The organism is Chlorobium sp. N1 (genome assembly GCF_004332115.1).
Taxonomy (GTDB): Bacteria; Bacteroidota; Chlorobiia; order Chlorobiales; family Chlorobiaceae; genus Chlorobium.
Map to the genome: position 1 here is coordinate 56991 of NZ_SJPA01000002.1, position 226884 is coordinate 283874.

Annotated in this window: 213 protein-coding genes, 7 tRNA genes, 1 other RNA gene and 2 pseudogenes (2 of these 223 running past the window's edge); 77 read left to right on the top strand and 146 right to left on the bottom strand. The window is 64.1% G+C overall.

The annotated features are described in order from the left end of the window. Window positions 1-1508 carry the 5' portion of an ATP-dependent Clp protease ATP-binding subunit gene (locus tag E0L29_RS03640; RefSeq protein ID WP_131354873.1) on the bottom strand. It extends 1036 nt beyond the left edge of the window, so 1508 of the gene's 2544 nt are visible here — the first part of the coding sequence; its start codon is at window positions 1506-1508; its stop codon lies off the left edge, out of view. A gap of 292 nt (window positions 1509-1800) precedes the next feature. On the opposite strand from E0L29_RS03640, the gene E0L29_RS03645 reads away from it, so the two are divergent. Both E0L29_RS03645 and E0L29_RS11730 read left to right on the top strand, forming a co-directional pair. Beyond that, on the top strand, window positions 1801-2268 hold the full coding sequence (locus tag E0L29_RS03645) for a hypothetical protein (protein ID WP_131354876.1): 468 nt from the start codon (window positions 1801-1803) through the stop codon (window positions 2266-2268). 24 nt (window positions 2269-2292) lie between these two features. Continuing rightward, window positions 2293-2397: pseudogene (locus E0L29_RS11730) on the top strand (transcriptional regulator); the annotation flags it as partial. 6 nt (window positions 2398-2403) lie between these two features. Here E0L29_RS11730 and E0L29_RS03655 read toward each other — a convergent pair. The 4 genes from E0L29_RS03655 to E0L29_RS03670 are packed head-to-tail and all read right to left on the bottom strand — an operon-like array spanning window position 2404 to window position 5391. Continuing rightward, entirely contained in the window at window positions 2404-2631 is a 228-nt protein-coding gene (locus E0L29_RS03655) for a hypothetical protein (RefSeq protein ID WP_242664272.1), read from the bottom strand. Window positions 2632-2680: 49 nt separating this feature from the next. Further along, complete coding sequence (locus E0L29_RS03660; protein WP_242664273.1) at window positions 2681-3235, bottom strand: AAA family ATPase; 555 nt, start codon at window positions 3233-3235, stop codon at window positions 2681-2683. A gap of 3 nt (window positions 3236-3238) precedes the next feature. Continuing rightward, complete coding sequence (locus E0L29_RS03665; RefSeq protein WP_131354879.1) at window positions 3239-4576, bottom strand: cobyrinate a,c-diamide synthase; 1338 nt, start codon at window positions 4574-4576, stop codon at window positions 3239-3241. Next, complete coding sequence (locus E0L29_RS03670; RefSeq protein WP_131354882.1) at window positions 4576-5391, bottom strand: NAD-dependent epimerase/dehydratase family protein; 816 nt, start codon at window positions 5389-5391, stop codon at window positions 4576-4578. Before E0L29_RS03670 ends, E0L29_RS03665 begins: the two co-directional genes overlap by 1 nt. Window positions 5392-5488: 97 nt before the next feature. Between E0L29_RS03670 and E0L29_RS03675 the strand changes: the two genes are divergently transcribed. Beyond that, a complete protein-coding gene (locus tag E0L29_RS03675) occupies window positions 5489-6331 on the top strand; it encodes an MBL fold metallo-hydrolase (RefSeq protein ID WP_131354885.1) in 843 nt (280 codons plus the stop codon). Here the strand turns inward: E0L29_RS03675 and E0L29_RS03680 are convergent. The 3 genes from E0L29_RS03680 to glpK are packed head-to-tail and all read right to left on the bottom strand — an operon-like array spanning window position 6318 to window position 8704. Then, window positions 6318-6998: an SRPBCC family protein gene (locus E0L29_RS03680; protein WP_242664274.1), complete on the bottom strand. Its 681-nt coding sequence runs from the start codon at window positions 6996-6998 to the stop codon at window positions 6318-6320. The two genes, E0L29_RS03675 and E0L29_RS03680, sit on opposite strands and share 14 nt — an antisense overlap. Continuing rightward, on the bottom strand, window positions 6995-7228 hold the full coding sequence (locus tag E0L29_RS03685) for a cysteine-rich CWC family protein (protein WP_131354888.1): 234 nt from the start codon (window positions 7226-7228) through the stop codon (window positions 6995-6997). The genes E0L29_RS03680 and E0L29_RS03685 overlap by 4 nt, the downstream gene beginning before the upstream one ends. A gap of 24 nt (window positions 7229-7252) precedes the next feature. Next, window positions 7253-8704, bottom strand: a complete 1452-nt coding sequence (glpK, locus tag E0L29_RS03690) for a glycerol kinase GlpK (RefSeq protein ID WP_131355747.1) — start codon at window positions 8702-8704, stop codon at window positions 7253-7255. A gap of 211 nt (window positions 8705-8915) precedes the next feature. On the opposite strand from glpK, the gene E0L29_RS03695 reads away from it, so the two are divergent. Further along, entirely contained in the window at window positions 8916-10301 is a 1386-nt protein-coding gene (locus E0L29_RS03695; RefSeq protein ID WP_131354891.1) for an AAA family ATPase, read from the top strand. Window positions 10302-10307: 6 nt separating this feature from the next. Here E0L29_RS03695 and E0L29_RS03700 read toward each other — a convergent pair whose 3' ends face one another. The 4 genes from E0L29_RS03700 to E0L29_RS03715 form a co-directional block, all read right to left on the bottom strand. Next, window positions 10308-11753, bottom strand: coding sequence for an NAD(P)/FAD-dependent oxidoreductase (locus tag E0L29_RS03700; RefSeq protein ID WP_131354894.1), 1446 nt, complete (start codon window positions 11751-11753; stop codon window positions 10308-10310). Window position 11754: 1 nt separating this feature from the next. Continuing rightward, complete coding sequence (locus E0L29_RS03705) at window positions 11755-12231, bottom strand: GyrI-like domain-containing protein (protein WP_131354897.1); 477 nt, start codon at window positions 12229-12231, stop codon at window positions 11755-11757. 146 nt (window positions 12232-12377) lie between these two features. Continuing rightward, window positions 12378-12451 (bottom strand) — tRNA-Pro (locus E0L29_RS03710). A 364-nt stretch (window positions 12452-12815) separates the two neighbouring features. Continuing rightward, window positions 12816-13478: a DedA family protein gene (locus tag E0L29_RS03715; protein ID WP_131354901.1), complete on the bottom strand. Its 663-nt coding sequence runs from the start codon at window positions 13476-13478 to the stop codon at window positions 12816-12818. An 82-nt stretch (window positions 13479-13560) separates the two neighbouring features. On the opposite strand from E0L29_RS03715, the gene E0L29_RS03720 reads away from it, so the two are divergent. From E0L29_RS03720 to serB, 5 genes are all read left to right on the top strand, one after another. Then, window positions 13561-14460 (top strand): alpha/beta hydrolase, encoded by a 900-nt coding sequence (locus E0L29_RS03720; RefSeq protein ID WP_131354905.1) that lies wholly within the window; start codon window positions 13561-13563, stop codon window positions 14458-14460. Window positions 14461-14565: 105 nt separating this feature from the next. Next, on the top strand, window positions 14566-16731 hold the full coding sequence (locus E0L29_RS03725) for a PBP1A family penicillin-binding protein (protein WP_242664291.1): 2166 nt from the start codon (window positions 14566-14568) through the stop codon (window positions 16729-16731). A gap of 21 nt (window positions 16732-16752) precedes the next feature. Next, window positions 16753-18294 carry a glutamine-hydrolyzing GMP synthase gene (gene guaA, locus E0L29_RS03730; RefSeq protein WP_131354911.1) on the top strand — a complete coding sequence of 514 codons (1542 nt, stop codon included), beginning with the start codon at window positions 16753-16755 and terminating at the stop codon, window positions 18292-18294. Window positions 18295-18299: 5 nt separating this feature from the next. Then, window positions 18300-19088, top strand: coding sequence for a sulfite exporter TauE/SafE family protein (locus E0L29_RS03735; RefSeq protein WP_131355750.1), 789 nt, complete (start codon window positions 18300-18302; stop codon window positions 19086-19088). A 51-nt stretch (window positions 19089-19139) separates the two neighbouring features. After that, entirely contained in the window at window positions 19140-20363 is a 1224-nt protein-coding gene (gene serB / locus E0L29_RS03740; protein ID WP_131354914.1) for a phosphoserine phosphatase SerB, read from the top strand. 32 nt (window positions 20364-20395) lie between these two features. Here the strand turns inward: serB and E0L29_RS03745 are convergent, their stop codons facing one another. The 5 genes from E0L29_RS03745 to alaS form a co-directional block, all read right to left on the bottom strand. Beyond that, window positions 20396-21346, bottom strand: a complete 951-nt coding sequence (locus E0L29_RS03745; protein ID WP_131354917.1) for a hypothetical protein — start codon at window positions 21344-21346, stop codon at window positions 20396-20398. A 32-nt stretch (window positions 21347-21378) separates the two neighbouring features. Further along, window positions 21379-21906: a ferredoxin family protein gene (locus E0L29_RS11510; RefSeq protein ID WP_165498818.1), complete on the bottom strand. Its 528-nt coding sequence runs from the start codon at window positions 21904-21906 to the stop codon at window positions 21379-21381. A gap of 7 nt (window positions 21907-21913) precedes the next feature. Beyond that, window positions 21914-22204 (bottom strand): 4Fe-4S binding protein, encoded by a 291-nt coding sequence (locus tag E0L29_RS03755; protein ID WP_131354920.1) that lies wholly within the window; start codon window positions 22202-22204, stop codon window positions 21914-21916. A 111-nt stretch (window positions 22205-22315) separates the two neighbouring features. Further along, window positions 22316-23698: an FAD-dependent oxidoreductase gene (locus E0L29_RS03760; protein WP_131355759.1), complete on the bottom strand. Its 1383-nt coding sequence runs from the start codon at window positions 23696-23698 to the stop codon at window positions 22316-22318. Between the two features lie 30 nt (window positions 23699-23728). After that, window positions 23729-26389: an alanine--tRNA ligase gene (gene alaS, locus E0L29_RS03765; RefSeq protein ID WP_131354923.1), complete on the bottom strand. Its 2661-nt coding sequence runs from the start codon at window positions 26387-26389 to the stop codon at window positions 23729-23731. Between the two features lie 250 nt (window positions 26390-26639). Between alaS and E0L29_RS03770 the strand changes: the two genes are divergently transcribed. The 4 genes from E0L29_RS03770 (at window position 26640) to E0L29_RS03785 (ending at window position 30429) form a co-directional block, all read left to right on the top strand. Beyond that, window positions 26640-26948, top strand: coding sequence for a hypothetical protein (locus E0L29_RS03770; protein WP_131354926.1), 309 nt, complete (start codon window positions 26640-26642; stop codon window positions 26946-26948). Between the two features lie 194 nt (window positions 26949-27142). Beyond that, complete coding sequence (locus E0L29_RS03775; protein ID WP_131354929.1) at window positions 27143-29026, top strand: 2-oxoacid:acceptor oxidoreductase subunit alpha; 1884 nt, start codon at window positions 27143-27145, stop codon at window positions 29024-29026. A 3-nt stretch (window positions 29027-29029) separates the two neighbouring features. Then, window positions 29030-30058, top strand: a complete 1029-nt coding sequence (locus E0L29_RS03780; RefSeq protein WP_131354932.1) for a 2-oxoacid:ferredoxin oxidoreductase subunit beta — start codon at window positions 29030-29032, stop codon at window positions 30056-30058. Window positions 30059-30168: 110 nt separating this feature from the next. Then, a complete protein-coding gene (locus E0L29_RS03785; protein WP_131354935.1) occupies window positions 30169-30429 on the top strand; it encodes a DUF2442 domain-containing protein in 261 nt (86 codons plus the stop codon). An 81-nt stretch (window positions 30430-30510) separates the two neighbouring features. On the opposite strand, the gene E0L29_RS03790 is transcribed toward E0L29_RS03785, so the two are convergent. Continuing rightward, window positions 30511-31518 carry an acetyl-CoA carboxylase carboxyltransferase subunit alpha gene (locus tag E0L29_RS03790; protein WP_131354938.1) on the bottom strand — a complete coding sequence of 336 codons (1008 nt, stop codon included), beginning with the start codon at window positions 31516-31518 and terminating at the stop codon, window positions 30511-30513. A 140-nt stretch (window positions 31519-31658) separates the two neighbouring features. Beyond that, window positions 31659-31934, bottom strand: a complete 276-nt coding sequence (locus E0L29_RS03795; RefSeq protein WP_131354941.1) for an HU family DNA-binding protein — start codon at window positions 31932-31934, stop codon at window positions 31659-31661. 218 nt (window positions 31935-32152) lie between these two features. On the opposite strand from E0L29_RS03795, the gene efp reads away from it, so the two are divergent. From efp to E0L29_RS03815, 4 genes are all read left to right on the top strand, one after another. Next, complete coding sequence (gene efp, locus E0L29_RS03800) at window positions 32153-32719, top strand: elongation factor P (protein WP_131354944.1); 567 nt, start codon at window positions 32153-32155, stop codon at window positions 32717-32719. Window positions 32720-32739: 20 nt separating this feature from the next. Then, window positions 32740-33195, top strand: coding sequence for an acetyl-CoA carboxylase biotin carboxyl carrier protein (accB, locus tag E0L29_RS03805; RefSeq protein ID WP_131354948.1), 456 nt, complete (start codon window positions 32740-32742; stop codon window positions 33193-33195). A gap of 21 nt (window positions 33196-33216) precedes the next feature. Then, the gene (gene accC / locus E0L29_RS03810) at window positions 33217-34560 is read left to right on the top strand and encodes an acetyl-CoA carboxylase biotin carboxylase subunit (RefSeq protein WP_131355764.1); all 1344 of its coding nucleotides are present in this window, start codon (window positions 33217-33219) and stop codon (window positions 34558-34560) included. Between the two features lie 1137 nt (window positions 34561-35697). Next, entirely contained in the window at window positions 35698-36228 is a 531-nt protein-coding gene (locus E0L29_RS03815; protein ID WP_165498819.1) for a Fic family protein, read from the top strand. Window positions 36229-36337: 109 nt separating this feature from the next. Here the strand turns inward: E0L29_RS03815 and rpoC are convergent, their stop codons facing one another. The 16 genes from rpoC to eno all read right to left on the bottom strand — a co-directional run bounded on the left by rpoC (window position 36338) and on the right by eno (window position 53144). Beyond that, the gene (rpoC, locus tag E0L29_RS03820; RefSeq protein WP_131354954.1) at window positions 36338-40834 is read right to left on the bottom strand and encodes a DNA-directed RNA polymerase subunit beta'; all 4497 of its coding nucleotides are present in this window, start codon (window positions 40832-40834) and stop codon (window positions 36338-36340) included. A 75-nt stretch (window positions 40835-40909) separates the two neighbouring features. Continuing rightward, entirely contained in the window at window positions 40910-44848 is a 3939-nt protein-coding gene (gene rpoB, locus E0L29_RS03825; RefSeq protein ID WP_165498820.1) for a DNA-directed RNA polymerase subunit beta, read from the bottom strand. A 151-nt stretch (window positions 44849-44999) separates the two neighbouring features. Beyond that, window positions 45000-45374: a 50S ribosomal protein L7/L12 gene (gene rplL, locus E0L29_RS03830; protein ID WP_131354957.1), complete on the bottom strand. Its 375-nt coding sequence runs from the start codon at window positions 45372-45374 to the stop codon at window positions 45000-45002. 75 nt (window positions 45375-45449) lie between these two features. Further along, window positions 45450-45968 (bottom strand): 50S ribosomal protein L10, encoded by a 519-nt coding sequence (gene rplJ, locus E0L29_RS03835; protein ID WP_131355770.1) that lies wholly within the window; start codon window positions 45966-45968, stop codon window positions 45450-45452. 18 nt (window positions 45969-45986) lie between these two features. Continuing rightward, complete coding sequence (rplA, locus tag E0L29_RS03840) at window positions 45987-46676, bottom strand: 50S ribosomal protein L1 (RefSeq protein WP_131354960.1); 690 nt, start codon at window positions 46674-46676, stop codon at window positions 45987-45989. 74 nt (window positions 46677-46750) lie between these two features. Further along, window positions 46751-47176 (bottom strand): 50S ribosomal protein L11, encoded by a 426-nt coding sequence (gene rplK, locus E0L29_RS03845; protein ID WP_131354963.1) that lies wholly within the window; start codon window positions 47174-47176, stop codon window positions 46751-46753. Between the two features lie 50 nt (window positions 47177-47226). After that, on the bottom strand, window positions 47227-47805 hold the full coding sequence (gene nusG, locus E0L29_RS03850) for a transcription termination/antitermination protein NusG (protein WP_131354966.1): 579 nt from the start codon (window positions 47803-47805) through the stop codon (window positions 47227-47229). 22 nt (window positions 47806-47827) lie between these two features. After that, entirely contained in the window at window positions 47828-48019 is a 192-nt protein-coding gene (gene secE, locus E0L29_RS03855) for a preprotein translocase subunit SecE (protein WP_131354968.1), read from the bottom strand. Window positions 48020-48074: 55 nt separating this feature from the next. Then, window positions 48075-48147, bottom strand: a tRNA-Trp gene (locus E0L29_RS03860). Between the two features lie 20 nt (window positions 48148-48167). After that, a tRNA-Thr gene (locus tag E0L29_RS03865) sits at window positions 48168-48240 on the bottom strand. A gap of 22 nt (window positions 48241-48262) precedes the next feature. Beyond that, window positions 48263-48345: transfer RNA gene (locus E0L29_RS03870), tRNA-Tyr, on the bottom strand. 12 nt (window positions 48346-48357) lie between these two features. After that, window positions 48358-48430: transfer RNA gene (locus tag E0L29_RS03875), tRNA-Thr, on the bottom strand. Between the two features lie 70 nt (window positions 48431-48500). Continuing rightward, a complete protein-coding gene (locus E0L29_RS03880) occupies window positions 48501-49283 on the bottom strand; it encodes an SDR family oxidoreductase (RefSeq protein ID WP_131354971.1) in 783 nt (260 codons plus the stop codon). Window positions 49284-49288: 5 nt separating this feature from the next. After that, window positions 49289-51355, bottom strand: coding sequence for a (E)-4-hydroxy-3-methylbut-2-enyl-diphosphate synthase (gene ispG, locus E0L29_RS03885; protein ID WP_131354974.1), 2067 nt, complete (start codon window positions 51353-51355; stop codon window positions 49289-49291). Between the two features lie 64 nt (window positions 51356-51419). Continuing rightward, window positions 51420-51728, bottom strand: coding sequence for a septum formation initiator family protein (locus E0L29_RS03890; RefSeq protein ID WP_242664276.1), 309 nt, complete (start codon window positions 51726-51728; stop codon window positions 51420-51422). A gap of 102 nt (window positions 51729-51830) precedes the next feature. After that, entirely contained in the window at window positions 51831-53144 is a 1314-nt protein-coding gene (eno, locus tag E0L29_RS03895) for a phosphopyruvate hydratase (RefSeq protein WP_131354980.1), read from the bottom strand. A gap of 169 nt (window positions 53145-53313) precedes the next feature. Between eno and fusA the strand changes: the two genes are divergently transcribed. Next, a complete protein-coding gene (gene fusA, locus E0L29_RS03900) occupies window positions 53314-55386 on the top strand; it encodes an elongation factor G (protein WP_131354983.1) in 2073 nt (690 codons plus the stop codon). An 85-nt stretch (window positions 55387-55471) separates the two neighbouring features. Here fusA and E0L29_RS03905 read toward each other — a convergent pair whose 3' ends face one another. The 3 genes from E0L29_RS03905 to E0L29_RS03915 form a co-directional block, all read right to left on the bottom strand. After that, window positions 55472-56224: a polyprenol monophosphomannose synthase gene (locus tag E0L29_RS03905; RefSeq protein WP_131354985.1), complete on the bottom strand. Its 753-nt coding sequence runs from the start codon at window positions 56222-56224 to the stop codon at window positions 55472-55474. 89 nt (window positions 56225-56313) lie between these two features. Then, complete coding sequence (locus E0L29_RS03910) at window positions 56314-57039, bottom strand: 4Fe-4S dicluster domain-containing protein (RefSeq protein ID WP_131354988.1); 726 nt, start codon at window positions 57037-57039, stop codon at window positions 56314-56316. 101 nt (window positions 57040-57140) lie between these two features. Then, complete coding sequence (locus E0L29_RS03915; RefSeq protein WP_131354991.1) at window positions 57141-59345, bottom strand: photosystem I reaction center subunit IX; 2205 nt, start codon at window positions 59343-59345, stop codon at window positions 57141-57143. Window positions 59346-59724: 379 nt separating this feature from the next. On the opposite strand from E0L29_RS03915, the gene dapF reads away from it, so the two are divergent. Then, on the top strand, window positions 59725-60531 hold the full coding sequence (gene dapF, locus E0L29_RS03920; RefSeq protein ID WP_131354993.1) for a diaminopimelate epimerase: 807 nt from the start codon (window positions 59725-59727) through the stop codon (window positions 60529-60531). Window positions 60532-60665: 134 nt separating this feature from the next. Further along, window positions 60666-60833 carry a rubredoxin gene (rd, locus tag E0L29_RS03925; RefSeq protein ID WP_131354997.1) on the top strand — a complete coding sequence of 56 codons (168 nt, stop codon included), beginning with the start codon at window positions 60666-60668 and terminating at the stop codon, window positions 60831-60833. 78 nt (window positions 60834-60911) lie between these two features. Here rd and mtgA read toward each other — a convergent pair whose 3' ends face one another. Then, entirely contained in the window at window positions 60912-61730 is an 819-nt protein-coding gene (mtgA, locus tag E0L29_RS03930) for a monofunctional biosynthetic peptidoglycan transglycosylase (protein ID WP_131354999.1), read from the bottom strand. An 88-nt stretch (window positions 61731-61818) separates the two neighbouring features. Between mtgA and E0L29_RS03935 the strand changes: the two genes are divergently transcribed. Then, window positions 61819-62241, top strand: coding sequence for a cytochrome c (locus tag E0L29_RS03935; protein WP_131355000.1), 423 nt, complete (start codon window positions 61819-61821; stop codon window positions 62239-62241). An 87-nt stretch (window positions 62242-62328) separates the two neighbouring features. On the opposite strand, the gene E0L29_RS03940 is transcribed toward E0L29_RS03935, so the two are convergent. The 6 genes from E0L29_RS03940 to atpA form a co-directional block, all read right to left on the bottom strand. Next, a tRNA-Arg gene (locus E0L29_RS03940) sits at window positions 62329-62404 on the bottom strand. 50 nt (window positions 62405-62454) lie between these two features. Then, the gene (gene mutL, locus E0L29_RS03945; protein ID WP_131355002.1) at window positions 62455-64329 is read right to left on the bottom strand and encodes a DNA mismatch repair endonuclease MutL; all 1875 of its coding nucleotides are present in this window, start codon (window positions 64327-64329) and stop codon (window positions 62455-62457) included. Window positions 64330-64417: 88 nt separating this feature from the next. Continuing rightward, on the bottom strand, window positions 64418-65713 hold the full coding sequence (locus E0L29_RS03950; protein WP_131355008.1) for a CinA family nicotinamide mononucleotide deamidase-related protein: 1296 nt from the start codon (window positions 65711-65713) through the stop codon (window positions 64418-64420). Continuing rightward, the gene (gene thrA / locus E0L29_RS03955; protein ID WP_131355011.1) at window positions 65706-68165 is read right to left on the bottom strand and encodes a bifunctional aspartate kinase/homoserine dehydrogenase I; all 2460 of its coding nucleotides are present in this window, start codon (window positions 68163-68165) and stop codon (window positions 65706-65708) included. The genes E0L29_RS03950 and thrA overlap by 8 nt, the downstream gene beginning before the upstream one ends. Before the next feature lie 170 nt (window positions 68166-68335). After that, the gene (locus tag E0L29_RS03960; protein ID WP_131355014.1) at window positions 68336-69208 is read right to left on the bottom strand and encodes a F0F1 ATP synthase subunit gamma; all 873 of its coding nucleotides are present in this window, start codon (window positions 69206-69208) and stop codon (window positions 68336-68338) included. A 53-nt stretch (window positions 69209-69261) separates the two neighbouring features. Beyond that, complete coding sequence (atpA, locus tag E0L29_RS03965; protein WP_131355017.1) at window positions 69262-70842, bottom strand: F0F1 ATP synthase subunit alpha; 1581 nt, start codon at window positions 70840-70842, stop codon at window positions 69262-69264. Between the two features lie 214 nt (window positions 70843-71056). On the opposite strand from atpA, the gene E0L29_RS03970 reads away from it, so the two are divergent. From E0L29_RS03970 to E0L29_RS03980, 3 genes are read left to right on the top strand one after another with little or no spacing between them, the layout of a single operon-like run. After that, window positions 71057-72019 carry a homoserine kinase gene (locus E0L29_RS03970; RefSeq protein ID WP_131355020.1) on the top strand — a complete coding sequence of 321 codons (963 nt, stop codon included), beginning with the start codon at window positions 71057-71059 and terminating at the stop codon, window positions 72017-72019. A gap of 32 nt (window positions 72020-72051) precedes the next feature. Beyond that, entirely contained in the window at window positions 72052-73368 is a 1317-nt protein-coding gene (gene thrC / locus E0L29_RS03975) for a threonine synthase (RefSeq protein ID WP_131355023.1), read from the top strand. A gap of 20 nt (window positions 73369-73388) precedes the next feature. After that, entirely contained in the window at window positions 73389-74084 is a 696-nt protein-coding gene (locus E0L29_RS03980; protein WP_131355026.1) for a lysophospholipid acyltransferase family protein, read from the top strand. 94 nt (window positions 74085-74178) lie between these two features. Here E0L29_RS03980 and ribE read toward each other — a convergent pair whose 3' ends face one another. The 15 genes from ribE to E0L29_RS04055 all read right to left on the bottom strand — a co-directional run bounded on the left by ribE (window position 74179) and on the right by E0L29_RS04055 (window position 88837). Beyond that, a complete protein-coding gene (gene ribE, locus E0L29_RS03985; protein WP_131355029.1) occupies window positions 74179-74646 on the bottom strand; it encodes a 6,7-dimethyl-8-ribityllumazine synthase in 468 nt (155 codons plus the stop codon). 20 nt (window positions 74647-74666) lie between these two features. After that, complete coding sequence (locus tag E0L29_RS03990; RefSeq protein WP_131355772.1) at window positions 74667-75299, bottom strand: SIS domain-containing protein; 633 nt, start codon at window positions 75297-75299, stop codon at window positions 74667-74669. Window positions 75300-75404: 105 nt separating this feature from the next. Continuing rightward, window positions 75405-76241 carry an ion transporter gene (locus E0L29_RS03995; protein ID WP_131355031.1) on the bottom strand — a complete coding sequence of 279 codons (837 nt, stop codon included), beginning with the start codon at window positions 76239-76241 and terminating at the stop codon, window positions 75405-75407. A gap of 97 nt (window positions 76242-76338) precedes the next feature. Next, window positions 76339-77394: a uroporphyrinogen decarboxylase gene (gene hemE / locus E0L29_RS04000; RefSeq protein WP_131355033.1), complete on the bottom strand. Its 1056-nt coding sequence runs from the start codon at window positions 77392-77394 to the stop codon at window positions 76339-76341. Window positions 77395-77537: 143 nt separating this feature from the next. Next, on the bottom strand, window positions 77538-78386 hold the full coding sequence (locus tag E0L29_RS04005) for a CoB--CoM heterodisulfide reductase iron-sulfur subunit B family protein (RefSeq protein ID WP_131355036.1): 849 nt from the start codon (window positions 78384-78386) through the stop codon (window positions 77538-77540). Between the two features lie 16 nt (window positions 78387-78402). Next, on the bottom strand, window positions 78403-79437 hold the full coding sequence (locus E0L29_RS04010; protein WP_131355039.1) for a succinate dehydrogenase/fumarate reductase iron-sulfur subunit: 1035 nt from the start codon (window positions 79435-79437) through the stop codon (window positions 78403-78405). Window positions 79438-79449: 12 nt separating this feature from the next. Continuing rightward, window positions 79450-81153 (bottom strand): FAD-dependent oxidoreductase, encoded by a 1704-nt coding sequence (locus E0L29_RS04015; protein ID WP_131355042.1) that lies wholly within the window; start codon window positions 81151-81153, stop codon window positions 79450-79452. Between the two features lie 133 nt (window positions 81154-81286). Next, window positions 81287-81733, bottom strand: a complete 447-nt coding sequence (locus tag E0L29_RS04020; RefSeq protein ID WP_131355045.1) for a CBS domain-containing protein — start codon at window positions 81731-81733, stop codon at window positions 81287-81289. A gap of 198 nt (window positions 81734-81931) precedes the next feature. Continuing rightward, complete coding sequence (locus tag E0L29_RS04025) at window positions 81932-82579, bottom strand: hydroxyacylglutathione hydrolase family protein (protein ID WP_131355048.1); 648 nt, start codon at window positions 82577-82579, stop codon at window positions 81932-81934. 8 nt (window positions 82580-82587) lie between these two features. Next, window positions 82588-82896, bottom strand: a complete 309-nt coding sequence (locus E0L29_RS04030; RefSeq protein ID WP_131355051.1) for a hypothetical protein — start codon at window positions 82894-82896, stop codon at window positions 82588-82590. A gap of 21 nt (window positions 82897-82917) precedes the next feature. Further along, window positions 82918-86124 carry an efflux RND transporter permease subunit gene (locus tag E0L29_RS04035; protein WP_131355054.1) on the bottom strand — a complete coding sequence of 1069 codons (3207 nt, stop codon included), beginning with the start codon at window positions 86122-86124 and terminating at the stop codon, window positions 82918-82920. Next, a complete protein-coding gene (locus tag E0L29_RS04040) occupies window positions 86121-86537 on the bottom strand; it encodes a hypothetical protein (RefSeq protein WP_131355057.1) in 417 nt (138 codons plus the stop codon). The genes E0L29_RS04035 and E0L29_RS04040 overlap by 4 nt, the downstream gene beginning before the upstream one ends. A 38-nt stretch (window positions 86538-86575) precedes the next feature. Continuing rightward, window positions 86576-87892 (bottom strand): TolC family protein, encoded by a 1317-nt coding sequence (locus E0L29_RS04045; RefSeq protein WP_131355060.1) that lies wholly within the window; start codon window positions 87890-87892, stop codon window positions 86576-86578. A gap of 6 nt (window positions 87893-87898) precedes the next feature. Next, the gene (locus tag E0L29_RS04050) at window positions 87899-88132 is read right to left on the bottom strand and encodes a metal-sensitive transcriptional regulator (protein WP_131355062.1); all 234 of its coding nucleotides are present in this window, start codon (window positions 88130-88132) and stop codon (window positions 87899-87901) included. 102 nt (window positions 88133-88234) lie between these two features. Beyond that, the gene (locus E0L29_RS04055) at window positions 88235-88837 is read right to left on the bottom strand and encodes a DUF1997 domain-containing protein (RefSeq protein WP_131355065.1); all 603 of its coding nucleotides are present in this window, start codon (window positions 88835-88837) and stop codon (window positions 88235-88237) included. A 268-nt stretch (window positions 88838-89105) separates the two neighbouring features. On the opposite strand from E0L29_RS04055, the gene E0L29_RS11680 reads away from it, so the two are divergent. The 9 genes from E0L29_RS11680 (at window position 89106) to E0L29_RS04095 (ending at window position 98889) form a co-directional block, all read left to right on the top strand. Continuing rightward, window positions 89106-89240, top strand: a complete 135-nt coding sequence (locus E0L29_RS11680; RefSeq protein WP_278248902.1) for a hypothetical protein — start codon at window positions 89106-89108, stop codon at window positions 89238-89240. Between the two features lie 149 nt (window positions 89241-89389). Continuing rightward, window positions 89390-89614 (top strand): chlorosome envelope protein B, encoded by a 225-nt coding sequence (locus E0L29_RS04060; RefSeq protein WP_131355068.1) that lies wholly within the window; start codon window positions 89390-89392, stop codon window positions 89612-89614. 80 nt (window positions 89615-89694) lie between these two features. Next, on the top strand, window positions 89695-90699 hold the full coding sequence (locus tag E0L29_RS04065) for a phosphotransferase (RefSeq protein WP_131355071.1): 1005 nt from the start codon (window positions 89695-89697) through the stop codon (window positions 90697-90699). Continuing rightward, window positions 90696-91670: a nucleotidyltransferase family protein gene (locus E0L29_RS04070; protein ID WP_131355076.1), complete on the top strand. Its 975-nt coding sequence runs from the start codon at window positions 90696-90698 to the stop codon at window positions 91668-91670. The genes E0L29_RS04065 and E0L29_RS04070 overlap by 4 nt, the downstream gene beginning before the upstream one ends. After that, complete coding sequence (locus tag E0L29_RS04075; RefSeq protein ID WP_131355079.1) at window positions 91667-92833, top strand: DUF1343 domain-containing protein; 1167 nt, start codon at window positions 91667-91669, stop codon at window positions 92831-92833. The genes E0L29_RS04070 and E0L29_RS04075 overlap by 4 nt, the downstream gene beginning before the upstream one ends. A gap of 30 nt (window positions 92834-92863) precedes the next feature. Further along, window positions 92864-94285, top strand: coding sequence for a sodium:solute symporter (locus E0L29_RS04080; RefSeq protein ID WP_131355082.1), 1422 nt, complete (start codon window positions 92864-92866; stop codon window positions 94283-94285). A 72-nt stretch (window positions 94286-94357) separates the two neighbouring features. After that, a complete protein-coding gene (locus tag E0L29_RS04085; protein ID WP_131355086.1) occupies window positions 94358-98167 on the top strand; it encodes a PAS domain S-box protein in 3810 nt (1269 codons plus the stop codon). Next, complete coding sequence (locus E0L29_RS04090; protein ID WP_131355089.1) at window positions 98164-98526, top strand: response regulator; 363 nt, start codon at window positions 98164-98166, stop codon at window positions 98524-98526. Before E0L29_RS04085 ends, E0L29_RS04090 begins: the two co-directional genes overlap by 4 nt. Before the next feature lie 114 nt (window positions 98527-98640). Further along, window positions 98641-98889 (top strand): bacteriochlorophyll c-binding family protein, encoded by a 249-nt coding sequence (locus tag E0L29_RS04095; protein WP_131355092.1) that lies wholly within the window; start codon window positions 98641-98643, stop codon window positions 98887-98889. Between the two features lie 93 nt (window positions 98890-98982). On the opposite strand, the gene E0L29_RS04100 is transcribed toward E0L29_RS04095, so the two are convergent. Beyond that, window positions 98983-99684 (bottom strand): SDR family oxidoreductase, encoded by a 702-nt coding sequence (locus tag E0L29_RS04100; RefSeq protein WP_131355095.1) that lies wholly within the window; start codon window positions 99682-99684, stop codon window positions 98983-98985. Between the two features lie 132 nt (window positions 99685-99816). On the opposite strand from E0L29_RS04100, the gene E0L29_RS04105 reads away from it, so the two are divergent. Further along, window positions 99817-101160, top strand: coding sequence for a pentapeptide repeat-containing protein (locus E0L29_RS04105; protein WP_131355098.1), 1344 nt, complete (start codon window positions 99817-99819; stop codon window positions 101158-101160). A gap of 18 nt (window positions 101161-101178) precedes the next feature. Then, window positions 101179-101412 (top strand): hypothetical protein, encoded by a 234-nt coding sequence (locus tag E0L29_RS04110; RefSeq protein ID WP_131355101.1) that lies wholly within the window; start codon window positions 101179-101181, stop codon window positions 101410-101412. A gap of 7 nt (window positions 101413-101419) precedes the next feature. Here the strand turns inward: E0L29_RS04110 and E0L29_RS04115 are convergent, their stop codons facing one another. From E0L29_RS04115 to E0L29_RS11515, 4 genes are all read right to left on the bottom strand, one after another. Beyond that, on the bottom strand, window positions 101420-101713 hold the full coding sequence (locus tag E0L29_RS04115; RefSeq protein ID WP_131355104.1) for a hypothetical protein: 294 nt from the start codon (window positions 101711-101713) through the stop codon (window positions 101420-101422). Window positions 101714-101885: 172 nt separating this feature from the next. After that, window positions 101886-102560 carry a PAS domain-containing protein gene (locus tag E0L29_RS04120; RefSeq protein ID WP_131355106.1) on the bottom strand — a complete coding sequence of 225 codons (675 nt, stop codon included), beginning with the start codon at window positions 102558-102560 and terminating at the stop codon, window positions 101886-101888. A 130-nt stretch (window positions 102561-102690) separates the two neighbouring features. After that, on the bottom strand, window positions 102691-104622 hold the full coding sequence (locus tag E0L29_RS04125; protein ID WP_131355109.1) for a potassium transporter Kup: 1932 nt from the start codon (window positions 104620-104622) through the stop codon (window positions 102691-102693). Then, window positions 104619-104813, bottom strand: a complete 195-nt coding sequence (locus tag E0L29_RS11515; protein ID WP_165498821.1) for a hypothetical protein — start codon at window positions 104811-104813, stop codon at window positions 104619-104621. Before E0L29_RS11515 ends, E0L29_RS04125 begins: the two co-directional genes overlap by 4 nt. Before the next feature lie 399 nt (window positions 104814-105212). On the opposite strand from E0L29_RS11515, the gene E0L29_RS04130 reads away from it, so the two are divergent. Together E0L29_RS04130 and E0L29_RS04135 are read left to right on the top strand one after the other, a co-directional pair. After that, window positions 105213-105707, top strand: coding sequence for a septal ring lytic transglycosylase RlpA family protein (locus E0L29_RS04130; protein ID WP_131355112.1), 495 nt, complete (start codon window positions 105213-105215; stop codon window positions 105705-105707). Between the two features lie 113 nt (window positions 105708-105820). Next, a complete protein-coding gene (locus E0L29_RS04135; RefSeq protein WP_131355775.1) occupies window positions 105821-106234 on the top strand; it encodes a septal ring lytic transglycosylase RlpA family protein in 414 nt (137 codons plus the stop codon). Between the two features lie 4 nt (window positions 106235-106238). Here E0L29_RS04135 and E0L29_RS04140 read toward each other — a convergent pair whose 3' ends face one another. After that, complete coding sequence (locus tag E0L29_RS04140) at window positions 106239-106910, bottom strand: DUF1847 domain-containing protein (protein ID WP_131355115.1); 672 nt, start codon at window positions 106908-106910, stop codon at window positions 106239-106241. Between the two features lie 201 nt (window positions 106911-107111). Here E0L29_RS04140 and E0L29_RS04145 point away from each other — a divergent pair, with 201 nt between their 5' ends. Together E0L29_RS04145 and E0L29_RS04150 are read left to right on the top strand one after the other, a co-directional pair. After that, window positions 107112-107381 (top strand): AraC family transcriptional regulator, encoded by a 270-nt coding sequence (locus tag E0L29_RS04145; protein WP_131355118.1) that lies wholly within the window; start codon window positions 107112-107114, stop codon window positions 107379-107381. Between the two features lie 282 nt (window positions 107382-107663). Further along, window positions 107664-108578 carry a prohibitin family protein gene (locus E0L29_RS04150; protein ID WP_131355121.1) on the top strand — a complete coding sequence of 305 codons (915 nt, stop codon included), beginning with the start codon at window positions 107664-107666 and terminating at the stop codon, window positions 108576-108578. Window positions 108579-108909: 331 nt separating this feature from the next. Here E0L29_RS04150 and E0L29_RS04155 read toward each other — a convergent pair whose 3' ends face one another. Next, on the bottom strand, window positions 108910-109224 hold the full coding sequence (locus tag E0L29_RS04155) for a type II toxin-antitoxin system RelE/ParE family toxin (protein ID WP_242664277.1): 315 nt from the start codon (window positions 109222-109224) through the stop codon (window positions 108910-108912). Window positions 109225-109238: 14 nt separating this feature from the next. Continuing rightward, complete coding sequence (locus E0L29_RS04160; protein WP_131355127.1) at window positions 109239-109523, bottom strand: type II toxin-antitoxin system Phd/YefM family antitoxin; 285 nt, start codon at window positions 109521-109523, stop codon at window positions 109239-109241. Between the two features lie 281 nt (window positions 109524-109804). Here E0L29_RS04160 and E0L29_RS04165 point away from each other — a divergent pair, with 281 nt between their 5' ends. Beyond that, the gene (locus E0L29_RS04165) at window positions 109805-110599 is read left to right on the top strand and encodes an RNA-directed DNA polymerase (protein WP_131355130.1); all 795 of its coding nucleotides are present in this window, start codon (window positions 109805-109807) and stop codon (window positions 110597-110599) included. A 96-nt stretch (window positions 110600-110695) separates the two neighbouring features. Here E0L29_RS04165 and E0L29_RS04170 read toward each other — a convergent pair whose 3' ends face one another. From E0L29_RS04170 to E0L29_RS04185, 4 genes are all read right to left on the bottom strand, one after another. Then, window positions 110696-112186 (bottom strand): hypothetical protein, encoded by a 1491-nt coding sequence (locus E0L29_RS04170; RefSeq protein WP_131355132.1) that lies wholly within the window; start codon window positions 112184-112186, stop codon window positions 110696-110698. 296 nt (window positions 112187-112482) lie between these two features. Then, the gene (gene mnmE / locus E0L29_RS04175; RefSeq protein WP_131355135.1) at window positions 112483-113898 is read right to left on the bottom strand and encodes a tRNA uridine-5-carboxymethylaminomethyl(34) synthesis GTPase MnmE; all 1416 of its coding nucleotides are present in this window, start codon (window positions 113896-113898) and stop codon (window positions 112483-112485) included. Between the two features lie 53 nt (window positions 113899-113951). After that, entirely contained in the window at window positions 113952-115226 is a 1275-nt protein-coding gene (locus E0L29_RS04180) for a DUF4143 domain-containing protein (protein WP_131355138.1), read from the bottom strand. 239 nt (window positions 115227-115465) lie between these two features. Further along, window positions 115466-116164: an SDR family oxidoreductase gene (locus E0L29_RS04185; protein ID WP_131355141.1), complete on the bottom strand. Its 699-nt coding sequence runs from the start codon at window positions 116162-116164 to the stop codon at window positions 115466-115468. Window positions 116165-116286: 122 nt separating this feature from the next. Between E0L29_RS04185 and mazG the strand changes: the two genes are divergently transcribed. After that, the gene (gene mazG / locus E0L29_RS04190) at window positions 116287-117102 is read left to right on the top strand and encodes a nucleoside triphosphate pyrophosphohydrolase (RefSeq protein ID WP_131355144.1); all 816 of its coding nucleotides are present in this window, start codon (window positions 116287-116289) and stop codon (window positions 117100-117102) included. Here mazG and E0L29_RS04195 read toward each other — a convergent pair. The 5 genes from E0L29_RS04195 to E0L29_RS04215 all read right to left on the bottom strand — a co-directional run bounded on the left by E0L29_RS04195 (window position 117083) and on the right by E0L29_RS04215 (window position 125069). Next, entirely contained in the window at window positions 117083-117742 is a 660-nt protein-coding gene (locus E0L29_RS04195) for a phospholipase (RefSeq protein WP_131355147.1), read from the bottom strand. The genes mazG and E0L29_RS04195 overlap by 20 nt on opposite strands. A gap of 118 nt (window positions 117743-117860) precedes the next feature. Next, a complete protein-coding gene (locus tag E0L29_RS04200) occupies window positions 117861-118358 on the bottom strand; it encodes a PIN domain-containing protein (RefSeq protein WP_131355150.1) in 498 nt (165 codons plus the stop codon). A gap of 26 nt (window positions 118359-118384) precedes the next feature. Further along, complete coding sequence (locus E0L29_RS04205) at window positions 118385-119497, bottom strand: XRE family transcriptional regulator (protein WP_131355153.1); 1113 nt, start codon at window positions 119495-119497, stop codon at window positions 118385-118387. A 201-nt stretch (window positions 119498-119698) separates the two neighbouring features. Continuing rightward, the gene (gene treS / locus E0L29_RS04210; protein ID WP_131355156.1) at window positions 119699-123001 is read right to left on the bottom strand and encodes a maltose alpha-D-glucosyltransferase; all 3303 of its coding nucleotides are present in this window, start codon (window positions 122999-123001) and stop codon (window positions 119699-119701) included. A gap of 49 nt (window positions 123002-123050) precedes the next feature. After that, window positions 123051-125069 carry an alpha-1,4-glucan--maltose-1-phosphate maltosyltransferase gene (locus E0L29_RS04215; RefSeq protein WP_131355159.1) on the bottom strand — a complete coding sequence of 673 codons (2019 nt, stop codon included), beginning with the start codon at window positions 125067-125069 and terminating at the stop codon, window positions 123051-123053. A 297-nt stretch (window positions 125070-125366) separates the two neighbouring features. Between E0L29_RS04215 and prfB the strand changes: the two genes are divergently transcribed. From prfB to E0L29_RS04230, 3 genes are all read left to right on the top strand, one after another. Further along, window positions 125367-126462, top strand: a protein-coding gene (gene prfB, locus E0L29_RS04220; RefSeq protein ID WP_131355168.1) for a peptide chain release factor 2 whose coding sequence is annotated in 2 segments (ribosomal slippage) — window positions 125367-125435 and window positions 125437-126462 — 1095 coding nt in all. Because the reading frame shifts where the segments join, the coding sequence is not laid out codon by codon here. Between the two features lies 1 nt (window position 126463). Beyond that, window positions 126464-127303, top strand: a complete 840-nt coding sequence (locus E0L29_RS04225) for a metallophosphoesterase (protein ID WP_131355171.1) — start codon at window positions 126464-126466, stop codon at window positions 127301-127303. A 31-nt stretch (window positions 127304-127334) separates the two neighbouring features. After that, on the top strand, window positions 127335-128228 hold the full coding sequence (locus E0L29_RS04230) for a M23 family metallopeptidase (protein ID WP_131355174.1): 894 nt from the start codon (window positions 127335-127337) through the stop codon (window positions 128226-128228). On the opposite strand, the gene E0L29_RS04235 is transcribed toward E0L29_RS04230, so the two are convergent. Continuing rightward, entirely contained in the window at window positions 128194-129252 is a 1059-nt protein-coding gene (locus tag E0L29_RS04235; protein ID WP_131355177.1) for a UDP-N-acetylglucosamine 2-epimerase, read from the bottom strand. The two genes, E0L29_RS04230 and E0L29_RS04235, sit on opposite strands and share 35 nt — an antisense overlap. Before the next feature lie 76 nt (window positions 129253-129328). On the opposite strand from E0L29_RS04235, the gene E0L29_RS04240 reads away from it, so the two are divergent. Then, window positions 129329-130375: an OstA-like protein gene (locus E0L29_RS04240; protein ID WP_131355180.1), complete on the top strand. Its 1047-nt coding sequence runs from the start codon at window positions 129329-129331 to the stop codon at window positions 130373-130375. A gap of 63 nt (window positions 130376-130438) precedes the next feature. Here E0L29_RS04240 and E0L29_RS04245 read toward each other — a convergent pair whose 3' ends face one another. Next, entirely contained in the window at window positions 130439-130696 is a 258-nt protein-coding gene (locus E0L29_RS04245; RefSeq protein ID WP_131355183.1) for a zinc ribbon domain-containing protein, read from the bottom strand. Window positions 130697-130798: 102 nt separating this feature from the next. On the opposite strand from E0L29_RS04245, the gene recO reads away from it, so the two are divergent. Both recO and hemL read left to right on the top strand, forming a co-directional pair. Then, the gene (gene recO / locus E0L29_RS04250; protein ID WP_131355186.1) at window positions 130799-131584 is read left to right on the top strand and encodes a DNA repair protein RecO; all 786 of its coding nucleotides are present in this window, start codon (window positions 130799-130801) and stop codon (window positions 131582-131584) included. A 107-nt stretch (window positions 131585-131691) separates the two neighbouring features. Further along, on the top strand, window positions 131692-132993 hold the full coding sequence (gene hemL / locus E0L29_RS04255) for a glutamate-1-semialdehyde 2,1-aminomutase (protein ID WP_131355189.1): 1302 nt from the start codon (window positions 131692-131694) through the stop codon (window positions 132991-132993). A 97-nt stretch (window positions 132994-133090) separates the two neighbouring features. Here the strand turns inward: hemL and E0L29_RS04260 are convergent. Then, window positions 133091-133444 (bottom strand): annotated as a pseudogene (locus E0L29_RS04260) (ATP-binding protein); the annotation flags it as partial. Between the two features lie 198 nt (window positions 133445-133642). On the opposite strand from E0L29_RS04260, the gene E0L29_RS04265 reads away from it, so the two are divergent. Both E0L29_RS04265 and E0L29_RS04270 read left to right on the top strand, forming a co-directional pair. Then, the gene (locus E0L29_RS04265) at window positions 133643-133885 is read left to right on the top strand and encodes a helix-turn-helix domain-containing protein (protein ID WP_131355192.1); all 243 of its coding nucleotides are present in this window, start codon (window positions 133643-133645) and stop codon (window positions 133883-133885) included. Between the two features lie 37 nt (window positions 133886-133922). Then, on the top strand, window positions 133923-135212 hold the full coding sequence (locus E0L29_RS04270; protein ID WP_207387753.1) for a type II toxin-antitoxin system HipA family toxin: 1290 nt from the start codon (window positions 133923-133925) through the stop codon (window positions 135210-135212). Between the two features lie 237 nt (window positions 135213-135449). Here the strand turns inward: E0L29_RS04270 and E0L29_RS04275 are convergent, their stop codons facing one another. Genes E0L29_RS04275 through E0L29_RS04285 form a run of 3 tightly spaced genes read right to left on the bottom strand, consistent with a single transcriptional unit; the run spans window position 135450 to window position 136394 of the window. Then, window positions 135450-135788, bottom strand: coding sequence for a DUF190 domain-containing protein (locus E0L29_RS04275; RefSeq protein WP_131355197.1), 339 nt, complete (start codon window positions 135786-135788; stop codon window positions 135450-135452). After that, window positions 135785-136174, bottom strand: coding sequence for a fluoride efflux transporter CrcB (crcB, locus tag E0L29_RS04280; protein WP_131355200.1), 390 nt, complete (start codon window positions 136172-136174; stop codon window positions 135785-135787). Before crcB ends, E0L29_RS04275 begins: the two co-directional genes overlap by 4 nt. Further along, on the bottom strand, window positions 136164-136394 hold the full coding sequence (locus E0L29_RS04285; protein WP_131355203.1) for a hypothetical protein: 231 nt from the start codon (window positions 136392-136394) through the stop codon (window positions 136164-136166). Before E0L29_RS04285 ends, crcB begins: the two co-directional genes overlap by 11 nt. A 409-nt stretch (window positions 136395-136803) precedes the next feature. Between E0L29_RS04285 and E0L29_RS04290 the strand changes: the two genes are divergently transcribed. From E0L29_RS04290 to E0L29_RS04305, 4 genes are all read left to right on the top strand, one after another. Then, complete coding sequence (locus E0L29_RS04290; protein WP_131355206.1) at window positions 136804-139596, top strand: molybdopterin-dependent oxidoreductase; 2793 nt, start codon at window positions 136804-136806, stop codon at window positions 139594-139596. Between the two features lie 18 nt (window positions 139597-139614). Continuing rightward, window positions 139615-140214 carry a 4Fe-4S dicluster domain-containing protein gene (locus E0L29_RS04295; RefSeq protein ID WP_131355209.1) on the top strand — a complete coding sequence of 200 codons (600 nt, stop codon included), beginning with the start codon at window positions 139615-139617 and terminating at the stop codon, window positions 140212-140214. Window positions 140215-140232: 18 nt separating this feature from the next. Beyond that, window positions 140233-141147: an NrfD/PsrC family molybdoenzyme membrane anchor subunit gene (nrfD, locus tag E0L29_RS04300; RefSeq protein WP_131355212.1), complete on the top strand. Its 915-nt coding sequence runs from the start codon at window positions 140233-140235 to the stop codon at window positions 141145-141147. Between the two features lie 87 nt (window positions 141148-141234). Then, complete coding sequence (locus E0L29_RS04305) at window positions 141235-141789, top strand: molecular chaperone TorD family protein (protein WP_131355215.1); 555 nt, start codon at window positions 141235-141237, stop codon at window positions 141787-141789. 37 nt (window positions 141790-141826) lie between these two features. On the opposite strand, the gene E0L29_RS04310 is transcribed toward E0L29_RS04305, so the two are convergent. Both E0L29_RS04310 and E0L29_RS04315 read right to left on the bottom strand, forming a co-directional pair. Next, window positions 141827-142225 (bottom strand): hypothetical protein, encoded by a 399-nt coding sequence (locus tag E0L29_RS04310; protein ID WP_131355218.1) that lies wholly within the window; start codon window positions 142223-142225, stop codon window positions 141827-141829. 145 nt (window positions 142226-142370) lie between these two features. Further along, on the bottom strand, window positions 142371-143804 hold the full coding sequence (locus tag E0L29_RS04315) for an FAD-dependent oxidoreductase (protein ID WP_131355221.1): 1434 nt from the start codon (window positions 143802-143804) through the stop codon (window positions 142371-142373). Window positions 143805-143916: 112 nt separating this feature from the next. On the opposite strand from E0L29_RS04315, the gene ruvX reads away from it, so the two are divergent. The 5 genes from ruvX to E0L29_RS04340 all read left to right on the top strand — a co-directional run bounded on the left by ruvX (window position 143917) and on the right by E0L29_RS04340 (window position 148278). Continuing rightward, window positions 143917-144342, top strand: coding sequence for a Holliday junction resolvase RuvX (ruvX, locus tag E0L29_RS04320; protein WP_131355224.1), 426 nt, complete (start codon window positions 143917-143919; stop codon window positions 144340-144342). A gap of 123 nt (window positions 144343-144465) precedes the next feature. Further along, window positions 144466-145041 (top strand): orotate phosphoribosyltransferase, encoded by a 576-nt coding sequence (pyrE, locus tag E0L29_RS04325; protein WP_131355227.1) that lies wholly within the window; start codon window positions 144466-144468, stop codon window positions 145039-145041. Continuing rightward, on the top strand, window positions 145038-145907 hold the full coding sequence (locus E0L29_RS04330; RefSeq protein WP_131355230.1) for a prephenate dehydrogenase/arogenate dehydrogenase family protein: 870 nt from the start codon (window positions 145038-145040) through the stop codon (window positions 145905-145907). Before pyrE ends, E0L29_RS04330 begins: the two co-directional genes overlap by 4 nt. Beyond that, window positions 145904-146761 (top strand): NAD(+)/NADH kinase, encoded by an 858-nt coding sequence (locus E0L29_RS04335; protein WP_131355233.1) that lies wholly within the window; start codon window positions 145904-145906, stop codon window positions 146759-146761. The genes E0L29_RS04330 and E0L29_RS04335 overlap by 4 nt, the downstream gene beginning before the upstream one ends. A gap of 8 nt (window positions 146762-146769) precedes the next feature. After that, entirely contained in the window at window positions 146770-148278 is a 1509-nt protein-coding gene (locus E0L29_RS04340) for a hypothetical protein (protein ID WP_347564577.1), read from the top strand. On the opposite strand, the gene E0L29_RS04345 is transcribed toward E0L29_RS04340, so the two are convergent. Both E0L29_RS04345 and kdsA read right to left on the bottom strand, forming a co-directional pair. Further along, a complete protein-coding gene (locus E0L29_RS04345) occupies window positions 148261-148812 on the bottom strand; it encodes a 3-deoxy-D-manno-octulosonate 8-phosphate phosphatase (RefSeq protein WP_131355778.1) in 552 nt (183 codons plus the stop codon). The two genes, E0L29_RS04340 and E0L29_RS04345, sit on opposite strands and share 18 nt — an antisense overlap. A 36-nt stretch (window positions 148813-148848) precedes the next feature. Beyond that, entirely contained in the window at window positions 148849-149679 is an 831-nt protein-coding gene (gene kdsA / locus E0L29_RS04350) for a 3-deoxy-8-phosphooctulonate synthase (RefSeq protein WP_131355237.1), read from the bottom strand. 134 nt (window positions 149680-149813) lie between these two features. Here kdsA and E0L29_RS04355 point away from each other — a divergent pair, with 134 nt between their 5' ends. The 3 genes from E0L29_RS04355 to E0L29_RS04365 are packed head-to-tail and all read left to right on the top strand — an operon-like array spanning window position 149814 to window position 152766. After that, window positions 149814-151139, top strand: coding sequence for an AAA family ATPase (locus E0L29_RS04355; protein WP_131355240.1), 1326 nt, complete (start codon window positions 149814-149816; stop codon window positions 151137-151139). After that, entirely contained in the window at window positions 151136-152269 is a 1134-nt protein-coding gene (locus E0L29_RS04360; RefSeq protein ID WP_131355243.1) for a glycoside hydrolase family 3 protein, read from the top strand. The genes E0L29_RS04355 and E0L29_RS04360 overlap by 4 nt, the downstream gene beginning before the upstream one ends. After that, a complete protein-coding gene (locus E0L29_RS04365; protein ID WP_131355247.1) occupies window positions 152266-152766 on the top strand; it encodes a histidine phosphatase family protein in 501 nt (166 codons plus the stop codon). Before E0L29_RS04360 ends, E0L29_RS04365 begins: the two co-directional genes overlap by 4 nt. 65 nt (window positions 152767-152831) lie before the next feature. Here the strand turns inward: E0L29_RS04365 and E0L29_RS04370 are convergent, their stop codons facing one another. Genes E0L29_RS04370 through lysC form a run of 4 tightly spaced genes read right to left on the bottom strand, consistent with a single transcriptional unit; the run spans window position 152832 to window position 157029 of the window. Next, a complete protein-coding gene (locus E0L29_RS04370; protein WP_131355250.1) occupies window positions 152832-153833 on the bottom strand; it encodes an NAD(P)H-dependent glycerol-3-phosphate dehydrogenase in 1002 nt (333 codons plus the stop codon). A gap of 16 nt (window positions 153834-153849) precedes the next feature. Then, on the bottom strand, window positions 153850-154548 hold the full coding sequence (plsY, locus tag E0L29_RS04375; RefSeq protein WP_131355253.1) for a glycerol-3-phosphate 1-O-acyltransferase PlsY: 699 nt from the start codon (window positions 154546-154548) through the stop codon (window positions 153850-153852). Window positions 154549-154600: 52 nt separating this feature from the next. Continuing rightward, the gene (gene purM / locus E0L29_RS04380) at window positions 154601-155590 is read right to left on the bottom strand and encodes a phosphoribosylformylglycinamidine cyclo-ligase (protein WP_131355256.1); all 990 of its coding nucleotides are present in this window, start codon (window positions 155588-155590) and stop codon (window positions 154601-154603) included. 23 nt (window positions 155591-155613) lie between these two features. Further along, window positions 155614-157029 carry a lysine-sensitive aspartokinase 3 gene (gene lysC, locus E0L29_RS04385; RefSeq protein ID WP_131355259.1) on the bottom strand — a complete coding sequence of 472 codons (1416 nt, stop codon included), beginning with the start codon at window positions 157027-157029 and terminating at the stop codon, window positions 155614-155616. A 156-nt stretch (window positions 157030-157185) separates the two neighbouring features. Here lysC and prmA point away from each other — a divergent pair, with 156 nt between their 5' ends. Together prmA and E0L29_RS04395 are read left to right on the top strand one after the other, a co-directional pair. Beyond that, window positions 157186-158061: a 50S ribosomal protein L11 methyltransferase gene (prmA, locus tag E0L29_RS04390; RefSeq protein WP_131355784.1), complete on the top strand. Its 876-nt coding sequence runs from the start codon at window positions 157186-157188 to the stop codon at window positions 158059-158061. A gap of 14 nt (window positions 158062-158075) precedes the next feature. Beyond that, window positions 158076-159014: a Ppx/GppA phosphatase family protein gene (locus E0L29_RS04395; protein ID WP_131355262.1), complete on the top strand. Its 939-nt coding sequence runs from the start codon at window positions 158076-158078 to the stop codon at window positions 159012-159014. Here E0L29_RS04395 and E0L29_RS04400 read toward each other — a convergent pair. From E0L29_RS04400 to E0L29_RS04445, 10 genes are all read right to left on the bottom strand, one after another. Then, window positions 158989-160200 carry a class I SAM-dependent methyltransferase gene (locus tag E0L29_RS04400; protein ID WP_131355265.1) on the bottom strand — a complete coding sequence of 404 codons (1212 nt, stop codon included), beginning with the start codon at window positions 160198-160200 and terminating at the stop codon, window positions 158989-158991. The two genes, E0L29_RS04395 and E0L29_RS04400, sit on opposite strands and share 26 nt — an antisense overlap. Beyond that, on the bottom strand, window positions 160193-161875 hold the full coding sequence (locus E0L29_RS04405; RefSeq protein ID WP_131355268.1) for an AMP-binding protein: 1683 nt from the start codon (window positions 161873-161875) through the stop codon (window positions 160193-160195). Before E0L29_RS04405 ends, E0L29_RS04400 begins: the two co-directional genes overlap by 8 nt. Next, window positions 161872-163152 carry an adenosylmethionine--8-amino-7-oxononanoate transaminase gene (bioA, locus tag E0L29_RS04410; protein WP_131355270.1) on the bottom strand — a complete coding sequence of 427 codons (1281 nt, stop codon included), beginning with the start codon at window positions 163150-163152 and terminating at the stop codon, window positions 161872-161874. Before bioA ends, E0L29_RS04405 begins: the two co-directional genes overlap by 4 nt. Next, complete coding sequence (bioD, locus tag E0L29_RS04415; RefSeq protein ID WP_131355273.1) at window positions 163152-163859, bottom strand: dethiobiotin synthase; 708 nt, start codon at window positions 163857-163859, stop codon at window positions 163152-163154. Before bioD ends, bioA begins: the two co-directional genes overlap by 1 nt. Continuing rightward, entirely contained in the window at window positions 163856-164647 is a 792-nt protein-coding gene (gene bioC, locus E0L29_RS04420; protein ID WP_131355276.1) for a malonyl-ACP O-methyltransferase BioC, read from the bottom strand. The genes bioD and bioC overlap by 4 nt, the downstream gene beginning before the upstream one ends. Next, window positions 164635-165318 carry a pimeloyl-ACP methyl esterase BioG family protein gene (locus E0L29_RS04425; RefSeq protein ID WP_131355279.1) on the bottom strand — a complete coding sequence of 228 codons (684 nt, stop codon included), beginning with the start codon at window positions 165316-165318 and terminating at the stop codon, window positions 164635-164637. The genes bioC and E0L29_RS04425 overlap by 13 nt, the downstream gene beginning before the upstream one ends. Next, window positions 165315-166481 carry an 8-amino-7-oxononanoate synthase gene (locus E0L29_RS04430; RefSeq protein WP_131355282.1) on the bottom strand — a complete coding sequence of 389 codons (1167 nt, stop codon included), beginning with the start codon at window positions 166479-166481 and terminating at the stop codon, window positions 165315-165317. The genes E0L29_RS04425 and E0L29_RS04430 overlap by 4 nt, the downstream gene beginning before the upstream one ends. A gap of 9 nt (window positions 166482-166490) precedes the next feature. Beyond that, window positions 166491-167489, bottom strand: coding sequence for a biotin synthase BioB (bioB, locus tag E0L29_RS04435; RefSeq protein ID WP_131355286.1), 999 nt, complete (start codon window positions 167487-167489; stop codon window positions 166491-166493). Window positions 167490-167507: 18 nt separating this feature from the next. Next, on the bottom strand, window positions 167508-168485 hold the full coding sequence (locus E0L29_RS04440; RefSeq protein WP_131355289.1) for a biotin--[acetyl-CoA-carboxylase] ligase: 978 nt from the start codon (window positions 168483-168485) through the stop codon (window positions 167508-167510). A 62-nt stretch (window positions 168486-168547) separates the two neighbouring features. Next, on the bottom strand, window positions 168548-170254 hold the full coding sequence (locus E0L29_RS04445; protein ID WP_131355292.1) for an N-acetylmuramoyl-L-alanine amidase: 1707 nt from the start codon (window positions 170252-170254) through the stop codon (window positions 168548-168550). A 227-nt stretch (window positions 170255-170481) separates the two neighbouring features. On the opposite strand from E0L29_RS04445, the gene topA reads away from it, so the two are divergent. Continuing rightward, window positions 170482-172890, top strand: a complete 2409-nt coding sequence (topA, locus tag E0L29_RS04450; protein WP_131355295.1) for a type I DNA topoisomerase — start codon at window positions 170482-170484, stop codon at window positions 172888-172890. A gap of 107 nt (window positions 172891-172997) precedes the next feature. Here the strand turns inward: topA and feoB are convergent, their stop codons facing one another. The 5 genes from feoB to E0L29_RS04475 form a co-directional block, all read right to left on the bottom strand. Next, a complete protein-coding gene (feoB, locus tag E0L29_RS04455; RefSeq protein ID WP_131355298.1) occupies window positions 172998-175136 on the bottom strand; it encodes a ferrous iron transport protein B in 2139 nt (712 codons plus the stop codon). Further along, complete coding sequence (locus E0L29_RS04460) at window positions 175133-175426, bottom strand: FeoA family protein (RefSeq protein WP_131355302.1); 294 nt, start codon at window positions 175424-175426, stop codon at window positions 175133-175135. Before E0L29_RS04460 ends, feoB begins: the two co-directional genes overlap by 4 nt. A 107-nt stretch (window positions 175427-175533) precedes the next feature. Next, a complete protein-coding gene (locus E0L29_RS04465; protein ID WP_131355305.1) occupies window positions 175534-175914 on the bottom strand; it encodes a histidine triad nucleotide-binding protein in 381 nt (126 codons plus the stop codon). 6 nt (window positions 175915-175920) lie between these two features. Continuing rightward, window positions 175921-177246, bottom strand: coding sequence for a hemolysin family protein (locus tag E0L29_RS04470; protein ID WP_131355308.1), 1326 nt, complete (start codon window positions 177244-177246; stop codon window positions 175921-175923). A gap of 104 nt (window positions 177247-177350) precedes the next feature. Continuing rightward, window positions 177351-177824: a cupin domain-containing protein gene (locus E0L29_RS04475; protein WP_242664278.1), complete on the bottom strand. Its 474-nt coding sequence runs from the start codon at window positions 177822-177824 to the stop codon at window positions 177351-177353. A gap of 156 nt (window positions 177825-177980) precedes the next feature. Between E0L29_RS04475 and E0L29_RS04480 the strand changes: the two genes are divergently transcribed. Next, window positions 177981-178643, top strand: a complete 663-nt coding sequence (locus E0L29_RS04480) for a fibrobacter succinogenes major paralogous domain-containing protein (RefSeq protein ID WP_131355790.1) — start codon at window positions 177981-177983, stop codon at window positions 178641-178643. A 1-nt stretch (window position 178644) separates the two neighbouring features. Here E0L29_RS04480 and E0L29_RS04485 read toward each other — a convergent pair whose 3' ends face one another. The 7 genes from E0L29_RS04485 to E0L29_RS04515 form a co-directional block, all read right to left on the bottom strand. Then, complete coding sequence (locus tag E0L29_RS04485; RefSeq protein ID WP_131355311.1) at window positions 178645-179421, bottom strand: succinate dehydrogenase/fumarate reductase iron-sulfur subunit; 777 nt, start codon at window positions 179419-179421, stop codon at window positions 178645-178647. Between the two features lie 36 nt (window positions 179422-179457). Beyond that, on the bottom strand, window positions 179458-181398 hold the full coding sequence (locus E0L29_RS04490) for a fumarate reductase/succinate dehydrogenase flavoprotein subunit (RefSeq protein ID WP_131355314.1): 1941 nt from the start codon (window positions 181396-181398) through the stop codon (window positions 179458-179460). 25 nt (window positions 181399-181423) lie between these two features. After that, on the bottom strand, window positions 181424-182077 hold the full coding sequence (locus tag E0L29_RS04495; RefSeq protein ID WP_131355317.1) for a succinate dehydrogenase cytochrome b subunit: 654 nt from the start codon (window positions 182075-182077) through the stop codon (window positions 181424-181426). A 114-nt stretch (window positions 182078-182191) separates the two neighbouring features. Beyond that, the gene (locus E0L29_RS04500) at window positions 182192-182845 is read right to left on the bottom strand and encodes a cyclase family protein (RefSeq protein ID WP_131355320.1); all 654 of its coding nucleotides are present in this window, start codon (window positions 182843-182845) and stop codon (window positions 182192-182194) included. A gap of 14 nt (window positions 182846-182859) precedes the next feature. After that, window positions 182860-183846 carry a dihydroorotate dehydrogenase-like protein gene (locus tag E0L29_RS04505; RefSeq protein ID WP_131355323.1) on the bottom strand — a complete coding sequence of 329 codons (987 nt, stop codon included), beginning with the start codon at window positions 183844-183846 and terminating at the stop codon, window positions 182860-182862. A 60-nt stretch (window positions 183847-183906) separates the two neighbouring features. Then, window positions 183907-185355, bottom strand: a complete 1449-nt coding sequence (locus tag E0L29_RS04510; RefSeq protein ID WP_131355326.1) for an alkaline phosphatase — start codon at window positions 185353-185355, stop codon at window positions 183907-183909. 99 nt (window positions 185356-185454) lie between these two features. Further along, entirely contained in the window at window positions 185455-186216 is a 762-nt protein-coding gene (locus tag E0L29_RS04515; protein ID WP_131355329.1) for an alpha/beta fold hydrolase, read from the bottom strand. A gap of 214 nt (window positions 186217-186430) precedes the next feature. Here E0L29_RS04515 and E0L29_RS04520 point away from each other — a divergent pair, with 214 nt between their 5' ends. Then, window positions 186431-186940 (top strand): septal ring lytic transglycosylase RlpA family protein, encoded by a 510-nt coding sequence (locus E0L29_RS04520; protein ID WP_131355332.1) that lies wholly within the window; start codon window positions 186431-186433, stop codon window positions 186938-186940. 43 nt (window positions 186941-186983) lie between these two features. Here the strand turns inward: E0L29_RS04520 and fsa are convergent, their stop codons facing one another. From fsa to ffs, 3 genes are all read right to left on the bottom strand, one after another. Further along, window positions 186984-187652: a fructose-6-phosphate aldolase gene (gene fsa, locus E0L29_RS04525; protein WP_131355336.1), complete on the bottom strand. Its 669-nt coding sequence runs from the start codon at window positions 187650-187652 to the stop codon at window positions 186984-186986. Window positions 187653-187661: 9 nt separating this feature from the next. Then, window positions 187662-188711, bottom strand: a complete 1050-nt coding sequence (locus E0L29_RS04530) for a deoxyhypusine synthase (RefSeq protein WP_131355339.1) — start codon at window positions 188709-188711, stop codon at window positions 187662-187664. A gap of 51 nt (window positions 188712-188762) precedes the next feature. Further along, window positions 188763-188861: signal recognition particle sRNA small type (gene ffs / locus E0L29_RS04535), an RNA gene on the bottom strand. Between the two features lie 203 nt (window positions 188862-189064). Between ffs and trpS the strand changes: the two genes are divergently transcribed. From trpS to argS, 3 genes are read left to right on the top strand one after another with little or no spacing between them, the layout of a single operon-like run. Beyond that, entirely contained in the window at window positions 189065-190093 is a 1029-nt protein-coding gene (gene trpS / locus E0L29_RS04540; RefSeq protein WP_131355342.1) for a tryptophan--tRNA ligase, read from the top strand. Beyond that, complete coding sequence (locus tag E0L29_RS04545) at window positions 190090-190791, top strand: beta-phosphoglucomutase family hydrolase (RefSeq protein ID WP_131355345.1); 702 nt, start codon at window positions 190090-190092, stop codon at window positions 190789-190791. Before trpS ends, E0L29_RS04545 begins: the two co-directional genes overlap by 4 nt. Before the next feature lie 10 nt (window positions 190792-190801). Beyond that, window positions 190802-192460, top strand: a complete 1659-nt coding sequence (argS, locus tag E0L29_RS04550; RefSeq protein WP_131355348.1) for an arginine--tRNA ligase — start codon at window positions 190802-190804, stop codon at window positions 192458-192460. A gap of 21 nt (window positions 192461-192481) precedes the next feature. Here the strand turns inward: argS and nadD are convergent, their stop codons facing one another. The 9 genes from nadD to E0L29_RS04595 form a co-directional block, all read right to left on the bottom strand. Beyond that, window positions 192482-193072 carry a nicotinate (nicotinamide) nucleotide adenylyltransferase gene (gene nadD, locus E0L29_RS04555; protein WP_131355351.1) on the bottom strand — a complete coding sequence of 197 codons (591 nt, stop codon included), beginning with the start codon at window positions 193070-193072 and terminating at the stop codon, window positions 192482-192484. An 11-nt stretch (window positions 193073-193083) separates the two neighbouring features. Next, entirely contained in the window at window positions 193084-194007 is a 924-nt protein-coding gene (gene bamD, locus E0L29_RS04560; protein WP_131355354.1) for an outer membrane protein assembly factor BamD, read from the bottom strand. 125 nt (window positions 194008-194132) lie between these two features. Then, window positions 194133-194205: transfer RNA gene (locus E0L29_RS04565), tRNA-Ala, on the bottom strand. Window positions 194206-194309: 104 nt separating this feature from the next. Further along, window positions 194310-194855, bottom strand: coding sequence for an ATP synthase F1 subunit delta (gene atpH / locus E0L29_RS04570; RefSeq protein WP_131355357.1), 546 nt, complete (start codon window positions 194853-194855; stop codon window positions 194310-194312). A 13-nt stretch (window positions 194856-194868) separates the two neighbouring features. After that, window positions 194869-195396: a F0F1 ATP synthase subunit B gene (locus E0L29_RS04575; RefSeq protein ID WP_131355360.1), complete on the bottom strand. Its 528-nt coding sequence runs from the start codon at window positions 195394-195396 to the stop codon at window positions 194869-194871. 104 nt (window positions 195397-195500) lie between these two features. Next, window positions 195501-195728 carry an ATP synthase F0 subunit C gene (gene atpE, locus E0L29_RS04580; RefSeq protein WP_131355362.1) on the bottom strand — a complete coding sequence of 76 codons (228 nt, stop codon included), beginning with the start codon at window positions 195726-195728 and terminating at the stop codon, window positions 195501-195503. Window positions 195729-195846: 118 nt separating this feature from the next. Continuing rightward, entirely contained in the window at window positions 195847-196881 is a 1035-nt protein-coding gene (locus tag E0L29_RS04585; protein ID WP_131355365.1) for a F0F1 ATP synthase subunit A, read from the bottom strand. Further along, window positions 196878-197264 (bottom strand): hypothetical protein, encoded by a 387-nt coding sequence (locus E0L29_RS04590; RefSeq protein ID WP_131355368.1) that lies wholly within the window; start codon window positions 197262-197264, stop codon window positions 196878-196880. Before E0L29_RS04590 ends, E0L29_RS04585 begins: the two co-directional genes overlap by 4 nt. Window positions 197265-197285: 21 nt before the next feature. Beyond that, on the bottom strand, window positions 197286-197543 hold the full coding sequence (locus E0L29_RS04595; RefSeq protein ID WP_131355371.1) for an AtpZ/AtpI family protein: 258 nt from the start codon (window positions 197541-197543) through the stop codon (window positions 197286-197288). A 175-nt stretch (window positions 197544-197718) separates the two neighbouring features. Here E0L29_RS04595 and pgeF point away from each other — a divergent pair, with 175 nt between their 5' ends. Next, entirely contained in the window at window positions 197719-198489 is a 771-nt protein-coding gene (gene pgeF, locus E0L29_RS04600; protein WP_131355374.1) for a peptidoglycan editing factor PgeF, read from the top strand. On the opposite strand, the gene E0L29_RS04605 is transcribed toward pgeF, so the two are convergent. After that, the gene (locus E0L29_RS04605) at window positions 198464-198673 is read right to left on the bottom strand and encodes a hypothetical protein (RefSeq protein WP_131355377.1); all 210 of its coding nucleotides are present in this window, start codon (window positions 198671-198673) and stop codon (window positions 198464-198466) included. The genes pgeF and E0L29_RS04605 overlap by 26 nt on opposite strands. 224 nt (window positions 198674-198897) lie before the next feature. On the opposite strand from E0L29_RS04605, the gene bchU reads away from it, so the two are divergent. After that, window positions 198898-199917, top strand: coding sequence for a bacteriochlorophyllide d C-20 methyltransferase BchU (gene bchU / locus E0L29_RS04610; RefSeq protein WP_131355380.1), 1020 nt, complete (start codon window positions 198898-198900; stop codon window positions 199915-199917). Window positions 199918-200055: 138 nt separating this feature from the next. On the opposite strand, the gene E0L29_RS04615 is transcribed toward bchU, so the two are convergent. The 16 genes from E0L29_RS04615 to mraZ are packed head-to-tail and all read right to left on the bottom strand — an operon-like array spanning window position 200056 to window position 218668. After that, window positions 200056-201354 carry an acetyl-CoA hydrolase/transferase C-terminal domain-containing protein gene (locus tag E0L29_RS04615; protein WP_131355383.1) on the bottom strand — a complete coding sequence of 433 codons (1299 nt, stop codon included), beginning with the start codon at window positions 201352-201354 and terminating at the stop codon, window positions 200056-200058. A 31-nt stretch (window positions 201355-201385) separates the two neighbouring features. Beyond that, window positions 201386-202696, bottom strand: a complete 1311-nt coding sequence (gene ftsZ / locus E0L29_RS04620) for a cell division protein FtsZ (RefSeq protein WP_131355386.1) — start codon at window positions 202694-202696, stop codon at window positions 201386-201388. Window positions 202697-202736: 40 nt separating this feature from the next. Then, window positions 202737-204050, bottom strand: coding sequence for a cell division protein FtsA (gene ftsA, locus E0L29_RS04625; protein WP_165498822.1), 1314 nt, complete (start codon window positions 204048-204050; stop codon window positions 202737-202739). Between the two features lie 24 nt (window positions 204051-204074). Beyond that, window positions 204075-204920, bottom strand: coding sequence for an FtsQ-type POTRA domain-containing protein (locus E0L29_RS04630; protein ID WP_131355393.1), 846 nt, complete (start codon window positions 204918-204920; stop codon window positions 204075-204077). Between the two features lie 49 nt (window positions 204921-204969). Beyond that, window positions 204970-205515 (bottom strand): FAD-binding protein, encoded by a 546-nt coding sequence (locus E0L29_RS04635; protein WP_131355397.1) that lies wholly within the window; start codon window positions 205513-205515, stop codon window positions 204970-204972. After that, window positions 205502-206923 carry a UDP-N-acetylmuramate--L-alanine ligase gene (gene murC / locus E0L29_RS04640; protein WP_131355400.1) on the bottom strand — a complete coding sequence of 474 codons (1422 nt, stop codon included), beginning with the start codon at window positions 206921-206923 and terminating at the stop codon, window positions 205502-205504. The genes E0L29_RS04635 and murC overlap by 14 nt, the downstream gene beginning before the upstream one ends. Before the next feature lie 28 nt (window positions 206924-206951). Then, entirely contained in the window at window positions 206952-208049 is a 1098-nt protein-coding gene (murG, locus tag E0L29_RS04645) for an undecaprenyldiphospho-muramoylpentapeptide beta-N-acetylglucosaminyltransferase (protein WP_131355403.1), read from the bottom strand. Then, window positions 208046-209251, bottom strand: coding sequence for an FtsW/RodA/SpoVE family cell cycle protein (locus tag E0L29_RS04650; protein ID WP_242664280.1), 1206 nt, complete (start codon window positions 209249-209251; stop codon window positions 208046-208048). The genes murG and E0L29_RS04650 overlap by 4 nt, the downstream gene beginning before the upstream one ends. Then, window positions 209248-210630: a UDP-N-acetylmuramoyl-L-alanine--D-glutamate ligase gene (murD, locus tag E0L29_RS04655; protein WP_131355407.1), complete on the bottom strand. Its 1383-nt coding sequence runs from the start codon at window positions 210628-210630 to the stop codon at window positions 209248-209250. Before murD ends, E0L29_RS04650 begins: the two co-directional genes overlap by 4 nt. Further along, entirely contained in the window at window positions 210627-211733 is a 1107-nt protein-coding gene (mraY, locus tag E0L29_RS04660) for a phospho-N-acetylmuramoyl-pentapeptide-transferase (protein ID WP_131355410.1), read from the bottom strand. The genes murD and mraY overlap by 4 nt, the downstream gene beginning before the upstream one ends. Before the next feature lie 10 nt (window positions 211734-211743). Next, on the bottom strand, window positions 211744-213174 hold the full coding sequence (gene murF, locus E0L29_RS04665) for a UDP-N-acetylmuramoyl-tripeptide--D-alanyl-D-alanine ligase (RefSeq protein ID WP_131355414.1): 1431 nt from the start codon (window positions 213172-213174) through the stop codon (window positions 211744-211746). After that, window positions 213171-214721 (bottom strand): UDP-N-acetylmuramoyl-L-alanyl-D-glutamate--2,6-diaminopimelate ligase, encoded by a 1551-nt coding sequence (locus tag E0L29_RS04670; protein WP_131355417.1) that lies wholly within the window; start codon window positions 214719-214721, stop codon window positions 213171-213173. Before E0L29_RS04670 ends, murF begins: the two co-directional genes overlap by 4 nt. Next, complete coding sequence (locus E0L29_RS04675; RefSeq protein ID WP_131355420.1) at window positions 214718-216739, bottom strand: penicillin-binding protein; 2022 nt, start codon at window positions 216737-216739, stop codon at window positions 214718-214720. Before E0L29_RS04675 ends, E0L29_RS04670 begins: the two co-directional genes overlap by 4 nt. 26 nt (window positions 216740-216765) lie before the next feature. Then, window positions 216766-217227 carry a hypothetical protein gene (locus E0L29_RS04680; RefSeq protein WP_131355423.1) on the bottom strand — a complete coding sequence of 154 codons (462 nt, stop codon included), beginning with the start codon at window positions 217225-217227 and terminating at the stop codon, window positions 216766-216768. Then, window positions 217224-218207, bottom strand: a complete 984-nt coding sequence (gene rsmH / locus E0L29_RS04685) for a 16S rRNA (cytosine(1402)-N(4))-methyltransferase RsmH (protein WP_131355426.1) — start codon at window positions 218205-218207, stop codon at window positions 217224-217226. The genes E0L29_RS04680 and rsmH overlap by 4 nt, the downstream gene beginning before the upstream one ends. Beyond that, window positions 218207-218668 (bottom strand): division/cell wall cluster transcriptional repressor MraZ, encoded by a 462-nt coding sequence (gene mraZ / locus E0L29_RS04690; RefSeq protein ID WP_131355429.1) that lies wholly within the window; start codon window positions 218666-218668, stop codon window positions 218207-218209. Before mraZ ends, rsmH begins: the two co-directional genes overlap by 1 nt. A gap of 131 nt (window positions 218669-218799) precedes the next feature. Between mraZ and E0L29_RS04695 the strand changes: the two genes are divergently transcribed. From E0L29_RS04695 to E0L29_RS04720, 6 genes are all read left to right on the top strand, one after another. Continuing rightward, the gene (locus E0L29_RS04695; protein ID WP_131355432.1) at window positions 218800-219309 is read left to right on the top strand and encodes an NYN domain-containing protein; all 510 of its coding nucleotides are present in this window, start codon (window positions 218800-218802) and stop codon (window positions 219307-219309) included. Between the two features lie 45 nt (window positions 219310-219354). Next, window positions 219355-219684, top strand: a complete 330-nt coding sequence (locus E0L29_RS04700) for a chorismate mutase (RefSeq protein WP_131355435.1) — start codon at window positions 219355-219357, stop codon at window positions 219682-219684. Between the two features lie 13 nt (window positions 219685-219697). Further along, entirely contained in the window at window positions 219698-220714 is a 1017-nt protein-coding gene (mltG, locus tag E0L29_RS04705) for an endolytic transglycosylase MltG (protein ID WP_131355438.1), read from the top strand. 116 nt (window positions 220715-220830) lie between these two features. Further along, a complete protein-coding gene (locus E0L29_RS04710) occupies window positions 220831-222024 on the top strand; it encodes a phosphoglycerate kinase (RefSeq protein ID WP_131355441.1) in 1194 nt (397 codons plus the stop codon). 61 nt (window positions 222025-222085) lie between these two features. Further along, complete coding sequence (locus E0L29_RS04715) at window positions 222086-222901, top strand: rhomboid family intramembrane serine protease (protein ID WP_131355444.1); 816 nt, start codon at window positions 222086-222088, stop codon at window positions 222899-222901. A gap of 26 nt (window positions 222902-222927) precedes the next feature. Further along, on the top strand, window positions 222928-223365 hold the full coding sequence (locus tag E0L29_RS04720) for a YkvA family protein (protein WP_242664281.1): 438 nt from the start codon (window positions 222928-222930) through the stop codon (window positions 223363-223365). Between the two features lie 6 nt (window positions 223366-223371). Here E0L29_RS04720 and rlmD read toward each other — a convergent pair whose 3' ends face one another. The 4 genes in view from rlmD to yidC are tightly spaced (at most 13 nt apart) and all read right to left on the bottom strand, a layout consistent with a single transcriptional unit that may run on beyond the window. After that, on the bottom strand, window positions 223372-224802 hold the full coding sequence (rlmD, locus tag E0L29_RS04725) for a 23S rRNA (uracil(1939)-C(5))-methyltransferase RlmD (RefSeq protein WP_131355447.1): 1431 nt from the start codon (window positions 224800-224802) through the stop codon (window positions 223372-223374). 13 nt (window positions 224803-224815) lie between these two features. Further along, window positions 224816-225760, bottom strand: a complete 945-nt coding sequence (locus E0L29_RS04730; RefSeq protein ID WP_131355450.1) for an ROK family protein — start codon at window positions 225758-225760, stop codon at window positions 224816-224818. Continuing rightward, a complete protein-coding gene (locus E0L29_RS04735) occupies window positions 225747-226349 on the bottom strand; it encodes a phosphatase PAP2 family protein (protein WP_165498832.1) in 603 nt (200 codons plus the stop codon). The genes E0L29_RS04730 and E0L29_RS04735 overlap by 14 nt, the downstream gene beginning before the upstream one ends. Before the next feature lie 7 nt (window positions 226350-226356). After that, window positions 226357-226884 carry the final stretch of a membrane protein insertase YidC gene (yidC, locus tag E0L29_RS04740; RefSeq protein WP_131355456.1) on the bottom strand. 1233 nt of this gene lie beyond the right edge of the window, so 528 of the gene's 1761 nt are visible here — the last part of the coding sequence; the start codon falls outside the window, past its right edge; its stop codon occupies window positions 226357-226359.

The following is a 226884-nucleotide window of genomic DNA, read 5'->3' on the forward strand; positions in this document are numbered from 1 at the left end:
ATGGCCACCACCGAGGTGATGTCCTCGAGCGAGACGTCGTAGACGGTTTCCGAGGCCTTCTCCTCCCACTCCTGCTTGGAATGCTCGAGCGCCTCGATCAGGTTCTTCTCCTTGTCGCGCAGGCGTGCGGCCTCCTCGAAGTTCTGCATCTTGACGACCTGGTTCTTCTCGGCCTTGACCTCCTCGACCGACTTCTCCAGCTCGAGGATCTCCTGCGGCACGTGGATGTTGCTGAGGTGGACCCTCGCCCCCGCCTCGTCCATGACGTCGATGGCCTTGTCCGGAAGGAAGCGGTCGGGGATGTAGCGGTCGGAGAGCTTGACGGCCTTCTCGATCGCCTCGTCGGAGTAGCGCACGTGGTGGTGGGCCTCGTACTTCGGCTTGATGTTGCCGAGGATCTGGATGGTCTCGTCGACCGAGGCCGGCTCGACCATGATCTTCTGGAAGCGGCGGTCGAGCGCGCCGTCCTTCTCGATGTACTGGCGGTACTCGTCGAGCGTGGTGGCTCCGATGCACTGGAGCTCGCCGCGCGCGAGCGCCGGCTTGAAGATGTTGCTGGCGTCGAGCGAGCCGGAGGCTCCGCCGGCACCGATGATGGTGTGCAGCTCGTCGATGAAGAGGATCACGTCGCGCGACTTCTCGAGCTCGTTCATGAGCGCCTTCATGCGCTCCTCGAACTGGCCGCGGTACTTCGTGCCGGCCACGAGCGCTGCAAGGTCGAGCGCCACGACGCGCTTGTCGTAGAGCACCCGGGAGACCTTGCGCTGCACGATCTTGAGCGCCAGCCCCTCGGCGATGGCGGTCTTGCCGACACCCGGCTCGCCGATGAGGACGGGGTTGTTCTTCTTGCGGCGGCTGAGCACCTGGGCCACACGCTCGATCTCCTTCTCGCGGCCGATGATCGGGTCGAGCCGGTCTTCGATGGCCAGGCGCGTGATGTCGCGGCCGAAGTTGTCGAGCACCGGGGTCTTGGTCCGCTCACCCTTGCGCTCCCCGCCCTTGCGCGAGGGGCGCTCGCCCCCGCCCGCGGGGAACGACTCCTCGAGGGGCGGCTCGTCGGGCTCGCCGGGAGCGCTGCCGCTCAGCGCCTGCAGCTCGTCCCGGGCCACGTCGTATGTCACCCCGAACTGCTCGAGGATCTGGGAGGCGATGTTGTCCTCCCCCTTGAGGATCGAGAGCAGGAGGTGTTCGGTGCCGATGACGCTGGACTTGCAGATCTTGGCCTCGAGATAGGTGATCTTCAGCACCTTTTCGGCCTGCTTCGTCAGGGGCACGTTGCCCATCTGCGTCGCCGGCACCTTCGGGTGGGTGCTGTCCTCGATCTTCTGCTTGAGTTTGAAGAGGTCTATTTTCAGGTTCCTGAGGATCCTGGCGGCGATCCCCTCACCCTCCCGGATGAGGCCGAGCAGGAGGTGTTCGGTGCCGATGTAGTCGTGGCCGAGCCGGAGGGCCTCCTCGCGGCTGAGTCGGATGACGTCCTGTACCCTGCTGGAAAAATTTCCTTCCATGTGGCATATGCGCTTAAAAGTGTTCGGGCCCCACTGGGGGCGGCGGTACGGTCCGCTTACTGCAATGTAGTATATGATATGAAGAGAGCCGCTGAAAAACAATCATTGAAAGCGCCCGCGCCGGCCTCCCCCCGTACCACCCGCAACCGGGTGTTGCGGCGTCCCTTCCGGGGACCTATCTTGCTTTTGACGACGGCCGCCGGGGATTCTCTCGCCGGCGACGGCAACAAACCAACCCGGAGAACCCCCAAAAGGTTCTCCTGCCCCGACAAGCTCCCGCGAGATCCGGCCCATGGACATCACCTACATCCTCATCGACGACCGCAACGCGCTGCACCGCTCACTCTCGATCTGCCGCGAAGGCACCATCAACAGCGTGCAGCTCGAAGACCCCGAATACAGGGTCTACCTGTCGCTGCCGATCGACTTCCACGACTACGCGGCCATGTTCCACTACGGCCTGCCCGAAGCGCTCAACCAGCTCCCCTTCATCTCCGAGAGCGGCAACGGCTTCGACAGCTGGGACGAGGTGTTCCTGCACTGCAGCAGCCTGCCCTCCATGCTGAAGATCATCGACGGCCTGAAGAAGGGAATCGATCCCGACAACCCCGAAACCATCCTGCTCGGCTGGCAGGAGGAGCCGCCGGCGGCCTACCTGCGCGAAATCGACCCGAAGCGGTTCCTTGCCTTCCTCCGGCGGATGCGGGAGTTCGTCAACCGCGCCGAGCGGGAGGGCAGGGACCTGGAGTTCATCCTCTGAACGCCGGAACAGCGAGGAAGCCTCTACAAAGCGTTGCGGAAAGGAGCCCGTCCGCGCTTTGAAACCGTCAATGCCGTCCTGCATGCCGTTGGAGTGAAATTCACGATAACAGGCGCCGGGCCATCCTGAACAGCCTCAGGGCTCCGGCGGAGAGGGCGGGGTACCGGCAAAAAGGTCGGGCTGGCGGCAGTGGGTCTGTACGTACAACCGGGCCTCGGCCAGGAGCCGCTGGAGATCGTGTTCGGTATGGGCGCTGCCGAAGTGCTTCAGGAACGAGCGCCCCTTCCCCCTGTTCCGGACCACCTGGACGGCGGTCGCTCCGGACGAGGTCCGGACGGTCCTGATCGTCAAGTCTCCCCGCATGGGCGAACAACATCGTTGGTTCGAAAAGTCCTGATGCGGAAAACGGCCCTTACCGGCCGGCACCCGCCTCCCGCAGCACAAAATCGGCCCGCTCCTCCACCCCGGCCTTCGGAACCTCCAGCAGCCAGTAGCCGAGCGAACCGTACGCATCCCTGATCGAGCGGCTGAGCGAAGCCGCCTCCTCCGGCGACTGCGGTCGCTCGGCGTCGTTCACGTAGATCTCCTCCCAGTAGGGAAGGATGAAGACCGTACTGCTGTAGCGGCACCGACCGTGCGCCTCGAGGTACTCACCGGGAACATCCAGGCCGGCGTGGCGGAGGTAGCCGAAGACGTCCGGCAGCCCCCGGTCGAAAAAGCAGGTGTCGCGGCGGCGGAGCGCATGGGCGTGCTGGCGGAGGATCGCCCGGACGGCGAGGCGCGAGAAGGCCTCGAGGTCGGTCCACGGCAGCACGCCCCCCTCGCGGCGTGCCTCGCGCCGGATGATGTCGCGCGACACCTCCCGGTAGCCGCCGAACCCGCGCCCCTTCAGCGCATGGAGCAGCGTGCTCTTGCCGCTGCCGGGCCCGCCGGTGATGATGAACCGCCCGCCCTTACCCACTCCCACTCCTCATAAACCGCACAGCCACTCCGGGAAGTCGGGCCGCGCCCCCCAGTAGAGATGAATATAGGAGGCGAAGGTGTTCCCCTCGCGCCAGACGGGGGTTCCGACCGCTTCGCCGCGGGCGCTGCGTACCGTGGCGACGCTATGGAGCGCGCCCGAGCGCGATACCTTCGAGTAGTGGAACTCGTGGCCGCAGAGCTCCCCTCCCCCGAACCCCTCCAGCTCGAGCGACCGGTAACCGAGCGTGAGCCGCGCCTCCTCCATCGTGGTGTCGAGGTCGAGCACCCCGCACATCGCATGGCGGGCGCCGTCACGGAGGGTGATGGAGCCTCCGAGGTACATCATCCCCCCGCACTCCGCCCAGGTGCACCCGCCCCGGCGGCAGTAGTCGGCGACGGCACGGCGCATCTCAACGTTGGCCGAAAGCCGTTCGGCATACAGCTCCGGGTAGCCGCCGGCGAGACAGACGAGGTCGGCCTCCGGCAGCCGCCGGTCCTCGAGCGGGCTGAACCACTCGATCCGGCCGAAGCGGCGGAGCACCTCGAGGTTCTCCTCATAGAGGAAGCTGAAGGCCTCGTCGCGCGCGACGGCGATCACCCTTTCTCCCGACGTCGGCGCAGGCGGCGGTGGAGGTACCGCGGGCCGCGGGATCGCGGCTATCTCGAGCAGCCGGCCGACGTCCACGGTTTTTGCGATATGGGCGGCCATCCTGTCGATCACCCCTTCCCGGTCGTAGTCCGCCGAGGTGTTCAGCCCCAGGTGGCGCTCGCTGATGGCGAGCTCGTCGCTGCGGGGAACGTAGCCGAGCGGCTCCACCCCGGCGTCGTGGGCGGCGGCTTCGAGGAACGCGTAGTGCGAGGGGCTGCCGACCCGGTTGAAGATCACCCCGGCGAGGTTCAGCGACGCGTCGAAGGTGCGGAACCCGTGCAGCAGGGGTGCGGCCGAGTAGGCCATGCTGCGGGCGTCGACCACCATCACCACCGGCACGCCGAGCAGCCTGGCGATCTCGGCGCTGCTGCCGCGGTCCTTCTCCGCCCCGTCGAAGAGCCCCATCACGCCCTCGACCACGGCGAGGTCGGCCCCGGCGCTCTGGCGTGCGAAGAGCTCCCGCACGTGGGCCGCCGGCGCCATGAAGGTGTCGAGGTTGAAGCCCCGGCGCCGGCGCCCTCCCGTCGAGGCCGCCATGGCGTGCAGGCGGGTGTCGAGGTAGTCGGGGCCGCACTTGAAGGGCTGCACCGCAAGACCGCGGGTGGCCAGAAGCCGGAGCAGGCCGAGCGTCAGCGTGGTCTTGCCCGATCCGCTCGAGGGAGCCGCGATGAGGAATGCGCCGAACCGTTCATCCATCAGAGGTCGTCCATCGGGTCGGGGTGGAGGAATGCGTAGCCGATGGCGTTCACGAGCTTGCAGCTGTCGACGATCTTGAAGGGAGCCTCGCCCACGACGGCCGGCGGCAGTTCGATGCCCGCCTTCAGGGCGGCCTTGCGGTAGTAGTCGATCCGTTTCGGGTGCACGGGGGCACAGGCGTTGAACACCTCGCCCCACTGGCCGAGGCGGATGATCTCCATGATGATGCGGATGCAGTCGTCGCGGTGGATGAGGTTCATCGGCTGCCCGGGAGATGCGATCTCCTTCATCCGCCCGAGATAGCCGGCAGGAGTGCGGTCGTAGCCGACGAGGCCCGAGAAGCGCACCACCGTCGTCTGGAACCCCCGCTCCTGCATGAGCATCTCCTCGACCGAGAGCAGCGCCCGGCCGGAGGGCGATTCGGGCTCAAGGGCGTCCTCCTCCGTGACCTCGCGCCCGAGCGCCGGGTAGACCGAAGTGGAGCTCACCATGAGCACGTTCTTGACGGGCGAGAGCCGGATGGCGTCGATGAGCGAGGAGAACTGCAGCACGTGGTACTCCTCGATGTCCTCCCGCCTCTCGGGCGGGAAGTTGACGACGAGCGTGTCGCTCTGGAGGAAGTCGGCGGCCTCGTCTCCCTCGAGCTCCGGCTCGAGCGAGAGCAGGTAGGGCTCGACGCCCGTTTCCTGCAGCAGGGGGAGATGGGCTTCCGAGGTGGTCGAGCCCTTGACCGCGTAGCCCTCCCGGACCAGCGCCCCGGCAAGGGGAAGGCCGAGCCAGCCGCAGCCGAGGATGCTTATGGATTCGTTCTTCATGGAATGAAAGGTTGTTGTCGCTGTTTTTTGGGAGCGTGTTCGAAGATGTCGCCAAATATACATAGCTTTCCCCATTACCAAACCATTCTCCGAGGCCATGAAGCACAGCGACACGATCCATATCACCGTCATCGTCGACAACAGCGCCCTTCCGGGGTTCGCCTCCGAGCACGGGTTCTCGCTCTGGATCGAGGCCCGGGGAGTGAAGATCCTTTTCGACGCGGGACTCGGGAGCGCATTCAGCCGGAACCGGGAGAGGCTCGGCATCGACCTCTCCGAAACGGACTGGCTGGTGCTCAGCCACGGCCACTACGACCATACCGGCAACATAGCCCCGGCGCTCGAGGCCGCGCCGAAAGCCAAGGTCTGCCTGCACCCGGGCGCCTTCACCGACCGCTGGAGCATCCGCGGAGGGGTGGCCAAGCCGACCATGATGCCGGAAGCCTCGCGGCGCGCCCTGGAAGCGCTCCCCGAAGGGCGTATGGTCTACGCCGAAGGGCCCGTGGAGCTGGCCCCGGGAGTGCACCTGACCGGGCCGGTGCCGCGCCGCAACGCCTTCGAGGATCCGGGCGGGCCCTTCTATCTCGACACCGAAGGGAAGCGGCCGGACCCGATCGAGGACGACCTCTCGCTCTGGATCGAAACGAAGGAGGGGATCTCGGTGATCGCCGGGTGCTGCCACTCCGGGATCCTCAACACCATTCAACATATCTTCACCCTCACCCCGGAGCGCCGCGTGGCCTCCGTGATGGGCGGGCTGCACCTTTCGAAGGCCTCGGACGATCGCATCGTGAACACCGCCGAAGGGCTCCGCCGGCTCGACGTGGGACGGGTGGTCACGAGCCACTGCACGGGAGAGGGGGCGACGGAGCGGTTCAGGGAACTGCTCGCATGCCCAATCGAGGCGAGCCGGGCCGGCATGCAGCTCACTCTGCCCTGAAGACCGGCGGTTGCAGGTGCTCGGCGCGTTTCTTCATCGCCTCGAGTACCTTCGGCAGGTCTTTTTTCTGCACCTTGCGAACAAAGGGAGACGGAGCGAAGAAGTCCGGCTTCACCTCGGCGAGGAACGTGAGCAGCACCCCGCGCCCATCCCGGGCGTCGCTGATGCGCCACTCCCCATGGTAGATCTTGAAATCCCCCTCCTTCTGGCGGAACCGGAGGCGGCGCGGCCGCTCGCCCTCGAGCAGGAGACGGATGTGCACCGTCTTGCGGAATAGCAGATAACCGGTCCGGCCGGTCTGGAACATCTCCTGGTGGACACCGTCGTCCGAGACGAGGCCGCTCTCCAGGACGCTCGGGATGAACTGCCAGTGGTGGTCGTAGTCGGTGATGACGTCCCACACCGCTTCGGCTCCGGCCCGGATCATGATACGGCCGACCACGCCGCTCACCCCCTCTCCCAGGCTCTCGACCGTAACGACGGGCTCGCCCCTGAGGAGTTCCTCCCGCTCGTCCTCCGAGAGCGGCGGCACGGCGGGAAGCGCAGCTGCCGGGGCGGGCAGCAGCACGAGCATGGCGGCAAGCAGCCACCCTTTCAGCAGCGTGATCGTGAAGAATGGTCGCATAAGCGTAAATAGTACGAGGGGGAGCGCACCGCGTGCGCTCATCCCGGTTTCATTTGCGTTTCCTTCGCCTCCTCCCGGATGAGCCGGTCGAGACATTCGGGGCAGAGGCACCCCGTGTAGTGCTCCGCGAGGTGGCGCCGCAGCCGGTCCGTGAGGGTGCGGCTCGCGCACCAGCAGGAGGGGGAGTTCATGCAGGTGAAGGCGGCGCCGCAGATCGGGCAGGTGCGCTCGACCGGGATGCCGGACGGGGTGCTCTCTTCGCTCATCGTCATCGCAGTGCGTGTTTAGAGGATGGTTCAGGATGCGAGCGTCTGGCGGAGCGCCTTCCGCCACCCGTCGAGGAGAGCTCCGCGCTCATCCTCGGCCATCGAGGGCTCGAAGACGGACCCCTCCCCCCGCAGGGAAAGAAGTTCTTCGGCCGACCGCCACACCCCGCACCCGAGGCCGGCGAGGGATGCAGCGCCGAGAGAGGTGGACTCGATGTCGCCGGGGCGGACGACGGGGACGCCGAGCAGGTCGGCCTGGAACTGCATGAGAAAGCCGTTCGAGACCGCGCCGCCGTCCACCGTCAGCGAGCTGGGCCGGATTCCGGTGTCGGCCGCCATGGCCGTGAACACGTCGAAGGACTGGTAGGCGATGGACTCGAGGGCGGCGCGCACCAGCTGTGCTCGTCCGCTCCCGCGGGTGAGCCCGACCAGGGTCCCCCGCGCCTCCATGTTCCAGTGGGGGGCGCCGAGGCCGACGAAGGCCGGCACCAGGTAGACGCCGCCGCTGGAGCCCGCCTCGAGAGCCAGCGCCTCCGTCTCGGAAGCCTCCCGTATGAGGCCGAGAGCGTCGCGAAGCCACTGCACCACCGCTCCGCCGATGAAGACCGACCCCTCGAGCGCGTAAGCCGGGGCTCCGTCGGCCGCGATGGCCAGCGTGGTGATGAGCCCGTTCTCCGAACGGATCCGCTCGGCGCCGGTGTTCATCACCATGAAGCAGCCGGTGCCGTAGGTGTTCTTGAGACTCCCCGCCCCGTAGCACCCCTGACCGAAAAGGGCCGCCTGCTGGTCGCCGGCCACTGCCGCGATCGGCACACCGCGCAACGCTTCGATCGCCTCGACCGTCCCGAACCCCTCCATCGAACCCCGCACCTCCGGCAGCATGGAGGAGGGCACGCCGAAGAGGTCGCAGAGCCCCCTGTCCCAGCGCCTTCGGTCGATGTCGTAGAGCATGGTGCGGGAGGCGTTGGTGTAGTCGGTGGCGTACACCCCGCCGCCGGTGAGCTTCCAGACGAGCCAGCTGTCGACGGTGCCGAAACAGAGCGAAGCGGGATCGAGTTCGGGATGGGCCTCGAGGATCCAGCGGATCTTCGTGGCGCTGAAGTAGGCGTCGAGGCGGAGACCGGTGAGAGCCTCGATCCGTTCCCGCTCCGGCTCGTAGCGCCGGCAGATATCGGCCGTGCGCCGGCACTGCCAGACGATGGCGTTGTGGACAGGCCGGCCGCTCCGGCGCTCCCAGAGGAGGGTGGTTTCACGCTGGTTGGTGATGCCGACGGCGGCAAGGGGACCGGAAAAGCGGCCCATGAGCTCCTCCAGACAGGCCACGACGCTTAGCCAGATCTCCTCCGGGTCGTGCTCGACCCACCCCTCCCGGGGGTAGTACTGGGGGAACTCCCTGTAGGCCCTGTCGAGCGCCCGGCCCCGTTCGTCGTAGATGATGCAGGTGGTGCCCGTGGTACCCTGGTCTATGGAGAGGATGGCCATGGAGGAGTGGCTCTTGTGTTCGAGAAAAACTGCCCTCTTCAACATACGCCATCACGGAGGAAAAACCTGCCTCGCAGTGAGCCGCAGGGCCACATGTACCACTTTTATGCACGAACACGCATAAAAGTGGCACATATTGATGCACTCCTAGGAATAAAAATGGTACATTCAGCAAAAGAGGGCAATTAATTCATACAGGAGGAAACCCGTCATGTTCAAACGAAGGGCCGTTGAAGAGATTACCGCCTGGTACGGCCGCGAAGGGCGAAAGCCGCTGGTGGTCAGAGGGGCGAGGCAGGTCGGCAAAACGACCGCGGTTCGGCTTGCCGCCGCAGAGCTCGGAGTGGACATCGTCGAAATCAACCTTGAACGCCATCCCGAACTCGATCCCCTCTTCCGGGCCTACCGGCTACAGGAGCTGCTGCTGAATTTCTCGCTGATCAGCGGCAAGGAGATCTCCCGGGATTCGAAGGCCATCCTCTTCCTCGACGAGGCTCAGGCCGCGCCGGCAGCCTACTCCTGCCTCCGCTACTTCCAGGAGGACATGCCGGAGCTGGCCGTGGTGCTCACCGGCTCGCTGCTCGACCAGGTCCTCCGCGACTACCGCCTTCCGATTCCAGTCGGGAGGATCGAACACTGCTTCATGGGACCGCTGACCTTTGAGGAGTTCCTGAAGGCCACGGGCGAGTCGAAAGCCATCGCCGCAATAGAGCGCCTCACCCCCGAGACCATGCAGATGGTCCCGCGCACCGTGCATGAAGAGCTGATGGGACACGTCCGCCGCTATATCCTGACAGGCGGCATGCCCTACTGCGTCCAAACGGCGATCGACACGAGCTTCAACCACGCACGGATCGTCAGGTACCAGACGGAACTCCTCCAGACCTACCGGGACGACTTCGCAAAATATGCAGGCTCGCAGGACTCACTGAAGCTCGGCGCCTTCTTCAACGGACTGGTCAATCAAATTGGCATGCACTTTTCCCATAAGCTCGCCAACACGGTGGCAAGCGGAACCAGCGGGGACTACCGGCAGCTGAACTCGGCCATCGAACGGTTCCTGGAAGCGAGGCTGTTCTACCGGGTCGTGCACACCTCGGCCGACACGATACCGCTCGGGGGGGAACTGCGCACGAGAATCAGCAAATTCCTCTTCATCGACATCGGCCTGCTGCTTGCCGCAGAGGGCATCCCCCCGCAACTCGTCATGAACTCGCCCCTCGAGCTGGCGGGCCGCGGCGTGCTGGCAGAACAGTTCGTCGGCCAGCAACTGCTCCACAGCAAACCCGGATACGTCAACCCTTCCCTCTACTTCTGGCAGCCCCCGAAATCCGAAGGGCAGGCGGAGGTCGACTTCCTCTTCGAAAGCGGGAACCGGGTGATCCCCGTCGAGGTGAAATCGGGTGTGCGCGGCAGCATGAAGTCGCTGCACTCCTATGTCCTGCAGAAAGAGGCGACGCTGGCCGTGAGAATAAGCGCGGAGGTCCCATCCCTCGAAGAACGCACGGCAAGCCTCAAAGAGAAGGAGCAGCCTTTCAGGCTCCTCAACATCCCCTTCTACCTGGTCGGGCAGCTGGAACGGCTTACCGCCCCTTAAAGCGCCTCAGGATCCGGGGCAGGCCAGAAGTGTCCGTCGGGCACCGGTCACGACGCCGGGAAGCGACTGGCCGGGAAAGATCGAGTCGCCGACGAGCTTCAGGTTCCGCCAGGGCGTATCGGGCCCCCTGACCCCGAAGAGGCTGGACTGGGCGTACCCTCCGACGAGCCCCCGGGAGCGGCCGGTCCAGCGCTCCCAGCTGACCGGCGTGGCGACCGTGGGCTCCGGAAGCCTCGCCCTGATGCCCGGCAGATGCGTTTCGAGCAGGCCGAGCATCACGTCAGCGTACCGCCGCTTCATCGCCAGATACGCCTCTTTCCCCCCGGCACGGGCCTCGAACCAGGGCCCGGGACGGGTATGGGTGGACACGGTGAGGGCGCGCCGCCCGGCCGGGGCGCGGCCGGCATCGCCGGCAGGTGAGACCGACACGAAAATGGAGTTGCCCTCGCCGAGCTCGCCGGCAGGGCGAACAATCTGCAGGTGGTTCGCCCTGAGAGCCGAAAGAGCGCCCTCCGGCGCGTCGAGATAGACCGTACAGGCGCTCCAGGGGGATTCCAGGCGGTCCGGGGAAATCGGATAGCCCTCAAGGCCCTCCATGGCCGCGAGCGTCCGTGGCGTGAGGTTCGCAACGACCAGGTCGGCGGCGAAGGCTCCTCCGTCACTCGTCTCCACCCCCACCACCTCGCGGCCGACCGTGTCGACGCGCTCGACCTTCCGCCCGTAGAGCACCCCTCCGCCGTTCTCTTCGATCGAGCGGACAAGAAGCCCTGCGACGGTTCCCATGCCGCCCTCCACCCGGAATGTGCCGGCGGCCGGCAGGTCGAGGGCGATGGCGGCATTCAGCGCGCTGGTGCCGGAAGCCGGAGCCTGGGTCGCGATGAGCAGCTGCGCGTCGATGAAACGGAGAAATTCCCGGTCGCTCCCGAGGCCGAACGAAGCGATCCAGTCGAGGGCGCTCCGGTTGAGGTACGGCAGGAGCCGTGCGCTGCCGGGCAGGGCCTTGATTCCGGTGAGAAGAAGCTTGGCCCAGTCCCGCGGACCGGAGGGAGGCCACGCCAGCCCCTCCCCGGAAAGCCGCCAGAGCTCCCGGGCGATCAGGCGCTGGGCCTTCCAGAAAGGCGCCGACGACGGAAAGCGCTCGAGGACGGCCTTCCCGGTGCGGTCAAGATCGAGCTCCAGGTCGCCGCAGCGGTAGCTCCATGCCACCGGCTCCGGCCGGACCGGCCATTCGATCCCGAGCTCACGGCCGAGCCGCTCGAGCGGGCCGCCCTCATGGAAACCGCAGCCGACGGTGGCCCCTGCGTCGAAAAGGCGGCCGCCGCGGCTGAAGGTGGCGGCGCATCCCCCCGGAAGGCCGGTCGCCTCGAGCACCAGGACCGACTCGCCGCGGCGGGCGAGCAGCGCACCGGCGGCAAGGCCCCCGATGCCGGCTCCGACGACGACGACATGCATCTCACGCTCCCTCGAGCAGCAGATGCACCCTCGTGCGGAGCTGCTCCGGAGGGGTTTCGGACGGGTTGTCGATGTAGATCTCCATCGCCCGTCCGGTGGCGGCCCGGCCGTTCTCGGCGATCCACGTGAGGAGGGCAGAGTAGGCGGGCTCGACCTTGACGTAGGGGCCGGTATGGAGGCAGCTGACGCTCGGCCCCGAGGGGGTCTCTCCCCTCTCGATGCGCCCCTCGCCCTCAGCCTCCGGAGGGACGGGAAATCCGAACTCGACATCGAGCTCATCGGGACCGATGTCGCCGTAGATCGCATAGGGAGGGCCCAGGGGCGCGAGCCCCTGGCGGGAGAGCAGGGCGAGGATGGAGGGAAACCCCTCGTTGAAGAGTTCGCCGATGGCGGAATGCGCCGTTCTCGAGGCGATGAAGAGCGACGGAGTGGGGGTGAGCGGCGTGAGCTCGCAGACGAATGGAGAGGGATGTTCCATTTGGCGCAGGGGTTTCATTGCTGAAGGGTCCTCTTGAGCAACGGCGGGGCGGCAGAAGTCGTTCCTGCACAGAAAAAGCTCCTGCCGGCACAGAAAGGCAAAAGGCAGCCTGCCGTTTGAACAAGCTGCCTTTCTATTTTGCCGGGTCGGCGTAGCGGGATTTGAACCCACGACCCCTTCCACCCCAAGGAAGTGCGCTACCAGGCTGCGCTATACGCCGAATACGATATCTACCGGGGTAGAAAGTATAAAAAAAATCCTCGGATTACCAGAATATTTTTTTCTCCCCGCCGCAACCCGCGCCACGCCGCGCAGCCCTGCACGCGAAAGTTGTCAACATCGGTCCTTATTCACATCAGAAAAAATCAGATACTGCGGAGTGGCGCAGAATGAGACAGACCGAGCGGCAAACAGTACCTATAACACTATATAAAAACAACTTAACCACAACGAGACACCCTGTACCAGCGCGATCCGAAGCGGGAAAGACGAGAGGGCGCCCAAGCAATCAACAAGTTATCAACATTCTCTCCACATTGTGGACAACCCCCGTGCGGCAGTACCGCACGGGGCCCTTCGGAGATTCAGCGGCGGCCGAAACGGTGCTTCAGGTACTCCACGACGGGAGGCAGGACGGAGAGGACGATGATCGAGAGGATGAGGAGCTTGAAGTTCTCCTGGACGAACGGCAGCCCTCCGAACAGGTACCCGCTGTAGCAGAACAGGCCGACCCAGAGGAGGGCCCCGATAACGTTGAAGAGGATGAAGCGGCCGTACTCCATGGCGCCGATGCCGGCGACGAACGGGGCGAAGGTGCGCACGATCGGCACGAAGCGGGCGATGATGATGGTCTTGCCGCCGTACTTCTCGAAGAAGTGGCGGGTCTTGATCAGGTGCGAGGGGTTGAAGAGCATCGAGCGCTCGTAGTCGAACACCTTCGGCCCCACCCGGTGGCCGATCCAGTAGTTCACGGTGTCGCCGAGGACGGCGGCCGCGAAAAAGACGAGGAAGAGCAGGTGCGGGTCGAGGGCGGAGCCGGAGAGCGAGGCAAGCGAGCCGGCGGCGAAGATGAGCGAATCGCCCGGCAGGAACGGGGTGACGACAAGGCCGGTCTCGGCGAAGACGATGAGGAACAGCACCAGGTAGAGCCACAGGCCGTACTCGGCGGAGAGCGCCTGGAGATGGATGTCGATATGCATGATGAAATCGACGATGGAGCCGATGAGGTCGAGCGGGGAGTATGGCATCGTGAAGGGGCGTGGCTGAAAGAAAGTGATGTTTAGTTATTATATTAACTTTTCGCTTCCCTCAAAAGAACCGATACGCCCCATGAGCTATTTTCCCTCCGAACGATGCCGGCTCTACTATGAGGATACCGCCGAAGGGGATCCCTCAGCCCTCGCCCTCCCGGTTGTGCTCTTCGTCAACGGATGGGCCATCTCGGCGCGCTACTGGAAGCCCCTCGTGGACCGCCTCTCCGGCGAGTACCGCTGCATCACCTACGACCAGAGCGGCACCGGGCGCACCCGTATCGAGGGCCACCACCCTTCACTGACGATCGAGGGGTTCGCAGACGAGGCAGGGGCCCTCGTCGAGCACCTCGGGCTCGACAGGGGGAGGAACCTCCACATCGTCGGCCACTCGATGGGCGGCATGGTGGCCACCGAGCTCGCGCTCCGCTACCGCGACTCGCTGCTCTCGGCGACCATCATCGCCTGCGGCATCTTCGAGGAGACCCCGTTCACCTCGCTCGGGCTCTTCATGCTCGGAGGCCTCATCGACGTCTCCATGCACTTCCGCTCGATCTTCCAGGCCGGACCGCTCAAAGAGCTCTTCATCAGACGCGCGGCATCGAAAGAGATAGGACAAGAGTACAGCGACATCATCGCAGGGGACTTCATCAACTCGGACCGGGAGGCGACGACAGCCGTCGGGAAGTTCTCGATCGACCCCGAAGCGCTGAGGGCCTATACGCACCACGTCATCGAGATCCCCGCCCCGGTGCTCTGCTCGGTCGGCATGGCGGACCACACCATCCCGCCCGAGGGAACGATCACGCTCTACAACACCCGGAAGGCCAAATCCGGAGCCCCGACCTCGTTGCTGAAATTCCAGGACCTCGGACACCTGCCGATGCTCGAGGACACGGCCGCTTTCGCCGAGGGGCTGAAAAAACATTTTGAATCCTCGCGCGATTTCTTTAAATCGGCGACTGATACGATGCAATAAGACAGACCGCAACGACTGCTGCAAATTCCAAGACCGACTCTACACGTGCGTACCCTACTCTCACGCCTCGCCCTCATCCTCATCCTCGCCTCTTCGAGCGTGGCCATGGCCCCGCCCGAGGCCCGTGCCGGCGGCTCCATCCTCGGCCTGCCGAGCCTCGAGGAGCTCGAGAACCCCAACCCGGACCTCGCCTCCCTCGTCTACTCGGAGGACGGCGTCATCCTCCACAAGTTCTTCCTCAAGAACCGCACGTTCGTCCCCCTGCGCTCGATTCCGATGTCGGTGCGCAACGCCCTCATCGCCACCGAGGACGTGGAATTCTACAACCACTGGGGCGTCGACATGCGCCGGCTCGTGCTCGCCATGGGCGAGAACATCGTGAAAGGCCGCACCCGCTGGCACGGTGCGAGCACCATCACCCAGCAGCTGGCCAAGAACCTCTTCCTCACGCAGGAGCGGACCGTCACGCGCAAGATGAAAGAGTTCGTCACCGCCATCGAGCTCGAAAAGACCTACACCAAGGACGAGATCCTCGCCCTCTACCTCAACACGGTCTACTTCGGTTCCGGCGCCTACGGAGTCGAAGCCGCCGCGCGCACCTACTTCGCAAAACCGGCCAGCCAGCTGACCCTGCCGGAGAGCGCGACCCTCATCGCCACCCTGAAGAACCCGACCGCCTACAACCCGGCCAAGAACCCCGCCGGCTCCATCGGCCGGAGGAACCTGATCCTCTCGCTCATGGCGAAGGAGAAGTTCATCACCCCGGCCCGTGCTGCCGAGGCCCAGAAAGCCAAGCTGGTGCTCCACTACACCCCGGCGACCCACCACGGCGCGGCCCCCTATTTCACCGAGTACATCCGCCAGACCGTCAAGCCCGCCTCGATGCTCGGAGACGTCAACCTCTACCGCGACGGGCTCAGCATACAGACCACGCTCGACAGCCGCATGCAGAAGTATGCCGAAGAGGCGGCCAGCGAGCACCTCTCAAAGCTTCAGGCCACCTTCGACCGCTACTGGCGCTGGACCGAGCCGCTGAAGAACCAGATCATCCGCGAAAGCGACCGCTATCGTGAAATGCGCGAGGAGGACGGGCTTTCCGACGCCAGGGCCATGGCGAAGCTCAAGGCCGACAAAGCGTGGCTCGAAGGACTCCTGCACGACAAGACGCGCATCCAGGTGGCGCTCGTGGCCATCGACCCGTCGAACGGCCACGTCAAGGCCTGGGTCGGCGGCAACCAGTTCTCGAGCGACGACTACAAGTACCAGTTCGACCATGTCTGGCAGGCCCGCCGCCAGCCCGGCTCGACCTTCAAGCCGTTCGTCTACACCGCCGCCATCGACAAGGGCATCCCCGCCAACTTCCAGGTGCTCGACCAGCCCCTCGAGCTCAAGAGCGGAGGCGGGGTGTGGTCGCCGCGCAACTCCGACGGCTCCTCCGGCGGCTGGACCACGCTGCGTTCGGCCATCGCGCGTTCGCTGAACCAGGTGACGGTGCGCCTGGCCTACGAACAGCTGAACACCGCGGACATCATCAGCTATGCCCGCCGGATGGGCATCAGCTCTCCCATCCCCTCGAACCTCTCCATCGCGCTCGGCACGGCCGAGGTCTCGCCGCTTGAACTGGCCGGCGCGTTCTCGACCTTCGCCAACAACGGCGTCTGGAACCAGCCGGTCTCGATCCTGAAGGTGGAGGACAAGAACCACCACGTGATCTCCGAATACGTGCCCAACAGCCGTTTCGCCATCGACTCCACGACCAACTTCGTGATGGTCTCGATGCTCAAGGACGTCATCAACAAAGGCACCGGCATCGCCGTGCGTGCCCGCTACGGTCTCGAAATGGAGGCCGGCGGCAAGACCGGCACCACCCAGAGCCTCCGCGACGCCTGGTTCGCCGGGTTCACCCCGCAGCTGGTGGCGGTCGTCTGGACCGGGTTCGACGACGAGCGCATCAAGTTCACCTCCATGGAGTACGGCCAGGGCGCCCGCGCTTCGCTGCCGATCTGGGCAGGGTTCATGAAACGCTGCTACGCCGACCCGACGCTCGGCCTCGAGAACCGCTACTTCCATATTCCCGAGAACGTCATCGCCGTACCGATATCGTCGAGGACCAACCGGCCCTCCGACCTCTTCGACAGCGACGTCTATATCGAATATTTCACCCCGAAAGGGTTCGAGTACTACCAGCAGCACCCCGACCGCGAGGAGCATGCCCAGCCGGACCCCTCGATGGACCCTCGGGCCATCCCCGCAGAACAGCCATCATTCTAACACAACCACAACCGCGCTCCCATGCAATCTGTCCTGGTTCTCGATTTCGGATCACAATACACCCAGCTGATCGCCCGACGCATCCGCGAACTCGGCATCTACTCCGAGATCCTCCCCTACAACACCACCCCCGAAACCATCCGGGAACACGCCCCCAAGGCGATCATCCTCTCCGGCGGGCCCACGAGCGTCTACGGCGAACAGGCCATCATGCCGCATGAGGGGATCTTCTCGCTCGGCCTCCCCGTGCTCGGCATCTGCTACGGACTGCAGGCCATCGCAAAACATTTCGGAGGGCAGGTCGAGAGCTCGTCGAAGCAGGAGTTCGGACGCGCGAAACTGATCGTCGACCACCAGGACGGCCAGGAGAGCCAGCTCTTCAGGGGGATCCCCGATTCCGACGTCTGGATGAGCCACGGCGACAAGGTCACCCGCATGCCGGAAGGGTTCCGCATCACGGCCAGCAGCGGCAACTCCGAGATGTGCGCCATCGAAAGCTCCGGGCAGAAGGCGGCCCTCAAGGTCTTCGGCCTGCAGTTCCACCCCGAGGTCCAGCACTCGCTCTACGGCAAGCAGCTCCTCTCGAACTTCCTCATCGACATCGCCGGCATCAGGCCCGACTGGTCGTCGAAAGGGTTCATCGAGCACCAGATCGAGGATATCCGACAGAAAGCCGGTGACTCCACGGTCATCTGCGGCATCAGCGGAGGGGTCGACTCCACCGTCGCGGCCGTGCTCGTCAGCCGAGCCATCGGCAAACAGCTCCACTGCGTCTTCGTCGACAACGGCCTGCTCCGCAAGAACGAGGCGAAGAAGGTGATGGAGTTCCTCAGGCCCCTCGGACTCAAAATCACCCTCGCCGACTCCTCCGACCTCTTCCTGAGGCGGCTCAAGGGGGTCGCATCCCCCGAGAAGAAGCGCAAGATCATCGGGCGCACCTTCATCCGGGTCTTCGAAGAGAACATCCACGAGGAGAAGTTCCTCGTCCAGGGCACCCTCTACCCCGACGTGATCGAGAGCGTGAGCGTGGGAGGTCCTTCCGAAACGATCAAGTCGCACCACAACGTCGGCGGCCTGCCGAAACGCATGAAGCTCAAGCTGATCGAGCCGCTGCGCGAACTCTTCAAGGACGAGGTCCGCGCCGTCGGCCGCGAACTCGGCATCCCCGAAGAGATCCTCATGCGCCACCCCTTCCCGGGCCCGGGACTCGCCGTCAGGGTGCTCGGATCGCTGACGCAGGAACGGCTCGACATCCTGCGCGAAGCCGACGAGATCTACATCGACGAGCTGAAGTCGAGCGGGCTCTACCAGCAGGTATGGCAGGCCTTCTCGGTCCTGCTTCCCGTGCAGTCGGTCGGCGTGATGGGCGACAAGCGCACCTACGAGAATGTGCTGGCGCTGCGCGCCGTCGAGTCCACCGACGGGATGACGGCCGACTGGGCGCACCTCCCCCACGAGTTCCTCGGCAAGGTCTCAAACCGCATCATCAACGAGGTCCGCGGCGTCAACCGCGTCGCCTACGACATCTCATCCAAGCCCCCTGCCACGATCGAGTGGGAATGAGCAGCATGCAGCAAAAGAGTGCATACGGGTTTCTTGCCGGCGCCCTCATTGGAACACTGGGCGGCCTTATCGGACTGGGTGGAGCTGAGTTCCGCCTGCCGCTTCTGATCGGCCTCTTTGGCTTTCCGGCACTGGAAGCGGTGATTCTCAACAAGGCGATGAGCCTGGTTGTCGTAGCATCGGCACTGCCGTTCAGGGCAGGCACCATCTCCTGGAGCCTGCTTGCCGACAACTCGCAGATTGTCATAAACCTGCTTGCAGGCAGCCTTCTTGGGGCGTGGACAGGTGCCGGATGGGCAACAGAGCTTCGTTCAAAAGGGCTATACAACATCATCGCCACCCTGCTTGTCGCCATCGCAGCCGTAATGCTCGCTAGCCACTTGGTGGACGGTGCCGGCAGTGCTCTGCTGGAGGACCCCGTTCTGCTGGCAATCAGCGGGGCGGTTGCGGGTTTCGCCATCGGCGTTATTGCCGCCCTGCTCGGTGTTGCCGGTGGAGAGCTGCTTATCCCGACGCTCGTGATCCTGTTCGGCACTGACATCAAGCTGGCCGGCAGCCTTTCGCTTGCCATCAGCCTGCCGACCATGCTGGTCAGCTTCACCCGCTACAGCCGTGACCGGAGTTTCTCGGTACTGGGAGCCAATAAGCCATTTCTCTTCAGCATGGCAGCAGGCTCACTCGGTGGCACATGGATAGGAGGCCGCCTGCTCGGGGTCGTGTCTGAAACCATACTGATCCCGATGCTCGTCCTGCTCCTGCTTCTGTCCGCATTCAAGGTTTGGAAACACCAGTAAAGAGCTGCATCAGGAACCTGTCATTGCACAGATTATTGTACCGTTGAAGGAATGAAAGAACTCCTCCTCATAAACATCTCAGGCCCGGACCGTCCGGGACTGACCGCATCCGTCACCTCGGTCCTCGGCGCCCACCTCGTCCCCGTGCTCGACATCGGCCAGGCGGTCATCCACAACCACCTCTCGCTCGGCATGCTGGTGGAGATCCCCGCAGGATCCGACTCGTCGGCCCTCATGAAGGATCTGCTCTTCAAGGCCCATACGCTCGAGCTCCAGCTCACCTTCACGCCGGTCACCGAGAACGAATACGGCCGCTGGGTCGAGGAGCAGGGAAAGTCCCGCCACCTGCTCTCGCTGCTCGCCCGCCGCATCACGGCAGCACACCTCGCACGGGTCACCGCCACCGTCTCCTCGCACGGGCTGAACATCGACACCATCAACCGCCTCTCGGGACGCGTTCCGCTGGGGATCGGCGAAGAAGCCGACCGGACCAAAGCCTGCGTGGAGTTCTCGGTGCGCGGCACCCTGAAGGATGAGGCCGGCTTCCGCGAAGAGCTGCTCGCGATCACCGACAGCCTCGGCATCGACATCGCCTTCCAGGAGGACAACATCTTCCGGCGCAACCGCCGGCTCGTGGTCTTCGACATGGACTCGACCGTCATCACCTCCGAGGTGATCGACGAGCTCGCCCTCGAAGCCGGGGCGGGAGCCGAAGTGTCGGCAGTCACCGAACGGGCGATGCGCGGAGAGCTGGACTTCTCGGAAAGCCTGAGGGAGCGCGTTTCGAAACTTGCCGGCCTTGAGGAGAGCGTGCTCGAAAAGGTCGCAGGACGCCTCCAGCTCACCGAAGGGGCCGAAACCCTCTTCCGGAGCCTTCACAGCCTCGGCTTCAAGACCGCAATCCTCTCCGGCGGGTTCAGCTACTTCGGCCGCTACCTGCAGAAAAAGCTCAACGTCGACTACGTTTACGCCAACGAGCTGGAGATCGAGAACGGAAGGCTGACGGGAAAGGTGACGGGAACGGTGGTCGACGGAAAGCGCAAGGCCGAGCTGCTCGAGGAGATCGCCCGGAGGGAGAACATCCGGCTCGAGCAGACGATCGCCGTCGGCGACGGGGCCAACGACCTGCCGATGCTCTCGAAAGCAGGACTCGGCATCGCCTTCCGCGCCAAGCCGATCGTGCGCGAAAGCGCCCGCCAGGCCATCTCCACCCTCGGCCTCGACGCCATCCTCTACCTCATGGGGTTCCGCGACCGCGACGGCCACGGGATTTGACCCCGCAGCCAGGCGTAACCGACCTTAGGGGTTCACCCGGGTTGTAAGAGAGCCGAGACCGCCTTGCCGCCCCTGAGGATCATAAACAGCCGGGCGGCATAGAGCATGGAAAAGAGTGCCAGCAGTTCCTCGAACACCTCGCTGTGCCCGCGGAACGACGAAGCCGCCATAACGAAAAGGAGCAGAGCAAAACTTGGCGGCGGCAACAGAAGCCGCAGCAAAAGCGATGATGGCCTGGCCGGGAACAGCCACAGCGCAAAGGCGACCGCAGCCGCACTCATGCCGACCATCGGATAGAGATAGACGAAAAGCGGGTTGAAAAAGTTGTGCAGGGTCGTCTCATGCTGGTAGTTGTACTCTGCGAACACCCCGGACGATTCCCATCCGAAGAAACGCTGGCCCCAGCTCATCTCTTCACCGAACAGCACCACAAAAACCAGACCGAGCAGGAAAAGGAACAGTCGCAACCGGCCATGAACGCCGCTTGCCGAGGGGTGGCGCCCGAGCACGGCACAGCTGGCCCATGCCGTAGCACCTGCTATCAGAAAGCCGAACGAGCTGAGGTTCTCGAGCATGCCCTCGTGGCTCGGCTCGCCGAGCGCAAGAACAAACAGATGCATCGCTACGGCAGGGACCGTGGCGAAGACAAACAGCACCCCCGCCGCCCCATCCGAAAGGAAATCGTCACCCGAAAGAAAAGCCCGGAGCGCGCGGGTATCCACAAATTTGCGAAGAACCCCGGCCATGAGGGACGGAAGGGGGGTCAAAACGACAATCCCGCCAAGGCAGAGCATTGCGGCCATGCCGGCAACAGCCTGGCGAACCGCATTGATGCCCCCTGCCTCGAGCTTATGATCCACAGAGAGATGGGCTTCGGCGAAGCGAACCGAAAATGCGACGACATCGGAATAGGCGACCAGGATCAGGAGCGAGCATACGATCGCAAGCAATCCGGCAACCCTCTGGACAAAGCGGTACTTCATTGTGATTTTTCCGGTTGGGAAGAAGGGTGCACTCAGTCCAGATACTCCACGTACTTCTCGAAATCCGCCTTGTCGGGGAGCGTGATCGCCCCCGACGTGCAGATGGGCACGCAGCGCGTGCAGAGCACCAGGCAGTTGTAGGGGTTGCGGACGACCAGCTTCGGGCGGTGGATGCCGGTGGGGTCCGGCTCGCCCGCCTCGAACACCCCGGGCTTGCAGAGCACCTTGCAGTCGCCGCAGCCGTTGCAGAGCTCCGGCTTGATGGTCGGGTACCAGGGGATCTCCTCCCGGGGAACGGTGAGCCGCTTCCTGCGTTTCACTGGCGCCGCGGCGGGGACCGTCCCGGGTTTCGGGGGGCATGCGGGCGCCGAAAGCGCGGCTTTTGCGGCCGCTTCCGCCGCCTCAAGCGCGGAGACGGACGGGGGAGCGGCCGCCTCCTCGTCGAACCCGCCCATGGAGCGGGATTTCAGGATGAGGCGCAGCGATCGGACCGGCCGAAAAAGACATCCGTCGCAGGAGGGTTTTTCACATCTTCCGAAATAACAGTCGAGTATCTGCATACAAGAGTCAGTTCACGAGTTCCACGAAGTGCTCGAAATCGGCTGCTTCAGGCAGCGTGATCGCACCGGAGGGACAGCGCGGCACGCAGCGGGTGCAGAGCACCACGCAGTTGAAGGGGTTGGCGACCGTCATCTTCGGCCTGCCGGCTCCGGCGGCCGGAGCGGGAGCGAAGACTCCCGGCCGGCAGAGCGACTCGCACTCCCCGCATCCGTTGCAAAGCTCCGCATCGATCACGGGAAACCATGCGATCTCCTCGCGGGGAGCCGTAAGGCGTTTCTTCTGTCTGGGTGTGCTCATTGGTTCACTCTCTTCTTCGTTCGGCCCGGGGCCTGAAAAACGACGCCCTCCGCACTCCTGCACGGGCGGCAGGAACTGCGGAGGGCCGTCGGGTGTCTGCGGCCGGAGCCCTCAGCCGTTCTTCTCGGTGCAGGGAGCGAGGTGGCGGAGCTTGATCTCCACGGCCTCGGCAGCCTTGAGCAGCGGGTAGCCGGTGGGAGGCCCGGTGAGCAGCGGATGGGTGCCGAACTGCATGGTGAGCAGCTCGTTGATGGTCAGCTTGCTCTCGATGACGACGCCGAGGACGTTGATCAGCTCGCCGGCGCTCACGCCTCCCGTAACCGCACCGCCGAGCACCAGGCCGGACTCGCGGTTGACGATGAGCTTGACGAACTGCGCGGCCGTGCCTGGCATGGTCTTCGGATGCTTGTCGATGCCCTCGAACCCGGCGGAGACCACGTCGAAGCCGCGCTCACGGGCAAGGGCCTCCGTCACGCCGGCGGCGGCGAAGGTGATGCCGCCGATCGAGGTGGAGAAGATCGCGATCGTGCCGCCGAAGGTGCGCAGGCGGGAGAGGCCGAAGAGGTTCATGCCGGCGATGCGTGCCTCCGAGACCGCCGTCGAGGCGAGCATGAGGCCCTTGACGATGCGCGTGATGAAGGAGAACTTCTCGGCACAGTCGCCGACGGCGAAGATGTCCTTGTCCTCGGTACGCATGTACTCGTCCACCCTGATGGCGCCGAGTTCATTGAGCTTGATGCCGGCCTTCTCGGCAAGCGCCACGTTCGGGGCGTACCCCATGGCGAGGATGACGGCGTCGGCCTCGATCGAGTCGCCGCTCTCGAGCAGCACCTTGCTCACCCGGCCGTCCCGGCCGGCGAGCTCCTGTACCTTCTCGCCGGTACGGAGCACGACGCCGCGCTCCTTGAGGATCCCTTCGGCCTTCAGCGACAGGTCGCTGTCGAAGGCGAGGCTGAGCACGTGCGGCAGGACTTCGACGAGCGTGATCTCCTTGCCCTTCTTCATAAGCTCGTCGGCCATCTCGACGCCGATGAAGCCGCCGCCGATGATGACGACCTTGTGGCACGACTCCAGTTTTTCACGCACGCCGGCAAGATAGTCGCGATCCTTCGGGATGGTGAAGACGTTCTGGAGATCGCGTCCCTTCAGCCAGCCCGGCACCCTCGGCTGCGAACCGGTGGCGATGACCAGCTTGTCGAAGGAGATCTCCACACCGCCAGCGGTCGTTGCGCTCTTGGCCTGGCGGTCGATCGAAACCACCTCGTCGATGAGAAGCTCGACGCCGGCACCCTCGATATGCGCATTGGGTATCACGTTCTGCTCGATCCCCTGCAGGGTGCCGAATACGTACGGAATGCCGCACGGCACGACCGCCTGCGGCTCCCGGCGCACGACGAGAAAACTTTTTCCGGCATAGAAGGCCTTGCCGGTCGTGGCTGCGGCGATTCCCGCCGCGCTTCCGCCGATTACGAGTACATCAACCTGCTTCTGCATCATCATCCCTGTTTTTGATTTAGTGAGTCGTTATCCTGCCAGTATCCTGCGTACTTCCTCTTCGAAAATCCTGCATGCTTCCACGGCTCCCAGGGGATCCTTGCCCCCTGCCGTTGCCAGCTCCGGCTTTCCTCCGCCACCGCCCTTGACGGCCGCGGCCGCCATGCGGATGAGCTTGCCGGCGTCGATTCCCTTCTCCTTCACGGCCTCATCGGACGAGAAGGCCGCAAGCGACACCTTCCCGTCGGCCAGGCCGCAGAGCAGGCCCGTCGAGAGCGGAAGCTTTTCGCGCAGGGCCCCAGCCGCATTGCGGAGGCTCTCGGCGTCGGCGCCCTCGAGCACCTTCGTCACGATCCGGCATCCGGCGACCGCCAGAGACGCATCGGCCTCGCGCAGGAGGGCGTCGACGACCGAGGCGCTGCGCATGGAGGCAAGCTCCCGGTCGAGCTCTTTCTTCTCATCCTGCAGCTCTGCCACCTTCAGGGCGGCGGACTCGTCCGAACGGAGCTTGAGCTGCCGGCGCACCTCCTGGAGTTCACGGTACTCCCGCCAGAGCAGCTCCTCGGCAGCCCTGCCGGTCAGGGCCTCGATGCGCCGGATCCCGGCGGCGGCCGAAGACTCGCCGACGATCTTGAAGAGGCCGATCTGGCCGATGTTGTCGACATGGGTACCGCCGCAGAGCTCGGCGGAAATACCCGGCACCTCGACCATGCGGACCCGGTCGGCGTACTTGTCGCCGAAGAAGGCGAGCGCCCCTTTCCCGATGGCCTCGTCGTATGCCAGGTCAGCGTGCTTCTCCACATGTGCGGCCTGGCGGATCTGGCTGTTGACCTCCATTTCGACGGACTCGATCTCTTCGGGGGTCAGTTTCGAGAAGTGGCTGAAGTCGAAGCGGAGGCGTTCGGCGGTCACGTAGGAACCCTTCTGCTGCACATGCTCGCCGAGGATCCGGCGGAGCACGGCATGCAGAAGGTGGGTTGCGGTATGGTTGCGTTCGGTCTCCTGGCGGAGGCTGCGCTCGACCGAAGCCTCGAGGGTAACGGCCTCATCCATCGCGATGTCGGCGGCAGCGATTTCGGTGTCGCGAACCTTGTCGAAGGCGCGGCCGACGACATGGACGAACGAGTCGCCGTCCTTCTGGGTGTCGACGACCTCCATCCGGTAGGCCTCGCTCTCGAGCCAGCCGCGGTCTCCGGTCTGGCCGCCGCTCTCGGCGTAGAAGGGGGTGCGGTCGAGCACGAGCAGGAGGTTCTCTTTGCTGTGGGCGGCGCCGATGACCTGCGCCTCCATCTCGAGCCGGTCGTAGCCGCAGAACTCGGTCGAGTGCGACTCGCGGAACCACCGCCAGCTGCCGCCGTCCCCGCCGGCCTGCTGTTTTTCCTTACGGTCGCTGCGGGCCCTGGCCTTCTGCTGCTGCATGCAGTGCTCGAACCCCTCACCGTCCACCTCCAGGCCGGCCTCCTCTGCAAGGAGCCGGGTGAGGTCGAAGGGGAAGCCGTAGGTGTCGTACAGCTTGAAGGCGTCCTCGCCGCCGAGCATCTTCCTTCCGGCCTTCAGGGTTGCGGCGGAAAGTTCCGAGAAGATCTCCATGCCGCGGTCGAGCGTCAGGATGAAGCTCTCCTCCTCAGCCTTGATGATGCGCTCGACCGCCTCGCGCCGGTCGCGAAGTTCCGTGAACACGTCCCCCATGCTGTCGGCCAGTGTGCCGACGAGGCGGTGGAGGACCGGGCCGGTGCAGCCGAGGTCCCTCGAATAGCGGAGCGCACGGCGCAGGATGCGGCGCAGGACGTAGCCGCGCCCCTCGTTCGAAGGCATGGCGCCGTCGGAAAGGGCGAAGGTAAGGGTCCGGGCATGGTCGGCGATGACCCGCATGGCGATGTCCTGCCGTCCCTCCATCGTGGCGCCGTAGGCGACGCCGGTTAGCTCGGTGAGCCGGCCGAACAGGGGACGGAAGACGTCGGTGTCGTAGTTGGAGGCCTTGGCCTGGAGCACCGCGCATACCCGCTCGAAGCCCATGCCGGTATCGACGTGGCGCTGCGGCAGGGGCTCGAGCCGCCCGTCCGGCTGGCGGTCGTACTGGATGAAGACGAGGTTCCAGAGCTCTATGGCCCGGTGGTCGCCGGCGTTGACGAGCTCTTTTCCGGAACCGTCGGGGGTGAGGTCGATGTGGATCTCCGAGCAGGGGCCGCAGGGGCCGGTCTCGCCCATCTCCCAGAAATTGTCCTTGTCGCCGAAGCGAAGGATGTGCGAAGGATCGATCGAGGTCTTCTCCTCCCAGATCCGGAAACTCTCGTCGTCGTCGTGGTAGACCGTGGCGTAGAGACGCTCTTTCGGGAGTTTCCAGACCTCCGTAAGCAGCTCCCAGGCCCACGCGATCGCCTCATCCTTGTAGTAGTCGCCGAACGACCAGTTGCCGAGCATCTCGAAGAAGGTGTGGTGGTAGGTGTCGCGCCCCACGTCCTCGAGGTCGTTGTGCTTTCCGGAGGCCCGGATGCACTTCTGGGTGTCGGCGGCGCGGCTGTAAGGGCGGCTCCCCTTGCCGAGGAAAACGTCCTTGAACTGGTTCATGCCCGCATTGGTGAAGAGCAGCGTCGGATCGCCGGCCGGAATGACCGGGGCGGAACGGACGACGGAGTGGCCTTTGGCGGCAAAAAAATCCAGGAAGGACTGACGTATCTGGCGGGAGTGCATGGCGGAACTGAATCTGGTTTCTGTAGGGCCGGAATGCGCACGAAAGCGGCTCTTTCGGCCACAAAATTAACCTTTTTTCGTCCTTGATGCCAACTAATTATGCATTGTTTTTCACTCTCGGAACCCGCAGGTTCCCGCCCGGAACCTGCCCGATCGAGAGAGTCCTCGCCTTAGCGCAAAAAGCGTTATATTTCCTGATGCCCCCCGAGCGGGGCCGCACGCACCAGAGAACCACAAAGGGAGAAGCGCCATGAGCTGGGGAGTCGAAGATGAAGCCCGCCGCAAGGGGGTAAAGGAGTTGATGGATCTTTCCGAGAAGATCATGCGGGAGAACCCCAACCACGTCAACGAGGTCAAGAAAAGCTCGAGCGGCTGCTGGATGGAGCAGATGTACGGCATGCAGCGCTGCGACTTCTGCGACCTCTCCTCCGACTGCCCCATCCGGGAGGAGTCGGAATGGCAGGCCTACCTGAAGGCGAACAACATCGTCATCGAAAAGGATTCCGACGCCCGTCGGCAGCAGCCGGGATCCGGCAGCGCGGATCAGCCGGGCCGATAATGAGGCTTGCGTATACCCCGAGGATGGGTTATATTTCATCCTTTAGCGTATAATGCACAGGTGGCGCCCTGTTTTCTCATCACCCGCCAGCAATACATTTCACCATACAGCGACCCGATGAACGCCATGAGGGGATGTTCACCGCTGGGAGGATTTTGCTGTTTACCAACCACTGAACTAGTAATCAAGGGACAATGACTGACACAACAACGACAACACGACAGGTCAACGTGACCCCCAAAACCAGTGTGACCGTGCTCTTCGCCGGTGACTCCGGAGACGGCATGCAGCTGACCGGCACGCAGTTCGCCAACACCGTCGCGGTGTACGGGTCCGACCTGAATACCTTCCCGAACTTCCCCTCCGAGATCCGCGCCCCTGCCGGCACCATCTCGGGCGTCTCCGGCTTCCAGATGCAGTTCGGCAGCACCGCCGTCTACACCCCCGGCGCCAAGTTCGACGTGCTCATCGCCATGAACGCGGCCGCACTGAAGTCGAACATCGACAAGCTCCACCACGGCGGCATCATCATCGTCGACACCGACGGGTTCGACGCAAAGAACCTGAAGCTCTCGGGCTACGGCGAAGGGAACAACCCGCTCGAGGACGGCTCCCTCAACGACTACACGCTCTTCAGCGTCCCGGTCGTCTCGCTCACCCGCAAGGCTCTGGCCGACACGGGGCTCAGCGTGAAGAACATCGACCGCTGCAAGAACATGTTCATCCTCGGCATTCTCTACTGGCTCTACAGCCTGCCGATCGAGACCACCGTCCAGACCCTGAAGTCGAAGTTCAAGAACAAGGCCGACATCGCAGACGCCAACATCAAGGCGGTCACGGCCGGCTACAACTTCGGCGACGAGACCGACATGTTCGCGCAGTTCGGCCGCTTCGAAGTGGGACCCGCCGAAATGAAGAAGGGCACCTACCGCCGCGTCACCGGCAACGAGGCCGCAGCCATCGGCCTTGCCGCAGCCTCGAAGAAGGCCGGCCTGAAGCTCTTCCTCGGCTCCTACCCGATCACCCCGGCCACCGAGATCCTCCAGGCGCTCGCCAACATGAAGAAGTGGGGCGTGAAGACCTTCCAGGCCGAAGACGAAATCGCCGGCGTGCTCTCGAGCATCGGCGCATCCTACGGCGGCGCGCTCGCCGCGACCAGCACCTCCGGACCGGGCCTCGCCCTGAAGTCGGAAGCACTCGGCCTCGCCGTCATCATGGAGGTCCCGCTCGTCGTCATCAACGTGCAGCGCGGCGGCCCCTCCACCGGCCTTCCGACCAAGCCCGAGCAGAGCGACCTCTTCATCTCCATGTTCGGCCGCCACGGCGACGCACCGGTTCCGGTCATCGCAGCCTACTCGCCGGTCGACTGCTTCTACGCCGCCTACGAGGCCGCAAAGATCGCCGTCGAGCACATGACCCCGGTCATCTGCCTCACCGACGGCTACCTCGCGTTCAGCTCCGAGCCGATGCTGATCCCTTCGCCGGACAGCCTGCTCGACGTCAAGCCCGTCTTCGCCAAGCCCCGCAACGAGGGCGACGCCCCCTACCTTCCCTACAAGCGCGACGAGCGCGCCGTGAGGGAGTGGGCCGTCCCCGGCACCAAGGGCCTCGAGCACCGCATCGGCGGCCTCGAAAAGTCGCACGAGACCGGTAACGTCTCGCACGATCCGGCAAACCACCAGCTGATGACCGACCTCCGCCTCCAGAAGGTCGAGAAGGTCGCCGACTCCATTCCCCTCCAGACCATCGACAACGGCCCCGAGAAGGGCGACCTGCTGGTGCTCGGCTGGGGTTCGACCTACGGCGCAATCAAGATCGCCGTCGACCGCGCACGGAAGGCCGGCCACAGCGTGGCGCACGCCCACCTGCGCTACCTGAACCCCTTCCCGAAGAACCTCGGCGAGATCCTCTCGAGCTACAAGAAGGTGCTCATCCCCGAGAACAACTGCGGCCAGCTGCTCATGATGATCCGCGACCGCTTCCTCATCGAGCCCGTCGCATTCAACAAGGTCGAGGGCCTGCCGTTCAACGAGATGGAAATCGAAGCAAAAATCACCGATATCGTAAAGGAGCTTTAAATCATGACCGATACACTCACAACCCTTACCGCCAAGGACTTCACCTCCAACCAGGAGCCCAAATGGTGCGCCGGCTGCGGAGACCATGCGGTCCTGCAGCAGCTCAAGAGCGCGATGGCCGACCTCGGCCTCAAGACCGAAGAGGTCGTCGTGGTCTCCGGCATCGGATGTTCCTCGCGCCTCCCCTACTACGTGGCAACCTACGGCGTGCACGGCATCCACGGCCGCGCCCTGCCGGTCGCCAGCGGACTGAAGGCCGCCCGCCCCGAACTCAACGTCTGGGTAGCGACCGGTGACGGCGACGCCCTCTCGATCGGCGGCAACCACTACATCCACACCATCAGGCGCAACCCCGACCTGAACGTGATCCTGCTCAACAACGAGATCTACGGCCTGACCAAGGGCCAGTACTCGCCGACCTCGAAGATCGGACAGAAGACCGTCACCTCTCCGAACGGCGTCGTCGACTACCCGATGAACACCGTCGCCCTGACGCTCGGCGCCGGCGGCACGTTCGTCGCCAGGGTGACCGACCGCGACGGCAAGTTCATGCGCGAGATCTTCAAGCGCGGAGCCGAGCACCGCGGCACCTCGCTCATCGAGATCTACCAGAACTGCCCGATCTTCAACGACAACGCCTTCTCGGCCTTCACCGACCGCGAGCGCAAGGCCGACACCACGCTCTACGTCGAAAACGGCCAGCCGCTGGTCTTCGGCAAGGAGAGCGAAAAGGGCATCCGTCTCGACGGGTTCACCCCCAAGGTGGTCAACCTCAACGACGGCTCCGTCTCGAAGGAGGACCTCTGGATCCACGACGAGAAGGACTTCAACAAGGCCAACATCCTCTCGCGCTTCTTCGACGACCCGAACGCTTCCGAGGACTTCCTCCCGCGCCCCTTCGGCATCTTCTACGTCGAGGACCGCTTCACCTACGAGGACGCGCTCACCGCGCAGGTCGAGAAGGCCCAGGAGAACGGCGAGGGTACGCTCGAGGCCCTGCTTGCAGGCAACAGCACCTGGACCATCAAGTAAGCTCCCCCGGAGCATAGCGAACAGGAAAAGCCGGCTTCACCGCCGGCTTTTCTTCGTTTACCACTCACTCGTCGGGCCGGAAACCATTCACCATTGAAAGGACTTGACCAATGAACATTCTGGACATCAAGGCCAATCCGGACAAGACGCTCACCATCATTGCCGACAATGGGTGCATCGGCACATTCGACCTCACCCCGTACCTTCACCATGAGGCGTTTGAAGGGATCAACGACACGGAGGAGTTCCTGAACGTGCGAAACGGAGGGTACTATGGAGAATGGGACTCTGGCAGAGACCTCTCAGCCGACACGATAGAGGCAAACCGGACCATCACCGGAAAAGTACCTGTCTCTGCATACACCGCCTGACGTATACCATAAGCCCCAAAGAGAAACCCCCGCCGCCTGGCGAGGGTTTCTCTTTTCAGGAAGCTCCGTCCGACAGGCCCTTCAGCCCTCGTCGTTCCAGACGCCCATCGCGGAGAACTTTTCGATGCGGTTTTCGACAAGCTCCGAAGGAGGAACCGGCACGAGCGCCTTGAGCTCCTCGATCAGCAGCCCCTTCAGGGTGGAGGCCATCGCCTCGGGATCGGTATGCGCCCCGCCCATCGGTTCGGGAACGATGCGGTCGATGATCCCCTGTTTCAGGAGGTCTTCGGCGGTGAGCTGCAGCGCCTCGGCCGCCTGCTCCTTGTAGTTCCAGCTGCGCCAGAGGATGGAGGAGCAGCTCTCGGGGGAGATGACCGAGTACCAGCTGTTCTCGGCCATGAGGATGCGGTCGCCCACGCCGATGCCGATGGCGCCTCCGCTGGCCCCTTCGCCGATGATGACGACGATGACCGGAACGGTGAGCTTGGCCATCTCGTAGAGGTTGCGGGCGATGGCCTCGGCCTGCCCGCGCTCCTCGGCCTCGATGCCGGGGAATGCACCGGGGGTGTCGATGAGGGTGATGACGGGCTTCCGGAACTTCTCGGCGAGCTTCATCAACCGGAGCGCCTTGCGGTACCCCTCGGGCTGGGCCATACCGAAGTTGCGGTAGAGGTTCGACTTGGTGTCGCGGCCTTTCTGGTGCCCGATCACCATCACCGGCTGCGAGTAGCCGGAAGCGCGGTCCTCAAGGCGGGCGAAGCCGCCGACGATGGCCTTGTCGTCGCTGAAGTGCCGGTCGCCGGCAAGTTCAGTGAAGTCGCAGGTCATCATGTAGATATAGTCGAGCGTATAGGGGCGTTCCGGGTGGCGGGCCAGCTGCACCTTCTGCCACCGGGTGAGGTTGCGGTAGATCGATTGGCGGAGCTGGTCGACCTTCTTTTCAAGCGTTACAATCTCTTGGGAGAGCGCGTCGCTCTCTGCGGGCGCCTGTTCGCGGGAGCTGCTCCGGAGACACTGGCGCATCTCGTTGAGCTTGGCTTCCAGTTCGACAACGGGTTTTTCGAAATCAAGCACGACATTCGTAGCCATAGTGCGCGGTATAAGGTATGAGGGTCACTTCCGGAACCCTTTCGGGGGGCCGGAAACGGTTAGCGAAAAAAAAAGTCCATCGGGCGGAGGCCCGGATGGACTTTTTTATGAAAATACGGCATTGAACGGGGGGAGGAGGATTATCCGCCGACCTCATCCTTGAGTGCCTTGCCGGGCTTGAACTTCACGACTTTCTTGGCGGGAATGGTGATGGCCTTTCCGGTCTGGGGGTTGCGGCCCTGGCGTGCAGCCCTGTCGCCCGTGGTGAAGGTGCCGAAGCCAACGAGAGTGACATCGTCGCCACCCTTGAGGGAGGAGGTCACGACATTGATGAAGGCGTTGACTGCGCGCTCGGCATCGACTTTGGTGAGGTTGGCCTGTGCGGCAATCTTCTCTACTAACTCAGCTTTTGACATGTGGCAATGTTTTTTGTTGGAGTGAAACCTGATCAAAGAGCAAAGATACTAATGCAATGAATTTAAACAGTACTTCATAAAGATGCAATCTGTTTTTGCCAATAAACATCAAGAGATCCGGCAATTTGAAGTTCGCGGTACGCTATGTTATATTCACTATCTTTGATCAGCGGATCCCCGGAAGGGGGTTCGGGTACCCCAAAACTCCAGTTTGAGCAATGACTTCGATCAGCAACGTCTCCAAGGGCTCCATTATCCGTTTCAAGGGTGAGCCCCATATCATCGAAAGCCTCGTGCACCGCACCCCGGGCAACCTCCGCGCCTTCTACCAGGCCGGCATGCGCAACCTCAAGAGCGGACGCAACGTCGAGTACCGCTTCAGCGCCACCGAGTCGGTCGACCTCATCGTCACCGAACGCAAGGAGTACCAGTACCTCTATCCCGACGGGAAGGACTTCGTCATGATGGACACCGAGACCTTCGACCAGATCAACGTTCCCGAAGAGGCCATCGGCGCGGCCGTGCGCTTCATCAAGGACGGGCTCAACGTCTTCATCCTCTTTTCCGACGACGGAACGATCCTCAGTGTCGAGCTTCCGACCTTCGTCGAGGTCGAGGTCGTCGAGACCAGCCCCGCGACAAAAGACGACCGTGCGACCAGCGGCACCAAGCCCGCGACCATCGAGACCGGCGCCGAGGTCAGCGTTCCCATGTTTATCCAGACCGGCAGCATCATCCGCGTCGATACCCGCAGCGGGGAGTACATTGAGCGGGTCAAAAAATAACCCATAGCCCCAAACCAACCATGAACTTCAAAGAAATCCAGCAGCTCATCGGCCTCGTCAACGACAGCGACCTCCAGGAAGCCATCATCGAGGAGGGTGACTTCAAGATCACCCTTCGGCGCGCCGCCGCTGCTCCCGTCCAGCAGGCTCCGGCACCGGCAGCCCCGGCTGCGCCCGCAGCACCGGCCGCCGCTCCCGCTCCCGTCGTCGAAGCCACCGTCACCACGCAGCAGGCAGGCCTCATCGACGTCTGCTCGCCGATCGTCGGCACCTTCTACCGCGCATCCTCGCCGGACGCTGCTCCGTTCGTCAATGTCGGCGACACCGTCAAGAAGGGCGACGTGCTCTGCATCGTCGAAGCCATGAAACTGATGAACGAGATAGAAGCCGAAATGTCGGGCACCATCGCCGAAGTACTCGTCGAAAACGGCCAGCCCATCGAGTACGATCAGCCGCTCTTCCGCATCAAACCCTAACCCATGTCATCCCCAACACCCGTGTTCAAGAAAATCCTTGTCGCAAACCGGGGCGAGATCGCCCTGCGCATCATGCAGACCTGCCGCGAGATGGGCATCAGCACGGTAGCCGTCTACTCCACGGCGGACGCTGATTCGATCCATGTAAAGTACGCCGACGAAGCCGTCTGTATCGGCCCGCCCCTTTCACGGGAGAGCTACCTGAACATCGCGAGCCTCATGGCCGCGGCCGAGGTCACCAACGCCGACGCGATCCATCCCGGTTACGGATTCCTTGCCGAAAACGCCGACTTCTCCGACGTCTGCAATTCGGCCGGCATCAAGTTCATCGGCCCCTCGGCCCGCATGATCAACCAGATGGGCGACAAAAACACCGCCAAGGCCACCATGATCAAGGCCCAGGTCCCTGTCGTTCCCGGCAGCCCGGGCCTCGTCACCGACCTCAAGGAGGCCATTGAGGTGGCGAAGAAAACCGGCTACCCCGTCATCATCAAGCCGACCGCCGGCGGCGGCGGCAAGGGCATGCGGGTCGTCACGGAGGAGAGCCAGCTCGAAAAGGCCCTCAACACCGCCCGCAGCGAGGCCGAGCAGGCCTTCGGCAACAGCGGCGTCTACATCGAGAAGTTCCTCGAGAACCCCCGCCACGTCGAGATCCAGATCCTTGCCGACCAGCACGGCAACGTCCTGCACCTCGGAGAGCGCGACTGCACCGTGCAGCGCCGCCACCAGAAGCTGATCGAGGAGACCCCCTCCCCGGTCGTCGACGAGGCCCTGCGCAAGCGCATGGGCGATGCGGCGGTCGCCGCCGCCAAGGCGATCGACTACGAGGGCGCCGGCACCATCGAGTTCCTGCTCGACCGCCACAAGGACTTCTACTTCATGGAGATGAACACCCGCATCCAGGTCGAGCACCCTGTGACCGAGGAGCGCTACGATGTCGACATCGTCAAGGAGCAGATCCTGGCAGCCGCCGGTGTGTCGCTCGAGGGACGCAGCTTCTCGCCGAAAGGCCACTCGATCGAATGCCGCATCAACGCCGAGGATCCCGAGCACATGTTCCGCCCCTCCCCCGGCAAGCTCCAGGTGTTCCACACCCCCGGCGGCCACGGCGTAAGGGTCGACTCGCACTGCTACGCCAGCTACGTCATCCCCTCCAACTACGACTCGATGATCGCCAAGCTCATCGTCACCGCGCATACCCGCGAAGAGGCGATCGAGCGCATGTCGAGGGCGCTCGACGAGTTCATCGTCGTCGGCATCAAGACCACCATCCCCTTCCACAAGCAGGTGATGCACAACCAGGTCTTCCGCAGCGGAGAGTTCGACACCGGCTTCCTCGACAGCTTCCGCTTCGAGAAGAAGTAGCGTTCGCCCCATCGCACCCACACGGAAAAGGCCGCCCTTCAACAAGGCGGCCTTTTCTCTTTTCCTCCAGCCGAAGCCGTTCCCAACGGAAAACAAAGTTATTGTACACACAAATAACAAAGTAATCGTACACCCAACGAGATCGCAGGAGTCCTATGGCCAAGCTGGCAGAAGCATTGAGGGCACTGCACGCCCTGCAGGACAGGAACGGCGGTGTCGTCCGGTCGCGCGACCTCAGCCCTGCACAGAGAACCCTCCTTGCCAAAGAGGGGTTCATGCGCCCGATCATCAAGGGATGGTATCTCATGGCAAACCAGCACGATGCCGACAGAGATTCCACGTCATGGCATGCGGGGTTCCGGGCCTTCCTCCGCACCTACCTCGGCAGCCGGTTCGGCACCTCATACTGCCTCAACGCCGAAGCCTCGCTTCTCCTGCATACCAGGAGCACCCTCGTGCCCCGGCAGGTCCCCGTCCTCGCTACAGAAGGAGGCAGCTCCATCATCGAGCTGCCCTTCGGATGCTCGATCGTCATCTACAGCGACAAAAAAAATTTTCCGGCCGCACGAGCGCAGCTTCTCGGACTTCAACTCCTTACCCTTCCGGCAACCCTCCTGAGGCTCATGCCCCGCTCGTTCACGGCTCACCCCCGGGACGCAGAAATCGCGCTCGGCATGCTCACCGACATCGGTGAACTGCTCTCCCTGGTCCTTGAACAGCAGGCGCCGCTCCGGGCCACAGGGAGGGTGGCCGGGGCGCTTCGGCGCATGGGACGCAATCACGATGCCGAACGGCTGATACGCACCCTGCAGCTTGCCGGCATGAGCGTGCGGCCGACCGATCCGTTCAATCAGCCATCCCCGACCATCGGGCCCCTAAAGAGCCGCTCCCCCTACGCCCGGAGGCTTACGGCCATGTGGGCCGAATGGAGGGACGAGGTCCTCGCCCTCTTCCCGCCGGCCCCCGGACTGCCGACGGACGCCGGAGCCTACCTCGACGACGTGGATGAACGCTACACCCTCGACGCCTACAACTCGCTCTCCATCGAGGGGTACAGGGTCAGCCGGGAGCTCATCGAGCGAATCGCAGTGGAGGGGTGGAATCCCGACGGCGACCGGCGGGATGGCGAAGAGGGCGATGCACTGGCCGCCAGAGGGGTACATCCAGGCCTTCAGGGCCGTCAGGGAGGACATTCGACTGATCCTCGAAGGGGGGGATCCCGCATCGCTCATCACGACGGCCCATCATCGCTGGCACGCCGAACTCTTCGCCCCTGCCCTCAGGGCCGGGATTCTAGAAGCCCACCAGCTTGCCGGCTACCGCAACGGACCCGTCTACATCCGGAACTCCCGCCATACGCCGCTTCCCGCCGAAGCCCTCGTCGACCCCATGGAGACGCTGTTCACTCTCATCGGAGAAGAACGGGAACCCTCCGTTCGTGCAGTGCTCGGCCATCACCTGTTCGTCTTCATCCACCCGTACTTCGACGGGAACGGCCGGCTCGGAAGGTTCCTCCTCAACGCCCTTTTGGCCTCTGGCGGTTATCGCTGGACCGTTGTCAGGATGGAGAGAAGGAGCGCCTATATGGCCGCGCTCGAAGAGGCGAGCGCAAACGGCAGGATCGCCGCTCTGACCCGGTTCCTTGCCGAAGAGATGAGCAGAGGATAGAGGGAACCCTGGCGGTGGCCTCGAGACCCCGCCGAGGGACACCAACGAAAAAAGCCGCCCTTCAAAGAGGCGGCTTTTTCCGTTATGGCTCGTTCGGCTCCGGGGGAGCTTACTCCTCCATCGCCTCGCGGCGGGCCTGGGCTTCGGCTTCCGCCGCCGCGGCAGCGGCTTCGGAGGCTTCGACCGCTTCGCCTGCAAGGCGGATGGTCTTGTACTTCTTCAGGCCGGTGCCGGCGGGGATGAGCTTGCCGACGATGACGTTCTCCTTGAGGCCGGCCAGGTGGTCGACCTTTCCGGCGACGGCCGCATCGGTCAGCACCTTGGTGGTCTCCTGGAAGGAGGCCGCCGAGATCACGCTCTCGGTCTGGAGCGCCGCACTCGTGATGCCGAGCAGGACCGGATGCGAGGTCGCCTGGAGGGCGGGCTCGAAGGCGATCAGCTGCTTCTCGTTCTTGCGCAGGTCGCGGTTGAGCTTGGTCAGGTCGCGCTGGCGGTGGAGCTGGTCGTCCTGGATCCTCGGCGGAGCATCGCCGCGCTCGGTGACGCGCACCTGCTCGGCAACGGTCTCGTTGGCATCGAGGAAGACGCTGCGGTCGATCAGGTCGCCGGGGAGCAGGGCGGTGTCGCCCGACTCCTCGACGCGGACCTTCTGGAGCATCTGGCGGACGATCACCTCAAGGTGCTTGTCGTTGATCTCCACGCCGGCGTTGATCTGGTAGACCTTCTGGATCTCGTTGACCAGGTACTGCTGCACGGCGTTGGGACCCTGGATGCGGAGGATGTCCTGCGGGGAGACGGCGCCGTCGGTCAGCGGATCGCCGGCCTTGACCTCGTCGCCCTCGTTGGCGAGCACATGCTTGCCGACCTGGACGTAGTACGTCTTCTCCTCTCCGAAGTCGTTCTTCACCTTGATCTCCTTGCTGCTGCGGCGCTGCGAGCCGAAGCTGACGTAGCCGTCGATCTCGGAGACGATGGCCGGATCGGTCGGGATGCGGGCCTCGAACAGCTCGGTGACCTTCGGAAGGCCGGCCGTGATGTCGCCGCCGGCGCGGTCGAGGTTACGCGGAACCTTGGCCATGATGTCGCCCGGCACGACCTTCTGGCCGTCCTCGACGTAGAGGTTGCTCTTGATCGGCACGGGGTAGGTCTTCTGGACCTCGCCGTTCATGTCGATGATCATGAGGCGCGGCTCACGGGTCTCGGTGGCGCGAAGCTTGGAGCGCCAGTTGATGATCGTGTGCTGCGCGAATCCGGTCTGGGGATCGACCTCCTCCTTGTACGTCACGCCTTTTTCGATGTCGGCGAACTTGACCGTACCGTTGATCTCGGCGATGATCTGCGTGCTGTTGGGCTCGTTGCTGAAGAGGACCTGGTCCTTCTTGACCTGGTCGCCCTGGGCAACTGCCAGATGCGCGCCGTGCGGGACGACGTAGCGCTTCAGCACCTTGCCGCTCTCCGGATCGACGATGTTGATCTTGCCGTTCTTGTGGATGACGATGGTGCGCTCCTCCTCGATGCCGTCCTCGTTGACGGCCGAGTGCTGGACGGACTTGATGTCCTCGAACTCGACGGTACCCTCGTTGAAGGCCTTGGTCTCGGTTTCGGAGATGCCGCCCTGCGCAGTACCGCCCTGGTGGAAGGTACGCAGCGTCAGCTGGGTACCCGGCTCACCGATGGACTGCGCCGCGATGACGCCGACCGCCTCGCCGATCTCCACGAGCTTGTGGACGGAGAGGTTGGTGCCGTAGCACTTCGAGCAGATGCCCTGCTTCGATTCGCAGGTGAGCACCGAGCGGATCTCGGCCTCTTCGACGCCGGGGGTGTCCTGGATGAGCTCTGCGAGCTCCTCGGTGATCGTTTCGCCGGCGGGTACGATCACATTGCCGGTGATGGTGTCGTAGATGTCGCGGGCCGCAACGCGTCCCTTGATCTTCTCGCGGAACTTGATCTGGCCGCTGGTCTCCTCTTCGATATTGCGCTGGACGAGCAGGCCGCGGGTGGTGCCGCAGTCGTCCATGGTGACGATGACGTCCTGGGCCACGTCGTGGAGACGGCGGGTCAGGTAGCCGGCGTCTGCCGTCTTCAGCGAGGTGTCGGACAGACCCTTACGGGCACCGTGCGTCGAGATGAAGTACTCGAGGACGGTCAGACCCTCCTTGAGGTTCGAAATGATCGGGTTCTCGATGATCTCGCCCGGCTGGCCCGACATGGACTTCTGCGGACGGGCGATGAGACCCCTCATGCCGGTGAGCTGGCGGACCTGCTCACGCGAGCCGCGGGCGCCGGAATCGAGCATCATGTAAAGCGGGTTGAACCCTTCGCGGTCCTTCTTGAGCTTCTGGTAGGACTCCTCCGCAACGATGTTGGAGGTCTTCTGCCAGACGTCGACGATCTGGTTGTAGCGCTCGTTGTCGGTCAATGTACCGCGGTTGTACTCCTTGACGACGCGGGTGCTGTCGCGCTGGGCGCTCTTGATGTACTTCGCCTTGGTCTCCGGCACGATGGCGTCGGAGAGGCCGACCGAGAGGCCGCCCTTCATGGCGTAGTGGAAACCGACCTGCTTGATGTTGTCGAGGAAGCGGGCGGTCTCGACGTTGCCGACCTCGCTGGAGAGGCGGCCGATGAGTTCCTTTGCGACCTTCTTGTCGATGACGCGGTTGATGAAGCCGATACTCTCCGGTACGCTCTCGTTGAAGATCACGCGGCCGACCGTGGTGACGAGCATGGTCTTCTTCTGGAGCTGCTCCTTCAGCCAGGTGTGCTTCTCCGTGCCGGGCTCGACGATCCAGTCGAGGGCGCGAAGCGGGTCGAACTTCTGGTCGAGGCGTCCGTCGTACTGCACGAAGATCTGCGCGTGCAGGCCGAGACGGCCCTCGTTATGGGCGATGAGCACGTCCTCGCGGCTGTAGAAGATGCCGCCCTCGCCCTGGCTCTTCGGACGGGACTTGGTGAGGTAGTACATGCCGAGCACCATGTCCTGCGAAGGAACGGTGACCGGTTTGCCGGACTGCGGCAGGATCAGGTTGTGCGACGAGAGCATGAGGAGCGAAGCCTCGAGCTGCGCCTCCTGTGAGAGCGGAACGTGCACGGCCATCTGGTCGCCGTCGAAGTCGGCGTTGAATGCCGTACAGACGAGCGGATGGATCTGGATCGCCTTGCCTTCGATAAGGGTCGGCTGGAAGGCCTGAATGCCGAGACGGTGGAGGGTCGGTGCGCGGTTGAGCAGCACCGGACGGCCGTCGATGACCTTCTCGAGGACGTCCCAGACAATGGGATCCTTCTTGTCGATCAGCTTCTTGGCCGACTTGACGGACTTGGCGATGCCGCGCTCGACGAGGCGGCGGATGACGAAGGGCTGGAAGAGCTCGATGGCCATGCTCTTCGGCAGGCCGCACTCGTGCAGCTTCAGCTCAGGACCGACCACGATGACCGAACGGCCGCTGTAGTCGACGCGCTTGCCGAGAAGGTTCTGGCGGAAGCGGCCCTGCTTGCCCTTCAGGGCGTCGGAGAGCGACTTGAGCGGGCGGTTGGACTCGCCGGTTTTGACGGCGTTGGCCTTGCGGGAGTTGTCGAAGAGTGCGTCGACGGCCTCCTGCAGCATCCGCTTCTCGTTGCGCAGGATCACCTCCGGGGCACGGATGTCGATCAGCTTCTTGAGGCGGTTGTTGCGGATGATGACCCTGCGGTACAGGTCGTTGAGATCCGAGGTGGCGAAACGGCCGCCTTCGAGCGGAACGAGCGGACGGAGCTCCGGCGGAATGACCGGGATGGCCTCCATCACCATGTACTCGGGCTTGTTGCCCTCGTAGATGTAGGGCTCGGGCATGTCGTCCTCCGGGAAGAGCCCGGTGGACTTCTTGCGGACCTTCTTCTGCGGGTCGTAGCTCTTGCGGAAGGCCTCGACGACCTTCAGGCGCTTCAGCGCGTCGGCGCGCTTCTGCTCGGAGCTGCTCTCGCGCAGGATCGTGCGCAGCTGGACGGCCGCGGCGTCGAGGTCGATGTTCTTTAGGAGCATGTGGATGGCCTCGCCGCCCATCTTGGCGACGAACTTCTGCGGATCCGAGTCCTCGAGGTCCTGGTTGTCCTCGTACTCCGTGATGATCTGGAAGTACTGCTCCTCGGTCAGCCGGTCGAGCTTCTTGATGCCCTGCTTCTCGCCCGGCTCGCCGGGGTTGATGACGACGTACACCTCGTAGTAGATGATGCGCTCGAGCTCCTTGGTGGAGAGGTCGAGCAACGCGCCGATCTTGCTCGGCACGGAGCGGAAGAACCAGGTGTGCACGACCGGAACGGCAAGGGAGATATGTCCCATGCGTTCGCGGCGCACGCTCTTGGTCGTCACCTCGACGCCGCAGCGGTCGCAGATGATGCCCTTGTAGCGGACACGCTTGTACTTGCCGCAGTAGCACTCCCAGTCCTTGGTGGGACCGAAAATCTTCTCGCACATCAGGCCGTCACGCTCCGGCTTGAAGGTACGGTAGTTGATGGTCTCGGGCTTCAGCACCTCTCCGCGCGAGTGGGCGAGGATGCTCTCGGGCGAGGCGATGCTGAACTTTATCCTTGAAAAATCACCTTTCAGCGGCGATGCTCCCTGTGAAAAAATCATGATCGATATCCTGGTTAAACGACTCTTTTCAGCTTCCGTTACTAGTGGTCACTCCGGGGTCCCGGCCCCTGTCGGCTAAGGGACCCTGTCGTCGATGCGGACCTCGAGTCCGAGGCCCTGCAGCTCCCTGATGAGCACGTTGAACGACTCGGGGATGCCCGGCTCGGGAAGGTTCTGGCCCTTCACGATGGACTCGTAGGTCTTGTTGCGTCCGATGACGTCGTCGGACTTGACCGTGAGCATCTCACGGAGGATGTTGGCGGCGCCGTAGGCCTCGAGCGCCCAGACCTCCATCTCACCGAAGCGCTGGCCGCCGAACTGGGCCTTTCCGCCGAGCGGCTGCTGGGTGATGAGCGAGTAGGGGCCTGTGGAACGGGCGTGGATCTTGTCGTCGACAAGGTGGCTCAGCTTCAGCATGTAGATGTAGCCGACCGTGACCTCGTCGTCGAACTGCTCGCCGGTGCGGCCGTCGTAGAGACGGACCTTGCCGTGCGCGGGCAGGCCGGCACGCTCGAGCTCCGCCTGCACCTCCTCGTAGGTGGCGCCGTTGAAGATCGGGGTCTTGAACTTGACGCCGAGCTTCTTGCCGGCCCAGCCGAGCGAGGTCTCGTAGAGCTGGCCGATGTTCATGCGGCTCGGCACGCCGAGCGGGTTGAGCACGATGTCGACCGAGGTGCCGTCGGCCATGAAGGGCATATCCTCGACGGGGAGGATCTTGCCGACCACGCCTTTGTTACCGTGGCGGCCGGCCATCTTGTCGCCGACCTGGATCTTGCGCTTCTGGGCGATGTAGACCTTCGCCAGCTCCTCGATGCCCGGAGGAAGCTCGTCGCCGACGTTGACCTTGTACTTTTCGTTCTCGCGCTCGTCGGCCAGATCCTTCAGCTTGAAGCGGAACTCCTTGACGAGGCGGATGACGGCCTCGTCGACCTTCTTCGTGCCGGTGACCCCCTTCGTGAAGTCGATCGACTCGAGGAACGGAAGGCTCGAGAACCTCGAGAGCAGGGCCTCATCGAAAGCCGCGCCGTCCTCGGCGAGGCTCTTGCCCTTGTCGCTCATGAGTCCCTTGACCTTCTTGGAGCCGAGCATCTGGCGGAGCCATTTCTCGAAGCTCTTGCGCAGCTCGATCTCACGGCGCTCGAAGCGCGCATCGATGAGCTCGAGCTTCTCCTTGACGTCCATGCCGACCTTCTTCTTGCGGCTGAAGAGCTTCGTCTTGATGACGATACCCTTCATGCCGGCGGGCACGTGCATGGAGGCGTCCTTGACGTCGCTGGACTTGTCGCCGAAAATGGCGCGAAGCAGCTTCTCCTCGGGAGTCGGGTCGCTCTCGCCTTTCGGCGTGATCTTGCCGACGAGGATGTCGCGCTCCTTGACCTCGGCGCCGATGCGCACGATGCCGTTCTCGTCGAGGTTGCGCAGCGCTTCGTCGCTGACGTTGTAGATGTCGCGGGTGAACTGCTCCTCTCCGCGCTTCGTGTCGCGCACGTTGGCCTCGAACTCGTGGACGTGGATCGAGGTGAAGACGTCGTCGTAGACGAGCCGCTCGCTGAGGATGATGGCATCCTCGAAGTTGTAGCCGCGCCACGGCATGAAGGCCACGAGCACGTTCTTGCCGAGGGCCAGCTCGCCCTCTTCGGTCGATGAACTGTCGGCGAGCACGGTGCCCTTCTCCACCTTCTGGCCGTTACGGACCAGCGGCTTCTGCGAAATGCAGGTATCCTGGTTGGAGCGCTTGAACTTGATCATCCGGTAGGTCTTCAGCCCCTCGTCCGGATCGAGCAGCGACATGTGCTCGTTGTTCTCCTCGTCCATCTCGTAGCGGACCTTGATGTACTCGGCGGTGACCTCCTCGACGATGCCGGGGCCCTCGCCGAGAATGACCGAGCGGGAGTCGCGGGCGACCTTGGCCTCCATGCCGGTGCCGACGACCGGTGCCTCGGAGACGAGGAGCGGCACAGCCTGGCGCTGCATGTTGGCGCCCATCAGTGCGCGGTTGCCGTCATCGTGCTCGAGGAACGGGATGAGGGCCGCAGCCGCACTGACGATCTGCACCGGGGAGACGTCCATGTAGTTGACGTCCTCGGAGGGAACCAGCGGGTAGTCGCCCTTGGTCCTGGCCTGCACGCTCTCGACGGCGATGTTGTTGTTCTCGTCCATCGGGATGCTGACCGGGACGGTGATCTTGTTCTCCTCGTCCTCGGCCGAGAGCATGAGGACCTCGTCGGTCACATGGCCCTTGTCGACGACGCGGTAGGGGGTCTGGATGAAGCCCTTGTCGTTGATCTCGGCATAGACCGAAAGCGACGAGATGAGGCCGATGTTCGGACCTTCAGGGGTTTCGATCGGGCAGAGCCTTCCATAGTGGGTATAGTGGACGTCGCGCACCTCGAAGCCTGCGCGCTCGCGGGTCAGGCCGCCCGGTCCGAGCGCCGAGACCCTCCGCTTGTTGGTCATCTCGGCCAGCGGGTTGGTCTGGTCCATGAACTGCGAGAGCTGGCTCGTGGCGAAGAAGCTCGAGACCACACTCGACACCGTTCGGGCGTTGATGAGGTCGGCCGGGGCGATCTTGTCCGAGTCGCGGCTGTTGAGCTTCTCGCGGACGTTCTTGCCCATGCGGGCCAGGCCGATGACGAACTGCGCGGCAAGCTGCTCGCCGACCGAACGGACGCGGCGGTTGGCCAGATGGTCGACATCGTCCACCTCGGCCTGGCCGTTGACCAGCTTGATGAGGTAGTTGATGACGGCGATGATGTCGAGATGCGTGAGCACGAGGATCTCCTCTCCCAGCGGCTCGTCGGAGAACGACTGGATGGTCTGGAGGATCTTCTCGTGGATGGTGTCGGAGAGGGTCTTGAGCTCCGGCTGGCCGGAGAGGAACTCGTCCATCTCGGTGAACTCGCGCGAGAGCTTCTTGCCGATGCGGTAGCGGCCGACCTCGCCGAGGTCGTACTTCTTCTGGTTGAAGAAGGTGCGCTCGAGGAAGCTGCGTGCGGCATCGATGTCGGGAGCCTCGTTGGCGCGAAGCTCTTCGTAGACGATCTCGAGGGCCTCCTCTTCGGTGGCCGAGCTGTCGTTGAGGATCGTGTTGATGACGATCGACTTGTCCTGACCCTTCTCGCTGCCGTTGAAGCTCTTCATGATCTTCACGCTCTTGTAGCCGGCGGCCTGGATCTGCTCGAAGATATCCTCGGTGATGGCGGTACGGGCGCTGACGACCTCGCCGGTCTGCATGTCGACGATGTCGGATGCCAGGTACTGGCCGACAAGGCGGTCCTTCTTGGCGGCCTTCAGCGGCACCTCCTCGACAAGGTCGAAGAGGCTGAGGATGTCCTCATCGCGCGTAAAGCCGATGGCGCGCAGGAGCGCGGTGACCAGGAAGTTCTTCTTCTGGTCTATATAGACGAAAATCTGGTTGTTGATGTCGGTCTGGAACTCGATCCACGACCCTCTGGTCGGGACGATCTTGGCCGAATACATCTTTTTGCCGTTCGGGTGCACGGCCTCGCTGAACACCACGCCGGGGGAGCGGTGGAGCTGGGCCACGACGACGCGCTCGGCGCCGTTGACGATGAAGGTACCCCGCTCGGTCATATAGGGGATCCTGCCGAGGTAGACCTCCTGCTGGATGGTCTCCTTCCAGTCGGTCTCGTCGGGTTCGTCCTTGTAGGAGAGCTTGAGCTTGACCTTCAGCGACACGTCGTAGGTGAGCCCGCGCTCGATGCAGTCCTCCACGGTGTACTTCGGCTTGTCGAAGCTGTAGGAGATGTACTCGAGCAGATAGAGACCCCTGGTGTCAGTAATGGGAAAAGCGCTGCGCAGAACCTTTTCAAGGCCCTGATCCCTCCGCTTGGCGAGGGGAACGCTGTCCTGGATGAAACTGTGGAAGGAGTCGAGCTGGACCTTCAGAAGGTCGGGAGCTTCTATAACGCTTTGGATTTTGGAAAAGTCAATAGACGGTGTTGATGTTGCATCAGCCACTTTCACAAGCACCTCGCTTTTGTTCAATTGCATGAAAATCTGTTAACCGGTGCCGGCCCGGTCACCCGGCCGAATCCTGGTCATATCGTCACGTGACCACGCCTAAACTACATGTGCAGAAACAGACAAAGCCCCGCTTCTGAAAAGAAGCGGAGCTTGCTGTTTCACATCGGCTCTTCTGAAATCACTTCAGCTCTACAGATGCGCCTGCGTCCTTGAGCTCCTTCTGGAGCTTCTCGGCCTCATCCTTCGAGACGGCTTCCTTGACGGTCTTCGGAGCACCGTCGACCAGGTCCTTGGCCTCTTTCAGGCCCAGGCCGGTGATGGCGCGCACAACCTTGATGACGTTGATCTTGCTGTCGCCGGCGGCGGTCAGGACCACGTCGAACTCGGTCTGCTCTTCGCCTGCGGCTGCGGCACCGGCGGCGGGAGCTGCGGCTGCGGCAACGGCGACGGGAGCGGCGCTGACGCCGAACTTCTCTTCAAGCGACTTGACAAGCTCAGATGCTTCGGTAAGGGTAAGTTTACCAATTTCCTCTACAAGTGTTTCGATGGACATTATTGTCTCTCTCCTGGTTTTGATTGACGGTAGTAAAATTCTGTACTGAGTGCGTAATAGACTTTGAAAAGACCCTTACTGCTTCTGCTTGCCGACCTGGTCGACGACGTTGACGAGATCCCTCATCACCGCATTGACGACCATGGGTACGGAAGCAACCACAGTGTTGATCATGCCTGCTGCACGACCGATGTTCTCGGTCTTGGTGAGCATCTCCGACAGTGCAGGAAGCTTGTCCGAACCGAACACAACACCGTCGATGGCGGCCATCTTGAACTTCAGGGCCTCATTGGTTTTGCCGAACTTCGAGATCACCCGTGCCGGGGCGATCGGATCGTCGTAGCCGAAAGCCACGCCGGTGGTGCTCTTCAGCGCCGGGGCGAGCTTGTCGGCTCCCTCCATGTCGCTGAGCGCCTTCTTGATCAGGGTGTTCTTGACCACGCGGTACTCGACGCCGGCCTTGCGGAACTCGTTGCGGAGCTCTGCCATCATGGCGACACTGAGGCCCTGGAACTCGGTCAGGTAGATGCCCTGCGAGCGGCGGAGCTTCTCCGAAACTTCGCTGACAACCTGCTCTTTCTTCTCTCGCTTCATCATATTAACCGTTTGTTATTAGGCGACAAATTTCTCTTTCTTGACCCGGAGGCTCGGCGACATGGTGCTCGATACCGCGATGCTCTGGACATACTGGCCCTTGGCCGCGGAAGGCTTCAGGCGCAGGACCTCCCTGAGGAAGCTCGAGATGTTCTCTGTGAGCTGGTCGGCTCCGAAGGAGACCTTGCCGACGGGGGCATGGATATTGCCTGCCTTGTCGACGCGGAACTCGATCTTTCCGGCCTTGACCTCCTTGACGGCCTTGGCGACGTCCATCGTCACCGTGCCGGACTTCGGGTTCGGCATGAGGCCACGGGGTCCGAGGATCTTGGCGACCTTGCCGAGCTGGCCCATGACGTCGGGGGTGGCGACGATGACGTCGACCCCAGTCCAGCCGTTCTGGATCTTCTCGATATACTCTTCGAATCCTACGAAATCAGCGCCGGCTTCCTTTGCCTCTTCAGCCTTGGCCTCCTTGCAGACGACCAGGACCGAGACGGTCTTGCCGGTGCCATGCGGGAGCATGACGGTGCCGCGGACGACCTGGTCCGCGTGGCGGGGGTCGACTCCGAGCTTGACGGCCACATCGACGGTGGCGTCGAACTTGACGTTGGTGATCTCTTTCACCTTGGCGACCGCATCACCGAGATCGTACTCCATATTGCGGTCGATCTGGGCTTCTGCCGCCCTGTAATTCTTTCCTGCCATTCTTGGTGTTGTGCTAGTGGTTGAAAAAGCGGCCTCAGCGGCCTCCCACGACTCTCTCTCTCTGAGGAACCGGCTCAGTCCTCGACGACGATACCCATGCTGCGTGCCGTACCGGCGATCATCTCCTCGGCGCCGCGAAGGTCGAATGCATTGAGGTCGGGCATCTTCAGCTCGGCGATCCTGCGGACCTGCTCGCGGGTCACGGTACCGACCTTGTTGCGGTTCGGCTCACCCGATCCCTTCTGCAGCTTGGCTTCCTTCAGAAGGAGCACTGCGGCGGGCGGGGTCTTGGTGATGAAGGTGAACGACTTGTCGGAGAAGACGGTAATCACCACAGGGATGATCATGCCGGCCTCGGACTGGGTCTTGGCGTTGAACTGCTTGCAGAACTCCATGATGTTCACACCCTTCTGACCGAGGGCGGGACCGACAGGAGGAGCAGGGTTCGCGCCGCCGGCAGGGATCTGAAGCTTGATGAAACCGATTACCTTTTTTGCCATTGTCCTATGTTCTGTTCAGAAGCTTACCAGCGATAAGCCCGTGTTGTATTTTATTGTGAAACTGACTTGACCTGCGAGAAGTCGAGCTCCGTCGGCGTGCTGCGCCCGAAGAAGCTGATCATGACCTTGACCTTCATGCGCTCGGTGCAGACCTCGTGGACCACGCCGGTGAGCGAACTGAACGGACCATCGATGACCTTGACGGAATCGCCGACCTGGAACGGAGCCTCGATGACGGCGCGATGCTCGACAGCGGTCTCCGGCTGAAGGAGTTTTTCGACCTCGTCGGGGCGGAGCGGAATCGGGTTGTCGTCGACGCCGAGGAAACCCATGATCGAGGGAATATCGAGAATCAGGTTGCGGGTCTGCTTGTCAAGCACGGCCTCGATGAGCACATAGCCCGGAAACGCATTCTTCGTCATACTGCGCTTCTTGCCGTTCTTCACCTCGACGAACTTTTCGTAGGGAACGTAGACCTGCAGGATCTTATCACCAAGACCGCTGCGCTCGACTTCCGCCTCGATACCCTCCTTGACCTTCCGCTCGTGTCCGGAATAGATCCTGAGCGCATACCAGCGCGCCACCGGCGGCGTCGACTGCTCCTCAGCTTCCTTTTTTCTTGCGGCCATCCCTTACCTCTTATCCTGTTTCTTACAGTAACTTTCCCATCACGAAGTTTATCACCCAATCAACAAGAAAGGTGAAGAGAGCGAGGAGGCCCGATACCGTCAGCACCACCAGCGTCTGCTCCTTCAACTCATCCTTCGTCGGCCAGACGACCTTGCGCATCTCTACAACAACGTCTCTGTAATACTGGCCGGCCTTACCGATATACTTGTTCATGAATCACGGCCCGGAATAAACTGCGCTTCCTGCGAATAAAATAAAATCATGCGTGCACGTCAGGAGGGACTCGAACCCCCAACCTGCGGTTTTGGAGACCGCTGCTCTACCAATTAAGCTACTGACGTATAGCTAACCCCAAAACCGGAGCTGATGATCGGACTTGAACCGATGACCTCTTCCTTACCAAGGAAGTGCTCTACCAACTGAGCTACATCAGCATGAAACAACGAAAACAGTGTGTGGGTAGGGGAGGATTCGAACCTCCGAAGACATAAGTCGACAGATTTACAGTCTGTTGCGTTTAACCACTTCGCTACCTACCCGCAATAGTCATGAGCTGGTGATGGGAATCGAACCCGCAACCTGCTGATTACAAATCAGCTGCTCTACCAATTGAGCTACACCAGCAGCTCAGTCAAAAAACAGGGCAGGTAATATACTGAGAGGATTTTAAAATCCAAAAAAAAAAGGGAACAATTTATTTCCCCCAGACGCCCGAGAGAAATGCCGCAAGCCTGACGGAAATCTCCCGCGGGGCAAGTCTTTCGGCAAAGGCGAGGAGGCTGTCGATGAGCGTGGGATAGACCCGCATGCGGTTTTTCATCAGTCCGCGCACAGCGGCCCTGACCACGACAGAGGGGTCGGAAATGGGCAGGAGGATGGAGGAGGGATCGTGGCCGGCGACCGAGAAGAAACCGGTTTCGATGAAGCCGGGGCAGACGGCGACGACCTTCACGCCGGAAGGGCGGAGCTCTTCGTGCAGGGCTTCGGTGAGGGTGATGACGAACGACTTGGTGGCCGAGTAGAGGCCGAGGCCGGGCAGGCCCTGCAGGCCGGCAAGCGAGGCGATGTTGATGATGCCGCCCGAACCCTCCGAGGTCATGTCGGCAGAGAAGAGGCGCGTGAGGCGGGCGAGGGCGAGCATGTTGACCGCCATCAGCTCCTCGAGCTTCTCTCTGGGTATGGTGCTGAAGCCGCCGGCGAAGGAGAGCCCGGCAGCGTTGATGAGCAGTTCGACCTTCAGCCGGTTTCGGCGGCAGAACTGGTGGACCTCGTCGGGCGCGGAGGAGCGGGTGAGGTCGGCCGTGCAGACCAGGACCTCCACGCGGCGCTTCTCTCGCAGCTCCTCGGCAAGCGTATGGAGGCGCTCGGCAGAGCGGGCGACGAGGATGAGGTTGTTCCCGCGGCGGGCAAACTCCCGGGCGAACGCCTCGCCGATGCCCATGGAGGCACCGGTGATGAGGGTGCAGTGCATGGCCATCGGAGCTATGCTCCCGGCGTTTCGGCGGGCTCGACCCAGCGGCCGTGCTCGCGGATGAGCCCGATCAGGCGTTCGACGGCCTCCGCCTCGGGGAGGTTCTCGGCGACGCACTCTTTTCCGACGTAGAGACTGATGCGGTTCCTGCCCGCGCCGACGTACCCGAAATCGGCGTCGGCCATCTCGCCGGGCCCGTTGACCACGCAGCCCATGATGCCGATCTTCAGCCCCTTCAGGTGGGAAAGGCGACGCTTGATGGTGGAAGCCGCCAGCTCAAGGTCGAAGTAGGTGCGGCCGCATCCCGGGCAGGAGATGAATTCGGTCTTCGACATGCGCGCCCTGGCCCCCTGCAGGATGTTGAAAGAGAGGTCGATCTCGTCTTTCAGGGAAAGCGGCGTCGAAAGGGAGATGATGTCGCCGAGCCCGTCGGAGAAGAGCGGACCCATCTGCACGGAAGCGTCGATGAGGGTGCGGAGCCTGTCCGGATCGGTGCCGCGGAAGCGCGCGACGAACGGAGCGGCAATACCGCGCCGCTTGAGTTCGAGCAGGAGCCGCCGGCCGACATAGAGTCCTTCGTCCGAATCGACGGAGAAGAGGACCCGGTCCAGGCCGCGCGCAGCCGCTTTCTCTGCGAGCGAGGCGAGCACCTCGGCCCCGACGGTGACGCCGGAGCGCAGGCGGATGAACGAGAACTCCACGGCGGGACGGCAGCCTTCTGCCACCATGTCGACGAGTCCTTTCGGCAGCGACTCCTCCTCGGGGATGTCGAAACGCACCTTGGCAAGATCCATCGCAAGCAGGCGGGCGAAGAGATCGGGATCGGCCGTCGAGGCGCCGACCCGGGCGGCCGCCGCGCCGAGCCCGGCGAGCAGTGCCGTAAGATCGGCCAGGTCTTTCTCCCCGCTCACCGGTACCGCGAGCAGTTCGCTGCGGATGCTTCCCTCCCCGAGTTCCGGCCGGAGGCGCAGGAGCGCCTCCCTCTGCGCCCCTTCTGCATCCGAGAGCGGAGCGTGGAGTTCGCTCTCCACCACCGGCAGCGCTTCGCCGCCGACAGCCATCCCGCCGATTTCGATCGGATCCGACCGGCGGCGGCTGTAGCTGACGGGGTCGTAGGGAAGCTCGTCGGAGGACGCACGGGAGCGGCCGGATTCCCCGGAGGACTCGATGAGGTGCTTCAGCGGTATGTGTGCCCGCTCCCCTTTCACCTGGTGGAAGGAGTTGTACTTGCGCACGATCTCGAAGCCGACCGGAACCTCGTTGACGGGATCCTCGGTCAACGAGACCCGGATGGTGTCACCGAGCCCGTCCTCGAGCAGGGCGCCGATACCCATTGCGGACTTCACCCGCGCCTCGTCGCCGTCCCCCGCCTCGGTCACGCCGAGATGGAGCGGGTAGGCGTGGCGGAGCTCACGGTCGCCGCGCTCGACGAGGAGCCGGTAGGCCTCGATCATCACGCGCACGTTAGAGGACTTCATCGAGAAGAGGATATCGTAGTAGCCCGCGTCCTCGCATATGCGGGCGAACTCGAGCGCCGCCTCCACCATGCCGTCCGGGGAGTTGCCCCTGCGGCTGACGATGCGGTCGGAGAGCGAACCGTGGTTGGTGCCGATGCGCATGGAGGCGCCGAGGCTGCGGGCCTTCTCGACGAGCGGAAGGAACTCCTCCCGGACATGCTCGAGCTCGCGGAGGTACTCGTCCTCGGTGTAGCCCTCGCTCGAGAACTTCTTGCGCGTTGCGTAGTTGCCGGGGTTGATGCGGATGTTCTCGACGAACTCCACGGCCTTCATGGCCGCGCGGGCGGAGAAGTGGATATCGGCGACAAGCGGCGTATCGATGCCGTCGCGGCGCAGCTGGTCCCGGATGGCGCCGAGGTTCTCGGCGTCCTTTTCGGTCGGCACCGTCAGCCGTATGATCTCACAGCCCGCATCATGGAGCCGGCGGCACTGCTCGACCGAGGCCCTGGTGTCGGAAGTATGGGTGTTGGTCATGGACTCCACCCTGATGGGCAGGTAGCCTCCGAGCGAAATCTTGCCGAAGGGCACTTCCCTGGTCAGGCGGCGGCGGTACTCGTACATGGGACTCTCGGGTTTTCCTTTGCTGGTTGACGGTGCTGGATACGGGTTCTCGGGGCCGGAACGGCTACTCGTTCCTGATGATGTAGAGGCGCTCCCCCTCGCGGCGGAAGTTGTAGCGCTCGCGGGCGGCCTTCTCGATGCTGTCGGGATCGGCGGCGTGGCGGATACGCTCCTCGTTGAGCTGGATGCGCCGCTGCCCCGCCTCCTGCTCATGCAGCAGCCTGCGGTGCTCGGCCTCCATGGAGATGCGCGTCACCAGGCCGTAGTCGTCGAAGAGCAGCCAGGTAAGGAACACGACGGCCACCACCGCGAAAAAGAACTTTTTCGGGTTGGTGCGGACGTAGCCCCAGAACATGTGCAGTGCTTGTTTCAAGATCCAGCTGCCTCTCGAAGGTTGATTGGCGGGGGACGCCGAAGGAAGAGTCCCGCACCGGCCGAGGAGGTGGTGCGGGAGTATCCCCTGCGGTTCCGGGCCTCAGACCCTGAAGGCCTTCTTTCCGGGGTAGACGGCCTGCTCTCCGAGTTCCTCCTCGATACGGAGCAGCTCGTTGTACTTGGCCATGCGGTCGCTGCGCGACATGCTGCCGGTCTTGATCTGGCCCGCGTTGGTTGCCACGGCGATCTGGGCGATGGTGCTGTCTTCGGTCTCTCCGCTGCGATGGCTGATGACCGAGGTGTAGCCGTTGCGCTTGGCAAGGTCGATGGCACGCAGCGTCTCGGTGAGGGTGCCGATCTGGTTGACCTTGATGAGGATGGAGTTGCCGACCCCCTTCTCGATACCCTCGTCAAGACGCACGCTGTTGGTGACGAAGAGGTCGTCGCCGACAAGCTGGACGCGGTCTCCGATCTTGTCGGTCAGCAGCTTCCAGCCGGCCCAGTCGTCCTCGGCCATGCCGTCCTCGATCGAGATGATCGGATAGGTGTCGGCCCACTGCTCCCAGTAGGCGGCCATCTCTTCGGAGGAGAGCTCGCGCTTGTCGGATTTCTTGAAGACGTACTTCTTCTTCTCCGTGTCGTAGAACTCGGAGCTGGCCGGATCGAGCGCGATCATCACCTGTCCGTCTCCGAGACCTCCCTTCGAGGCGGGGGAACCGGCCTTGTAGCCGGCCTTGCCGATGGCTTCGACGACCAGCTCGATGGCCTCTTCGTTCGAGCGGAGGTTGGGAGCGAACCCGCCCTCGTCACCGACGGCGGTGCTGAGGCCGCGGCTGTGGAGCAGCGCCTTCAGGGCGTGGAAGATCTCGGCGCCGCAGCGAAGCGCGTCGGAATAGGAGGCGAAGCCGATCGGCATGATCATGAACTCCTGGAAATCGACGGTGTTGTCGGCATGGGCGCCGCCGTTGATCACGTTCATCATCGGAACCGGGAGGGTGTTGGCCATGGTGCCGCCGATGTAGCGGAAGAGGGAGAGGCCGGAATATTCGGCGCCGGCTTTCGCGCAGGCGAGCGACACGCCGAGCAGGGCGTTGGCACCGAGCTTCGACTTGTTCGGCGTGCCGTCGAGCTCGAGCAGCCGGGCGTCGATCTCCTCCTGCTCGGTGACGAGCATGCCGCGAAGACCCTCGTCGATGACGGTGTTGACGTTCTCGACCGCCTTCAGCACGCCCTTGCCGAGATAGACCGACTTATCCCCGTCGCGAAGCTCCACCGCCTCATGGACGCCGGTCGAGGCGCCGCTCGGAACAGCCGCGCGGCCGAACGAGCTTTCGGTGTAGACGTCGACTTCGACGGTGGGGTTGCCGCGGGAGTCGAGGATCTGGCGGGCGTGGATCTTGCGGATGACAGGCATGGCTTCGCTGGATTAGGGTTCGGGTGTATGACTGGAAAACCAAAATATATCTTTTTTCCCTAGCATTTCACCCCCGCCCGGAAAGCAAATAGGACTTTTTTTCGTTAATTGATGGGAAGCTTCCGTCTGCTTCACCGACCCACCACCCACCAACAGGAGGAGTACCGCCATGCAAGCCGTCCAGCCCGACAAGCTCCGCAACATCGTCATCACAGGCCATGCCGGCAGCGGCAAGACCATCCTCGCCGAATCGCTCGCCCTCTCGATGGGCATCATCAACCGCCTCGGCAGCATCGAGGAGGGCAACACCCTCTCCGACTACTCGCCCGACGAGATCAGCCGCAAGCACAGCCTGAACACCAGCCTCATCAACGGCATGTGGAACGGCTGCAAGCTGAACATCATCGACACCCCTGGCCTGCTCGACTTCCACGGCGACGTGAAGTCGGCGATGCGCGTGGCCGACACGGTGCTCGTCACCGTCAACGCCTCGACCGGCGTCGAGGTCGGCACCGATGCCATCTGGGAGTACACCAGGGAGTACTACAAGCCGACCGTCTTCGTCCTCACCAAGCTCGACGCCGACCGGACGCGATTCAGCGAAACCATCCAGGAGCTGCAGGAGCATTTCGGGCACCTCGTCACCCCGATCCAGTTCCCCGCCGAGGAGGGCCTCGGCCACCACATCCTCATCGACGTGCTGCTCATGAAGCAGCTCGAGTTCGACCCTGACAAACCCGGCAGCATGACGGCATCGGAGATCCCGGACCTCTACCGCAAGCGGGCAGAGGAGCTCCACCAGCAGCTGGTGGAGGCGGTCGCCGAAACCGACGAGGAGCTGATGGAGAAGTTCTTCGCCGAAGGCTCCCTCTCCGAGGACGAACTGCGCCACGGCATCAAAAGCGCGCTCGTCTCGCGCACCTTCTTCCCGGTTTTCTGCACCTCGCCGCTCCACCTGATCGGCTCCGAGCGGCTGCTCGGCGCCATGGTCAACCTCTTCCCCTCCCCGATAGAGCGCGGCCCCGAGCACTCGCTCTGCTCCAGCGGAGAGGGAGAGCAGCTGCTGCAGCCGGATCCCAACGGCGACACGGTCGCCTTCATCTTCAAGACCATGTCGGAACCCCGCATCGGCGAGATCTCCTACCTCAGGGTCTACTCCGGCCACCTCGAATCCGGCCACGAGCTCCAGGACGTACAGACCGAGCAGATCGAAAAGCCCGGCCAGGTCTACACCGTCGTCGGTGAAAAACGCACCGCAACCGACAGCCTTCTTGCCGGCGACATCGGCATGGTCGTCAAGCTCAAGGACGCCCACACCAACGACACGCTCGCCGACAAGGGCACCGGCTGCCGAATCAGCCCCATCATCTTCCCCGTACCGGTACTCGCCACGGCCATCGTGCCGGTGGCGCAGGGCGACGAGGAGAAGATCTCTGCCGGGCTGCACCACCTGCACGAGGAGGATCCCAGCTTCTCGATCGAGCACGACATCGAGTTCAACCAGACGATTCTCAAGACCCAGGGCGAGAGCCACCTCGACATCATCCTCAGCCGCCTCGAGAAGAAGTTCAACGTGAAGGTCGAAACCGCTCCGGTCAAGGTGCCCTACCGCGAGACCATCCGCACCCAGGCCTCGGCGCAGGGCCGGCACAAGAAACAGTCGGGAGGCCGCGGCCAGTACGGCGACATCTGGGTGCGGCTCGACCCGCTCCCGCGCGACAGCGGCTTCGAGTTCGCAAGCGAGGTGGTCGGCGGCGTCGTACCGACCCGCTACATCCCGGCGGTGGAGAAGGGGCTGCGCGAAGCGATCACGACCGGCACCCTCACCGGCTATCCCGTGGTCGATTTGAAAGCGGTGGTCTACGACGGTTCGCACCACCCCGTCGACAGCTCGGAGTTCGCCTTCAAGATCGCGGCCGGAATGGCCTTCCGCGCAGCCGTGGAGAAAGCCAAGCCGTTGGTGCTCGAGCCGGTCGTCGAGCTGCGGGTACTCGCTCCCGACCAGTACACCGGAGAGATCGTCGGAGAGATCTCCTCGAAGCGCGGCAAGATTCTCGGCATGGAGGCGGACGTGCGCATGCAGGTGATCAAAGCCGAGCTTCCGCAGGCCGCGCTGCAGGGCTTCCACCACGCGCTCTCCCGGCTCACCCAGGGACGGGCCCGCTACAGCTACAGCTTCAGCCACTACGAGGAGGCCCCGGCCGACGTCGTCCAGCAGCTCGCTGCCGAGAAGGACGCATAAGCGGAGCGCGGAACGCAAAGAAAAAGCGCCGGGCAGCAAGCATCAGCTGCCCGGCGCTTTGCCGTTCTCATCCGCCCCCGGCGTTTCACAGCCTCCCGAAGAGCGACTTCAGCTTCAGCATCCAGACCATCCAGACCGCTTCGCGGATGTTCTCCTTCGTCATCTTCGAGAGGCCGACAGTGCGGTCGGTAAAGACGATCGGCACCTCGACGATCCGGAGCCCCTTTTTCCACACCCTGAAGTTCACCTCGATCTGGAACGAGTACCCCTGCGAAGCCACACGGTCGAGCTCTATTTGTTCGAGCACCTCGCGGCGGAAGCACTTGAACCCGCCGGTCGGGTCTGCGACGGGCATCCCGGTGACGAGGCGGGTGTAGATGCTCGCCCCTTTCGAGAGGATGAGCCGGCCGAGCGGCCAGTTGACGACATTCACCCGGTTCCCCACATAGCGCGACCCGATGACGAGGTCGGCCCCTTCAGCGGCCGCAATCAGGGCGCCGACGGAGGCCGGATCATGGGAGAAGTCCGCGTCCATCTCCAGGATGAAGCGATACCGGCGCCGGAGCGCCCAGCGGAAGCCGGTGATGTAGGCCGTTCCGAGCCCGAGCTTCCCGGCGCGCTCGATCAGATGGAGCCCCGTAAACCGCTCCTGCAGTCTACGGACGATTTCGGCCGTACCGTCAGGCGAACAATCGTCGATGACGAGGATGTCGAGGCTCCTCCCGTAGGAGGCCATGAGGGTCTCGAGGAGGCGGCCGACGTTCTCGCTCTCGTTGTATGTAGGAATGATGACGAGGGAGGGGGCAGCGCCCGCATCCCCCCGCAGCTCTTCGTTCATCGGTTTGCGTCGTCGGAGGGTCTAAAAAAAAGAGCATTGCCCGGAAAGGCAATGCTCTTGAAGCAAGTACGGTGCGTTTCCCTCTCAGTTCAGCGGGCTTCGCGGTGGAAGCGGTGCAGGAAACGGAGATCGAAATCGAGCCGCTCGGGCGGAGTGAAGGAGAAGTCGAGGACTTCGCCGTCGGGAAGCACTTCGACCAGCGCGCCGGACGGACACTCGTCACCGGAGAAGCAGGCTGAACACGAAATGCAGGCGTCCTGGTCGATGTAGCAGCGGAAGCCGCCCTCCTGGACGTCGCCGTAGAACTTGTAGCCGATGGCGTTGACCTTCGGCGGACACTTGTCAAGACAGAGGCCGCAACCCACGCAGAGGTTCTCGAAGATGAAGTAGTGCTTCTTCGCCCTCGGGGCGGGTTTGGCTCCAGGTGCCGCTTTTGCGGCAGGCTTCGGAGCCGGAGCAGCCGGCTTGGCGGCGGGTACGGGCTTGGCTGCCGGCGCGCCTTTGGCGGCGGGAGCCCCCTTGGCGGCAGGTGCTGCCTTCGGTGCGGGCTTCGGCGCGGGCTTCGCAGCCGGCTTCTTGTAGGGCAGTGCGGATTCCTGGCGGACGCCGCAACGGCCGAGGTTGACGTTCAGCGGCTCAAGGCGGGCCTTGCCTGCCGGTTTCGCCGGTGCGCCCTTCGGCGCAGCCTGCCCCTGCTTCGCGGCAGGAGCCGGACCCTTCGGCGGTGCACCCTTCGGTGCGGCGGCCTTGGGCGCAGCCGGAGCCTTCGCGGCCGGTGCCGGCTGAGTTTCTGGCTGTTTTACAGGATCGGCCATCAGGGAACCCTCCTCTATTGATTATAGTCTTCTGTAGTTTCCTAGTAGACGCCGGGCGTCACCGGAGAGTCGGATACCGACTCCCCGGCAGCTCAGGCAGTTCAGGCGATCATCTTCATCAGATAGTCCACGACCTGGGTCAGGAGAGCCTGGCCGGACACGGCCGCGTCGCTGACGGTCGGCGGAAGCGGAGAGTCGGTCTGATAGAAGCCGTTGGCAAGGAACAGGAAGACCAGCATGAAGGTTCCGCCGAAGTACAGGAAGGTACCTGCGAGCTTCGAGTCGGAGATGGTCAGCACAGGGAAGCGGAAGTTGACGTCCCTGCCGAGGAACTTCTTGCCGAGCCAGCGGATGGTGCGGGTCTGGATGTCGGCACCCTCAAGGCGGGAACCGCGATCCTCGAACCACACGGCAAAGCTGATGAACCAGACGAGGTGGCCGATCATCAGGATGGTCGAGAGGTGCGAGCTGGAGAAGATCGTCACGGTCTCGGTCCAGAAGTAGTAGAAGATACCCGAGGTGTAGTGGTGCGCAAGGTTGGCAACCGAATCCCAGGCTTTTGCGTCAGCCGCGGGCACGCCGTACATCATCGAAGCGATCCATGCGCCGTCGATGTACCAGCAGACTGCGGACAGGCCCTTGACTCCCCAGAGCATGGCGAACCAGAGCTGATCCTGGATCGAAACGCCGCAGGTACCGCCGTAGACCGGCCCGAGGCAGGGGAACGAGTAGGAGTTCTTCTTCAGTCCGAGGTCGTCCCAGAGGGGAGAGGTGTGAGCGAAGAAGGCGATGCGGACGAGCGCGATCAGCGAGAAGAGCGAACCGGCCACGATCACGTGGACCATCACCCAGTCGTTGATGCTGGGATCGGCGAACATCCACTGGAACATCGGGAGCGGCTTCAGCCAGTAGAACGACATCATGATGTTCGTGCCGAAGATGTTCAGCTCGCAGATGGTGTTCCAGACGATGACCGCGTAAACGGAGAGCATGGTTGCGAAGCAGAGAGCCATGACGGTACCGAGGATCTTGACCTGGACCTCCTGGTCGCGGCCCTTGGTGATCCAGATCGACTTGATCTGGTTGTAGAGGCCGTTGAGCTGGATCTTGAGGAGGTACTGGCCGCCATGGTACACGCCTGCAAAGACGTAGAGCACGCCGCAGATGATGTGGTTGAAGGCGATGAGGTTGATAACGACCCTCGACATGCCGAAGGCTGCGCCGTTCTTGGGAAGGATCGCGTAAGGAGCGAACTCTGCGAACTCCTTGGTACCGGAGACGATCCTGCCGCCTTCCTGCATGAAGTCGTAGCTGACGCGGTTGAAGGGTTCACCGTACAGGTAGAAGACCAGGTTGTCGAGCTCTTTGTAATACGGAGCGAACGAGGGCTGCTGGAATGCGACGAAGGCAATGACGCCGAGAGCGATGTTGATGTAGCCGATCGCGGTGAGGTGCACCGAGAAGGCTGCTTTCATATCGTCATTGAGGTGGATGGCGGCATTCGGGGGATTGTTCCACCAGTAGATGCCGAGAGCGAAGAAGACCACGAACCACACGAACGACATGAAGGTCTCGGAGTTGATGGTCTGGAAATCGGGAACGGGAGCGAAGCCGAGGATAAACCACATGAGCATGCCCCATCCGAGGAAGAGGAGTGACATGTAGACGGCGTGCGGTCCGAGCGCGTCCTTGTAGGTCTTTGCGCTGGTTCCGTTGAAGACCATGTCACCGAACTTGCCGAGGAAACGGAAGTCGCGGAAGTTGCCTGCGCGGCCGGTGAACGGGTTGGTCAGGTTGTGGGTCCAGTGACGCCAGCCGCCGAAGAGGAGGATGGAGCCGGAGAGGAAGTGGAAGGCGGCCCAGCCGATCAGGTTGCTTGCGGCCTGCTGGAGGTCTGCGGTCTGGGTGCTGTAGGTGTCGATGCCCAGCGAGACCATCCTCGGCTTGATGGTAAGATAGAACCAGTTGTCGTGGAAGCCGGGCATTCCGCCGAGCCATGCGGGGAAGACCTGGATGCCGGAGATGTAATAGATGGCCATCAGGAACCCGAGGACGCCGAGAAGCGCGAGATGGCCGCCGACGACCTGCTCGTCATCGATCCTGTCGGTGTCGAACACCTGGTACCATTTCGTGGAGCGGGTCTCTGTCCGCTGGAACAGGAACCTTCTCATTTTGGCGGCATCCTGCTCCTTGATGACGGAGGGACCGCCCGAAGCGCCGCTGGCCTTCGGAGAAGGAGCGCCTGCCTTGGGAGGCGGAACCGTTCCCTTTGGCTTGGCTCCTGCCGGATTCACTTGTTCAGCCATTGTATTCTCTCCTTTGTTTGGACGTATTTCAGGTTGAAGAAACCTCAAGCAAAACCTCCGGACCGGCGGCGTTCTAAGCAGTGTGGACTGGCCCGGGAGAGCAAACATTCTCGTCCGTTCACGGCCACGCATCGGAGGCACCCCTCCCTGTGACGGCGGTGCCGGAACGGCTGCGGCGGCAGTCTTCCTACCGGACGCAGATTGAAATAAAATAAGAAAAATTATTTAATAATAAATTTTTTTGCCCCCCCATTGGCGGGCTATTGTTTTATTATACAGCAGGAAAGCACCCCCCTGCGCACCCTCTGCGGCCCCCTTTGGGGGGCGCCCGGAAAAGATACGGCGCAGCACGTCAACACCATTCAGAGCCAACAAGAGCATGACGCGAGAAATCCCTTTCAGCAAACTCTCCGGCGCGGGCAACGACTTCATCGTCATCGACAACCGCGACCGGTCCAGGAGCCTCGACGCAGACACCATCCGCCGCCTCTGCACCCGCAGGACCGGCATCGGCGCCGACGGCCTCATCCTCATCGAGCCCTCCGCAGACGCATCCTTCAGCATGCTCTACCACAACGCCGACGGCCTTCCCGGCACGATGTGCGGCAACGGCGGCCGCTGCGCGGTCTGGTTCGCAGAGAGCATCGGCATCGAGCCGGACAGCGAAGGCTGCTTCAGCTTCGAAGCCCAGGGCGACCCCTACCAGGCATGGGTTGTTGCCCCCGGAACCGTACGCCTCCGCATGCGCGAACCGCGCGACTTCCGCGACGAGGTGGAGCTCGGCCGCGGGCGCTGCTCCTTCGTCGACACCGGCTCGCCGCACGCCGTCATCCCCACCGAAGGGCTCGAGGCGCTCGACGTCGTGACGCAAGGGCGCACCATCCGCCACCGCACCGACCTCTTCCCCGGAGGGACCAACGTGAACTTCCTCGAGGTGACCTCCCCCCACAGCATCGACGTCAGGACCTTCGAGCGCGGGGTCGAGGACGAGACCCTCGCCTGCGGCACCGGAGCCGTGGCCTCCGCCCTCCTGAGCCACCGGCTCGGCATGACCACGGGGAACCGGGTGCAGGTACGCGTCCATAGCGGCGACACGCTCGAAGTCGAGTTCAGCGAGGACATGCGCGAGGTCTACCTCACCGGCCCCGCACTCATCGTCTACCGGGGAGTCGTGGAAATCGGCTGAACGGGAAAAAGAGTACGGCGGGTCGAAACGGGGTGAACTTTTTGGCTGCGCGAGTGATTCATTCTCCATCATGGGGCACATGCCCCAATGTTTTTTCATCCTCAGAATCCCTCAACACAAAACGGAGAAACACCATGCAGAAATGGGTATGTGTCCCTTGCGGCTACGTCTATGATCCCGAAGTCGGAGACCCCGACAGCGGCGTCCAGCCCGGAACGCCTTTCGAAGAGGTTCCCGAAGACTGGGTATGCCCGGTCTGCGGCGTCGACAAGACCCTCTTCGAACCCGAAGAGGAGCGCTGAAACGCACGGGAGCGGCCCGCACCGGACGCTCCTTTTCTTCATACCGACCAGCAGCACGCCGCCTTTGATGCGGCGTGCTCAGTTTCCGGGAGATGCCCCATCACGCAGCGCCTCGTCGATGAGCTGGCGGGGAACGCCGATGATGACGGTATCGATCTGCGCATTTCCGGGAGGCCGGGACGGAGCGCCGACCGCCGTGGGGGGCTCGACCAGCCCCCTCTTCTGCATGATGCGGTAGATGATGGACGAACGCTTGCGCACGGTGGCGGAGCTGCCGGTCGGCGACCAGCGGATCGGGTTCGGCAGCACGGCGGCAAGCCGCGAAGCCTGGCGGGCGCTGAGATCCCGGGCGCCGACACCGTAGTAGTGGCGGGCGGCGGCCTCGATGCCGAAAATGCCGTCCCCCCATTCGACGGAGTTCAGGTAGAGCTCGAGGATGCGCCGTTTGGAAAGCGAGCGCTCGATACGCCAGGTAAGGATCGCCTCCTTGATCTTGCGCACCGGATTCTTCGACGGCGAAAGGTAGAGGTTCTTGGCCAGCTGCTGGCTGATGGTGCTGCCGCCCATGGCGATCTTGCGCTCACGGAGGTTTTTCTCGAGCGCATACTCCATCGCGTCGTAATCGAACCCGTCGTGCTGCCAGAACTTGTCGTCCTCTGCGATGAGCACGGCTTTCTGGAGGTGTTTCGATATCGCCCTGAGCGGCACCACCTGACGCCTGGTCCTGCGCCCGGCGTAGCCTGCACGGTGCCATGCCTCCGTACGGTAGCGCATGAAGGCCGTCGTTTCCGGGGTTTTCTTCTCAAGGCTTTTCACGTCAGGGATGACGAAGTAGCGCATGATATCCAGAAGAAAAAGGCAGAAAAGCAGGATGGCGATATTGCGCAGGAACCTCATGGGCTGGGGCGGTTTGCTTTTTTTTCGGTACCTTCTCCATCGTGTACCACAGTACCGTTCAATGTAATGTAACACAGGAAGAAGAGAGATGAAACGCACCCTGCTACCGCTCGCGGCCGGTATTTTCCTTGCTGCCGCAACCACGGAGGTCCATGCATCCGAACCGGACGGGAAAGCCGTCTTCGAACGCAACTGCAGCGTCTGCCACAGCGTGGCGCCGCCGCCGAAGAGCGCGCCGCCGATCATCCCCATCGCCACACGTTACCGCATGAAGTTTCCCTCGAAAGAACAGGGCGTCCTGGCAATGACAGCCTTCATGCAGTCCCCCTCGAAAGCGTCGTCGATCGTCGACCCGCAGGCCGTCCAGCGCTTCGGGCTCATGCCCTCGATGTCGGCCCTTCCCGAAGCCGACCTCAAGGCCGTCGCCGGGTGGATCTGGGAGCAGGGCGGTGCCGGAACAGGGACCGGAAGGGGTGCCGGCATGGGCAGGGGCCAGGGCTCCTGCAGATAAAGGGCGCAGCATTACAAGAAAAAAGCCCGGAGGGTCGCTCCGGGCTTTTCCGTTCTTATCTCTCCTCTCCGCTCCTCTCTTTCTCTCTGGTACCCTTGGGCAGACTCGAACTGCCGACCCACAGTTTAGGAAACTGTTGCTCTATCCACTGAGCTACAAGGGTATGCTCCTGAGCGGGAATTTACCATCTTTGAACGAAAGAAGCAAGCCCGCTCACGAACGGCCGAACATGTGGTCGAGCTGGGCAAGCGACATCTTGATGATGACCGGCCGGCCGTGCGGACAGGAATAGGGCTCGCGGGTTGCGAAGAGGTTGTCGATAAGGGTGCGCATCTCTCCGACCGAGAGCTTCTGGCCGGTCATGATGGCGTTGCGGCAGGAGTAGGACTTGGCCAGGTTGTCCCGCTTCTCGAGCCGCAGGCGCTGGGCGTTGTCGCGGTACTCGGCGATCATGTCCTGCAGGATCGTGACCTCGCTGCCGGGGCGCACGTCCTGCGGCACCCCCTCGATCATCACCGCACGACTTCCGAACGGCCGGAGGTTGAAGCCCAGCCGGTAGAGGTCCTCCCTGATCTCATCGAACACCTCGAACTCCCAGGGCTTGAACTCCACCTTCTGCGGAAAGAGCAGCTGCTGCGAGTTCGGCACACTGCTCTCCATCACCTCGACGGCGCGCTCGTAGAGCACCCGCTCGTGGGCCACGTGCTGGTCGATGATCATGAGCCCGGTCTTGATCTGGCAGACGAGGTACTTGTTGTGGAGCTGCCAGATCTTCGGATCCTCCCCCTTGGGCCCTGCCTCGGCCTCATCCGGCCCCTCGTGCATGCTCGAACGGAGCAGCTGCGAGATGTCCTCGCGGGCCGCCGGCACATCCGGCACCGGGAACATCGTCTCCTGGCGCGACGGCCCGGAAGGAGCCGAAGGGGTGGCACCGAGCGCTCCTTCGCGGTAGTTCCCGTAGAGTTCCGTCTTCGTGATGGCGCGCTCCGGCACCTCCTGGAACGAGAGGGTGCGGTAACCTCCGCCGAAGGAGGAGGACCCCTCCGCCGGAGCGGAGCCCGGAGTCGCCTGCGGCGCCGCGGCCGAAAGGTCGGGAGAGAAGTCGTAGGTGCGGATGGCCCGCTTGATGACGGGATAGAACATGTTGCGTACGCTGCGCTCGTCGTCGAAACGGACCTCGAGCTTGGCGGGGTGCACGTTCACGTCCACCCGCGAGGGGTCGATGCCGAGGAAGAGCAGGGCGAACGGCGCCTGTCGCTCGACGAGCAGCTCGCCGTAGGCCTGCTGGAGGGCCTGGGTGAGCATGCGGTTCTGCACGGGACGGCGGTTGATGAAGAAGTACTGGTCGAGCCTCTTGCGCTTCTGGAGCGCAGGCCGGCCGATGTAGCCGCGGATGGAGAGGTAGTCGTTCTCCTCGCCGACCTCGACGAGGCTCTCGGCGAACCCCTTGCCGTAAAAGGTGTCGAGCCGCTCGAGGAGGTCGGGGGTGCGGAAGTTGAAGAGCTCATCCTCGTCGTTGACCAGCTGCCACCCGATTTCGGGATAGGCGAGCGAGAACGATCGGACAAGCTCGAAGATGTGGCCGTACTCGGTGGCGTTGGACTTGAGGAACTTGCGGCGCGCAGGAACGTTGTAGAACAGGTTGCGCACGCTGACCGTCGTTCCCGGCTCCCCCTGCACCTCCGACTCCTCGGCCGGAATCCCGCCCTCATACCGGAACTTCAGGGCGACGGGGGCGTCGGCCTCCCGGGTACGGAGCTCGAAATGGGAAACGGAGGAGATGCTGGCGAGCGCCTCGCCGCGGAACCCGAGGGTGCCGAGGGTGTCGAGATCGGCGACGTCCCTGAGCTTGCTCGTGGCGAACCGCTCGACCGAAAGCAGGGCGTCCTCGCGGTTCATGCCCCGGCCGTTGTCGATGATGCGCACCAGCTCCTTGCCGGCATCCCTGATGACGACCGAAATGCGGTCGGCGCCGGAATCTATGGCGTTCTCAAGCAGCTCCTTGACCACGGATGCCGGACGCTGGACGACCTCTCCGGCTGAAATCTTGTTGGCTATGTTGTCGGGAAGCCTGGCTATGGATGGCATACCTCTACACTCGTCGATGGGGTTCAACTGACTTTTACCACCCCCAACTTATCGATAATTCCCCGTCTTTGAAAACGACCGGAGGAAGTTATCCGTCCTGTTCCGAACGGAGCGCCAGCCAGAGCTCGCGGAGCGCCGCTTCGGTAAAACGGTGCTTGTTCTGGAGACGGTCGCCGTGGGTTCGGATGGTGCGGACCTCGACCCTCGGATCCCCGCCCGCAGTCGTGCGGGCGAGCGCCAGGCAGAGCGTGCCGACGGGCTTCCCGGGGCTGCCGCCCCCCGGGCCGGCGATGCCGGTGGTGGCCAGTGCGAAGGAGGTGCCGGCGTGGCGGAGACAGCCGAGCGCCATGGCGGAGGCGACCTCCTCGCTCACCGCGCCGTGCCGCTCGATGAGCTCCCGCCCGACCGAGAGCAGCTCCTCCTTGGCCCGGTTGCTGTAGACGACGTAGCCGCGCATGAAGGGAACCGACGAGCCGGCGACATCGGTCAGGCGGTTCGAGATCTGCCCTCCCGTGCAGGACTCGGCGACCGAAAGCGTCAGGCCGCGCTCCGAGAGGAGCCGGACGATGGTCCCTTCGAGGCTCGCCTCGCCGACGGCGAACACATAGGCTCCGACCCTTCCGCAGATGGCGTCCACCACGGCGGCGTTATCCCGACCTGCCAGAGCGGCATCGGCGGCGATGGAACTGACCATGAGGTCGACGCCCGCCCCGTGCGGCAGGTAGGCGAGCGTCGTGCCCTCCGGCAGCGACTCCTCGATGTCGGGGATCATTTCGGCGAGCGTCGACTCGCCGACGCCGGTGGTCTTTATCGGGGTGTGGACGATGGCCGTACGGCTGAGGCCGCGGAGCCACGGCAGGACCGTGAGCTCCATCATCGCCTCCATCTCCACCGGTACGCCGGGCATCAGGACCAGATGGCTGCCGCCGAAGCGCTCGCCGCAGGGGACGATCATGCCGGCCGCCGTGCCGCGGGTGTTGGGGATGGCCGTGGAACCTTCGAGCACCATGGCCTGGCCTTCCATCAGCTCGTTCATCGTCCGGCCATGGGCCGCAACCCGGCGCTCCACCTCCCGAAGGGCGTCCCTGTCGAGCCGGAGCCCGAGCCCCAGGAGCTCCTCTGCGGCCCGTCGGGTGCGGTCGTCCCTCGTGGGGCCGAGCCCCCCGGTGACGAGTACCACGTCGGCGCGGCCGAGCGCCTCCCGAAAGACCGAGGCCATCTCGCCCTCGTAGTCGGAGCAGGCCGTGACGCGCACGACCGGCACGCCGACCGAGCCGAGGACGCGGGCGATGAAGGAGGCGTTGGTGTTGACCCGCTGGCCCTTGAGCAGCTCGTCGCCCACCGAAACGATTTCGGCCCGGAGCGAGAGCACGCGCTCAGACAAGGTAGCCGGCGATGCGCAGGATGTCGGCGAAGACGCCGCCCGCGGTGACCTCGCCGCCCGCACCGGGGCCCTTGACGACGAGCGGGGTCTGGAGGTACCGGTCGGTGGTGAAGACCACCATGTTCTCCGATCCGTTCAGCCCGGCAAGGGGGCTTTCGAGCGGCACCTGCTTGACGCCGATCGAGGCCTTCCCGTCACGTATCTCGCCGGCGAACGAGATGGTCATCCCGTTCCTGCCGGCCTCCTCGATAGCCCTGGCGTAGCTCTCGTCGACCATTTCCAGCCGTTCGAGGAATGTGTCGACCGGCATCTCCCCCCGCAGCTCCTCGGGCACCAGGTTCTCGCACTCCACCTGGTCGTACTCGAGCTCGAAACCGAGCTCGCGGCCGAGGATGAGGAACTTGCGCGCGAAGTCCGCTCCCGACAGGTCGTCGCGGGGGTCCGGCTCGGTGTAGCCCGCCAGGCGCGCGCTATTGACGATCTCACTGAACCGTCCGCCCTTGCGCAGTTCGTTGAAAATGAAACTGAGCGTGCCGGAGAGGACCCCCTCGATGCTCCGGATACGGTCGCCGCTGCTCTTGAGGTCCCCGAGGGTGTTGATGATCGGCAGGCCGGCGCCGACGTTGGTCTCGTACAGGAAACGGGCGTTGCTCGAGCGCCGGGCGTCGCGGATGGCCCGGTAGAGCGGCCAGGGACCGGCCATGCCGAGCTTGTTGGCGGTGGCGATGGAGATGTCGGAGCGCAGCAGCTCGGGATAGCGGGCCGCAACGTCCGCGCTTGCGGTGCAGTCGACGAAGATGGTGTTGTGGAGGTTCTTCTCCCTGATGAAGCGCAGGTACCCTTCGATCCCCTCGTAGCTGCCGCGCGGGCGGAGCGCCTCCTGCCATCCCTCGAGGTCGAGCCCGTCGGGGTCGAAGGCGATGCTGCGGGTGTTGGCCACGGCGGCCACCACGACGTCGAGCCCGTCGGCCTCCTGCAGTTCGCGGCGATGGCGTCCGATCTGGCCGATCAGGCTTGTGGCGATCGTGCCGGTGCCGGCGATGAACACGTGCACCCGACGGCGGGAGAGGAAGAAGGATTCATGGATGCAGTTGAGCGCCTTGTCCTCCTGGTGGCTCTCCAGGACGAAGGAGATGTTCATCTCGTTGACCCCCTGGGCCACGGCGATGACGTTGATGCCGTTCTTGCCGAGGGTCTCGAACAGCTTGGCCGACACGCCGGGATGGCCCGACATGTTGTTGCCGACGACGGCGATCATGGCAAGGTCGCGGCGCACTGCGACGGCATCGATCTGGCGGGCGGCGATTTCCGCCCCGAACTCGTCGTCGAGCACGAACCGGGCCTCCTCGGCCTGCTGCGGCGCGACGGCCAGGCTGATCGACTGCTCCGATGAGGCCTGCGAGATGAAGATGACGTTGATGCGATGCCGGGCGAGGCGGGTGAAGAGGCGGGAGGCGATGCCCGGCACGCCGACCATGCCGCTGCCCGAAAGGTTGAGCAGCACCACCGAGTTGATGGAGGTGAGCCCGGTGACCGGCAGGGCAAGGCCGTCGTCCGGACGCCGGTCGCGCTCGATCCTCGTGCCTTCGGCCCCGGGGTTGAACGAGTTCTTGATGAGGATCGGTATCGATGCTTTCATCGCCGGCTGCACGGCGAGCGGATGGAGGATCTTCGCCCCCGCATGGGAAAGCTCCATGGCCTCCGCGTAACTGACGAAGGGAAGCACCCGCGCGTCGGGCACCCGGTTCGGGTCGGCGCTGAAGAACCCGTCGACATGGGTCCAGATCCAGATCTCCCCGGCGCCGAGCGCGGAGCCGAGAACGGAAGCGGTGTAGTCCGATCCGCCGCGCCCGAGCGTGGTCACCGAGCCGTCCGCGGCTGCGGCGATGTAGCCGGTCACGACCGGAAGCGACGGCTCCGTCGAAAGGCGGAGACCGATGCGCTCACGGCTCGCCGCTTCGTCGAGGCGGGCATCGGGATAGACGGCGTCGGTAACAATCAGCTCGCGGCCGTCGACATAGACCGCCGGCACGCCGGAGGCGCTGAGCCACGCGGCGACGATGCGCGTCGAGAGGCGTTCCCCGAAGCTCTGGACGAGCGCCGAGCTCTTTGCGGAGAGCTCGCGGAGGAGAAAGATCCCGTGCAGGACGTCGTGCAGCTCAAGGAGCTCACGGCGAAGCACCGCATCGAGCTCCTCGAGCGCCGGACCCTCAAGCAGCTCGCGGGCGACCGAGAGATGGCGCTCGGCCAGTTCCTCGCCGGCAGCCACATAGCCGCCGTCCCCGCCGCAGGCCCTCCGGGCCGCCTCGAGCAGGCGGTCGGTCACCCCCTCCATGGCGGAGATGACGATGACGAGGCGCTCATCTTCGAGCGCCCGGCTGATGATCGACGAAACGTTCCTGATACGCTCGGCCGTACCGAGGGAGCTCCCCCCGAACTTGAATATTTTCATGTACCCTCGAGTAGCTAGGTATTAAAGACTCCGTGGAATTTCATCCATTGAGCGTTAAAATGCAAATCAGGGGGCCGATTGAGGGCGGCGCCCCGCCGGAAAGCCGTTCCGCCGCAAAAAAAAAGCGCCCGTTGCAGGGCGCTTTTGCGTTGTTCTCCAACGGAGAGCAATCAGTTCGAAAGTGCATCGGCGCCACCGACGATCTCGCTCAGCTCCTTGGTGATCGCCGCCTGGCGGGCACGGTTGTAGCTAATGTTGAGCGTGCGGAGAAGCTCCTTGGCATTCTCGGTCGCCGAATCCATGGCGGTCATCCTTGCAGCCTGCTCGGCGGCGTTGGACTCGAGCATCATCCTCCACACCTGGGTGTTGAGGTGCTTCGGTACCAGCTCCTCGATGATGGCTTCCGGAGAGGGCTCGTAGATGTAGTCGCCGCCTTCCTGTACCGGGCCTTCGCTCTTTATCGGGAGCAACTGCTCGGCCTTCAGGTTCGGGGCGATCACCGACTTGAACTCGTTGTAGACCACGATGACGCGGTCGACCTCGCCCTTCACGTACATCGACGAGGCGGTCTCGGCGATTTCGCGGGCAGTCGAGAAGTCCAGGTTCTGGAACACGGCCGGGTACCCTTTCAGGATGTTGTAGCCGCGCTTGCGGAAGAAATCGAAGCCGCGCGTTCCGGCGCAGATCATCTGGACGTTGCCGGCCGCATGGGCAGAAGCAAACTCCTCATGGATCGTGCGCTGGGCAAGCTTGATGATGTTCGTATTGAAAGCGCCGCAGAGCCCCCTGTCGGAGGTGACGAGCACCACCAGGACCTTCGAGGTCTCTGCACGGTCGGCGAGGAGCGGGGTCGCCGAGGTGTCGACCTTCGTCGACAGCGATCCGAGCATCTCACCGAGCTTGGCGGCGTAGGGACGGGCCATGACCGCCCGTTCCTGCGCCTTGCGAAGCTTCGCAGCGGCAACCATCTTCATGGCCTTCGTCACCTGCTGCGTCGATTTCACGCCCTTGATGCGAACTCGTATGTCCTTTAATGTTGGCATGTAGTACGGGTCGTTAATGTATTATCTGAAACTCCACTGCATCGATGCCCTTCTCAGGCCTTCACCTTGTCGTTGAAGGTGGCGACGAACTTCAATGCCACTTCCTTGAGCTTCGAAGCCATGTCGGCATCGAGTGCTCCGGTTTCCGCAATGGACTTCAGGATCTCGCCGTGCTTGAGATCGAGCATGGCGAGGAACTCCTCTTCGAACTTCTTGATATTCTCCACGGCGACCTGGTCGAGCAGGCCCTGGGTGCCGAGGAAGATGATGGCGACCTGGCGTTCGACCGGCATCGGCACGTACTGGCCCTGCTTGAGGATCTCGACGAGGCGCGCGCCGCGGTCGAGCTGTGCCTTGGTGGTCTTGTCGAGGTCGGAACCGAACTTCGAGAAGGCTTCGAGCTCACGGAACTGCGCGAGGTCGAGGCGGAGCGTGCCGGCGACCTTCTTCATCGCCTTGATCTGGGCTGCGCCGCCGACGCGGGAGACCGAGATGCCGACGTTGATGGCCGGGCGCTGTCCGCTGTTGAACAGGTTGGTCTCGAGGAAGATCTGTCCGTCGGTGATCGAGATCACGTTGGTCGGGATGTATGCCGACACGTCACCGGCCTGGGTCTCGATGATCGGGAGCGCCGTAAGGCTGCCGCCACCCTGCACCATCGGCTTGAGGGGTTCGGGAAGGTCGTTCATCTTCTTTGCGACTTCGATGTCGTCGGTGATCTTCGCGGCACGCTCGAGCAGGCGGGAGTGCAGGAAGAAAACGTCGCCCGGGTATGCCTCGCGTCCCGGCGGACGGCGGAGCAGGAGGGAGAGCTGGCGGTAGGCGACGGCCTGCTTGGAGAGATCGTCGTAGATGACGAGCGCATGGCGGCCGGTGTCGCGGAAATATTCGCCGAGTGCGGCGCCGGAGAACGGAGCGATGAACTGCAGCGGTGCAGGATCGGAGGCCGTTGCCGAGATGACGGTGGTGTACTCCATCGCGCCGTGCTTCTCGAGGGTGTTGACCACCTGTGCGACGGTCGAGCCCTTCAGGCCGATGGCGACATAGATACAGAAGACGCCCTTGCCCTTCTGGTTGATGATGGTGTCGAGCGCAACGGCGGTCTTGCCGGTCTGGCGGTCGCCGATGATGAGCTCGCGCTGGCCGCGGCCGATCGGGATCATTGCGTCGATCGCCTTGAGGCCGGTCTGGAGCGGCTCGTGCACCGACTTGCGGTAGATGACGCCGGGAGCGCGGCGCTCGAGGGGAAGACGGATCTCGGTATCGATCGCGCCCTTGCCGTCGATCGCTTCGCCGAGGGGGTTGACCACCCTGCCGAGCATGGCTTCACCAACCGGAACAGAGGCGAGGATGCCGGTACGCTTGACAGTGTCGCCTTCCTTGACGTCGGTGGAGTCACCGAAGAGCACGGCGCCGACGTTGTCCTCCTCAAGGTTCAGAGCCATGCCCATGACGTTGTTGGGGAACTCGAGGAGTTCACCGGCAGCAGCCTTGGACAGACCGTAGACGCGTGCGATACCGTCGCCGACCTGCAGCACGGTTCCCACATCATAGACTTCGGCTTCGGACTCAAAGCCGGCAAGCTGCTTGCGAAGTATGGATGAAACTTCATCAGGCCTGACTGTTGTAGACATATGCTTATTCCGCTTGGTTATTTGTTAAGAAAAGAGAAAGATTCTGCTTACTTTCATTTGAATTCCGGGGGATCTTTTCCCTTTCCAAAAGAAAAGCCAAATTTAATGAAAAGCTTTTAGTTATTCAAATACTACCATCGCATTTGAACAACTTGGTTTTTCAACAGTACCCGGCCGCGGGTTGCAGCGCACCCCCTGGCCCCGAAGCAAGCGTATGAAAACAGTCAGGGGATTCGCTTCAGCAACCGTCGGAAACGTGGCCTGCGGGTTCGACGTGCTCGGGTTCGCCATCCGCGAGCCCGGAGACGAGGTCGTACTCTCGCTCTCGGAGCGCAGCCACACCTCCGGCCCCGTCACCATCACGTCGATCACGGGCGACGGCGGCAAGCTCCCGCAGGACGCGAGGAAGAACACCTCGAGTTTCGTCGTCCTGAAGTTCCTCGAACACATCCGCGCACAGAAAGGCATCGGTTTCGACGGCCACATCGAGCTCGAGCTGAAGAAGCACCTGCCGCTCTCCAGCGGCATGGGCAGCAGCGCGGCAAGCGCCGCGGCGGCCCTCGTGGCGGCCAACGAACTGCTCGGCCAGCCCTGCACGAAGATGGAGCTGGTGCACTTCGCCATCGAGGGCGAGCGGGTCGCCTGCGGCTCGGCCCATGCCGACAACGCCGCGCCGGCCATCCTCGGCAACTTCGTCCTCATCCGCAGCTACACGCCGCTCGACCTCATCGTCATCGCCCCCCCCGAGGAGCTCTTCTGCTCGCTCGTCCATCCCCATACCGAACTCAGGACCTCCTACGCCCGCTCGGTGCTCCCCGCCGAGATCCCGCTCAAGCTGGCCATCCAGCAGTGGGGCAACGTCGGGGCGCTCATCGCCGGACTGCAGAGCTCCGACTACCCGCTCATCGGCCGCTCGCTCGTCGACGTGGTCGCCGAGCCCAGGCGCGCGCCGCTCATCCCCGGCTTCACCGGGGTGAAGGAGGCCGCCATGGAAGCCGGCGCCCTCGGCTGCAGCATCGCGGGATCGGGCCCCTCCGTCTTCGCCTTCTCACGGTCGCGCGAGTCGGCCGAGAAGGCCGGACGCGCCATGCAGGAGGCCTTCCTCTCCGGCAGCGCAGGGCTCGCCTCCGACATGTGGGTCTCGCCGATCTGCCGCGAAGGGGCAAGGATACTCTAACGAACACAACCGACGACGTTCCCGACAGACACATGATCTACTTCAGCACCAGCAAATCCTCCACGCCGGTCTCCATGAAACGGGCCACCCTCGAGGGGCTCGCCCCCGACGGAGGACTCTACGTCCCCTCCGAGCTCCCCACGCTCTCCCCCGCCGAGATCGCGAACCTCGAAGGAGCATCCTTCAGCGACATCGGCTTCGCGATCGCCAAAAAGTTCGTCGACGGCGAGGTGCCCCCCGTCGAGCTGCAGCGGATCGTCAGCGACGCCTGCAGCTTCGAGACCCCGCTCGTCCGGCTCGACGAGACGACCTTCGTCGAAGAGCTCTTCCACGGGCCGACGCTCGCCTTCAAGGACTACGGCGCCCGGTTCCTGGCCCGCATGACCGGATGGTTCGCCGCCGAGGACAGGCGCATGATCACGGTGCTTGTGGCCACCTCCGGCGACACCGGCAGCGCAGTCGCCTACGGCTTCCAGGGCATCCCGAACACCCGCGTGGTGCTGCTCTACCCCTCCGGCAAGGTCAGCCGCCTGCAGGAGCAGCAGCTCACCACGGCCGGCGGCAACGTGCACGCCCTCGAGGTGAAGGGGGATTTCGACGACTGCCAGCGCCTCGTGAAGGAGGCCTTCGTCGACCCGGAGCTGAAGAGCCGCCTCACCCTGACCTCGGCCAACTCGATCAACATCTCCCGCCTCGTGCCGCAGTCCTTCTACTACGCCTGGGCGGCGCTCCGGCTCAGGGAGGAGCACGGGCTGGAAAACCCCGTCTTCTCGGTGCCAAGCGGCAACTACGGCAACCTGACGGCCGGCGTGCTGGCAAAGAAGATGGGCTTTCCCGTCGGAGGCTTCATCGCCGCCTCGAACGCCAACGACAGCGTCACGCGCTACCTTTCCGAGGGGCGCTACGAACCCCGTCCGACCCGCCGCACCCTCTCGACGGCGATGGACGTCGGCAACCCGAGCAACTTCGCCCGCCTCCTCCATATCTACCGAGGGGACCACGACGCCATGGCCCGCGACATCGCCGCCACCTCCGTCACCGACAAGGAGACCCTCGAGACCATCCGGCTCGCATACGAGCGCTTCGGCTACGTGATGGACCCCCACACCGCCGTCGGCTACCGGGCCCTCCAGGAGATGCGCCGGGAAGGAAAGTACATCGGCACGCCCGCCGTCGTGCTCTCGACCGCCCACCCCTCGAAGTTCCTCGAAGCCATCGAAGAGGCCCTCAATATCAAGGTCGACGTACCCGAACGCCTCCGCTGCCTCCTCGAAAAGGAGAAGCGCTCGACGGTGATCGAACCCCGCTTCCGGGAGCTTGCGGACTTCCTCAACGGCCTCGACGGCTGAGCACACCACACCACGCCCCCATGAACGCCCGCACCCTGCTCTTCTTCATCATCCTGATACCCATCATGTTCTTCGGGATGCTCTACGGCTACGTCCTCAACCTCCTCGACGGCAACGGCGACCGGTTCGCCCGGATCGCTTCCTGGTGGGGGCGTTTCAGCGCCCGGCTCTTCGGCATCAGGGTCGAAGTGGAGGGCGAGGAGAACTACACGCCCGGCAGGAGCTACCTCGTCGTCAGCAACCATGCCGGCATGGCCGACATCCCGCTCCTGCTCGGCTCGATGAAGCTCAACCTCCGCTTCGTCGCCAAGGAGGAGCTCGGAAGGATCCCCGTCTTCGGATGGGCGCTCAGGAACGGAGGATACGTCATGATCAAGCGGGGCCAGAACCGCGAAGCCCTCAAGAGCCTCCTCTCGGCGGCCGAAGTCCTCAAAAGCGGCCGCTCGGTGCACATCTTCCCCGAAGGGACCCGCTCGGCCACCGGCAAGCTCCTCCCCTTCAAGCGCGGGGCCTTCCTCGTCGCCGAAAAGGCCCGGGCCGAGGTGCTCCCCGTCACCATCGTCGGCAGCCACCGCATCACGCCGAAAAAGAGCCTGGCGATCCACCGCGGCACGGTTCGGCTCATCATCGGCAAGCCCCTCCGCACCGCCGACTTCCCCAACGTCGAAGCCCTCATGAAGGCCTCGCGCGAAGCCATCGCCCGAAACCTCGGCTGAGCAGCCGCGTCCTGCAAAGAACACAGAGAAAGGGCCGCTGCCTCGGGATGAAGCAGCGGCCCTTCGTCATCGGCGCCGGCAGAGGAAAAGTCCCTCAGATATTGCGGTAGAGGTCGACCATCTCGATGGCGGTGAGGGCGGCGTCGAACCCCTTGTTGCCGGCCTTCGTGCCGGCCCTCTCGATCGCCTGCTCGATGTTCTCGGTGGTCAGTACCCCGAAGGCGATCGGCACGCCGGTCTCAAGAGAGGCCTGGGCGATGCCCTTGGCGGCCTCGGCGGCAACGACGTCGAAATGGGGGGTGCTTCCGCGGATGATGGCGCCGAGCGTGATGAGGGCGTCGTACTTTCCGGTGAGCGCGGCCTTCTTCGACACCATCGGCAGTTCGAAGGCGCCGGGGCAGCGGTAGATGGTGATATGCTCCTCCGATCCGCCGTGGCGGCGGATGCAGTCCAGGGCGCCCTCGACCAGCTTCTGGCCGATGAAGTCGTTGAAGCGGGAGACGACGATGGCGAAGCGGGCGTCCTTTGCGCTGAGTGCTCCTTCTATCTGCTTGACTGGCATGGGGTATGGTGGTTTAAGGGTTAGTCGCAGTATCCGAGGATACGCTCCACAAGATCGATCAGGACGTGGCCGACGGCGATGTGGCACTCCTGCACGCGGTCGGCCGTGCCGGTGTGGGGGACGATGAGCTCGAGGTCGGCCATGCCTTTCATGCGGCCGCCGTCGCCGCCGAGGAGGGCGATGGTGCCCATTCCCCGCTGCTTTGCGGTCACGAGCGCCTGGACGACGCTTTGGCTGTTGCCGCTCGTCGAGATCCCGACGAGCAGGTCTCCCTTCTTTCCGTACGCCTCGACGAGGCGGGCGAACACGTTGTCGTAGCCGAGGTCGTTGGCCCCGGCCGTGAGCGCCATGCTGTCGCTGGAGAGCGCGATGGCCGGAAGCGCCGGGCGCTGGACCGAGCTGCGGTAGCGGATGGTGAGCTCGGTGGCCAGGTGCTGGGCGTCTGCCGCGCTGCCGCCGTTGCCGCAGAAGAGCACCGTGCCGCCCTCCTCGAAGGTTGCGGCCATCATGCGCGCCATGGCGGCAATCTGTGCGCCGGACTCGCGGGCGACCCGCTCCTTCAGGCGCGCGCTGTAGAGCAGCGTCTCAAGAACGCTCTCCTCGAGCCGGCTCCGGTCGGTGAGTCGGCAGTTGCATGTTCCCTCTCTCTCCATCATTGCTGTGAATATGGTTCGTTCTCTCTGCCCGCGCCCCTTGAGGCGCACCGGTGCCATGGTTACGCCAATATAACGAAAAACCGAGCGATAGGAAGAAAATCCTCACGCCCCCCCGTCCGCCGCGCCCTCCTCGAGCCTCCGGCCGCAGCGGCGGCAGAACAGGGCGTCTCCTTCGTGGAAGAGCTCCGGGCACGACGGGCAGCGCGTCTGCCTTGGTGCAGAGCGGTCGATGGCGGCCATTTCGGCCGAGACGATGCCGGTCGGCACGGCGATGACGCTGTAGCCGGTGATCATGAGCAGCGCGGCAAGCGCGCGGCCGAGCGGGGTCTCGGGCGAGATGTCGCCGTAGCCGACGGTCGTGACGGTCACGATCGCCCAGTAGATGCTCTCGGGAATGCTCCGGAACCCGTGCGACTCCCCTTCGATGAGGTACATGAGGGCCCCGACGATGCTTGTGAGCACCACGACGAAGAAGAGGAAGACGAGGATCTTTCGCGAGGATGCCACGACGGACTGGCGGACGAAGTTGGCTTCGCGCACGAACTGCATCAGCTTCAGGAGCCGGAAGATGCGCAGGACCCTGAAGAAGCGGATGACGAGCAGGTACTGGGCGCCGGGCACGAAGAGGCTGAGCCATGTCGGGAAGACCGAAAAGAAGTCGACCAGGCCGAAAAAGCTCAGGGCGTAGCGACGCCGGTCGGGGCTCGCATACAGCCGGAGCGCATACTCCGCCGAGAAGAGGACGGTGAAGAACCACTCGAGCGCGAGGAACAGTCCGCCGGCCGACCGGTGCAGCGAGGGCACGCTGTCGAGCATGACGGTCAGCACGCTCAGCGAAATGGCCGCGATGAGCGCGAGGTCGAAAGCCTTTGCGGGGAAGGTGTCGTAGTCGAAGATGACGTGGCGCAGCCGGTCGCGCAGGGTGCCGTGCTTTTCCATGGCGTCGGGACGAATGGGTTGACGGGGCTCGAAAAAAAAGCTCCGCCGGTACGGGTACTGACGGAGCTTTTGCTGGAACGGAACGGGGAAGGACGCCTTAGTGGTACTTGGCGCTCTCCTCCTTGACGAAGTCGACGAGCAGCTTCAGGTTGGCCGGATCGACGTCGGGCAGGATGCCGTGGCCGAGGTTGAAGACGTGGCCGGACTGTGCGGTGTGCTGGCCGAACTGCTTGAGGATCTTGGCGGCCTCAGCCTTGATCTTCTCCGGGGTGCCGTAGAGGACCGTCGGGTCCATGTTGCCCTGGAGGCAGACGCGGTCGCCGAGGATGGTGCGGGCCTTCTTGATGTCGATGCCCCAGCCGAGTCCGACAGCGTCGGCGCCGGTGTCGGCGATCTCGGTGAGGATGGTGTTGCAGTCCTTCGAGAAGACGATGACCGGGGTGTCCGGGTACTTGGCCTTCACCGCCTGCACGTTCTCCTTGATGTAGGGAAGCGCGAACTCGCGGTAGTCGTCCTCGGAGAGGGCGCTGGCCCAGGAGTCGAAGATCTGGATGGCGTCGGCTCCGGCCTCGACCTGTGCGCAGACGTAGTCGGAGATGACCGAGGAGATCTTGCTGAGCAGCATGTGGGCCATCTTCGGCTCACGGAACATCATCTTCTTGGCGAATGCGTAGTTCTTCGATCCGCCGCCTTCGACGGCGTAGGTGAAGAGGGTCCATGCCGCACCGGAGAAGCCGATGAGGGGAACGCGGTTGTCGAGCTCCTTCTTGGTGAGGCGGATGGCGTCGAGCACGTAGCCGAGCTTGTCCTGCACCTCGGGAACGATCAGGCGGTCGATGTCGACCTGGCTGCGGATCGGGGGGGTCAGCTTGATGCCCTTGCTCTCGATGATCTCGACGTTCATGCCCATCGCCTCGTTGACGACGAGGATGTCGCTGAAGATGATCGCCGCATCCACGCCGATGATGTCGACCGGCTGGATGGTGACCTCCATGGCGAGCTCGGGGGTCTTGCAGAGGGTGAGGAAGTCGGTTTTCTCCCTGACGGCACGGTACTCGGGAAGGTAACGGCCTGCCTGGCGCATCACCCAGATGGGGGTCCGTGAGCATGGCTGGCGCTTCAGAGCCCGGAGGAAAAGATCGTTTTTGAGCATGCAGAGCTAAAGTTAGAGTGTTTACAAAAAAACCTGAACCCTTTGAGGGGCGGCGCTTTGGCGGCCGCAGCCGGAACAGACGGAACCTGCAAAGGTACGACTTTCCGGCCGTTTTTTAAAACGCCTCCCCGCCGGAAGACCCCTCAGCTGACGATGTGGCGCTTGATGCCGAGCTCCTTCGGGCTGTAGCCGAGCGCGAGGCCGACCATCTCCGAAAGGTGGAACACGGGAATCGAGCTGTGGCTGCCGGCATGCTTCAGCGCCTTCGACTGGTAGCCGTCGAGCACGGTGTGGCAGAGCGGGCAGGGGGTGACGATGAAGTCGGCCTTCAGGTCGATGGCCTCCTCGAGCGCCTCGGCCGCGACGCTCAGCGACTCCTCCTCGGCGACGAGCAGGGTGTGGAAGCCGCAGCAGCGGTTCTTGTGGCGGTAGGGGATGGTGGTGCCGCCGAGCGCCAGGACGAGCTGGTCGAGCGAGGTCGGGTCGAGCGGGTTGTCCTTGCCGAGCACCGTCGAGGGACGGAGGATGTGGCAGCCGTAGAAGGGCGCGATGCGGTACTTCGAGAGCGGCACCTTGACCTTCGACTTGATGACGTCGAGCCCGACGTCGTCGATGAGCACCCAGAGCAGGTGGCGGACCTCGGAGGTGCCGCGGTACTCGAGACCCTCTTTCCTGAGGATCTCGTTGACCTCGGCACGCAGCTCAGCCGACGCATCGAGCTTCTTCTTGGCGCTGCGGATGGTCATGAGGCAGGTGTTGCAGGAGACGACGAGGTCCATGCCCATCTTCTCGGCGTGAGCGATGTTGCGGGCATTGACCAGCGCGAAGTGCTTCGGGCTGACGTAGTCGAGGTTGCTTCCTCCGCAGCAGGTGCTCTCGTGCAGGTGCACGAGCTCGATATCGAGATCCTTCTGCCAGAGCGCAATCGAGCGGTCGACCTCCTTGGTCATGGACTCGTTGATGCAGCTCAGGTAATATGCGTATTTCTTCATCCGGAAGGCCTCCCGATTATTTTTTATGGGTCTTGTGGTCCTCTTTGACATGTTCCGACATCTCGCGGAACTCCTCACGGAACTTCTTCATGCCTTTCGACGCCTTCACGAGCGGCGGCGGCGGCGGCGTGCGGCGCTTCAGGATCATCTTCACGGCCATCGGCAGGAGGTTCTTCACGGTCCATGCCACGCCGTTGGTGCGGAACGGCAGGGTAGCCTCGACCAGCTTGCCCTTCTTCTCGATGTCCGACATGAACGCCTCGGCGTGCTTGGCGCCGGCGGTGTCCTTCATGCCGCGCGACTCGATCGCGTCCTCACGGATGCCGTGGATGGCGTCCATGATCGGGATGCTTTTGACGCAGGTCTCCTGGCAGCGGTAGCAGTGCGTGCAGTCCCAGACGCCGTGGTCCTGCACCAGTTCGGCGAGGCGCACGTCGTGGAGCCCGTCGCGCGAGTCGACGTTCATGCGGTGGGACTTCAGGAGCACCGCCGGGGAGACGTACTCCTTGTTGGCGCGCAGGATGCTGCACTCCGAGACGCAGGAAGCGCAGAGAATGCAGTCGGTGGCCTTGTCGTACCGGCTGAACTCCTCTTCGGAGACGAGGAACTCCTTTCGGCCCATCTCGGACTCCTCCATGGTGGAGACGACCCAGTTGGAGTAGTGCTTCATCTTGCCGACGAGGGGGTCCATGTCGACGATGAGGTCCTTGAGCAGCGGCAGGTTGCGCAGCGGCTCGATCCTGATGATGCCCGCCTCGCGGCACTTCGGCAGCTCGTCCCACACCTGGGTGGTGCAGGCCAGCTTGGAGATGCCGTTGATGCGCATGCCGCAGGAGCCGCAGATGCCGGCCTGGCAGAAGACGCGGTAGCTGACGGAGGCGTCGATGTTCTCCTTGATGTAGTTCAGGGCGCGAAGCACCGTGATACCCCGTTCGACCGGGATGGTATAGTCATCGAAATAGGGCTTGCTGTCGACCTGGGGGTTCAGCCGGAACACCCGGAAGGTGACGTCGCGCTTGCCTTCGATATGCTGGTCGCTAGAGACAGTCATGGGCGCTTGTGATTAATAAGTTCTTTCCTGGAGTTCATGACGGCCCATCGTAACCGGCTTTTCGCCCAGTTCGAGCCTGCCGTCGACAAGGGTCGCCAGGGTATGCTTGTGCCACTTCCCGTCGTCGCGCGTCGGAAAGTCGGTGCGGGTGTGCGAGCCGCGGCTCTCCTCGCGGGCGAGAGCCCCGGCGGCGACGGTTTCGGAGAGGTCGAGCATGTTGCGCAGCTCGAGGACCTGCTGCAGGTTGGTGTTGAAGACGTCGCTCGAGTCGAACACCCGGACCTTCTTGAAACGCTCCCGGAGCGCCTCGATGTCCTCGATGCCCTTCCGGATGAGCGGAGCCTCGCGGTAGATGCCGACATTCAGGCCGAGCGTCTGGCCGAGCTCTTCGCGAAGCGCGCCGTAACGCTCGTAGTGCCCGCTGGGCTGCATGTAGCTGCGGATCTCCTCGGAGTGCTCCTTGAGCTCGGCCTCGCTGATGTTGCCGGGCTCGAAGCTGCGGGCCTCCTCGGCGGCCGTGCGGCCGACGATGCGGCCGAAGACGAGGATGTCGAGCAGGGAGTTGCCGCCGAGGCGGTTGGCTCCGTGCACCGAGACGCAGGCGCATTCGCCCGCGGCATAGACGCCCTGCATCACGGTACGGCCCTCGTTGTCGGTATCGATGCCGCCCATCGAGTAGTGGGCCGTCGGACGGACCGGGATGGGCTCCTCGATCGGATCGACGCCCTCGAAGTACATCGACATCTCGCGGATCTGCGGCAGGCGGCTCTTGATGAGGTCGGCGCCGAGATGGGTGAGGTCGAGGTGGACGTACTTGCCGGCCGGGCTGTCGAAGCCGCGGCCCTGCAGGATTTCGGTCTCGATCGAACGGGAGACGAGGTCGCGCGGACCGAGCTCCATCTTCTCCGGCGCGTAGCGCGACATGAAGCGCTCGCCCTGGCTGTTGAGGAGGTAGCCTCCCTCGCCGCGTGCGCCCTCGGTGACGAGCAGGCCGCTCTTGCGCAGGCCTGTCGGATGGAACTGGACGAACTCCATGTCCTTCAGCGGAAGGCCGGCGCGGTAGCAGATCGCCTGGCCGTCGCCGGAGTTGCCGGCGGCGTTGCTCGAACGGTTCCAGTACATCTTGGCGTAGCCGCCGGTCGCGAAGATCACGGTGCGGGCGGAGAACGCCTCGATCTTGCCGGTCTTGATGTCCATTGCGATGAGGCCCTTCGACTGGCTCCCCCTGACGGAGAGGCTGAGGGCGAAGTACTCGTTGAAGAACACCACCCCCTTCTTCAGGCACTGTTCATAGAGGGTCTGGAGGATGGTGTGGCCGGTCTTGTCGGCGCAGTAGCAGCAGCGGGGGCGTCCGGCGCCGCCGAAGGGGCGCTGGGCGATCGTTTTGTCGTCGAGCCGCGACCAGGGGGTGCCGATGTTGTCGAGCTCGCGGATGATCTTCGGCGCCTCGGAGCAGAGCACCTCGACGGCGTCCTGGTCGGCCAGGTAGTCGCTTCCCTTGATGGTGTCGAAGATGTGCAGGTCGACCGAGTCGTCCTTGGCCGTGTTGGCGAGCGCCGCGTTGGCCCCGCCCTGGGCGGCCGAGGTGTGCGAGCGGTTGGGGTAGACCTTCGAGAGGACGGCGATGTTCAGCGACGGGTTCGTCTTCATCGCTTCCATGGCCGCGTAGAGCCCGGCTCCGCCGCCTCCGACGATAATGATGTCAAATGGTTTCATTCGCTCAAGTCTTGTGTATGGCCTCTCTCGGGCAGGCGCACGGATTAAACTGGGGGCACGGCAGTGCCGCAGCCCCGCATACTGGATACTCTCTTACCGGAAACGTTCGGGTGGCGACGAAGGGGCCGCCTCCTTACAGGGCGACGTGGTCGTCATGCGCCGGAAGCTCCTCGACGGCGTGCAGGACGTCGGTCATGTTGAGGACGCCGACCACCGCGTTGCCGTCCATGACGGTCAGGCGACGGACGTTGGTGCGCTTCATCATGCGCAGCGCGTACTTGATGCGCAGGCTCGGGTTGACGCTGATGACCGGCTTGCTCATGATCTGGAAGACCGGGGTGTTCCACGGATCGCGGTGCACGTCCTCGCCGGGATCGATGACCTTGCCGAGGATGTCCTTTTCGGTGATGACGCCGTAGCAGTCGTCCTCATTGCGGGGCTCGACGATCAGGCCGCTCTCGCCGCTTTTTTTCATGATCTGCAGGGCCTCTGCAACGGTGCAGCTTCCCTTGATGATTGCGAAATCCTTCTGCATGAGGGCCGATACCGGGAGCGTACGAAGAGTGATGAGCTGGTCCATAGTCGACAACAGGTTACGTGTGGATGGATGAAACACCGGAGCTGGCTGCGAAGCGTCTGCCGGCCGTACTGCATGAAATCTGGGACAGGCGCGGGGCCCGCAGTCCCGAGGGGGATAAAAACTCAGCCTACAATGTAAGAAAAAAGGTGCACGGAGCAAAATCGCCGCAGGAACCCGGCCGGGCGGGAGCCCTCCCGTTCAGGCGATGCCGTGCTCCCGCTTGTAGGCGGCCCAGTTGCGCTTGAGCTCGAGGAAGGCCTCGAAGCCGGGGCGGGTGAGGAAGGGGTTCGTGCTCCGCTGGGTGCCGATGTCGGAGGAGGGGCTGGTGCCGTAGTCGTGGCCGGGCCACACCTTCGTCTCAGGCGGGAACGCCATGAGCCTGGAGGTAAGCGAGTCGTACTCCTGCCGGGCATCCTCATCGGTCGCGGTGCCGCCGACCTTGCCGACGAAAAGCGTATCGCCGGTGAAGAGGTTGCCGTCCGAATACAGGCAGATGCTGTCGGGCGTGTGGCCGGGGGTATGGATGATCTCGACCGAGAGCCGGCCGAGGGGAAAGCGTGCGCCGTCCTCCACCGTGAGCCCGGTTTCCGGGCAGAGGTATCCGTAGAGGAGAGGCTCGAGTCCGGTGAGGCGGCGGATCTCGTCGTTGCCGGAGGTGTGGTCGGAGTGGTCGTGGGTGCAGAAGACGTAGCGCAGCCGGAACCCCTCATCCCGGGCGGCCCTGACGACCGACTGCGGATCGAACGAGGGGTCCAGGGCGAACGCCTCTCCGGTTTCCGGGTCGGCGGCGAGATAGGCGAAGTTCCTGTCGCCGCCGACCCGGATCTGGCGTACGGTGAGCGCCACGGGGCTCCTCAGAAGAACTTTTCGACGTTCATGAGGAACGCCCGCGCGGGGAAGTCCTTGTCGACGGCGATGGGGTTCCGCTCGAGCTCCGCCATGATCTCCTCTGCCTTTGCGGCATCGAGGATGGCGAAGCAGAGCGAGCTGTAGGTGCCGAGGCTTTCGTCGGCCGGCCACCAGGACATGCTCTCCTTCTCGGAGCGCTGGCAGTTGCAGCCGCGGATGGCGATGTTGGAGAACATATGGACCCGGTGCTGCTGAAAGAGCTTGCGGACCTGGGGGCGGGTCTCCTCATGCCCCATGATTGCCAGAAACTTCATGATGGACTCCCTCTTTTGGGGTTAAGCGTTTTTCTTTTCAGCCATGTAGTAGACCAGCGGCACGACGACGAGCGTGAGCACCGTCGAGAGCACGCCGCCCCAGATCATCGAGATGGCAAGACCCTGGAAGATCGGGTCGAAGAGCATGACGACCGAGCCGATGACCACCGCACCGGAGGTGAGGATGATCGGGCGGGTACGCACCGCGGCCGACTCGATGATGGCCTGCTTGAGGCCTTCGCCCTCGTCGCGGCGGATCTGGATGAAGTCGATCAGCAGCACCGAGTTGCGGACCATGATGCCGGCAAGGGCGATCATGCCGATCATGCTGGTCGCCGTGAAGAACGCTCCGTGGATCCAGTGGCCGGGGATGATGCCGACCAGGCTCAGCGGGATGGCGATCATCATGATGAGCGGCGTCTTGAAGGACTGGAACCAGCCGACGATGAGCAGGTAGATGATGACGAGCACGACGGCGAACGCGGTGCCGAGATCGCGGAACACCTCGAAGGTGATCTGCCACTCGCCGTCCCACTTCATCGCGGTTTTGGCCTCGCTCTCGGGCAGCGAGGTGTAGAGCGGCGAGATGCTGTGGCCGCCGGGCAGCTTCAGCGCCTCGATCTTCTTGTCCATCTCGAGCATGGCGTAGACCGGGCTCTCGGTGATGCCGGCCACGTCGGCCGTCACGTAGACCACGTCATGCAGGTCCTTGCGGTAGATGCTCTTGTCCTGGACGGTCTTTTCCACCCTGACCAGCTCGGAGAGCGGGATCATCTCGCCGGCGCGCAGGCGGCTCGTCATCGAGCCCATGCCCTGCGACTGCACGAAGATGTTGGAGAGGTCCTTGAGCGAGGTGCGGTCGGCTTTCGGCAGGCGGACGTTGATCGTCACCTGCTCGAGATCCGGCTGGCGGTGCAGCGCGCCGACGTCCATGCCGGCGACCGACATGCGGAGCGTCTGGGCGATCTGCTCGACAGAGACACCGCGGAAGGCGGCCTTCTTCTGGTCGACGACGAGCTCGTAGACCTCCTGGTCGTCCTCGACGAGCCAGTCGACGTCGACCACGCCCGGGGTCTCCAGGAAGATCTCCTTCACCTTCCGGGCCAGCTCGATGCGCTCCTTCTCGGTGGGGCCGTAGATCTCGGCGACGAGCGTGGAGAGGACCGGAGGTCCGGGAGGGATCTCGACGATCTTGGCGTTGGCGCCGTACCTGCGGCCGATCTCCTGCACGCCCTCGCGGACGCGCTTGGCGATGTCGTGGCTCTGGTCGCTGCGCAGGCCCTTGTCGATAAGGTTGACCTGGATGTCGGCCATGTTGTCGCCGTGGCGGAGGTAGTAGTGGCGCACGAGGCCGTTGAAGTTGATCGGGGCGTTGGTGCCGGCGTAGTACTGGCAGCTCTCGACCTCGGGAACGGTGCGCAGGTAGCCCGAGATCTCCTGGGCCACGCGGCCGGTCTCCTCGAGCGCGGTGCCTTCCGGCATGTCGATGATGACCTGGAACTCGTTCTTGTTGTCGAACGGCAGCATCTTCATCTGCACGGCCTTGAGCGGCACGAGGGCGATGGCGCCGAGGAGCATCATGCCGACGACCCCGAAGGCCATCCAGCGCTTCAGGCCGCTGTCGATGAGCGGAGAGAGAATGGAGTTGAAGACCTTGTAGTAGGGGGTCTTCGTGATGTCGTACTCCTCATGGCCGCCATCCTCGGTCTTGAGCAGGCGGTAGGAGAGCCACGGGGTTGCGATGAGCGCGACGAGCAGCGAGAAGATCATGGCCAGCGAGGCGCCGATCGGCATAGGGCTCATGTAGGGGCCCATGAGGCCCGAGACGAAGATCATCGGCAGGACGGCGGCGATGACGGTGAAGGTCGCCAGGATCGTCGGGTTGCCGACCTCGCTGACCGCGGTGATGGCCGCCTGCAGCTTCGGCTGGCGCTTCATCGAGAAGTGCCGGTGGATGTTCTCTGCGATGATGATGGAGTCGTCGACGACGATACCCGTCACGAAGATGAGCGCGAAGAGCGTCACGCGGTTGAGCGAGTAGTCGAAGAGGAAGTAGACGAGAAGCGTGAGGGCGAAGGTGATCGGCACCGACATGAAGTTGACGAGCGCGCCCCTCCATCCGAGGAAGAAGCCGACGACGATCGTCACGGCCACAACGGCGATGCTGAGATGCTCGAGGAGGGTGAAGACCTTCTCGGTGGCGGTCTCGCCGTAGTTGCGGGTCTCGGTGACGGTGATGTTCTCGGGAATGACGCTGCCCTCGAGATGCTCGACCTTCGCAATCACCTTGCCGGCAAGCACGCTGGCATCGGTGCCCTTGCGCTTGGCGACGGTGAGCGTCACGGCCGGGTACTCGCCTTCGGGCTGGCCCGCGGGAGCGGCTGCGCCCCAGGTGAAGAAGTTGTAGTTGTCGATCTCCTCGGGTCCGTCGGTGACCGTGGCCACGTCGCGGACGTAGACCGGGGAGCCGCCGGAGACGCCGACGACGACGCTCCGGACATCCTCGACGCTCTCGAGGAACTTGCCGGTGCGGACGATGACCTCACGGTTCATCGATGTGAAGTCGCCGGAGGTGATCTGGCTGTTGGCCGACTTGATCTGCATCATGATCTGCATGGCGCTGACATTGTAGCGCTGCAGCTTCTCCTTGTCGAGCAGGATGCGGATCTGGCGCTTCAGGCCGCCCTTGATCTCGACATCGCCGATGTCGGGGATCTTCTTGAGCTCGTCGGCCACGTCGAGGGCCGCCCTGCGGAGGTGCTGCGGATCGGCATCCTTGCCCCAGAAGGTGAGGTTGAGCACCGGAACGTCGTCGATGGCGACCTTCTTCATGAGCGGCATCTGGACGCCTGCGGGCATCTTGTCCATGTTCTTCATGAGGGTGGCCCAGAGCTTGACCATGCTCTCCTCGGTGCTCGCGCCGACGTCGTAGCGGACGGTGACGAGGGCGAAGTCGGGCATGGAGGTCGAGTAGACGTAATCGACGCCCTGGATCTCGGTGAGGCTGCGCTCGAACGGCTTGGCGACGCGTTCGGAAACCTCTGCGGGCGCGGCCCCCGGGTAGGGAATATAGATGTCGACCATCGGCACGACGATCTGCGGCTCCTCCTCCCTCGGGGTCATGAACGTCGCGATGACGCCCACCAGGAGCGCCGCAACCATCAGGAGGGGCGTAATCTTCGAATTGATAAACTGTTTGGCGAGTTTACCGGCGATACCTTCATTCATTTGGACTGAACCTCCTCTGTCACAGCCTGACTCTTTGTTACTTTGATTCCGTTACGCAGTGCCGGATCGTAGGATCCGACGACAAGTTCTCCGGCGTCGAGGCCGGCAAGCACGATGAGGCCGGCGCCGATGGCGTGGCCCGTGCTGATCCAGCGGACCGCGATGCGGCCATCCTCCCCGACGACGAGCACGCCCGCCATCGCCCCTTCATGGAAGACCGCCGCCGCGGGCACGACGAGCAGGCTTGCGCCCTCTTCCGCCTGGACGGCCCTGACCGGGACGAGACCCCCGACATCGAGCGTTTCAGCGGCTGCGGGAGCCGCCGGGGCCGGGGCCTCGCGGTCCGCCCCGCACCCTGCGGCAAGCAGGAGCGGAAGGAGCGCGAGGAGCATGTTGATTTTCTTCAGTGCCATATGGTTCAGTTGTTTACCGTTCGGTTCAGCGGACCTGCCTACCTCTTTCCGTAATACTCAAGCTCGCTCCTGGCGACCGAGTAGTCGAACTTCGCCTGGTTCAGGCGCATCTTCGCGTAGGTGTAGGCCCCCTCGCGCATGAGCAGCTCGAAGGTCATGGCCTTGCCGGTGCGGTACTGCCCGCCGATGTAGTCCAGACTGACCCTGGCCTCCTCGAGCGACTGGCCTGCGACCGTGATCCGCTCCATGGCGGTCTTCATCGTGCGGAGCGCCTTGGCGACCTCGGCCACGCTCTGGCTCTTGGCGGCCTCGTAGCTGTAGCGGGCCTCGCGCTCGCGTGCCTTGGCCTCCTGCACCTTGCCGGAGATGGCCATCCCGTCGAAGATCTTCCACTGCATGTTCACACCCACCATCCAGCTCGAGCCGTCGGTGTCGAAGTCGGAGGTGTGGTGGTCGGCGCGGGCGAAGGCGTTGAGGCGGGGGATGCGAGCTGCGCGGGCCATCTCGCCCTGCTTTTCGGCAAGCTGGCGGTAGGTCTCCATCGCCATGAGATCGCTGCGGGTGGCGCTCGCCTCCGCCTTCGGCAGCTCGCGCTCGACCGTGAAGGAGCCGGTGGGCTCGATCGTGACGTCGCCGTCGAGGTTCAGCAGCACGCGAAGCGCGTCTTCGGCCTCCCTGACGCCGTCCTCGAGCATCATCTTCTGCTCGCGGAGCTCGGCGAGGCGGACATCGGTGGAGAGCTTGTCGGACTTCGGCAGCATGCCGGCGCGGTAGGCCTTCTCAGCCTCCCGGCTGTGGCGCTGCATGGTGGCGATCGACTGGTCGATGGCCGTGATGTTCTGGCGGGCGAGCAGCATGCCGTAGTAGGCCTTGCTGACGTAGAGCTCGATGGTCTCCTCGGTGCGTGCGGTCATGTACTCCGCTGCGACCTTGGCCTTCTTTGCCATGCCGCGGCCGATTGCGCCGTCACGATTGAAAATCGGCTGCATGAGCTGGAGCGAGGTGTTGAAGTCGCTGATGGGATCAGCCTCGTTGAGGGTCGGCCCAAAATCAGTCGCAGGATTGACATTCGTCTGCATCAGCTTGAAGCCGAAGACGTTGAGCGGATCGTTGGTGCGCGTGAAGTTCTCGGAGAGGGTCACCGAGGGCAGGTAGCTCTTGCGGCTCTCGACGATCCGTCCTTCTGCCTGCTCCACGCGGCTTTTGGCAGCCTTCAGGGTGGAGTTGTTCTCGCGGGCCATCGAGATGGCCTCCGTGAGGGAAAGTTTCAGCGTCCGGGCTGCGGCCTCGGCCCCGGAAGGGGCGGAAATGGAAACCGCGACCAACGCGGCGGTCAGCGCCTTCAGTACCTTCATCGTGTGTTACTGTTTGGAAATCAGTTTGAGAATCTTTTCAACATTTTTCGAGTCGTCCTGGCTCATGCACTCCTTGAGGTTCCGCTCGAGGACCAGCGAAAAGGTCTTGTCGAGCGCGGCCTTGGCCGCCTGGAACTGCGTGATGACCTGCTCGCAGGAGGCACCGCGCTCCAGCATGCGGATGAGGCCGTCGACCTGTCCGCCCATTTTCTTCAGTCTCAGTATTACATCTTCATCCATGGCGGCTCTCCCGGGTTTTCGCGCAGAGGCGAGAGATACCCCTACCCAGTAGGGGTATCAAGAATACAAAAAAAAGGGGGATGGTGCAAATAATCCAAAAGCTCAGGCTCGGCCGCCGCCGGCCTCGAGCTGGGCGTCGCTGCAGCAGATGTCGGACTGGACCTGCGCGAGCATGCTCTCGGTCGCCTGCTGCATGATCTGCGACATGACCGTCTCGCTCATGAACTTCAGGATCCCCTCCGGCATCATATTGAGCGGGAAGGAGAGCTCGAAGTCGAGCGTGATGTCGGTTTCGAAATGCACCTCCGTCTTCCCCTCCCCGAGATGGTAGAGGCAGATCCTGGAGTCGGTCATACCGACGAAGGCGTGCTCCTCTTCGGGCATCTCGGCACCGTCTGGCGGTTCGGCGCTCACCCAGCGGATGCAGCGTCCGGTCATGCCGCCCGGCGCCTCGCCCGGATGGGGCGAAGGGAGGTTGCCCTCGTCCTCCTGCTGGCGGACGAAGAAAACCGCGATGATGGGGTTGTTTCGCGGATCCTTGACCTCGAACACCCATTTGTACATCCCCTCGACGGGCATGTGCACCACATGGGTGCAGTAGGGGTTGCAGCGGATGATGCGTTCGTGGTGCGAAAAATATTCCGAAGAGTCCCTGAGACAGGACTCGATGACGACCTTCGCCCTGCTTTTGCCGACTACCTCCATAACTGTAGGCCTGTTCTTGTGGGCGGCCCCGCTGCCGACACGGAAGGGGGCGTCCGTATTGCTCGTAACTGCATAGGTTCTCGCTCTCAGCGGCCACGGCGTCGCCGGGCCTCACTCGAGAACAACTGCGGCGGACGGCGAAGAGTTCCCCCCGGCGTGGAGCGGAAACATGCGGCCGCGGGGCTCCCGGCGCCGCCCGTCAATATCTATTTACATGTTTTTTTGTTATTATCGGGAAACTTACCTCCACCTACAAACCGCAACCGGCATGGAACAGAGCGCACAGACCGCATTCAACTACACCGCCATCTTTGCCCCGATCGCCTATTTCGCAGGGGGCATCGTCGTCGTCCTCCTGCTCAACAAGTTCATCGGCAAGAAACAGGGACCGGAAAAGGCGTGATAACGCATTGGCGGCACTAGGCTTCCGTCCGATTTTCCATTTGGTTGCCACCGGAAAATTCGTTAGTATTTAACCATTACCATACCGGGATAAGTCTCGTTTATCGGATATTTTCCCTTAACTTTTCTCAAACCAAAACATTACACGCCATGTCAAACGGAAACATCGATGTCGCCGGCGCTGTGAACACCCTTGTCGAAACTGCCGGCAAGCTCTTCCAGCTCCAGATGGACCTCATGAACAACAGCCTGAAGGCGATCACCAACGCTGCCGAGCCGCTTGCAAAGACCGCAACCGACCTCATCGGCAACCTTGCTGACACCGCCAACCAGGTGCTCCAGAACGTTTCTTCCGCAATCGCACCGAAGAAGTAAGTTCACCTGCAACGTGAAAAGCACCTTACGCTTCCAGGCGTAAGGTGCTTTTTTTTTGCCGTACCGAAACGCCCGGGACCATGACGACAGAGGAACGCATCAGGAGCGTGCTCGGCAGCAGCGAGGGCGCCGAAGCCGCGATAACGAGGATCCAGGGGGACGCCTCCAGCCGCCAGTACTTCCGGGTGGCGGGCGCCGGCCGTACCCTCATCGCCTGCCACGACCCTGCCTTCGAAGGACGAAATCCCGAACACTACCCGTTCCTCACCATCCACCGGCTTTTCCGGGAGCACAGCGTCCCCGTCCCGGAGATCATCGCAAGCGACAGCCGGCTCGGCATCATCCTCCAGGAGGACTGCGGGAGCCTCCAGCTGCAGGATGCCCTTGCCGCCGCCGCGCAGGAGGAGGCCGCGGCCCTCTCCCGCCAGGCCGTCGACCTCATGGTGCGGATCCAGGCGATCCCCCCGTCCTCCGAAGCGGTCCCCTTCTCGCTCTCCTTCGACATGGAGAAGCTCATGTTCGAATTCGACTTCTTCCTGGAGCACGCCCTGCTCGGCTGGTTCGGCGACCGGTTCGAAGAAGACGATGCCGCCAGGCTGCGCCGGGAGTTCCTCTCGATCGCCCGCCTCCTCGTCCGCCCCGAACGCTTCGTGCTCAACCACCGGGACTTCCACAGCCGCAACATCCTCATCCACCGCGGCCGTCCGGTCGTGATCGACTTCCAGGACGCGCGCATGGGACTGGCGCAGTACGACGCCGCCTCGCTCCTGCGCGACTCCTACGCCCTGCTTCCCGACCTTCTCGTAGAGGAACTCCAGCACCGCCACCACGACGCGCTCCTCGGCGCCGGCCTGAGCGGGGAGCGTTTCGAGGACTACCTCCATCTGTTCGACCTCTCGGCCTTCCAGCGCAACATCAAGGCGCTCGGCACCTTCGCCTTCCAGATCCGCGAACGCGGCAAGCGCTCGTTCGAAGCCTCCATCCCGCCGACCCTCCGCTACATTCAGGAATATGTCCGGCGCCGTCCGGAACTGGAGAAGGCGGGACGCATCCTCCGGCCCGTCCTCGAGGAGGCCGAGCCATGAAAGCCTTCGTTCTCGCGGCCGGGTTCGGCACGCGCCTCCGCCCGCTGACCGAGCACCTGCCGAAACCCCTCGTGCCGGTCCTCAACGTGCCGGGGCTCTTCTACACCTTCGCGCTCCTGAAGAGGGCGGGCATCACCGAGATCATCTGCAACATCCACCACCACGCCGAGCGGATACGGCGGTTCATCGCCGGAAGCCGCCTGCCGGGCCTCGAGATCACCTTCTCCGAAGAACCCGAGATCCTCGGCACCGGAGGCGGGCTAAAGCGCTGCGAAGGACTGCTCCGGGGAGGGGACTTCCTGCTCGTCAACAGCGACATCATCACCGACATCGACTTCGCAGCCCTCGTCCGTGCCCACCGGAGCTCCGGGCTCGGCGGCACGCTCTGCCTCCACGAGACCCCGGAGGCCTGCTCGATCGGCACGGTGGGCGTGGAAGGGGGGCTCGTCAGGGACTTCGCCGGCAAACGGGGTACCGGCATCCACTCGCCCTATGTCTATACCGGCAGCGCCGTCTTCAGCCCCGAAATCTTCCGGCACCTTGAGAGCGGTTTTTCGAGCATCGTCGACACCGGATTCTACGGCCTCGTCGACGGGGAGCGGCTCGGCTGCCACCTGCACCGCGGTCTCTGGCAGGACATCGGCACCCTCGGGAGCTACCTGCAGGCGAACCTCGACACGCCGGCCGTCGGGGAGCGGCTCGGGCCCGTGCTGGAGCGGACCCTCGGCCTCCGCCCGCACCGCGTCTCCCCCGATGCCCGGATCGCAGCGGGGGCGGACGTCGCCGACACGGTCGTCGGGGCGGGATGCGTCATCGAAGCGGGCTGCCGGGTGCGCCGCTCCGTCCTCCTCGGCGGCACCGTGCTCGAAAGCGGAACCGAGCTCGAGGAGGCGGTCGCCGACCCCTTCGGCGCGACCCCCGTCCGGCATGAAGAACGGATAGGAACCACCAGAACGGAGAGCAGAGAATGATCACGACCGGACTCGAGCGGCTGCTTGCCGCCCCCGAATCCCTCAAGGGACGCAGGGTCGCCCTCGTCGCCAACCAGACCTCCCTCACCCGGGAGTTCGAGTACTCCTGGCACGCCCTCCCCGAGCGCGGCATTCCGCTCCGGCGGATCTTCACGCCGGAACACGGGCTCTTCGCCATCGAGCAGGACCAGGTCGCCGTCGGCTTCGAGCCGGAGACCGGCACCGAGACCGTCAGCCTCTACGGCAGCACGGCCGACTCCCTCGTGCCAGAGAAGGAGATGCTTTGCGACCTCGACCTCATCGTCTTCGACATCCAGGACGTCGGTTCGCGCTACTACACCTACGTCAACACCCTCGCGCTCCTCATGGAAGCGGTCTCCGGCATGGGGATCGAGATCATGGTGCTCGACCGGCCGAACCCGCTCGGGGGAACGGCGGTCGAGGGCCCCATGCTCGACATGGCCTTCCGCTCCTTCGTCGGCGTCTTCCCCGTGCCGGTGCGCCACGGCCTCACGGCCGGGGAGCTCGCCCACCTCTGGCGCGACTACCGGAAGCTCGACGTGGAGCTCTCGGTGGTCGCCATGGAGGGATGGCGCCGTTCGATGCTCTTCGACGAAACCGGGCTCGCCTGGGTGCCGCCTTCACCGAACATGCCGGGCGCGGCGACCGCCATGGTCTACCCCGGCATGTGCCTCTTCGAAGGGCTGAACGTCTCGGAGGGACGGGGGACGACCACCCCGTTCGAGCTCTCCGGCGCACCCTTCGTCCACCCCGAAGCGCTTGCCGCCGAATGCGCCTCGGCCGGACTCCCGGGGATCGCCTTCCGTCCCGCCTGGTTCCGCCCCGGGTTCCACAAGTTCGCGGGGGAGGCCGTGGGCGCCGTCGCCCTGCAGGTCACCGACCCCCGCCGATTCCGTCCCTTCGCCACGGGAGTGGCCATGACGGCGGCGCTCCATCGGCTCTACCCCGACAAGCTCCGCTTCCTGCGGGGAGTCTACGAGTTCAACGACACCGTTCCGGCCTTCGACCTGCTTGCCGGCAGCGCCGCGGTGCGCACAGCCATCGAAACGGGCGTGCCGACGGCGGAGATCATCGGCTCCTGGAGGGCGGACGAAGCCGCCTTCGCCGCCGAAAAGCAGGCCTTCCACCTCTACGGCTCCTGAGCCGAAACCGCAACCGACAAGCCCCAGCCCATGCAGCCCCTGGATACCGCCATCGTCGTCCTCTTCCTTCTCGGCAACACCCTCTTCGGACTCTGGCAGGGGAGGAGCAACAAAAGCACCGGAGACTACTTCCTCGGCAGCCACCGCCTCCCCTGGGTGGTGGCCATGCTCTCGATCGTGGCGACCGAAACCTCCGTGCTGACCTTCGTCAGCGTGCCGGGCCTGGCCTACCGCGGCGACTGGTCGTTCCTGCAGCTGCCGCTCGGCTACATCGCCGGCAGGGTGCTCGTCAGCTCGATTCTCCTGCCGATGTACTTCAAGGACGGAGTCACCTCCATCTACGAAAGCATCGGGTCGCGCTACGGCCGCCCCATGCAGCGGCTCGCCTCCGTGGTCTTCCTCGTTACCCGCATCCTCGGCGACGGCGTGCGCTTCCTGGCCACCGCGGTGGTGGTGCAGGTGGTGACCGGCTGGAGCATGCCGCTCTCGGTCCTCCTGATCGGCGCCGTCACGCTCGTCTACACCATCTCGGGAGGGCTGAAGGCGGTGGCCTGGCTCGACAGCTTCCAGTTCGCCCTCTACCTGCTCGGAGGGCTCGTCACCATCACCTACGCCGGATCGCACATCCAGGGAGGCATTCCGGCCGCCATCGAGTCGCTCTCGGCGGCGGGCAAGCTGCGGGTGCTGAACCTCGACGCCAACCTCCTGCTCGACCCGATGGCCTTCGCCGGCGCCTTCATCGGCGGCATGTTCCTCTCGCTGGCCTCGCACGGGGTCGACTACATGATGGTGCAGCGGGTGCTGGCCTGCGGGAACCTCGCTTCGGCGCGCAAGGCGCTCATCGGCAGCGGCCTCTTCGTCTTCCTGCAGTTCGCAGTCTTCCTGCTGGCCGGCTCTCTCCTCTTCGTCCTCTCGGGCGGCGCGCCGAGGGTGCAGGACCGCGAGTTCGCCACGTTCATCGTCGAGAACCTCCCCTCGGGACTCAAGGGGCTGCTGCTGGCCGGCATCCTCTCGGCCGCCATGTCGACCATCGCCTCCTCCATCAACTCCCTGGCCTCGTCGACCGTCACCGACCTGCTCGGAGGCGGCGCCTCGCTGCGCCTCTCGCGCATCATCAGCCTCGGCTGGGCCGGCGTGCTCATCGCCATCGCGCTCGGCTTCAACGAAAGCGACAAGGCCATCATCATGGTCGGGCTCAAGATCGCCTCCTACACCTACGGCGGCCTGCTCGGGCTCTTCCTCCTCACGGCCGGACGCCGCCGGTTCCGTCCCACGAGCCTCGGTGCCGGGCTGCTGGCATCCATGGGCACCGTCTTCGTCCTCGATGCGGCGGGACTCGCCTGGACCTGGTACATCCTGCTCTCGGCCGCCGTCAACATGCTCGTCGTCCATGCCGCCGACAGCTTACGAGGCGGGAGCCCTCCCGAAGCGAAGGGTGCCGGAGGCGACTAACCCCTTTGGAAGCTTTCTTATGAGCGGGGGGATTGCTACATTTGTGAATCAGAATCCCCACACCCTGCCGGCATGGAACACGCACACGAGGACCTCAGAAGGGAGAACGAACGGCTGCGCCGTGAGCTCGAGCAGCTGCAAGAGAACGCATGCTGCAACGGAGACGCCTGCCGGTCGCTCGAAATGGCCGTCGAGGCCAGCCGGTCCGGCACCTGGGACTGGAACGTCGCCACGGGGGAACTGAGGGTCGACAGCCGCTGGGCGGAAATGCTCGGCTACACGCTCGAAGAGCTCGAACCGGTCACGCTCGACACCTTCCGCCTGCGCTGCCATCCCGACGACCTCGAACACTCCGACATGCTCGCCAGGGAACACTTCGAGCACAACACGCCCTTCTACGAACTCGAGCTGCGCATGCGCCACAAGGAAGGCCGGTGGGTATGGGTCGTGGCGCGCGGCAAGGTGTTCGAACGCGATGCGAGCGGCAATCCGGTGCGCATGGTCGGCTCCCACCACGACATCAGCGAGCGGAAGGACGCCGAGGCCACCCTCACGCGCAGCCTCGCCTTCGAGCGGCTCATCACCTCGCTCTCGAACCGCTTCATCAGCCTCGGCTACGAGGAGATCGACGGCATGGTGATGAACACCCTGCACCTCATCGGAGAGTTCGTCGGCGCCGACCGCAGCTACATCTTCCAGTTCAGCGACGACCTCAAGCTCATGGACAACACCCATGAGTGGTGCGCCGAGGGAACGGACCCGCAGATCGACGCCCTCAAGGGGTTGCCGACCGACATCTTCCCCTGGTGGATGGAGCGCATCAACCGGAACGAATCCATCCTCCTTCCCCGCATCGACGAGCTCCCGCCGGAGGCCTCGGCGGAACGGGACATCCTCGAAGAACAGGACATCAAGTCGCTCATCGTCATCCCGCTGGCATCGGGCACGATCCCGTTCGGCTACATCGGCTTCGACGCCGTCCACAAGGAGATGGAGTGGAAGGCGGACACCGTCTCCATCCTGAAGTTCGCCGGCGGCATCATCGCCAACGCCCTGCAGCGCCAGCGTGCCGAGCAGTGCATCCAGGCCGAACTGGAACTGGCGCTGACGCTCAACGCCAGCATCTCGTTCCGGGAGACCCTCGCCGCCTGCCTCCATGCCGCCATGAGGGTCTCGGGCATGGACTGCGGCGGCATCTACCTCGTCGACAAGGACGAAGAGCGGATCAGGCTCGCCTACCATGAAGGGCTGCCGGAAACGTTCGTCAGCGAAGCCTCCAGCTACCCCTTCGACTCGGAAAACGCCCGCATCATCCGGGCGGGCCGACCGATCTACGACAACTTCGGCAGGCTCCTGAAAAGCGAAAACCGAGCGGTCGAAACAGAAAACCTCCAGGCCATCGCCATCATCCCCATCCTCCACAAAAACGAGGTGATCGGCAACCTCAACGTGGCTTCGCACACACTCGGCCAGGTGCCCGAGTTCTCGCGCAAGGCGCTCGAGACCGTCACCGCACACATCGGCGCTGCCATCATGCAGGCCCGGCACGAAGAGGAGATCGCCGCGACGAAGACCAACTTCGAGCTCCTCTTCGACACCATTGAAGACTTCCTCTTCATCGTCGATATGGAGGGCATGGTCATCCACACCAACGAAACCGTCCGCCGCCGGCTCGGCTACTCCGGCCCGGAGCTCGAGGGCCGCCATGTCCTCTTCTTCCACCCCGAGAAGCAGAGGGCGACGGCGGAGGCCAACATCAAAGCGATGCTCGAGGGAACCGGGGACGCCTGCCTCGTTCCGCTCGAGGCCAAAAACGGCGAGCTCATCCCGGTGGAGACCCGGGTGACGCCCGGCACCTGGAACAACCGCCCCGTGCTCTTCGGCACCAGCCGCGACGTGACCGAACGGATGAAGGCCGAAAGGATCCTGATGGAGAGCGAACGGCGGTTCCGTGAGCTGACGGAGTTCCTGCCGCTGCCGCTCTTCGAAGTCGATGCCGAAGGCATGGTGACCTACAGCAACGAAAAAGCGACGGAACTGTTCGGCTACACGAAGGAGGAGTTCGCCGACAACTTCCCCGTCGCCCGCTTCACCGTGCCCGAAGAGCGCCCCATGGCGCTTGAGAACATGCGCCGGATGCTTGGGGGAACAAGGCCGGCCAGCAGCGCCGAATACACCGCCACGAGGAAGGACGGCAGCCGCATCCCGATGCTGCTCTACAGTTCGCCCATCATCGAAAGCGGCACGATCAGGGGCATCCGCGGCACCGCGCTCGACCTTACCGACCTGAAGAAGGCCGAGGAGGCGCTGCGCAACATCGCCATCCAGGAGCGTCTGGTCAGCGAGTTCCGGACCCTCATCGACAACATCCCCGGCGCCGTCTACCGGGTCAACCGCGAAGGCACGACCACCATCCTCTCGATGGTCGAGGAGTTCCTGCGGGACTTCAGCAAGGAGCAATTCGAGCGGGAGCTCTTCAGCGAACCCTCCATCATCCATCCCGACGACCTTGAAGCGGTCCTGCGCTCGAACCGCACCATCGGGGACTCCGCCGTTTCCGAGACCATCACCTACCGGATCGTCGCCCCCGACGGCTCGGCACGCTGGATCGAGGACCGCCGCACCCCTGCATACGCCGGCGAGGGAGAGTTCCAGGGCATCGACGGCATCCTCTTCGACATCACCGAACGGGTGCGCACCCAGGAGGACAAGCTCGAGCTCGAGTCGCGGCTGCGCAACAGCCAGCGGCTCGAAACCATCGGCACGCTTGCCGGCGGCATCGCCCACGACTTCAACAACATCCTCACGCCGGTGCTCGGATACGCCGAAATGGGCGCGCTCGACGTCCCGAAAGAGGACCGCCTGCACGACTACTTCACCGAGATCGTCCGGGCCGCCGAACGGGCCAAAACCCTCGTGGCGCAGATCCTGACCTTCAGCCGGGCCCAGGAAAGCGAGCCGCAGGCCGTCAACGTGCAGTCGATCGTCACCGAAGCCCTCAAGCTTCTCCGCCCCTCCATTCCGGCAACCATCACCATCAAGCGCCACCTCGACGAGGCATGCGGCAACGTCCTGGCGGACCCCTCGCAGATCCACCAGGTCATCGTCAACCTCTGCACCAACGCCTTCCAGGCGATGGAGGAGTCGGGAGGGGTCCTCTCGCTCGAGCTCACCCGGATCGAAGCCGGAAGCGGAGCGCTGAAGATGTTCCCCCACCTGGAGGAGTCCGACTGTCTCCACCTCTCCATCGCCGACACCGGACCGGGCATGGACAAGGCCACGATGGAACGCATCTTCGAGCCGTTCTTCACGACCAAATCCGTCAACAGGGGCACCGGGCTCGGCCTCTCGGTCGTCCACGGCATCATCACCAGCTACAACGGAGAGATCAGCGTCGAGAGCGTGCCGGCAAAAGGCTCCACGTTCCACGTCTACCTGCCCCTCATCAACGAGGAGATCCCCGAAAAGCCCAAGGAGATCATGCTGCCGAAAGGGGTCGGCCACATCCTCTTCGTCGACGACGAGGCGGCGACCAACCAGCTGATGCAGGAGCTGATCCCGAAACTGGGCTTCAGCATCTCCTGCTTCCGCTCGCCCCTCGAAGCCCTCGAGGCATACCGGTGCGGCCCCGGAGGGTTCGACATCCTCATCACCGACCTCACCATGCCGGAGATGACCGGCATCGAGCTGGCGCGCAGCATCCATGCCCTCACCCCCGCCTTCCCGGTCATCCTCATGACCGGCTACGGAAAGGACATCGAGCTCACCACGCCGATCAGCCACTACGGCATCACGAAGTTCCTGAAGAAACCGGTTCCGCAGAGCGAACTGGCCGCAGCAATCAACGAAGTCATCTCAGCCACCAAGCCCCCGCCAGCATGAACATCCTCATCATCGACGACGATGCCGCCGTCAGAAAATTCATCTCGATGACCCTCACGCGAGAGAATCATACGGTCCATGAAGCCGACAACGGCAGGACCGGCCTGCAGGCACTTGCCGAGCATCCGGAGATCGAGCTCATGATCACCGACCTCATCATGCCGGAAAAAGAGGGCATAGAGACGATCATGGAGGCACGCAAGAGCTACCCGGCCCTGAAGATCGTCGCCATCTCGGGAGGAGGAAAGGTCGGACCGGAAAACTACCTGGTCCTTGCCGACGCCCTCGGCGCCAACGTCACGCTCAAAAAGCCCTTCAGCGCCCAGGAACTGCTCCTGAGCCTGAAGTTCATGGACTAGGGGGCGGGTGGGGCCGTTTGGCGGTTGCCGGCATTTTTTCGATATTGACTCTAAAGGCGAGCCTCGTCCCGGGCTTGCCGCACCATAAACCAATCCAGAAGGAAACCCGCAGAGATGAACGTAAACGGAGCATTCGTACAGGGAGCTGAAGCCTACGGAAGGTTTCTCGAAGTGTTCATCGACGGTCACTGGTGGGTCGTCGGCGACGCCCTCGAGAACATCGGCAAGACCACCAAGCGGCTCGGCGCCAACGCCTACCCGCACCTTTACGGCGGCAGCGGAGCGGGCCTGAGGGGTTCATCCCCCGATGCGTCGGGCTACGCGCGCCCCGACAAGGACGTCGTGAGCCGCTTCAACGACTGAAGCCAGACCCCGGCCCCGGAGGCCGAACGGGCGCAAAAAAAAACGGGACCCCAGAGAGGTCCCGTTGCTGTTTTCAGGCGGGCCCGACGCTCTTCACGACAGCCCGTCGTAGCAGTAGGCGAGGCTCTCCTGCGGCTCCTCCTCCTCCTTCAGGCTCACCACCTCGAAGGTGCGGTTGCGGGCTTTCGGGTTCCAGAGCGAGAGCACGAGGAGCTCGGCGACGTCCGAACGGCAGGTCCAGCCCGACCACATATGATCTCCCTGTCCGACCACCAGCCGGTGCCGGAGCGGCTCACCCTCCTTCAGCCCGCCGGGGCGGACGATGGTGTAGCTGCGCCCATCGCGGGAGAAGAGCGCGCGCAGGTGCTCCTCTGCGGCAAACTTCATCGAGAGCACGCCGCCGAAGAGGTTGAGCGGGTGGTACCAGCGGGTGACGGCCAGTGAGCTGACGAGCCCGAAATGCCGCACGCCGGCCGCCGCCGCGGCGTCGGCGAGCCGGATGACGCCGTCGCGGTCCACTTCAGAAGGCGAGGAGTCGCCGAAGAGCGCGCTGGAACCGACGGCGCAGATCACCGCCCCGCAGCCCCCGGCCGCCTTCTCGAGGGAGCGGCGGTCCTGCAGCGATCCCACCGCGATCTCCACCCCCTCCCCGAAATCCCCGGCCCGTTCGCGGGAGCGCACGAGCGCCCTGACCGGCACGCCGTAATGGCGAAGTCGGCTGACCACCCACTTTCCGGTGCGTCCGCTCGCGCCTGCCACGAGCACCACATCCCTGTACTGACTGCTTCCTTCCATTGTGTTTCCTGCGTTTTGGGGTTACCTACCGGATACCCTACCCTGAACCCTGAACGTGCCGGCAAAAGTTTCTCCCGACGCCGGGAATTCATTACTTTTCCTTCATACCCCCACCAACGAGACCCGTCCGCCATGAAGCACCGACCGACCGGAGCAGCAATCGCCCTCCTCCTCTTCATCCTCATCGCCCCCTCCGGCGCCCGCGCCTTCGACCGGGAGGCGCTCGCAACCCTCCGCGGCGGCACGGCCGGCTGGAACGCCATGCGCACCCGGGACGGCGGCACGCCCGTCGACCTCTACAAGGCCGACCTGGAGGATGCCGATCTCAAGGGGGCGGATCTGCGGCGCACGGTCCTCGTCCGTTCGGAACTCGGCGGTGCGAACCTGAACGGGGCCGACCTGCGCGAGGCGAACCTCCAGATGGCCTTCATCGGCAAGGCCGACCTGAAGGGAGCGGACCTCAGCCGCGCCTGGCTCGTGAAAGCCAACCTGAAAAGCTCGTTCATGAACGGGGCCCGGTTCAGGGAGGCCAACCTCGCCGGCGCGAACCTGCGCTGGACGTCGCTCCGACAGGCCGACCTGTCGGGCGCCAACCTCCAGAACACGGTGCTCTTCGAAGCGAACCTCTCGGGCGCTGACCTTTCGGGGGCGAACCTCGGGGGGGCGACCTTCCTGCCGAACGCCAACCTCGACGGCGCCACCTTCACCGCATCGACCATCCTCCCCTCCGGCCAGAACGCGGATGCGGGCTGGTGCACGCGCCACCGCGCACGGTTCCTGAAAGGGGCTCCGCCGAGCACCCGCTCCTGGCCGGAAAAGCCCGCGGTCGAGCATGTCGCGCCTGCGGTCCCGAAACCCGGAGCGGCGACGAAGGGGGGCGGTATGCCGGCCGTCGCGGCGGCACAGCAGCAGGAGGTGCTCTTCGAAGACGTCGAGGCATGGAACCGGATGCGCCGACAGCACCCGGAAATGAAGGTGGAGCTGAAGAAGGAGAAGCTCGAGAGCAGTTCGCTCGAAGGCGCCGATTTGCGGGAGGCCGACATGGCGGAGAGCAGCCTCAGCGGAACGACGCTCGACAACGCCGACATGCGCAATGCGAACCTCAGGGGCGCAGAGCTCAGGAAAGCGGACATGAAGGGCGCACGGCTCCAGGGAGCGAACCTCGAGGGCGCCAACCTCGACCGGGCGTTCCTGAAGGATGCCGATCTTTCGGGGGCGAGCCTCAGGGGAACCATGCTCTACGGCGCCACGCTCGCCGGCACGGACCTCGCAGGGGCGGACCTCACGGGAGCGTCGCTTTTCGACGCCGACCTCACGGGCTCGGACCTCAGGGGCGCCAACCTCGAGGGGGCCAATGTCATGGACGCGGACTTCACCGATGCCCTGGTATCAGAAACGACCATCCTCCCGTCTGGCCGGAAGGCGACGAGGGGCTGGGCCTCCATGAACCGCGCGCGTTTCACCACGAACAAATAACCAGCCGGAGGAAGCCGCATGGCAAACATCCTGGTCGCAAGCTACTACAGCAGGTGGGATATCAAGAACCATACGGGGCGCATCGCCCTGTACGACTCGAGCAGCCAGCTGATCGAAAACCACGCGTTCAGCGATCCCGGAGAGTTCCAGGTCGTCGTCAGCATGCTGCGCAATGAAAAGCCGCTGTGGTATGAAACCGAAGCGCATCACCTCCGGGCCGGGCACGAACCGGCGGGCGAGGCCGAGGACTGAGGTCCCCTTACTTCATGTCCTCGAGCACGGGGAAGCGCTTCCGGTGCATGAGATGGTCGATGAGGCCCGTTTTCGAGATGTTCGGGTCGTCGGCCTTGAGATGGTGGGTCTTGCCGGTGCGGGTGACCACATCGACGGTGCCGTCCTCGTTGATTGCAGTGACGGTCCAGAACTTGTCGACCACGTAATGGTACTCCTCCCCCCGGGCGAGCGGATAGACCTGGCGCGCCCGGGGACCGGGGCTGAATGAGCTTTTCGGCTTGTGGTAGACAATGGTGTCACCAACCCTGAGACGGATCATCTCGACCTCCTTTCCGGCATCTTCGGCCGGAAGTTTGATACATATTGTGTTGAATAAACCAGTATGTTAACAAAAATCGGATCCACAACAAAACACTCCTTTTTCCCGAATCGGGAACCGTACGCCCCGGACGGGCGGGAAACGCGGCGTGAAAAGAGAAAACGGTAGGCGCTCAGCTGCTCTTGCGCAGGATCATCGCGTACTCCTGCATGTCCGACATCGGGCGGTTCTTCACGTAGAGGCTCCACTCCACATCCATGTACTCTCCTCCACCGGTCAGGAACTTGGAGTTGAAGTTGAGGATCCCCTCCTCCGGGCGCTCTTCGTGCAGCGCGCTTTCGACGCCGGGATAGTCCTCCGGATGGATGAGGCTGTCGAGACGGGCTTCGTAGAGCGCGTTTTTCTCGTATGCCAGGAAACGCTCGATCGAACCGGTCAATTCCACGATGCGCGCAGAGTGGTCAAGCACCGCATAGGCCTCGATCACCGGCGTATAGGCCCCGCCGTAGCGGCCCATGTGGATGCGGACCTGGCGGAGCAGCGATTCGAGGTCCATCCGGTAGCGCGAGAGCACCAGCGCGTTGCCGAGCGGGTCGGCCGACATTGCCGTGGAGTGCCCGCTGAGCAGCCATTCGATGTCCGCGCCATCCTGGCGCAGCCGGTCGAGCATCTTCTTGCCGGGCTGGCAGCGCCCCTTCAGGTAGGGGGTCATCTGCGCGGGATACTTGATGTCGGCAGCCTTGCAGAAGGCGTTGATCGAACCGTGCTTCTGGAGGATGTACTCGCGCAGGCGCTGGCTGAAACCTCGCTGCATGGAGACGTTATGAGGGGTGATGGAGGAGTTCATGGCGTAACCCTGGTATACCTGGACTTCTGCCGGCTTGCGGACCGCGGCGGAACACTATACTGACTATATCCAATATAGAAATAATTGCGATTTTATGCACAAGAGTGCATGCCGCCGGCCGGAAGCCGGGCTATATCTGGACCTGTACGCCGATCTCGATGACCTGTCCGGAGGGAAGGTCGTAGTAGGCCGTGGCGCTGAGCGCATTGCGGGCCATGAGCGCGAAGAGCTTCTTGCGTGAAGGGAACATCTTCGTCTTCTCGCCGGCGACGATCTTTTCGCGGCTGAGGAAGAAGCTGATGCCCTCGGGCTTGAAGTTCAGCCCCAGGTGGTTGGCCAGCGCCAGCACCTGGCTGATGTTGGGGTACTCGAGGAATCCGTAGCGGGCGATGACGCGCGTGAAGCCGTCGCCGAGACGGTCGACCTCGACCTTGCGGCTGTTCGGCACCCTCGGCACCCGCTCCGTGCTGAAGTGGAAGATGGCCACCTCGGAGTGCAGCACCTTGTTGTGGCGGAGGTTGTGCAGGAGCGCGATCGGCACCACGTCGGGGTTGGCGGTGAGGTAGACCACCTGCCCCTGCACCCGCTGCGGCTGCTGCAGGGCGAGGCTCTGCATGAACTCGTCGACGGTGAGGGTGCGGTCCTTGAGCTGGCGGAGCAGGAGCCTGCGGCCCTGCTTCCAGGTGTTCATGAGGGTGAACATGACGAGGCCGACGGCAAGCGGGAACCATGCGCCGTGGAAGAGCTTGCTCATGCTGGCGCCGAAAAAGGAGAGGTCGATCACGGCAAAGAGCACCACCAGCGTCCAGGTCAGCGGCCGGCTCCACTGCCAGAGGTCGCGGGCCACGAAGAAAAAGAGGATGGTCGAGATCAGCATGGTGGTCGTCATGCTGGCACCGTAGGCTGCGGCCAGCCTGCTTGAGGAGCCGAACCCGAGCACGAGGCCGATGGTCGCGGCCATGAGCGCCCAGTTGGCGGCCGGCACATAGATCTGGCCGAAGTGGCTGGCGGAAGTATGGGTCACCGTCAGGCGCGGCAGATAGCCGAGCTGGATGGCCTGCTGGGTGATGGAATACACTCCGGTGATCAGCGCCTGCGAGGCGATGACGGTAGCCACGGTGGCCAGCAGCACCATCGGAATCATCGCCCAGGAGGGAACGAGCGCATAGAAGGGGTGGCTTGCGGCCTCGGGCGAAGCGATGAGGAAGGCGCCCTGGCCGAAATAGTTCAGGAGCAGCGCCGGCAGGACGAAGAGCACCCAGGTGAGGCGGATCGGGCGGCGCCCGAAATGGCCCATGTCGGCGTAGAGCGCCTCGGCGCCCGTGACGGCGAGGAAGACGGCGCCGAGCACCAGGAAGCCGTGCAGCTTGTTGCTGATGAGGAAGTTGATTCCGTGCCAGGGCATCACAGCCTGGAGGATCTGGGGGTATTTGATGATCTCGATGATCCCGAGCGTGCCGAGGCAGAAGAACCAGAGCAGGATGATCGGCCCGAACAGCGCTCCGAGCCGCGCCGTTCCGTTATGCTGGAAAAGGAACAGCCCGGCAAGGATGCCGACCGTCGCGGGAATGACCATGTCGGAAAACGCCGGGGCGATGATCTGCAGACCCTCCGTAGCGCTGAGCACCGAGATGGCAGGCGTGATCATCGCCTCGCCGAGCAGCACGGAGGAACCGAAGAGACCTATGGATACGAGGGCCCAGCGGTTCCGCTTCTTTTCAATGCACTGGCCGATGATGAGGGCGGTGAGCGCAAGGATGCCTCCCTCCCCCTCGTTGTCGGCCCGCATGATGAAGGTCAGGTACTTGAGGCTCACGATCAGAATCAGCGCCCAGAACAGGAGCGAGAGGACCCCGAGGATGTTGGCGGTGTTGACCGCGATGCCGTACTCGCCGTGGAAACACTCCCTGATGGCGTAGAGCGGGCTGGTGCCGATATCTCCGAACACCACGCCGAGTGCGGCAAGCGCAAGCCCCGCGAATTTCTTGAGTCCCTGCTGGCCGGCCGGAACGGCGCCGGCGCCATGCAGTTCCGGCTCGCCTGTCTTGGATGGAATGCTCATTCGTGAAGGGGAAGGTGGAGGGTCGCCTCCGCTGAGGCCCGGGGGCCGCATAATCGGAAACGGTCGGGAAGCGACTGCCGGCTCCGGGCCGGCGTAGAGATGCGGATGCCCGTCACGGGGAGATGGCGCAGGGCCGGATTGCCGGCGGCGCCAAATATCGGGGCAACAATAACGGGTCTTGCTGTCTGCATACGGAATCGTTCAATGCGATGCACCTCTGTGCAGGTGGCAATATAGGCAATAGTTGCCAAACCAAACAATGCGAAGCGGGAACTCCGCGAGGCGGAACCCCCCGCAACAACGAATACTATTCACAATAAAAGAATCGGAACGCGCCATTTCGGCCGGAATGCTTTCAAAAACAAAGAGGAAAACAAAAGCAAGCGGCATAGGCCGAACCCGGAAAACCCCCATAGAAACAGCCACCACAGCCTACAACCATGGGAGCGGAGGGCCGGATTTGCACAACTGCGGGGCGCAGCCGTATATTAACGGACGAACCCGCATGAATATCAAGCCGATTTTTATTCATACGGAGGGCCTCCCGGCACATGCGCGGCAGGCTGAACGCGAACCAAACCCAACACCTCATGGGCATCAGGAAACACGCCCTCCCCCTTCTCGTCCTTCTGGCGGCAGGCACCTTCACCTCCTGCCAGAGCTCGCTCCAACTGTCCGACAGGGCCCCTCGCACCGACGCCGGAACGGCACCCGAATGCGAAGCGGTTGCCGAGCACACCGCCGTCGACAGCAGCTGCGGCCTCTTCCTCGTGACCGAAGGAATCGCTTCATACTATGCCGGACGCTTCCACGGCCGCATGACGGCCAACGGCGAGATCTTCGACATGAACGCCCTGACGGCCGCGCACCGCACCCTGCCCTTCGGCACCTGGGTGCGGGTGACCAACATGGAAAACGGCAGAGAGGTGGTGGTGCGCATCAACGATCGCGGCCCGTACATCGACGGGCGGATCATCGACCTGTCGCGGGAGGCTGCCCGCGAGATCGGCCTCATCAGGCCGGGAACGGGAGAGGTGAAGCTCGAGGCGTTCGAATCGAACCCGGAAGAGGCCGTCAGCGGCTGAGAGGCACCAGCGGAAAAGGAGGCCGCCGCACCGCAGGCGACGGCCGATTATGTCGTACATTGAGGAGTAAGGACAGCAGCATCGCCTCAACCAGGCCCGCCCCCATGGCAGCAATGAGACCGATCAAAAGACTCGCCGCCGCGGCGCTTCTCGTCGCGGCAACCCCTTCAGCCCCCGCCGCACAGGAAAGCACGCCCGACACTGCGGCGGTCGCCGGCATGCACGCCGCTCCCTCGTTCGTCGACGAAGGCAGGGCCTCCTATTACGCGCTCCGCTTCAGTGGGCGCAGGACAGCCAGCGGAGAAAAGCACGACCGGGACAGCCTGACGGCGGCGCACCGCACGCTCCCCTTCGGCACCAGCGTACGGGTCACGAACCTCTCGAACGGCAGGGAGGTGGTCGTGCGCATCAACGACCGGGGACCGTTCAGGAAAGGAAGGATCATCGACGTCTCGCCGGCCGCGGCCAGGAAGATCGGCATCATCAGGAGCGGAACGGCGAGGGTCCGCATCGAAACCATCGACTGAACGGCTACTCCGGCCGTTTCTCCATCACCCTCTTGTAGTATGAGGCGCTGGTATAAAGCGCCGCGGCGGGATTGTGGCCGAGCACCCGGTCCTTGACGATGAGCGTCGTGGCGGGCGCCTCCGAGTGTTTGCAGAAAAGCGCGTCGTGGCCGACGCAGAGGCCGACGACCACGTTCAGGTCGGACTTCCAGTCGTTCAGCAGCCGGGCCTGCAGGATCGGGTTGCAGGCCCCCTCGAACTGCCCGGGCTTCAGCTTCAGCTCCTCGGGGATGCCCACCTCCGCCTTGTCGAGGGAGCCGGCCTTGCAGAGCGCCGCCCGGTACTCGAATCCGTTCGCCTTCAGGATCCTGCCGAAAAGCCGGGTCTCGCCGATGAGACCCACGCAGGTGGCGATGCCGACCCTGCGGGCGCCGATCCTCCGTGCGAATTCGATGATTTCCTCGACCCGGGTGAGCTTGCCGTAGAACAGCCCCTCGACCTCGGCCGCCGCCCGGGACACCCTGGCGTCCATCGACTCCCCTCCGTATTCGGCGGCAACGCGCCGGAGCGCCTCGTCGTCCAGCGCCTCGCCGGGGCAGAAGGGAGGAAACTCGCCTTCACGGCGGTAGCAGTTGAGGGTGCCGCACTCGAAGCAACCGGGCTCGTGGGCCGGACCTTCGCTCTTCTCTGTAGCCATAATCCATCACGGAGAAACGCGCCCGAAGGACGCCATTGGTTAAAGACAGGCATCAGCCATTAGTCTCAATAAAGCATAATAATTCGACATGGCACCCTGCAGCCCTCCGGTAGCCCCCCCTCTTCGAACAACGGCACCGACATGCCACCGTAAGCGTCAATACCAATCCATCATGAATCGCACCATACCAGAGACCGAGCCATGTTGAGACTGATTTCCACATGGAATGCAGACGGACACTGCTTCGTACGATGGAGGTATCCGAGCATGGTGAGGCTCCAGCAGCTCAAGCCGAGACTCCAGGGCGAACTCCGGCAACGGCTCTCGAACTCCTGCATGCATGTGAAGGGTTACGGAGGGGCGAAACGGTGTGTCGGCATCGCCCTCAAATACGGCTACACCCATGTAAACCAGTTCACCACAGCCTTCCGCAAACAGTTCGGCTACACGCCCGGCAGCATTCGCCAGTAACGGATCAATCATCCTCCGACCCGGGATGCCGAAAGATTGTGGCGTCAGCTATTTTCAGCAATGGAACAACATCCCGTATCAAGCGCAAGGCATACAGCACAAAGCCCGGCGGCTCAGGCGGGTCTTTAGAGCACTGCACGTGCACACTCAATGACGAGGCGCCGCCTGTTCGAAATCGCCGGAACCGGCACCCACGATGAACAAAATGGGCCGCGTCACCGTTAAAAGCTACATTGACGGGAGAGCAATGTGTCAACAGTCACCCCCAAACCCCAGCCCCTCATGAGCCTTTTCATCCTCCTCGGCCTCGCCCTTTTCCTCCTCGCCATGGCCAACCCCACAAACAACCCCGCCGTCCGAAGAATGGCAGGCGTCCTCAGGATCGCAGGAGTCGTGGTCGTTCTCATCGGCATCTTCTCTTCAGCCGTCAGGATCGTGGAGCCCGGCAAGGTGGGCGTGAAAAACCTCTTCGGCAAGGTCCAGGCCGCCACACTGAAAAGCGGCCTGAACATCATCAATCCGCTGGCCAAAGTCGAGCTGTTCGACATCACGACCCAGAGTTACACCATGTCCGACTCGGAACAGGAGCGCTCGCAGCTCAGCGACGGCCCGATCAGGGTGCTGAGCGCCGACGGCCTCGAGGTCACCATCGACATGACCGCGCTCTACCGGATCAACCCTGAACAGGCCCCCGCCATCCGCCGCGAGATCGGGCCGGGCTACACCTACATCGACAAGATCGTCCGCCCGACCGCCCGGACCAGGATCCGCGACAACGCCGTGATGTACAACGCCATCGACCTCTACTCGAAAAAACGCGACGAGTTCCAGGCGAACATCTTCGAGAGCATCAGCAAGGATTTCGAAAAGCGAGGCATCATCCTCGAAAACCTGCTGGTGCGCAACGTCTCCCTGCCCGAATCGGTGAAACTGGCCATCGAAGCCAAGATCAACGCCGAACAGGAGGCCCAGAAGATGCAGTTCGTCCTGCAGAAGGAGACCCAGGAGGCCGAGCGCAAGCGCGTGGAGGCCAAGGGCATCTCCGACTACCAGCGCACCATCTCGGAATCGCTGAACGAAAAGCTCCTCAAATACGAGGAGATCAAGGTGCTGCAGAACCTCGTGAAGACCGAGAACTCGAAAGTCATCATCCTCGGTGAGAGCAAGAACGCCTCCATGCTCATCGGCGACAAGTAACGCCGCAACGCCCCGACGATGCGGATCAGGAACCTCACGCCCTGATCCGCATGGCCGGACCGTGCCTTCCCGCCAGACATCCCCCCCCCGAAAGCGCCACGCCGCCACAGTTCCCCGAAGGGAGAGCGCACCGGTTTCCGTCGCGATATGAACGATCATCCGTGCAGTCCCGAAACCTCATTCCCGGATCAGCAGGGACAATATGCCACAGGCCGGCCTCCGGCTGTTCGTCAATCAGGACCGCACGCTAAAGGGAACCCAAACGGAGAAATACCAAGAAAACAGCGCGACGGGAGATTCATGCAATCCCGGAACTACGCGTCTGATCCGGCTAGAAGCGCGGCCGTATGGCCCGCTCAACAAGCAACAGCTGCAAATCGCGCCGGCCGTCAAGAACGCAGTGGACGAATACGTCTCCCTCGACGAGGCGATAGATGATTCGATAGGGCTTGCAGTGGATTTCACGGAACTCACCGATGCCGATACGCTCCAGCTCCGGAGGAAGGTGCCCCCGATCCGGAAACGCCGAAAGCGAAAGGCATGATGTCCTCAACTCGTCAATCAGCCGATCGGCCCTGCCGACGGAATCGACATGGGCAACATACCGCCAGATAGCGAGAATATCCTCTTCCGCATCAACAGCCATATGCACCCGGCTCTTCATACGGGCCTCTTTTCGTCAATGCGCTTCCGGATCAAGTCGAACGACTCTTCAACGGGACGGAAATTCCCACGGGCAATACTTTCCGTCGACTGCGCAAGAATCTTGAGCAGCGCCAGGCTTTCCTGGGTCTGTTCATACGTACGAACATCCTGCAGTACAGCCCGCGCCTCACCATGATGGGTTATGATCATGGTTTCCCCGCTGGAACAAACTTCCCTGATAAGCTCTGAAGCATGGGCTTTGAGATAGCTTATCGGCTTGATCGAGTCACTGTATTTCATTGTTGTCTCCCGAGTTTTGACCACAAGTCAGGCTGAATTATAGTCATCTTTACAAGAAAGGCAAACTGGCTATAAAAGCATCCGATCTGTTGCACGAGGCACTACCATACTGACCCAGGTCGGGAATGTCACTTTTTTTGCCCGTGACCTATTTTATAAGGAAGGAGTTGCGTGGGCAGAAAAAGTGACATACCAATGGAAAGCCGGATCAGTTCCCATAACTCGAGCACCAGACAGTCTTGAGACTGATTTCCACATGGAATGCAGACGGACACTCCTTCGTGAGATGGAGTTATTCGAGCATGGTGAGGCTCCGGCAGCTCAAGCCGAGACTCCAGGGCGAACTCAAAGAGACCCTCTCTCGATCCTGCATGCATGTGAAAGGACACGGAGGGGCGAAACGGTGTGTCGGCATCGCCCATCACATGAGCCGCCGGTACCCGTTCATTGCCAGGTTCGACATCCGCCACTACTACGAGAGCATCGACCACGAGGCACTGCTGGATCTTCTGAAGAGAAACGGAGCCGGAGAAGAGAGCATTGCTGTCGTGGAGGAGTACCTGAAGCTTCCGGACATGAGCGCCAGCGGAAAGGGGATGATCGCCGGAGGGGTGATCTATCCGTTGCTCGGCGCTCTCTACCTCTTACCACTCGATACGGCCATGAAGCAGCGGGAGAAGGGCGGAGGGATCATCTACCGCCGCTACATGGACGACTTCTTCATCTTCGCCGATACGAGGTGGAAACTGAGGAAAGCGATCAAGGAGATGTATCGGGTACTCGGCGAGCTCAAGCTTACCGTCCATACCAACCAAAAACGGTTCATCGGCAGAACCAAAGGAGGGTTCGACTTCCTCGGCTACAGGGTCTCAGCCACTGAAGGCCTGCAACCATCCACGGAAAGCATCAGGCGCAGGAACATGCATATCCGCCGGCTTCATGAGCAAGGAGCCGGTAAAGACCGGCTCCGGCAGTATGTCATCAGGTGGCGGCTCTGGCTGTGTGGAGGGGTTGGGGAACTGATGGGGGAGAAAAGACAACGCCCAGAAGGAGATCTCCTGGGCGCTGTTGACTGAACATAGTATAAAAAACGCATCGAACATGATCTAACATTATTAGCATTAGCGAACCTCTAAACAATGTCTAACGCGAGGTAGGGCGTCCCGCCTGCACTATTTAACCTGGGGAGTCGCATTTATGATATCGATTCCTGTTTTGTTGTCATTGGTTGGGAGTGGTGCGCTGAACTTGATTTGCATGTTGGAAACAGTGTGGCAGTCAGTACCTGAGGGTAGCTTGAGCCGGAGCTTCCTAGTTGATTCAACATTCGCAGCTGCAAGGACAGGAAGTGGTTCGTTATCGATGTAGACGTCAACATCACCTTTGGGGTCCTCAATAAAGTAGTCTCCTCCTGTGAGGTCCAGATCTACCCAATTCGAGAATGCGGCGATGACTTCGAACGTGGCGTTCGCAGTAACCAATGTTACTTCAGCGGGATGAACTACAGTGGAATGAGGGGACCGTGCTAAGAACTCCATCGGAATCGTCGCCGGCTCCGTCATTACATCATGGAGGTAGTGTTGATATGTCTCGCTACGTACTTGCTTTAATCTGTCTGCGAGGTTGTATGAAGGGACATGAGAATTTGTGGGTCCAATTAACTGCATGAATGCAAGCGTCACACCCTTCTCATCAGCCAGCTCTGCATGGCCCCGGCTGTACCAAGAACTCAACTTCACCGGCCCGCTTGCTGCCCCGATGCTGTACCTGTCCTCACTCACGCCGTTCTTCCATTCCGCATCGAGCCTGAGGGCCTTCACCGGCTCCCAGGTAACAACAAGATCGGTGTAGAGATCAGTGTTCTTCTCCTTCTGTGCATCAGCAAGGGGGAAATCGAGTTCCTCATAACCGACGGAACCTTTTGCAACGAGGTTGCTGAGGAGTGCTACCTGCGTATCGGCCGACACACCAAAGAGGCGGCCTTCGCTGAGCTGATACTCGTCTCCGGACTCGTCGCTGGCACGTGAACCCCAGGCACTCATGCCGAGAGAGTGCAGCCCCAGAGCTGAGTCACCTTCAGGAACGATGTACTCACCGGCGGCGACCCAGCTGAACTGCTTCAGGTCCTGGGAGTGGACGCCGTCAGAGAAGGTGTAGTCCTGCTTGCCCCACATGTATCCACCGGAAAGCTTCAGGCGGAACCCGTCGAGCGGAGTCTGCCAGACGGTGTTGAGGACCATGTCGCGCTTGTAGGAATCATGGTCACCAAGGAGACCGACGGCAAAATTGTCCGTCACCATGGTAGCCATACCGAGATGATAGCGGATCCGGTCTTCGCCCCATGCAGGGTTGTAGTACCCGAGGCCGAGCTCGGCAGACAGCCACGACTCGTCGCCACGGTAGCTGATGCTGCTGGACTCAGAACCGACGCTGCCGTTCACCGTGCCGTCAGCAGTAGCGAAGGACGCGGAAGGAAGCGAAGGGTTTTCAGAAGGATTCTCTGCCGAAGAAGCAAGCAGGGCTTCGTTCTTGATGGAAGTTGCATATGCCCCGCTGGCAAAGACGTCGGCGGCGGAATCAGTAGTGATGGCAACGAGTGGTTTGGGACCAAGACTCGAGACCAGCGCCATGCCGATCAGGATATGTCGGAAATTCTTTTTCATGATAATTGTTTCAGGCGGCTCTATGGTTGCGTTGTGATGGTTGTGACCTTTCCCCCTAAGGGGGCTCAGGAAGTGCGGTAGATACAAAATCAGACCAAAAACCAACGAACCACTTCGCAAATGCGTACAAGTTTCCGTTTTGCGTATACTCTTTTTTTTCGACAGCAAAAAGAGAGCGGCAGGGCGTGGGCAGGGAGAGGGCGGAAAAATCAGCGGGATTGTGAGCGGCAAACAGTGTAGGGGTTACTCCGAAACGAAGCCCTCTGCGCATGGAAGAGGCACAGAGCCATCCCGCATTACTTCCCGATGCAGAACCGGCTGAAGATCGTGTTGAGCAGCTCCTCGGAGACCACCTTGCCGGTGATTTCGCCCACGTAATCGAGCGCCGAACGCAGCTCGAAGGCGATGAGCTCGGTCGCCTCGCCCGCTTCGATGAGCTGCCGTGCGTTGCACAGCGAGTCGGCGGCGTTGCGCAGCGCCTCGTAGTGGCGGAGGCTGGTGACGAGCACGCTCGCCTCCTGGAGCTTGTCGAGCCCTTCGACCATCGAGGCCATGAGCCCCTTGAGTTCCTCGACACCCTCGCCGCTCCTTGCCGCCATACCCGCCACAGGGCAACCGGAAAGCTCTTCGAGCTCAGCGACGCGAAGAGACCCGTCCGGAGCAAGGTCGGTCTTGTTGGCGACGAGGATCATCCGCGCCTCGGGGTGCTCCCGGCGAAGCCGGCCGGCGGCCCGGGCCTCGTCCGGCGCATCCTCACCGGAAACGTCGAGCATATAGAGGATGAGATCCGCCTCGGAGATCTTGCGGTAGCTCCTCCGGATCCCCTCGTGCTCGATCTCTTCTCCGGACTCCCGCAGGCCCGCCGTGTCGGTGAGGCGGAACATGGTCTTCTCATGCACGAAACACTCCTCGATGTAGTCGCGGGTAGTGCCCGGCATATGGCTGACGATGGCGCGCTCCTCCCCGAGCAGGCGGTTGAGCAGCGTCGACTTCCCCGCGTTCGGCCGCCCGGCGATGACGGTCGAGACCCCTTCGGCCACCATGTGGCCCTCCCGGTAGCTCTCGACGAGGCGTGAGATCTCCGCTTCGAGCCGGAGCACGGAAGCCTCGAGATCCTCCCGGCTCTGGAACTCCACGTCCTCCTCGCTGAAATCGAGCTCGAGCTCGAGCAGGGCGCAGGAGTGCAGTAGCCCCTCGCGCATCTCCTGCAGGCGAAGGGAGAGCGCGCCCTGCATCTGGGTGGCCGCGGTGCGGCAGGCCGCCTCGGTGCGGGCATGGATCATTTCGCCGATCGCCTCGGCCTGGAGCAGGTCGATGCGTCCGTTGAGGAACGCGCGGCGGGTGAACTCGCCCGGCTCTGCGAGCCGGCAGCCGCCGTCGAGCAGCGCCTGCAGCACCTGGCGCACCACCACGGGACCCCCGTGGCAGGTGAACTCCACCATATCCTCCGTCGTGAAGGAGGAGGGCGCGCGGAAGACGAGGGCGATCACCTCGTCGACCATCCCACCTTTGTCGGAGAGGGTGCCGAAGTGGGCCGTGAACCCCTCTGCTTCGGCGAAGCTGAACGCACCGCCGCCCCTCCTCCGGAACACCCGGTCGGCGACGGCGAACACCCCGCGCCCGCTCATGCGGACGATGGCAAGGGCGCCGACACCGACGGGCGTGGCGATGGCGGCTATCGGTTCTTCCTGGCGGACGGTCTGTTTCGTCATGTCGTTTCCGGTCATGGATGCAATAGGGGACTATGGGTCTTCGTTCAACAGGCTCATGCTCCAAGCAGGGCGGCAGGAACGACGGCGACTCCGTCCGGCCGTCGATACGCATACCTGCCGGTGTAAACGACCACCGCATCAAGCATGTCCTCGCCCAGCTGTTCCCGGAGCCACAACAGGTGACGGACATCACCGTCGTCGACACTGCTGCTGAGTTTGCATTCGATACCGATGACGCGCTGATCGGCACGTTCAACAATGAGGTCGATCTCCTGACGGCCTCCCTGGGTGCGCAAATGGCTGACCCGAGCCTCGGCCGCCTGGGCAAAAACCCTGATGCCGAGCGTAACGAGTGATTCGAACAGGTTTCCCAACAGGGCGCCGTCCCGAGAAATGCTCGGCGAAGCACTCTTTCCGCTCAACAGGGCCTCCTCGTCAAGACCGAGAATACGTGCCGCAAGGGCAGGATCGGCCAAATGGTGTTTCGGGGGCTGCGCCAGTCGATTGAGCCGATTCCTCGATGGCAACCATGCCGGCACGGGATCGACGACCCAGAGCCGTTCAAGAATATCACGATAGGGCCGGGTGGTTTTTTTGGCCGGCTTTTCCTGCTGCCCGCCTGAAGCCGCATCACGGATGGTTTCGAACGATGCCGTCGTGGAGGTGGCCGCGGCATAGGCCGCCAGCCATCGGTAGAGTTGGTCCGGACGGCGCACGAGATGCCCCTGTTCGGGGAAATCGGTATCGATGATACGCTGCAGGTATCCGTCCAGCTGCAGGCGAAGGGCGCGTCCGGCCAGGGGGCGTATGGCAGGAAATCCCGAGTGGACTATTTCATGGACATAGTCGGCCAGCCCCACCTCGGTCGAACCGGCAATATCGGGCCGGTCTCCCTTGAGAAGCTCGCCCAAGCTGACAGAGGGCGAGCCGACGCCCCGCTCGGCAAGCGACATGGGCCTCATTCTCAATGAGACGATCCTGTCGGCACCGGAATGGGTCGGCGGGGTCGCAGGGCTTGCCGAGCCTGTCAGGAGGAAGCGTCCGGGTGTCGGGTCCCGATCGACCGAGCGCCTTACGCCGTCCCAGGATGAGGGGACTTTCTGCCATTCATCGACAAGCACCGGCGGCTCCCGCTTCAGTACCTGAGCCATGTCGGCCTCGGCTATTGCCCGCATCGCAGGATCATCCATACCGAAGAATGTCCGGCATCGTTCCTGGGCTGTCGCTGTTTTCCCGACCCCCCTGGGCCCTTCCAGTGCTATTGCGGGAAGCATGGCCATCAGCTCGTCAAGCTCGGCATCGACAACTCTTTTCTGATATTTCTGCATCTCCGGTCCTCGTCATCGTTGTTCACCGGGGCCACCAGTATCCCGTTTCGCCATACCATAAGATACCATTTCACCGCCTTATACTACACCATTTCGCCAAACAAAACAATACCGACGACAGGAAAGGAGGGCGAAGTCGGCCGTGAACCCCTCTGCTTCGGCGAAGCTGAAGGCCGCGTCGTCCCTCCTCCGGAACACCCGGTCGGCGACGGCGAACACCCCGCGTGCGCTCATAAGGGTCACATGACAAGTGGTTTAAGGGGACTGACGACGACCTCCTCGTACAGGACGTCGTCGGGAGCGGCGATGGCCGCGATGATGACCTCGACCACCCCGTGCACGCCCATGCGCGGCTCCGGCTGGATCGAGGTGGAGGTAAAGAACGGGGTGTCGACCGCGCCGGGGCATACGCAGGTGACCCTGACGCCGTCGGCGCGCACCTCCTCTCGAAGCGTCGCCGAAAACCCGACGAGGCCGTACTTGGTGGTGCAGTAGGCCACGGCGCCCCTGATGGGCTGCCGGCCGGCGACCGAAGCGACGTTGACGATGGTGCCCCGCCCCCGCTTCTTCATCTCCGGAAGCACCTCCTGCACGGCAAGAAACGGCGCGGAAAGGTTGACGGCAAGCATCCCCTGCCAGCTTTCCGTGGAGAGCTTCTCCATGTCGCCGAACTCGCCCCAGCCGGCGTTGTTGACGAGCGCGTCTATCGGCGGGCTCTCCCTCCGGATGCGGCCGAACGCGGCTTCGATCGCGTCCGGCCGGGCCAGGTCGGCCTCCACCCAGCGGAACGAGCCCCGGCCCTCACCGCCGGCAATCACGGTCTTGCGCCGACTGAGCCCCCAGACGAAGGCTCCGTGTTCGACAAGTGCTTCGGAGAGCGCCAGCCCGATTCCCGAGCTCGATCCGGTCACGACGACGACTGCATCCCTGATATCCATGGTTCAATGGCTCCTTCATTTTCTTATGCAAGGGGGGATGCTGGAAGTATACGGAATCCCCGCAGGAATTGGTAACTTGCAGGGACCCATCCCCCCCCATACCGACCCCAACCATTTCCACGATGAAGAACGCCATGGATTCCGAAGCACTGAAGCGGGAGATCGCAAGCAGCCGGGAACGCACCATTCAGGAGCAGTTCGAACGGGTGATGAACCTCGTACGGGTGCTTCGCCGGGAGTGCCCCTGGGACCGGAAACAGACCCCGGAGTCACTCGCGCACCTTCTGCTCGAGGAGAGCTACGAGCTGGTCGACGCCATCGACTCGGGAGACGAGAGGGAACTCAGAAAAGAGCTCGGCGACCTGTTCCTGCACGTCTGCTTCCAGGCAGAGCTCGGCCGGGAGGCGGGAAAGTTCACCTTCGAGGAGGTGATGGACGGCCTCTGCCGCAAACTCATCCACCGCCACCCGCACGTCTTCGCCGACACCACGGCCGAAACCGAGGGCGACGTCCTGAAGAACTGGGAGTCGCTGAAGATGCAGGAGGGGCGCAAGAAGCTGCTCGAAGGGGTGCCGAAGGCGATGCCGGAGCTCCTGAGGGCCTACCGGGTGCAGAAGAAGGTTTCAGGGGTCGGCTTCGACTGGCCCTCCGGCCAGGGCGTGCTCCAGAAGCTCTCCGAAGAGGTCCGGGAGCTTGAGGAGGCCGCCACCCCGGAAGAGCGGGAGGAGGAGTTCGGCGACATCCTCTTCACCCTCGTCAACTACAGCCGCTTCATCGGCACCAACCCCGAGGACGCACTGCGCCGCTCGACCGCCAAGTTCATCGGGCGCTTCGAGCGTGTGGAGGAACAGGTGCAGGAAAGCGGACGTGAGTGGCGGAGCTTCACACCTGAAGAACTCGACATCCTATGGCGGGAAGCTAAAGGGCAGAACGGCTGAGCACTCCCCGCAGGAATGCCCCCGCACCCTCCAGATACACCGCCTCCGGATGGTGGGCGCCACTGAACACCAGCCCCTCCGCGTCCACCCCGTCCGCCCCAAGACGCCGAAGATCCTGAAGATGGAGCTCCTCACGGTAGAGCGGGTCCCGGGTCCCCCGGGCGATGTGCACCCGCCCCATTCCGGAAAGCCCTGTCGACTCGGGCGGGATGTCCCCGCCGACCATCATGACGGCGGAGACCCCGTGCCGGCCGAGAAGAGCCGAGCGCACCGCCATCTGCGCCCCCTGGGAAAACCCGTGCAGCACCAGCCGCCCGTCATGGGGAAAAGAGCCCAGGACAGCCTCAATCACCCCGTCCACATACCCCACGTTCTCCCTGATGCGCCGCTCCCGCTCGCTCGGTGCCATCCAGCTCCTGCCCTCCTCCCCGTCGCGGCGGGTGACCGGATAGAGACCCTCGACGGCGCAGCAGGACCATCCGCCGGAACCGGGGATCGACCTAAGCAGCCGCAGCTCGTCCTCCGCTCGGAGCCCCCAGCCGTGGAACCCCACGAGGAGCGGCGAGGGCGCGCCGCCACCGGCGGGCCGGACGAGATACCGCCCTCCAGCCGGCGCGTTGAGGCGGTATTCCTTCACCATGGCAACATCTCTCCCGTCTTTCATAATACCCAGAGTCAGTACCTGCTTCGAGCCTTACGAGCAGCATCAGGCCAATCAGAACAGATCCACTGTCTGGCATGATGCACCATGTCAGACGTCACAGACGTCGACTATCCTGGCGCCGGATGACTGCCTCGAACCGCTCAACGATCTTCGTTGTGATATGTTTCGGATTCGACTCCCGGATAGCATGTGCGATTGCCATAACCTCGGTTGCCGACATACCACCAGCTTCATGCAGTGCCGCAACAAGCTCCAGCCCCCACTTGACCGTAACCCCCTCTGCTGCGCACTCCCTGCGAAGGCGCCTGTCGTTGGTCACGCAAAACAGTCCATACCGCTTTGCGGTGAGAAGAGAAAGCCGATCCTCAAACGACAAGGGGCCAGACTGACTGCCGGCAGCATACGCATCCTCAAGAGCCGGCTCAAGAATGATCACCCCCACTTCGACAAGCTCACTCTCGTCATTGATATCTTTGACCTCATCCAGAACAGGACCGATGACAGCGAGCCCTCCAACATAGCGTGTCAGAAGCTCCAGGACCGCCCTGTCCGCCTTTATGAAATCGATCAGCACACAGGCGTCAAGCAGCATCGCCTCACTTGATGAGGGCGTGCCCGTCACCTCACCGCCTCCCAATCCCGCAGCAATTCCTGCATCTCCTCAATGCCCACACGGAGCATTTCAGCGGTCCGTGCAAGCGAAATCTCCTCCCGTTCCAGAGCCTCCCGCGCAAGACGGCTGAAGCGGTCCTCGAAAAAGTCGACGCTCTTCATCCCGACAGGCTCGGAAGCCCCCATCCCGGACGGCTCCTCCCTGCCGGAAAGGCTCCGGTTGAAGCGACGCTGATAGGCCGCGTTGAATTTCGGCCAGATGGAGCGATCGGCCGCACCGTTCTCGACAAGGCGGTGGAGAACCGCCTTGTAGCTGACCCGATATATGCGCTTAACCTTGAATACCCGGTCGACGAAGTGCAGTCCCGCCGACTCCTCCCACTCCCTGCGAAACCCTTCGTCCGGCAGGAGGAAATGGCCTGCAAACGCATCGGCCTCACGCTCTTCGCCCTCACTCTCTTCGACGATACCGACATCGTAGGCCCCCGCATGCAGCATGAGATGGCCGAGCTCATGGGCCGCGCTGAAAATCCGGCGCTCGACCGTAATCCGCTCCCATATGTTCACCACCACCGCCGGACCGCCGTCCCCCTCTCCGACCGAGAGGCCGAAAAACCCGTCCGAAGCCATCGGAACCGAGAGCACCTTCACCCCGGCATCCTCGAGAAGCCCGCAGATATCGTGGATGGGCTCGGTCGGCTTCAGTCCCAGCGCTTCCCGGCAGAGCGCGGCACACTCGGCCGCCCTCTCTCCGGAACAGCTCTCCCGGAGCGCCCCGATCCTGAACGGTTCCGCCATGTCGAGGCATCGCTCCAGGAACTCGTAGTCATCGAGCCACCGCGACACGTCGGCAAGGACGTTTTCGCGGTTCTGCATCCGCCTTGCGGAACGGAAGCGGACGGTGTGCATCTGGCGGACCGGGGTGAAAAGATCGTGCAGGGGCACCCGCAGCGCCCTGGCGATCGCCTGCAGCGAACTCATGCGCGGCTCGCTTTTCTGCAGTTCGAGATTCTTGATGGCCGGCAGCGAAAGGCCGGCGGCTTCAGCAAGCTCCTTCTGGCTGAAGCGCCTCCTGGCCCTCAGCCGGCGCACATTCCCGGCAAGCAGTCGCAAATCCATTGGTACCCTCCTGTTGTTCTGATAACCATAAATATACCATACTGCAAAATAAAGCGAAGCAGTATTTTTCAACAAACAGGAGTACGAAGGAGCAGGGGGACTGGCAGGTCCGGGGAGTTTCCGGAACGACCTGCGTTCGACGCAGGATGAAAACACCCACAACGCCAAGGGGCCGCAGTCTCCTGCGGCCCCTCCGGTGCGTTACATGTCGAGCATCCTGAGGATGCCGCGGATGGGTATGGAGACCCAATCGGGGCGGTTGTTGAGCTCGTAGTTGAGCTCGTAGACCGCCTTGTTCATGAGATAGGCGTTCATCAGGTGCTCCCGCTGGCTGGGTTTCTTCGGCACGATGGCGCTGCCCTCGGTCGCGCGGAAGTAGGCGTCGAGGAAGTGCTGGCCGACGGCGTTGCTCCAGCGGTCGGCCCAGGGTTCCATCTGGTGCCGGTCTTCGGCGCGCACCACCGACTCGTTGAGCTGCAGCACGTTGAAGGCCGCGTAGTCGAACGAACGGAGCATGCCGGAGATGTCCCGGAAGACCGAACGCTTGATCTTGCGCTCGGAAATCGGACGGGCCGGCTCGCCCTCGAAATCGATGATGACGAAATCCTTGCCGGTGAAGAGCACCTGGCCGAGATGGTAGTCTCCGTGGATGCGGATCTTCAGGGTATCGATCTTCTCCTTGCGGATCGGCTCGAACTGAGCGAGAATCGTCTTCTGGTTGCGCACGAGCAGCGAGCAGAGCTCGCGCGGCTCCGCCTCCATCGAAGGCATCAGCTCCCCGATGAGGATCATGGCGCGCTTGACCTGCTCGCACATCGCCTGGTAGATCGAGCGCTGGTAGAGGGTGGTGAAGGGCTCGGGGGCGAAGGTCGGCTCAGCGTCGAGCGAGGCGAGCGAGAGGTGCATCTCGGCGGTCCGCTCGGCCAGTTTCTCGATCATGCCGAGATAGGCGCCGCCGATGAGTTCCCGCATGAGCTCCTCCATCTCGACGGGGCTGCCGCTGAGGGGCCGCATCAGGGGCAGCTCCGTTCCGGCGCCGACCTTGGCCTGCACGTCCGTGAAGTAGCGCTGCACCTGGCCGAGCGAGAGCTGCCAGGCGTCTCCTTCGTTCTCGACGAAGTTCTGCAGGATGCCGATCGAGTAGCCGGCCTTGCGGCCCTGGTCGTAGTCGAGCGAGCCGAGATACTTCGGCAGGCTCACGAAACCGGTCTTCTCGGTGAGAGCGCCGCACATCTCGATTTCCGGCGACACTCCCTTCTCGATGCGGCGGTAGAGCTTCAGGCAGAGCGAGTCGTGGAAGCGGATGGAGGTGTTGGTCTGCTCCACGCCCATGAGGAACGGCTCCGGCTCGCCGTCCGACACGACATCACGGTATGCGGCAAGCGCCGTACCCTTGATGCCGGACACGATGCCCGCCTTGCCCTGCCAGCGTTCGCTGCCGACCAGGATGCTGAAGAGGCGGGTGAGGAAGAGGTTCTCGTAGGTGGCGTCGCAGAGGTATCCGTCCTCTTCGCCGACCGTGGCCCGGGCGATGACCCGACGGTAGAAGTTGTCGTCGGCAGGCGAGACATCCGCAAGGGGAACGAAGCTGACCGGCAGCTGGTAGAGCTCGTTCTCGCCGCTCGAGTAGCGCACTTCGGTCACGAGGAGCTTGGCCCGCTCCATCCCGGCTACGGGAATGCTGTCGACGATGGAGATGCGCATGACGTTGCGCGCCTTGCCGCCGAACCAGCGCATGGCCCGGTAATAGCAGGGAAGCACCGCCGTCTCAAGCTTCTCGCGGCTCTTGCCGGTAAAGAGCGACGGCCAGCTGAGGACTTCGGCGAACGGCGCATCCAGGCCCGGACGGCAGGAGACGTCCCCGCTGTCGGGCACGAGCTTCAGCCAGAAATAGCCGTAGGAGCCGAGCGCCAGCATGTAGGGCGTCTGGCGGATCTTCGGGAACTGGTTCATGCTGAACACCTCTTCGGGGGTGTAGCCCTCGAACATGGAGAGGTCGACGGTGACGGCCTGCGCGTTGCGCGAGAGGTTGATGACCGAGAGCATGATCTCGTCCTCGAACCGCCGGATGAAGATGAGCACTTTCGGGTTGCTGACCTGCAGGAACTCGATCGAGCCGCGGCTGAGAGAGCGGTAGCGCCGCGCGGTGGCGATGGCGTGGCGGGTCCACCAGAGCAGCGAGTTGACGTTGCTCTCCTGCACCTCGACGTTGACCGCCTCGTAGTGGTACTCGGGGTCGATGATGACCGGAAGGAGCAGCTGCTGGGGGTTGGCGCGGGAGAACCCGGCGTTGCGGTCCGAGTTCCACTGCATCGGGGTGCGCACGCCGTCGCGGTCGCCGAGGTAGTAGTTGTCGCCCATGCCGATCTCGTCGCCGTAGTAGAGCACCGGGGTGCCTGGCAGGGAGAGCAGCATGATGTTCATGAGCTCGATGCGCCGCCGGTCGTTGTTCATGAGCGGGGCCAGGCGGCGGCGGATGCCGAGGTTGATGCGGGCCCGGGGGTCGTTGGCGTAGACGCGGCGCATGTAGTCGCGCTCCTCGTCGGTGACCATCTCGAGCGTCAGCTCGTCATGGTTGCGCAGGAACGAGGCCCACTGGCAGTTCTCGGGGATTTCGGGCGTCTGGTCGAGGATGTCGAGAATGGGAAAACGGTCCTCGGTGGCAAGGGCCATGTACATGCGCGGCATGAGGGGGAAGTGGAAGTTCATGTGGCACATGTCCCCCTTGCCGAGGTAGGCCGCCGAATCCTCCGGCCACTGGTTCGCTTCGGCCAGGAGCATGCGGTTCGGGAAGTGCTCGTCGACATGGCGGCGGAGCTTGCGCAGGAACTCGAAGGTCTCCGGCAGGTTCTCGCAGTTGGTGCCCTCGGCCTCGTAGAGGTAGGGCACGGCGTCGAGGCGCAGGCCGTCGACGCCCATGCCGAGCCAGAAGTCGAGCACGTCGAAGAGCGCCTGCTGGACCGCCGGGTTCTCGAAGTTCAGGTCCGGCTGGTGGTGGAAGAAGCGGTGCCAGTAGTACTGCCCGGCGACCGGGTCCCAGGTCCAGTTGGAGGCCTCGAAGTCCTGGAAGATGATGCGGGTTTCGCTGTAGCGGTTCGGGTCGTCGCTCCAGACGTAGAACTCCCGCTCCGGCGAGCCGGCCGGGGCCTTGCGCGCACGCTGGAACCATGCGTGCTGGTCGGAGGTGTGGTTGACGACGAGCTCGGTGATGACCTTGAGGCCCCGGCTGTGGGCCTCCTCGAGGAACTCGCGGAAGTCCTCGAGGGTGCCGTAGTCGGGGTTGACCGTCATGTAGTCCGCGATGTCGTAGCCGTCGTCGCGGAGAGGGGACGGGTAGAACGGGAGCAGCCAGATGGCCGTGACGCCGAGGCTCTCCAGGTGGGAGAGCTTCCGGCGCAGGCCCTGGAAGTCCCCGATGCCGTCGTTGTTGCTGTCGTAGAACGTCTTGACATGAGCCTCGTAGATGATGGCGTCTTTGTACCAGAGCGGTTCAGGTTGATACATGGCGGGGTTATGCGGGTAAAGTGATAGAATTTCAGGTCGACAAAAATTTTCAGCCGAGGCTCACCCGGAACACGTGCGCCGGCATCATGGCCGGATCGAGCTCCACGTAGTTCCACTCCCCCTGCCACTCGTACTGCATCCCGCTGAAGAGGTCCTCGACCCTGAAGGGGTGCTCGTGCGAAAGCCCGAACTCTTCGAGGGGGAAGCGCATCCAGCCGCTGCGGCGGCGCTGGTGGTCGAGGTTCACGACCGTGAGGATGATGCTGCGGTCGTCATGGGAGCGCTTGACGTAGCCCATGAGCCACTCGTTCTCGTGGCCGGGCGAGTCTTCGATTGTAACGAACGAGATGCCGGGCGTCTGCTGCAGGGCTGCGTTCTCGCGGCGGATGCGGTTCATGCGGGTGATCTCGGCGCGGATGTTGCCCGGCCGGTCGAGGTCCCACTCCCTGATCTCGTACTTCTCCGAGTGGAGGTACTCCTCCTTGCCGGGAGCCGGCGGAAGGTGCTCGCAGAGCTCGTAGGCGGGGCCGTACATACCGTAGTTGGAGGAGAGGGTCGCGGCGAGGACCATGCGGATGATGAACTTCGGGCGGCCTCCCGTCTGCAGCTCCTCGTGGAGGATGTCGGGAGTGTTCGGCCAGAAGTTCGCCCGCATGAACTGGCTGAGCGGCGGCGTGGCGAGCTGGGTCACGTACTCCTGGAGTTCCTGCTTGGTGTTGCGCCAGGTGAAATAGCTGTAGGACTGGCTGAAGCCGGCCTTGGCGAGGCGGGCCATGAGCTTCGGGCGGGTGAAGGCTTCGGCGAGGAACAGGGCGTCGGGGTGCTCCGCCCTGATCGAGGCGATGGCCCACTCCCAGAACCCGAACGCCTTCGTGTGGGGGTTGTCGACGCGGAAGATCTTCACGCCCTTTTCAATCCAGAACAGGAAGACGCTGCGAAGCTCGATCCAGAGGTTCTGCCAGTCGGCGGTCTCGAAGTCGATCGGCAGGATGTCCTCGTATTTCTTCGGGGGGTTCTCGGCGAACTGCACCGTGCCGTCGGGACGCCAGCGGAACCAGTCGGGGTGCTCCCCGACCCAGGGATGGTCGGGCGAGCACTGGAAGGCGATGTCGAGCGCCACCGAGATGCCCTCGGCTTCGGCCGCCCCGACGAAGGCCGTGAAATCCTCCATCGTGCCGAGCTCCGGGTGGATGGACTTGTGGCCCCCCTCGGGGCTGCCGATGGCCCAGCAGCTGCCGGGATCGCCCGCCGCCGCAACGAGCGAGTTGTTCTTTCCCTTGCGCTTGGTGGTGCCGATCGGATGGATGGGGGGCAGGTAGACGACGTCGAAGCCCATGCCGGCGATGAAGGGCAGGCGTTCCATGCAGTCGCGGAAGGTACCGTGCTTGCCCGGCACCGAACCCCACGAGCGGGGGAAGAACTCGTACCAGGAGCTGAAGCCGGCCCGCACCTGCTCGACGGTGAGCGGAAGGATGCGGTCGTACGAGGAGACCATGGAGCGGTCGGGGTTGCGCTCCATCTGGAGCACGAGCCCTTCGTCGAGCGCCGCGTCGATCCCCTTGCCCTTCGGGCGCCCTTTCGAGCGCATGGCCGAGGCTGCGGCCTTCAGTTTCTTCGCGTCGGCCGCCGGGGCACGGCCGGCCGCCGCATCGACCAGCAGCGCGCCGATCTCGAGGTCGAGCGCGACATCCTGCTGCGCCTCGATTTTTTTCTGGAGCCCCCTGCGCCAGGTGCTGAAGTGGTCGACCCAGGCCTCGATGGTATATTCATAGGGACCCGGCGCTCCGACCGTGAACGAACCCCGCCACCGGTCGTTTTCGACGAGCTCCATCGCCGAGCGCTCCCAACTCTCCGTTCCGGCAGGCCGGAAGCAGAGCTCCGCCCGGAGCATGTCGGCGCCGTCGACGAAGATGTCCGCCTCGACAGGCACCCGCCCTCCCTCGACCGCCTTGGCGGGATGGCAGCCGCCGGCGTCTTCGGGTGAAACATGCTCGATAACGACCCGACGGCGTCCGTCGAACGCCTGCGGTGAGCAGAGTGGTACGTGGCGGAGGAAGGTATCTTTCATCGTGAACCAGGATCTTGTTGTGGGCCGGATGCTCTCCCGAGGCAGCCGGTCGCGGAGGAAAAGGCCCGCCTTTCGGGCCAGGGAGGCGACCGGTGCTGCCGAATGAAAACAGGAAACGCTCTAGGTCGGAAAATAGGAAAACTCCCATACTTTTTTGCCTTCGAACTCCGCTTATTTCCCGACCTCCGGGGGAGCGGGCGCTTTGCATTCCGGCAAAAAAATCCTTCTTTTAGGGGAGTTTTGAAATCCACACGGCATCCGGGGGCCGAAAAACCCCCATAACGAACGGCAAGCGACATGTTTGAACCGCAAAAGGAACGACTGCAGGACGTCCAGAGACGCCTGGGACAGTTACGGGGGTATCTTTGACGTCGATCGACGCAAAGAGAGAATAGAGGACCTCGAGAAGGTATCGGCGAACCCGGAGTTCTGGAACGACCAGAAATCGGCCAACGCCGTGCTCAGGGAACTCAGCGAGAACAGGGAGTGGGTCGGCCAGTGGCAGCGCCTCCAGGAACGCGCCGCCGGCTGCCAGGAGGAGATCCAGATCGCCGAGGAGCTCGCCGAGGAGGCCTACGGCGAAGAGCTGACGGCGACGCTCGACTCGATGGAGGAGGGGCTCGGCGCCATGGAGTTCAAGAAAATGCTCTCCGGCAAGGACGACGCCGGCAACGCCATGATCGTCATCCATGCCGGAGCCGGCGGCACCGAGGCCCAGGACTGGGCCGAAATGCTCTACCGCATGTACATGCGCTGGGCCGAGCGCAAGGGGTTCAAGGTCTTCACCGACGACTACCAGGAGGGAGAGGGCGCCGGCATCAAGACCGCCACGCTCGAAATCACGGGCCCCTACGCCTACGGCTACCTGAAGGCCGAGAACGGCGTGCACCGGCTCGTCAGGGTATCGCCCTACGACTCGAATGCCCGCCGCCACACCTCCTTCGCCAGCGTCTTCACCTATCCCGAGGCGCCGCCGGACGTCGAGATCGAGGTCCGCAAGGAGGACCTGGAGCTCTCCACCTTCCGCAGCGGCGGCAAGGGCGGCCAGAACGTCAACAAGGTCGAGACGGCCGTACGCATCAAGCACCTCCCAACCGGCATCGTCGTCGGCTGCCAGGAGGAGCGCTCGCAGCTCCAGAACCGCGAGCGCGCCATGAAGATGCTGATGGCCCAGCTCTACCAGCGCCAGCGCGATGAGGAGGATGCCAGGAAACGCGAGATCGAGGGCAAGAAGAAGAAGATCGAGTGGGGCAGCCAGATCCGCAGCTACGTGCTCGACGACCGCCGCATCAAGGACCACCGCACCAACTACGAACGCTTCGACGTGGAGACGGTCCTCGACGGCGACATCGACGACTTCATGGAGAAGTACCTCTCCGAGTTCGGGGACTAGGATGGAGGGGGAGCGCGAAAAGGCCCTGCGGTTCGCCCTCCTCGCCGACGTCCACTTCCGGACGGAGGACCCCGGTCGTGCGCGGAAGGACGAAGCGGACCTCCGGCGGTGCGCGGAGACCTTCAACGCTGCCGGAGCCGCATTCCTCCTGCAGCTCGGCGACCTCATCAGCGGCAGCGAAGGCCGCGCCCCCGAAGAGCTCCGCCGGTCACTCCGGGCGCTCGGCGCGTTCGGGGGCAGGATCCGCCACCTCATCGGCAACCACTGCCTGGAGGGCATCCCATGCGAAAAGCTCCTGATGGCCTACGGGCTCAGCCGATCCTACTACGCATTTACGCAAGGAGGCGTCCGTTTCATCGCACTCGACACCATGGAGGCCTCCCTGCTCCGCTCCCCGGAAAGCGGGGAGGACAGGAAAACGCTGCTCTCCCTCTGCCGAGAGGAGGAGTGCAAACCGTGGTGCGGCGCCGTGGGGTCAGGCCAGCAGGCCTGGCTCCAGGAAGAGCTCCGGCTCGCCGAAGAACGGGGAACGCCCGTCCTGATGCTCTCGCACCTCCCGCTCCACCCCGGCACCACCGACGAACGCCACGGCATCCTCTGGAACCATCGGCAGATCCGGGCGGTCCTCGCCGGCTCACCGGCCGTGAAGGCCTGCATCGGAGGGCACTTCCACCCGGGCGGAACGGCCGAAGAGGCGGGCATCGGCTACCTCACCCTGCCCGCATTCAGCACCCGCGAGAGCAGGCCCGACGGGGGCTGCTTCACGGGAGAGATCAGCCGGGGGAAGCTCGCCATTTACGGCGCCGACGGCGCACTGCTGTACGAGACCGGGCTGGAATAACGCAATCAGCGAACCCGAGAACACGACACCCATGCGCAACCACATCCGCCACCTCCGCACCCTTCTGAGTCTCTTTCTCTTCGTCATGGCGACGACCGGACCGGCCCTCGCCGGCACGGGCCTCACGCTGGAGCTCGACCGGGACGGCTGCCTGCAGGGAGGGTTCCTCACGGTCCGCGCCGAACGCGCCGGGGACGAGCCCCTCGTACAGCCCGTCGTACAGTTCATGGCGCGGGAGTGGAAGATGTTCCACCAGGAAGACGGCTCGTGGCAGGCGCTCGTTCCGGTGGAGAACATGACCGAACCCGGCCGCTACCCCCTTGCCGTCATGGACGGAACGCAGCGAAAGGAGACGGAGGTCCGCATCCGGCCGAACGGACTCGGCGTGCAGCATATCACGCTCTCCCCCTCGAAGTCGTCGCTGCATGCGACCGCCGTGGAAAAGTCGCGCGTGCGGGCCGCCCTCCGCACCCTCTCGGAGGAGCGCTATTTCGGCTCGGGGTTCCTGCGGCCGTGCGAGGGCGAAACAAGCAGCATCTTCGGCCGGAAGCGCTCCTACAACGGGGGACCAGCCACGAGCTACCACAAGGGGATCGACATCGCAGCCCCGCAGGGAACGCCGGTGCATTCGACGGCCGGGGGAAGGGTGATCCTGGCCGGCACCGTCGAGGAGGGGTTCAGGGTGAACGGCAACACGGTCGTCGTCGACCACGGCCAGGGGGTGGTTTCAGCCTACCTCCACCTCCACTCCATCAGCGTGGAGGAGGGGTCGATGGTGGAGAAGGGGAGCCTGATCGGCACGGTGGGCCACACCGGCATCTCGACCGGCCCGCACCTGCACTGGGGCGTCTACCTCTACGGCGTCAGCGTCGACCCCCGGCTCTTCCTCGTCAGGCACCCCTCTTTTCTTCGAGCCAGGCGCTGATCCTCGAGGCGGCCGCGCCGTCCCATTTCTCGGGGATCTTCGAGCGGCGCGACTCCTCACGCTTCGACTGCAGGATCTCGAGCATCCTCGAGGCCGTCTCCTCCGCATCCAGTCCCACGAGCACGTTGGTGCCGATCTCGAGCGTCGAGGGCCGCGCGGTGCGCTCCTGCATGGTCAGGCACGGCACGTTCATCACCGTCGCCTCGGCCTCGAAGGTTGCGCCGGCCTGGAGCAGCATGGAAGCGTCGCGCAGGAGCGCGAGCAGCTCGCCGTAGGCCGGAAGGTCGGCGAGGCGCACCCGCCCCATCCCCTCCAGGCGAGCGCGGAGGGCGCTTCCGGCGGGAAGGAGGACCAGGGCGTCGGACGCATCCCCGAGCGAGGAGAGCACCCGGAAAAAGGCCTCGTCGGAGAGCTCGTCCCCGCCGGCTTCGGGAAGGACGAGGGCGTACTGTTTCGGCGTGAGTCCGAACGCGGCGGCCGGAGAGACCGCCCCGCCCCGCTCCATGAACGCCCGGAGGGCATCGATCCGGAGGTTGCCGGCAAAAAGCACATCCTCTTCGGCCACCCCCTCGTTGATGAGGTTGTACTCCCCGCTGTGCTCGCTGACGACGTGCAGCAGGGCGACGGTGTCGATGAGCATGCGGTGCATCTCGTCCGCCTCCAGGCGATCGTAGCTGCGAAGCCCGGCCTCCGCCGAAACGACCGGCAGGCCGATTTCGCCCGCGGCGAGGGCCGCCGCAAGCGCCGGCACGTCCGAACCGCAGACGATGACAAGATCGGGCCTGAAGACGGCAAGCGCCTCGTCCATTGCGGAAATCGAGCGACTCAACACGGCGGGCGAGCCGCAGTCGAACACGCGGAAGTCGGGGCCGGAGAGCCCGAAGCTCTCACTAAACCCAGGCTGCGGGGGCTCGGATACCGCTGCCGAAAGCGTGAACGAGCCGCTCTCCTTCAGGGCTGCGTAGAGGGGACCGAGGAGAAGCATGCCCTGAGGGCCGCCGGCGGCGAGGAGTATGTGTTTCACAGCGTAAAAACCTTTAGTACATTAGGAAAACGACAGGCACCGCATTTTTTGACGACGGCACCCAACCAACAGCTCCATGAAAAGAACGGCAAGACTGCTCACGCTCACCCTGGGCCTCATGCTGCTGACGGACGGGCCCGTTGCGGGCCTGCACCATAATACGGCTCATGCGGAGAAAAAGAAAATCATTCTCCGCCACGCCGACACGATAGAGGGCGGCGAAGATGCCAGCGGCAGCTACCGGGCGGCCATCGGCAACGTCGAGTTCGTGAAGGACAACCTGAGGATGACCTGCGATCGGACCACCGACTACGAAGGCCAGGACCGCATCGTCATGAACGGCCATGTGCGCATCGCCGACGGCTCCAAGGAGGTCTTCGGCGACGACGGCGTCTACCACCCCTTGACCGACCAGATCGAACTCTACGGCAACGTCCGCGGACGGATGCTCGACAACTCCATGATGGTCCGCTCGCGCAAGGCGGTCTTCAACAACCGGGAGAACCGGCTCTGGTTCTACGACAGCGCCATCGGCTGGCGGCACAACGAACAGGTCAGCGGCGACGTCCTCCGCCTCCACTTCAAGCCGGAGGACGGGGGAAAGGAGGGCGGCAAGCAGAAACTCGACGAGATGCAGGTGCACGGCCACGCCTTCTACGCCTCCAGGGACACCCTGACGGCCGAGCCCCCCGGATACGACCAGCTCAGCGGACGCCACATCGTGGTGCTCATCGGGGAGGACTCGAAGGTCAGCGGGGTCACGGTGACGAAGGAGGCCGAAAGCCTCGTGCACATCTACGACGAGGGCGGGCAGGACGACGGGAAGGACAAGGCAAAAGAGCGGAAGGACGGCGGCGAAAAACTGAGCGGCATCAACTACTCGAGCGGCGACAGGATCAGGATGATATTCCGCGACGGCGTCCTGAAGAAGATGAACGTCACGGGGAACGCAGAAGGGACCGAATACCCGCCGGAACTGCGCGGATCCTTCAACCTTCCGAAGTTCGAGTGGCGTGAGGAGGAGAAGCCGTTCGGCCGGAAAGCCGCCGCAAAGGATACGACTGCGGCATCCATCGAGAAGATGGAACCCGGCCGGTCCCGGAACGCGGAAAGCCTTCCATAGGAGGAAGGCTTCCGGCGAGGCCGCCGTTCTCCGGCAGCGGAATCTGAAGGAGGCTGAGGCGCCTTACTTGGCGAACGGGCAGGTGCCGGTCGAACAGGACGATCCCGAGGAAGAGGAGTCCCCGCACGAGGAGGACTTCTTGGCATAGTCGGTGCCGTAGAAACCCGATCCCTTGAGCATGAATCCGCCCTCGGCGCTGATGACGCGCTCGAGCGCGTCCTTGCCGCATTTCGGGCAGGTCTTCAGGGCGTCGTCGCTCATCTTCTGGAGCGCTTCGAGTTCGTGGCCGCACTCGGTGCAGCGGTATTGGTAGGTAGGCATAGGTCCGGAAAGCGTTATGGTTGCATATGGAACGGCTCCCTCCCCCGGGAAGGGCCTGTCAATGTATATAGGGATAATTCAAAAAATAAAAAAGAGGCTCCGTTGATCGTCAAGACCCGGGCGGTCGTGCTGCGGGAGGTCAAGTACCGCGACCAGTCGAAAATCGTCACCCTCTACACCCGGGAGTTCGGCCGGCTTTCGGCCATCCTGAAGGGGGCGCGCAACCCCAAAAGCCGCCTGGCGGGCATCTTCACCGCCGGCAATGTCCTCGACACGATCCTCTACCAGAGGCCCGAGCGCGAGGTGCAGCTGGTCAGCGACGCCAGCCTCGTCTCCTGCCCGATGTCGGCGGGAGCGGACATCGAGCGCTTCGGCGTGCTCTACGCCCTGATCGACCTGGTGCGCCGGAGCACCGGCCACGACGGGGGCAACCCCCGCCTCTTCGCCCTGGTGGAGTCGACCCTCCTCGAACTCAACCGGGAAGGTGCCGCCTACCGCCGCCTCCACGCCTGGTTCCTGCTCCGCTTCATCTCCCTCGAGGGGTTCGCCCCCGAGCTCTCGCGCTGCGTCCTGAGCGGAAGGGGCCTCAGTGAGGCGGCCGGGGACAACGAGCTCCTCTTCGTCATGAACCCCGGAGGGCTCGCGCTCAGGGGAAGCGCCCACCCCGACGGAAGGAACATCACGGCGGTCCCCGTCGGCGCCGCCCGGCTGCTCTGCCGGCTCGAGCGCACCGCCACGGCCGCCGAGGCCGCCGCCGGAGGCAAAGAGACGGAAACGGAGCATGCCGGGCTCTGCGGAACCATCCTCCACGCGTACTGCCGCCACCACCTCGAAGATGCCGGCCCGGATCGGAGCCTTGCCGTGATCTCGCGGCTCCTCTCGGAATGAGCGGCGGGAATTGGGGTTTTATATCTGCTGGAGTATTCCTATCTTGACCCTACATTTTTCAATTTTCCACATCGTCTCGTCCAAACACAAACAAAGCATCGACCGACATGCCGACACTCACCAGATCAGCCGAACTCTTTGAGAAAGCAAAGAAGTTTATCCCCGGAGGCGTCAACTCGCCGGTCCGGGCCTTCAAGTCCGTTGGAGGCAACCCCATCTTCATGGCGAAGGGCCAGGGCGCTTACATGACCGATGTGGACGGCAACACCTACCTCGACTATGTCGGTTCATGGGGTCCCTTCATCCTCGGCAGCATGCATCCCCGCATCACCGCAGCCCTCGAGTTCACCCTCACCAAGATCGGCACCAGCTTCGGCACCCCGATCGAGCTTGAGATCGAGATCGCCGAGCTCCTCACCAGGATCGTCCCCTCCATCGAGATGGTCCGCATGGTCAACAGCGGCACCGAGGCCACCATGTCGGCCGTCCGCCTCGCACGCGGATGCACCGGACGTGACAAGATCATCAAGTTCGAAGGCTGCTACCACGGCCACGGCGACAGCTTCCTCATCAAGGCCGGATCGGGCGCGCTGACGCTCGGCGCCCCCGACAGCCCCGGCGTCACCAAGGGTACCGCCCTCGACACGCTCAATGCGAAATACAACGACATCGCCTCCGTCGAAGCGCTCGTCAAAGAGAACAAGGACAACGTCGCCGCAATCATCATCGAGCCCGTCGCCGGCAACACCGGCGTCATCCCCGCCAGGAAGGAGTTCCTCCAGGCGCTGCGCGACCTCTGCGACCGTGAGGGCATCGTCCTCATCTTCGACGAGGTGATGTGCGGCTTCCGCGTGGCCCTCGGCGGTGCGCAGGAGCTCTACGGCATCACCCCGGATCTGACCACCATGGGCAAGATCATCGGCGGCGGCCTCCCGGTCGGCGCATTCGGCGGCAAGCGCAGCCTGATGGAGAACGTGGCCCCTCTCGGCGGCGTCTACCAGGCCGGCACCCTCTCAGGCAACCCGCTCGCACTGACTGCCGGCATCGAGACCCTGAAGATCCTCATGGAGGAGAACCCCTATCCGGAACTCGAGCGCAAGGCCGCGTTCCTCGAAGCCGGCTTCAAGGCCAACATGGAGAAGCTCGGCCTGAACTTCGTGCAGAACCGCGTCGGCTCGATGGCCTGCCTCTTCTTCACCGACAGGCCGAAGGTCGAGAGCTACGACGACGCCATCACCTGCGACACCGAGATGTTCGGCCGCTACTTCAGCTCCATGCTCGAGCAGGGCATCTACCTCGCCCCCTCGCAGTTCGAGGCGATGTTCACGAGCGCCGTGCACACCGACGCCGATCTCGACAAGACGGTCAAGGCCAACTACGTCGCCCTCCAGGCCGCGATGAAGAAGTAAGCCCGCCACCGCATACGGCACACAAAAAAAAGGAGGCCCCGAAAAGGCCTCCTTTTTAATTGTACGTCCGTACAACACACTGCCGATCCGCAATGATCTATGCCGTCTGGCCGCGCCACTCATTCCCGGGCATGATCCGCTTCATGAACTCGTCGAAGAGCGGAACAGTGAATGCGGCATCGCCGTGCGACGGGCTCCAGACCATCCCCTTTCCGATAACCCCTGCGCGCGTCGGGGCAAGCGACGAGACGTCCCGACCCAGAATCCCAGCGATATCTCCGGAGCGGTGCGGCCCGGGGCCCGGCTCGGCCATCGCCATGAGATACCGGCGTTCGAGCGGCGTCACCCTGTCGAATCGCACCAAAAAAAAGCTTTCGTCCAGCGCCGCAATGGCGACATCGCGAGCCTGCTCCGCATTGGAGAGAGTGATCGGGCCTGCATCCGCAATGTCCCGGATATTATCAAAGTCATCTCCGAGAGATACTATTGCAAAGATTGACCAGATTCAAGACCTCCCCCATGAACACCGAAAGAAGGTGATGGGAGATGCCTTGAACTTATCCCGCAAAAGGGATATATTCACCTTATCCCATAAAAAGGATAAACACACCTTATCCCCTCCAACGGATAACGGAACAAAAGCATGCATATGAATACAGCCCGCACCCCGAAACAGCTCGGCCTGCTGCTGCAGGGACACCGCAAGGAAGAGTCCCTGTCGCAGGAGAAGGCCGCAGGGCGGGTCGGCCTGAGCCAGAAGATGGTATCGGCCTTCGAAAACCACCCCGAGCGATGCTCGATCGGCAACCTCTTCAAACTGCTCTCCGCCCTGGATCTCGAGCTCTCGCTCAAGAAAAAAAACCGCGGACCGGCGCATCCGGGAGAGTGGTAGGATGGGGAGGCCCTCGAAAACAAGGCGGCTCAGGGTCATGATGAACGGCGAGCATGTCGGAGAGTGGACCCTGCGGCAAAACGGCATGCACGAGTTCGCATACGGCTCCTCATGGCTCATCTCGCCGAACTCCAGACCCCTCTCGCTCTCCATGCCGCTGCGCGGGGAACCCTACAGCGGTGAGGAGGTATACGCCTTCTTCGACAACCTGCTCCCGAACAACGACACGATCCGCCGGCGCATCCAGAACCGCTTCGCCGCCCGGGGCATCGACCCGTTCTCCCTCCTCCGCGAAACCGGGCGCGACTGCGTCGGGGCCATCCAGCTCATCCCGCCGGACGAAGCCGGCCCCGACGTCCATACCATCAGCGCCACCCCGGTCGACGATGCCGCCGTCGCCGCCATCCTCAGAGGCGCGACAGAGGCAGCGTCGTTCGGCCGGATGGAGCCGGTGGGCGACGAGTTCAGGATATCACTGGCCGGTGCGCAGGAAAAAACAGCGCTGCTCCGCCATGACGGCCGATGGATGGTACCCCACGGCACCACCCCGTCGACCCATATCCTCAAGCTGCCGCTCGGCCACATCGGCGCCTACAGCATCGACATGACGACGTCGATAGAGAACGAGTGGCTCTCACTGAAGATCCTCGAGGGCCTGGGCCTGCCTGTCGCCGGAGCCGCAATCGAATGCTTCGACGGGATGAAGGCGCTCGTTGTCGAGCGTTTCGACAGGAAACCCTCGCAGGACGGGAGCTGGATCGTGCGGCTCCCCCAGGAAGACCTCTGCCAGGCGACCGGAACGCCCCCGTGGCAGAAATACGAACACGACGGCGGCCCCGGCGTCGAGATTGTCATGGAGCTGCTCCTCAGCTCCGAGCGGGCCAGGGAGGACCGGGAGCTGTTCTTCCGGACGCAGGTCGCCTTCGTCCTCCTCGCGGCCATCGACGGGCACGCAAAGAACTTCAGCATCTTCCTGGGCCCCAAAGGGACATTCCGCCTCACCCCCCTCTACGACGTGCTCTCTGCCTATCCGGTCATAGGCGGCGGCCCCGACCGGCTCTCACAAAGGAAAATCACCATGGCCATGGCGATGCGGGGGAAAAACCGGGTCTACCGCTGGGAGCACATAACCCGCCGCCACCTCATCACCACCGCAACGGCCTCCGGACTCCGCCAAGAGACCGCCGAATCGATCGTCGACGATCTCTCTTGCCGCGCAGACAAGGCTCTCGAGCAGGTTTCGCGGGCGCTGCCGCCGGGATTCCCCGCCGAGGTCGCCGAGACGATCTTCAGCGGGGTCGGGGAGTGCGCCCGGAGAATCGTCTGAACCGGTCTGCAGGAAACACCCCATAACGACAAAGAGCCCTGCTGCAGGGCTCTTTTTACTGTGCTCTGTCGTGTTTCGCACTAAACGGCGAAGTCGTGTTGCCGGTGTCCGGAGGGGGGACTCCAAACAACGTGAGCGAAGTTAACTCCTGAAGACAACTTCGCTCATCTCGGTATAAACCGTCATCAGGCATCGGAGATCGAGTCGCTCCATTCTGATTTGGCCCGCCGCCCCCCCTCAGCCGATAAGGGCGGTACGGACCCTCTCGCGGGTCACCATGACGCGCCCGCCCGAGTCGTGGACCATCTGCTCGAGGACGGGGAGGAAGATGTCGATCTTTTCCGGGGTGTCGCAGATCTCGACCACCATGGGGAGGTTCGTGGCCAGCTCCATGATCTTCGAGGTGCGGATCTCCATGTCATGGCCGTAGGAGAGCAGCCCCTTCGTCACCGTGGCCCCCGCCAGTCCCTGCAGGCGGGCTTCGCGGACGATCTCTTCATAGAGCGGCCGGTGGCCGAGCCGGACCTGTTCGCCGGCGAAGATCCTGAGCATTTCAGCGTCTCTGAATTCCATCATGACCAGGGTTTGGCGGCAAGGATGCCGGTGTAGAGGGCCAGGAACCCGCCGACGATGCTGCCGGCGAGGTAGAGCCCTGCATAGAGAAGTTCGCCGTCCTTCAGGAGGGCGGCGTTTTCGAACATATAGGAGGAGAAGGTGGTGAAGCCTCCGCAGAAGCCGGTCACGAGGAAAAGCCGGACCTCGGGCGAGACGATCGTCGTCGAAACGGCAAGTTCGCTGAGGAGGCCGATAAGGAAGCTTCCGGCGATATTGACCGTAAAGGTCGCAAAGGGAAAGCCGGGCGCGGCGGGAGCGAAAGCCATGGCCACGAGGTAGCGGGCCGCCGTGCCGAGGAATCCTCCCGCTCCGGCGAGCAGGATCGCCGTCAGGGGCCTAACGCTCATCGCCGCCCTTCTGCCGGTCCTCTATCCTGCGGTGCGCCGAGCACATCTCGTCGTGGATGGAGAGCAGCGTGTTGAAAATGCCGACAGCGACGATGGTCGGGGCCCAGAGGCCGATGAAGATGGCCACCAGCTCATGGTTGGCCCCCGTCCCGAAGATGAAGACATGGATCGAGAGCAGGATCGAAAGAGTGGCGGCTATGAAATAATAGTGCGGCTTCATGCACAGGTGGCGGTTAGTGGAGAGTGGTGCGGACGGCTGAATAAAATGTACGCATTTAGGCTGATTATGAAAAAAAACGGGGCGGCCTCGACCCCTCCGCCACCGGCTGAAACATATCCCAGGCAAACACGGAACATCAATCACGGCGGTCCGGATTATTAACAATCGTTATATCCCGACTCATATCAAAAGATATAATCGAACCCCGGGCTGCGGGACGGCAACCTCATACTAAATCTTCATTTAATCATACAATAATTAAGAATTGTAACATTATCCCGCCCGCCGTATATTATATGCTTTACTGCCGTACCGACCGTCGGCAGGGACCATGTCCGACATCCACCTGTTATATCATTTCCCTCAAGGGAATTACAGCAAATTTTCATCTGCCTGGAGGGGAGAGTCTATGCATAAAAATATTTCACGCCGCCAGTTCCTGAAAGTTGCCGGCGTCCTGGGAGGCATGTCCCTCCTGCGCCCCGTCTGGAGCCTCGGGCAGGCCGGAGCGAGCGGCGAGGACGGCACCGTCTCTGGCACCGTCATCTGGGTGCCGAGCATCTGCAACTTCTGTTCCTCGTTCTGCGACATCAAGGTCGCGACCAAGGAGATCGACGGCGTGAAGCGCGCCGTCAAGATCGAAGGCAACGCGGAGAGCCCCCTCAACCGCGGAAGGATCTGCGCGCGCGGCCAGGCCGGCCTCTACCAGACCTACGACCCCGACCGGCTGAAGCAGCCGCTCATCAGGGTGGAAGGCAGCAAACGCGGAGAGTGGAACTTCCGCGCCGCCACCTGGGAGGAGGCATACGCCCACATCATCGCAAAGCTCAAGAAGGTCAACCCCTGGGAGATCAGCCTGGTCGGCGGATGGACGGCCTGCGTCTCCTACATGCACTTCAGCCTCCCGTTCTGCCAGAGCCTCCAGATCCCCAACATCGTCGCCTCGCCGCTGCAGCACTGCGTGACGGCGGGCCATCTCGGCACCGACCTCGTCACCGGCAACTTCAACGTCCACGACGAGATCCTCGCCGACTTCGAGAACGCCCGCTACATCCTCTTCAGCCTCAACAACGCCTCCGTGGCGGCCATCTCTACGGCGCGCGCCGTCCGCTTCGGCCAGGCCAAGAAGAACGGCGCCAAAGTGGTCTGCCTCGACCCGCGCATGGGTGAACTGGCCGCGAAGGCCGACGAGTGGATCCCGGTCAAGCCCGGCACCGACCACGCGTTCTTCCTCGCGCTGCTGCACACGCTCCTGCGCGAAAAACTCTATGACGCCCCCTTCGTCACCAGGCACACCAACGCCCCCTTCCTCTCCTACATCGACGAGAAGGGCGCCGTGCAGCTCGCCGCGGACAGGGGCGAGGACGGCAACCCCTCCGCCTACTACGTCTTCGACCAGGTCAGCCAGGAGGTCCGCGCCGTCCCGGCATACACCAACACCAACGAGCGCGCCAAGTCCGGAGCCCGCATCCAGCCGGGCCTCACGGCACCCGAAGGGCTCACCTGGAACGGCCGTGCGGTCACGACGGTCTTCGACCGCTTCATCGCCGAGTCGGAACAGTACACCCCGGAATGGGCTTCGAAGATCACCGACATCCCGGCATCCACCATCAAGCGGATCGCCATTGAGTTCGGCCAGGCACGTCCCGCCATGGTCGATCCCGGCTGGATGGGCGCACGCTACCACCACCTCATCGGCCAGCGCCGCCTGCAGGCGATCATCCAGACACTCGTCGGCGGCATCGACCGTCCCGGCGGCTGGATGATGAACGGCGAGCTGCACCACAAGGCCGAAGCAGCCTGGCACAACATGCAGCACGGCAAGAGCGACAAGGATCTCCTTCCGGTCCAGCGCCCCGGCATGGGCTTCGCCTATGGCCTGCTCGACATCTTCGCCAACCCGAAGGCATGGGAGCACGGCATGCCGGCATTCTCGTTCGCCTGGGCCGAGGAGCAGGCGAAAGCCGGCAAGCAGTCCGCATTCCTGCCGGCCATGGCCGACACCGGCATGCTCGAGGCGGTGAAGGGCGAACTGAAGTACCACGGCCGCCCCTACAACCTCAAGGCGATCATCCTGAACGCCGCCAACCCGGTCCGCCACTACTTCCCCGCGAAGCGGTGGGAGGAGATGCTCTCGCACGAGAACCTCGACCTCGTCGTGGCCATCGACGTGCTGCCTTCGGACTCGACGCTCTACGCCGACGTCATCCTGCCGAACCACACCTACCTCGAGCGCAACGAGCCGCTGCTCTACCCGCTCGGGCCAAACACGGGACTCGGCTTCGCAACCCGCATCAGGGCCGTCGACCCGCTCTACGACACGCGCGACACCACCGACATCCTCTGCGCCATCGCAGAAGGGATGGGCAAGCTCGACTCCTACATCCAGGGCATCGCCGAATACGCGGGCCTCGACCCCGCCCTCCTGAAGCGTGAGATCGCCGCCGCAAAGAAGGCCAAGAAGCCGCTGAACGAGGCGTTCCTGAAAACCGCATACGTGGCCATGGGGCACTTCGCAGGGCACGTGACAGGCAAGCACATCAGCGCCGCCGAGGTCGAGAAGACCATCATGGACAAGGGACTGCTCATGCTGATGGACGACAAGGAGGTCGTCGAGAAGATGAACATGCCCGGCAAGATCCCCGTACCGACCTCCACCGGCCGGCTCGAGCTCTTCAGCCCGATCCTCTCCTCCTTCGGAGAGAAGGCGGGCCGCAAGCCGATCTTCGATCCCGTGCTCGGCTACGTGCCGCGGGTCGTCGGCGACAAGAACCCCGACCCCGTCCTCAGCCAGGACGAGTTCTATTTCACCTACGGCAAGGTGCCGGTGGTATCGCACGCCTCGACGAACAGCAACAACGCGGTGCTTGCCGCCGTGACGGAACCCAAGAAGGGCGCCTTCACCGGCCTCTGGATGAACCCCCTGAAAGCGAAGGCGCTGGGGCTCAGCGACGGCCAGGAGGTGGAGGTCACCAACCTCCGTTACGGACCGAAGGTGACGGCGACGCTCTTCGTCACCGAAATGATCCGGCCCGACACGGTCTTCCTGCCTTCCTCATACGGAAGCCGCAACAGGATGCTCTCGGTCGCGGCAGGAAAGGGAACGGCCCTCAACGAGCTCATGCCCTACAGCCTTGAGCCGATCGCGGCATCGTTCATGTCACAGGAATTTACGGTAAGCGTCACCGCCGTCAACAGCTAAATCGAGGAGTAAGCACCTATGGCGCGATATGGAATGGTAATGGACATGCGGACCTGCGTCGGCTGCCAGGCCTGCATGGCCGCATGCACGGCGGAGAACAAGACGCCGTTCTGGAACGGCAAGTTCCGCACGCATGTCGAAGACAAGACGCAGGGCACCTTCCCCGACGTGCGGCGGGTACTCCTGCCGCGGCTCTGCATGCACTGCGAAAACACCCCCTGCCTGTCGGCCTGCCCGACAGGCGCCACGTTCATGACCGAGGACGGCATCGTCAAGGTGAACTACGACCGCTGCATCGGCTGCTACGCCTGCTGCATCGCCTGTCCCTACGACGCACGCTATGCGTACGACCGTGAGGACGTCCACAAGGAGGAGGAGCTTTACGGGAAGTTCACCGCCCACGAGCAGCCGCATGTCGACAAATGCACGTTCTGCGACCACCGCCTCGAAGAAGGCATGGAGCCGGCCTGCTCGAGCACCTGCCCGACCCACAGCAGGATCTTCGGAGACCTCGACGACCCGAACAGCGAGGTGCACAAGCTGGCCACGAGCGGCCGGGCCCAGGCGCTGAGCCAGTCGCTCGGCACGTCCCCGAAAGTATTTTACATCCCATCATAGCCTAGGAGGAGGACCATTATGACTTTTGTTCATCAGGAGGTGTGGCACTGGCAGATCGCCACATACCTTTTCTTGGGCGGACTCGGCGGCGCCACGTTTGCCATCAGCGCCCTCATCCACCTCTTCGAGGGATGCGACCGCAAGATGCTCTCGATAGCGGTCATGTCCTCGATCGGGTTCCTCGTTCTCGGAACCGTTTTCCTGCTCGCCGACATGCTCCAGCCGCTGAAGGCGATCTACGCCCTCACCAATCCGCACTCGTGGATCTTCTGGGGCGTCATCTTCATCAACTTCTACTTCGTCTCGGCCATCGCCTACGTCATCCCGCTGCTCGAGGTCTGGCCGAAGCTCAACCCCTACATACAGAAGATCCCGGCCGGCATCCTCAACCTCCTCGAGCGCTTCAACAAGCTGGCAGCGCTGACCGGATCGGCGGCGGGCTTCCTCGTGGCGATCTACACGGGCCTGCTCATCTCGGCCGCTCCGGCCATCAGCTTCTGGAACACGCCGGCCCTGCCGCTGCTCTTCGTGATCTCCGGGTTCTCGACCGGTGCGGCCTTCCTGCTGCTGCTCTCGACCTTCTCGAAGAACGAGGAGTCCTGGAAGATCATCGCCAAGCTCGAGGAGCTCGACGCGATGCTCATCGTCACGGAGCTCATCATCCTCGGCGCCTACTTCAACTTCGCGCTCTTCCTGCCGACCGGCGCCCGCGAATCCGCCGAAGTGCTCTTCCACAGCCCGCTCTTCATCGTCGGCTTCTTCATCTTCGGACTCATCGTGCCGCTCGCCATCGAGACCTACGGCATCTTCTTCGCCAAACACGACAGGAAATCCGGGCACCTGCTGGTGCTCGCCAGCACCATGGTGCTCGTCGGCGGCTACCTGCTCCGCTACTACGTGCTCAAGGCCGGCCTCTTCCAGTTCCCCTGGTAAGGCGCGCCACCCGAACATCCGAACCAGCGAAGGCCCGTCATGCGAACAAGGAAGCATGACGGGCCTTCACACTAAACGCCAGAAACCATGACCGATCCCCTCCAGGCGGCGCTCCGCTACCGGTTCCTCAGCCGCTCGTTCGCCTATCCGAACGAGGCGTTCCTCCCCGAACTCAAGCAATGCCTCGGCGAACTGAAGGAGGCTCCGGAAAGTTTCAGGACGATGGTGGAGGCGTTCGAAAAGGAGGAGCGGGAACCGCTTCAGGGCGAGTACACCCGGCTCTTCCTCAACGGCTATCCCTCCACCCCCTGCGTCCCCTACGAATCGGTCTACCTCGAAAAACGCATGCTCGGGGACGCCTCCCTCGGCGTCGGAGCGGCCTACGGCGCATGGGATATGAGCGTGGAACCGGGAGTGCTCGACCACATCTCGACGGAATTCGAGTTCCTCGCCTTCCTCGCATCTGCGGAGTCGATGGGCGGAAAACTCGAAAAAGACGCCCGCGCCGCCAGGGAGGCTTTCATGCGGGAGCATCTCTGCCGCTGGATGCCGCGCCTTGCCGCAGACCTGGCAAAAGAGGCGAACATGGAACCCTACCGCCTGCTCGCCGAAGCGCTCCAAACGGTCCGCTGCCCCGCCTGAACGAAGGGACGGCTGCGCCCGGGCGTTTCACCCCCGATCAACGCCTGAGCGTCCGGAGAGCGGCCAGCAGCAGCCAGCACCAGTAGAGGGCAAGCATGAGGGTTTCGGCGAGGAACCATCGCGGTTCGATCGACCGGTCGATCGATGCGAACGGAGTCGTAAGGTCGATCCGGAGCAGCATCCCGATGGCGGCGAGCCCGGAGACGAGCGTGGCCAAGAGGTGGGAAGGGGAAGGGCGGACGGCCGTCGCCAGCAGGAAGGATGCCCAGCCGAAGGCGAGCAGCGAGATGATGCGGTCCTGGTAAGCAAGGGACGGCACGCTGAAGTAGACGAAAAGCCCGGGAACCTTCAGCCCGGCCGCATGGGCCAGAGAGACAAGCAGGAAATAGGCGGCTCCGACGAGGAGCGGCAGCCTGGCGGGGTGATTCTCCGGCACGGGCTGCACCTCAGGCGGTCTTCTCGTGATGGACGGCCTTGAGGATCTTCACGTTCAGGACGATGAAACGCCACGCCTGGTAGATGCGGCACCGCATCAGGAACTTCTGGAAGGATGTCGGCCTCATTGGTCGGTTCGGTTAGGGTTATTCCGGGATGAACTGCCAGCCTGTGCGGCCGCGGAACTTGTGCATGAAGGTGGTCTCGACCAGCTGCTTCAGCCAGGCCCCGCCGAGCCCCCGCTCCACCCTCGTGACGAACATGTCGCGCCCCTCCTTGTTGTCGTAGTGCTTGTGGTCAGGGACGACCGGATAGATGATCATGACGATGGCCGAACCGTTCCAGAGCGACTTGCCGTTCGATGCGATGCAGACGGTGAGCATCTCGGTCATCCGTTCGCGGTGCGTCATGCGGCCAGTGCGGATCATGTCCATCACGTTGAAGGCGACCACCCTGCCGGTCACCCCCGAAATCATGCCGGTGCGCGGAGCGCCGGCCGTGATCGCCGTGCCGTTTTTCGTCGTATGCGGCCGGGAGATGGGGCCGGGTGGCGCAAAGGCGATGCCGGCCGAGAAGATGTTGCCGTAGAGCGGGTGGTTGTACTGCGCCGGCCAGGCGTGCGGAGTCTGGCGGAGCTCCTCGTAATCGAGGCCGTAGATGCCGTCGGCGAGGACGAACCCGGCAGGGTTGCAAACCTTTTCCGAAATGTCCCGCCCCTCACGGTCGAAGAAGGGGAAGGTGACCCCCTTCGACTGGGGGATGAGCATGGCGAAGTCGTAGGGCGTCTCGCCGTAGTTGCCCTCGAAGTCCTCCCAGTAGATACTCTTTTCGTCGACCTCGTGCACGCCCCTGCGGACGGCCTTCCCGATGCCGAACTCGTCCATGGCGTCCTCGATCAGATCCCCGCCACGGGCGATGCGGCCGCCCTTCGTCACCACGTTGATGCCCCCCACCCCGAAATCCCCGATCTCGGGCTCGTTGGAAAGATAGACGAGGTCCGCCCGGTCTCGCAGGCCCCGCTGGGTGAGGTCGTGGTGGATGTTGGTGATGTACTCGAAGGCCGCCCCCTGGCAGGCCGCCGTCGGATGGCCGGTGCCGATGACGAGCCGGCGGTGCTCGCCGCGCTTCATGCGCTCCACCTGCTCGAGGTAGCTGTCGCGGGCCTGGATCGCCGTATCGAAATGGCAGATGGACTGGGTGTTGAGGCGGGGTCCGAGGCCGGGGGTGGCCCCGTAGTTCATGTGGGCGCCGGTAGCGATGATGAGGTAGTCGTAGTCGAGCCGTTCCGCCGCTGCGCCCGTCGCGCGCTCCACCATCACATGGTTCCCGTCGGGATGGACCGAGACCACCGAGCCGACGATGAAGCGCACATTGAATTTGTCATAAATCGGCTGTAACTTGAACACGGTGTTTTCAGGGCGCACCGCGCCGATGCCGAGCCAGACCCAGGAGGGGACGAACCCGAAATAGTCGAAGCGGTGGACGACACTGATCTCGTGCTCGCGGCCGAGGCCGTGGCCGAGGTACATGGCCGCGGTATGGCCCGCGAAACCCGCGCCGATGATGACGACTTTTGCCATTGGCGGATCCTCCCTCCGGTTCCAGGATGCGGTCGCCGGAAACGTCCCGGCTCCCTTTTCCTTAACGTACGACAAAAATGGGCATACGGCATAATTCCCCGTTGAAGCAGAGATGAAGCTGAAAGGACGCATCGTCGGAATCGACTACGGAACGAAACGCATCGGCATGGCCGTGACCGACCCGCTGCAGCTCTTCGCCAGCCCGGTCGGGACGTTCGGGCGCGAGGAGCTTTCACTGAAACTCCGCTCGCTCCTCGGCGGCGAACAGGTCGAATGCATCGTCGTCGGCAGCCCCGTCAGCCAGGACGGAAGCGGAAACGCCATGACGGAGGTCGTCGACCGGTTCGTCCTCGAGCTCAAAAAGGAGTTCCCGATGGTCCCGGTGGAGCGGATCGACGAGTCGAGCTCGTCGCGCGAGGCCTCGAGGATCCTTGCCGCCTCCGGAAAGAGCCGCAGGACGCGACAGCAGAAGGGCCGGCTCGACAGCGCCGCCGCCTGCGTGCTCCTCACCCGCTTCCTCGAGGAGCGCGGAAGATGAAGCGGGAGGCCGGCTTTTTTAGGCTGGCATTTCGGAACTGCATCTGTATCTTACCGTTACTGGCTCCAGGGCCTTTCGGGAGCCCTTTTTTTTACCTCCACACCACCCTTGAACCGCAATTCGATGCTTGAGATCTTCAAACAGACCGGCGCCCTGCTCGAAGGGCATTTCAAACTGACTTCCGGACGGCACAGCAACACCTACTTCCAGTGCGCCAAAGTGCTGCAGCACCCCGAGCACCTGACGGTGGTCTGCGGAGAGATCGCCGGCCATTTCAGCGGGGAAGCCGTCGACACGGTCATCTCGCCGGCCATCGGCGGCATCGTCGTCGGTACCGAGGTCGGCCGCCAGCTCGGGGTGAAGACCATCTTCGCAGAACGCAAGGAGGGGAAAATGACGATCCGCCGCGGCTTCTCGCTCGAGAAGGGGGAGCGGGTCCTCGTCGTCGAGGACGTGATCACGACCGGCGGTTCCGTCCGCGAAGTCATCGAGCAGGTGGAAGCGGCAGGGGCCGTTCCCGTCGGCGTCGCCTGCGTTGTCGACCGCAGCAACGGCAAAGTCCGCCTGCACGCGAACCAGTACGCCGTCCTCTCGATGGAGGTGGTGAGCTATGCGCCCGAGGAGTGCCCGCTCTGCCATGAAGGGGTGCCGATCGAAGCACCCGGAAGCCGTGCCAGCGCAGGAGGTCCCGCGGCATGAGCGGAAAAGCGCCCATAGGAAGCATCGCCTTCATCGGGCTCGGCCTGATCGGCATGTCGCTCCTCAGGGCCATGAAGAACGCGGCGGCCTCAAGAGAGCTGCCTATCGTCTTCAGCGGCTTCGATCCCGGATTCAGCCCCGCAGACCGGGAGGAGGCCCTCCGCCTCGGCCTCGACTGCTTCAGCGAAAATCGCCGTGAACTTTTCGGTACGGATCTCGTGGTGCTTGCCGCGCCGGTCGAGGCCAACATCTCGATGCTTGACGAAATCGCCCGCCTGGCCCCCCCGACGACGCTCGTCACCGACGTCTCGAGCACGAAAGGCCTCATCTCGGAGAAGGCCCGCCGGCTCGGTGTCCGCTTCATCGGCATGCACCCGATGGCCGGCAAGGAGCAGCAGGGGTTCCGCGAAAGCTCCGCCGACCTCTTCCGGGACCAGCCGATGATCCTCTGCGACAGCCGAGGCGAACTCGAAACCGAACGGGGGCGGCTCCTCACGGCGCTGCTCCGGGATGCCGGATGCCGCCTCTCCCGGATGGAGCCCGGCCTGCACGACCGGGTCGTGGCGAAGGTAAGCCACCTCCCGCAGCTGCTCTCCACGCTCCTCATGGCCCGCTCCGGCGGGGAGCTCCGCCATTCCGGCCCGGGGTTCGCCTCCTTCACCCGCCTGGCGGGAAGCCCCTGGGAAATCTGGCGAGACATCATCGCAACCAACAGCGGAAACATCTCGCAGGAGCTCGAAGGGTTCTCGCAGGAGCTCATGGAACTCTCGCGGGAGCTCCGCCAGGGGCGCCACGACACGCTCGAAACGCGATTCAACGAAGCAAACAGGCTCTACGGGGAGCTGAAGGAGATGCAGCGCCAATGAAATTCGGGATCGTCGTCAACGTCTCCAGGGACCGGGCGCTCGAGCTTGCCCGCATGCTCACCGAGTGGCTCGACAACCGGGGCATCGGCTACATCTTCGAGACCCTCTCGGCCGAGCGGATGGGAAGCCCGCTCTCGGCCCCCATCGAGGAGCTCAACACCCAGTGCGACGCCTTCATCTCGCTCGGCGGCGACGGCACCCTGCTCTTCACCTCGCAGCACTCGGTCACCAAGCCGGTCATCGGCGTCAACGTCGGGTACCTCGGCTTCCTCACCGAGTTCTCGCAGGAGGAGATGTTCGACGCCGTCCGGCAGGTGATCGAAGGAACCTACTCCATCCACACCCGCACGCAGCTCGAGGCCTCGGTGCCGGAAGCCGCTCCCGACGAACAGTTCCTCGCCCTCAACGACGTGGTCATCGAAAAGGGAACCTACCCGAGGATCCCCGCCTTCGTCATCAAGCTCGACGGCGAGCTGCTCAGCTCCTACCGGGCCGACGGCATCATCATCGCCACCTCGACCGGCTCGACGGCCTACTCGATGTCGGCCGGCGGCCCGGTCATCGCCCCGAAATCGAGCGTCTTCGTCATCACCCCGATCTGCCCGCACATGCTGACGGTCCGGCCCATCGTCATCAGCGACGACAAGGAGATCGAGATCTCGGTCGACGCTCCCGACGGCGAGTTCCCGCTCAACTGCGACGGCCACCTGCGCCGGATGCTCCGGCCGATGGAATCGGTGAGGGTAAGGAAGTCCAGCCGCCTCATCAACCTGGTGGCCAACGACAAACGAGACTACTGCGAAGTCCTGCGCACCAAGCTGCTCTGGGGCCGCGAACACAACCCGGGACTCTAGCCCCCGCCGTGCCGACCCCCTCCATCAGCCCGGCCTCGCTTGAGGCCATGCTCCCGATACCGGCCGGCACGCCGCTCACCGTCCCGGAGATGTGCCGCGGCCTCCGCCCCCTCTTCCATCCCGCACCGAACCTCTCCCCGCGCCTCAGGGAGTTCTGCCGCGGGCTGGAAAGCGCATTCCTGGAGCTCGGCATCCGGGTACTGGACCCGGAAGAGGCCGCGGGCCCCGACGGGCGGATCAGGGCGGGAACGGTCGTCCTCGCCCCCGGGCTCTTTGCAGACGAGCTCCTGGCGATCAACCGCGTCGAAACGCTCTACAACAACATCATCGTGGGGATCTACGACGAGCCGCCGCCGCTCGCGGGAAGCTCCGGCGCGCAGGAGCGGCTCGACGCCGTCGTGGGGAGGCTCGCCCGCGACATGGTGCACATCCTCATCTTCGTGACTGCAGGGTCCTGGACCGTCTGCACGATGAACGGCGGGGTGGCCGTCTTCGACACTCCCCGGCCGACCGCCCGGGACGTCGCCCGGACGCTCGTGCCGAAGCTGACGGCGCAGGTCGTCCCGCCAAGGGCGGAGGATTTCGAAGTCATGGAGGGGACGCTCGACACCGCCTCCCCCTTCTTCCTCGAGGCGGCCCGGGATTTCCGGGAGTGCGGCCGGCTCTGGGAGGAGAACCCGGTACTCCTCACCCACACCTCGACCGACGGCCTGGAGTACCGCAGCCCCTTCTACCGGCGCATCGTCCGGCGCTACCTCGACCGGCGCAGCGGCATGAGCTACGGGTTCTTCGCCCGCCAGCTTCCCGTGCACACCGAAGCGGCAACCCCCGTGGAGAAGGGAAGCGAAGGAGGGATGGATCCGGTATGGGCAGACGGGGAGCTCAGGGTCCCGGTGCGGGCTGCGGGAAGGGTGTTCATGGTGAAGGTTCCGCCGGTCCGGGTGCTGACCACCCGATCAGGGTGCCGGAAGACCCGGGTGGAAGCGGAGCGCGACCTGCTCGAAATCGGCATCAGGGCCGGGAAGCCCTACATCCGTACCCCGGCCGCGGCCGCGGAGGGCGCGGCGGTGCGCCCCTCGTTCGACACGCTGACGATCCTCGCCCATGCGCTCGGCAACACCATCGCGGCCGCAATCATCCGGGCCGTCAGCCCCGGAGCCCCCTTTCCCCGCCTCCTCGCCTCCAGCGGCGCCTCGATGACGCACTGGCACGACTACCCGCAGGAGGACGAACTGCCGGCGGGCTACTTCCTGCACGGAAGCGCCAACCCGCCGGTGTCCTGCTCGACGCCGCAGTCGGCGGCCTACAGCCTGCTCGGGAAAATCGATGCGCTGGAAACAGCGCTCGGAACGGAGAAAGAAGGCGGACGGGGCGCTTCGCTCTACCTGGGGGACGTGCACGTCGAACCCAACCACGGCACCAACATCGTCGGGGTGCTCTCGCTTGCCGAAACGGCCGGGATGCTCAACCCCGAAACAGCCGCAAGGAAAGGAGACTCCTCACCCCTCCCCGGCTGAAGGCTCGACCCAGGGCCACAGCCCGCGGGCCCCGAGAATCATCTCGACAACCTCGCGCACGCAGCCGCGGCCGCCCTCGAAGGCGGAGATGTAGCCGACGCGGTTGCGCAGCCAGTCGGCTCCGTTGATCGGCGTGACGGGCAGGCCGACCCGCTCGAGCACCGAGACCTCGCCGACGTCGTCGCCGATGCAGGCGCAGGCCTCGTCATCGAGGCCGTTGCCCTCCCTGAACGCCTCGTATGCGTCAAGGAACTCCCCGCCGCCGAGCCGGATGTCACGAACACCGAGCCCTTCGAGGAACGGGCGGTACCCTTCGGCCGGGCGCCCGGAAAAGACCGAGACGAGCAGGCCCTGGCGCACCGCCTCGCGGATGGCCACCGCGTCGCGGACGGAAACGGTGCAGAGCTCCTCACCGCGGGAGTCGAAGATGATGCGCCCGCCGTTGAGCACGCCGTCGATGGGGAAAATGAGGGCGCGGGTGGCCTTGAGTGCCTCGGTGATGCGCGAGGAGGGATCGGCGAGCGAAGGCTCCATCCCGAAATACTGGAATCCTGACAAGACGGTGGGATTTTAGGTTGAACGGAACGGCTGCACGCAGCGGTAGAGCTCGAGCAGCTGGCGGACGAGCGGCCGGAAAGCCTGGAGCGGCAACTGGGTCGCCGCGTCGGAAAGGGCGTGTTCGGGATCGGGATGCACTTCGAAGAAGAGTCCGTCGACTCCGGCGGCGACGGCGGCCCGGGCCATCGGGGCCACGTACTGGCGCTCCCCGCCCGAGACGCCGTTGCCCGCGCCCGGCAGCTGCAGGCTGTGGGTGGCGTCGTAGATCACCGGCCAGCCGGACTCGGCCATCTTGACGACGCCGCGGAAGTCCACGACGAGGTTGTTGTAGCCGAAGCTGGAGCCGCGCTCCGTCAGCATGATGCGGCGGTTGCCGGTCGCGGCGACCTTGGCGGCGGCGAGCGCCATGTCCTGCGGGGCCATGAACTGCCCCTTCTTGATGTTGACCGCGAGTCCGGTGTCGCCGGCCGCCTGGAGCAGTTCGGTCTGGCGAGAGAGGAACGCGGGGATCTGGAGCACGTCGACGTATCGTGCCGCAAGCTCGACGTCGCGGGTCTCGTGCACGTCGGTGAGGACCGGCATCCCGTAGGTGTCGCCGATCTCGCGGAGCACCTCGAGCGCGGCCTCGTCGCCGATGCCGGTGAACGAACTGCCCGACGAGCGGTTCGCCTTGCGGTAGGAGCCCTTGAAGATGAATCCCACGCCGAGCTCGCGGCCGATCGACTGCAGCTCTTCGGCGACGGCGACGGCCATCGCGCGGTTTTCTATGACGCAGGGGCCGGCGATGAGAAGCGGAGCCTCCCGGTCGGGAACGGCCGTCTTGCCGATGGAGAACGATTGCATCACACGAGCGGTTAAGATGAGTGAGTGGCGCCGGATGGCGGATGTTCATTTGGCGATTGTAAGTGTGCCGCCATAAGCGTTAAATTTACAACAATATTCTCTTATTCTAGAGCCCGCAATCAAACGCATCGACCATGGGAATCACCGACACGAAGCAGCGGCTGCAGGAGATCGAAAAGCAGCTGGCAGACCTGAGGGAAGAACAGCAGAGCATCAAGGCCCGCTGGGACAGCGAGAAGGAGCTGATCGGCCGCTCCCGCGAGCTGAAGTCAGAGATCGAGCAGCTCAAGGTGGAGGCCGAGGAGTACGAACGGCAGGGAGACTACGGCAAGGTCGCCGAGATCCGCCACGGCCGCATCAAGGAGATCGAGAAGGAGATCGAGAGCAACCGCCAGAAGATCGACGAGAAGCAGTCGTCGGGCGAGCTCATCATGAAGGAGGAGATCGACGCCGAGGACATCGCATCCATCGTGGCGAAGTGGACCGGCATCCCGGTCAGCAAGATGCTCCAGTCGGAACGCCAGAAACTGCTTCATATCGAGAGCGAGCTGCATGAACGGGTGATCGGCCAGGACGACGCCGTACGGGCGGTCAGCGAAGCCGTCAAGCGATCGAGGGCCGGCATGGGCGACGAGAAACGCCCCATCGGCTCCTTCATCTTCCTCGGCCCCACCGGCGTCGGCAAGACCGAGCTCGCCCGGACCCTGGCCGACTACCTCTTCGACGACGAGGAAGCCATGATCCGCATCGACATGAGCGAGTACATGGAGTCGCACACCGTCAGCCGACTCGTCGGAGCGCCTCCCGGCTACGTGGGCTACGAGGAGGGCGGGCAGCTGACCGAAGCCGTCCGGCGCAAGCCCTTTTCGGTCGTGCTGCTCGACGAGATCGAAAAAGCGCACCCCGACGTCTTCAACATCCTGCTCCAGATCCTCGACGACGGACGCCTGACCGACAGCAAGGGCCACACGGTGAACTTCAAGAACACCATCATCATCATGACGAGCAACATCGGCGCCCAGCTGATCCAGTCCGAGATGGAGAAGATCGACGGCAAGCCGCAGGAGGAGGTGCTCGACAGCCTCAAGGAACAGCTCTTCTCGCTGCTCAAGCAGCAGGTGCGCCCGGAGTTCCTCAACCGCATCGACGAGGTGATCCTCTTCCGGCCGCTCACGAGGGAGGATTTGAAATCGATCGTCATGATCCAGTTCGAAAACATCCAAAGGACCGCCCTGCGCCAGCACATCACGATCTCCATCACCGACGAGGCGCTCGGCATGCTCTCCGAAGCGGGATTCGACCCGGCCTTCGGCGCCCGGCCCCTCAAGCGGGTCATGCAGCGGAAGATCACCAACCGCCTCTCGGAGCTCATCCTCTCCGGAGAGGTCTCGGAAGGCGACAGCGTCGCAATCACCCTCCAGGACGGCGAGCTGGCCTTCAGGGCGACGAAGGCGGCATGAAGGGGCGAACGCTCCCCTTCGTGCTCGCGGCCGCGGCACTCTCCCTGCAGCCGCCCGCCCCGGCCGAAGCGGCCTCGCAGCCCGACAGCCTCCGCCTGAAGATCGGCCAGATGCTGATGGTGGGCTTCAGGGGCACAACGCTCGAGGATGCGCCGGACGTCCGGCGCGCCATCAAACACCAGAAGATCGGCGGCGTCGTACTCTTCGACTACGACGTGCCCTCCCGCACCCCGCTCCGCAACATCACCTCGCCGGAGCAGCTCCGGCGGCTCTCCGGCGACCTGCAGGAGCGTTCCGACACGCCGCTCTTCATCGCCATCGACCAGGAGGGGGGCCGGGTAGCCCGGCTGAAGCCCGCCCGCGGGTTCCCCCCGAGCCCGAGCGCCCGGAGCCTCGGACTCCTCAATGACGCCGACAGCACCCGGAAGGCGGCGCTCACGACAGCCCGGACGCTGAGGGATGCAGGCATCACCATGGACCTCGCGCCGGTCGTCGACCTCGACACCAACCCCCTGAACCCGGTCATCGGAAAGCTCGAACGCAGCTACTCCGCCGATCCCGCAATCGTCAGGCGCCAGGCCACCGCCGTCGTCCGGGCGTTCGATTCGGAGGGAATCGTCCCCGTCCTCAAGCATTTCCCCGGCCACGGCAGCTCCAGGGCCGACAGCCACCTCGGTTTCACCGACGTGTCGGAAAGCTGGCGGAAGATCGAACTCGAACCCTACCGCCGGCTCTTCCGGGAAGGGTACCCCGGCGCCGTCATGACCGCACACGTCTTCAACCGCCGCCTCGACCCGAAGTATCCGGCCACACTCTCCCGCGCGACCCTCCAGGGGCTGCTCCGCGGTGAGCTCGGCTTCAGGGGGGTGGTACTCAGCGACGACATGCAGATGAAGGCGATCGCCGACAGCTACGGCCTCGAAGAGGCCCTGCGGCTTGCGATCGAAGCGGGGGTCGACGTCCTCGTCTTCGCCAACAACACCACCGCCTACGACCCGAAGATCGCCGAAAAAGCCGCCCGACTCATCCGCCGGATGGTGGAGCAGGGCTCGATTCCGGCCGACCGCATCGACGAATCCTACCGGCGCATCATGGCGCTGAAAACTTCCGCAACAGAACCCTCACGATGAAGACTCTCTACCTCGTCCGACACGCAAAAGCAGGCTGGGGGGCAGAGGCCTCCTCGGATTTCGAGCGCACCCTCACCGATCGCGGCATGAAGGACGCCCCCGCGATGGCGCGCCTCGTCCTCGAGCGGGACGGCCGGCCGGACCTCATCGTCTCAAGCCCCGCCGTGCGGGCGCTCACCACCGCCGAAGCGTTCGCCGGGGTGCTGCAGATCCCCGCATTCTCGATCGTGCGGCGCATGGAGATCTATGAACGCGGAGCGCAGGAGCTGCTCGGAATCTTGAGGGAGCTGCCCGACGAGGCGGAAAGCGTGATGCTGTTCGGCCACAATCCGGTCATCTCGGAGCTTGCCGGCCTGCTCGGCGGCAGGGGCGCCGAATCGATGGAGACCTGCAGCGTGGTGCGCCTGGACCTTCCGATCGCAGCGTGGCGCGATGCCGCCCCAGGCTCGGGCACGAGGGCGTGGCATGAACACCCCGAAAAGAAGCACGGACACTGAACCTCCGCAACGGGGGCACGAAAGAAATACGTGCAGAAGGAAATGGACTGCGCAGGAAAGAGGGCTCAGTCGCGCTCGGGCTTCGGCTCGCGCGTCATGAGGTCGAGAATCGCCTGCTCGACGGGCTTCCGCTCGAAAAGCATCTCGTAGACCGCCTGCGTGATGGGCATCTCGACATCGAGCTTCCGGCTGAGCTCATAGACCGCCTTCGAACTCAGGACCCCTTCGGCGATCATGTCCATATGGGTGATGATGTCGTCGAGCGTGCGGCCGCGGCCGATCTCCTGGCCGACGAAGCGGTTGCGGCTGTGGCGGCTGAGGCAGGTGACCACCAGGTCGCCGATCCCCGAAAGCCCCGAAATGGTCATCGGATCGCCCCCGAGCCGGAGGGCGAGGCGGGAGATCTCGGCCATGCCGCGGGTGATGATGGCCGCCTTGGCGTTGTCGCCGAACCCGATCCCGTCGGAGATGCCGGCGGCGATGGCGATGATGTTCTTGACCGAACCGGCGATCTCGACGCCAACGATGTCGGTGTTGACGTAGACCCGGAACATGCTGGTGTGGAACGCCTCCTGCACCGCCTCGGCGGTCTCCATCGAGGGGGATGAGGCCACGACCGTCGTGGGCTGCTCCTGCGCCACCTCCTCGGCATGGCTCGGCCCGTAGAGCGCTGCGACACGCCCCGGTTCCAGCCCCCCGAGCTCCTCGAGCAGCACCTCCGACATCCGCTTTCCCGTACCGACCTCGATTCCCTTGGCCACGTTGACGACGATCTTTCCGTCAAGCGGAACGCCGCTGAAGGCGCGGGCGGTCTCGCGCAGTGCCTGGGAAGGGACGGCGGTGACGATCATCGGGGCCCGGCCGACGCATGCGCCGAGATCGGCTTCGATCAGGAGCGGGTCGGGAAACGGGGTCCCCTTGAGATAGCGGACGTTCTCCCGCTCCCTGGCGAGGGTTGCGGCGAACTCGGGACGGTGTGCCCAGAGCCGCACCCGGTGCCCCTTTCGGGCAAGCAGGACGGCGAGCGTCGTCCCCCAGCTTCCGGCACCCAGTACGGCGACATCCATCACGAGCGCGCCCCCGTCAGGAGCGCTTTCCGAAGGATATGCGGTTCTCGGTGCCCGAAATCAGGCGCCGGATGTTCGCGCGGTGGGTGTAGAGGATGGCCATGGCGATGACGAGCCCGAAGATGATCAGGTTGAAATCGAGGCTGTCATGGAAGGAGAACGGCTTGTCGATGAAGTAGTCGAGGCCGCTGCCCAGCTCGAAAACGTACTTGCGGATGGCGATGATGAGGGGAAAGGCGATGGCGGCGAGCATCGAGGCCACCGAGACGTAGCGCGAGAGCCAGACCGTGAGCAGGAAGATGCCGATGACGATGAGCATGGTGACCGGAGCGATGCCGATAAGCATGCCGGCGGCGGTGCTGACCCCCTTGCCGCCCTTGAAGCCGGCAAAGACGGTGAAGACGTGGCCGACGACGGCCGCCAGGCCGGCAAGCAGACGAAGGGCGACCTCGTTCATCTCGGGATAGGCGCCGATCGGGTGCATGCGGAAGAAGGCCACCACGCTGACGGCCGCCAGGACCCCCTTGAGGATGTCGATGAGGGTGACCGAGAGGCCGGCCTTCCAGCCGAGCACCCTGAAGGCGTTGGTGCCGCCGGCGTTGCCGCTGCCGTGCTGGCGGATGTCGATTCCCCTAAGCAGGCGTCCCGCCATGATGCTGGTGGGAATGGAGCCGATGATGTAGCTCACCGCCAGAATAGCCAGTAGTGTCGTCATATCTCTTTACGGATTTACTTACCGAAGAAACGCTGCAGCGGCCGGCCGCGCCTCAGGCAGTCGCCACTGAACCTATAATGTACGCATTTTCACCCTGGGATTTCAAGTCGGCCATGATCCGCCCGACCGACCCCTCGCTGACGATCATGACGAGGCCGATGCCGAGGTTGAAGGTCCGGCGCATATCCTCCTCCGGAACATCCCCCTCCCGGCGGATGATCTCGAAGATCGGAAGCTCCGGCCAGGCATCCCACTGCACGTCGAGGCGCAGGCCGTCGGGCACGATGCGCATGGTGTTGCCCATGAGGCCGCCGCCGGTGATGTGGGAGAGGCCGCGCAGGTCGGGGGAGCCGAAGAACGGCTCGATCACGCGGAGGTACGAGCGGTGGACCTTGAGGAGTTCCTCGCCGACCGTGCCGTCGAGCTCCCCGAAGCGCTCCTGCATGCGGCCCTCGAACACTTTGCGGGCGAGGGAGTAGCCGTTGGTATGGAGGCCGGTGGAGGGAAGGCCGATCATGACGTCGCCGGCCTGTATCGCGCTGCCGTTGACGATCTTCGGGTGGTCTACCACGCCGACGACCGTGCCGGCCAGGTCGAAGTCGTCGCCGTGGTAGACGCCGGGCATCTCGGCGGTTTCGCCGCCGATGAGCGCGCAGCCGTTCTGGCGGCAGGCTTCGACCATGCCGGTAACGACCGAGGCGGCATCCTCGGGAACGAGCTTGCCGCAGGCGTAGTAGTCGAGGAAGAAGAGGGGCCTGGCGCCGCAGACGAGGATGTCGTTGACGCAGTGGTTGACGAGGCAGGAGCCGACGGTGTCGAACCGGCCGAGCTCCACGGCGATCTTCAGTTTCGTGCCGACGCCGTCGATGCTGCTGACCAGCACCGGCCGCTCATACCCCTTGAAATCGGCCTCGAAAAAACCGCCGAAAGCACCGATATCGGTCATGACCCTCGGCGTGAAGGTCTGGCGGACGTTTGACTTGATCAGGCGGACGAACTCCTCGCCGGCACCGATGTCGACTCCTGCTTTCCTGTAATCCATGTCGCTGCGATGTTTTGTTTCGTTCAGGGCTTCCCTGCGGGAACCTCAAAAATACCTGCGGCGTCCTCACCCGAGAAGAACTCCCGGTGGAGGCCGTTGACGGCGGTCGGCACATCCTGCTCGCCGACGACGAAGCCGACGTTGATCTCGGAGGCGCCCTGGGAGATCATGCGGAGATTCACTCCGGCAAGCGCGCCGAAAATCCTTCCGGCGACGCCTTTCGACATGCGGAGGTTGTCGCCGACCACGCTGACGGTGGCCACGCCGTGTTCGATGTCCACCTGGCCGAACTCACCGAGCTCACCGAGCAGCTCCTCGCTGAAAGGAGCATCCTCGACCGTCACCGACACGGAGACCTCGCTCGTCGAGATCATCTCGACCGAGAGGCGGTAGCGGGCGAAGACGTCGAAGAGTTCGTTCATGAATCCCGGCCGGCCGAGCATCCGGTTGGAGCGGACGTTGATGATGGACTGGCCCTTCTTCACGGCGATCGACTTGACGAGTCCGCCGTAGCTCATCCCCGAGAGCCGCTCCGGATCGTTGGTGATGAGGGTGCCCTTGGCGTCGGGGTGCCAGGTGTTGAGCACCAGGACGGGGATGTTCTTCTCCACGGCCGGTGCGATGGTGTCGGGATGGAGCACCTTCGCGCCGAGATAGGCGAGCTCGGCCGCCTCCGAGAAGGTCATCACCCGGATGCTGCGCGCATCCGGCACGACCCGCGGATCGCAGGTCATGACGCCGTCGACGTCGGTCCAGATCTGTATCTGCGAGCTGTGGAGCCAGGCGCCGAAAAGGGCCGCCGAGAGGTCCGAGCCGCCGCGGCCGAGCGTGGTGGTCCGGCCGTCCTCGGTGGCCCCGATGTAGCCCTGGGTGACGACGGTCGTGCCCGCCTCGAGGAGGGGGCGGATGACGGCGTCGGTATTGGCCTTGCAGCGGCTGATGACGGGGCGGGCGAAGCCGAAACGCTCGTCGGTGATCATGACCTTGCGCACGTCGACCCACTCCGCCCGGTGGCCGAGGGCCTGCATGGCGGCGGCGAAGACGGTCGTCGAGAGCAGTTCGCCGAACGAGCAGAACATGTCGCGGGAGCGCTCGGTGAGCTCACCGACGATCTCGACGCCCTTGACGAGCAGCTCGAGCCGTCCGAGCAGCTCCTCGATCCGGAGGGTGACCGCCTCGCGGCCGGCACCTTCGGGAACCAGCTCCCCGACGAGCCCGAGATGATGGCGGCGCACCTCCCCGACCAGCTCAAGAGCCTCCTCGAGGGAGCCCCGGCCGGAAGCGTCGGCGATCTTCAGTAAGGTATTGGTAATCCCGCTGCAGGCGCTCAGCACCACGAGCGGCGCCCCCTCGCCCGCCTGGCGGACAACGATCGAAATGGCCTGCTGCATGGCCCGGGCGGTCCCGACCGAGGTGCCGCCGAATTTCATCACAGCCATAGGAAATCTCTTGGAATGTTTTGCGGTTGCCGTTCCTCGGCAAATATAGCTTAAAAATGAGAAAAACACCTTTGAGGAGAGAAAGTCTTATATTGGATCCACCGAAACGAACAACCCCAGAACTGACGGGCACAGGCCAACATGACACACGCAAACATGCCGGGCACGCACCACCATATCGAGCTCTCGATACCCATCCCCGCCGAACAGCACGAGCTGGCCGTCGCCCTGCTCATGATGGAGGGCATCGGCTACTTCCAGGAGGAGGACGCGAAGCTCCTGGCCTACGTACCGGAAGCCGAGTGGACGGAGGAGAAGCTCGCCGCCGTGAGCCGTGCGCTCGAGGCCCTTCCCGGCGGAGCCCCCCCGCTCCGCACGGAGTTCATGGCCGACCGGAACTGGAACGCGGAGTGGGAGGCCCACCTGCAGCCCATCGAGATCTCCGACCGCTTCCTCATCGTGCAGAAAAAAGGCGTACGGGAGCCCAGGCCCGGCCAGATCGCCATCGAAATCAACCCGAAGATGTCCTTCGGGACCGGCTACCACGCCACCACCCGCCTGATGCTCCGCCAGATGGAGGATATGCGGCTTGAGAACGAAAAGATCATGGACATCGGCACCGGCACCGGGGTCCTGGCCATCGCAGCCCGCAAGCTCGGCAACACCCTGCCCATCCTGGCCTTCGACAACAACGCCTGGGCGGCGGAGAACGCCGTGGAGAATATCGAGGAGAACGAAGCGGCCGACATCCGCATCGAGCTGCTCGACGCCGAGGAGGACCTGGCCATGCACCTGAGGGAGGGCTACACGCTCATCCTCGCCAACATCAACAAGAACGTGATCGACCGGATCCTTCCGGTCATCAGCGCCAACGCAGGGGGTGCGACGGTCCTGCTCTCCGGCATCCTCGTCTACGACGAGCCCTGGCTGAAAAAGCTGCTCAAGCGGCTCGACTGCGAGGCCGTGCGGACCATCTACGAAGACGAATGGCTCTCCTGCCTCGTCCGCACCCCCGGCAATCAACCCCATTAAACACCTTCGGGATCATGACTGAACGCATATCCTGCATCGATATAGGAACCAACACCGCCCTCCTGCTCATCGCCGACCTCGACCCGGAGGAGGGCACGGTGGAGCCCGTCTTCCACAAACAGACCATCATCCGGCTCGGCGAGCATGTCGACGAGATGAAGATCATCGACCCGGAAGCCCGCCAGCGGCTCATCTCCTGCCTTCGCGACTACAGCGCCCTCTCGGCCGAGCACAAGGCCGAGAGCGTCATCGCCGTCGGCACCAGCGCGCTGCGCGACGCGAAGAACCGCATGGAGGTCACCAGCGAGACCGTCCGTTCCACCGGCATCGTCATCCGCTGCATTTCCGGGGAGGAGGAGGCGGAGCTGACCTTTTTCGGGGCGGTCACCGGCATGCGCGACATTCCCGAGACCTTCACCGTGGTCGACATCGGCGGGGGCAGCACGGAACTCTCGATGGGATCGGTCGACGGAGTCTCGAAAAGCGTCAGCATGGACATCGGCTCGGTCAGGCTCACGGAGCGCTTTTTCTCCGCCCTGCCGCCCTCCCAGGAGGAGTTCGCCCGTGCCCGCCAGGAGGTCAACCGGGTGCTGACCGGTGGCGTCCTGCCGTTTTTCGAGGCCCGCGAAAAGGTCTTCGGCGTAGCAGGCACGCTCACGACCCTCGCCCAGCTGGCGCAGGGGATGCGGGAGTTCGACCCCGAAAAGGTACACGGCTACCGGCTCGGCTACGAGGATGTCCGCCGCATCCTCGAGCGCCTGAAGGCCTCGTCGCAGGAGGAGATCCTGCAGATGGGGGTGCCGGAGGGCCGCGCCGACGTCATCACCATGGGCGCCCTCATCGTCCACCAGCTGATGCGCCTCCTCGGCATCGGAGAGATCCAGGTCAGCGGCCAGGGGCTCCGTTACGGCATCGCCCTGCAGGAGCTCAAGAAGCTCCGGGCGGAGGAGTAAGGGCGAAGACGACCTGCGGCCGGCCGGCGGCGTCGCGCGTAAAGAAGAGGAAGTGCCGGTCGTCCTCCTTGAGGCGGTAGCGTGCCCGCAGTGCGTCTGCCGAAAGCGGGAAGTCGCGGCGCTGGACGGATGCCCCCCGGATGTCGTGCCGCCTGAGGAACTCCCTGAACGACCGGTCGTTGTACGACGCGGCCTCCACCACCCGGAACGCCCGCCCCGGGAACCCCTCCGGCCGTTCCGGCCCCGTCAGGTAGCCGACCGTCCGGTTGACGAAGCTGAGGCCGAACTCCTCGGCCACCACCGCCTCGAGCCCCGCCCTCAGGATCGCCGGATCGGGCTCCAGCAGCCACTCCGCCACCCCGCCGGCAACACGCCGCTCCCCCGTATCATGCCAGCCGAAACACCGCACGCCCGACTCTGCGCCGTCGATGCAGACCGCCAGGCGCTCGACCTCCGGCGGCGGGTCGCGCCGCAAGACGAGGAGGGTCGCGCGGCACCGGCCGTCGACCGAGAGCACCCTCACCGAGGAGAGGGAGGGGAGGCGCTGGCGGAGGGTTGAGGTCTCGAGAGCGGGGGAAGCCTTCACGCAGACAGAGGGGGCCCTCCGCAGGAGCTCGTCCTGCAGGGCCAGGACATCGGGAGAACCCGTTTCGAGGCCGACGCTGCGCCGCCCCCCTTCCCGCCGGTCGGGATCGAGGTAGATCCAGTCGAAATACCCTTCCGGGTAGCCCCGAAGCACCTCCGGTCCGTCGCCCCCGAGGCACCGGACGTTGCCGTGGCCGAGCACCTGCATGTTGTGGCGGGCCACGGCGGAGAGCACCGGATCGCGCTCCGCGTGCACCACCTCTTCGAAGGAGCCGGCAAGGAAAGCGGCGTCGACGCCGAGCCCTCCGGAAAGATCGATCACCCGGCGACCCCTGAGAAGGGAGGCCATGTATGACGCCGCCCGCTCTTCGGAGGCCTGCTCGAGGGCCCGGGAGGTATAGATGAGGGGGGAGTGGGAGATCGAGGGCAGTTTCAGGGCGGCTTTGCGGCGGCAGGCGATCTGCTCGGCCATCGCACGCACCGGCAGTTCGCCGTGGCCGTGCATTCGCATCGCAAAATCCGCCGGGTCGTCGCCCTCGTGACGGGCGATGAGCCCGAAAACGCCGGGCTCCTGCAGCCGGAGCAGCTCGGACTCAGTCATCGCCGCGGAGCTGGCGGCGGAGCACCTTGCCCACCTGCGATTTCGGCAGCGACGCGACACACTCGAGGAAGCGCGGCACCTTGTAGGCCGCCAGTTCCCTGCGGCAGTGCGCCCTCAGCTCCTCCAGTGCGAGCCCCGCGCCCTCCTCGAGCACCACCCAGGCTTTCACGGCCTCCCCCTGGCGGGGATCAGGCACGCCGGCGACGCCGACCTCGCGGACTGCGGGATGGCGGGCGACGACCTCCTCGACCTCACGCGGCCACACCTGGAACCCTCCCGGCTTGATGACGTCCTTCTTCCGGTCGACGATGAAGAGGTAGCCGTCCCCGTCCTGGTAACCGAGATCCCCGGTAAGCAGCCAGCCGTCGCGGAAGGCCGCATCGCTCTCACGGGGCTTCCCCCAGTAACCCTCCATCATCTGCGGGGCGCGCATGAGCACCTCGCCCACCTCGTTCGGGCCGAGCGGCTCCATGCCGCCCTCGGCGCTGACGATGCGCACCTCCACGTCCGGCAGCGGCACGCCGACCGAGCCCGGCTTGTACTCGCCGAGAATGGGGCTGAAGGTTCCGGCGAGCGTCATCTCGGTCAGGCTGTAGGCATCGACGATCCGCCCGCCCGTCAGCGCCTCGAAACGCTCCTTCGTCTCCTGCATGAGCGGGGCGGCGCCGGAGACGCTGAGCTTCACCGAACGGAGCAGGCCGCGCTCCCGCCGGACCCTCGGGTGGGCGATGAGCGAGGTGAAGAGGGTCGGCACGCCCGGCAGGACCGAGGGTCGCACGGCCCGGATGGCCGAGAGCAGGTCGTCGAGGTCGCGCGGGTTCGGCACGAGCGCCATCGGATGGCGGCCGCAAAGCGAAGCCGGCATGATGCCCGCCTGGGCGTAGACATGGAAGAGCGGCATGTTGAGCATGATGGGGTCGGCGGCGCCGGAGAGGATGACGCTGAACCAGGCGACGATCTGGCTGCCGGAGACCACCAGCGCCTGATGGGTGCTCAGGGCGCACTTCGGGGTGCCGGTCGTCCCGCCGGAAAAGAGGAAGAGCGCCGGATCCCGGGGCCCGGGCGGCGGAGGAAGCGCCCCGCCCCGGCGGCCGGACTCCAGCACCGAACGGAACGTCGGATCGTCACAGAGAGCGACGACCCGGTGCCCGCTCCGCCGTTCTTTGAACAAGGTGAAAAGCAGGCGTTTGAAGGGCGGCAGGTACTCGCCGATGCCGGTCGGGATGAGGAGGCGCAGCGGCCCTTCCGGCCGGCGGTCCCTGAGGGCCGCGACCTTCGCATAGAACGGAGCCAGCACGACGGCCGCCGCGGCACCGCACTCCCCGAAGGCGTGCTCGAGCTCGGCTTCGCTGTAGAGGGGGTTCATCGGCACGGCAACGGCGCCGGCCTTCCAGATGCCGAACTCCGCGATGAGCATCTGCGGAGAGTTCGGCAGGAGCAGGGCCACGCGCCCGCCTTTTTGGATCCCGAGCTTCAAGAGCCCCCGCGCGAACGCCTCGCTCTCGCGCTCCAGCTCGGCGTAGGTCATCCGCCGCCCCTTGAACCAGAGGGCGGTTGCCTCACCGGCCTCGAGGGCGGCCCGGCGAAGAACGTCCGGGAGCCCCTCCTCGGGATAGGGCCGGAGCGTGTGCGGAACGCCGGCGTCGTAGCGCTCCGTCCAGAAGGGCGCACTCACCGCACCACCTCCCGCACCGCCAGGGTCAGCCGGTCGAGCTCGTCCTCTTCGATGATGAAGGGGGGCATGAGGTAGACCAGGCGGCCGAAGGGCCGGACCCAGACGCCGCGCCGGACGAACTCCCGCTGCATCGCGGCCATGTCGACCGGACGGTGGAGCTCGACCACGCCGATGGCGCCGAGCACCCTGACGTCACGCACGCCCTCCATCTCCCGGCAGGGCTCGAGCCCGCGGCGGAGCCCCGCCTCGATCTGCCGCACCCGTTCCTGCCAGGGCCCGGAGCGCAGGAGCCGGACGCTGGCCAGGCCGACGGCGCAGGCGAGCGGGTTGGCCATGAAGGTGGGGCCGTGCATGAAGAGCCCGGGATCGGCCGAGGAGATCGTATCGGCAACGGCTCCGGTCGAGAGTGTTGCCGCAAGCGTCATGTAGCCGCCCGTCAGCGCCTTTCCGACGCAGAGGATGTCCGGCTCGACGCCGGCGTGCTCGAGGGCGAAGAGACGCCCCGTGCGGCCGAACCCGGTGGCGATTTCGTCGAAAACGAGCAGCACGCCGAAACGGTCGCAGAGCTCGCGCATCCTCCGCAGGCAATCCGGAGAGTAGAACCGCATCCCCCCGGCCCCCTGCACCACCGGCTCGACGATAAGGGCGGCGAGCTCCTCATGGTGCCCTTCGAGTTTCGTGCGGATATCCTCCATGACCGCCTCCGTGCACTCCCCGTCGAACGGGCACAAAGGGAGCTCTGCGAAGAGCTGCTCCTGCATGGCGCCCCGGAAGAGGGAGTGCATCCCGCCCACGGGATCGCAGACCGACATGGCGCCGAAGGTGTCGCCGTGGTAGGCGCCCCGGAGGGCGAGCATCCGCTTCTTCTGCGTCCGGCCGAGGGCCTCCCAGTACTGCACGGCCATCTTGAGCGCCACCTCGACGGAAACGGAGCCCGAGTCACTGAAGAAGACCCTCTCCAGACCCGGAGGGGTCGACTGCACGAGCAGCCGCCCGAGCTCGACGGCCGGCTCGTGGGTCAGCCCGCCGAACATCACGTGGCTCATCCGCCCGAGCTGCTCATGGACGGCCCGGTCGAGCTCAGGATGGCGGTAGCCGTGGATGGCCGCCCACCAGGACGACATGCCGTCGACGAGACGGCGGCCGTCCTCGAGCTCGATCATGACGCCCGAAGCGCCGCGGACCGGATAGACCGGCAGGGGATCCCGCATGGAGGTATAGGGGTGCCAGAGATGAAGGCGGTCGAAGTCGGTGTCTATGGCTCGGGGATCCTGCATCACGTCTGCGCTGAATGGTTGCGGGCCGGGAGCCCGAGAAGGCGGAGATCTTCGGCACCGAACCGCCCCCCCTCCGCACAAAGATCTACAATGGCGGCCCCGGAACCGGTCCGGCGGAGGTAGCCCCGGAGGAAACCGAGGGTGTCGTCGCCGATCCGGCGGTCCGTCTCGCCGAAACGGTTGTACACCAGGCCCTGCACCCGGATCCCGCGGCTCCGGCAGGCTTCGAGCGAGAGGAGGGTGTGGTTGATGCTGCCGAGCCAGGGGCCGGTCACCAGGATGAGCGGGTAGCCTTCGGCGGCCACATGGTCGATGAAGAGCAGCTCTTCAGAAAGCGGCACGAGCAGGCCGCCGACCCCCTCGAGGAGCACGACGGGATAGCGACGGCGGAGCTCGGTGGAGGCCCGGCCGAGCTCTTCCGGCTCGAAGACGCTCCCGGCAAGGCGCGCCGAGAGGTGGGGGGAGGCCGGGAAAGGAAAGACGAAGGGACAGGTGAGCCCCTGGCGGTCGGCATCCTCCGGCTCGGTTCCCATCAGCCGGCGGTGCCGGAGGATGTCATCGGACATCGCGCTGCAGCCGGTCTGCACGACCTTCTGGGTGATGGCCCGGCATCCCTCGCGGCGGAGGGCGGCGGCAAGCAGGCCGGTGACGACGCTCTTGCCGACGCCGGTGCCGATGCCGGAAATGACGGTGAGGGTCCCGCTCATGGCGCACCCCCGGTTTTTTTCCGGAGACAGCAGTAGAGCGGACGGTAGGTGAGCCTCACGCCGCCCTCGCAGGAGTAGAGCCGGCCGTAGCGCTCCGAGAACTCCCGGTGCCTTCCTTTCGTCCAGGGCGCGCGGCTGAGCCCGTTGACACCCGTGCGGCCGATGTGGCGGAGCACCGCCTCGGGGGAGCTGAAGGAGAGGGAGATCTCCTCCCCGGAGAGTTCCAGCACCTCGAAATGCCTTTCGGCCAGATCGGCGAGGGCCTCCGGCTCCAGGTAGCTGAGGCCGGCTCCGGTGAGCGCTGCGATCTCCTGCATGGTGCCGTTGCCGAAGGTGGTGAACGCGAAAAGCGATCCCGGCTCGAGGAGCGAATCCATCTTCGAGAAAAACAGGCCGAGGTCGTCGAACCACTGCAGGGTGGCGCTCGAGACGACGAGGTCAAGCCGGTCGGGCAGGCCGGCGAGCGATTCGGCGTCCCCGCCCCGGAAATCGAACGCCACCCCGCAGTGGCGCCGGAAGATCTCCTCGAGGCACTCGCGGCTCTCGGCAACGAGGTCGTTGGCCGTGTAGCTCCGGATGCTGAAGGCGTCGAGCATCAGCTCCGTCAGCATCCCCGAACCCGCGCCGACCTCCAGCACCCGCTCGAAACAGATCGCGGTGGAGTGGCGGGCGAGCATCGCAACGAGACCCGAGGCCATGGAACGCTGCACGACGGCCTCCCGTCCGTAGGAAGCGAGGCTGCGGCGGAAGCGCTCCGAGACGAGCGCCTTGTCGGTCAGTCGGCCCATCCGCTCACCTCCCTGAGGGTCCTGCAGTGGAAAAACGGATAGTGCGGCATGGCGGGAATCTCCGTCAGGGGCGTCGATCCCCATGCCGCCCGCTGGCGTACGGCGGGAAAGATGGCGTCACGGCCGCCGATGACGGCCCGATCGTACTCCCACTCCGGCGCTGCGCCGGGCGAATGGAAGCATGCGCCGAGCCGCGAGAGTTCCTCCTTCTGGTCGGCGGTCGTGCGCGAGGAGGGGCACCCGGAGTAGGCGGCGAGCACCGCTGCCGTGCCGCACATCCGCCGCTCGAAGCGACGGCGTCCCTCCTCGCCGTATCCCTCGAGCGTCGAGCGGAAAATCGCGGGGTCGATGCCCCGAAGGGGGTCGATGGGAAAGAGGGTGCCGTTCACGGCGACGGCCGACTCGATCGGGGGGAGGCTCACCCTCGTTGCGGCCCAGACCCCGAACGACCAGGCGACAAGCCGTATGCGGCGGTAGGAAGCGAGCGCCGGGGAGAGGTCGGGGTCCAGTTCGAGGGTCCGGTAATCGTAGCATGCGAGCATGTCGCCGCGGAACCCGTCCGGGATGGAGTGCTCCAATATGCGCGCGGCATGGCAGCCGTCCGTCCCCCAGCCGCTGAAGAAGAGCAGCAGCCCGGAGCTGCCCTCGCGGCGAAGCCACCGGTGTTTCATCGGCGCACCTCCCCGAGGCAGGCCGGAAGTCCGGCGATGTCCTCCCGGCGGAGGATGGAGCGCAGCGAGACGCGCAGCCTCGAACGGCCTTCCGGCACGGTCGGCGGACGGACCGGCAGGGCAAGGAACCCGGCCGACCTCGCCCGTGCCGCCATGGCCATCGCCCTCGAGTCCTCGCCGGCCATGACCGGCACGATGTGGCTTTCGCCCGCCGTCTCGAACCCCGCCTCACCGAGTTCTCGCCGTAAGGTCGAGGCCAGCTCCAGCAACGCCGTTCGCTCGGCCTGCATCCCGGCCTGGCGGCGGAGGGTGAGGAGGCTCCAGCCGAGCGTGACGGGGGGAAGGGCTGTCGTGAAGATGAAGGTGCGCATGGTGTTGACGAGCCAGTCGCGGACCACCCCGTCCATGACTGCATAGGCTCCGGCCGAGGCGAGCGCCTTGCCGAAGGTGCCGACAATGATGTCGACATCCCCCATGAGCCCCTCGCGCTCGGCGAGGCCGAGCCCCTGCCGGCCGAACACCCCGGTACCGTGGGCCTCATCGAGGATGAGCACGGCGTCGTACCGCTTTTTCAGCTCCACCAGGCGCCGGAGGTCGGCAAGGTCGCCGTCCATGCTGAAGACGGATTCGGAGACGATGAAGATCTGGCGGTATCGGCCGCGGCCGCGCTCGAGCAGCTCCTCGAGATGATCGCAGTCAGAGTGGCGGTAGCGCTCCCAGCGGGCGTCGGCGATGCGCATGCCGTCGATGATGCTGGCATGGTTGAGCCGGTCGGAGAGCACGAGGTCACGCCGGCCGGCAAGGGCGGGCAGGATCCCGGTGTTGGCATGGTAGCCGCTGTTGAAGACAAGGGCGGCATCACGCCGGTAGAGGCCCGAAAGCTCGCGCTCCAGCTCCAGGTAGAGCGGGTGGCTTCCGGTGAGGAGGCGGGAGGAGGAACTTCCCATCGGGGGGAGCGTCTCCATGCACCCTTCGAGGTACTCCCGCCTGAGCTCCAGGTCGTCGCCGAGCCCCAGGTAGTCGTTCGAGGAGAGGTTCAGGAGCCGCTCCCGGCCGATCACGATATGGCGGCCGTCACGGCCGGCGATCTCCGGCACAACGCGCTGACGGTCGCGCCGGCCGAGCCCCCTGAGCTCCTCTTCGAGCCGTTCACGCAACTGCATCGGCCGGCCTCAGCGGAAGCTCGAAAGCTGTTCTGCGAAACGGGTGTCGTCGGCGACCGCCCGTCCCCTGGTGGTCAGATACCCTCCGGTCAGGAAACCGTCGGCTCCCGACAGCATGAGCAGGCCCTGGAAATCCTTCATGACGGTCTCGCGGCCGGCGGCGAACTTGATGGTCTTTTGGGGATGGATGAGCCGCGCAACGGCGAAGGTCTTGACGACATCGGCGAGCGGCAGCGGCGCCGCCCCTTCGAGCGGGGTGCCCTTGATCGGTACGAGAACGTTGATCGGAATGACGGAGACGTCGAGTTCCCGGAGCGCGAAGAGCATATCAAGCCGCTCCTCCATGCTCTCCCCCACGCCGATGATGCCGCCGCAGCATACCGACACGCCGCTTTTGCGCAGCAGCCGGACCGTCTCCATCCGGTCCCGGACGCTGTGCGTGTCGGCGATGAGCTCGCCGTAGCGCTCAGGCGCCACCTGGATGTTGATGTTGTAGTGCGCGATGCCGCACTCCGCGAGCGCCGCGGCCGTTTCGGGGCCGAGCACGCCGAGCGAGGCGCAGACCTTGAGGGTGGGGAGCTCCTCGTGCAGCCGCCCGATCATGCCAAGGATGCGCCGGAACTCCGCGCTCATCTTCGGGTAGCCGCAGCCGCTCGTCACGATGCCGAAGTGCGACACCCCCTGCTCCACCGAGGCGCGGGCCTCGAAGATCACCGCATCATCGTCGACGAGCGGATAGACCTCGATCTCGGAGCTGTTGTGGCGGGACTGGGCGCAAAACCGGCAGTTCTCCCCGCAGACCCCCGACTTCGCGTTCATGATCGAGCAGGCGTGCACCCCGCCCCCGCCGTACCGGTTCCGGACCTTGTTGGCGAGGGAGGCGATGTCGAGGGCGTGGCCGCCCTCGAGCGAACAGAGGGCAAGGGCTGCTTCGCGGCCGATCGGCTCGCCGGTCTCGAGCACGCGGTATGCCGCGGCGACTGCGGGATGGAGGGTCGTGGTGTCCATAATGGAAGGGTGCAATGGTTATTTCCTGAGACGGGCCTCACCCGAAGCCACCCGGTGCAGGGTGCCGTCGGAGTCGGTGATGATGAGTTCCCCGGTGGGGGCGATCCCGGTGACCGTGCCCTCGAGCACGCCGCGCATCCGATCGACCACCACCCTGCGTCCGCGGAGGAAGGCGTGCGCCTCGAGCTCCCCGAGGACGAAGCCGAGATCCGGCTCATCATGCCAGCGGCGGTAGAGCGGCTCGAAATGGTTCAGCACCGAGGCCAGAAGGGCCGGACGCGATACCGGAACGCCGGTCTCCAGCAGCAGCGAGGTCGCCGTACCGGAAAGTTCCCCCTCGAACGAGGGCTGGTTGACGTTGATGCCGATGCCGGCCACCACGAAGTGGGCCCGATCGGCTTCCGACTGCATCTCGCAGAGGATGCCGGAGAGCTTGCGCCCTTCAGCGAAAATGTCGTTCGGCCACTTGACGCTCGGCCGAAGGCCGTGGCCAAGCCCCGAAATCGCCCGGCGCACGGCCTCGGCGAGCAGGAGGGTCAGCTGCGGAATGCGCCCCGGGGGAAGCAGGGGGCGCAGCACCAGAGAAAAATAGAGGTTCACGCCCGAGGGGGAGTCCCAGCTCCGGCCGAGCCGCCCGCGCCCCGCCGTCTGGAGGTCGGCGACGACGACAGCACCCTCTGCGGCCCCCTCGGCCGCCATGGCCCGGGCTTCGGTATTGGTGGACCCGAGGCTCGGGTGCCAGTAGAGCCGGCGGCCAAAGAGAGCCGTTGCAAGATGCTGTTCCACCTCGACGTCGAGCGGCCGGTCCGCCATCGAAGAGAGGCGGTAGCCGAGGCCGGTACGGGCTTCGACCCCGTAACCCGCACTGCGGAGCTGGCGGATGTGCTTCCAGACCGCGCTGCGGGTCATGCCGAACTCCATTGAGAGCTCGGCGCCCGAGAGGAAGCTGCCGGAAGCTGCGAGCCGGCGGAGGATGCTGAGTGAAATATCGTGCATGGCGCAAAGTTGTCAACCTGAATGTACGACAGGGTCGACAGCTTTGCAAAGGAAGGGAAAAACTAGCGGGAGGAGGCCATGCGTGAGGCCTCGTACTCGCTGCGGTAGGCCTGCAGGCCCTGGAAGATGCTGTAGGCGATCTTGGTCTGCTCCTGGCGGTCGCGCAGGATCCGCTCCTCGCGGGGATTGGAGATGTAGCCGACCTCGACGAGGGCGCTCGGCATCGAGGGGGTCCAGAGCACCATGAATCCCGCCTGGCGGACCGGGCGGCTGTTGGTGCTCGCCGTCGAGCGGTCGAGCGGCTTGAGCAGCGCACGGGCGAGGGTGGTGGAGTGCCGGATGAAGGAACTCTGTGCCATGGAGCTCATGATGAGGTGCTCGTCGCTGAAGTTCCGGTACTGCTCCCTGAAGTCCGCCTCCTCCTTGATGACGCCGTTTTCGAGCATGGCGACCTTCAGGGCGGCCGCACTCTTGTGGGGGCCGAGGATGTAGACCTCCGAGCCGCGTATCGCGCGATTGTCGTTGGCGTTGCAGTGCACGCTGAGGAACAGCTTGCCTTCGTTGCGGTTGGCGATCTTTCCGCGCTCGTGCAGCGGGATGAAGACGTCGCTGCTGCGGGTGTAGACCACCTTCACGCCGGGCCATTTGCGGCTGATGATGCCACCGAGGTCCCGGACGATGTTCAGCGCCACGTCCTTCTCGCGGGTACCTTTCGGGCCGACCGCACCGGGGTCCTTGCCACCGTGCCCTGCGTCGAGTACGATGGTGTCGAGTTTCCACTTCTCCACATCCTGGCGGATGACGGTGGCGATCCGCCGGGCTTTCTCGCGGCTGCGGATGGCCTCGACGTCCGCGTCGCTGCGCACGTAGAGCAGATAGCGGTTGGTGCGCGCGTCGCGCTGGTAATCAAGCGAGCGCACGACGCCGGAACGGCTGGCAAAGACCACGCTGAACAGCAGGCTTCCGGCCGGCCCCCGCTGCGGGGTTATGGAGCGGACGATGCCGGCAGGAAAGGCCTTGGTAAGGGCCGCAGGGTCGCAGGTGGCTCCGGGAAGCGAGAGGGTCGCCCGACCCTCGGCGTCCGGCTGGGAGAGCCGGGCCGAAGCCGCCGCGCCGGTTGCGGCAAAGGCGATGATCGCCCCGTTGGCCCGCTCTTCCACCTCGACGCCGGTGATCCGGGTCGGGCCCGAAGCCGGGGGCTGCAGCGGGGGCTGGGGAGCGAGGGTGCCGACGGAAGCCTCGGAGCGGCCTGCCGGGCGCGGCTGGAGCCAGGCCTTGAACATCCCTTCTGAAGCGCTGTAGACGACGTCGCGGTCGAGCCAGAGCGAGTAGAGGCGGGCCGTCTGGCTTATGGGCAGGAAGAGGCGCTGCTCGAGCAGCACCGGAGGGGCGGAGAGCTGGACGATGCGTGCGGGCTCGGCGGCCCGGCGGGAGACGATCCTGGCGAAGCTGCCGCCGGCCGTGACGGTGCAGACGCTCCCGGGGCCCGCAAGCGACTCCTCGGCCGAAAGCATCCCATCCGAAGTCCGGTAGGTGAGGCGCAGCGCCCTTGTCATGGACTGCAGGTCTATGAGGGTCCGCCCGTCGGCGCCCTTGCGCGAGAGCACCCTGATGGTGTAGCCCTCGCCGTTGCCCTGCAGGACACGGAGAGGAACGGAAGAGACGCTCCAGGGCGGCGCATTCGACGCATCGAGCCTCTGGGGCAGGCAGGCCGCCAGAAAGAGAAGGAAAAAGACGAAAGGTGCCGCGGGACGCGAAAAGGGGTTCATGGACCGGCCGATTGTCAATGGGTTGTTATCGTGGGTGGTGCGGGAGCCCGACTGAACAACTCAAGGGTCCCGGGCCGCGGAGGCGGGAGCACGACGCATGGCCGTGCCGCAACTCCGTCAGCGGCAGTATAATAAATATAAGGCTAGCCTGAAATTTGTTTTTAAGCAAGCAAGGCCTATCTTTTTCAAAAATTTCATTGCAACCCTCTCAGCACAGGGACCGACGAATGGCTTCAAAAACAGCGGCACCGTCCGCCAGAAACAGGACCCTGATCGTCGTGGAGTCGCCCTCCAAGGCCAAGACGATCAACAAGTACCTCGGCGACAGCTACACGGTGTTCGCCTCGGTGGGCCACATCAAGGACCTCCCCAAAAAAGAGATCGGGCTTGATTTCGACAACCATTACGAGCCCCGCTACGAGGTCATCCCCGGCAAGGAGAAGGTCGTCCGGCAGCTGAAGAAGCTCGCCGCGGAGGCCGACGGCGTCATGATCGCGACCGACCCCGACCGCGAGGGAGAGGCCATCGCCTGGCACATCGCCAACGAAATCGGCCCCACCGCGAAACCCGTCTCACGGGTCATGTTCAACGAGATCACCAAGAGCGCCATCATCTCGGCCATCGAGGATCCGCGCCAGATCGACTACCGCCTGGTCCGGAGCCAGCAGACCCGCCAAGGGCTCGACAAGATCGTCGGCTACCGCATCAGCCCCTTCCTCTGGAACGTCGTCATGCGCGGACTCTCGGCCGGCCGGGTACAGTCCGTCGCCCTGCGCCTCATCTGCGAGCGTGAGGCGGAGATCAACAGTTTCGAGGTGCAGGAGTACTGGACGATCGCGGCCGACTTCACCACCGAAAGCGGGGAGACCTTCCGCGCCAAGCTCGTGAAACTCGAGGACGGGAAGCCCGAACTCCCGAACCAGGCCGCCGCCGAAGCCGCCGCAGCCCTCGTGCAGCAGGGCAGCTACCGGCTGCAGGACATCGTGCCGCGCACCCAGCAGCGCAAACCGCCCCTCCCCTTCACCACCTCGCTCCTCCAGCAGGCCGCATCGAACCAGCTCGGCTTCGGCTCGAAGAAGACCATGCGGCTCGCCCAGCAGCTCTACGAAGGCATCGACCTCGGCGAAGAGGGTGCGACCGGCCTCATCACCTACATGAGGACCGACTCGATCCGCATCGGCAACGAGGCGGCCGGACAGGCCCGCAGCTTCATCGAGCACGCCTTCGGCAAGGAGTTCGTCGGATGGGGCGGAGCCGCCAAATCCACGAAGAACGCGCAGGATGCCCACGAAGCGGTCCGCCCGACCGCCGTCGGCCGCCGCCCCGAGCAGCTGAAATCCTACCTCACCCCCGACCAGTTCAAGCTCTACGACCTCATCTGGAAACGCTTCGTCGCCGCCATGATGGCTCCGGCCAAGATTGAGCAGACGAGGGTCGAGGTCGGCGACCTGCAGCGCGGCATCCTCTTCAGGGCGAGCGGCAGCCGGGTACTCTTCGCCGGCTTCATGCGGGTCTTCAACGACCAGGAGGAACTCGAGTACGAGGCCCGCAAATCGACCAAGGACGAAGGCGAAAAGGAGCAGGAGGTCCGCCTCCCGAAGCAGCTCGAGAAAGACGGAGCGCTGAAGCTCGGCGAGCTCGACAGCCGCCAGAGCTTCACCCGTCCCCCGGCCCGCTTCAGCGAGGCGACCCTCGTCAAGGAGCTCGACAACTACGGCATCGGCCGCCCGTCGACCTACGCATCCATCTTCTCCACCCTGCAGGACCGCCGTTACGTGGAGCTGCAGAAGAAGAAAATCATCCCGACCATGCTCGGCATGGACGTCTCGGCGATCCTCGTAGCCAACTTCCCCGACCTCTTCAACGTCGACTTCACCGCCGAGATGGAGAACGAGCTCGACAAGGTGGCCGCCGGCGAAGACGAGTACGAGCAGGTGCTCGACAGCTTCTACCGCCCGCTCGAAACGGCGCTCAGCCTCCGCAAGGAGGATCCGCTGATCCCGCAGAACCGCGACGCAGCCATCTGCGAGAAGTGCGGCGAGGGGCACATGATCGTCAAATGGACCCAGAGCGGCAAGTTCCTCGGCTGCTCCCGCTACCCGAAGTGCCGCAACATCAAACCGATCAGCACCAACCGCGAAAAGCCCAGGGACACCGGCATCCGCTGCCCCTCATGCGGCGAGGGGCACATGCTCCTGCGCAACGGCCGGCTCGGGCCGTTCCTGGCCTGCTCCAGCTATCCGAAGTGCAACACCCTGCTGAACCTCTCCAAGCAGCGGCACGTCGAACCGATGAAGATCCCGCCGGTGGTGACCGACCTGGCATGCCCCAAGTGCGGCGCTCCGATGAACCTCCGCATCGGCAAGCGGGGCCCCTGGCTCGGCTGCTCGAAATTCCCGAAATGCCGCGGCCGCATGGCCTGGAACTCTCTCGACGAGGGAGTGCGCAACCATTGGGAGGCCGTCATGGAGGAGCACCGGAAGGCCCACCCGACGGTCACGCTCATGATGCTCGACGGCACACCCGTCCCGATGCAGATGGCCGTCGACGACATCATCCTGATGGCCGAGGAGAGCGGCATGGTCGAAGTGGCCGAGGAGACCCCCGAAGAGGTGGCGGCGGAAAAACAGGACTGAGCAGTCCCGGCGCCACCGCAGGAACAATGAACGGGAAAGCCCGGCATGCAGAAGCGCTGCAGCCGGGCTTTTTTGCGTTCGCCCCGCCGGAACAGGACCGGGGAGGTCTACAGGAAGAAGAGCGCCCCGCGGTAGGTGATGAACGAGAGCAGCCATGCCACCGAGAGCGAGTAGGCTGAATAGAGCAGTACCGGCTTCCACCGGCCGACCTCCTTCTTCATCACCCCGATGGCGGCGACGCAGGGCAGGTAGAGCAGCACGAAGACCATGAGGCTCAGGGCCGTCGCCCGGCTGAAGGCCGGATCGCTCTTGAGGATCGCCTGCAGGTCCCCGCCCTCGGCATCCGACGAGAGCGCGTAGATGGTTGCCATGGTGGACACGACCACCTCCTTGGCCGCAAGGCCGGTGACGAGCGCGATGCCGATCCGCCAGTCGAATCCGAGCGGCTTTATGACGGGCTCCATCAGCATGCCGGCACGTCCGGCAAGCGAGTGTGCGAGCTGCTCGCGCTCGGCCGCATGCAGGAGCTCCGCGACGCGGCTCTCCCGCTCCTCGGCACCGAGCCCCGGATCGGCCATGACGGCCGCTGTCGCGCGCCTGAGGCCGCTCTCCACCTCCGCGCTGCGCGGGTAGTTGCTGGCGACCCAGATGATGACCACGGCGGCAAGGATCAGGGTGCCTGCCTTCTTGACGTACATCAGGGCCTTGACCCTGGCCTGGAAAAGCACCGAGCCGAGGGTCGGCCAGCGGTAGGGGGGCAGCTCCATGACGAAAGGCTCGGAATCGCTCTTCAGCACCGTCGACTTGAGGATCCAGGCGGTCCAGAGCCCGACGGCGATGCCGAGCAGGTAGATCCCGAAGAGGATGTTGGCGGCCCAGGACGGCGCGAAGAACGCGCCGCAGAGCAGGACATAGACCGGAAGCTTGGCGCCGCAGCTCATGAAGGGAATGATCATGATCGTGGCGAGCCGGTCGGTTCGGCTCTTGAGCGTGCGGGTGGCCATGATGGCCGGAATCGAGCAGCCGAACCCCGTGATCATCGGGATGAACGACTTGCCGTGCAGGCCGAAGCGGTGCATGACCCGATCGATCACGAAGGCCGCCCTGGCCATGTAGCCGGAAGCCTCAAGGAAGGAGAGGCCGATGAAGAGCAGGACGATGTTCGGCAGGAACACCAGCACCCCGCCGACCCCGGCGAGCACCCCGTCGAGCAGGATCGAGCGCAGCATGCCGGGCTCGAGGTAGCGTCCGGCGAAGACGCCGATCATGGAGAAGAGCGAGGAGAGCCAGTCCATCATGGGCGCGCCGAGCGTGAAGGTGAAATGGAAGACCGCCCAGACGACGAGCAGGAATACCGGAAGGCCGAGCACCCGGTTGAGCACGACCATGTCGATATAGTCGGTAAGGGTGGTGCGCCGCTTTCCGGGCATCGAGACGCACTCCTTCATGGCGCCCCTGATGAAGGCGTGGCGGTCTTCCGATATGAGCTCCTCCGGGTCCGAGCCGTAGAGCCTTCGGGCCTCCCGCATGGCCTCCTGCATGACCACCTCGACCTTCACCCATACCGGCTGGCGCTGGATCTCGCGGTAGACCTCGCGGTCGCTCTCGAGCAGCTTGACGGCAAGCCAGCGGCTGTTGTAGGCGGAGAGCTCGGGAACACCGGCCAGCAGTTCGCAGATCTCGTTGATGTGCTCCTCGAGCCCCTCGCGGAAAAACAGCTTGTTCTTCTGGAGCTCGATCTTCCCCTCCCCGACGCGGATGACGTGGTCGAGCAGGGAGTCGAGCCCGGTGCGCTTCTTGGCGGAGGTGGGCACGATGTGGCAGCCGAGCAGGAGCTGGAGCTGGCGATCGTCGATCTTCATCCCCTTCTCCTCGACCTCGTCCATCATGTTCAGTGCCACCAGGAAGTCCACCTCCATCTCCATGAGCTGGGTGGTAAGCAGGAGGCTCCGCTCGATGTTCGGGCCCTCGATGACGTTGACGACGACATCCGGGCGCTGCTCGATCAGGTACTGGCGGGTAACGATCTCCTCGGGCGAGTAGGGGGTGAGCGAATAGGTGCCGGGAAGGTCGACGATCTTGATGCGGTAGCCGCGGTAGTCGAGGTAGCCCTCGTATTTCTCTATCGTGACGCCGGGGAAGTTGCCCACCTTCTGGTGGGCGCCCGTCAGGGCGTTGAAGAGGGAGGACTTTCCGCAGTTCGGGTTGCCGCAGAGGGCGATCGAGAGCTCTTTCTTCGCTGTCATTGCCGCCTCCCGAATGCGTGGCGCCGGGGTCCGCCGGCGTGCAGCCGCCGTCCGTCTCCCACGCCGCCTTTCCGCTCGACCATGATTCCGTCGGCCTCGCTTTTGCGCATGGTGAGGTAGAGCCCCTTGAAAAAGATTTCCATCGGGTCGCCGAGCGGGGCCACCCTCAGCACCTTGAAGCGGGTACCCTTGATGAGCCCCATGTCCATGATGCGGCGCCTTACTGCCGCATCGACCTTGAGAGCGGTGACTTCGGCCTTGTCTCCGACCTGCAGTTCCGATAAACGCATGTACTTACTCCGGGAAAACGCCTGCGCGCCGTTTAATTTAGAATTAATATAAATAACGGAGGGCGAATACGAAAACGTTCCCCGGCTTTTTCCGGTCGCCTCCGTCCTCAGCCGTGCAGGACGGCCTCTCCCGGGAAGGGCGGCCAGCCCATCTGTCGGCCGCCGAGCAGGTGGCCGTGGATGTGGAAGACGCTCTGCATCGCGTCGGCGCCGCTGTTGAAGACGAACCGGTAGCCGGACTCCCTGATGCCGAGGATGTCGGCCACGGTGCCGGCGGCAAGCATGAGGCTGGCGGCGATGTCCCGGTGGCGCTCTTCGAGCTCGCTGAGCGAGGCGATGTGCTCCTGCGGGATGATGAGCGCATGCGAGGGGGCGGCCGGAGCGATGTCCCGGAAAGCCAGGACATGATCGTTGCGGTAGATCACCTCAGCCGGGATCTCTCCCTTGACGATGCGGCAGAAAATGCAGTCGGGGTTGTGATTCTCCATGGTGGTTCAGGGTAGGATGTTCTCGCCGTCCCCCTCTTCCGGAACGGCGTCGCGAAGCAGTTTCGAAGCCAGCACCTTGTCGATGCGCTGGCCGTCGAGATCGACGATCTCGAGCCGCCAGTTCTCCCAGGTCATGATGTCGCCGGTCTGCGGCATGCGGCCGAGCATCCACATCATGAGGCCGCTCAGGGTGTGGTAGCGGCCCTTCTCCTCTTCGGGCACGCTCCTGAGTTCGAGCGTGTCCTTGAGTTCCGGCACGGGGATGAGGCCGTCGAGGAGCCAGGAGCCGTCTTCACGCTCCACGGCCCACGAGTCCTCGCTGTTGCGCGGCACGAACTCGCCGGTCACCGCCTCGAGCATGTCCTGGAGGGTGACGAGGCCCTGGATCTCGCCGTATTCGTCGACGACGAAGACCATCTGGGTGCCGGAGGTGCGGAAGTGGTCGAGCAGCTCCATGCCGGTCAGCGACTCGGGCACGTAGACACACGGCTGGAGCTGCGAAGTGAACTCGGTCAGCGTGCCGCGGAGCGACTGGGAGAGCAGCTGCTTGGCGTTGACGATGCCGAGCAGCGACTGCAGGCTTCCGCTGCAGACCGGGAAGCGGGAGTGCTCCGACTGGGTCACCCGCAGGATGTTCTCTTCGACGGGGCGCTGCACGTCGAGGAAGACGATGTCGGCGCGGGGCACCATGAGGGTACCGAGCTGGCGGTCGTCGAGGCGGAAGACGTTGCGGACCATCTCATGCTCCTGCTGCTCGATGACGCCGGCCTCGGAACCCTCCTCGAGCATGGCGTGGATCTCCTCCTCCGTCACACGCTGCACCTCCTCGGGGTCCTTGCCGAGCAGGCGGAGGATGGTGTCGGTCGAGAAGGAGAGAAGACGGACGAACGGACGGGTGACCGTCGAGAAGGTGAACATCGGCACCGCCACGAGTCTGGCCACCCCTTCGGGATTGAACTGGCCGAGGCGCTTCGGCACCAGCTCGCCGATGACGATGGTGACATAGGTGATGGAGACGACCGCCAGCGCCGTGGCGGTGAAGCGCCCGGCATCGGGCTCCATGCCGAGCGAGACGAGCCATGCCGAAAGCGGCTCGGCAAGGGCCCCTTCGCCGATGATGCCGTTGAGGATGCCGATGGAGGTGATGCCGATCTGGATGGCCGAGAGGAACCGGGTGGGTTCCTGGCCGAGCTTGACGGCGACGGCGGCCGGACGGTCGCCCTCCTCGACCAGCTTCGAGAGCCGGGAGCGCTTGGCGGAGACCAGCGCTATTTCGGTCATGGCAAGCATGCCGTTGATGAGGATCAGAAGAAGGAGAAAGAGCAGTGCCATATGGTGGAGTTGGTTCAGCCGGACGCCGCCTGGTGGCCCGGTTGGATTCAGTTACACTTTTTCCCTTTCATTTCCAAAACCCCCGCCGCTCCCCGCCCGCAATATCAATGATGGTCGCTGTCGACGTAGGTCGTTCCGTCGGGTCCGATGGCGTGGAGTTCGAGCACCACCTCCTCACTGCCGGCCACGGCGAAATGCGGCACCTTCACCGGCTCGGTGAAGAAGCTGCCGGCGGGCATGGCGCGAAGGGCCGCGTTGTCGAAGCGCTCCCCGAAGGCGAAGTAGAGCGTCCCCTCGAGCACCGTCACCACCCGGCCCTCGTTCGGATGGAAGTGCGGCTCGAGCCGGGTCCCGGGCGCCAGCCTGATCCGCTGGACGTAGGGCTCGGGAAGCGACGGATCTCCCCGGAGCACCGAGGTCTTCAGGCCGTGGAGTTTCGGGTTCGACACCCATACGATCTCTTCGGGAAGAATCGCCACGCCCTTCGCTGCGCCGGGTTCGGCGGCAGCCGCCATGGAGAGGGGAGCTGCACAGAAGAGGCAGAGAAGGACGAGGCGGAGCAATGAACGCTGCATCATGGAGGAGTTTTGATTGACAATCACCGTACAATCTACGCACATTGCCACGATCGGCAAAATCCGCCGGAACAGGAAGCCCACGGCGAAACCCGAAACATTCCTATATTGCGTGTGAGTTATTGGCATATGACTACAACCACATCCATCACGACGACCATGCATACGAAACCCGCCAGCATCCTCCTCCTTCTCCTCTTCGCCGTCACGGCCGCATGCTCGAGGCCTTCGCCGACGGCCGTGGACGTCGACGGCAACAGCTACCGCACAGCAAGGGCCGGCTCCATGGTCTGGACGGCCGAAAACCTCTCGGTCTCCCGCTTCCGCAACGGGGATCCGATCCCCGAGGTGAGGGACCCGGCAGAGTGGGCCTCGCTCACCACCCCCGCCTGGTGCTGGAACTCGAACAGCCCGGAGAACGGAAGGAAGTACGGCAGGCTCTATAACTGGTATGCCGTCAGCGATCCGCGCGGACTGGCCCCTGAGGGGTGGCACGTGGCCACCGACGAAGAATGGAGCAGGCTTACGGAAACGCTCGGCGGCGAGCAGGTGGCCGGGGGGAAACTGAAAGCCAAAGAGGGCTGGCAGGAGCCGAACGAGGGTGGCCTGGACACCATCGGGTTCCGGCTGCTGCCGGCAGGAGCACGCCGCGACACCGACGGCCACTTCATGGAACCGGGCGGCTACAACCGGCTCTGGACTTCGACGGAAATCTCCGACAAAGCCGCCTGGGGCCGATCGATCGGCTACTTCGACAGCGCGATTCGCCGCGGCAAGGCAAGCAAGAAGACCGGTTTTTCGGTCCGCTGCGTCAGAAACTGAGCTAGAATGATTCGCTCCGCCGCCCCTTGTCCTTCTGGCGCATGAGGCCGGCAAGGAAGAACTCCCGGTTCAGCATGGCGATATTGGCGACCGTGATCCCCTTCGGGCACTCCGCCTCGCAGGCGTAGGTGTTGCTGCACCCCCCGAAACCGAGCCCCTCCATGCACTCCACCATCCTCAGCACCCGGTGCTCCGCCTCGACCTTGCCCTGCGGCAGGCGTGCGAGGTGGGAGACCTTCGCCCCGATGAAGAGCATCGGGGAGGCGTTGGCGCAGGCCGCGACGCAGGCGCCGCAGCCGATGCATGCGGCGGCGTCGAACGCCTCGTCGGAATGCTCCTTGGCAACGGGGATGTCGTTGGCGTCGGGGACCCCGCCGGTATTGATCGAGACATAGCCTCCCGCCTGGATGATGCGGTCGAGCGCGCTGCGGTCGACGATGAGGTCCCTGACGACAGGGAAGGCTTTCGAGCGCCACGGCTCGACGGTGATGGTTTCGTTGTCAGGGAACGAGCGCATGTGCAGCTGGCAGGTGGTCACCCCTTTCAGGGGGCCGTGCGGCCGGCCGTTGATGTAGAGGCTGCAGGTGCCGCAGATCCCCTCGCGGCAGTCGTGGTCGAACGCAACCGGCTCCTCGCCCCTGTCGATCAGCTGCTGGTTGAGGGTATCGAGCATCTCGAAGAAGGAGCTGTCGGGCGAGATTCCCTCTACCCGGTAGGTCGCCATGCCGCCTTCGGCTTCGGCGTTTTCCTGCCGCCAGATCCTGAGAGTGTAGTCCATGAGGGTCGTTGAAATGGTGATGGAGCCTCCGCCCCGTTACTTGTAGCAGCGCTGCGTCAGCTCGATGTCCCGGAACTCGAGGGGCTCGCGGTGCATCGAGGGCCCGTCGCCCTCCCCGGCCGCCTCCCAGGCCGCGACGAAGGCGTACTCCGGATCGTTGCGCAGCGCCTCCCCTTCCGGGGTCTGGTACTCTTCACGGAAGTGACCACCGCAGGACTCCCTGCGCATGAGGGCGTCGCGGGCCATGAGCTCGCCGAGCTCGAGGAAATCCTCGACCCGCCAGGCCTTTTCCAGTTCAGGGTTGTAGCGGTCCATGCGGCCCGGCACCCGCACGCCCTCCCGGTACTCCAGGCGGAGCCGGCCGATCTCTTCGATGGCCTCCTGCAGGCCGGCCTCGTTGCGCGCCATCCCGCAGTGCTCCCACATGATCCTGCCGAGGCGGCGGTGGAAGTGGTCGACGCTGCGGCTTCCCCCGGTTTCGAGGTAGCGCCGCAGACGCGCCCTGACGGATTCGGCGGCAAGCGTGAACGCTTCCGAGGAGGGATCGATGCGCGGCGTATGGATCTCGCCGGCAAGGTAGTTGCTGATGGTGGAAGGCAGGATGAAGTAGCCGTCGGCCAGGCCCTGCATGAGGGCGGAGGCGCCGAGCCGGTTGGCCCCGTGGTCGCTGAAGTTGCATTCGCCGATGGCGAAGAGGCCGGGGATGGTGGTCATGAGCTCGTAGTCGACCCAGAGCCCCCCCATGGTGTAATGGACCGCAGGATAGATCATCATCGGCGTGCGGTAGGGATCCTCGGCGACGATCTGGCGGTACATGTCGAAGAGGTTCCCGTAGAGGGCCTCGATCGTCTCGCGGCCCTTGCGCTCTATGGCCTCCCCGAAATCGAGGAAGACGGCCATGCCGGTGCGGCCGACGCCGTAACCCGCATCGCACCGCTCCTTTGCGGCGCGCGAGGCCACGTCCCTCGGCACCAGGTTCCCGAACGCGGGGTAGCGGCGCTCGAGGTAATAGTCGCGCTCCGGCTCCGCGATATCTGCCGGAGTGATCTCCCCCGCCCTGAGCCGCTCGGCGTCTTTTTTATTGGCGGGCACCCAGATGCGCCCGTCGTTGCGGAGGCTTTCGCTCATGAGCGTCAGCTTCGACTGGAAGTCCCCGTGCACGGGAATGCAGGTGGGATGGATCTGGGTGAAGGAGGGGTTGGCCATGAGCGCCCCTTTCCTGTAGGCGCTCCAGACCGGACTCACGTTGGAGCCCATGGCGTTGGTCGAGAGGTAGAAGACGTTGCCGTAGCCGCCGCTGGCCATCACCACGGCGTGGGCGGCGTGGCGCTCGATCTCGCCGGTAACGAGGTTGCGCGCGATGATGCCGCGCGCCCTGCCGTCGACGAGCACGGTGTCGAGCACGTCCCGCCGGTTGAAGAGGGTGACGGTGCCGGCCGCGATCTGGCGCGAAAGAGCGCCGTAGGCGCCGAGCAGCAGCTGCTGGCCGGTCTGGCCGCGTGCGTAGAAGGTGCGCGAAACCTGCGCGCCGCCGAACGAGCGGTTGGCCAGGAGTCCGCCGTACTCGCGGGCGAACGGGACCCCCTGCGCCACGGCAAGGTCGATGATGCTGTTGCTGACCTCGGCGAGCCGGTAGACGTTGGCCTCGCGGGCCCGGTAGTCTCCGCCCTTGACGGTGTCGTGGAAAAGCCGGTGGATGCTGTCGCCGTCGTTGGGGTAGTTCTTGGCGGCGTTGATGCCGCCCTGTGCGGCGATGCTGTGGGCGCGGCGCGGGCTGTCCTGGTAGCAGAACACCTTGACGTTGTAGCCAAGCTCGCCGAGCGAGGCGGCGGCCGACGCGCCGGCCAGGCCGGAGCCCACGACGATGATGTCGAGCTTGCGCTTGTTCGAGGGGCTCACCAGCCTGCAGCCCGAACGGTAGGACGTCCATTTTTCAGCAAGGGGGCCGTCGGGGATCCGGGCATCGAGTCGTGTCATTGCGTTGCCGTAGGCGGAATAGGGGTTACGGGAAAAAAGCCAGCCGTAGCGGAATCAGGCTGAACCCGGCCGTCATCAGCACGGCATAGGCCGAACCGAGGAGCTTCACCGCCGGCGTGTAGCGGCTGTGGTTCAGGCCGATCGTCTGGAAGGCCGACTGCAGGGCGTGGTTGAGATGGAAACCGAGAAAAAGGAAACAGCCGACGTAGAAGAGGGCGGAGACGGGGCTCGAGAAAAGCAGCAGCGCCCGGTGGTAGAAATCGTGGCGCGCGATCCCCTCGGGCGGTGCGAGGATGCCTACCTTCAGGAACCAGAAGTCCGCGAGGTGCATGGCGAGGAAGACGAGAACGACGAGGCCCGTCTGGAACATGTATTTCGAGAGCGGCGAGGTCTGGCTTGCATTCGGACGCTCGTAGCCGACGGGGCGGGCGGCCCGGTTCATGCCCGATACCATGAAGCCGTAGAGGATGTGGAGCAGGAAGCCGAGGAAGAGCGCCGGCTCAGCGATGCGGATGAAGGGGTTCGTGGCCATGAACTCCGCGGCGGCCGTAAAGCTCTCGCCTCCATCGCCCTTGAGCAGAAGCAGGTTAAGGCCGAGATGGACGGGAAGAAAGAGTGCGAGGAAGAGACCGGCAAGGGCCATGAGCAGCTTCCTGGCGATGGACGTATTCAGCGGCATGTCGGACTATCCGGTGTTGGGTGAAAGGGGATGAAAAGAACGGAAGGCGGGACCGTAGCAGATCGACTTCGGGCGGTAAGCTAACGAGTGCGGCGGCGCTTTCCAATAAAATAATCACAACCCCGCTCCTTCATCCTCGATTCCGACGGCACGGACCGGAGAGGCCTCCCCTCCCTCGATGCGAAGCGGGAGGGCGGAGAAAAGAAAGCGGCGTCCGGCAAGCGGAAGCAGGTTGGTGAGGTTCTCGACGATCACCAGGCCATGGCCGAGCAGTATGTGGTGGACAGGATAGCCTTCCGAATGCGGTGCGTCGACCGAGGGCGAGTCGATGCCGATGCCTTTTCGGCAGGCCGGAAGGAGCAGGCGGGCCGCATCGGGATCAAGGAACGGGAAGCTCCCGAAATAGGAGGGATCCCCCCAGCGGCGGCTCCAGCCGGTATGGATGAGCAGGAAGTCGACGGTGCCGGCGGAAGCAAGCGCCCCAGAGACGCCGGCGGCGGAGATCCGCCCGTCCGGCTCCGGCCGGAGGTCCAAGAGCCGTCCGCTCCCGATAAACGCACCGGGCCCGTACTCCTCCAGCGGCCGGCCGGCCGCCGTCATGTGGCGCGCAAGGTCGACATGGGTGCCCGCATGTGAGGAGAGCGAGTACTCCCGCTCGAGGTACCCCTCCCGGCCGTAGCCTGCGGCGTCCCGAATCCGGGTCTCCGGAGAGCCCGGCCAGACGGGCATGTTCTCCGTGAGGGTATGGCTCAGGTCGTGGATGCGCATGGGGACTTTCTGCGTCAGGACATGTTGCCGAAATGCTTCAGGAACTGGACCCGCTCGTAGGCTGCAGGGTTTTCGACGGCGTCCATCCTCATCCGGCCGGCAAAGTCCGAAAGCCGTTCGAACCCGTGGCGGTCCATGTACTCCTCGAGCACTCCGAGCATGATGCGGATCTCCTCGAACCCTTTCTGGTAAAGAACGGAGGCGACCTCGACGGCACTTGCGCCGGCAAGCAGCTGCTTGATGAGCGCTTCTCCGTCGTGCACGCCGGTCGAGGCGGCAAGGTCGCATCCGACCCGTCCGGAGAGCATGGCGATCCAGCGCAGGGAGTGATGGAGTTCGGAGGGCGTGCTGAAGACCGGTCCCGGCTTCAGCGAGAAGGTCTCGATATCGATGTCGGGCGAGAAGAACCGGTTGAAGAGCACCAGGCCGCCGATGCCCGAGCGCGAGAGCCTCCCGACGCTCTCCGTCATGGAGGAGAAGTAGCTGCTGATCTTGGCCGAGACCGGGATGTGCACCGCCTTCGTCACCCGCTCGAGCACGTCGTAGTAGACCTGCTCGTTCTCCCTCGCGCTGCGCGAGGAGTCGGAGGGGGGGACGAAGATGTTGACCTCCAGCCCTGCGGCTCCCGCACCCTCCATTTCACGGGCGAACGACACCCACTCGCCGGCCGAGACGCAGTTGATGCTGGCGATCACCGGCACGGGTACCGAGCGGCTGCACTCGTCGAGGAGGGCGAGGTAGCCGTTGAGGGCATCGGCGCGCGAGTACTCCCGGATATAGTCCTCCGCCTGGCCGTACCAGAAACGCTGCTCGTTCTCTTCGACGCTTTCGGCGCTGTCAAGGAGGATCTGCTCCTCGAAGAGCGACTTGAGCACCACGGCGCCGGCGCCGCAGCGTGCCGCCTCGACGACGTTCTCCACCGTGCCGGTAAGGGTTGAACTGGCCGCGATCACGGGGCTGCGCAGTTCGAGCCCCATCCATGTCGTTGAAATGTCTGCCATACGATTCGATTGTTCAAAGGGTTTGCGCCTTGCCGCCGCAGGGGGGAGCATTGCGAAGGGTCAAGGTGCAGAACGCCCGGAAACGGCCGATAATTCCCCGAGCCCCGCCGCCTCCATAAGCCGCCGGCCGAGATCAGCGTTGGAGCAGGTACCGCCGAACCGCTCCGCCCCGGCACCGACGGCGAAGACCGGAACGGGCACGGCCGTATGCACCCTGCTCGCCCAGCCGATGCCCGCCCTGCGGTTGAGGATGGCGCAGGCTGCGCCGGAGAAGGTGTCGCGGTCTGAACCGGGCTCCATCGAGGAGACGAAAGCCGCCTCCAGCAGGTCGCGCTCCGCCGCACTGAGCGCAAGGAGGGAGTCGCGGGGGGAACCGAGGCCGAAGAAGGTGCGGAGGCTGTCGAGAGCCATCGGGAAGGTGACCTCCCGGCCCTGCCGCCATCCGCAGACCTTTCCGGCGAAGCTCTCGCACGAAAGGCGCTGGTTCAGGAGCAGGCGGGGACGGCTCACGTAGCCGCCCTCCCCGTTGCCGATCGAGAGCCCCCCGCACTCGTGGTCGGCCGTCACGACGATGAGCGTGTTCGCGGGATGCCGGCGCCAAAAGTCGAGCGCCACCCTGACGGCCCGGTCGAAGGCCAGAACGTCATGGGCGGCGGCTGCGGCATCGTTGGCATGACAGGCCCAGTCGATCTTTCCGCCCTCCACCATCATGAAGAAGCCTTTCGGATTCATGAGCAGACGGATTCCTTCGCGGGTATAGTCGGCAAGCTCCATCTCCCCTGGGTCGGCGTCCATGGCGAACGCGAGCGCCGCCGTCGAATCGTAACGGCCGTACGCCCATGCGGGTGTGCCCGGCCGCACGGAGCCGAGCTCGCCCGCACTCCGGGCAATGCGGTACCCCGCGGCCTGCATGAGCGAATCGATATCGCCCCGGTCCCGTTCTGCACGGGCCCGCCGTCGAGGAAGGTTCCCCTCGGCATACCCGCCCCCGAAATAGTCGACGCCGCTCGAGGCCATCTGCAGGGCGATCTCGTAGTAGCGGTGGCGGGAAGGGCTGTGGGCATAGAAGCAGGCGGGAGTGGCGTTGTCGATGCCGACGCTCGAAACGATGCCGGTGCGCATGCCGGCCGATCCGGCAAGTTCGACGATGGTGCGGAGGGTGTCGGGGCCGGCCATGGAAATGCTCCCGACCGTGGTCCTGCAACCGGTGGCGAGCGCCGTTCCCGCAGCCGCCGAATCGGTGATGTAGCGGTCGAGGGCCGAAGTCGCGGCAAGTCCGGCGACCGGAAGGGAGGCCATGGCGAGCGAATCGCCGGAGTCGAGCAGCGCCCGGCCCAGTTCGAGCTGAGCAAGCCCCATGCCGTCGCCGATGAAGAGGAAAATGTAGCGGGCAGTCGGCCGTTCGAGGGACTGCACAGCCGCGGAGCGGGCTGAACAACCCTGCAGGAGGAGTGCGGGAAGGAGGGCAAGGAAAAGCGCCCTTTTACCTGTTGCTGCAAGACTGGGCATGGCGGAGGCACGGTTGTCGGTTAAGGAGAACATAGCATGCCGGCCCGGAAGAACATGCTACGGCCGCGTTAATTCCCGTTGGGAACGCCCGGCCCCAACCTACCGCCGCCTCCGCTCCGCGACATAACCGGTGACAGCCTCGACGGCGGTCCGGCGCTCGCAGTCGCAGAAGACCTGGTGGCCGGAATGCTCGAGCCAGAGCAGGGAGCGGTCCCGTTCCGGAGTACCGAGGGATCCGAGGAGCACCTCGACGCTCTCGGGCAGCACCGTGCTCTCGTGGCGGTTGTGGATGATGAAGACCGGGCAGCGGACGGATGGAAGGAGGCGGACGGTCTTGCGGACGAGGCTGAAAAAGGAGAGGACCGCGTCGGTGGGCACCCAGTCGTAATGCCCCCGGCAGACCGCCCCCTCGGGGTCGGCGAACACGGACTTCAGCCCCCAGCGCTTGACGAAAAAGCTTACCGGCAGGGCCACGTAATGCAGCGGACGGCCCGGCGCGAGCAGCGAGACGAGCCGGATGGCCGCGGCGACCAGAACCAGTGAGTCGACCTTTCCGGGATGACGTACGGCAAGATGGAGGGCAAGCAGCGCCCCCATGCTGTGGCCGACGACGATGATGCGCTCGGCCTCTGCGGAAAGCTCCCGGAACGCTGCCTCAACGTCACGGAGCCACGCCTGCCACTTCATCCCCGCAAGCGCCGCGGGAGAGGAGGCGCCGTGACCGGCCAGGGTCGGCATGGATACGGGGATGCCGAGGCGCAGGAGCGGCTCTTCAAGCAGCTCGACGCTCTCCCTCGTCGCGGTGAAGCCGTGGATGACCAGCACCCCGAAAGGGCTGCGGCCCGAATCTCCGGCACTCATCTTGTCGGCTCCATCGGCTTGCTGCTGGCTGAATGAAAAATGACTGCGGCTGCATCCGTCATCCGAAAGGGTTCCGGCATATGCCTTTAGGGTAATATAATGGGGTACATGGAAATTTCCCCTATATTGCACCAACAGATGTAACTGACTTCTGCAACCCCCCGGAACAGGCCCACCATCAACCCCCGGGCCGCCGGCAACGCACCAGAACGAGATGACGCCGAAAGCACCGCTAGCCGCATGCCTCGTCCTCACCCTGGCCCTCAGTTCCTGCTCGTCGACAAGAAGGTCGTTCGAGAGGGAAGAGGTGCATCGGATATCCCCCGAAGAGGCCTACCGGCTCGGAAAACTCAAGAACACCCCCTACGTCATCGACGGCAGGATCTATGTTCCGATGAGCTATGAACAGGCCGCGGCCTATGAGGAGGTGGGAAGGGCGTCGTGGTACGGCCGTGAAACCCTCGCGAAGAACAACCATCAGCCGACCGCGTACGGCGAACCGTTCGACCCGTCCGAGCCCAGCGCGGCACACAAGTACCTGCCGCTGCCCTCGAGGGTCAGGGTGACCAACCTCGAGAACAGCCGCTCCATCGTGGTCCGGGTCAACGACCGGGGACCGTTCGTCGACGACCGGGTGATCGACCTCAGCGCCGCGGCGGCAAAGGAGCTGGGATTCTACCAGCAGGGAACGGCGAAGGTGAAGGTCGAGGTGCTGAACCGCTGAAGGGCGGGCCGGAAGGCCCGCCCCTCCTGCTTTCGGGCGGAACTCACCCCTTGATGACGGCGGCGTCTTCCATGAACTTCTTCAGGCCGGCGTCGGTCAGCGGATGGTTTGCCAGCTGGCGGATGACCCCGTAGGGGATGGTGGCGATGTCGGCGCCGATGAGGGCCGACTCGACGACATGCTGCGGATGGCGGACACTGGCGACGATCACCTCGGTCATGAGCCCGTAGTTGTCGTAGATCTCGACGATCTGGCCGACGAGGGCCATGCCCTCCGTGCTGATGTCGTCGAGGCGTCCGACGAACGGGCTGACGTAACTGGCTCCCGCCTTGGCCGCCAGGATCGCCTGGTTCGGCGAGAAGACGAGGGTGGCGTTGGTGCGGATGCCCTTTTCAGAGAGGTGGCGGATCGCCTTCAGGCCGTCGATCGTCAGCGGGCACTTGACCACGACGTTCTTGTGGATGGCGGCCAGTTCCTCTCCCTCACGCATCATCTCTTCCGCATCAAGCGTCGTCACCTCGGCGCTGACGGGCCCGTCGACCAGCTGGCAGATGCGTTCGATATGCGCCAGGAAATCCCGGCGGGTGAACGAAGCCGGATCCTCGACGATCTTTGCGATGAGCGAGGGGTTGGTGGTCACGCCGTCAAGCACGCCGAGCGACTCGGCCAGGCGGATCTCCTCGAGGTTCGCCGTATCGATGAAAAATTTCATGGGGTCTCCTTATGCCGTCGCCGGCTCGGTTTCAAGCATTGCATTGAAGTTCCTGGCCTTCCGTCCCTCCCAGCTGCGCTTGTGGTAGGCGTAACCGGCGATGAGCGGCATGGCGACGGTAGCTTCGGCGAAGACCATCTGCTCGAAGACGGTGTCGACCTTGCCCCAGGAGCTGGCCTCCTTGAGGGTGGAGCCGGAAAGGGCGCCGTCACGCTCGTCGGCGACCGTGATCTGCACGGCGTAGGTGTGCATGGAGACATCCTCGTAGCCGAGCACCTCGGCCGCCACGACGATGTCCTGGGTGAAGTTCTTCGGCACGCCGCCGCCGATCATGAAGATGCCGGTGCGGTCGTTCTCGATCTTGATGCGGGTGAGTTCGCGGAAATCCTTCACCGAGTCGATCGAGACATGGCTTTCCGGGTTGCGCCACTGGTGCTCGACCAGGCCGAAGCCGGCCGAACAGTCGGAGAATGCCGGGCAGAAGATCGGCACGCCCTTCTCGTAGGCCTTGTAGACGATGGAGTTGCGGTCGTGTCCGTTCTTCTCGATGTAGCGGGCCATCTCGACGATGAACTCGCGCGAGGAGTAGGCGCCGGGCTTCATGGAGTCGGCGATCCTGGCGGTGGTCTCGTCGCAGATGCGCAGGTCGTCCTCGTCGATGTAGGTGTCGTAGATACGGTCGACGTGCATGTCGCGAAGGATCGCGTCGTCGATGAAAGGGGTGCCCTTGTAGTGCTTGAAACCGAGAGCCTCGAAGAAGTCCTGGTCGACGATGTTGGCGCCGGTCGAGACGATGGCGTCGACCATGTTGTTCTCGAGCATGTCGATGATGACCTGCTTCAGTCCGGCGCTGATGAGCGAACCGGCGAGGGTGAGGATGACGGCGCACTCGTGATCCTTCTCCATGCGGTCGACGATGGAGGCCGCACGGGCGAGGTTGCGGGCCTGGAAGGCCGTATCGGCCATCTGGTCTATGAGCGGGACGACGTTCGTCTCCTTGATGTCGATGTGCTTGACGACTGCGGAAAGCAGTTCCTTCTTGGTGATAGCCGATGCCATGGCGGACTCCGTTGCGTGTTTGCTTGATGGAAAGACCAGTAAATAAAAAAAGGAGAGCAAGCTGACTATATCACACACCAGAATTGCCGGATGCTGCTTCCTTCCGGACCTGACATGGTTGGGCAACCAGGTGTTGTATAGGACTTACTCTCCAAATAGTAGCTGTTTTCGACGCGCTCTTCTGTAAAGATCATGCAACAAAAGAAAATCGAAACAAGTTGCACAATATAGTGCAACGCCCTCAAAAAACAAACATAGCCCTTTTATCTTAATCCGAACTGTTATAACTTCTTTGAATTTCGCCACCAAGCCTGCAAAGGCACACTCTCGCCCGACGCGGCAACATTCATTTTATGGGAACACAGAGGATACTCAGCGGGATGCGGCCGACCGGAAAGCTGCACCTCGGCCATTACACCGGAGCACTTGAAAACTGGATCGAGCAGCAGAACCTCACGGCCCAGGACGGCACGAGGGTCTATGAAACCTGCTTCCTCATCGCCGACTACCACAACCTGACCACCTCGCTCGAGACCGGCGACATCTACCAACACACCATCGACATGCTCACCGACTGGCTCGCCGCGGGCGTCGACCCTGAAAAGAGCCCGGTCTTCCGCCAGTCGCAGGTCAAGGAGCACACCGAGCTCTTCCTCATCTTCGCGATGCTCATCACCTCGGCGCGCCTCGAGCGGAACCCGACCCTCAAGGAGCAGGTGCGCGACCTGAACATGGAATCGCTCACCTACGGCCACCTCGGCTACCCGGTCCTCCAGGCCGCCGACATCCTGCTCTACAAGGGAAGCGTCGTGCCGGTCGGCGAGGACCAGATCCCGCACGTCGAGATCACCCGCGAGATCGCCCGAAAGTTCAACAACCACTACCCACACCCGACGAAGGGGGAGGTGTTCGTGGAGCCGGAACCCAAGATCACGAAGTTCTCGCGCCTCGTCGGGCTCGACGGCAAGGCGAAGATGTCCAAGTCGCTCGGCAACACCATCCTCCTCTCCGACGGCCCCGATGAGGTGCAGAAGAAGATGCGCCAGGCCGTCACCGATACCCAGAAGATGCGGAAGAACGATCCCGGGCGGCCGGAAGTCTGCGCCGTCTTCAGCTATCACCAGCGATTCAGCAGCCCCGCACAGCTCTCGACCATCGAAGCGGACTGCCGCTCGGGCGCGCTCGGCTGCGTCGACTGCAAGCGGATGTGCTCGGAAGCCATCTCGCGGGAGCTCGCCCCTCTTCTCGAGCGCAGGAAGCCCTACGAGGAAAACCCCGCCCTTGTCCGCTCCATCCTGCTCGAGGGCGAGGAGAAGGCGAGAGTCATCGCAAGGGAGACCATGCAGGAGGTCCGCAGCGCAATGCAGCTGGGGGAACTATGATGGACGAACAGGGTTTCGCATTCATTTTCGACATGGACGGCGTGCTCACCGACAACATGAGCATGCACGCCGAATCCTGGGTGGAGGTCTTCCGCGACCGCGGCCTAGAGGGGCTCGATGCCCGGCGCTACATGGTGGAGGCGGCCGGAATGCATGGCCACGACGTCCTCCGCCACTTCCTCGACCCCGACATCACCGCCGGGGAGGCCCACCAGCTCTCCGAGATGAAGGACTTCCTCTACCGCGTCATGTCGCGAGAGCTGATCCGGCCGATGGCGGGGCTCCTGGAGTTCCTCGACGCCGCCCGAAGCCTCGGCATCAAGCTCGCCGTCGGCACCGGTGCCGTCCAGAGGAACATCGACTTCGTCCTCGGCATCCTCGGCCTCGAGGACGCCTTCGGGGCCATCGTCTGCGCTGATGACGTCCCCCGCGGCAAACCCGCCCCGGACATCTTCCTCCGCGCATCGGAACTCGTCGGCGTTCCCCCCTCCTCCTGCATCGTCTTCGAAGACGCCATTCCGGGCCTCGAGGCGGCAAGGAGCGCCGGCATGCCGGCCGTCGGCGTCACAACGACGAACAGCGCCGGGGAGCTCTCGGTCTTCGAGAACGTGGTCCGGGTCATCGACGACTTCAGGAACATGGACCCTGACGCACTCCGCAAGCTCGCCCTCGGGCGCCATCTCTCGAACCCAGCGTAACACCCTAGCAATGCAAGCATTCCTCACCGGAGAGATCCAGAAGGCCCTGCGCTCGGCCGCCATCACCACCGGCCAGTCGATCATCATCGAAAAACCCGCCGCGGCGAAGTTCGGCGACTACGCGACCAACATCGCATTTTTTGCCGCCAAGGAGCAGAAGCAGAACCCCAGGAAGCTGGCCGAAGAGCTGGTTGGGCACTTCAGCTTCCCAGAAGGCACCGTCGCAAAAATCGAGGTTGCCGGTCCCGGCTTCATCAACTTCTTCATGGAGCCGGCCTTCGTCATGGAGTCGGCCGAACGGGTGCTCCGCCAGCGCGGGGAGTACGGCAAGGGTACCGAGGGCGAGGGAAAGAGCGCCATCGTCGAATACGTGAGCGCCAACCCGACCGGGCCGCTCACCATCGGCCGCGGCCGCGGCGGCGTACTCGGCGACTGCCTGGCCAACCTCGCCGAGGCGCAGGGCTACCGGGTGGACCGCGAGTACTACTTCAACGATGCGGGACGCCAGATGCAGATCCTCGGCGAATCGGTCCGCTACCGCTACCAGGAGATATGCGGCAGAACCGTGGACTTCCCCGACACGCACTACCAGGGGGACTACATCGGCGAGATCGCCCGTAAGATCCATAGCGAGCACGGGGACGGGCTCCTCGACACCGAGGGGATCGAGCCCTTCCGCAGCGAAGCTGAATCCGTCATATTCTCTTCCATCCAGAAGACGCTCGGACGGCTCGGCATCAACCACGACTCGTTCTTCAACGAACATACGCTGTACACGGCCAACGAAGGCGAAGCATCTGCCAACCAGCAGGTGATCGACCGCCTGCGTGAAAAAGGGTTCATCGGAGAGTATGAAGGGGCGACCTGGTTCCTCACGACGAAACTCGGCCAGGAGAAGGACAAGGTGCTCATCAAGTCAAGCGGCGAGCCGAGCTACCGCCTCCCGGACATCGCCTACCACCTGACCAAGTACGACCGCGGGTTCGACATGATCGTCAACGTCTTCGGCGCCGACCACATCGACGAGTACCCCGACGTCCTCGAAGCGCTGAAGATCCTCGGCCACGACACCTCGAAGGTCCGCATCGCCATCAACCAGTTCGTCACGACGACCCAGAACGGCGAAACCGTGAAGATGTCGACCCGGAAAGGCAACGCAGACCTGCTCGACGACCTCATCGACGACGTCGGGGCAGATGCCACCCGCCTCTTCTTCATCATGCGAAGCAAGGACTCGCACCTGAACTTCGACGTCGAACTGGCGAAGAAGCAGTCGAAAGACAACCCCGTCTTCTACCTGCAGTACGCCCACGCGCGCATCTGCAGCCTCCTGCGCCTTGCATGGAGCGAAATAGGCTTCGATGCCGAAGCGCCGGCCGGGGAGGGCATCCTGCGCCGCCTGACGGCCCCCGAGGAGCTGCAGCTCGCGTTCGGCCTGCTGGATTTCGGGGAGGTCTCGCGCTCGGCCTTCAGAATGCTCGAGCCGCAGAAAATGGTTGACTACATGCACTCGATCGCCGAGCTCTTCCACCGCTTCTACCAGGAGTGTCCGATTCTCAAGGCGGAACCGGAAATCGCCGAAGCCCGGCTGTTCCTCTCGGTCGCAGTGCGCCAGGTCCTCCAGAACGGATTCCGCATCCTCGGGATCTCCGCCCCGGAATCGATGTAGTATGGAAACCGGGGGCGGAGGCTACGCTTCCGCCTCACGGTAGAGCCGGTGCGAAAGAATGTACTGCAGTACCTGCTCCGGAACCAGCCCCCGAACCGACTCCCCCCGTATGATACGCTCCCTGACCATGGTCGACGAGACCGGTGAGGCGAACTCGATACGGCGCACCCTTCCGTCCTCTCCGCCGCACGCATTGCCTTCACTGCTCCCGCGCCGGAACACGACGACCTCGGCAAGCCTGAAGATCTCCCGGGAGTCCTTCCACCGATGGAAATCGGCGTAGCTGTCCTCGCCGACAACGAGCGAGATGCTGGCATCGGGGTGGAGCGAGCGGAAGTGCCGGAGCAGGTCGACGGTGTAGGACGGTCGAGGCCGCTGAAGCTCCCAGCCGCTCACTTCCGAGTCGCTGCCGGTACGGTTGATTTCGCTCGAGAGAAGTCCCGCCATGGCGAACCGGTCGCCGTCGGAAGCGCCGCGAAGAGGCTTGAGCGGGTTGTCGGAAACGGATATGAGGAGACGGTCCGCCTGAAGGAGCTCGCGGGCAAAGAGGGCGAGGGCAAGGTGGCCGTTGTGCGGCGGATCGAAGGTCCCGCCGAATACCGCGAGGCGCAAGGGATCCCTCGTCAGGAGTTGCTGAAGCTCCGCATGATCTCGTCACGCAGTCCCTTCATCTGCTCGAGATCTTCGGGATAGCTCTCGAGGTAGGCGTCAAGCGCCCGGCGGGCGTCGAACCACTTGCCTCGCTTGACCAGCACTTCGACAAGGCCGGCCTGGGCCTTCTTCATCCAGGGGGTATCGCCGTAGGTGCGCACCACGCCTTCGAAGTAGATTGCAGCCGCCTTGTACTTCTTCAGTTTCACATACTGCCTGGCGATCGAGAAGGTCGCGGCGGCGAGCTTGTCGTGGAGCACAGGAATGGCTTTGGCTGCATAGGTGACGCTGTCCTGGCGAGCCATGGCCATCCTTGCCGCCTCGTAGCCGCGCCTGTAGGAGGAGTTCTCGGGATCGATCTTGAGGAGTTCCCCGTAGGTATCCAGATCGCGGGCGACTGCATCCCGGTCCTTCCGGCCGTATTCGGACAGGTAATCCGAAAACGCCTCGATGGCCTTGTGGGTATACTCCTGGTCGAGCTCGTAGCCGGGGGAGAGCTGCTCGTAGGACTTGGCCAGCATGTAGCGTGAAGACTCGCGGTACGGGGAGTCCGGCACCTGGCGCAGCAGGCGGTCGTACATGTCGGAGGAGAGCAGGTACTGCTTGGAGGCGTAGTAGCTCTCGGCAAGGAGGTAGAGCACGTCGTCCTCGAGCGGTGTGGCCCGGGAGGCGAAGAGCTGGGACTCGAGCACCGCTGCAGCATCCTCGTAATGTTCCTTCTTGTAGAGGGCAGTCGCCTTGGAATATGCGACATTGACCTGCTCCTCGGCAGTCATCTGCAGCTTGCTCGACGAACATGATGAGAGGCCTGCGGCGCCGGCGGCAAGCAGAATGAGCGCGGAGAAGCGCCTGAGAAAGGAAAGGGAGACGACCTGCTGGATGCTCTTCTGGGCCATAGTAACTCCGTTGTGCAATTGTGGCCGGACAGCCGCCCGGCATCATTGAGAAAGTGTTCGGAAAGCCTCCAGTGAGGTCCGGAGACCGGAGAGGGGCGGCGGCTGCCGAACGGCAGGGCTTGGTGTGGAGCTTAGGGGAGTCGAACCCCTGACCTTCTCATTGCGAACGAGACGCTCTACCAACTGAGCTAAAGCCCCGTGACGGCCCGAAGGCCGACCTTACAAAAAAACGACAGCCTGCACAAGGCAGGCTGTGAAGGCTTCTACCGCCTGCCGCGGCTGTTCGGGGAAAACCCCCGGGCTCAGGCTTCTTCGGCGGAGAGGGTCCGGCGGAGCAGCTGGAGCTGGTGGCGGATGCTGCCGTCGAGGATCGTATCGCCGATCTGGACGGAAACGCCGCCGATAAGTTCGGAGTCAAGCCCCATGCGGGCCCGGACTTTCTTGCCGGTGTAGGCGGCAAGTCCGTTGACGAGATCCTTTGCCTGCTCGCTCGAGAGCTCCTCGGCGCTGGTGACGTCGGCATTGACGATGCCGTTCTTCTCGTCAAGGAGAACCTTGAATTCCGAGGCGATGCCGCCGAGAATGCCGGCACGCTTCTTCCGGGCGATCAGGGAGAGGAACCGCATCATGCGCTCTCCGACCTGGCCCTTGAAGATCTCCTCGAGTATATGTGTCTTGCGGTCGCCGTTGATCAGCGGGCTTGCAAGCACGCGGACCAGGTCGCGGGATCCGGCAAGGGTTTCGCCGATGACGTCCATCTCTGCCGTCACTTCGTCGAGGAAACCTCCCTCGTCGGCGGCAGTAAGGAGAGCGTATGCGTATCGGCGGCTTGCGATTACACTTGACATTTCAGGCCCGTTTTCAGTTACGATTTGTTGAGAGATCCTGGATCATGCTGTCCACGACCTTCTTCTGCGTGTCGGCGTCGAGCGCACCGCGGATGATCTTTTCCGCGCCACGGACGGCCAGGTCTGCAACTTCGTTGCGGAGCTCGGCAAGCGCACGGCGCTTCTCCTGCTCAATTTCATCTTTTGCGGCAGCGATCATCTTCTGCGACTCGCCATGAGCCTTCTCGGTGATCTCGGCACGCACTTTCTCGGCGTACTCCCTGCCTTCGCGGATGGCCTTGTCTGCCTCGGCGTCTGCCTTGGCAAGCAGCTCCCTGTTCTGGCGGAGGATTGCCTCAGCCTCTTCCTTCGCGCCGTGTGCACGGTCGATGGCGGACTGGATGCCTTTCTCGCGCTCTTCAAGCGCACTGATGATCGGACCCCAGGCTATCTTCTTCAGAATGATGAGCACGAGGACAAACGTAATGGTCGTCCAGAAAATCAGACCGGGTTCAGGGCTCAGAAGACTGCCGGCAAGAAGGATGTTTCCCGACGTAAGCATGGACAATGTTACCGTTAACGGTTGATAAAATCCGATTGCGGCCCGGGCGAACCCTGCCGCAATCGGGATGACTCCTGTATCGCTCTCGTAGGCTTAAGGAAAGCTTACTTGAGGGCGAGAAGCACGCAGATAACCTCACCGAACAGCGCAACACCCTCGATAAGAGCAGCTGCGATGATCATGGTGGTACGGATATCGGAAGTTGCCTCAGGCTGACGGGCGGTACCCTCTGCCGCAGAAGCTGCGATGTTGCCGATACCGAGGCCTGCGCCGATGACTGCAAGGCCGGCGCCGAGACCTGCGCCCAGATAACCCAATCCCATTCCTTCCATTGTGTAAATACCTCCGTTTATTTGTTGAGAGTTGTTCGCTAAAGCTGTTGAGCCGTTTTGAACCGGTTAATGAAAAGGCAAAAAATACAACTTATTCCCTAATAATCCAGACATCTTTTCAGTGGTGCGCAGCCTCGGCCTCGCCGCCCTCATGCACCGTGGCAAGCCCGATGAAGAGCGCCGAGAGCATGGTGAAGATGAAGGCCTGCAGGAACGCCACGAAAATCTCGAGCAGGTAGATGAAGATCGAAAAGGGAACCGATACGGCAGCCGCAACGACATAGCTCTTCAGGATGAAGCTGATGAAGATGAGGCTGAGAATGACGATGTGTCCCGCCGTCATGTTGGCGAAGAGTCGGACGGTGAGCGCGAACGGCTTGGTGAAGAGGCCGATGACCTCGATCGGGATCATGATGATCCAGAGCGCCCAGTGGGTACCCGCCGTCAGGTGGGCAAGGTAGCCTTTCAGGCCGTGGGCCTTCAGGGAGGCGATCTGCGTGATGAAGAAGGTGAAGACCGCCAGCGTCAGGGTGACGTTGATGTTGCCCGTCGCAGTCGCTCCGTAGGGGATGAGGCCAAGGAGGTTGCAGAGCAGGATGAACATGAAGACCGTGAGCAGGTAGGGCAGGTGCTTCTCGTAACCGGGGCCGATGTTCGACTTGGCCACGTCGAGGCGGATGAACTCGACGAGCGCCTCAATGGTGTTGGCCATGCCGGAGGGAGCCGTCTTCGGGGTGATCTTTTTGTAGGCCGCGCCGACTGCGGTGAACACAACGAGCAGGATGGCCGAGACGATCCAGAGCATCACGACATGCTTCGTGATGGAGATGTCGTAGCCGGCAAGGGTGAGGCGGGGCAGTTCGACGGTGCCGAACGGCTCAAATGAGAAGCTGTGCGAATTGAGGATATGGTGCATGATGACGTCGCCGGCCTTCTCCTCCTCGTGCTCGATGGCTTCGGAGTGCAGGGCGCCTTCGCCATGGGCGGGCGCCGCATCGGCGTGGGTGTCAGCCTGGGCCTCGACCGCGGCAGCCGCCGGGGCGGCATGCTCTTCGGACGCGACTGCCGGGAGATAGGCATTCAGAAGAAGCGGCACCAGCAGCGCCAGGACCCTGAAAATACTGTTGATCTGAATGGCTTTGACCCGTTTCATGCAGCGTTCTTTTTCTGTTTGTTCTTCCGTTGGTAGCCGAGAATCTCGACAATCACATAAATACAGTAAAAAGCGAAAAACGAGAGTACGAAATCGTTGATGACCGCCAGATCCCTCAGGATGATGAGGGCGACGAGCCCCATCAGGACCAGAAGCCTGACGGCAAGTCCGCCGAACACCACCTTGGTGAACACCTGGGACTCCTTGTCGAACGCGTACTCAAAGAGCAGGTAACCGGCTAGTGCGTTGGTGACGATCATGGCCCAGGCGATAAACACCGAGCGAAGATCCACACTGCCGGGAGCGAGCCCGTAGGCTATCACCCCCCATAAAATGACGGACAAGATACATAACTTTAAAAGAAAATCAAACAGCGGCTTCATCTCTCGGGAGCTTGGTTGTGATTAACGGGGGCGGCGGTCCCTGCGGTTCGCCTCACGGAGCACCTTCCACAGCACGAGCCCCATACCGGCCATGCCGAGCAGGACTCCGAGCAGGAGGAAGAGGGGCAGGGTACCCAGCTGCTGGTCGACCCAGTAGCCGAGCAGCACGAACAGGGCGAAACTCACGGCGATCTGCAATCCGATGCCGAGGTAGTCTGAAAGGGCGCGCACGGAACGGCCGAAATAGTCCGGGAATCGTTCGTCGTCCTGCTTCTGCATCAGCCGCCCTCCCTGCGCTTGGCCCTCGGCCGTTCGGTGGCACTCACCTAAACTGTTAAGATAACACTCTCGAGGCAAATCATGAAGCGGCGAAAATTGCTATTTTCCCCCAGACGTCTCCGCCGGAGCGTCCGGCGAGCGGAAAAGCCGCCCTCATCAACGAAAATCACGCGCGATGCAAGAGGAGAAGGCCGGTTTCATCACCCCCCGGACATTTCCCGAGGACGGGCAGGTCCTCGCACTGCAGAGCACACGCCGCGGCGGAGTGAGCCCCGAGCCGTGGCGATCGCTCAACCTCGGAAACAACACCGGGGACGAGCCGGAGCGGGTACGCCGGAACATGCGGCTGCTGTCAGCTGCCGCCGGCTTCGACCCCTTGCGCACCGTCGGCTCCGTGCAGGTCCACGGCACCGAGGTGCTCCATGCCCGCCAACCCGGCCGCCACGAGGGGTACGACGCGTTCATTACCGACACCCCGGACCTCTGGCTCTGCATCTTCACGGCGGACTGCCTGCCGGTGCTTTTCTACGACCCTGAGCACCGGGCCGTCGGCGCCGCCCACGCAGGATGGCAGGGAACGGCCGGAGAGATCGCAGCGAAAACCCTCGACGCGATGCGCCGTGCGTTCGGCACCCGCCCCGGAGCCTGCCGGGCATGGATCGGAACAGGCATCAGCGGAGGCGAATACGAAGTGGGCGAAGAGGTTGCAGGGCGCTTCCCGGAACGCTGCAGCGCTCCGGCATCGGGGGGAAAGCGGCTCCTCGACCTGGCCGCCGCAAACCACCTTCAGCTCGTGCGCATAGGGGTCTGCGAAGAGCACATCGAACGATCGCCCTACTGCTCAAAGCGGGACGACAGACTGTTCTACTCCTACCGGCGCGACAACGGCCAGACGGGAAGGATGGCTTCGGTGATCGGGATCAGGCCTCGCAACCCCCGCTCCTGACGGCGACGAGCATGGTGCCGATCTGCGCCTCGAGCTCGCGGATCCTCTCGAGCTCGGCCGGCGTCAGATCCTCGGCGGACGCGTCGCATCCAGAGAACGAAAGGATCGTCTTGCCGAGCTCGCGCTCGAGCGAGCGGATCTCCTCGATCTGGGACTGGGTCAATGCGGAAAGGGTGGAAAGCATGGCAAACCTCCTGGTCTATACTGGTTGCATCCGCCCCGCCCCGGTGCCCGGGATGCTCCCGGAGGGGGCCCTGTACTCTTTAATAATAACATACCGGGGCAACTCCCCACAGTTGTTTCATAACGGCAGTTAGCCTAAATTGAGGTTTTAGGCTTCCGGCATTTTCCCGACCGCGTCCGTCGCCGTTTCCAACGTTTCCATCAACAATAAGCGCAATCGCCACCATGAACGACATTGAGCTACTGAAACAGAACCACAGGGCCAACGAACTGATCTTCAAGGGACTTGTCGAGTTCGGATGTTTCAAGGCCGCCCTGGAACTCGACCTCTTCTCCCTCCTTGCAGGCGGAGCGAAGGACACTGCAACCCTGGCAACCGAAGCCGGCGCCGTTCCCCCGAGGCTCGGCATGCTTCTCGAGGCGCTCCGCCAGATCGGCGTCACGACGGAAGAGGACGGAAAATGGGACCTGACCCCCATGGCCAAAGCCATGTTCGTCCCCCAGGCCGACCAGCCGAACATGTACATGGTGCCGGTCGCCAAGGCGATGGCGCACCTGGCCGACAGCTTCTACCTGAAAATGGCCGATGCGGTCAAGGGCAAGCTCGACTTCAAGGGCGAGGTTCCCTATCCGCCGGTCACCCGCGAGGACAACTGGTACTTCGAGGAGATCCACCGCAGCAACGCCCACTTCGCCATCAAGCTCCTGCTTGAAGAGGCGCGGCTCGAGGGCACCAAGACCCTCGTCGACGTCGGCGGCGGCATCGGCGACATCTCCGCCGCCCTCCTCAAGAAGTTCCCGCAGCTCGACTCCACCATCCTCAACCTCCCCGGCGCAATCGGCCTCGTCGACGAGAACGCAACGGCGCAGGGCGTCGAGGGACGCCTGCGCGGTGCCGCCGTGGACATCTACAAGGAGGCCTACCCGGCCGCCGATGCCGTCATGTTCTGCCGCATCCTCTACTCGGCCAACGAGCAGCTCACCGAGATGATGTGCAAAAAGGCCTACGATGCTGTTCCGGCCGGCGGCAAGGTCATCATCCTCGACATGATCGTCGACGACCAGGAGAATCCGAACTTCGACTACCTGAGCCACTACATCCTCGGCGCAGGCATGCCGTTCTCGGTGCTCGGCTTCAAGTCGCAGGAGGCCTACCGCCAGATCCTCGAGTCGATCGGATTCAAGGATGTGCGCATGGTCCGCAAGTACGACCACCTGCTCTGCGAAGCGGTCAAGCCGGCCTGAGCCGGCGGCTGAGGCAACAGGAGCAACGCCAAAAGCCTCCTTCCCTGACACAAGAGGGAAGGAGGCTTTCTCATTTCGGGGCGTGCCCTCACCCGTACCGCCACACACCCCGGAGCGGATCCCTGGGCGATGGGCGATCTAGATGCAGGCCGAAGTCTTGCTGTAGGCGCCGTAGACGGCATGCGCCTCCCGGCAGATCTCCTCGCGGAAATCCGGGTGGGCGATGCTTGCGAGCGCCTCGGCCCGCTGGCGGAGGCTCTTGCCGTGCAGGTTGACGATGCCATACTCCGTCACCACGTACTGCACGTGGGCCCGGGTCGTCACGACTCCCGCTCCGGGATGGAGGCGGGGGACGATGCGCGACAGTCCCTTGCGGGTCGTCGAAGGCAGGGCGATGATCGGTTTGCCTCCCTCGGAGAGCGCTGCCCCCCTGATGAAGTCCATCTGGCCGCCGACGCCGGAGAAATGCTTCTGGCCGATGGAGTCGGCGCAGACCTGGCCGCTCATGTCGATCTCGATGGCGCTGTTGATGGCCGTCACCTTCGGGTTCTTGCGGATCTCCCGGGTATCGTTGACATAGTCGGACGGGAACATCTCGACAAGCGGGTTGTCGTCGACGAAGTCGTAGAGGCGCCGGGTGCCGACAAGGAAGCTGGCCACGATGATGTCGGGATGGGTCTTCTTCCGCGAACCGTTGATGACCCCCTTCTCGACCAGGTCGACAACGCCGTCGGAGAACATCTCCGAGTGGATGCCGAGATCGCGGTGGCCGCTGAGGGCGGCAAGTGCGGCGTCCGGGATGGCGCCGATACCCATCTGCAGGGTGGCGCCGTCCTCGACGATGCCGGCAATGTGGCGGCCGATCTGCAGCTCGATCTCGGTCAGCTCGTGCTGGGGGGTCTCCGGCAGCGGGTCGTCGACCTCGACCATCGCATCTATCTTGCCGACATGCAGCATCCCCTCGCCGTGCGTTCGCGGCATGTTCGGGTTGATCTGGGCGATCACCAGCTTTGCGGCGTGGACGGCGGCCAGCGCGGAATCGACCGAAACGCCGAGGGAACAGAAGCCGTGGCGATCGGGGGGCGAGACGTGAACGAGGGCGACATCGAGCGGCAGCACGCCGTTCATGAAGAGCGACGGAACATCGCTGAGGAAGACGGGAATGGCGTCGGCGTCGCCGTGCTGGACGGCTGAGCGGACGTTGCGGCCGACGAAGAGCGAGTTCAGGCGGAAGCTCTCGCGGTATTCGGGACGGACGTAGGCAGCCTCCCCTTCCGTGTGGAGGCTGACGATCTCCACGTCCCTCAGTTCAGGAGCCCTCGACACCATGGCGTCGATGAGCCGCTGCGGGGTCGCCGCAGCGGTATGGAGAAAAACGCGGTCGCCGGACTTGATCCGCGATACCGCCTCCTCGGCGGAAAAGATACGGTGCTTCATCGTACAGAACTGTCTGCCGGAAATGTCCCTGTCAGATCCCCTTGTTTGTTCGGCGAAGATAGGCCGGAAGATCTGACTGACCTTTCTGAATTGTATCTTCATGCGATCCACTGCCTCCTGCCGGGATGCGGCCGAAGCCGCCGCCCGGACTCTCTGCACTGCGGCCGGGCGCATCGTAGGGCCCGGCGATGCGGATGTTCCTCCGGATGTATGCCGGAACACGGAGGTCGTCCTCCTGGCGCTCCGCCGACGATCCCTGCTGGGTTGCGTAGGGGAGATGCTGCACACGGGTCGGGCGCGACTGCGCAGGACGGAGGCCCGACGTTCCGGTCACGGGCTCCTCGCGCTCGCGGGGCTTCGGCTGCTCCTGCTCCATGCGCCTGAAGCCCGTGACGATGACCGTCACCCGCACCTCGCCGCCGACGAGCGGCTCGTCGACGTAGCCGTTGATGATCTTGGCTTCCGCGCCGGCCTGCTCGGCAATGAAGCTCATCGCCTCGGACAGGTCCCGCATGCTCACCTCTCCGGTGACATTGACCAGCACCCCCTTCGAGCCCTTGATCGAGATCCCCTCGAGCAGCGGGCTGCCGAGCGCATCGGAAGCCGCCTTCAGGGCGCAGCGCTCGCCGGCCGCCGCCGCAGATCCCATGACCGCGTCGCCGGCCCCCGACATGACGCTGCGCACGTCGGCGAAATCGACGTTGACGTGGCCGTGGCTCGTGATGATGTCGGCAATACCCTTGGCCGCGCGGTACAGAACGTCGTTGGCCATATTGTAGGCCTCGGTGGCGCTGACCCCCTCCTCGGCGATGCTGAGGATCTTCTCGTTCTCGACGATGATGAGGGTATCGATGTACTTGCGCAGTTCGGCGATGCCGCCGTCGGCGATGCGGGCCTTCACCTCCCCCTCGAACCCGAACGGGCGGGTGACCACGCCGATCGAGAGGATGCCCATGTTGCGGGCGATGGAGGCGATGACCGGAGCGGCGCCGGTTCCGGTGCCCTTGCCCATGCCGGCGGTGATGAAGACCATGTCGGCCCCCTCGAGCTGTGCGGCGATGAGGTCGCGGTCGTCTTCGGCCGCCTGCCGGCCCTGCGCCGGATCGGCCCCAGCTCCGAGCCCGCCGGTGGCCCGCCGGCCGATCTGGACCCTCAGCGGGGCCTTGGAGTTGAGAAGCGCCTGGCGGTCGGTGTTCATCACGATGTACTCGACGCCGCTGATCTTGCGGTCGATCATGTTGTTCACGGCGTTGCCGCCGCAGCCGCCGACGCCGACGATCCTGATCGTGACGCCCTTGCTCTGGTCGCTGTCGAACAGCCCCGGATCGAGTTCAAATGCCATTATACCCTGTCTCCTCCTGTTTCATGTGCCGCCGTCCCCGTCATAGCGCCTCCCAGAACTTCTTGAACCTGTTCTGGATTTTCTGCCAGGCCCCCTCGACCTCCGGCTCCGGCTCCGATTCGGGCTTCTGCGCCTGCGGCGATGCCGGGCCGCCGGCCGGCTTCGCCTCCGTGTCGGAAGCGGAGGCGGGCTCAACCCTCATGGCGTGCTCGAAGGCGTACCCGACAAGACCCGTGACGGTCGCATAGATGGGGCTGTCGACGGCACCGCGGATGCCGCCCGAGACCCCTTCGGGGCAGCCGGTGCGGACGTCGAGGCCGAGGATGCGGGAGGCCAGCGTCTCGGTCCCCTTCAGGAGCGACCCGCCACCGGTGATGATCGCCCCGGCGTTCAGGCTGTCGTACAGGCCAGACTGCTTGAGCGAATCGCGCACCATCTCGAAGATCTCCGTCATGCGGGCCTCGATGATCAGGGTCAGCGAACTCTTCGGGAAGTATTTCCGCGGACGACCCTCGATACCCTCCACCACCAGCTCCTCCTCCTCTCCGCATTCGGAGGCGCAGGCGCAGCCGTGGGCGAGCTTCATCTCCTCGGCAATGCCGTGGAGGGTCTTGACGCCGTAGGCGATGTCGCCGGTGACATCGCTGGCCGCGACCCTGATGACGTCGGAATGATGGATCGCGCCGTCGAGGTAGACGGCGACCTCGGTGGTGCCCCCGCCGATATCGATGACGGCCACGCCGCTCCTGCGCTCGCTCTCGCGCATGACGGCACGACCCGAGGCGAGCGGCTCGAAGGTGATGCTGCCGACCACCAGACCCGCTTTCTCGACGCACTGGCGGATGTTGCGGATCTTCGTCTTCTGGCCGACCACGATGCAGGCGCTTCCCTTCATGGTGGTGCCGGCCATGCCGATGGGATCCGGCAGTCCCTCCTGGTCGTCGACGGTGAAGGACTGCGGGATGACGTGGATGATCTCGTTGTCGATGTCGAGGTAGCGGATGTTCGAACGGGCCTTCTCGAGGAAGCGCCGCACGTCCGACTCGGTGACGACGCCGCTCTGGTTGATGCTGATCTCGGAGGTGCTGGGGATGCAGTGGACGTGGGTTCCGGAGATTCCGACGTTCACGCTGCCGATACGGATCGAGGACTCCCGCTCTGCATCGGCGACGGCGGCGCGGATGGCCTCGACCGTCTTGTTGATGTTGACGACAGTAGCCCGCTGAAGCCCGTCGGAAGCAGCCAGGCCGCGGCCAAGGAGGTTGAGCTTCCCCCTCGCATCCTGCTCTGCGACCACGACGCACACCTTGGTTGTCCCTATGTCGAGACCGACGGCAATATCGCTTTTGGGCATTGTGTCTTTTCCATGCATGAGATTCTACGGGGAGGCTTCCGGGGGAGCTCCGCCGGACGGGGGATCTGTAGTGAACACACGGTCCTGGAACCGCAAATCGACCGTCTCGTACCTACCAAAACCTTTCTTCGAAACAACCTGTCGCCAGAATATCTCGAATTTTTCCAACTTTTCCTTGAGCGCCCCGCCGTTGCCGACAATAAAACGGGCCGGATCCCCGGCGACCGTGAAATAACTCTTCCCTCCCCTGTCGAAATGGAAGCTGCGGACCAGCAGTGCGGCGTGGCGGGTGGAGTCCAGCGCATCGACGAAATGCCTGACGATCTTCTCCGAACCGGCGTCGATCCTGCCGAACCCCTGCTTCACCGGCAGGACCGTCCCGACCCCCGTCACCCTGAGCAGTCCCCTGAAGCGCGTTCCCTCGAGCATCCTGCGGGGCATCAGCGCCCCGCCGCGGTCTATGGCCAGCTCCTCGCCATCGATCCGGGTGAAGGCCATCGGGCGGCGCTCCCGGAGCGTGATGCGCAGGATCCCGTTCATCTCCCGGCCGACCACGGCGTCCTTCACCCAGGGTATCGAAGCGACCCTCCCGGCCACCTCTGCGGTATCGACACCATCCATCGGGCGGCCGATCCAGCGCGAAAGGGCGGAGCGGACGTCCCCGCCGGCAACGATGTCGGTTCCCTCCACCACGATGGTGCGGACCCTCACCCCCTCCTTCCACGACGAGGCGCTTTTCCAGAGCCACCCGAGCAGGATGAGGACCGGAATGAACACCAGAAGAAACGCCGTTCCGCCTCCTCCCTTCCCGGGAGCGGGAGCCGCCGCGCCGGCAGCTCCGGAAGCGCTCTCTTTGGGGGAATCAGTCATAAGAAACGACAGTTTCGTTGTTATTACAACAGCTCTCTGAAATAAATCTTCACGACTTGTGGCCAAGGCGGAAGGCGACGGAAAGAATCACTTCGCCCTGCCCCATCCCGTCGGGTTTCACCCGGCGCGCCTCGCCGTTGCGGAACAGCTCCAGCCACTCGACCTGCCCGAAAAGCCCGGAGCAGTAGGAGCAGCACCGCATGCTGAGCGCCCCGCCGAGGCTCCCGTCGGCGTGGCCTTCGGGGGCATGTTCCTTCAGGCCGAGTTCGGGGTGCAGATCAGCGAGGCGGGTTGCGGCTCCGGCGACGAGGCGGCCTCCCGAAAACGAGATGCCCTGCAGCGCCCGGTGCGAGAGGATGACGGCGCCGCGGTACCCGGCGCCTCCGTCGTCCAGACGCGATCCGCTGCCGACCACCATGACCGGCTGCGAACGCTGCTGGAAAAAGAGCAGGCTCCGGCAGAAGTCCTCCCGAGCCTCGGGAATGACAAGAAAGTCCGCCGGCCCTCCACGGCGGGCCACCGTATGGGAGGCGAGGGGCTCGCCGATGTGCAGGTCCCCCCTGATATGCTGCTGCATCTCCTTAATTGCCAGCATCTTCCTCCCCGCCGGAGAACCGGCCTGCGATACGGGTTGCAAGGGCGGTGATGTCGCCGGCACCCATGAAGAGCAGGATGGTCCCGCCGGGGGCCGGAGCCGCTCCCTCACGGAGCACCGCCTCCTCCAGCAGTTCGCGCTCCGCCAGATACTCGACCTGCCGACCGCCTGCCCTGCGAACCGCTTCGGCCACCGTCGAGCCGTCGACTTCGGGGAAGTCCGCCTGTTTCTCGCGTGAGGGGTAGATGGCCGAAATATAGACGCTGTCGGCGCGCGAGAGCGCCCAGCCGTACTCGTCGGCGAACTCCCGGGTGCGCGAGAAGAGGTGCGGCTGGAAGACGGCCACGACCCGGGCTTCCGGCCAGCCGCTCCGGGCGGCCTTCACGGTGGCCTTCACCTCGGAGGGGTGGTGGGCATAGTCGTCGACGACCAGGAGCCCCCCGGCTCCGCGGTACTTCACCTGGAAACGCCGGCGCATGCCGCTGTATCGGCCGAGCCCGAGAATGAGCCGTTCCGGATCCAGGCCGAGCTCGAGGCCGGTGGCGAAGGCCGAGAGGGCGTTCAGGACGTTGTGGCGTCCGGGCACCCCGAGCCGCACGCCGGGATAGGCGGTACCGAAGGCGGTGAGGGTGAAGGTGGCGCTGCCGTGGTCCATTTCGATGTCGGAGGCCGTAACGTCCGCCGGCTCCTCGATGCCGACGGTGGTGATGCGGCGGTTCAGCGAGCCGACGATCCTGCGGATCTCGGGCCAGTCGACCGAGCAGATCACGCGGCCGTAGAAGGGAACCTTGTCGGCGAACTCGATGAAGCATCGCTTCAGTTCCTCAAGGGTGCCGTAGGTGTCCATGTGTTCCGACTCGAGGCTGTTGAGCACCGCGATGGTGGGGGTCAGCTTGAGGAACGCGCGGTCGTACTCGTCGGCCTCGATGACCATGTAGCGGCCCTCGCCGACGACCGTGCTCCCCTTCAGGTAGTCGGAGACTCCGCCGATCATCACCGTGGGGGACTCCCCGGCCTCCATCAGCATCGTGGCGATCATCGCCGTGGTGGTGGTCTTGCCGTGGGTTCCGGCCACGCAGATGCCCGACTTGTAGCGCATCAGCTCGCCGAGCATCTCGTCGCGCTTGACGACGGGGATGCCCTCCTTCATCGCCTCCGAGATCTCGACGTTCTCGTCCGCCCTGACGGCCGAGGAGTAGACCACCACGTCGCAGCCGGAGACGTTGCCGGCCTCGTGGCCGTGGTGGATCGCGGCGCCGAGCTGCCGCAGCTTCTCGGTCACCTCGCCCGCCATGAGGTCGGAGCCGCTGACGGCGAAGCCCGATTTGAGAAGGAGTTCGGCAATGGCGCTCATGCCGGCGCCGCCGATCCCGACGATGTGCACCCGTTTGGTCTTTCCAAGTTCCATGTAGCTGTCGTTTTGTGTGTGCGTCCCGTTAGTGTTCTTCGGCCAGTAGGATGATGCGCTCCGCGAGCCGTCGCGCCGCATCCGGCGCCGAGAGCCTCCCGGCCTCCTCGCCCATCGAGGCAAGCCGGGCAGGATCGCCAAGCAGGGCGGCGACCCGCTCCAGAGAGGCGTCCGAGCCGAGCTCGCTGTCGTCGATCAGCAGCGCCGCCCCGGGTGTGCTGAGCGCAAGGGCGTTGTGGCGCTGGTGGTCCCCCGTCGCGTGGGGATAGGGTACGAGCACCGAAGGCTTGCAAAGGTTCGTCAGTTCGGCGATGCTCGAGGCCCCCGCACGGCAGAGCACGAGATCGGCAGCCGCGTAGGCCGAACCCATATCCTCGATGTAGGGACCGATCCAGAGGTTCCCCGACGGCGAAGCCTCTTTGCCGATCCGCTCGTAATCGAGCACGCCGGTCTGCCAGATGAGATTCGTCCCGCAGGTCAGCCGGGCGAGCCCCCGGAGGACGGCGTTGTTGATGGAGCGCGCCCCGCGGCTCCCCCCGAAGACGAGGAGGGTCGGCAGGTCGGGATCCAGCCCTAAACGGAGGCGCGCATCCCGCGGATTTTCGGAAGCGAAGCTGCGGGCGGGGTTGCCGGTAAGGTGGACCCCGCTCTTCTTCGGGAGATGCCCCCCGGCCTCCCGGAACGCCACGTGCACCTCCCGCGCCATGAGCGAAAGCAGGCGCGTCGTGACGCCGGGGAAGGCGTTCTGCTCCTGGACCAGGGTCTTCTTTCCGAGCAGCTGGGCGGCCAAAAGGACCGGCGCGCTGACGAAACCTCCGGTGCCGACTACGACGTCCGGCCGCTCGCGGCGGATGAGGGCGGCCGCCCTGAAGAGGGAGAGGGCGAAGTCGACGAGCACCCCGATGTTCGTCGCAAGGGCCGAAAGCGAACGGCCCCGTTTCAGGCCGCGGACCGGGATGAGGTGGAGCGGGTAGCCGAGCCGCGGCACCTCCGTGGCCTCGATGCCCGACGGGGTGCCGGCGAAGGAGAAGCGGACGGAGGGCACCCTCTCCTTCAGCTCGGCTGCCATGGCAATGGCGGGATAGAGGTGGCCCCCGGTGCCCCCTCCTGCGAAGAGTACGTTCATGGGCGGCTCCAGTCCGACAGCTCCGTCGGCGGTTCGTTGGAAGGATCCGGAACGGGTGCGGCGGCGGCCTCCTTTTCGAGCATCCGCTTGCGGTAGCGGGAGATGCTCAGCAGGATGCCCACGCCGAGCGAGTTGAACAGCAGGGCGGTGCCGCCGTAGCTGATGAACGGCAGGGCCACGCCGGTCGTCGGGATGAGGTGGCAGGCCACGGAGATGTTGATGAAGGCGAAAAGCGTGATGGCGATGGTGATGCCGAGCGCGACGAACCGCCCGAAGAGGTCGGGGGCGTGCTTGGCGATGATCAGCCCGCAGATGAAGAAGCCCGCGAAGAGCAGGATGACCGAGACGGCGCCGATGAACCCGTACTCCTCGCCGATGACGACGAAGACGAAGTCGTTGTAGGAGAGCGGGAGGTAGAGCTCGCGCTGCTTCGAGGCTCCGATACCGAGCCCGAGGAGGCCTCCGTTGCCGAGACCGATGAGGGCCTGCACCACCTGGTAGCTCAGCCCCTTCGGGCTGTCGCTGAAAAAGGAGACCAGGCGCGCGATGCGGTAGGGTGCGGCAAGCGCGTAGGCGATGGCTGCGGGGATGACCATGGCGCCGGTCGCCAGGAGGTAGCGGAGGTTGACGCCGCCGGCGAACATGAGCGAAAAGCCGAGGATGGTGATGAGCGATGCGGTGCTGAAGTTCGGCTCGAGCGCCACCAGCACCGAGACGGCAAGCAGCAGCGCCAGCATGGGGTAGTAGCCGGTATCGAGGTCCCGCACGTCCCCCTCCTTGTCGCTGATGAATCGGGCGAAGCGGAAGATCAGGGCGTACTTGGCAAGGTCGGAGACCTGGAACTTCACCGGCCCGACGCCGATCCATCGTGCGGCGCCGTGGATGACCCCCACCACCTTCAGGAGGAGGAGCGCCGTCAGGAGGATGATGCTGGCGAGATAGAGCAGGCGGCTGATCTTCGAGAAGAAGTGGTAGTCGAAATGGCCGACCACGAGCACCACGGCCACTCCGGCGACGGTGAAGACGACGTGTCGCATGAGGAAGTACTCGCTGTTGGAGAACTTGGTCTCGGCCCATCCGGCCCCGCTGCTGTAGACGACCACCACGCCGATGCACATCAGCACCGCGACGATGAAAAGCAGCAACTTGCCGGCGACGGCCTCGCCGCGCGACTGTGGGATGCCGACGCCCTCCGTCCTCATGGCTCCAGCCCTCCTACGAGTTCCTTGAAGCGACGGCCCCGTTCCTCGAAGTCCCGGAAGAGATCGAAACTCGCGCATCCGGGGGAGAAGAGCACCGTACGGCCCTCTCCGGCACCCCCTGCGGCTTCCCGGACGGCCTCCTCGAGCGTTTCGGCCTCCACGACCGGCACGAGGGCGCTGAACGCCTCGGCCACCTTCCGGCGGGACTCGCCCATGGCGACGACGAGGTCGGCCTTCGAGCCGACGAGCGGTGCGATCGAGGAATAGTCGTTGCCCTTGTCGCGCCCTCCGGCGATCAGGACGATGCGGCCGGGAACGGACTCGAGCGCCTGGCGCATGGCGTTGAGGTTGGTCGCCTTCGAATCGTTGATCCAGTCCGAGCCCATCCTGCGGGCGACGAACTCCTGGCGGTGCTCGACGCCGGGGAACTCCCTGAGCGCCCTGAGCGCGGCGGCCATGTCAAGACGGAGTGCGCGTGCGAGGGCCAGGGCGGCCAGGGCGTTGCTGTCGTTGTGGTTGCCGCGGAAACTCCCCTTGTGGAACTCGTCGACGTGGATCAGCCGCTCCCCGCCGGCAACCACCCATCCGTCCTGCAGGTGGACGCTACCGTCGGGCTCGCCCCCGACCGGCCCCGCCGTCGAGAACGGCACCACGGCGAAGGCAAAGCCCCCTCGGCCGAAGTGCTCGCGCAGGATCGGGTCGTCGGCGTTGTAGACGAGGGTCCCGGCGTGGCCGAGATTGCGCGTGATGCGGTACTTGGCCTCGGCGTAGCGCATGATGTCGCCGCCGTACCGGTCCAGGTGGTCCGGGGTGATGTTGGTGATGAGGGCCGCCTCGGGACGGAAGTCCAGGCAGCGCTCGAGCTGGTAGCTGCTCAGCTCGACGACCGCGATGTCCTCCGCCTCCATCCGCTCGGCCATGGAGGCGAACGGGATGCCGATGTTGCCGACCCCGTAGGAGCGGTGCCCCCGCTCTCTTCCGTCGGCATCGCACATCCGCTCGACGAGGGTGGAGGTCGTCGTCTTGCCGTCGGTGCCGGTGATGGCGGCGATGCGGGCGCGGCAGAACCATGAGGCCAGCTCGATCTCGCTGACAATCGGAACCCGGCGCGCCTCGAGCTCCTGGATGAGCGGTGCGGAGGGGGGAATGCCGGGGCTGACGACGGCGAGCTCCGACTCGAAGACCGCATCGCTGTGCCCTCCCGTCTCGATGTCGGCGCCGGCCGAGCGCAGCCGCTCCATCACGGCCGGATCCAGCGGTCCCTTCTCCGAGAGCAGCACCAGCGCCCCGTGGTGCAGGAGCAGCTCCGCGGCGGCGATGCCGCTGCGTCCGGCGCCGATCACCGCCACCCGCCTGCCGCAGAGAGTCCTTTCTTTCATCGCAGCTTCAGGGTCATGAGGCTTGCAAGGAAGAAGACGATCGTGACGATCCAGAACCGGATGACGATCTTCTGCTCGGCCCACCCCTTGAGCTGGAAGTGGTGGTGGAGCGGCGCCATGAGGAAGATCCTCCGGCCCTGGCCGAAGCGCATCTTCGTGTACTTGAAATAGAGCACCTGCAGCGAGACCGAGAGCGTCTCGAGGAAGAAGACCCCGGCCATCACCGGCAGCAGAAGCTCCTGCTTGATGAGCAGGGCGATGACGCCGATGCCGCTGCCGAGCGCGAGGGAGCCGGTATCGCCCATGAAGATCTCGGCCGGGTTGGAGTTGAACCAGAGGAACCCGACGGAGGCCATGACGAGGGCCATGCAGACCACGGCGATCTCGCCTCCGCCCGGGATGAACGGAATGCTCAGGTAGGTCGCATAGACGGCGTTGCCGGCCAGGTAGGCGAACCCGCCGAGGCCGAAGACCACGATGGCGGAGCTGCCGGAAGCGAGTCCGTCGAGGCCGTCGGTGAGGTTGACCGCGTTGGAGAGGGCGGTGATGATGAAGATGACCACGGGGATGTAGAAGTAACCGTAATCGATCGTGAAGTGCTTGAAGAACGGCACGGCGGTCTCGCTCATAAGCACCGAGAAGGCGGGGTCGAGACTGGTGTAGATGCCGACGACGAGCCCGAGCGCCACCTGGGCCAGGAGCTTCCAGCGGGGAGAGAGCCCGCCCTTGATCTTCAGCACCACCTTGCTGTAGTCGTCGACGAAACCGACGGCCCCCATCCAGAGGACGGCGAGCATGATCAGCCAGACGTGCGGATCGTCGAACTTCGACCAGAGCAGGACGGAGACCTCGAAGGAGAAGATGATGAGCAGGCCGCCCATGGTCGGCAGGTCCTTCTTCTTCCGGTGCTCCGGCGGCGCCTCCTCCTTGACCGGCTCGATGAAGCGCGAGCGGAGATAGGCGATGAAGGCCGGACCCGCAAGCAGGGTGATGAGCAGAGCCGTAATGGCCGCCGCGCTCGCCCTGAAGGTAAGGTACTCGACGACGCCGAGGCCGGGTGGGCTGTAGGCCTGGTTGATGGAGTGGAGGAGGTAGTAGAGCATGGATGTCTGTTCAGCTTGTTGGTGTACCCTGTTTCAGCCCGAGGAGCAGGTCGCCGGCCGTCTGCTCGAGACGCATGCCCCTCGATCCCTTGAAAAGCACCGTATCGCCCGGCCGGACGCATTCGCGGAGAGCCCGGAGGAGCTCATCCCTGGCGCCGAAGCTCCCGCGGCAGGCCCCTTTGCACTCTCGGCAGGCGAGGGCGGCGAGCTCTCCGAAGGTGAAGAGCATGTCGACCGGTCGGGCGGCAAGATAGCGGCCGATCAGGCGGTGCTCCTCTTCGGCCGTTGCCCCGAGCTCGAGCATGTCGCCAAGGACGGCGATCCTCCGGCCTCGGGAGGGCATGTCGAGAAGGGTGTCGATGGCCAGGCGCATCGAATCCGGGTTGGCGTTGTAGGTATCGTTGATGACGGCGACCCCGCCCTCTTCGGCAAGTTCAAGCCGCTTCCAGCCCGCTTCGGGAAGCAGCCCCTCGAGCCCCTCGCGGACCTGGCGCGGCGAAAGGCCGAAGTGCAGGCCGACGGCGGCGGCCGCGACGGCGTTCAGGGCGTTGTGCCTTCCGGTCAAGCGCAGCGATACCGGTTCGCGGTGCTCTCCGCAGGCAAGCGTGAAGGAGACCCTGCCGCCATCGCCGACCGTGACCGACTGCGCGCTGCAGATCCTCCCCTCCGCACTGCCGGTGCCGTAGGGAAAATGGCGCCCGGGATCGGTTGAGGCATCGGCGAGGCGGGGATCGTCGGCGTTGACGAAGATCGTGCCGCCGGAGCGGTCGAGCCACTCGTACAGGACCCGTTCGGCCCGGGCGACGCCGTCGAGGTCGATGAGGAACTCGAGGTGCTCGTGGCCGATGTTGGTGAGCAGGCCGTCGGTCGGCCGGGCGATGGAGACGAGCAGCTCCATTTCACCGGGATGGTTGATGCCCATCTCGACGACGGCGATCTCGGTGTCGCGCCGCATGCCGAGCAGCGTGAGGGGAACACCGAGGTGGTTGTTGAGGTTGCCGCGGCTCACGTGGATCCTGAATCCGGTCCTGAGGACGGCCGCCGTCATCTCCTTCGTCGTGGTCTTGCCGTTGCTGCCGCCGATGCCGACGACCGGAATGGCGAAGGTGTCGCGGTAGATGGTGGCGAGCTGCTGCAGCCCCCGCTCCGTATCATCCACCACGATATAGGCCTTCGAGGGCGGCGGGAGGGGACTGCCCTCCGTGCGGTGCCATTCGGCCGAAACCATTGCGAAATCGGCGCCGCGCCGGAACACCTCGCCGACGTATCGGTGGCCGTCGGTGGATTCGCCCCTGAGCGCGATGAAGATCCCGGGGCCGTCCATCGCCCGCGAGTCGATCGCCGCAAGGGGATCGGCCACCTCCCGGCGGGGAGGGGCTGCGGGGTCCATGACGAGCTCGCCGCACTGCCGGAAATCATCCCACGTCAACACGCCCTTCATGCGTTCGTCTCCTCTTTCGGGTTCAGGCCGCTCTCGAGCACCTCGCGGTCCGAAAAATGCTCCCGCCTTCCGCGGGCTTCCTGATAGGTTTCATGGCCCTTGCCGGCGACGAGCAGTACGTCCTGCCGCCGCAGCATCGCGACGGCCGCCCGGATGGCCTCCGCCCGGTCGGTGATGCGCAGGTGGCCTCGTTTCTCCATACCCGCTTCGATTCCGTCGAGGATCGCTTCGGGATCCTCGTCACGCGGGTTGTCGCTGGTGATGACGACCCGGTCGGCCAGCTCCGCGGCGATTCGGCCCATCTCGGGCCGTTTCAGGCGGTCGCGGTTCCCCCCGCATCCGAAGACGACGACGAGCCGCCCGTCCGGAGGAAGGAGGGCGCGCAGGGCGGAAAGCGCCTGGCGGAGCGCGTCGGGGGTGTGCGCGTAATCGACGATGGCCGTGCCCCGGATGGCGGGCCCCTCGACCCGCTCCATCCTCCCTTCCACCCCCTGGAGGGCCGGAACGGTTGAGACGATTGCTTCGGCTGACAGGCCGAGGGCGTGCGAAGCCGCGGCGGCCTCGAGCAGGTTCATCACGTTGAAGCGGCCCGGCAGCCGGTACTCGGCCTCCAGCTCCGCCACCCCGGGAAACGACAGCCGTACCCTCGAGGAACCGGCGGACTCCCCGGCGAGGAGTGCGCCGTAACTGCTGCCGCAGCGCATGCCGCGGAACGGATGCGCCTCGAGCGAGCAGCAGGCGCGCTGGTCCTCCGGCACCCGGGCCGCCATGAAGGCCGCTTTCGGATCGTCGACGTTGAAGACCCCCATGCCGCCCGGCGCCAGCTGGTCGAAAAGCCTGCGCTTGGCTTCGGCGTAAGCCTCCATCGAGGGGTGGAAGTCAAGGTGGTCGGGCGTCAGGTTGGTGAACACCGCAGCGTCGAAGGCCAGGCCGTGCACCCGGCCGAGCTCGAGCGCGTGGGAGGAGACCTCCATCACCACGGCGCGGCTGCCGGCATCCACCATCATGCGCAGGAGGCGTTGCAGCCCGTGCCCCTCCGGGGTGGTGCGCTCCAGCGGGAACTCCCGGCCTCCGACGATGGCCTTCCCGGTTCCGACGTATCCGCAGGGGAGGCCGTTCATGGAAAGGATGGAGGCGATGAGGCGCGCCGTCGTGGTCTTGCCGTTCGTGCCCGTCACGCCGACGACCTTCAGGCTCCGTGCCGGATGGCCGTAGCAGGAGGCTGCGGCAAGCGAGAGCGCGCGGCGGGCGTCCGGCACCCTGATGCACACCGCACCGCCGGTGCCGATGCCCCCGGGAAACTCCTCAGAGAGCACCGCGACGGCGCCCCGCTCGACCGCCTGGGCGATGAAGCGCCGGCCGTCATCGGCGAACCCCCTTACCGCCACGAAGAGCGCACCCTCTTCGACCTCCCGCGAATCGTTCGTGACCGATCGCACCCTCACCCCTTCGGGCCTTCCGGCCTCGAGCTCGTAGGCTCCCAGCTCCCCGAGGATCTCCGGGAGGGGGACCGGCTGCATGCCGACGGGCTGGGCGCTGGCGTTCATGAAGGATTCCTGTTCTTTGTTATGGGGGCAAGCCTCACCCGGACCGCCGTCCGCCCGTCCACTTTCGTTCCCGGCGCCGTGTCCTGGCTCTCGACGAGCCCGTCGCGCGGACCGCGGTGCTCCATATGCAGGCCGAGCCATTTCAGGAGGCGTTCGGCCTCCCCCCTCGACATCCCCCTGAGCTCCGGCACCGCCACCGTTTCGATCCGGCGGAGCTCGGCCTGCTCGCTCGAACGGATGGAGAGGTTTTCGCGCATCTCGGCCGAGCAGGCGATCATCCTCGAGGCGATGGAACGGAACGAGGGCGCTGCGACGGTGGACGCATAATACGCCGGTTTGGGATCTTCGACAAGCACGATTATCGCATAGCGGGGATCTTCTACCGGGAAGTATCCCACGAACGAGGAGACGTAGACCTTGTTGCGGTAGGAGCCTCCGGTGAAACGCTGTGCCGTGCCGGTCTTGCCGGCCACGCTGATACCCCGGAGAGAGGCGCTCACCGCCGTACCGCTGTCGACGACCGCCTTGAAATACTCGCGGCTCATGTACTCGGCCGTCCGCTCCGACATCACCCGCCCGACCCGTTTCGGCTCGTAGCGCCGGACGGTATGGCCCGAGGCGTCGGAAATGCGCCGGACGACGAACGGACGCATCAGCTCACCGCCGTTGGCCATGGCGGCATAGGCCTGCAGGATCTGGATCGGGGTGGTCGTCACCTCGTAGCCGTACCCCATCCACGGCAGGGTGGTGCCGCTCCACTTCTCGAGCGGCTTGACATTGCCGGCAATCTCCCCGACGAGGCCGATGCCCGTTCTGCGGCCGAACCCGAACCGGTCCACGTACTCCTTGAAGGCCTCGTTCCCGAGCTCCATGGCGGTGCTGGCCGCGACGACGTTGCTCGAGTACATGATGGCCTCGCGGAACGTGATGTCGCCGTAAGGCTCATGGTCCCGCACCCTGCGGTTGTAGACCGGCAGGACGCCGTTATGGGCGAACACCATGTCCTCGGCCCTGCGGCCGAGCTTCTCCGTGGCCGCCGCCGCCATGACGATCTTGAAGGTCGAACCGGGCTCGAAGCTGTCGGTCACCGACCGGTTCCTGGCCTTCTCGGGGGTCCAGGTCGAACGGTCGTTGAGGTTGAAGGTAGGGTAGTTGGCCATGGCGAGCACCTCGCCCGTCCCGACTTCCATGACGATGCCGGTCGCGGCCGCCGCGCTGTAGCGCTCGACGATGCCCGAGAGTTCGTCCTCGACGATGCTCTGGATGTCGGCATCGATGGTGAGCTCGACGGTATTGCCCGGAACGGCCGCCTCCTGCCGGGCGTCGGGCGCGGGATAGCGGTTCCCGGTCGCGGTGCGCTGGTAGATGGTCGTGCCGTCGGTGCCGCGCAGCTCTCTGTCGAGCCCGAGCTCAAGGCCGCTGGTGCCCTTGTTGCCGCTGCCGGTCAGGCCGATCACCTGCGAGGCGACGTTCAGGTAGTAGCGCTGGTGTTCGCGATCGCTCCAGACGCCCGGGATCTTCTCCTTCAGGAGGGGGAGCGCCTTGGCGATGGGTACCTTGCGGCCGAGCACGGCGTTGCCGCGGCGGCGGCGAAGCTCCTTGAGGTAGGAGTCCCTGCTGCCGCCGAGATGGCGGGCGAAGAGGGTGGCGATGTGCAGGGAGTTGTCGAAGGTCTTCTGCTTGCGTGTGCGGCGGTCCCTGACCGGACGGCCCCTGTCGTCGAAGAGCGGTGTCTTCCGCACGATCTTCGGGTCGGCGTAGAACGAGACCGATTCGATGCTCTCGGCGAGCATCCTGCCGTGACGGTCGAGGATGTCTCCCCGGCGGGCCGTGCTGGTGACCACTCGCTCGTACTGGCGGGACGCCTTCTCGCGGTAGGTCGAACCGTTGAGGATCTGGACCTTGAAGAGCATGGCGATGATGGCCGACATGAACAGGGCGAAGACGAGCATGAGGACGCCGATCCTCCTGCCGAACCCCCTGTCGACCTCAGCCGTCCCCTGCCGCTCCTCGTTCATGCTCGTTCTCCCTCAGGCCCTGCCGTTCATGGTTGGATCACGACCGGAGGCTCCGGCGACGGGACGAGCCCGAGCGCGGCGGCATCCTTGGTGATGCTGTGGATGCTCTGCAGCTCCCTGATCTTCAGCTCCTGCGCGGCAAGCACGCTGGTGGTGAGCCGGATGTGGCTGCGGAGCCGCTCGTTCTGGAGCGCAAGGTTCTTGATGGCGATGGTGCTGTTGATCTGAAACAGGAAAAACCCCGTACCCGCCAGCAGGTAGAGGAACGAGCGCAGCCTGAGCAGGCGCGAGAAGTCCGGCGCAAGGCCCCTTCCCGGTTGCGGAGCCGAGGCGCCGGAAAGAGGGGGCCCGGAAACCGGGCGGGCAGCCAGAGGCCGGAGCTCCGCGGGAGGAGCGGCTTCGGGATCGGGCGACGAGTGGCCGGGCCCCCGGAAAAAGAATGTCTGGAGCCTGCCGAACGAAGCCGGCAGCAGCCGCGCGCTGATCATTGGACACCTCCTGTTTTTTCAGCAACCCTGAGTTTCGCGCTCCGCGCCCGGGGGTTCTGTCGCACCTCCTCCTCGGAAGCCGTGACCGCCTTGCGGGTCACAAGGGACAGTTCGCCCCTGGAAAGCGGCTCGCGCAACCCGACCCCCTTCGGTCCCCAGTCGCACTCCGACTGCTTCGCGAAGAACTGTTTCACCATCCGGTCCTCGAGCGAGTGGTAGCTGATGACCGCCATCCGCCCGCCCGGCGCGAGCAGCGCCACTCCGTCTTCGAGCACCTGGCGGAGGACGTCGAGCTCCCCGTTGACGGCGATGCGCAGCGCCTGGAACACCCTCGAGAGCGAACGGATGAGATGCTGGCGGCCGTGCACGACGCTTCTGACGACCTCCGCAAGCTCTTTGGTCGTCTGCAGCGGGCCCTGCTTCTCACGGGCGGCAACCACGGCGCGCGCTATCGCCCGGCTGCGCGGCTCCTCGCCGTAGCGGAACATGATCGAGGCCAGCTCCCGCTCGTCGAGGTCCCTGAGGAGGTCTTCGGCCGAAAGCGGAGCCGATGCGTCCATGCGCATGTCGAGCGGTCCGTCCTGCATGTAGCTGAACCCCCGCCCGGCGCTGTCGATCTGGCGGGACGATACCCCGAGGTCGAGCAGGATGCCCTTCGCCGCCGGTTCCATCCCGAGCCGTCGGGCCTCGCCCGAAACGAGGGAGAGGATGTCCCGGAAGTTCCCCTTCACTCCGAGCGCACTCCGGCCGAAGGGCTCAAGGCGCCGGCGGGCGGTCGCCAGGGCCTCGTCATCCTGGTCGATCCCGACAAGGAGCGAACGCTCGAGCCAGCCCTCCGCCTCGAGCTTCCGGAGGATGGCCAGGGAATGGCCGCCGCCGCCGAGCGTCCCGTCCACATAGAGGCCGGGCCCTAGCACCAGCGACTCGATGCACTCCCGGAGGAGCACGGGATCATGGTAGCTGTCGGGGGATTGCAGCATCAGAAATACCTTCCCGCAAGCGCCGCAAAGCGCCCGCTGCTTCTCTCGAGCATCTCGGACAGCCGTCCGGGTTCCCATACGATCATTTTGGTATCGGCACCGATGACGACCACGTCCCGCGTGATGCCGGCATGGTCGAGAAACTCCCTGGAAAGGGGGATGCGGCCCTGGCGGTCGAGCTCGACCATCTCGAGGCTCTCGTACATCAGGGTCTTCAGGAGACGCTCGTCGGGGTGGAAATCCGAGAGCGCGGAAATGCTCCTCGCCATCGCCTCCCACGTATCGGGGAGATAGAGCTCGAGGGAACGGTCGGGGGACTTCATCACGTAGAGCGAGGAGGCCTCCCTGGTGGAGGAGGGTCCGGCAGCCGCTCCGGGGAACTTCCTGCGGAACCTCGCAGGAATCATCAGCCGCCCCTTTTCATCGACCGCATGCCGCTCTTTTCCGATAAAACCTGCCATGTCGACGTCAGTTCTGCTCCGTTTTGGCCGAAACCTCCCATTTTTTACCATTTTGCACCACCCGAAATGTATAAAAAAGGATGCACTAAAAAAATATTCCATTATTATGATAGGCAAGTGACCCTCCAGAGATGCAGCAGCGACAGAAAGAGACCGTCGTGGACGGCTACAACCTCATCCACCACCTGTTCAGCCCCGCTTCCGGGGACTCGTTCGAACCCCTCCGCGGGAGGCTCGAGGCGATGATTCGCGCATGGAGAAGAAAGACGAGGGGAGGGCCCGTCACGGTGGTCTACGACGGAGACGGACGGTACCGCGACATCGAGAACGCCGGAGAGGTGCGCACCGTCTTCACCATGCGGGGCAGAAGCGCCGACCACTGGATCATTGATTACGCAAAATCATTGAACACGACAGCAAAAATCCTTACTATTGTAAGTTCGGACAACGAGGTCCGAAGGTACTCCGCGGCCTTCGGGGCCCGGTGCCTGAGCTCCGGTGATTTCGCCTCGATGCTCCTGCCCGCCGGACATCCATCCGGGAGGGAGCGGAGCGCCAACCGGAGGAAGTTTTCAGAAGAGCCCCTCCCGGAGCGGGAGGTGGAAGGATGGATGCGGCTGTTCGGCGGCAGCGGTTCCTGACCCCCGTCCCCGGGGCCCACACCATTTTAACCACACTGAGCACCTATGACGACCGATACCCCCTCCGGGCACGAAGCCGAGTGGCAGGAACTTGAGCGATGGCGGAAGAGAATAGACTCCATCGACCGTGAACTCACGGCCCTCCTCGACGAGCGGCTCGACTGCGCAGGAAGGATCAGCGCCCTGAAGTCCGTCATGGGCGAAGAGGTGCTGCAGCCCGAGAGGGAAAAAGAGGTCATCCACAACGTCATCGAGCGGGCCGGCTCGGAGGAGAAGTCCCGAACCCTCGTCAACATCTACCGCAGCATCCTCGAAGAGTCTCGCCTCTTCCAGCACGGTTGCAAGAACCGGGCCGGCAGCGCCCCCGAAGCCTGAGGCTCCGCCCCCGATGCAGCTGAACCCCCTTTCGCGAAAAAACATCGGCAAGACGGTCCTCCCCGGCCTCGCCGTCGCCGCAGCCCTCTCGCTGCTCGCCCTCGCCTTCGTCCCCGGCCTGAACACCTCCGGCGAGACGACCCGAGTGGCCGTCCACCGCGGCGACTCGTTCTCAACCATCGTCGCCGGCCTCCAGAGGGCCGGCACCATCCGGCTCCGCTGGCCGGTCTCCCTGACGGGACGGCTCATCGGACGGCTGCACCACATCAAGCCTGGACGCTACACCATTCCGCCCGCCATGTCGAGCTACCAGCTGCTCGCCTACATGCGCGGCAGCAGCCAGGACGAGGTACGCATCACCATCCCCGAGGGGCTCGACCTGCACAGGACGGCCGCGATCCTTGCGCGCGAACTCGACATCGATTCCGCCTCCATCGTCCGCGCCGCCTCCGACGCCCGCCTCCTCAGGCGGCACGCCCTCACGGCAGAGAACGCCGAAGGCTACCTCTTCCCCGGCACCTACAACTTCGTATGGGCCGCCACCCCCGAAGAGACGGTAAGCTTCCTCATCGAACGATGCCGGGCGTTCTGCTCAGACAGCCTCCTTCAGGCGGCGAAAGCGAAAGGGCTTACGGAGCGGGAGCTCCTGACGCTCGCCTCCATCGTCGAGGCAGAAACGCCGCTCGACGAGGAAAAGCCGCTCGTCGCGAGCGTCTACCTCAACCGGCTGAAAAAAGGAATGCGCCTGCAGGCCGACCCGACCGTGCAGTACGCCATAGGAGAGAGCCGCCGGCTCTACTACAGGGACCTTGAAACCGACTCCCCCTACAACACCTACCGCGTCAGGGGACTTCCGCCGGGTCCGATCTGCAGCCCGGGGGCGGCCTCGATCATGGCCGCCACGAACCCGGCCCGGACGAACTACCTCTACTTCGTGGCGACCGGCAGGGGCGGGCACTATTTCGCCTCCACCCTCAGCGGCCACGCAGCCAACGTCCGCAGATACCGCAGCGCCCGCTCGTCGCGCTGAGGGAGGGAAAGGGGGAACGGTTAACGGGCCCCTCTTATTTGTGTTCCAGATGCTTATATTGCCAACTAACGCATGAACGGCCACCAGCTTAGTTTTTTCAACCAATCCAGAGAGCAATGCAGAAAAAGACCTTGTCGGACATAACCATCCAAGGCAAACGGGTACTGATGCGCGTCGATTTCAACGTTCCCCTCGACGGCGAGCGCGAGATCACCGACGACAAACGGATCGTCGAAGCCCTTCCCTCGATCAGGAAGGTGCTGGACAACGGAGGGCGCCTCATCCTGATGTCCCACCTTGGCCGGCCGAAAGGAAAGGTCAATCCCGACTACTCCCTGGCTCCCGTCGCAGAGCGACTCTCAGAACTCATCGACACCCCCGTCATCATGGCGAAGGACTGCATCGGCACCGAGGTGATGCAGCAGGCGCTTGCGCTCCAGGACGGCGAGGTCCTGCTGCTCGAGAACCTCCGCTTCCATCCCGAGGAGGAGGCCAACGACCCTGAATTCTCCCGCGAGCTCGCCTCGCTCGGCGAGGTTTACGTGAACGACGCCTTCGGCACCGCGCACCGTGCCCACGCCTCGACCGAAGGCATCACCCACTTCGTGCAGACCGCCGTTGCCGGATACCTCATCGAAAAAGAGCTCATGTACCTCGGCAAGGCCCTCGAGAACCCCGAGCGCCCGTTCGTGGCGATCCTCGGCGGATCGAAGATCTCCGGCAAGATCGACGTCCTCGACAATCTCTTCAGCAAGGTCGACACGGTGCTCGTCGGAGGCGCCATGATCTTCACCTTCTTCCGTGCCCAGGGCCTCGAGACCGGCCGTTCGCTCGTCGAAGAGAACAAGACCGACCTGGCTCTCGAACTGCTTGCCAAGGCAGAACAGATGGGCGTCAGGCTGATCCTGCCCGAAGACGTCGTGGCCGCTCCCGAAATCTCCCCCGACGCCCCCTTCCACGCCGCACCGGTCGACCAGCTTCCGGCGGGCGAGATGGGCGTCGACATCGGCCCTAAAACCGCCGAGACCTACCGCAGGGAGATCCTTGCGGCAAAGACCGTCCTCTGGAACGGACCGATGGGCGTCTTCGAGATCGACAACTTCGCCGGCGGCACCGTCGCCGTCGCCGAAGCGCTGGCCGAAGCCACGGCCTCAGGGGCCACCACCATCATAGGAGGAGGCGACTCCGCGGCAGCCGTCGCCAAGGCGGGCCTTGCCGACCGGATGACCCACATCTCCACCGGAGGCGGCGCAAGCCTCGAATTCCTCGAAGGCAAGGAGCTCCCCGGCATCGCCGCCCTGAACGGCTGAAGCCAACCGAACCGAGAACGACCCCGCCCGACAATGCGGCGGGGCCGGCAAACCGCTTATCATGAACTATTCCAACCAGCCCTACCGTCCCGGCGGGTTCCAGGTGATCCCTCCGGCGATCAAGGCCATCATCCTCGTCAACGTGGGGGTCTTCCTGCTGGAGAACCTCCCGGCATTCAGCGGCGTGCTGCTCTCCGAGTTCGCCCTCTGGCCTGTCGGCTCGGGCAACTTCAGGATATGGCAGCCGCTGACCTACCTCTTTCTCCACGGAGGGACGGCCCACATCTTCTTCAACATGTTCGCACTCTGGATCTTCGGAGCCGAGATCGAGAACTACTGGGGAACGAAGCAGTTCAACATCTACTACTTCACCTGCGGCATCGGAGCGGCCCTCATCAACCTCCTGGCGACCGCCGGCTCGACCTATCCGACGATCGGCGCATCGGGAGCGGTATACGGCGTGCTGCTCGCCTTCGGCATGATGTTCCCCGACCGCTACATCTTCCTCTACTTCCTCTTTCCCATCAAGGCGAAGTTCTTTGTTGCCGGATACGCCTTCATCGAGTTCTTCTCGGGCCTCGGCAGCCGCACCATGGGCAGCGGCAGCAACATCGCGCACTTCGCCCACCTCGGCGGAATGCTGATCGGCTGGATCTACATCACGCTGAAACGGCGGGACGTCAGCTTCGACGGGGTGCTTGAGAAGATCCGCCGACCGGTGAAGCGCGGAAGCGCCCGCATCCACAGCATCACGCGCAGCGACGAGTCGGCGAGCGAGGCCGAAATCGACAGGATCCTCGAGAAGATCACCAGAAGCGGCTACAGCTCGCTCAGCGCCGAGGAACGCCGCAAACTGCTTAAGGCGGGAAAGAAATAGCCGAAGCGGAAAACAGGGAGAAAAGCATGGAAGAGATGCCGTCGATGGAGAGGAGCACGGGCCGCGCCGAACGGGTGATGAAGAACCCCGGCAGGGTGCAGAAGCTCCTCGCCTCGGTCATGAACAAGTCCGCCTCGCTCAGGAGCGCCGGCATGGTGCCCGATCTCCTCGAGAAGATCCAGCCGCTGGTCCGCATGGTCAAGAGCTACGCCTCGAAAGAGTACCGGGAGGTGCCATGGCAGACCATCGTGCTTGCCGCCGCGGCCCTCATCTACTTCCTCTCGCCCTTCGACGCCATCGCCGACTTCATCCCACTCCTCGGCTTCGCCGACGACCTGGCCGTCGTCTCCGCCGTGCTCGCCTCGATCGGCCAGGACATCGATGCCTTCACGGCATGGGAGAAACGGAAGCACGAGGACGCCGAAACCGCCGAGTACTCCGAAATCCCCGACGGCGAGCCCTAGCCCACCCTACTCCCGCACGAAACAGGCCACGCTCTCGATATGCGCCGTGTGCGGGAACATGTCCACCGGCCTTACAGACTCCATGCGGTACCCCGCCAAAGCGATCTCCTTTCCGTCACGGCCGAGGCTTGCAGGATTGCAGCTGACGTAGATGATGGTGCGCGCCCCGAGCTGCACCATCGCCTCGAGCGCCTTCGGGTGCATGCCCGCCCTCGGCGGATCGGTCACCACGACATCCGGCCGGCCATGGGCCTCGAGCGTCGGCAGCATGGTCTTGAAATCCTTCAGGTCGGCCTGGAAGAAGAGGGCGTTGTCCACATTGTTGTACTCGGCGTTCGAACGGGCGTCGAGGATCGAACTCTCCACCACCTCGAGGCCCACAGCCCGCCGGCAGTGGCGCGCCATGAACAGGGTGATGGTGCCGGTGCCGCAGTAAAGATCGTAGACCGTGTCTTCCTCCCGCAGCCCCGCACCCTCGAGGATGCAGCGGTAGAGCACCTCGGCCTGCCGGGTGTTGGTCTGGAAGAACGAGTTGGCCGAGATCCTGAAATCCAGCTCTCCGAGCCGCTCGGTGATGACGCCGCTGCCCCGCACCACGTACTCCCGCTCGCCGGTCGCGACGGTATTGCGACGGCTGGTGACGTTGTTGACGATGGTCATCCCGGCCCCCGCCATACCCTCCTCGAGGTATACGGCATAGCGCTCCATGAGGTCCCGGTCGTACCAGGAGGTCACCAGGTTCACCATCAGTTCGTCGCGCTCCTCGCTGTAGCGCACCACGAGGTTGCGCAGGAACCCGGTATGCTCCCTTGCCCCGTACGCCTCGAGGTTGTTCTCGAGGGCGAAGCGGCGCGTGAGCCCGAGCACCCGGTTCATCGGCTCCTTGGCCAGAAAGCAGCGGTCGATGTCGATGACCTTCTCGAAATTGCCGGGCGCGTGGAAACCGAGGGCGAAGTTCTTCGGCGCCTGCAGCCGGTCGGAGGAGATCTCCTCCTGCAGGAGGTAGCGCTTGCTCGAGCAGGAGAACTCGATCTTGTTGCGGTAGTGCTCCGGGGAGGGCGCTGCAAGGGGGGCGGCCATCGGGGAATCAACGAAGCCGCCGAGGTGGCGGAGGGCGTCGGAAACCTTCTTCTCCTTGTATCGGAGCTGCGCTTCGTAGCCGACATGCATCAGCTTGCAGCCCCCGCACACTCCGAAAAAGCTGCATGGAGGCTCAACCCGGTCCACCGAGGGCTCGAGCACCTCCACGGCCTGGGCCTCGATGTACCGTTGCCGGACCTTGCGGATCCGGGCCGATATCCGGTCTCCGACGGCCAGCATGCCGGACACCATGACTCCCATGCCGCAGGGCAGGCGGCCGAAGCACTGCTCCTTCTCGGCCAGGTCGGTGACGGTAAGTTCGATGATGTCTCCCTTGCGGTAGGTGTTCTCAGCCATGCCTCTTCTCTTTCTAGTGTTCTGGTTCTGGATTCTCGATGTATGCCTTTGCCGCGAGCGCCGCTCCGATCACCCCGGCGCTGTCGCCGAGCATGGGACGGAGCAGCGGGATTTCAAGCCGCCCGCTGAAGAGGTGGCTCTCGACGGCCCGCCGCGCCTCCTCCGAATAGAGTGCGTCGATGTTGCCGACCCCGCCGCCGATGACACAGGCATCGGGATCGAGGATGTTGAGGACGGCGGCAAGCGCACGGCCGAACTGCTCCACAAGCCGATCAACGGTCGCGCGGGCCAGAGGATCTGTTCCCGCATCGGCCGCAATCCGCTCGAGCGGAAGCTCCACGCCGGCATGCCCGGCGTACCAGCGCTCGAGGGCAGGACCGGAAATAACCGTTTCGACGCAGCCGCTGCGGCCGCAGTAGCAGGGCTCACCGTCCTGGACGAGCGGGTTGTGGCCCCATTCGCCGGCGATGCCGTGCGCCCCCCGCCTCACCTTTCCGCCGTAGACGATCCCGCCTCCGGTCCCGGTGCCGAGGATGATGCCGAAGACGCATGAGGATGGGGAGCGCATAGAGGGTGCGGCCGCCCCGTGGAGCGACTCGGCCAGGGCGAAACAGTTCGCGTCGTTCTCGATCACCACCCTCCGGCCGAGCGCTTCCGAAAGATCCGAGGGAAGGTCGCGACCGTTGAGCGACACGGTGTTGGAGTTCTTCATGGCGCCGCTCCGCTCCTCGTACCTGCCCGGAGTGCCGATGCCGACGACCTCCGGGAGCGGGAGCCCCGACTGCTGCGCCGTCATGCGGAGCAGCTCGCCGACCCGTGCAAGGATGTGGTCGTACCCCCGCTCGGCCCCGGTCGGGATGCGGAGACGGACCAGCTCCTCGGTGCCGGGGCCGATGACTGTCGCCTCGATCTTGGTTCCGCCGAGATCGATCCCCCAGTAGCGCTCAGGCCCCTGCATCGGATCCGCCTCCCGGTGCCGGGCGCCTGACGAAGTTCTTCATCACCCAGCTCCAGGCGAGGTACAGGATCGAGGCCCAGGCGACGCCGATCGCCATCCCTCCGAGCACGTCGCCGGGATAGTGGACCCCGACGTAGACGCGGGAGAATGCGACAAGCAGTGCATAGGCGAGGGTGATGGCGGTGAACGCACGCTCGACGAGCGGGCCGCGGCTGAAAAAGATCCAGACCGTCGTGGCGACGGCCGCCATGTTGGCTGCGTGGGAGGAGGCGAAGGACCAGGAGTGGGACTGGTCGATGAGCAGGCGGACATGCTCGATGGCGAAACAGGGCCGCACCCTCTGGACGAGGGGCTTGAGGACGCCCGAAGCGGTGAAGTCGGAAAGCCCGACGGCCGCGAGCGCGAGCAGGAGGGGGACGATACCCCGGCGGCCGCGCTGCACCAGCATGAAGAGTGCGATGAGGACGAGAATGTGCCCGGAAAGCTTTCCGCTGGTAAGGAAGACCATGAGATCGTCCATCGCCGGGGTGGCAAGGCGGCTGTTCAGTACCCCGAACAGCCACCGGTCGGCCTGCTCAATCAGCACGATAGCTCCCTTACCTTCCGCCCGACTTCTTCTTTTTGGGGCGGGACGGCGCGCTCATGCTCACCTGCGGAAGGTCGGCCGGCGAACTGGTCGAGTTGATGTAGAACTGCTGCGCGACGCTGAAGACGTTGAACATCAGGTAGTAGAGCGCCAGGCCGGAGGGCATGTTGTTGAAGAAGAGCAGCATCATGGCCGGGAACATGTACATCATGATCTTCATCTGGTCGTTCGTCTGCGCCGTCGGCGTGATCTTCTGCTGGAGGAACACCGTCACGCCCATGAGGATCGGCAGGAGCGCGATGTGGCTGCCGTACATCGGGATGGTGAAGCCGAGGTCCAGGATGGAGTCGGGCACCGAAAGGTCCTTGACCCAGAGGAAGCCGTGCTGGCGGAGCTGGATCGAGGAGCGGAAGACGTAGAACATGGCGAAGAGGAGCGGCATCTGCAATACCACCGGAAGACATCCGCCGAGCGGGTTGACGCCGGCCTCCTTGTAGATGCGGCCGAGCTCGCTCTGGAGTTTGGCGGGGTTGTCCTT

Bases quoted from the DNA above. Each gene is read 5' to 3' on its own strand.
- E0L29_RS04460 (WP_131355302.1), bottom strand. From the start codon at position 175,426: ATGCGTTTATCGGAACTGCAGGTCGGAGACAAGGCCGAAGTCACCGCT.
- E0L29_RS04185 (WP_131355141.1), bottom strand. From the start codon at position 116,164: ATGGATATCAGGGATGCAGTCGTCGTCGTGACCGGATCGAGCTCGGGA.
- lysC (WP_131355259.1), bottom strand. From the start codon at position 157,029: ATGGCTGTGATGAAATTCGGCGGCACCTCGGTCGGGACCGCCCGGGCC.
- E0L29_RS03755 (WP_131354920.1), bottom strand. From the start codon at position 22,204: ATGAGCACACCCAGACAGAAGAAACGCCTTACGGCTCCCCGCGAGGAG.
- E0L29_RS03645 (WP_131354876.1), top strand. From the start codon at position 1,801: ATGGACATCACCTACATCCTCATCGACGACCGCAACGCGCTGCACCGC.
- E0L29_RS04360 (WP_131355243.1), top strand. From the start codon at position 151,136: ATGAAGGGGCGAACGCTCCCCTTCGTGCTCGCGGCCGCGGCACTCTCC.
- E0L29_RS04520 (WP_131355332.1), top strand. From the start codon at position 186,431: ATGACGCCGAAAGCACCGCTAGCCGCATGCCTCGTCCTCACCCTGGCC.
- E0L29_RS03770 (WP_131354926.1), top strand. From the start codon at position 26,640: ATGAGCTGGGGAGTCGAAGATGAAGCCCGCCGCAAGGGGGTAAAGGAG.
- E0L29_RS04295 (WP_131355209.1), top strand. From the start codon at position 139,615: ATGGCGCGATATGGAATGGTAATGGACATGCGGACCTGCGTCGGCTGC.
- E0L29_RS04395 (WP_131355262.1), top strand. From the start codon at position 158,076: ATGACTGAACGCATATCCTGCATCGATATAGGAACCAACACCGCCCTC.
- E0L29_RS04615 (WP_131355383.1), bottom strand. From the start codon at position 201,354: ATGAAGCACCGTATCTTTTCCGCCGAGGAGGCGGTATCGCGGATCAAG.
- mnmE (WP_131355135.1), bottom strand. From the start codon at position 113,898: ATGACGAAACAGACCGTCCGCCAGGAAGAACCGATAGCCGCCATCGCC.
- E0L29_RS04270 (WP_207387753.1), top strand. From the start codon at position 133,923: ATGATGAACGGCGAGCATGTCGGAGAGTGGACCCTGCGGCAAAACGGC.
- E0L29_RS03915 (WP_131354991.1), bottom strand. From the start codon at position 59,345: ATGGCTGAACAAGTGAATCCGGCAGGAGCCAAGCCAAAGGGAACGGTT.
- E0L29_RS04230 (WP_131355174.1), top strand. From the start codon at position 127,335: ATGCGCAACCACATCCGCCACCTCCGCACCCTTCTGAGTCTCTTTCTC.
- E0L29_RS03720 (WP_131354905.1), top strand. From the start codon at position 13,561: ATGAGCTATTTTCCCTCCGAACGATGCCGGCTCTACTATGAGGATACC.
- E0L29_RS03680 (WP_242664274.1), bottom strand. From the start codon at position 6,998: ATGAGCGCACGCGGTGCGCTCCCCCTCGTACTATTTACGCTTATGCGA.
- E0L29_RS04530 (WP_131355339.1), bottom strand. From the start codon at position 188,711: ATGGCATCGGCTATCACCAAGAAGGAACTGCTTTCCGCAGTCGTCAAG.
- E0L29_RS04145 (WP_131355118.1), top strand. From the start codon at position 107,112: ATGTTGAGACTGATTTCCACATGGAATGCAGACGGACACTGCTTCGTA.
- E0L29_RS04575 (WP_131355360.1), bottom strand. From the start codon at position 195,396: ATGCTTACGTCGGGAAACATCCTTCTTGCCGGCAGTCTTCTGAGCCCT.
- E0L29_RS04720 (WP_242664281.1), top strand. From the start codon at position 222,928: ATGGAAGAGATGCCGTCGATGGAGAGGAGCACGGGCCGCGCCGAACGG.
- E0L29_RS04515 (WP_131355329.1), bottom strand. From the start codon at position 186,216: ATGAGTGCCGGAGATTCGGGCCGCAGCCCTTTCGGGGTGCTGGTCATC.
- topA (WP_131355295.1), top strand. From the start codon at position 170,482: ATGGCTTCAAAAACAGCGGCACCGTCCGCCAGAAACAGGACCCTGATC.
- bchU (WP_131355380.1), top strand. From the start codon at position 198,898: ATGAACGACATTGAGCTACTGAAACAGAACCACAGGGCCAACGAACTG.
- E0L29_RS04045 (WP_131355060.1), bottom strand. From the start codon at position 87,892: ATGAAGGTACTGAAGGCGCTGACCGCCGCGTTGGTCGCGGTTTCCATT.
- E0L29_RS04090 (WP_131355089.1), top strand. From the start codon at position 98,164: ATGAACATCCTCATCATCGACGACGATGCCGCCGTCAGAAAATTCATC.
- E0L29_RS03905 (WP_131354985.1), bottom strand. From the start codon at position 56,224: ATGAACGAAGAGCTGCGGGGGGATGCGGGCGCTGCCCCCTCCCTCGTC.
- ruvX (WP_131355224.1), top strand. From the start codon at position 143,917: ATGAAGCTGAAAGGACGCATCGTCGGAATCGACTACGGAACGAAACGC.
- E0L29_RS03795 (WP_131354941.1), bottom strand. From the start codon at position 31,934: ATGTCAAAAGCTGAGTTAGTAGAGAAGATTGCCGCACAGGCCAACCTC.
- E0L29_RS04205 (WP_131355153.1), bottom strand. From the start codon at position 119,497: ATGGATTTGCGACTGCTTGCCGGGAATGTGCGCCGGCTGAGGGCCAGG.
- E0L29_RS04545 (WP_131355345.1), top strand. From the start codon at position 190,090: ATGATGGACGAACAGGGTTTCGCATTCATTTTCGACATGGACGGCGTG.
- E0L29_RS03655 (WP_242664272.1), bottom strand. From the start codon at position 2,631: ATGCGGGGAGACTTGACGATCAGGACCGTCCGGACCTCGTCCGGAGCG.
- E0L29_RS04510 (WP_131355326.1), bottom strand. From the start codon at position 185,355: ATGCCCAGTCTTGCAGCAACAGGTAAAAGGGCGCTTTTCCTTGCCCTC.
- E0L29_RS04030 (WP_131355051.1), bottom strand. From the start codon at position 82,896: ATGAAGTTTCTGGCAATCATGGGGCATGAGGAGACCCGCCCCCAGGTC.
- E0L29_RS04275 (WP_131355197.1), bottom strand. From the start codon at position 135,788: ATGATGGAATTCAGAGACGCTGAAATGCTCAGGATCTTCGCCGGCGAA.
- hemE (WP_131355033.1), bottom strand. From the start codon at position 77,394: ATGCTCAAAAACGATCTTTTCCTCCGGGCTCTGAAGCGCCAGCCATGC.
- E0L29_RS04215 (WP_131355159.1), bottom strand. From the start codon at position 125,069: ATGAAAGATACCTTCCTCCGCCACGTACCACTCTGCTCACCGCAGGCG.
- rpoB (WP_165498820.1), bottom strand. From the start codon at position 44,848: ATGCAATTGAACAAAAGCGAGGTGCTTGTGAAAGTGGCTGATGCAACA.
- E0L29_RS04140 (WP_131355115.1), bottom strand. From the start codon at position 106,910: ATGGCTACAGAGAAGAGCGAAGGTCCGGCCCACGAGCCCGGTTGCTTC.
- E0L29_RS04265 (WP_131355192.1), top strand. From the start codon at position 133,643: ATGAATACAGCCCGCACCCCGAAACAGCTCGGCCTGCTGCTGCAGGGA.
- rsmH (WP_131355426.1), bottom strand. From the start codon at position 218,207: ATGCTGCAATCCCCCGACAGCTACCATGATCCCGTGCTCCTCCGGGAG.
- argS (WP_131355348.1), top strand. From the start codon at position 190,802: ATGCAAGCATTCCTCACCGGAGAGATCCAGAAGGCCCTGCGCTCGGCC.
- E0L29_RS03700 (WP_131354894.1), bottom strand. From the start codon at position 11,753: ATGCATGTCGTCGTCGTCGGAGCCGGCATCGGGGGCCTTGCCGCCGGT.
- E0L29_RS04075 (WP_131355079.1), top strand. From the start codon at position 91,667: ATGATCACGACCGGACTCGAGCGGCTGCTTGCCGCCCCCGAATCCCTC.
- fsa (WP_131355336.1), bottom strand. From the start codon at position 187,652: ATGAAATTTTTCATCGATACGGCGAACCTCGAGGAGATCCGCCTGGCC.
- E0L29_RS04605 (WP_131355377.1), bottom strand. From the start codon at position 198,673: ATGCTTTCCACCCTTTCCGCATTGACCCAGTCCCAGATCGAGGAGATC.
- rplJ (WP_131355770.1), bottom strand. From the start codon at position 45,968: ATGAAGCGAGAGAAGAAAGAGCAGGTTGTCAGCGAAGTTTCGGAGAAG.
- E0L29_RS04700 (WP_131355435.1), top strand. From the start codon at position 219,355: ATGACGACCGATACCCCCTCCGGGCACGAAGCCGAGTGGCAGGAACTT.
- E0L29_RS04715 (WP_131355444.1), top strand. From the start codon at position 222,086: ATGAACTATTCCAACCAGCCCTACCGTCCCGGCGGGTTCCAGGTGATC.
- E0L29_RS03935 (WP_131355000.1), top strand. From the start codon at position 61,819: ATGAAACGCACCCTGCTACCGCTCGCGGCCGGTATTTTCCTTGCTGCC.
- E0L29_RS04400 (WP_131355265.1), bottom strand. From the start codon at position 160,200: ATGACTGAGTCCGAGCTGCTCCGGCTGCAGGAGCCCGGCGTTTTCGGG.
- E0L29_RS04155 (WP_242664277.1), bottom strand. From the start codon at position 109,224: ATGGCTGTTGATGCGGAAGAGGATATTCTCGCTATCTGGCGGTATGTT.
- E0L29_RS04010 (WP_131355039.1), bottom strand. From the start codon at position 79,437: ATGACTGTCTCTAGCGACCAGCATATCGAAGGCAAGCGCGACGTCACC.
- thrA (WP_131355011.1), bottom strand. From the start codon at position 68,165: ATGAAAATATTCAAGTTCGGGGGGAGCTCCCTCGGTACGGCCGAGCGT.
- E0L29_RS04490 (WP_131355314.1), bottom strand. From the start codon at position 181,398: ATGACACGACTCGATGCCCGGATCCCCGACGGCCCCCTTGCTGAAAAA.
- serB (WP_131354914.1), top strand. From the start codon at position 19,140: ATGAAAGAACTCCTCCTCATAAACATCTCAGGCCCGGACCGTCCGGGA.
- E0L29_RS04200 (WP_131355150.1), bottom strand. From the start codon at position 118,358: ATGCTGCTTGACGCCTGTGTGCTGATCGATTTCATAAAGGCGGACAGG.
- E0L29_RS04285 (WP_131355203.1), bottom strand. From the start codon at position 136,394: ATGAAGCCGCACTATTATTTCATAGCCGCCACTCTTTCGATCCTGCTC.
- ispG (WP_131354974.1), bottom strand. From the start codon at position 51,355: ATGTACGAGTACCGCCGCCGCCTGACCAGGGAAGTGCCCTTCGGCAAG.
- E0L29_RS04195 (WP_131355147.1), bottom strand. From the start codon at position 117,742: ATGGTGAAGGAATACCGCCTCAACGCGCCGGCTGGAGGGCGGTATCTC.
- hemL (WP_131355189.1), top strand. From the start codon at position 131,692: ATGCCGACACTCACCAGATCAGCCGAACTCTTTGAGAAAGCAAAGAAG.
- guaA (WP_131354911.1), top strand. From the start codon at position 16,753: ATGCAATCTGTCCTGGTTCTCGATTTCGGATCACAATACACCCAGCTG.
- E0L29_RS04495 (WP_131355317.1), bottom strand. From the start codon at position 182,077: ATGCCGCTGAATACGTCCATCGCCAGGAAGCTGCTCATGGCCCTTGCC.
- E0L29_RS04590 (WP_131355368.1), bottom strand. From the start codon at position 197,264: ATGAAGCCGCTGTTTGATTTTCTTTTAAAGTTATGTATCTTGTCCGTC.
- bioA (WP_131355270.1), bottom strand. From the start codon at position 163,152: ATGCAGGATCCCCGAGCCATAGACACCGACTTCGACCGCCTTCATCTC.
- E0L29_RS03990 (WP_131355772.1), bottom strand. From the start codon at position 75,299: ATGGAGAGAGAGGGAACATGCAACTGCCGACTCACCGACCGGAGCCGG.
- alaS (WP_131354923.1), bottom strand. From the start codon at position 26,389: ATGCACTCCCGCCAGATACGTCAGTCCTTCCTGGATTTTTTTGCCGCC.
- E0L29_RS04080 (WP_131355082.1), top strand. From the start codon at position 92,864: ATGCAGCCCCTGGATACCGCCATCGTCGTCCTCTTCCTTCTCGGCAAC.
- ftsZ (WP_131355386.1), bottom strand. From the start codon at position 202,696: ATGGCATTTGAACTCGATCCGGGGCTGTTCGACAGCGACCAGAGCAAG.
- kdsA (WP_131355237.1), bottom strand. From the start codon at position 149,679: ATGCAATCGTTCTCCATCGGCAAGACGGCCGTTCCCGACCGGGAGGCT.
- E0L29_RS03745 (WP_131354917.1), bottom strand. From the start codon at position 21,346: ATGAAGTACCGCTTTGTCCAGAGGGTTGCCGGATTGCTTGCGATCGTA.
- bioB (WP_131355286.1), bottom strand. From the start codon at position 167,489: ATGGACACCACGACCCTCCATCCCGCAGTCGCCGCGGCATACCGCGTG.
- E0L29_RS03995 (WP_131355031.1), bottom strand. From the start codon at position 76,241: ATGGAAAAGCACGGCACCCTGCGCGACCGGCTGCGCCACGTCATCTTC.
- ftsA (WP_165498822.1), bottom strand. From the start codon at position 204,050: ATGCCCAAAAGCGATATTGCCGTCGGTCTCGACATAGGGACAACCAAG.
- E0L29_RS03665 (WP_131354879.1), bottom strand. From the start codon at position 4,576: ATGGATGAACGGTTCGGCGCATTCCTCATCGCGGCTCCCTCGAGCGGA.
- mazG (WP_131355144.1), top strand. From the start codon at position 116,287: ATGAAGAACGCCATGGATTCCGAAGCACTGAAGCGGGAGATCGCAAGC.
- E0L29_RS04695 (WP_131355432.1), top strand. From the start codon at position 218,800: ATGCAGCAGCGACAGAAAGAGACCGTCGTGGACGGCTACAACCTCATC.
- E0L29_RS04020 (WP_131355045.1), bottom strand. From the start codon at position 81,733: ATGGACCAGCTCATCACTCTTCGTACGCTCCCGGTATCGGCCCTCATG.
- E0L29_RS03725 (WP_242664291.1), top strand. From the start codon at position 14,566: ATGGCCCCGCCCGAGGCCCGTGCCGGCGGCTCCATCCTCGGCCTGCCG.
- secE (WP_131354968.1), bottom strand. From the start codon at position 48,019: ATGAACAAGTATATCGGTAAGGCCGGCCAGTATTACAGAGACGTTGTT.
- rplK (WP_131354963.1), bottom strand. From the start codon at position 47,176: ATGGCAAAAAAGGTAATCGGTTTCATCAAGCTTCAGATCCCTGCCGGC.
- E0L29_RS04635 (WP_131355397.1), bottom strand. From the start codon at position 205,515: ATGCTGGCAATTAAGGAGATGCAGCAGCATATCAGGGGGGACCTGCAC.
- E0L29_RS03675 (WP_131354885.1), top strand. From the start codon at position 5,489: ATGAAGCACAGCGACACGATCCATATCACCGTCATCGTCGACAACAGC.
- E0L29_RS04160 (WP_131355127.1), bottom strand. From the start codon at position 109,523: ATGAAATACAGTGACTCGATCAAGCCGATAAGCTATCTCAAAGCCCAT.
- E0L29_RS04445 (WP_131355292.1), bottom strand. From the start codon at position 170,254: ATGAACCCCTTTTCGCGTCCCGCGGCACCTTTCGTCTTTTTCCTTCTC.
- dapF (WP_131354993.1), top strand. From the start codon at position 59,725: ATGACGCGAGAAATCCCTTTCAGCAAACTCTCCGGCGCGGGCAACGAC.
- feoB (WP_131355298.1), bottom strand. From the start codon at position 175,136: ATGACAGCGAAGAAAGAGCTCTCGATCGCCCTCTGCGGCAACCCGAAC.
- E0L29_RS03775 (WP_131354929.1), top strand. From the start codon at position 27,143: ATGACTGACACAACAACGACAACACGACAGGTCAACGTGACCCCCAAA.
- prmA (WP_131355784.1), top strand. From the start codon at position 157,186: ATGCCGGGCACGCACCACCATATCGAGCTCTCGATACCCATCCCCGCC.
- E0L29_RS03670 (WP_131354882.1), bottom strand. From the start codon at position 5,391: ATGAAGAACGAATCCATAAGCATCCTCGGCTGCGGCTGGCTCGGCCTT.
- treS (WP_131355156.1), bottom strand. From the start codon at position 123,001: ATGTATCAACCTGAACCGCTCTGGTACAAAGACGCCATCATCTACGAG.
- nusG (WP_131354966.1), bottom strand. From the start codon at position 47,805: ATGGCCGCAAGAAAAAAGGAAGCTGAGGAGCAGTCGACGCCGCCGGTG.
- atpE (WP_131355362.1), bottom strand. From the start codon at position 195,728: ATGGAAGGAATGGGATTGGGTTATCTGGGCGCAGGTCTCGGCGCCGGC.
- E0L29_RS04070 (WP_131355076.1), top strand. From the start codon at position 90,696: ATGAAAGCCTTCGTTCTCGCGGCCGGGTTCGGCACGCGCCTCCGCCCG.
- bioD (WP_131355273.1), bottom strand. From the start codon at position 163,859: ATGAGCGGGACCCTCACCGTCATTTCCGGCATCGGCACCGGCGTCGGC.
- E0L29_RS03970 (WP_131355020.1), top strand. From the start codon at position 71,057: ATGAAAACAGTCAGGGGATTCGCTTCAGCAACCGTCGGAAACGTGGCC.
- E0L29_RS04630 (WP_131355393.1), bottom strand. From the start codon at position 204,920: ATGACTGATTCCCCCAAAGAGAGCGCTTCCGGAGCTGCCGGCGCGGCG.
- E0L29_RS11515 (WP_165498821.1), bottom strand. From the start codon at position 104,813: ATGCAGACAGCAAGACCCGTTATTGTTGCCCCGATATTTGGCGCCGCC.
- E0L29_RS03980 (WP_131355026.1), top strand. From the start codon at position 73,389: ATGAACGCCCGCACCCTGCTCTTCTTCATCATCCTGATACCCATCATG.
- rd (WP_131354997.1), top strand. From the start codon at position 60,666: ATGCAGAAATGGGTATGTGTCCCTTGCGGCTACGTCTATGATCCCGAA.
- E0L29_RS03785 (WP_131354935.1), top strand. From the start codon at position 30,169: ATGAACATTCTGGACATCAAGGCCAATCCGGACAAGACGCTCACCATC.
- E0L29_RS04065 (WP_131355071.1), top strand. From the start codon at position 89,695: ATGACGACAGAGGAACGCATCAGGAGCGTGCTCGGCAGCAGCGAGGGC.
- eno (WP_131354980.1), bottom strand. From the start codon at position 53,144: ATGCCTGTCATCCGCAAGATCCACGCCCGCCAGATCCTCGACTCCCGC.
- E0L29_RS03910 (WP_131354988.1), bottom strand. From the start codon at position 57,039: ATGGCCGATCCTGTAAAACAGCCAGAAACTCAGCCGGCACCGGCCGCG.
- nrfD (WP_131355212.1), top strand. From the start codon at position 140,233: ATGACTTTTGTTCATCAGGAGGTGTGGCACTGGCAGATCGCCACATAC.
- thrC (WP_131355023.1), top strand. From the start codon at position 72,052: ATGATCTACTTCAGCACCAGCAAATCCTCCACGCCGGTCTCCATGAAA.
- E0L29_RS04485 (WP_131355311.1), bottom strand. From the start codon at position 179,421: ATGGACTACACTCTCAGGATCTGGCGGCAGGAAAACGCCGAAGCCGAA.
- E0L29_RS04050 (WP_131355062.1), bottom strand. From the start codon at position 88,132: ATGGATGAAGATGTAATACTGAGACTGAAGAAAATGGGCGGACAGGTC.
- E0L29_RS04650 (WP_242664280.1), bottom strand. From the start codon at position 209,251: ATGAGGACGGAGGGCGTCGGCATCCCACAGTCGCGCGGCGAGGCCGTC.
- E0L29_RS04125 (WP_131355109.1), bottom strand. From the start codon at position 104,622: ATGAGCATTCCATCCAAGACAGGCGAGCCGGAACTGCATGGCGCCGGC.
- rpoC (WP_131354954.1), bottom strand. From the start codon at position 40,834: ATGATTTTTTCACAGGGAGCATCGCCGCTGAAAGGTGATTTTTCAAGG.
- E0L29_RS04225 (WP_131355171.1), top strand. From the start codon at position 126,464: ATGGAGGGGGAGCGCGAAAAGGCCCTGCGGTTCGCCCTCCTCGCCGAC.
- E0L29_RS04425 (WP_131355279.1), bottom strand. From the start codon at position 165,318: ATGAAACACCGGTGGCTTCGCCGCGAGGGCAGCTCCGGGCTGCTGCTC.
- E0L29_RS04120 (WP_131355106.1), bottom strand. From the start codon at position 102,560: ATGAACTCCTCCATCACCCCTCATAACGTCTCCATGCAGCGAGGTTTC.
- E0L29_RS04060 (WP_131355068.1), top strand. From the start codon at position 89,390: ATGTCAAACGGAAACATCGATGTCGCCGGCGCTGTGAACACCCTTGTC.
- ribE (WP_131355029.1), bottom strand. From the start codon at position 74,646: ATGCCAGTCAAGCAGATAGAAGGAGCACTCAGCGCAAAGGACGCCCGC.
- E0L29_RS04595 (WP_131355371.1), bottom strand. From the start codon at position 197,543: ATGCAGAAGCAGGACGACGAACGATTCCCGGACTATTTCGGCCGTTCC.
- E0L29_RS04095 (WP_131355092.1), top strand. From the start codon at position 98,641: ATGAACGTAAACGGAGCATTCGTACAGGGAGCTGAAGCCTACGGAAGG.
- E0L29_RS04355 (WP_131355240.1), top strand. From the start codon at position 149,814: ATGGGAATCACCGACACGAAGCAGCGGCTGCAGGAGATCGAAAAGCAG.
- E0L29_RS04440 (WP_131355289.1), bottom strand. From the start codon at position 168,485: ATGCACGATATTTCACTCAGCATCCTCCGCCGGCTCGCAGCTTCCGGC.
- E0L29_RS04370 (WP_131355250.1), bottom strand. From the start codon at position 153,833: ATGGATGTCGCCGTACTGGGTGCCGGAAGCTGGGGGACGACGCTCGCC.
- E0L29_RS03695 (WP_131354891.1), top strand. From the start codon at position 8,916: ATGTTCAAACGAAGGGCCGTTGAAGAGATTACCGCCTGGTACGGCCGC.
- E0L29_RS04680 (WP_131355423.1), bottom strand. From the start codon at position 217,227: ATGATCAGCGCGCGGCTGCTGCCGGCTTCGTTCGGCAGGCTCCAGACA.
- E0L29_RS04085 (WP_131355086.1), top strand. From the start codon at position 94,358: ATGGAACACGCACACGAGGACCTCAGAAGGGAGAACGAACGGCTGCGC.
- E0L29_RS04305 (WP_131355215.1), top strand. From the start codon at position 141,235: ATGACCGATCCCCTCCAGGCGGCGCTCCGCTACCGGTTCCTCAGCCGC.
- E0L29_RS04505 (WP_131355323.1), bottom strand. From the start codon at position 183,846: ATGGCAGACATTTCAACGACATGGATGGGGCTCGAACTGCGCAGCCCC.
- mtgA (WP_131354999.1), bottom strand. From the start codon at position 61,730: ATGAGGTTCCTGCGCAATATCGCCATCCTGCTTTTCTGCCTTTTTCTT.
- bioC (WP_131355276.1), bottom strand. From the start codon at position 164,647: ATGGGCCGACTGACCGACAAGGCGCTCGTCTCGGAGCGCTTCCGCCGC.
- murC (WP_131355400.1), bottom strand. From the start codon at position 206,923: ATGGAACTTGGAAAGACCAAACGGGTGCACATCGTCGGGATCGGCGGC.
- E0L29_RS04475 (WP_242664278.1), bottom strand. From the start codon at position 177,824: ATGATGCAGCGTTCATTGCTCCGCCTCGTCCTTCTCTGCCTCTTCTGT.
- E0L29_RS04675 (WP_131355420.1), bottom strand. From the start codon at position 216,739: ATGAACGAGGAGCGGCAGGGGACGGCTGAGGTCGACAGGGGGTTCGGC.
- rlmD (WP_131355447.1), bottom strand. From the start codon at position 224,802: ATGGCTGAGAACACCTACCGCAAGGGAGACATCATCGAACTTACCGTC.
- E0L29_RS04245 (WP_131355183.1), bottom strand. From the start codon at position 130,696: ATGCCTACCTACCAATACCGCTGCACCGAGTGCGGCCACGAACTCGAA.
- E0L29_RS04710 (WP_131355441.1), top strand. From the start codon at position 220,831: ATGCAGAAAAAGACCTTGTCGGACATAACCATCCAAGGCAAACGGGTA.
- E0L29_RS04500 (WP_131355320.1), bottom strand. From the start codon at position 182,845: ATGCGCATCCACGACCTGAGCCATACCCTCACGGAGAACATGCCCGTC.
- mraY (WP_131355410.1), bottom strand. From the start codon at position 211,733: ATGCTCTACTACCTCCTCCACTCCATCAACCAGGCCTACAGCCCACCC.
- E0L29_RS04330 (WP_131355230.1), top strand. From the start codon at position 145,038: ATGAGCGGAAAAGCGCCCATAGGAAGCATCGCCTTCATCGGGCTCGGC.
- accB (WP_131354948.1), top strand. From the start codon at position 32,740: ATGAACTTCAAAGAAATCCAGCAGCTCATCGGCCTCGTCAACGACAGC.
- E0L29_RS03685 (WP_131354888.1), bottom strand. From the start codon at position 7,228: ATGACGATGAGCGAAGAGAGCACCCCGTCCGGCATCCCGGTCGAGCGC.
- E0L29_RS03760 (WP_131355759.1), bottom strand. From the start codon at position 23,698: ATGCAGAAGCAGGTTGATGTACTCGTAATCGGCGGAAGCGCGGCGGGA.
- E0L29_RS03815 (WP_165498819.1), top strand. From the start codon at position 35,698: ATGCACTGGCCGCCAGAGGGGTACATCCAGGCCTTCAGGGCCGTCAGG.
- E0L29_RS04105 (WP_131355098.1), top strand. From the start codon at position 99,817: ATGAAGCACCGACCGACCGGAGCAGCAATCGCCCTCCTCCTCTTCATC.
- E0L29_RS04365 (WP_131355247.1), top strand. From the start codon at position 152,266: ATGAAGACTCTCTACCTCGTCCGACACGCAAAAGCAGGCTGGGGGGCA.
- atpA (WP_131355017.1), bottom strand. From the start codon at position 70,842: ATGTCTACAACAGTCAGGCCTGATGAAGTTTCATCCATACTTCGCAAG.
- E0L29_RS04345 (WP_131355778.1), bottom strand. From the start codon at position 148,812: ATGGAGCCTTCGCTCGCCGATCCCTCCTCGCGCATCACCGAGGCACTC.
- pgeF (WP_131355374.1), top strand. From the start codon at position 197,719: ATGCAAGAGGAGAAGGCCGGTTTCATCACCCCCCGGACATTTCCCGAG.
- E0L29_RS04170 (WP_131355132.1), bottom strand. From the start codon at position 112,186: ATGAAAAAGAATTTCCGACATATCCTGATCGGCATGGCGCTGGTCTCG.
- E0L29_RS11510 (WP_165498818.1), bottom strand. From the start codon at position 21,906: ATGCAGATACTCGACTGTTATTTCGGAAGATGTGAAAAACCCTCCTGC.
- crcB (WP_131355200.1), bottom strand. From the start codon at position 136,174: ATGAGCGTTAGGCCCCTGACGGCGATCCTGCTCGCCGGAGCGGGAGGA.
- murF (WP_131355414.1), bottom strand. From the start codon at position 213,174: ATGAAGGGCGTGTTGACGTGGGATGATTTCCGGCAGTGCGGCGAGCTC.
- mraZ (WP_131355429.1), bottom strand. From the start codon at position 218,668: ATGGCAGGTTTTATCGGAAAAGAGCGGCATGCGGTCGATGAAAAGGGG.
- rplL (WP_131354957.1), bottom strand. From the start codon at position 45,374: ATGTCCATCGAAACACTTGTAGAGGAAATTGGTAAACTTACCCTTACC.
- murD (WP_131355407.1), bottom strand. From the start codon at position 210,630: ATGAAAGAAAGGACTCTCTGCGGCAGGCGGGTGGCGGTGATCGGCGCC.
- E0L29_RS03960 (WP_131355014.1), bottom strand. From the start codon at position 69,208: ATGCCAACATTAAAGGACATACGAGTTCGCATCAAGGGCGTGAAATCG.
- glpK (WP_131355747.1), bottom strand. From the start codon at position 8,704: ATGGCCATCCTCTCCATAGACCAGGGTACCACGGGCACCACCTGCATC.
- E0L29_RS04055 (WP_131355065.1), bottom strand. From the start codon at position 88,837: ATGGAGGTAGTCGGCAAAAGCAGGGCGAAGGTCGTCATCGAGTCCTGT.
- E0L29_RS04480 (WP_131355790.1), top strand. From the start codon at position 177,981: ATGCATACGAAACCCGCCAGCATCCTCCTCCTTCTCCTCTTCGCCGTC.
- E0L29_RS03880 (WP_131354971.1), bottom strand. From the start codon at position 49,283: ATGGCCATGCACTGCACCCTCATCACCGGTGCCTCCATGGGCATCGGC.
- pyrE (WP_131355227.1), top strand. From the start codon at position 144,466: ATGCTTGAGATCTTCAAACAGACCGGCGCCCTGCTCGAAGGGCATTTC.
- E0L29_RS04240 (WP_131355180.1), top strand. From the start codon at position 129,329: ATGAAAAGAACGGCAAGACTGCTCACGCTCACCCTGGGCCTCATGCTG.
- E0L29_RS04130 (WP_131355112.1), top strand. From the start codon at position 105,213: ATGGGCATCAGGAAACACGCCCTCCCCCTTCTCGTCCTTCTGGCGGCA.
- atpH (WP_131355357.1), bottom strand. From the start codon at position 194,855: ATGTCAAGTGTAATCGCAAGCCGCCGATACGCATACGCTCTCCTTACT.
- rplA (WP_131354960.1), bottom strand. From the start codon at position 46,676: ATGGCAGGAAAGAATTACAGGGCGGCAGAAGCCCAGATCGACCGCAAT.
- E0L29_RS04335 (WP_131355233.1), top strand. From the start codon at position 145,904: ATGAAATTCGGGATCGTCGTCAACGTCTCCAGGGACCGGGCGCTCGAG.
- E0L29_RS04290 (WP_131355206.1), top strand. From the start codon at position 136,804: ATGCATAAAAATATTTCACGCCGCCAGTTCCTGAAAGTTGCCGGCGTC.
- E0L29_RS04470 (WP_131355308.1), bottom strand. From the start codon at position 177,246: ATGGCACTGCTCTTTCTCCTTCTTCTGATCCTCATCAACGGCATGCTT.
- E0L29_RS11680 (WP_278248902.1), top strand. From the start codon at position 89,106: ATGGAACAGAGCGCACAGACCGCATTCAACTACACCGCCATCTTTGCC.
- E0L29_RS04100 (WP_131355095.1), bottom strand. From the start codon at position 99,684: ATGGAAGGAAGCAGTCAGTACAGGGATGTGGTGCTCGTGGCAGGCGCG.
- bamD (WP_131355354.1), bottom strand. From the start codon at position 194,007: ATGGCCCAGAAGAGCATCCAGCAGGTCGTCTCCCTTTCCTTTCTCAGG.
- purM (WP_131355256.1), bottom strand. From the start codon at position 155,590: ATGGATTACAGGAAAGCAGGAGTCGACATCGGTGCCGGCGAGGAGTTC.
- E0L29_RS03790 (WP_131354938.1), bottom strand. From the start codon at position 31,518: ATGGCTACGAATGTCGTGCTTGATTTCGAAAAACCCGTTGTCGAACTG.
- E0L29_RS04465 (WP_131355305.1), bottom strand. From the start codon at position 175,914: ATGGAGAATCACAACCCCGACTGCATTTTCTGCCGCATCGTCAAGGGA.
- E0L29_RS04670 (WP_131355417.1), bottom strand. From the start codon at position 214,721: ATGAACGCCAGCGCCCAGCCCGTCGGCATGCAGCCGGTCCCCCTCCCG.
- E0L29_RS03715 (WP_131354901.1), bottom strand. From the start codon at position 13,478: ATGCCATACTCCCCGCTCGACCTCATCGGCTCCATCGTCGATTTCATC.
- efp (WP_131354944.1), top strand. From the start codon at position 32,153: ATGACTTCGATCAGCAACGTCTCCAAGGGCTCCATTATCCGTTTCAAG.
- E0L29_RS03735 (WP_131355750.1), top strand. From the start codon at position 18,300: ATGCAGCAAAAGAGTGCATACGGGTTTCTTGCCGGCGCCCTCATTGGA.
- murG (WP_131355403.1), bottom strand. From the start codon at position 208,049: ATGAACGTACTCTTCGCAGGAGGGGGCACCGGGGGCCACCTCTATCCC.
- plsY (WP_131355253.1), bottom strand. From the start codon at position 154,548: ATGACGACACTACTGGCTATTCTGGCGGTGAGCTACATCATCGGCTCC.
- E0L29_RS04150 (WP_131355121.1), top strand. From the start codon at position 107,664: ATGAGCCTTTTCATCCTCCTCGGCCTCGCCCTTTTCCTCCTCGCCATG.
- E0L29_RS04005 (WP_131355036.1), bottom strand. From the start codon at position 78,386: ATGAAGAAATACGCATATTACCTGAGCTGCATCAACGAGTCCATGACC.
- fusA (WP_131354983.1), top strand. From the start codon at position 53,314: ATGCAAGCCGTCCAGCCCGACAAGCTCCGCAACATCGTCATCACAGGC.
- E0L29_RS04040 (WP_131355057.1), bottom strand. From the start codon at position 86,537: ATGGCACTGAAGAAAATCAACATGCTCCTCGCGCTCCTTCCGCTCCTG.
- E0L29_RS04730 (WP_131355450.1), bottom strand. From the start codon at position 225,760: ATGCAGGGGCCTGAGCGCTACTGGGGGATCGATCTCGGCGGAACCAAG.
- trpS (WP_131355342.1), top strand. From the start codon at position 189,065: ATGGGAACACAGAGGATACTCAGCGGGATGCGGCCGACCGGAAAGCTG.
- E0L29_RS04015 (WP_131355042.1), bottom strand. From the start codon at position 81,153: ATGAAACCATTTGACATCATTATCGTCGGAGGCGGCGGAGCCGGGCTC.
- E0L29_RS04430 (WP_131355282.1), bottom strand. From the start codon at position 166,481: ATGCAGTTGCGTGAACGGCTCGAAGAGGAGCTCAGGGGGCTCGGCCGG.
- E0L29_RS04180 (WP_131355138.1), bottom strand. From the start codon at position 115,226: ATGCAGAAATATCAGAAAAGAGTTGTCGATGCCGAGCTTGACGAGCTG.
- E0L29_RS04035 (WP_131355054.1), bottom strand. From the start codon at position 86,124: ATGAATGAAGGTATCGCCGGTAAACTCGCCAAACAGTTTATCAATTCG.
- E0L29_RS04115 (WP_131355104.1), bottom strand. From the start codon at position 101,713: ATGATCCGTCTCAGGGTTGGTGACACCATTGTCTACCACAAGCCGAAA.
- mutL (WP_131355002.1), bottom strand. From the start codon at position 64,329: ATGCCATCCATAGCCAGGCTTCCCGACAACATAGCCAACAAGATTTCA.
- E0L29_RS04315 (WP_131355221.1), bottom strand. From the start codon at position 143,804: ATGGCAAAAGTCGTCATCATCGGCGCGGGTTTCGCGGGCCATACCGCG.
- E0L29_RS04135 (WP_131355775.1), top strand. From the start codon at position 105,821: ATGAGACCGATCAAAAGACTCGCCGCCGCGGCGCTTCTCGTCGCGGCA.
- E0L29_RS04585 (WP_131355365.1), bottom strand. From the start codon at position 196,881: ATGAAACGGGTCAAAGCCATTCAGATCAACAGTATTTTCAGGGTCCTG.
- E0L29_RS03705 (WP_131354897.1), bottom strand. From the start codon at position 12,231: ATGGAACATCCCTCTCCATTCGTCTGCGAGCTCACGCCGCTCACCCCC.
- E0L29_RS03780 (WP_131354932.1), top strand. From the start codon at position 29,030: ATGACCGATACACTCACAACCCTTACCGCCAAGGACTTCACCTCCAAC.
- mltG (WP_131355438.1), top strand. From the start codon at position 219,698: ATGCAGCTGAACCCCCTTTCGCGAAAAAACATCGGCAAGACGGTCCTC.
- E0L29_RS04110 (WP_131355101.1), top strand. From the start codon at position 101,179: ATGGCAAACATCCTGGTCGCAAGCTACTACAGCAGGTGGGATATCAAG.